Annotated in this window: 195 protein-coding genes and 5 pseudogenes (1 of these 200 only partly in view); 75 read left to right on the top strand and 125 right to left on the bottom strand. The window is 71.6% G+C overall.

Annotated elements, in window-relative coordinates; translation table 11 throughout:
* Together ACRYCC_RS30665 and ACRYCC_RS30660 are read right to left on the bottom strand one after the other, a co-directional pair.
* Positions 1–434 (bottom strand): DUF6069 family protein (locus tag ACRYCC_RS30665; RefSeq protein ID WP_433817205.1); only part of this gene is annotated, 434 nt, incomplete at its 3' end.
* 177 nt (positions 435–611) lie between these two features.
* Complete coding sequence (locus ACRYCC_RS30660; RefSeq protein ID WP_433817204.1) at positions 612–1175, bottom strand: hypothetical protein; 564 nt, start codon at positions 1173–1175, stop codon at positions 612–614.
* Between the two features lie 292 nt (positions 1176–1467).
* Between ACRYCC_RS30660 and ACRYCC_RS30655 the strand changes: the two genes are divergently transcribed.
* Positions 1468–2322 (top strand): aminoglycoside phosphotransferase family protein, encoded by an 855-nt coding sequence (locus ACRYCC_RS30655; RefSeq protein ID WP_433817203.1) that lies wholly within the window; start codon positions 1468–1470, stop codon positions 2320–2322.
* Between the two features lie 20 nt (positions 2323–2342).
* Here ACRYCC_RS30655 and ACRYCC_RS30650 read toward each other — a convergent pair whose 3' ends face one another.
* Complete coding sequence (locus tag ACRYCC_RS30650) at positions 2343–2831, bottom strand: MarR family winged helix-turn-helix transcriptional regulator (protein WP_433817202.1); 489 nt, start codon at positions 2829–2831, stop codon at positions 2343–2345.
* A 262-nt stretch (positions 2832–3093) separates the two neighbouring features.
* Positions 3094–3465, bottom strand: a complete 372-nt coding sequence (locus ACRYCC_RS30645; RefSeq protein WP_433817201.1) for a VOC family protein — start codon at positions 3463–3465, stop codon at positions 3094–3096.
* 109 nt (positions 3466–3574) lie between these two features.
* Here ACRYCC_RS30645 and ACRYCC_RS30640 point away from each other — a divergent pair, with 109 nt between their 5' ends.
* Positions 3575–4045 (top strand): MarR family winged helix-turn-helix transcriptional regulator, encoded by a 471-nt coding sequence (locus ACRYCC_RS30640; RefSeq protein WP_433817200.1) that lies wholly within the window; start codon positions 3575–3577, stop codon positions 4043–4045.
* A 47-nt stretch (positions 4046–4092) separates the two neighbouring features.
* On the opposite strand, the gene ACRYCC_RS30635 is transcribed toward ACRYCC_RS30640, so the two are convergent.
* A complete protein-coding gene (locus tag ACRYCC_RS30635; protein ID WP_433817225.1) occupies positions 4093–4992 on the bottom strand; it encodes an AurF N-oxygenase family protein in 900 nt (299 codons plus the stop codon).
* Positions 4993–5544: 552 nt separating this feature from the next.
* On the opposite strand from ACRYCC_RS30635, the gene ACRYCC_RS30630 reads away from it, so the two are divergent.
* Together ACRYCC_RS30630 and ACRYCC_RS30625 are read left to right on the top strand one after the other, a co-directional pair.
* Positions 5545–7128, top strand: a complete 1584-nt coding sequence (locus ACRYCC_RS30630; RefSeq protein WP_433817199.1) for a GMC oxidoreductase — start codon at positions 5545–5547, stop codon at positions 7126–7128.
* Between the two features lie 98 nt (positions 7129–7226).
* A complete protein-coding gene (locus tag ACRYCC_RS30625; protein ID WP_433817198.1) occupies positions 7227–7658 on the top strand; it encodes a hypothetical protein in 432 nt (143 codons plus the stop codon).
* Positions 7659–7733: 75 nt separating this feature from the next.
* On the opposite strand, the gene ACRYCC_RS30620 is transcribed toward ACRYCC_RS30625, so the two are convergent.
* Positions 7734–8192 carry a CBS domain-containing protein gene (locus ACRYCC_RS30620; RefSeq protein WP_433817197.1) on the bottom strand — a complete coding sequence of 153 codons (459 nt, stop codon included), beginning with the start codon at positions 8190–8192 and terminating at the stop codon, positions 7734–7736.
* Between the two features lie 134 nt (positions 8193–8326).
* Here ACRYCC_RS30620 and ACRYCC_RS30615 point away from each other — a divergent pair, with 134 nt between their 5' ends.
* Positions 8327–9601, top strand: a complete 1275-nt coding sequence (locus tag ACRYCC_RS30615; protein ID WP_433817196.1) for an ArsB/NhaD family transporter — start codon at positions 8327–8329, stop codon at positions 9599–9601.
* Between the two features lie 11 nt (positions 9602–9612).
* On the opposite strand, the gene ACRYCC_RS30610 is transcribed toward ACRYCC_RS30615, so the two are convergent.
* The 10 genes from ACRYCC_RS30610 to ACRYCC_RS30565 all read right to left on the bottom strand — a co-directional run bounded on the left by ACRYCC_RS30610 (position 9613) and on the right by ACRYCC_RS30565 (position 20647).
* The gene (locus tag ACRYCC_RS30610) at positions 9613–10554 is read right to left on the bottom strand and encodes a calcium/sodium antiporter (RefSeq protein ID WP_433817195.1); all 942 of its coding nucleotides are present in this window, start codon (positions 10552–10554) and stop codon (positions 9613–9615) included.
* Positions 10555–10582: 28 nt separating this feature from the next.
* The gene (locus tag ACRYCC_RS30605; protein ID WP_433817194.1) at positions 10583–11437 is read right to left on the bottom strand and encodes an alpha/beta fold hydrolase; all 855 of its coding nucleotides are present in this window, start codon (positions 11435–11437) and stop codon (positions 10583–10585) included.
* A gap of 50 nt (positions 11438–11487) precedes the next feature.
* Entirely contained in the window at positions 11488–12288 is an 801-nt protein-coding gene (locus tag ACRYCC_RS30600; RefSeq protein WP_433817193.1) for a DUF2705 family protein, read from the bottom strand.
* The gene (locus tag ACRYCC_RS30595) at positions 12285–13181 is read right to left on the bottom strand and encodes an ABC transporter ATP-binding protein (RefSeq protein ID WP_433817192.1); all 897 of its coding nucleotides are present in this window, start codon (positions 13179–13181) and stop codon (positions 12285–12287) included. Before ACRYCC_RS30595 ends, ACRYCC_RS30600 begins: the two co-directional genes overlap by 4 nt.
* Positions 13182–13383: 202 nt before the next feature.
* A complete protein-coding gene (locus ACRYCC_RS30590; RefSeq protein WP_433817224.1) occupies positions 13384–15048 on the bottom strand; it encodes a SulP family inorganic anion transporter in 1665 nt (554 codons plus the stop codon).
* An 86-nt stretch (positions 15049–15134) separates the two neighbouring features.
* Positions 15135–15494, bottom strand: a complete 360-nt coding sequence (locus tag ACRYCC_RS30585; RefSeq protein WP_433817191.1) for an ArsR/SmtB family transcription factor — start codon at positions 15492–15494, stop codon at positions 15135–15137.
* Between the two features lie 178 nt (positions 15495–15672).
* Positions 15673–18318: a cation-translocating P-type ATPase gene (locus ACRYCC_RS30580; protein WP_433817190.1), complete on the bottom strand. Its 2646-nt coding sequence runs from the start codon at positions 18316–18318 to the stop codon at positions 15673–15675.
* Positions 18319–18339: 21 nt separating this feature from the next.
* Positions 18340–18612 carry an SHOCT domain-containing protein gene (locus ACRYCC_RS30575; protein WP_433817189.1) on the bottom strand — a complete coding sequence of 91 codons (273 nt, stop codon included), beginning with the start codon at positions 18610–18612 and terminating at the stop codon, positions 18340–18342.
* 103 nt (positions 18613–18715) lie between these two features.
* Positions 18716–19765: a zinc-dependent alcohol dehydrogenase family protein gene (locus tag ACRYCC_RS30570; protein ID WP_433817188.1), complete on the bottom strand. Its 1050-nt coding sequence runs from the start codon at positions 19763–19765 to the stop codon at positions 18716–18718.
* A 93-nt stretch (positions 19766–19858) separates the two neighbouring features.
* Positions 19859–20647 (bottom strand): sigma 54 modulation/S30EA ribosomal C-terminal domain-containing protein, encoded by a 789-nt coding sequence (locus ACRYCC_RS30565; RefSeq protein ID WP_433817187.1) that lies wholly within the window; start codon positions 20645–20647, stop codon positions 19859–19861.
* A gap of 220 nt (positions 20648–20867) precedes the next feature.
* Here ACRYCC_RS30565 and ACRYCC_RS30560 point away from each other — a divergent pair, with 220 nt between their 5' ends.
* From ACRYCC_RS30560 to ACRYCC_RS30540, 5 genes are read left to right on the top strand one after another with little or no spacing between them, the layout of a single operon-like run.
* Entirely contained in the window at positions 20868–22256 is a 1389-nt protein-coding gene (locus ACRYCC_RS30560) for a cytochrome ubiquinol oxidase subunit I (protein WP_433817186.1), read from the top strand.
* A 16-nt stretch (positions 22257–22272) separates the two neighbouring features.
* Complete coding sequence (gene cydB / locus ACRYCC_RS30555; RefSeq protein WP_433817185.1) at positions 22273–23265, top strand: cytochrome d ubiquinol oxidase subunit II; 993 nt, start codon at positions 22273–22275, stop codon at positions 23263–23265.
* The gene (cydD, locus tag ACRYCC_RS30550) at positions 23262–24917 is read left to right on the top strand and encodes a thiol reductant ABC exporter subunit CydD (protein ID WP_433817184.1); all 1656 of its coding nucleotides are present in this window, start codon (positions 23262–23264) and stop codon (positions 24915–24917) included. Before cydB ends, cydD begins: the two co-directional genes overlap by 4 nt.
* Positions 24914–26713: a thiol reductant ABC exporter subunit CydC gene (gene cydC / locus ACRYCC_RS30545; protein WP_433817183.1), complete on the top strand. Its 1800-nt coding sequence runs from the start codon at positions 24914–24916 to the stop codon at positions 26711–26713. Before cydD ends, cydC begins: the two co-directional genes overlap by 4 nt.
* Positions 26710–27390, top strand: a complete 681-nt coding sequence (locus tag ACRYCC_RS30540) for a DUF4389 domain-containing protein (protein WP_433817182.1) — start codon at positions 26710–26712, stop codon at positions 27388–27390. The genes cydC and ACRYCC_RS30540 overlap by 4 nt, the downstream gene beginning before the upstream one ends.
* A gap of 66 nt (positions 27391–27456) precedes the next feature.
* Here the strand turns inward: ACRYCC_RS30540 and ACRYCC_RS30535 are convergent, their stop codons facing one another.
* A complete protein-coding gene (locus ACRYCC_RS30535) occupies positions 27457–28065 on the bottom strand; it encodes a CBS domain-containing protein (RefSeq protein ID WP_433817181.1) in 609 nt (202 codons plus the stop codon).
* A 15-nt stretch (positions 28066–28080) separates the two neighbouring features.
* Positions 28081–30402, bottom strand: coding sequence for a heavy metal translocating P-type ATPase (locus ACRYCC_RS30530; protein ID WP_433817180.1), 2322 nt, complete (start codon positions 30400–30402; stop codon positions 28081–28083).
* A 162-nt stretch (positions 30403–30564) separates the two neighbouring features.
* Here ACRYCC_RS30530 and ACRYCC_RS30525 point away from each other — a divergent pair, with 162 nt between their 5' ends.
* The gene (locus ACRYCC_RS30525; protein WP_433817179.1) at positions 30565–31443 is read left to right on the top strand and encodes a universal stress protein; all 879 of its coding nucleotides are present in this window, start codon (positions 30565–30567) and stop codon (positions 31441–31443) included.
* Between the two features lie 110 nt (positions 31444–31553).
* Here ACRYCC_RS30525 and ACRYCC_RS30520 read toward each other — a convergent pair whose 3' ends face one another.
* The 4 genes from ACRYCC_RS30520 to ACRYCC_RS30505 all read right to left on the bottom strand — a co-directional run bounded on the left by ACRYCC_RS30520 (position 31554) and on the right by ACRYCC_RS30505 (position 35605).
* A complete protein-coding gene (locus tag ACRYCC_RS30520) occupies positions 31554–33023 on the bottom strand; it encodes a bifunctional aminoglycoside phosphotransferase/ATP-binding protein (RefSeq protein ID WP_433817178.1) in 1470 nt (489 codons plus the stop codon).
* Positions 33024–33111: 88 nt separating this feature from the next.
* Entirely contained in the window at positions 33112–33549 is a 438-nt protein-coding gene (locus ACRYCC_RS30515; RefSeq protein WP_433817177.1) for an Hsp20/alpha crystallin family protein, read from the bottom strand.
* Positions 33550–33663: 114 nt separating this feature from the next.
* The gene (locus tag ACRYCC_RS30510; RefSeq protein WP_433817176.1) at positions 33664–34662 is read right to left on the bottom strand and encodes an Acg family FMN-binding oxidoreductase; all 999 of its coding nucleotides are present in this window, start codon (positions 34660–34662) and stop codon (positions 33664–33666) included.
* 373 nt (positions 34663–35035) lie between these two features.
* Positions 35036–35605 carry a hypothetical protein gene (locus ACRYCC_RS30505; protein WP_433817175.1) on the bottom strand — a complete coding sequence of 190 codons (570 nt, stop codon included), beginning with the start codon at positions 35603–35605 and terminating at the stop codon, positions 35036–35038.
* A gap of 177 nt (positions 35606–35782) precedes the next feature.
* Here ACRYCC_RS30505 and ACRYCC_RS30500 point away from each other — a divergent pair, with 177 nt between their 5' ends.
* Both ACRYCC_RS30500 and ACRYCC_RS30495 read left to right on the top strand, forming a co-directional pair.
* Positions 35783–36322 carry a flavodoxin domain-containing protein gene (locus ACRYCC_RS30500; protein WP_433817174.1) on the top strand — a complete coding sequence of 180 codons (540 nt, stop codon included), beginning with the start codon at positions 35783–35785 and terminating at the stop codon, positions 36320–36322.
* Complete coding sequence (locus tag ACRYCC_RS30495) at positions 36319–37185, top strand: universal stress protein (protein ID WP_433817173.1); 867 nt, start codon at positions 36319–36321, stop codon at positions 37183–37185. The genes ACRYCC_RS30500 and ACRYCC_RS30495 overlap by 4 nt, the downstream gene beginning before the upstream one ends.
* 134 nt (positions 37186–37319) lie before the next feature.
* Here the strand turns inward: ACRYCC_RS30495 and ACRYCC_RS30490 are convergent, their stop codons facing one another.
* Both ACRYCC_RS30490 and ACRYCC_RS30485 read right to left on the bottom strand, forming a co-directional pair.
* A complete protein-coding gene (locus ACRYCC_RS30490) occupies positions 37320–37862 on the bottom strand; it encodes a CBS domain-containing protein (protein ID WP_433817172.1) in 543 nt (180 codons plus the stop codon).
* A 28-nt stretch (positions 37863–37890) separates the two neighbouring features.
* Positions 37891–38328, bottom strand: coding sequence for a pyridoxamine 5'-phosphate oxidase family protein (locus ACRYCC_RS30485; RefSeq protein WP_433817171.1), 438 nt, complete (start codon positions 38326–38328; stop codon positions 37891–37893).
* Between the two features lie 163 nt (positions 38329–38491).
* Between ACRYCC_RS30485 and ACRYCC_RS30480 the strand changes: the two genes are divergently transcribed.
* Both ACRYCC_RS30480 and ACRYCC_RS30475 read left to right on the top strand, forming a co-directional pair.
* Complete coding sequence (locus ACRYCC_RS30480; protein ID WP_433817170.1) at positions 38492–39520, top strand: Acg family FMN-binding oxidoreductase; 1029 nt, start codon at positions 38492–38494, stop codon at positions 39518–39520.
* On the top strand, positions 39517–41862 hold the full coding sequence (locus ACRYCC_RS30475; protein ID WP_433817169.1) for a phosphoketolase family protein: 2346 nt from the start codon (positions 39517–39519) through the stop codon (positions 41860–41862). The genes ACRYCC_RS30480 and ACRYCC_RS30475 overlap by 4 nt, the downstream gene beginning before the upstream one ends.
* Positions 41863–41918: 56 nt before the next feature.
* Here ACRYCC_RS30475 and ACRYCC_RS30470 read toward each other — a convergent pair whose 3' ends face one another.
* Entirely contained in the window at positions 41919–42614 is a 696-nt protein-coding gene (locus ACRYCC_RS30470; RefSeq protein WP_433817223.1) for a response regulator transcription factor, read from the bottom strand.
* 196 nt (positions 42615–42810) lie between these two features.
* On the opposite strand from ACRYCC_RS30470, the gene ACRYCC_RS30465 reads away from it, so the two are divergent.
* The gene (locus tag ACRYCC_RS30465; protein WP_433817168.1) at positions 42811–44517 is read left to right on the top strand and encodes a GAF domain-containing sensor histidine kinase; all 1707 of its coding nucleotides are present in this window, start codon (positions 42811–42813) and stop codon (positions 44515–44517) included.
* A gap of 23 nt (positions 44518–44540) precedes the next feature.
* On the opposite strand, the gene ACRYCC_RS30460 is transcribed toward ACRYCC_RS30465, so the two are convergent.
* The 3 genes from ACRYCC_RS30460 to ACRYCC_RS30450 are packed head-to-tail and all read right to left on the bottom strand — an operon-like array spanning position 44541 to position 48104.
* Complete coding sequence (locus ACRYCC_RS30460) at positions 44541–46952, bottom strand: glycoside hydrolase family 65 protein (protein WP_433817167.1); 2412 nt, start codon at positions 46950–46952, stop codon at positions 44541–44543.
* Positions 46927–47670: an HAD family hydrolase gene (locus tag ACRYCC_RS30455; protein ID WP_433817166.1), complete on the bottom strand. Its 744-nt coding sequence runs from the start codon at positions 47668–47670 to the stop codon at positions 46927–46929. Before ACRYCC_RS30455 ends, ACRYCC_RS30460 begins: the two co-directional genes overlap by 26 nt.
* Positions 47670–48104 (bottom strand): universal stress protein, encoded by a 435-nt coding sequence (locus tag ACRYCC_RS30450; RefSeq protein ID WP_433817165.1) that lies wholly within the window; start codon positions 48102–48104, stop codon positions 47670–47672. Before ACRYCC_RS30450 ends, ACRYCC_RS30455 begins: the two co-directional genes overlap by 1 nt.
* Before the next feature lie 241 nt (positions 48105–48345).
* On the opposite strand from ACRYCC_RS30450, the gene ACRYCC_RS30445 reads away from it, so the two are divergent.
* From ACRYCC_RS30445 to ACRYCC_RS30415, 7 genes and pseudogenes are all read left to right on the top strand, one after another.
* A complete protein-coding gene (locus tag ACRYCC_RS30445; RefSeq protein ID WP_433817164.1) occupies positions 48346–50094 on the top strand; it encodes an NAD(P)H-dependent oxidoreductase subunit E in 1749 nt (582 codons plus the stop codon).
* Entirely contained in the window at positions 50094–52193 is a 2100-nt protein-coding gene (locus tag ACRYCC_RS30440) for a molybdopterin-dependent oxidoreductase (protein ID WP_433817163.1), read from the top strand. Before ACRYCC_RS30445 ends, ACRYCC_RS30440 begins: the two co-directional genes overlap by 1 nt.
* Entirely contained in the window at positions 52190–52549 is a 360-nt protein-coding gene (locus tag ACRYCC_RS30435; RefSeq protein WP_433817162.1) for a molybdopterin dinucleotide binding domain-containing protein, read from the top strand. Before ACRYCC_RS30440 ends, ACRYCC_RS30435 begins: the two co-directional genes overlap by 4 nt.
* Positions 52550–52609: 60 nt before the next feature.
* Positions 52610–53284: a CBS domain-containing protein gene (locus ACRYCC_RS30430; RefSeq protein WP_433817161.1), complete on the top strand. Its 675-nt coding sequence runs from the start codon at positions 52610–52612 to the stop codon at positions 53282–53284.
* Positions 53285–53438: 154 nt separating this feature from the next.
* On the top strand, positions 53439–54434 hold the full coding sequence (gene gap, locus ACRYCC_RS30425) for a type I glyceraldehyde-3-phosphate dehydrogenase (RefSeq protein ID WP_433817160.1): 996 nt from the start codon (positions 53439–53441) through the stop codon (positions 54432–54434).
* Positions 54358–54843, top strand: a pseudogene (locus ACRYCC_RS30420) (universal stress protein); the annotation flags it as partial. The gene gap and the pseudogene ACRYCC_RS30420, both read left to right, overlap by 77 nt.
* A 42-nt stretch (positions 54844–54885) precedes the next feature.
* The gene (locus ACRYCC_RS30415; RefSeq protein ID WP_433817222.1) at positions 54886–55320 is read left to right on the top strand and encodes a universal stress protein; all 435 of its coding nucleotides are present in this window, start codon (positions 54886–54888) and stop codon (positions 55318–55320) included.
* A gap of 33 nt (positions 55321–55353) precedes the next feature.
* Here ACRYCC_RS30415 and ACRYCC_RS30410 read toward each other — a convergent pair whose 3' ends face one another.
* Together ACRYCC_RS30410 and ACRYCC_RS30405 are read right to left on the bottom strand one after the other, a co-directional pair.
* Complete coding sequence (locus ACRYCC_RS30410) at positions 55354–58110, bottom strand: cation-translocating P-type ATPase (protein ID WP_433817159.1); 2757 nt, start codon at positions 58108–58110, stop codon at positions 55354–55356.
* Positions 58111–58114: 4 nt separating this feature from the next.
* Positions 58115–58801 (bottom strand): CBS domain-containing protein, encoded by a 687-nt coding sequence (locus ACRYCC_RS30405; RefSeq protein WP_433817158.1) that lies wholly within the window; start codon positions 58799–58801, stop codon positions 58115–58117.
* A gap of 206 nt (positions 58802–59007) precedes the next feature.
* On the opposite strand from ACRYCC_RS30405, the gene ACRYCC_RS30400 reads away from it, so the two are divergent.
* The 4 genes from ACRYCC_RS30400 (at position 59008) to ACRYCC_RS30385 (ending at position 64364) form a co-directional block, all read left to right on the top strand.
* The gene (locus ACRYCC_RS30400) at positions 59008–61641 is read left to right on the top strand and encodes a bifunctional acetate--CoA ligase family protein/GNAT family N-acetyltransferase (RefSeq protein ID WP_433817157.1); all 2634 of its coding nucleotides are present in this window, start codon (positions 59008–59010) and stop codon (positions 61639–61641) included.
* 18 nt (positions 61642–61659) lie between these two features.
* Positions 61660–62517, top strand: a complete 858-nt coding sequence (locus tag ACRYCC_RS30395) for a universal stress protein (RefSeq protein WP_433817156.1) — start codon at positions 61660–61662, stop codon at positions 62515–62517.
* Between the two features lie 58 nt (positions 62518–62575).
* Positions 62576–63433, top strand: coding sequence for a universal stress protein (locus tag ACRYCC_RS30390; RefSeq protein ID WP_433817155.1), 858 nt, complete (start codon positions 62576–62578; stop codon positions 63431–63433).
* Between the two features lie 64 nt (positions 63434–63497).
* The gene (locus tag ACRYCC_RS30385; RefSeq protein ID WP_433817154.1) at positions 63498–64364 is read left to right on the top strand and encodes a universal stress protein; all 867 of its coding nucleotides are present in this window, start codon (positions 63498–63500) and stop codon (positions 64362–64364) included.
* 48 nt (positions 64365–64412) lie between these two features.
* Here the strand turns inward: ACRYCC_RS30385 and ACRYCC_RS30380 are convergent, their stop codons facing one another.
* From ACRYCC_RS30380 to ACRYCC_RS30350, 7 genes are all read right to left on the bottom strand, one after another.
* Positions 64413–65093, bottom strand: coding sequence for a TetR/AcrR family transcriptional regulator (locus tag ACRYCC_RS30380; RefSeq protein WP_433817153.1), 681 nt, complete (start codon positions 65091–65093; stop codon positions 64413–64415).
* 146 nt (positions 65094–65239) lie between these two features.
* A complete protein-coding gene (locus tag ACRYCC_RS30375; RefSeq protein ID WP_433817152.1) occupies positions 65240–66691 on the bottom strand; it encodes an NAD-dependent epimerase/dehydratase family protein in 1452 nt (483 codons plus the stop codon).
* 119 nt (positions 66692–66810) lie between these two features.
* Positions 66811–67305: a MarR family winged helix-turn-helix transcriptional regulator gene (locus tag ACRYCC_RS30370; protein ID WP_433817151.1), complete on the bottom strand. Its 495-nt coding sequence runs from the start codon at positions 67303–67305 to the stop codon at positions 66811–66813.
* A 59-nt stretch (positions 67306–67364) separates the two neighbouring features.
* A complete protein-coding gene (locus ACRYCC_RS30365; protein ID WP_433817150.1) occupies positions 67365–68129 on the bottom strand; it encodes an SDR family NAD(P)-dependent oxidoreductase in 765 nt (254 codons plus the stop codon).
* A gap of 206 nt (positions 68130–68335) precedes the next feature.
* Positions 68336–68989 (bottom strand): maleylpyruvate isomerase N-terminal domain-containing protein, encoded by a 654-nt coding sequence (locus ACRYCC_RS30360; RefSeq protein ID WP_433817149.1) that lies wholly within the window; start codon positions 68987–68989, stop codon positions 68336–68338.
* 108 nt (positions 68990–69097) lie between these two features.
* Positions 69098–69604, bottom strand: a complete 507-nt coding sequence (locus ACRYCC_RS30355; protein WP_433817148.1) for a hypothetical protein — start codon at positions 69602–69604, stop codon at positions 69098–69100.
* A 78-nt stretch (positions 69605–69682) separates the two neighbouring features.
* Complete coding sequence (locus ACRYCC_RS30350; protein WP_433817221.1) at positions 69683–70348, bottom strand: TetR/AcrR family transcriptional regulator; 666 nt, start codon at positions 70346–70348, stop codon at positions 69683–69685.
* A gap of 184 nt (positions 70349–70532) precedes the next feature.
* Here ACRYCC_RS30350 and ACRYCC_RS30345 point away from each other — a divergent pair, with 184 nt between their 5' ends.
* Positions 70533–71771 (top strand): oxygenase MpaB family protein, encoded by a 1239-nt coding sequence (locus tag ACRYCC_RS30345; RefSeq protein WP_433817147.1) that lies wholly within the window; start codon positions 70533–70535, stop codon positions 71769–71771.
* A gap of 199 nt (positions 71772–71970) precedes the next feature.
* On the opposite strand, the gene ACRYCC_RS30340 is transcribed toward ACRYCC_RS30345, so the two are convergent.
* Positions 71971–72096, bottom strand: coding sequence for a hypothetical protein (locus ACRYCC_RS30340; RefSeq protein ID WP_433817146.1), 126 nt, complete (start codon positions 72094–72096; stop codon positions 71971–71973).
* A 411-nt stretch (positions 72097–72507) separates the two neighbouring features.
* Between ACRYCC_RS30340 and ACRYCC_RS30335 the strand changes: the two are divergent.
* The 5 genes and pseudogenes from ACRYCC_RS30335 to ACRYCC_RS30315 all read left to right on the top strand — a co-directional run.
* Positions 72508–74483, top strand: a pseudogene (locus tag ACRYCC_RS30335) (glycoside hydrolase family 3 C-terminal domain-containing protein); the annotation flags it as partial.
* Positions 74475–74951, top strand: a complete 477-nt coding sequence (locus tag ACRYCC_RS30330; protein WP_433817220.1) for a fibronectin type III-like domain-contianing protein — start codon at positions 74475–74477, stop codon at positions 74949–74951. The pseudogene ACRYCC_RS30335 and the gene ACRYCC_RS30330, both read left to right, overlap by 9 nt.
* A gap of 101 nt (positions 74952–75052) precedes the next feature.
* The gene (locus ACRYCC_RS30325; RefSeq protein WP_433817145.1) at positions 75053–75319 is read left to right on the top strand and encodes an SCO4225 family membrane protein; all 267 of its coding nucleotides are present in this window, start codon (positions 75053–75055) and stop codon (positions 75317–75319) included.
* Positions 75320–75406: 87 nt separating this feature from the next.
* A complete protein-coding gene (locus ACRYCC_RS30320) occupies positions 75407–75733 on the top strand; it encodes a DUF8820 family protein (protein ID WP_433817144.1) in 327 nt (108 codons plus the stop codon).
* A complete protein-coding gene (locus ACRYCC_RS30315; protein ID WP_433817143.1) occupies positions 75733–76806 on the top strand; it encodes a DUF6745 domain-containing protein in 1074 nt (357 codons plus the stop codon). Before ACRYCC_RS30320 ends, ACRYCC_RS30315 begins: the two co-directional genes overlap by 1 nt.
* On the opposite strand, the gene ACRYCC_RS30310 is transcribed toward ACRYCC_RS30315, so the two are convergent.
* From ACRYCC_RS30310 to ACRYCC_RS30285, 6 genes are read right to left on the bottom strand one after another with little or no spacing between them, the layout of a single operon-like run.
* Positions 76807–77646, bottom strand: a complete 840-nt coding sequence (locus ACRYCC_RS30310) for an STM4011 family radical SAM protein (RefSeq protein WP_433817142.1) — start codon at positions 77644–77646, stop codon at positions 76807–76809.
* Positions 77646–78941 carry an STM4012 family radical SAM protein gene (locus ACRYCC_RS30305; protein WP_433817141.1) on the bottom strand — a complete coding sequence of 432 codons (1296 nt, stop codon included), beginning with the start codon at positions 78939–78941 and terminating at the stop codon, positions 77646–77648. The genes ACRYCC_RS30310 and ACRYCC_RS30305 overlap by 1 nt, the downstream gene beginning before the upstream one ends.
* Positions 78938–79741, bottom strand: coding sequence for an STM4013/SEN3800 family hydrolase (locus ACRYCC_RS30300; protein ID WP_433817140.1), 804 nt, complete (start codon positions 79739–79741; stop codon positions 78938–78940). The genes ACRYCC_RS30305 and ACRYCC_RS30300 overlap by 4 nt, the downstream gene beginning before the upstream one ends.
* Entirely contained in the window at positions 79729–80814 is a 1086-nt protein-coding gene (locus ACRYCC_RS30295) for an STM4014 family protein (protein ID WP_433817139.1), read from the bottom strand. Before ACRYCC_RS30295 ends, ACRYCC_RS30300 begins: the two co-directional genes overlap by 13 nt.
* 4 nt (positions 80815–80818) lie before the next feature.
* Positions 80819–81799: an STM4015 family protein gene (locus ACRYCC_RS30290; protein ID WP_433817138.1), complete on the bottom strand. Its 981-nt coding sequence runs from the start codon at positions 81797–81799 to the stop codon at positions 80819–80821.
* Positions 81800–81845: 46 nt separating this feature from the next.
* The gene (locus ACRYCC_RS30285) at positions 81846–82790 is read right to left on the bottom strand and encodes an STM4015 family protein (RefSeq protein WP_433817137.1); all 945 of its coding nucleotides are present in this window, start codon (positions 82788–82790) and stop codon (positions 81846–81848) included.
* A gap of 334 nt (positions 82791–83124) precedes the next feature.
* Between ACRYCC_RS30285 and ACRYCC_RS30280 the strand changes: the two genes are divergently transcribed.
* The 7 genes from ACRYCC_RS30280 to ACRYCC_RS30250 all read left to right on the top strand — a co-directional run bounded on the left by ACRYCC_RS30280 (position 83125) and on the right by ACRYCC_RS30250 (position 89416).
* Positions 83125–83589 carry a nuclear transport factor 2 family protein gene (locus ACRYCC_RS30280; RefSeq protein WP_433817136.1) on the top strand — a complete coding sequence of 155 codons (465 nt, stop codon included), beginning with the start codon at positions 83125–83127 and terminating at the stop codon, positions 83587–83589.
* A 129-nt stretch (positions 83590–83718) separates the two neighbouring features.
* Positions 83719–83940: a hypothetical protein gene (locus ACRYCC_RS30275; protein WP_433817135.1), complete on the top strand. Its 222-nt coding sequence runs from the start codon at positions 83719–83721 to the stop codon at positions 83938–83940.
* A 118-nt stretch (positions 83941–84058) separates the two neighbouring features.
* The gene (locus ACRYCC_RS30270; protein WP_433817134.1) at positions 84059–85405 is read left to right on the top strand and encodes an alpha/beta hydrolase family protein; all 1347 of its coding nucleotides are present in this window, start codon (positions 84059–84061) and stop codon (positions 85403–85405) included.
* A gap of 384 nt (positions 85406–85789) precedes the next feature.
* Positions 85790–86656, top strand: coding sequence for an ABC transporter substrate-binding protein (locus ACRYCC_RS30265; RefSeq protein ID WP_433817133.1), 867 nt, complete (start codon positions 85790–85792; stop codon positions 86654–86656).
* A 60-nt stretch (positions 86657–86716) separates the two neighbouring features.
* On the top strand, positions 86717–87472 hold the full coding sequence (locus ACRYCC_RS30260) for an amino acid ABC transporter permease (protein ID WP_433817132.1): 756 nt from the start codon (positions 86717–86719) through the stop codon (positions 87470–87472).
* Positions 87469–88206: an amino acid ABC transporter ATP-binding protein gene (locus ACRYCC_RS30255; RefSeq protein WP_433817131.1), complete on the top strand. Its 738-nt coding sequence runs from the start codon at positions 87469–87471 to the stop codon at positions 88204–88206. The genes ACRYCC_RS30260 and ACRYCC_RS30255 overlap by 4 nt, the downstream gene beginning before the upstream one ends.
* Before the next feature lie 304 nt (positions 88207–88510).
* Positions 88511–89416, top strand: a complete 906-nt coding sequence (locus ACRYCC_RS30250; RefSeq protein WP_433817130.1) for an NAD(P)H-binding protein — start codon at positions 88511–88513, stop codon at positions 89414–89416.
* A gap of 325 nt (positions 89417–89741) precedes the next feature.
* Here the strand turns inward: ACRYCC_RS30250 and ACRYCC_RS30245 are convergent, their stop codons facing one another.
* A complete protein-coding gene (locus ACRYCC_RS30245; RefSeq protein WP_433817129.1) occupies positions 89742–90008 on the bottom strand; it encodes a hypothetical protein in 267 nt (88 codons plus the stop codon).
* A gap of 338 nt (positions 90009–90346) precedes the next feature.
* A complete protein-coding gene (locus ACRYCC_RS30240) occupies positions 90347–91399 on the bottom strand; it encodes an NAD-dependent epimerase/dehydratase family protein (protein WP_433817128.1) in 1053 nt (350 codons plus the stop codon).
* A 183-nt stretch (positions 91400–91582) separates the two neighbouring features.
* Here ACRYCC_RS30240 and ACRYCC_RS30235 point away from each other — a divergent pair, with 183 nt between their 5' ends.
* Complete coding sequence (locus ACRYCC_RS30235) at positions 91583–92551, top strand: helix-turn-helix domain-containing protein (protein WP_433817127.1); 969 nt, start codon at positions 91583–91585, stop codon at positions 92549–92551.
* Between the two features lie 107 nt (positions 92552–92658).
* On the opposite strand, the gene ACRYCC_RS30230 is transcribed toward ACRYCC_RS30235, so the two are convergent.
* The 3 genes and pseudogenes from ACRYCC_RS30230 to ACRYCC_RS30220 all read right to left on the bottom strand — a co-directional run.
* Positions 92659–96429 (bottom strand): S8 family serine peptidase, encoded by a 3771-nt coding sequence (locus ACRYCC_RS30230; protein WP_433817126.1) that lies wholly within the window; start codon positions 96427–96429, stop codon positions 92659–92661.
* A gap of 176 nt (positions 96430–96605) precedes the next feature.
* On the bottom strand, positions 96606–96923 hold the full coding sequence (locus ACRYCC_RS30225) for a helix-turn-helix transcriptional regulator (protein WP_433817219.1): 318 nt from the start codon (positions 96921–96923) through the stop codon (positions 96606–96608).
* Positions 96924–97004: 81 nt separating this feature from the next.
* Positions 97005–97472: pseudogene (locus ACRYCC_RS30220) on the bottom strand (cupin domain-containing protein); the annotation flags it as partial.
* Positions 97473–97494: 22 nt separating this feature from the next.
* Here ACRYCC_RS30220 and ACRYCC_RS30215 point away from each other — a divergent pair.
* A pseudogene (locus ACRYCC_RS30215) lies at positions 97495–98388 on the top strand (aldo/keto reductase); the annotation flags it as partial.
* Positions 98389–98640: 252 nt separating this feature from the next.
* On the opposite strand, the gene ACRYCC_RS30210 reads toward ACRYCC_RS30215, so the two are convergent.
* The 6 genes from ACRYCC_RS30210 to ACRYCC_RS30185 all read right to left on the bottom strand — a co-directional run bounded on the left by ACRYCC_RS30210 (position 98641) and on the right by ACRYCC_RS30185 (position 103526).
* Entirely contained in the window at positions 98641–99201 is a 561-nt protein-coding gene (locus ACRYCC_RS30210) for a copper resistance CopC family protein (RefSeq protein WP_433817125.1), read from the bottom strand.
* Positions 99198–99914, bottom strand: coding sequence for a YcnI family copper-binding membrane protein (locus ACRYCC_RS30205; protein WP_433817124.1), 717 nt, complete (start codon positions 99912–99914; stop codon positions 99198–99200). The genes ACRYCC_RS30210 and ACRYCC_RS30205 overlap by 4 nt, the downstream gene beginning before the upstream one ends.
* Before the next feature lie 62 nt (positions 99915–99976).
* Positions 99977–100582: a hypothetical protein gene (locus ACRYCC_RS30200; protein WP_433817123.1), complete on the bottom strand. Its 606-nt coding sequence runs from the start codon at positions 100580–100582 to the stop codon at positions 99977–99979.
* 121 nt (positions 100583–100703) lie between these two features.
* Positions 100704–102182, bottom strand: coding sequence for a SulP family inorganic anion transporter (locus ACRYCC_RS30195; RefSeq protein WP_433817122.1), 1479 nt, complete (start codon positions 102180–102182; stop codon positions 100704–100706).
* Between the two features lie 209 nt (positions 102183–102391).
* Positions 102392–102826 carry a hypothetical protein gene (locus tag ACRYCC_RS30190; RefSeq protein WP_433817121.1) on the bottom strand — a complete coding sequence of 145 codons (435 nt, stop codon included), beginning with the start codon at positions 102824–102826 and terminating at the stop codon, positions 102392–102394.
* Positions 102827–102923: 97 nt separating this feature from the next.
* Positions 102924–103526, bottom strand: a complete 603-nt coding sequence (locus ACRYCC_RS30185) for a TetR/AcrR family transcriptional regulator (RefSeq protein WP_433817120.1) — start codon at positions 103524–103526, stop codon at positions 102924–102926.
* Positions 103527–103593: 67 nt separating this feature from the next.
* Here ACRYCC_RS30185 and ACRYCC_RS30180 point away from each other — a divergent pair, with 67 nt between their 5' ends.
* Positions 103594–104439, top strand: a complete 846-nt coding sequence (locus ACRYCC_RS30180; protein ID WP_433817119.1) for a class I SAM-dependent methyltransferase — start codon at positions 103594–103596, stop codon at positions 104437–104439.
* A 27-nt stretch (positions 104440–104466) separates the two neighbouring features.
* Here the strand turns inward: ACRYCC_RS30180 and ACRYCC_RS30175 are convergent, their stop codons facing one another.
* The 3 genes from ACRYCC_RS30175 to ACRYCC_RS30165 form a co-directional block, all read right to left on the bottom strand.
* Complete coding sequence (locus tag ACRYCC_RS30175) at positions 104467–105090, bottom strand: TetR/AcrR family transcriptional regulator (RefSeq protein ID WP_433817118.1); 624 nt, start codon at positions 105088–105090, stop codon at positions 104467–104469.
* 151 nt (positions 105091–105241) lie between these two features.
* Entirely contained in the window at positions 105242–105997 is a 756-nt protein-coding gene (locus ACRYCC_RS30170; RefSeq protein ID WP_433817117.1) for an SDR family oxidoreductase, read from the bottom strand.
* A gap of 228 nt (positions 105998–106225) precedes the next feature.
* Complete coding sequence (locus ACRYCC_RS30165) at positions 106226–108271, bottom strand: phosphocholine-specific phospholipase C (RefSeq protein WP_433817116.1); 2046 nt, start codon at positions 108269–108271, stop codon at positions 106226–106228.
* Between the two features lie 194 nt (positions 108272–108465).
* On the opposite strand from ACRYCC_RS30165, the gene ACRYCC_RS30160 reads away from it, so the two are divergent.
* The 7 genes and pseudogenes from ACRYCC_RS30160 (at position 108466) to ACRYCC_RS30130 (ending at position 113880) form a co-directional block, all read left to right on the top strand.
* Complete coding sequence (locus ACRYCC_RS30160; protein WP_433817115.1) at positions 108466–109107, top strand: DUF1707 SHOCT-like domain-containing protein; 642 nt, start codon at positions 108466–108468, stop codon at positions 109105–109107.
* A 153-nt stretch (positions 109108–109260) separates the two neighbouring features.
* Positions 109261–109932, top strand: coding sequence for a DNA alkylation repair protein (locus tag ACRYCC_RS30155; RefSeq protein ID WP_433817217.1), 672 nt, complete (start codon positions 109261–109263; stop codon positions 109930–109932).
* A 123-nt stretch (positions 109933–110055) separates the two neighbouring features.
* Entirely contained in the window at positions 110056–110406 is a 351-nt protein-coding gene (locus tag ACRYCC_RS30150; protein WP_433817114.1) for a hypothetical protein, read from the top strand.
* A 198-nt stretch (positions 110407–110604) separates the two neighbouring features.
* Entirely contained in the window at positions 110605–111375 is a 771-nt protein-coding gene (locus ACRYCC_RS30145) for an SDR family NAD(P)-dependent oxidoreductase (protein ID WP_433817113.1), read from the top strand.
* Between the two features lie 79 nt (positions 111376–111454).
* Positions 111455–112015: pseudogene (locus ACRYCC_RS30140) on the top strand (enoyl-CoA hydratase/isomerase family protein); the annotation flags it as partial.
* Positions 112016–112146: 131 nt separating this feature from the next.
* Entirely contained in the window at positions 112147–112938 is a 792-nt protein-coding gene (locus ACRYCC_RS30135; RefSeq protein ID WP_433817112.1) for an arginase family protein, read from the top strand.
* 102 nt (positions 112939–113040) lie between these two features.
* Positions 113041–113880: an SMP-30/gluconolactonase/LRE family protein gene (locus ACRYCC_RS30130; protein WP_433817111.1), complete on the top strand. Its 840-nt coding sequence runs from the start codon at positions 113041–113043 to the stop codon at positions 113878–113880.
* A gap of 32 nt (positions 113881–113912) precedes the next feature.
* On the opposite strand, the gene ACRYCC_RS30125 is transcribed toward ACRYCC_RS30130, so the two are convergent.
* Complete coding sequence (locus ACRYCC_RS30125; protein WP_433817110.1) at positions 113913–114869, bottom strand: TrmB family transcriptional regulator; 957 nt, start codon at positions 114867–114869, stop codon at positions 113913–113915.
* 89 nt (positions 114870–114958) lie between these two features.
* Here ACRYCC_RS30125 and ACRYCC_RS30120 point away from each other — a divergent pair, with 89 nt between their 5' ends.
* Complete coding sequence (locus ACRYCC_RS30120) at positions 114959–119044, top strand: S8 family serine peptidase (protein WP_433817109.1); 4086 nt, start codon at positions 114959–114961, stop codon at positions 119042–119044.
* Between the two features lie 298 nt (positions 119045–119342).
* The gene (locus tag ACRYCC_RS30115; RefSeq protein ID WP_433817108.1) at positions 119343–122543 is read left to right on the top strand and encodes a glycoside hydrolase family 2 TIM barrel-domain containing protein; all 3201 of its coding nucleotides are present in this window, start codon (positions 119343–119345) and stop codon (positions 122541–122543) included.
* On the opposite strand, the gene ACRYCC_RS30110 is transcribed toward ACRYCC_RS30115, so the two are convergent.
* The 18 genes from ACRYCC_RS30110 to ACRYCC_RS30025 all read right to left on the bottom strand — a co-directional run bounded on the left by ACRYCC_RS30110 (position 122510) and on the right by ACRYCC_RS30025 (position 143443).
* Positions 122510–123703, bottom strand: a complete 1194-nt coding sequence (locus ACRYCC_RS30110; RefSeq protein ID WP_433817107.1) for a CaiB/BaiF CoA transferase family protein — start codon at positions 123701–123703, stop codon at positions 122510–122512. The genes ACRYCC_RS30115 and ACRYCC_RS30110 overlap by 34 nt on opposite strands.
* Before the next feature lie 37 nt (positions 123704–123740).
* Positions 123741–125012 carry an acetyl-CoA hydrolase/transferase family protein gene (locus ACRYCC_RS30105; protein ID WP_433817106.1) on the bottom strand — a complete coding sequence of 424 codons (1272 nt, stop codon included), beginning with the start codon at positions 125010–125012 and terminating at the stop codon, positions 123741–123743.
* Positions 125009–125902: an HpcH/HpaI aldolase/citrate lyase family protein gene (locus ACRYCC_RS30100; protein ID WP_433817105.1), complete on the bottom strand. Its 894-nt coding sequence runs from the start codon at positions 125900–125902 to the stop codon at positions 125009–125011. The genes ACRYCC_RS30105 and ACRYCC_RS30100 overlap by 4 nt, the downstream gene beginning before the upstream one ends.
* 36 nt (positions 125903–125938) lie before the next feature.
* On the bottom strand, positions 125939–127120 hold the full coding sequence (locus ACRYCC_RS30095; protein ID WP_433817104.1) for an acyl-CoA dehydrogenase family protein: 1182 nt from the start codon (positions 127118–127120) through the stop codon (positions 125939–125941).
* A gap of 97 nt (positions 127121–127217) precedes the next feature.
* The gene (locus ACRYCC_RS30090) at positions 127218–127961 is read right to left on the bottom strand and encodes an SDR family NAD(P)-dependent oxidoreductase (RefSeq protein WP_433817103.1); all 744 of its coding nucleotides are present in this window, start codon (positions 127959–127961) and stop codon (positions 127218–127220) included.
* Positions 127958–128785: a TauD/TfdA dioxygenase family protein gene (locus ACRYCC_RS30085; RefSeq protein WP_433817102.1), complete on the bottom strand. Its 828-nt coding sequence runs from the start codon at positions 128783–128785 to the stop codon at positions 127958–127960. The genes ACRYCC_RS30090 and ACRYCC_RS30085 overlap by 4 nt, the downstream gene beginning before the upstream one ends.
* A gap of 87 nt (positions 128786–128872) precedes the next feature.
* Positions 128873–130579, bottom strand: a complete 1707-nt coding sequence (locus ACRYCC_RS30080) for a class I adenylate-forming enzyme family protein (protein ID WP_433817101.1) — start codon at positions 130577–130579, stop codon at positions 128873–128875.
* Positions 130580–130605: 26 nt separating this feature from the next.
* Complete coding sequence (locus ACRYCC_RS30075; protein WP_433817100.1) at positions 130606–131802, bottom strand: FAS1-like dehydratase domain-containing protein; 1197 nt, start codon at positions 131800–131802, stop codon at positions 130606–130608.
* 12 nt (positions 131803–131814) lie between these two features.
* The gene (gene acuI / locus ACRYCC_RS30070) at positions 131815–132798 is read right to left on the bottom strand and encodes an acrylyl-CoA reductase (NADPH) (protein WP_433817099.1); all 984 of its coding nucleotides are present in this window, start codon (positions 132796–132798) and stop codon (positions 131815–131817) included.
* Positions 132799–132856: 58 nt separating this feature from the next.
* Positions 132857–133237, bottom strand: a complete 381-nt coding sequence (locus ACRYCC_RS30065; protein ID WP_433817098.1) for a nuclear transport factor 2 family protein — start codon at positions 133235–133237, stop codon at positions 132857–132859.
* A 5-nt stretch (positions 133238–133242) separates the two neighbouring features.
* Complete coding sequence (locus ACRYCC_RS30060; protein ID WP_433817097.1) at positions 133243–133461, bottom strand: hypothetical protein; 219 nt, start codon at positions 133459–133461, stop codon at positions 133243–133245.
* Positions 133462–133468: 7 nt separating this feature from the next.
* Complete coding sequence (locus ACRYCC_RS30055) at positions 133469–134902, bottom strand: aldehyde dehydrogenase family protein (protein ID WP_433817096.1); 1434 nt, start codon at positions 134900–134902, stop codon at positions 133469–133471.
* Positions 134903–134956: 54 nt separating this feature from the next.
* The gene (locus tag ACRYCC_RS30050) at positions 134957–136663 is read right to left on the bottom strand and encodes a thiamine pyrophosphate-binding protein (protein ID WP_433817095.1); all 1707 of its coding nucleotides are present in this window, start codon (positions 136661–136663) and stop codon (positions 134957–134959) included.
* Between the two features lie 50 nt (positions 136664–136713).
* Complete coding sequence (locus ACRYCC_RS30045; protein ID WP_433817094.1) at positions 136714–137634, bottom strand: SDR family NAD(P)-dependent oxidoreductase; 921 nt, start codon at positions 137632–137634, stop codon at positions 136714–136716.
* Positions 137635–137676: 42 nt separating this feature from the next.
* Positions 137677–139503 carry a flavin-containing monooxygenase gene (locus tag ACRYCC_RS30040; RefSeq protein WP_433817093.1) on the bottom strand — a complete coding sequence of 609 codons (1827 nt, stop codon included), beginning with the start codon at positions 139501–139503 and terminating at the stop codon, positions 137677–137679.
* A gap of 48 nt (positions 139504–139551) precedes the next feature.
* The gene (locus tag ACRYCC_RS30035) at positions 139552–140934 is read right to left on the bottom strand and encodes an aromatic ring-hydroxylating oxygenase subunit alpha (RefSeq protein WP_433817092.1); all 1383 of its coding nucleotides are present in this window, start codon (positions 140932–140934) and stop codon (positions 139552–139554) included.
* A 44-nt stretch (positions 140935–140978) separates the two neighbouring features.
* Entirely contained in the window at positions 140979–141827 is an 849-nt protein-coding gene (locus ACRYCC_RS30030; RefSeq protein ID WP_433817091.1) for an SDR family NAD(P)-dependent oxidoreductase, read from the bottom strand.
* Positions 141828–141835: 8 nt separating this feature from the next.
* Positions 141836–143443, bottom strand: a complete 1608-nt coding sequence (locus ACRYCC_RS30025) for a Vgb family protein (RefSeq protein ID WP_433817090.1) — start codon at positions 143441–143443, stop codon at positions 141836–141838.
* 242 nt (positions 143444–143685) lie between these two features.
* Here ACRYCC_RS30025 and ACRYCC_RS30020 point away from each other — a divergent pair, with 242 nt between their 5' ends.
* Positions 143686–144402, top strand: a complete 717-nt coding sequence (locus ACRYCC_RS30020; RefSeq protein ID WP_433817089.1) for a Clp protease N-terminal domain-containing protein — start codon at positions 143686–143688, stop codon at positions 144400–144402.
* 94 nt (positions 144403–144496) lie between these two features.
* Here the strand turns inward: ACRYCC_RS30020 and ACRYCC_RS30015 are convergent, their stop codons facing one another.
* Both ACRYCC_RS30015 and ACRYCC_RS30010 read right to left on the bottom strand, forming a co-directional pair.
* A complete protein-coding gene (locus tag ACRYCC_RS30015) occupies positions 144497–145273 on the bottom strand; it encodes an SDR family NAD(P)-dependent oxidoreductase (RefSeq protein ID WP_433817088.1) in 777 nt (258 codons plus the stop codon).
* A 44-nt stretch (positions 145274–145317) separates the two neighbouring features.
* A complete protein-coding gene (locus ACRYCC_RS30010; RefSeq protein WP_433817087.1) occupies positions 145318–146886 on the bottom strand; it encodes a class I adenylate-forming enzyme family protein in 1569 nt (522 codons plus the stop codon).
* A gap of 1359 nt (positions 146887–148245) precedes the next feature.
* Between ACRYCC_RS30010 and ACRYCC_RS30005 the strand changes: the two genes are divergently transcribed.
* A complete protein-coding gene (locus ACRYCC_RS30005; protein WP_433817086.1) occupies positions 148246–148668 on the top strand; it encodes a GMC oxidoreductase in 423 nt (140 codons plus the stop codon).
* A gap of 192 nt (positions 148669–148860) precedes the next feature.
* On the opposite strand, the gene ACRYCC_RS30000 is transcribed toward ACRYCC_RS30005, so the two are convergent.
* Positions 148861–150054 (bottom strand): cytochrome P450, encoded by a 1194-nt coding sequence (locus ACRYCC_RS30000; RefSeq protein ID WP_433817085.1) that lies wholly within the window; start codon positions 150052–150054, stop codon positions 148861–148863.
* A gap of 338 nt (positions 150055–150392) precedes the next feature.
* Here ACRYCC_RS30000 and ACRYCC_RS29995 point away from each other — a divergent pair, with 338 nt between their 5' ends.
* On the top strand, positions 150393–151664 hold the full coding sequence (locus ACRYCC_RS29995; protein WP_433817084.1) for a cytochrome P450: 1272 nt from the start codon (positions 150393–150395) through the stop codon (positions 151662–151664).
* Between the two features lie 227 nt (positions 151665–151891).
* Here ACRYCC_RS29995 and ACRYCC_RS29990 read toward each other — a convergent pair whose 3' ends face one another.
* The 7 genes from ACRYCC_RS29990 to ACRYCC_RS29960 all read right to left on the bottom strand — a co-directional run bounded on the left by ACRYCC_RS29990 (position 151892) and on the right by ACRYCC_RS29960 (position 159908).
* Positions 151892–152728, bottom strand: a complete 837-nt coding sequence (locus ACRYCC_RS29990; protein WP_433817083.1) for a mycofactocin-coupled SDR family oxidoreductase — start codon at positions 152726–152728, stop codon at positions 151892–151894.
* A gap of 206 nt (positions 152729–152934) precedes the next feature.
* The gene (locus ACRYCC_RS29985; protein WP_433817082.1) at positions 152935–153687 is read right to left on the bottom strand and encodes an SRPBCC family protein; all 753 of its coding nucleotides are present in this window, start codon (positions 153685–153687) and stop codon (positions 152935–152937) included.
* Positions 153684–154184, bottom strand: coding sequence for a (2Fe-2S)-binding protein (locus ACRYCC_RS29980; protein WP_433817081.1), 501 nt, complete (start codon positions 154182–154184; stop codon positions 153684–153686). Before ACRYCC_RS29980 ends, ACRYCC_RS29985 begins: the two co-directional genes overlap by 4 nt.
* Positions 154177–155052 carry an FAD binding domain-containing protein gene (locus tag ACRYCC_RS29975; RefSeq protein ID WP_433817080.1) on the bottom strand — a complete coding sequence of 292 codons (876 nt, stop codon included), beginning with the start codon at positions 155050–155052 and terminating at the stop codon, positions 154177–154179. The genes ACRYCC_RS29980 and ACRYCC_RS29975 overlap by 8 nt, the downstream gene beginning before the upstream one ends.
* A 45-nt stretch (positions 155053–155097) precedes the next feature.
* Positions 155098–157458, bottom strand: coding sequence for a xanthine dehydrogenase family protein molybdopterin-binding subunit (locus tag ACRYCC_RS29970; RefSeq protein ID WP_433817079.1), 2361 nt, complete (start codon positions 157456–157458; stop codon positions 155098–155100).
* 207 nt (positions 157459–157665) lie between these two features.
* Complete coding sequence (locus ACRYCC_RS29965) at positions 157666–158874, bottom strand: acyl-CoA dehydrogenase family protein (RefSeq protein WP_433817078.1); 1209 nt, start codon at positions 158872–158874, stop codon at positions 157666–157668.
* Between the two features lie 2 nt (positions 158875–158876).
* Complete coding sequence (locus tag ACRYCC_RS29960) at positions 158877–159908, bottom strand: acyl-CoA dehydrogenase family protein (RefSeq protein ID WP_433817077.1); 1032 nt, start codon at positions 159906–159908, stop codon at positions 158877–158879.
* A 511-nt stretch (positions 159909–160419) separates the two neighbouring features.
* On the opposite strand from ACRYCC_RS29960, the gene ACRYCC_RS29955 reads away from it, so the two are divergent.
* Complete coding sequence (locus tag ACRYCC_RS29955) at positions 160420–160797, top strand: DUF427 domain-containing protein (RefSeq protein WP_433817076.1); 378 nt, start codon at positions 160420–160422, stop codon at positions 160795–160797.
* Positions 160794–161663: an acyl-CoA thioesterase gene (locus ACRYCC_RS29950; protein ID WP_433817075.1), complete on the top strand. Its 870-nt coding sequence runs from the start codon at positions 160794–160796 to the stop codon at positions 161661–161663. Before ACRYCC_RS29955 ends, ACRYCC_RS29950 begins: the two co-directional genes overlap by 4 nt.
* A 16-nt stretch (positions 161664–161679) precedes the next feature.
* Here the strand turns inward: ACRYCC_RS29950 and ACRYCC_RS29945 are convergent, their stop codons facing one another.
* From ACRYCC_RS29945 to ACRYCC_RS29905, 9 genes are all read right to left on the bottom strand, one after another.
* Positions 161680–162198, bottom strand: a complete 519-nt coding sequence (locus tag ACRYCC_RS29945; RefSeq protein ID WP_433817074.1) for a hypothetical protein — start codon at positions 162196–162198, stop codon at positions 161680–161682.
* Between the two features lie 278 nt (positions 162199–162476).
* Positions 162477–162776: a Rieske (2Fe-2S) protein gene (locus ACRYCC_RS29940; RefSeq protein WP_433817073.1), complete on the bottom strand. Its 300-nt coding sequence runs from the start codon at positions 162774–162776 to the stop codon at positions 162477–162479.
* Positions 162773–165229 carry a nitrite reductase large subunit NirB gene (gene nirB / locus ACRYCC_RS29935; RefSeq protein ID WP_433817072.1) on the bottom strand — a complete coding sequence of 819 codons (2457 nt, stop codon included), beginning with the start codon at positions 165227–165229 and terminating at the stop codon, positions 162773–162775. Before nirB ends, ACRYCC_RS29940 begins: the two co-directional genes overlap by 4 nt.
* The gene (locus tag ACRYCC_RS29930; protein ID WP_433817071.1) at positions 165226–165573 is read right to left on the bottom strand and encodes a hypothetical protein; all 348 of its coding nucleotides are present in this window, start codon (positions 165571–165573) and stop codon (positions 165226–165228) included. The genes nirB and ACRYCC_RS29930 overlap by 4 nt, the downstream gene beginning before the upstream one ends.
* Positions 165574–165766: 193 nt before the next feature.
* The gene (locus ACRYCC_RS29925) at positions 165767–166642 is read right to left on the bottom strand and encodes an SAM-dependent methyltransferase (RefSeq protein ID WP_433817070.1); all 876 of its coding nucleotides are present in this window, start codon (positions 166640–166642) and stop codon (positions 165767–165769) included.
* Between the two features lie 110 nt (positions 166643–166752).
* Positions 166753–169617, bottom strand: a complete 2865-nt coding sequence (locus ACRYCC_RS29920; protein WP_433817069.1) for an FAD-binding and (Fe-S)-binding domain-containing protein — start codon at positions 169615–169617, stop codon at positions 166753–166755.
* A gap of 27 nt (positions 169618–169644) precedes the next feature.
* Positions 169645–170082, bottom strand: coding sequence for an FmdB family zinc ribbon protein (locus ACRYCC_RS29915; protein WP_433817068.1), 438 nt, complete (start codon positions 170080–170082; stop codon positions 169645–169647).
* A gap of 4 nt (positions 170083–170086) precedes the next feature.
* The gene (locus tag ACRYCC_RS29910; RefSeq protein WP_433817067.1) at positions 170087–171376 is read right to left on the bottom strand and encodes a hydroxyacid-oxoacid transhydrogenase; all 1290 of its coding nucleotides are present in this window, start codon (positions 171374–171376) and stop codon (positions 170087–170089) included.
* 10 nt (positions 171377–171386) lie between these two features.
* On the bottom strand, positions 171387–172199 hold the full coding sequence (locus ACRYCC_RS29905; RefSeq protein ID WP_433817066.1) for an N-acyl homoserine lactonase family protein: 813 nt from the start codon (positions 172197–172199) through the stop codon (positions 171387–171389).
* Between the two features lie 97 nt (positions 172200–172296).
* Here ACRYCC_RS29905 and ACRYCC_RS29900 point away from each other — a divergent pair, with 97 nt between their 5' ends.
* Positions 172297–173031, top strand: a complete 735-nt coding sequence (locus ACRYCC_RS29900; protein ID WP_433817065.1) for a GntR family transcriptional regulator — start codon at positions 172297–172299, stop codon at positions 173029–173031.
* Positions 173032–173156: 125 nt separating this feature from the next.
* Positions 173157–173612 (top strand): tellurite resistance TerB family protein, encoded by a 456-nt coding sequence (locus ACRYCC_RS29895; protein WP_433817064.1) that lies wholly within the window; start codon positions 173157–173159, stop codon positions 173610–173612.
* A gap of 76 nt (positions 173613–173688) precedes the next feature.
* On the opposite strand, the gene ACRYCC_RS29890 is transcribed toward ACRYCC_RS29895, so the two are convergent.
* Positions 173689–174813 carry an acyltransferase family protein gene (locus tag ACRYCC_RS29890; RefSeq protein ID WP_433817063.1) on the bottom strand — a complete coding sequence of 375 codons (1125 nt, stop codon included), beginning with the start codon at positions 174811–174813 and terminating at the stop codon, positions 173689–173691.
* Positions 174814–175016: 203 nt separating this feature from the next.
* Here ACRYCC_RS29890 and ACRYCC_RS29885 point away from each other — a divergent pair, with 203 nt between their 5' ends.
* Positions 175017–176267 carry an acyltransferase family protein gene (locus ACRYCC_RS29885; protein WP_433817062.1) on the top strand — a complete coding sequence of 417 codons (1251 nt, stop codon included), beginning with the start codon at positions 175017–175019 and terminating at the stop codon, positions 176265–176267.
* A gap of 438 nt (positions 176268–176705) precedes the next feature.
* Complete coding sequence (atzF, locus tag ACRYCC_RS29880) at positions 176706–178532, top strand: allophanate hydrolase (protein WP_433817061.1); 1827 nt, start codon at positions 176706–176708, stop codon at positions 178530–178532.
* A gap of 28 nt (positions 178533–178560) precedes the next feature.
* On the opposite strand, the gene ACRYCC_RS29875 is transcribed toward atzF, so the two are convergent.
* From ACRYCC_RS29875 to ACRYCC_RS29855, 5 genes are all read right to left on the bottom strand, one after another.
* Positions 178561–179043 carry an NUDIX domain-containing protein gene (locus ACRYCC_RS29875; RefSeq protein ID WP_433817060.1) on the bottom strand — a complete coding sequence of 161 codons (483 nt, stop codon included), beginning with the start codon at positions 179041–179043 and terminating at the stop codon, positions 178561–178563.
* A gap of 51 nt (positions 179044–179094) precedes the next feature.
* The gene (locus ACRYCC_RS29870; RefSeq protein WP_433817059.1) at positions 179095–180399 is read right to left on the bottom strand and encodes an adenylosuccinate synthetase; all 1305 of its coding nucleotides are present in this window, start codon (positions 180397–180399) and stop codon (positions 179095–179097) included.
* 131 nt (positions 180400–180530) lie between these two features.
* The gene (locus ACRYCC_RS29865; protein WP_433817058.1) at positions 180531–181499 is read right to left on the bottom strand and encodes a hypothetical protein; all 969 of its coding nucleotides are present in this window, start codon (positions 181497–181499) and stop codon (positions 180531–180533) included.
* An 11-nt stretch (positions 181500–181510) separates the two neighbouring features.
* On the bottom strand, positions 181511–182560 hold the full coding sequence (locus ACRYCC_RS29860) for a molecular chaperone DnaJ (protein ID WP_433817057.1): 1050 nt from the start codon (positions 182558–182560) through the stop codon (positions 181511–181513).
* A complete protein-coding gene (locus tag ACRYCC_RS29855) occupies positions 182557–183423 on the bottom strand; it encodes an NUDIX hydrolase (protein WP_433817056.1) in 867 nt (288 codons plus the stop codon). Before ACRYCC_RS29855 ends, ACRYCC_RS29860 begins: the two co-directional genes overlap by 4 nt.
* A gap of 163 nt (positions 183424–183586) precedes the next feature.
* Between ACRYCC_RS29855 and cutA the strand changes: the two genes are divergently transcribed.
* Positions 183587–183931, top strand: a complete 345-nt coding sequence (gene cutA, locus ACRYCC_RS29850; protein ID WP_433817055.1) for a divalent-cation tolerance protein CutA — start codon at positions 183587–183589, stop codon at positions 183929–183931.
* A gap of 155 nt (positions 183932–184086) precedes the next feature.
* A complete protein-coding gene (locus tag ACRYCC_RS29845) occupies positions 184087–184938 on the top strand; it encodes an oxygenase MpaB family protein (protein WP_433817054.1) in 852 nt (283 codons plus the stop codon).
* Between the two features lie 27 nt (positions 184939–184965).
* Here ACRYCC_RS29845 and ACRYCC_RS29840 read toward each other — a convergent pair whose 3' ends face one another.
* Positions 184966–185265, bottom strand: a complete 300-nt coding sequence (locus tag ACRYCC_RS29840) for a metal-sensitive transcriptional regulator (RefSeq protein WP_433817053.1) — start codon at positions 185263–185265, stop codon at positions 184966–184968.
* A gap of 154 nt (positions 185266–185419) precedes the next feature.
* Here ACRYCC_RS29840 and ACRYCC_RS29835 point away from each other — a divergent pair, with 154 nt between their 5' ends.
* Genes ACRYCC_RS29835 through ACRYCC_RS29825 form a run of 3 tightly spaced genes read left to right on the top strand, consistent with a single transcriptional unit; the run spans position 185420 to position 188846 of the window.
* A complete protein-coding gene (locus tag ACRYCC_RS29835) occupies positions 185420–185653 on the top strand; it encodes a heavy-metal-associated domain-containing protein (RefSeq protein ID WP_433817052.1) in 234 nt (77 codons plus the stop codon).
* A complete protein-coding gene (locus tag ACRYCC_RS29830) occupies positions 185650–186531 on the top strand; it encodes a DUF8832 domain-containing protein (protein ID WP_433817051.1) in 882 nt (293 codons plus the stop codon). Before ACRYCC_RS29835 ends, ACRYCC_RS29830 begins: the two co-directional genes overlap by 4 nt.
* Before the next feature lie 26 nt (positions 186532–186557).
* Positions 186558–188846, top strand: a complete 2289-nt coding sequence (locus ACRYCC_RS29825) for a heavy metal translocating P-type ATPase (RefSeq protein ID WP_433817216.1) — start codon at positions 186558–186560, stop codon at positions 188844–188846.
* 52 nt (positions 188847–188898) lie between these two features.
* On the opposite strand, the gene ACRYCC_RS29820 is transcribed toward ACRYCC_RS29825, so the two are convergent.
* The 17 genes from ACRYCC_RS29820 to uraD form a co-directional block, all read right to left on the bottom strand.
* Positions 188899–189498 carry a histidine phosphatase family protein gene (locus ACRYCC_RS29820; RefSeq protein ID WP_433817050.1) on the bottom strand — a complete coding sequence of 200 codons (600 nt, stop codon included), beginning with the start codon at positions 189496–189498 and terminating at the stop codon, positions 188899–188901.
* A gap of 88 nt (positions 189499–189586) precedes the next feature.
* On the bottom strand, positions 189587–190702 hold the full coding sequence (gene ald / locus ACRYCC_RS29815) for an alanine dehydrogenase (protein WP_433817049.1): 1116 nt from the start codon (positions 190700–190702) through the stop codon (positions 189587–189589).
* Positions 190703–190911: 209 nt separating this feature from the next.
* On the bottom strand, positions 190912–191709 hold the full coding sequence (locus tag ACRYCC_RS29810) for an SAM-dependent methyltransferase (RefSeq protein ID WP_433817048.1): 798 nt from the start codon (positions 191707–191709) through the stop codon (positions 190912–190914).
* Between the two features lie 105 nt (positions 191710–191814).
* Entirely contained in the window at positions 191815–192846 is a 1032-nt protein-coding gene (alc, locus tag ACRYCC_RS29805; RefSeq protein ID WP_433817047.1) for an allantoicase, read from the bottom strand.
* Positions 192843–194186: an allantoinase AllB gene (gene allB / locus ACRYCC_RS29800; protein WP_433817046.1), complete on the bottom strand. Its 1344-nt coding sequence runs from the start codon at positions 194184–194186 to the stop codon at positions 192843–192845. The genes alc and allB overlap by 4 nt, the downstream gene beginning before the upstream one ends.
* Positions 194171–195316 (bottom strand): glycerate kinase, encoded by a 1146-nt coding sequence (locus ACRYCC_RS29795; protein WP_433817045.1) that lies wholly within the window; start codon positions 195314–195316, stop codon positions 194171–194173. Before ACRYCC_RS29795 ends, allB begins: the two co-directional genes overlap by 16 nt.
* Before the next feature lie 51 nt (positions 195317–195367).
* Positions 195368–196087: a hypothetical protein gene (locus ACRYCC_RS29790; RefSeq protein ID WP_433817044.1), complete on the bottom strand. Its 720-nt coding sequence runs from the start codon at positions 196085–196087 to the stop codon at positions 195368–195370.
* On the bottom strand, positions 196084–197505 hold the full coding sequence (locus ACRYCC_RS29785; protein ID WP_433817043.1) for a DUF2867 domain-containing protein: 1422 nt from the start codon (positions 197503–197505) through the stop codon (positions 196084–196086). Before ACRYCC_RS29785 ends, ACRYCC_RS29790 begins: the two co-directional genes overlap by 4 nt.
* A 105-nt stretch (positions 197506–197610) precedes the next feature.
* The gene (locus tag ACRYCC_RS29780; RefSeq protein WP_433817042.1) at positions 197611–198417 is read right to left on the bottom strand and encodes a hypothetical protein; all 807 of its coding nucleotides are present in this window, start codon (positions 198415–198417) and stop codon (positions 197611–197613) included.
* Between the two features lies 1 nt (position 198418).
* Positions 198419–199684 carry a TRAFAC clade GTPase domain-containing protein gene (locus ACRYCC_RS29775; RefSeq protein ID WP_433817041.1) on the bottom strand — a complete coding sequence of 422 codons (1266 nt, stop codon included), beginning with the start codon at positions 199682–199684 and terminating at the stop codon, positions 198419–198421.
* A 326-nt stretch (positions 199685–200010) separates the two neighbouring features.
* A complete protein-coding gene (gene pucD, locus ACRYCC_RS29770; protein ID WP_433817040.1) occupies positions 200011–202296 on the bottom strand; it encodes a xanthine dehydrogenase subunit D in 2286 nt (761 codons plus the stop codon).
* Between the two features lie 64 nt (positions 202297–202360).
* Positions 202361–203707 (bottom strand): 8-oxoguanine deaminase, encoded by a 1347-nt coding sequence (locus ACRYCC_RS29765; protein WP_433817039.1) that lies wholly within the window; start codon positions 203705–203707, stop codon positions 202361–202363.
* Complete coding sequence (locus ACRYCC_RS29760) at positions 203704–204219, bottom strand: (2Fe-2S)-binding protein (protein WP_433817038.1); 516 nt, start codon at positions 204217–204219, stop codon at positions 203704–203706. The genes ACRYCC_RS29765 and ACRYCC_RS29760 overlap by 4 nt, the downstream gene beginning before the upstream one ends.
* The gene (locus tag ACRYCC_RS29755; protein ID WP_433817215.1) at positions 204210–205097 is read right to left on the bottom strand and encodes an FAD binding domain-containing protein; all 888 of its coding nucleotides are present in this window, start codon (positions 205095–205097) and stop codon (positions 204210–204212) included. The genes ACRYCC_RS29760 and ACRYCC_RS29755 overlap by 10 nt, the downstream gene beginning before the upstream one ends.
* Positions 205098–205099: 2 nt before the next feature.
* Complete coding sequence (gene pucL / locus ACRYCC_RS29750; RefSeq protein ID WP_433817037.1) at positions 205100–205972, bottom strand: factor-independent urate hydroxylase; 873 nt, start codon at positions 205970–205972, stop codon at positions 205100–205102.
* On the bottom strand, positions 205973–206314 hold the full coding sequence (uraH, locus tag ACRYCC_RS29745; RefSeq protein ID WP_433817036.1) for a hydroxyisourate hydrolase: 342 nt from the start codon (positions 206312–206314) through the stop codon (positions 205973–205975).
* The gene (gene uraD / locus ACRYCC_RS29740) at positions 206311–206826 is read right to left on the bottom strand and encodes a 2-oxo-4-hydroxy-4-carboxy-5-ureidoimidazoline decarboxylase (protein WP_433817035.1); all 516 of its coding nucleotides are present in this window, start codon (positions 206824–206826) and stop codon (positions 206311–206313) included. The genes uraH and uraD overlap by 4 nt, the downstream gene beginning before the upstream one ends.
* Positions 206827–206943: 117 nt before the next feature.
* Between uraD and ACRYCC_RS29735 the strand changes: the two genes are divergently transcribed.
* The 8 genes from ACRYCC_RS29735 to ACRYCC_RS29700 all read left to right on the top strand — a co-directional run bounded on the left by ACRYCC_RS29735 (position 206944) and on the right by ACRYCC_RS29700 (position 217881).
* Positions 206944–208482, top strand: coding sequence for a PucR family transcriptional regulator (locus ACRYCC_RS29735; RefSeq protein WP_433817034.1), 1539 nt, complete (start codon positions 206944–206946; stop codon positions 208480–208482).
* A 205-nt stretch (positions 208483–208687) separates the two neighbouring features.
* Complete coding sequence (locus ACRYCC_RS29730; protein WP_433817033.1) at positions 208688–209998, top strand: helix-turn-helix domain-containing protein; 1311 nt, start codon at positions 208688–208690, stop codon at positions 209996–209998.
* Between the two features lie 139 nt (positions 209999–210137).
* Complete coding sequence (locus tag ACRYCC_RS29725) at positions 210138–211334, top strand: DUF5685 family protein (protein ID WP_433817032.1); 1197 nt, start codon at positions 210138–210140, stop codon at positions 211332–211334.
* Positions 211335–211388: 54 nt separating this feature from the next.
* A complete protein-coding gene (locus ACRYCC_RS29720) occupies positions 211389–213143 on the top strand; it encodes an AMP-binding protein (protein ID WP_433817031.1) in 1755 nt (584 codons plus the stop codon).
* 84 nt (positions 213144–213227) lie between these two features.
* The gene (locus tag ACRYCC_RS29715) at positions 213228–213875 is read left to right on the top strand and encodes a copper resistance CopC family protein (RefSeq protein ID WP_433817030.1); all 648 of its coding nucleotides are present in this window, start codon (positions 213228–213230) and stop codon (positions 213873–213875) included.
* Between the two features lie 3 nt (positions 213876–213878).
* Positions 213879–215894, top strand: a complete 2016-nt coding sequence (locus tag ACRYCC_RS29710) for a bifunctional copper resistance protein CopD/cytochrome c oxidase assembly protein (RefSeq protein WP_433817029.1) — start codon at positions 213879–213881, stop codon at positions 215892–215894.
* Between the two features lie 119 nt (positions 215895–216013).
* Positions 216014–217234 (top strand): sensor histidine kinase, encoded by a 1221-nt coding sequence (locus ACRYCC_RS29705; protein WP_433817028.1) that lies wholly within the window; start codon positions 216014–216016, stop codon positions 217232–217234.
* Positions 217231–217881: a response regulator gene (locus ACRYCC_RS29700; protein ID WP_433817027.1), complete on the top strand. Its 651-nt coding sequence runs from the start codon at positions 217231–217233 to the stop codon at positions 217879–217881. Before ACRYCC_RS29705 ends, ACRYCC_RS29700 begins: the two co-directional genes overlap by 4 nt.
* 45 nt (positions 217882–217926) lie before the next feature.
* Here ACRYCC_RS29700 and ACRYCC_RS29695 read toward each other — a convergent pair whose 3' ends face one another.
* From ACRYCC_RS29695 to map, 4 genes are all read right to left on the bottom strand, one after another.
* Positions 217927–218994 carry a S1C family serine protease gene (locus ACRYCC_RS29695; protein WP_433817026.1) on the bottom strand — a complete coding sequence of 356 codons (1068 nt, stop codon included), beginning with the start codon at positions 218992–218994 and terminating at the stop codon, positions 217927–217929.
* Positions 218995–219108: 114 nt separating this feature from the next.
* Positions 219109–219861 (bottom strand): metal-dependent hydrolase, encoded by a 753-nt coding sequence (locus ACRYCC_RS29690; RefSeq protein ID WP_433817025.1) that lies wholly within the window; start codon positions 219859–219861, stop codon positions 219109–219111.
* An 84-nt stretch (positions 219862–219945) separates the two neighbouring features.
* On the bottom strand, positions 219946–220671 hold the full coding sequence (locus ACRYCC_RS29685; protein ID WP_433817024.1) for a ComEA family DNA-binding protein: 726 nt from the start codon (positions 220669–220671) through the stop codon (positions 219946–219948).
* Between the two features lie 52 nt (positions 220672–220723).
* Positions 220724–221572 carry a type I methionyl aminopeptidase gene (gene map, locus ACRYCC_RS29680; protein WP_433817023.1) on the bottom strand — a complete coding sequence of 283 codons (849 nt, stop codon included), beginning with the start codon at positions 221570–221572 and terminating at the stop codon, positions 220724–220726.
* Positions 221573–221638: 66 nt separating this feature from the next.
* Here map and ACRYCC_RS29675 point away from each other — a divergent pair, with 66 nt between their 5' ends.
* Positions 221639–221815: a hypothetical protein gene (locus tag ACRYCC_RS29675; protein WP_433817022.1), complete on the top strand. Its 177-nt coding sequence runs from the start codon at positions 221639–221641 to the stop codon at positions 221813–221815.
* A 6-nt stretch (positions 221816–221821) separates the two neighbouring features.
* On the opposite strand, the gene ACRYCC_RS29670 is transcribed toward ACRYCC_RS29675, so the two are convergent.
* A protein-coding gene (locus tag ACRYCC_RS29670; protein ID WP_433817021.1) for a hypothetical protein crosses the window boundary here: on the bottom strand, positions 221822–221904 show its final stretch. It continues 541 nt past the right edge of the window; the window shows 83 of its 624 coding nt (coding positions 542–624); its start codon lies beyond the right edge, outside the window; the stop codon is at positions 221822–221824.

Below are 221904 nucleotides of genomic sequence, written 5' to 3'. Positions count from 1 at the left end.
TGGATGAGGGTGAGCATGATCTTGGTGTCGGTGGTGGCGTGTTCGATGCCGATGGGGGCGAAGGACAGCAGCAGGACGGTGGTGGCCAGGGTGGTCCAGATGGTGTGGGCGTGGTGGGTGAGGTGTTCGAGCAGGGCGAGGGTGCCCCAGCCGAGGAGGGCGAAGACGAGGGCGAAGATGGTGATCTCGGGGAGGATGAGGGGGTGGGGCTGGGGGTTGCCGGGGTCGGTGAGGGTGAAGTCGGTGCCGGCTGCTTTGGCGGCGAGGTAGAGCACGCTGGCGGAGACGGTGGCGGTGGCGACGGCGAGGCCTCGGACACGCCGGGTGCCGGCGGTGGCGGTGCGGGCGGTGCGGGTGGTCTGCGGGGCGGCGGCGGCCGTGGCGGTCTGCGCGGCGGTGGTGGTGGCGGTGGGGGCAGCGGCGGTGGTGGTCATGTCAGAGCTCCTTGTCGGTGTCGGCCGTCGGCCTCTGGCCGGCCGCGGTGTGCGGTGTTCGTGGTGTGGCTCGGTCGCGGCCGGGTCTTCGATCACCACGACTTCGAACATGCCCTTACGTTCTCACCGACAAATCTATTTGTCAAGCCGATTCTGATTGTCGGCTGGACCACCTTGCTAGCGGGCCGAAGGCCTGACGGAAGACGCGGAGATTCCGAAGTGCTCACCGGCCAACCGGGCCTGGTAGCGGCTGACCGGCCAGAGCACGAGGGTGATGGCGAGCAGGAGCGGTGGTCCCTGGATGAAGTGGGCCGCCCACGCCCCGGCAAGGGTCGGCCCGCCCCACGATCGGTTCAGGTTGTCGGCTCCGAAGACCGGGTACAGCACGCCCCGGGTCAGGAAGACGGCCCATGCCGGTCCCATCAGCGCGAAGGACACCAGGTCGGCGGGCAGGCGAGCCAGGCTGTGGCGGAGCACCTGACCGGTCCTGCGGGGCTGCGGCGGCTCGGATTCGGCGACCGGCACGCCGAGCAACCGGCGGGCCAGCACCCGCTGTGCCCGGTCGACCGGTGCGGCGGCGCCGAACAGCGCGGCGATGAGTGCGGCAATCCCCACCGGCAGCGCCACGACGGCGTAGACGCTGCGGGCGGAGATCGCCTTGACCCAGGTGCGCCGGCCCGTCCGCCGTCCGCCGCCCTTCTGCGGCCGGGCCGGGCGGGCAGCGGTGCTCGAGGTGCTCATGGTCCTCCTCCTCGGGGCGGTTGTCGTCGTGCTCATGGTCGGGCCGCCGGCCCTGGGGCGTCATCGGCCACGCGGACGCGATCGGCCTCGGCCGCGTGGCCGAGGCCGGGGCGCCGCCGGGCCTCGGGGCGGAGCCGTCATCATCCCCGCGACCGATCATCCGCAGGCGGCGATCGCGGTGTTCGGGGTGGGCGCGGCGCTCCGGCCGGCGGTCCGCCGACGCCGGCCGTCGTGGGTCCTCGTCGCGCCTGGACATCGACTCGTGACCGTACGGCGACCTTGAATGGAGCCTGTGGACATCCCCCCGCCCCTCGCGGACCTGGCGCGGCAGGCCGTCGGAGAGATCACCTCAGTGGCCGACCGGTCATGGCCACGGGAGAACTCGGCGGTATGGGAGATCACCACGGCCGCCCGCCGCCGATACTTCGTCAAGCGACACCCGGCCCCGCTGTTTCACGAACGGGAGGTCACCGCCTACCGGGAGATCGTGCCGGTCCTGGGACGAGGTAGGACTCCTGAGCTCATCGCCGCCGATCGGAATCTGGCGGCCATCGTGATCAGCGGCCTGCCGGGGGAGGTCGTGCGGGGCCTCTCGCTTTCACCCTCCCTGGAGCTGGAGGTGTATCGGCAGGCCGGAGGGCTGCTACGCCGCATCCACGGCGTGCCGATCACGGGGCCCGGTGTTCGCGGCATCGGGCGTCTCGTCCAGCGGTGCGAGGAACATCTCCGCCGCGCCGAAGGACTGCTCCACGCCCGGGAGGTCGCGTTCGTCCGAGCATGCGCCGCCACCTTGTCCACCATCGAACCGCGGCTGCCGGTGACGGCAACACACGGAGACTTCCAGCCTCGCAACTTCCTGTGGGAGCGGCGAACCTGCCGACTGGCCCTGATCGACTTCGAACGAGCCGAGCCCGGCCCTGCGGTACGGGACCTGGTCCGGCTGGAGTACGGCACCTGGGACGACAGGCCAGAGCTGCGTGCGGCGTTCCTGGACGGATACGGCCGAGACCTCACCGACGATGAACAACGGGCGCTCACCTGCCTTGCGGGGCTGGACGCCCTCAGCGGCCTGCAGTGGGGCACCGAGCACCGCGATACCGAGGTCACCGGCCGCGCTCGCGACGCCTTCGCCCGGCTGATGAAGTGACCGCGCGCCAGGGCGAGCGTCTACTCGGCGGCCCCCCGGTCGCGGCTTCTGGAGAGGGCGGTGAGGAGCCGCTCGGCGAGCGAGGTCAGTGTCTGGAGTTCGTCGGGAGTGAGGGCGGAGAACCAGGCGGCCATGGCGGTGTGGTCGGAGGCGTCGCGTTGGCGCCAGTAGGCCTCGCTGGTCTCGGTGGCGATGAGGCGGCTGCGGCGGCGGTCGGCGGGGTCGGGTTCGGTGCGCAGGAAATCCTTCCGGGTGAGGGCCGTGACCAGTTGGGCGGCGTTCTGGTGGGTGGTGCCCAGCGCACGGGCGGCCTCGGTGACGGAGGGGCCGTCCAGCGCCTTGACGACGGTGAGCAGAGCGGCCTGCTGGGTGGTCAGGCCGTCCGGGCGGAGGCGTTCGTCCATCAGGTAGTGCAGGCGCTGACCGGTCGATAGCAGGACCCGGAAGGCGCGTACGGAGGGGTCGAGGTCAGGATCGAGGCCGGGCAGGGCCTTCCGTGATGCGTCCATGGCGTCTATGCTAGCGATATACACAATATATTGCGTATTTCCGCGCGACCTGCGCCAACGGCCCGCCCCGATGGGAGATCGTCTCCAACCCCTTCCGAGCGACGACCAGGCCGGCACTACGCAGAACGAGCCGACCCCGTGCCCATAACATGATCGGGGCGGCCATCTGCGCGAAGGCCCGGCCGTGAAGGTCGAACCCCTCCACACCCGAACTCGGCACCAACAGACCTACCTGCTCACCTGACCGCTGTTGCCCATCAGCTCAGGGAACGGTCGTGAACAGTTCGTAACTGTGCCCGTCAGGGTCGCGGACATAGACTCCGCGGCCGCCAGCGAGATGGTTGATCTGACGGTCCCAACCGTGCTCTGGACCGGACCCGTACTCGATCGCCGGGTCACGGCGGAGCCGTTCCAGTACCGCGTCGAAGGTGTCATCGTCCACCAGGAAGGCATAGTGCCCCGGCTGGGCACCGTGCCGATCGTCGAAGTCGAAGGTGAGGTCGGCGTTGACCTGCACGGGCGCGAAGGGGCCTGTCTCCTCGCGCACACGCACCCCCAGCAGGTCCGCGAAGAACCTCGCCCCGGCACTCTTGTCGGTGACCGGCACGATCGTGTGGTTCAACACAACTGACATGACGCCTGTCCTTCCATAACGGCATCCGCGTGCGATACGCACACAATATAGGTGCGTATCGCACGCGATGTCCATGCGTATCGCACCCGTTCACCGCTACGCTGCGGACATGACGGGAGCTTCACGAGCCCAGCCCGACGTCCCCGCCGATGGCGGGCCGGCGTTGTTCCGACTGGTTCGCTTCTGGTCGCGACGCTGGACCATGCGCGCATCCGAAGAGCTGACCGGCCAGATGCGCCACGTGCAGCACATCCTGGTCGTCGAAGCCGTCGAGAGCACCAGGAACGGTCCCGGAGAAGCGACGATCGGCACCGTGGCTCACCAGCTCGGGCTCGATCACTCCGGGGCCAGCCGCATGGTCCGCGATGCCGTCGCCACCGGATATCTCATCCGTGTCGCCTCGGAACACGACCGACGCCGCGTCTCCCTGCACCTGACGCCGAACGGCCACGATCTCCTCACCGGCTCCCGCCGGTGGCAAGGCCGGGTCTTCGACGAGCTCACCGCCACCTGGGACCAGCGAGACCGCCGACAGTTCGCCGCCTACCTCCAACGCCTGGCCGACGAGCTCGGCGTCTGAAACAGAGCCACAACGCGGCTCGGGCCGACCAAGTCGGCAACACGGGCTCAGCGGATGAGGCCCGCGGCGCGCCAGAGGTGGGTTCCCGGGCCTTCGACGAGACCGACCTCGGTAAGGAAAGGCATGATCTTTTCTCCCATCCACAACCGGGTCCGCTGGTGAATCGGATTGGCGCGAGCGACCTTACGGCCGACCTTGGCCGGGATTCCCACGCTGGGATAGACAGCCTGGTCGATCATGCAGTCGACCAGGGTGGTGCTGACGGCCGCGGCCACCAGCCGGTGGCGGGCGAGTGCGGACCTGCTGAGGCCCGCCATGCTGCGCATGAGTTCCTGCCTCGCGTAGCGAACGTGACGGGCCTCCTCCACCACATGGATGCGGAACGTGCTTCGCACCAGTGGTTGTACACGCTCGTCGTTCATGGCCTCGCGCTGGATTCGATCGAAGACCTCCTCGCCGACAAGGAAGATCGCCCACATGGACGGGCCGCCGCCGACCGCCTTGTACAGCCGCCCCATGTTGTGGAAGAGCCGAGGCATTCCGTATCCAGGAGTGTCCAGCTTCTCCAGGAGGCGGCCGAACATCGCTGAGTGGCGAGTTTCGTCACCGACCTCGGTGAGCGCGAACTCGGTGTGGGCACTGCGCGGATCGAGGTCGTACACATGGCGCATGAACATCTGCATCAGGCAGAGCTCAAGCCATCTGCCGACGCCCATCTGGCTGGCCAGTTCATGTTTGGACAGCTCGAGACGCTGCTCGAAGCCCAGCCGTTCCCAGGCCGGCGTGCCGTAGAGGGACACGCGTTCCCACGGCATGTACGGCATGGCCGGTTCCGGCGGCGCCTGCCAGTCGACGTCGGTGACGGGGTCGAAAGAGGCTCTCGCCGCCGAACGCAGCAACCTCTCCGCGACGATTTCTCGGTCCTCGACACGTCCCACTCGTGGCATGGAAGACGTCTCTCCTGTCGTTTTCGCGGTGACCTCAGAAGTTCTAGATGGTTCGCGCATCCCAGACTCGTGATCCCTTGCGGACAGGCCGGGTGAAAGCTCCAGGCCGCGAGGACTGATCGGACCAAGAGCATAGTGAGTGCTCACTTCTCTCGATACGCATGGACGCAAGGGCCTGGCCGCCTGAGGCTCATCTGTTCGTGACAACCCCGGTGCCGGTCGTGGCGGGCTGCTCGGCCGTTGGCCTGCGCGGCCCTGACCGAGCGCCGACGCTGACGGCGGGCCCCGGGGTCGGGGGAGTGGGCGGACCTGCTGTGAGGGGCCTTGCTACCCACCGGTTCTTGTTGCTCGAACGATGACAGGCGGCTGGTTTTTGTGTTTTCCGCTATATCCCCCGCTGCTGCAGAAGGGGACAGTGCAGGGACAGATATCACGTTCTCGCATATAGAGAATATGATGCTCGCTCCGCAGAGCCCGTGGTGGTGTCGTCCCCACGCCGCGCCTTGACTCGCGGCTCAGCGCAGCTCAGTCCCCCCGATCGCTAGGAGCACCATGTCCGCAATCAGTCGTCGTTCCCTGCTCGTCGGCACCGCAGCGACCGCGGGGCTGTCCGCCGTCGGGATGCCGGGGGCTCGCGCCGCCGGGCGTAGGCGGGTGCCGGTGACGCGCGAGGACCGCCGTGTCGTCATCATCGGCTCGGGTTTCGGGGGTGGGGTGACGGCGCTGCGGTTCGCGCAGGCCGGAGTGCCCTCCCTGGTCCTGGAGCGCGGTATCCGGTGGCCGACCGGGCCCAACGCCGAGACGTTCCCGCACGCCTCGTCTCCGGACAAGCGGATGTTCTGGCTCGGCTCGCCGGTCGAGATCTTCGGGATCAAGCCTCCGGCGTTCGACGCGCCGTACACCGGCCTCCTGCAGCGGATCGCCGGCAACGGGATGGACATGATCGTCGCTGCGGGCGTCGGCGGCGGGTCGCTGGTCTACCAGGGCATGACCCTCCAGCCCGCCCAGAACGTGTTCAACGCGACCATGCCCGAGCAGCTCGACTACGCCAAGATGAACAGCGTCTACTACCCGCGCGTCGCGCAGATGCTGCAGATCCAGACCGCCCCCGACGAGCTGATCAACAGCCCGACCTACCAGCCGTCGCGGGTGTTCGCCAACGAGATCAAGCGTGTCGGCTACGACCTGTCGAAGATCCCGATGCCGATCGACTGGAACTTCGCGCTGCGCGAGCTGAAGGGCGAGATGAAACCGTCGTACACCAACGGCGACTGCGCCCTGGGCGTCAACAACGGCGGCAAGCATTCGGTCGACGTCACCTACATCGCCGCCGCGGAGGCCACCGGCCGGGTGACCGTGGCCACCCAGCACAACGTCACCGATGTGGCCAAGGCCCCGGACGGCCGCTGGCAGGTCTACGTCGATCGCATCGGCACTGACGGCACCGTCCTGGAAAAGAAGATCATCACCGCCAAGGCGCTGGTCATGGCGGCCGGAACCGCCGGGACCACCAAGTTGCTGATGCGCGCGTCGGCCAAGGGCCAGATCCCTGACATGCCCGACGGGCTGGGCACCAACTGGGGCTCGAACGGGGACCGCATCTACGTCTGGTCGGACTTCGCGGACGACTTCGGTGCCCCCCAGGGCGGTCCGGTCGTGTACGGCAGCAAGGAGTGGGGCACTCCGGCCACCGCCAACACGATCATCCAGGCATCCCTGCCGCCCAGTCCCAACCTGCGGTCCACCATGCTCGTCGGCTTCGGGGTGAGCCAGGGCCGGGGCTGGTTCGTCTATGACTCCGCCAAGGACGACGCCGTGCTCCAGTGGCCCAAAGACGGAGACTCGGTGCTGTACAAGCGGATCCAGCAGCGGGCCTCGAAGATCGTTGGACTGGGTTCCGTCCTCACCGACACCACCGCGGTGTACCCCTCCACCTGGCATCCGCTGGGCGGTGCCTCGATGGGGGTCGTCTGCGACCTCGCCGGCCGGGTACTCGGGCAGCGCGGTCTGTACGTCCTGGACGGATCGCTGATGCCGGGCACCACAGCGGCCTGCAACCCCTCGATGACGATCGCCGCGGTGGCCGAGCGGGCGACTGACGAGCTCATCGCCAAGGATGTGGGAACGGTGTTCTGACGCCGGCTGCGGATCCGCATGAAACCAGGCGCTATCCGTCTTGTGCCGGTGTCGGCCGATGGATGATGTGGGTCATGAGGCTCAAGCGAATGGTGCCCGTGGCCACCGTGGTGATCATCGGGGTGGTAGCGGTCTTGTTGGCGGTCGCCGATACCAACAGCGCCACGAAGATCGTTTCCGCGGTCACCGCGCTCGTGGGCATCGGCGGCCTCGGCCTGGGCATCTGGACGAACCTCCCCGGTTCCTCCGCGGGCCCGCTCGACGTCTCGGGCCGTTGGACCAAGGTCACTCAGTCCGGAAACCGGTTCGGCATGGTCCTGGAACAGGATGGAACGCTGACCGAGTGGCGTATCGGCGACGAGTCCGAAACCTGGGGTGGGACGTGGACCTGGCGCAAGACGGGCGGGATGGACGAACTCCAGATCACCATCGGCCCGTACGAGGCCAGACTCCGGCAGTCCGGTGCCCAGTTCCGCGGTGAGGAGCATTCCAAGGACGGCGTGCATTGGGTCACGCTCAGCCGCCCTTGAGCGTGCCGGCGGTCGGTTGACCTCAACCCCGGGGCGGATGGTCCGTGATCGCTTGACCCGTGATCAGGCGGGCGGCTAGCGCTCGGGCAGGAGCCGGGCCAGCAGTTGGGCGACGCTGATCGCGCCGAGCAGCGGAGCGGTCTTGCTGTCGGCCTCGACGACGGCGACCAGCGGGCTGCGTTGCGCGGCCATCAGCGCGGCGATCTCCATGACGGTGTCGTCGGGCGCGGCGACCGGCAGGGGAGTGCGGTCCTTGGGCAGCAGGTCCGCGACGGTCTTGCCGGCGAGGATGTCGCAGAGCCGGTCGGCGTGTGCTTCGTCCAGGACGCGTGCGAGCGCGGGGTCGTCCTGGACGTAGCGCGGGATGATCAGCCGTAGGAGCTGGGAGCCGGGGAGCACGGCGACGGGGTGGTCCCGGTCATCGACCACGATCAGGCCGGGGAGCCGGCGGTCGGCCAGCAGCCGCGCCGCCTCGAGGGCGCTGGTGTCCAGCCGTATCGTCGGATACGGGGCGGCCAGCTCGTGTGCCTGCACCCCTGCGACGCTACCTCACAGCGCCGGCGTGGACGCCGCTCGGGCGCTCGTGCCGATACCGTCGTGGACAGGTGTGCCGGGAAGACTGGTCGGCGGTGCCCTTGCCGACCCTCGATGCTTCTGGGAGCCCACGCGTGGCCGTCGCCGCAATCTCGATCTTCGTCGTCGCGTACGCGCTGCTCGCCTCCGAGAAGGTCCATCGCACGAAGGTCGCGCTCGGTGGTGCCGCACTGATGCTGTTGCTGCACATCAGCGACGCCGACAAGGCGTTCTTCGACTCCCGCACCGGGATCGACTGGAACGTCGTCTTCCTGCTGCTGGGCATGATGGTCATCGTGTCGGTGCTGCGGCAGACCGGCGTGTTCGAGTACGTCGCGATCTGGGCGGCCAAGAAGGCCCGCGGCAGGCCCTACCCGCTGATGGTCATGCTCGTGGTGATCACCGGGTGCGCGTCCGCGTTGCTGGACAACGTCACGACGGTGCTGCTGGTCGCGCCGGTGACGTTCCTGGTGTGCGAACGGCTCGCCCTGCGCGCCGCCCCGTACCTGATCGCCGAGGTGATGGCCTCCAACATTGGAGGTACGGCGACGCTGATCGGGGACCCGCCGAACATCATCATCGCCAGCCGGGCGGGCCTGTCGTTCAACGATTTCCTGGCCAATCTCGCACCGCTGATCGCAGGGCTGATGGTGGTGTTCTGCCTGTTGTGCCGGTGGCTGTTCCGCAAGGACTTCCACTACGACCCCGACCGGGTCGCGGAGGTGATGGCGCTCAACGAACGCGAGGCGATCAAGGACCGCGTGCTGCTGGTCCAGTGCCTGGTTGTGCTGGCGTTGGTGCTGGCCGCGTTCGTGCTGCACCCCGTCCTGCACTACGAGCCGTCTGTGGTCGCGCTGCTGGGAGGCGGGCTGCTCATCGCCGCCACGAAGGTCACCACCGCCGAGGCACTGGAAGAGGTCGAGTGGCCGACCCTGGTGTTCTTCGCCGGGCTGTTCGTCATGGTCGGCGGGCTGGTGGAGACCGGCGTCATCGGCGGCATCTCCCAGGCCGCCGCCGACCTCACCGGCGGCCGCCTCGGCTTCGCCGCCATGCTCCTGCTCGGCGCCTCCGCACTGCTATCGGCGATCATCGACAACATCCCCTACGTCGCCACCATGAGCCCCATCGTGTCCGACCTCGCCGCCCCGGCCGGTCCGGACGGGCACGTGCTCTGGTGGGCCCTGGCGCTCGGCGCGGACCTGGGCGGCAACGCCACCGCCATCGGCGCCTCCGCCAACGTCGTCGTGCTCGGTATCGCCGAACGAGCGGGACAGCGCATCGGTTTCTGGGGGTTCACCAAGTACGGCCTGATCGTCACCGTGGTGACGGTGGCCCTGTGCGTCCCCTACCTGTGGCTCCGCTACCTGTGAGACCGCCGCGCTCACAGCAACAACGGCAACGCCAGGACGTACACGACGGCCATGGCCAGTGACTCGAGGCGGGTGAGGCGCTGACCACGGGCCAGCAGCGCCCAGGCCAGACCGCTGACGCCGGCCATGACCGCGACCACGGCGGCGCCGCCGGCGTCCACTCGCGCGGGCGCGGCGAACGCGACGACCGCTCCGCCCGCCAGGCTGTTGAGCAGATTGCTGCCGAGCAGATTGCCCACCAGCAGGTCGGCCTCGCCGCGCCGCTGCGCCTGCAGGGTCGTGACCAGTTCCGGAAGCGACGTTCCGAACGCGACCAGGGTGAAGCCGATGAGCTGCTGGGACAGGCCGATCCGCGTCGCCAGGTCACTGCCGCCGACCACCAGGAGCTGGGTTCCGGTCAGCGTGCCCACCAGGCCCAGCACGGTCCGGGCGACCTCGATGGGCAGCCGGTGCGGCGTCGAGCCGTCCAGGAACTCCGCGGTCTCGGTCGCGAGCACATCGCCCGGCCGCTCGCGGGAGACCCGCAGCATCCACACCGTCACGGCGGCCAGCAGCACTGCCAGCACCACCCCGGCCGCGACATCCAGCCCGCGCAGGAGCAACACGGCGAACACGGCGACGGCACCGACCGACAGCGGCGCCTCCCGGCGCAGTACCGACGACCGCACCAGGACGGGAGCCACCAGCCCGGCCAGACCGAGCACCAGGGTCAGGTTGATGACGTTCGAGCCGACGAGATTCCCGACCGCCAGGCCCGCATGCCCTTGCGCCGCCGCCGTCCCCGACACCAGCAACTCCGGTGCGCTGGTACCGAATCCGATCACCACCACGCCCACGGTGACGGCGGACCACCCGGCCCGCCGGGCGATGCGGGCGGAGCCGAGCACCAGCTGGTCGGCCCCGAGAGTCAGCAGCGGCAGGCCGGCCACGAGGACGGCGAGGGAGATCAACACCGGCGGGCTCCTTCCGGGGAGCGGGTGTTCAGCATGGTTCTGCCGGTGGGAGCGTGCCGGGGCCGAGGAACCGCCGGATCCTGTCCGCGATCACGGTGTAGTCGTCGGCGCACCAGATGAGGTGGCCGGCGGACTCGGCGGCGAGGAGTTCGGCGTGCGGGATCCCGCCGGCAAGGGATTGGGCGTGCGCGAAGGGCACGGCGGCGTCCCTGCGGCCGGCGATGACCAGGGTCGGCTGTGTGACCTGGGATGTCACGTCCGGTGTGCTCTTGAGATCGTTGAGGAAGCCGCGCCCGGAACGCATATGGGAGAACAGCGTCACCAGGGTCGCCCGGTCTGCGTCGCTGAGAGCGGCCAGCACGTCGCGGGCCGGTTCGGTGGACAGCTCGCGCAGCATGAACCGGAGACCGGTCGCCGGTGCCAGGCCCATGAGGGTGTGCACGAGGCCCCACGTCAGCTTCTCGGTGACGGCGGAGAACACCACGTGCGCGCCGAGCCGGGTACGGCGGTCGGGCCAGGGAAGAAAGCTCACCGCGCTCTCCAGGATGAGGCGGCCGACGAGTTCCGGGTGCCGGGCGGCCATCGTCACCGCGGTCGGCCCGCCTCCCGAGATGCCCACGACCGCCGCTACACGGTCGATGCCGAGGTGCTCGCAGAGCCGGGCGGTGACGTCGGCGAAACCGGTCGGTGAGGTGCCGGTCCGCAGTGGCGTACGGCCGTAACCAGGACGGGACGGCACAAGGAGCGTGTAGCCGAGAGCGGCGAAGACGTCTTCGCCGAGCGCGAGCCCGGCGCGCATATGGCCACCGTGGAACACGATGACGGCGGCGTCGCCCCGCGCCTCGAACCGGAACTCGACCGGGCCCGCAGGCAGACGTGCCATGGTCGTGCCTCGTTCCACGGCGGGCACGGGGACGGCGGGGCCGGAGGGCGTCATCGCAGGTCCCTTCGCCGGAAGGCGGCCAGAGCGGCACCGAACAGCACGGCGGTGACCAGCAGCGGCGGCCACAGAGCGAGGGCGCTGGGCCCCTGGACGAGCATGTTGTGGTCGAGGTACCAGTGCCAGGGGCTCAACGCGCGGACGGCCCCGGCCATGCCGTGATCACTGAGCAGGTTCTGGAGGAGATAGCCGGCGACCGCGATCGCGGCGGTGACCGCGGTGGCAGGGCCGCGGCGTCCGGTGGCCGCGCCGATCATGAAGGCCAGGGTGGTGTGCAGCAACGCGAGCGTGTAGACGGCGGCGCAGGCCGCCAGCAGGTCGCCGGCCGCGATGCCGTCGAGAGCACCGAACAGCGGGCCCAGGGCCAGCAGTACGACGGCGAAGACCGCCACCACGGCGGCCAGGAGCGCGGTGGTGGCGAGGTAGCGTTCGGTGGCCACGCGGGTGCGGCTGACGGGGTTGGCCAGCAGCGGTTCCAGGGTGCCGTCCTCTTCGGCGCCGCCGATGGCGCGGGCTCCGGCACCGATACCGAAGACCAGGACGACCACGGGAACCACGGTGGCGAACAGCCGGGCGTGCAGGAAGCCCGCGGGGGAGGTGAGGGGCACGCCGGCCTGGTACCCGACCATCGACCGGAGCGTCTCCGGCAGGTTCCTGGTCAGGTCGTCGATGGAGCCCTGGTTCTTCAGCGACGGGTACAGCGACACCGTGAAGGCGACCAGAGCCGTCACCCCGGCCACCCACCACGCCAGTGAGCGGCGGCGGTCGGCCACAAGACGCGATGCGATGATCATGACTGCCCGGCCTCCTGGTAGTACCGCAGGAACACCTCGTCCAGATCGGCCTCGTGAGTGACGATCCGTACCACGTCCAGCGGAGCCACGGTCCTGATGACGTGGGCCGCCGAGCCCTCCACGACCAGCCGCACCGAGACTCCGGTGATGTCGGCCGCCACGACTCCCGGTACTCCGGTGAAGAGGCCGGGGTCGGGTTCTCGCCCGAGGTGGAGGTCGATGCGCTGGCGGGCCTGGCGCCGCAGTTCCTCCACCGCGGCGACCGTGACCAGCCTGCCGCGCCGCAGAATCGCCACCCGGCCGGCCAGTAGCTCGACCTCGGGCAGCACATGGCTGGACAGGAACACCGTCGCGCCGCCGGCGGCGAGTTCACGTACCAGACCTTGGAACTCGTGCTGCAGGAGCGGATCGAGACCGGAGGTGGGCTCGTCCAGGATCAGCAGTTCTGGCCGGTGCGCGACGGCCGCCACGATGCCCACCTTGCGGCGGTTGCCGGTCGACAGGTCACCCACTCGGCGCCCCGGATCGAGATCGAACCGCTCCAGCAGCTCCGCCACCCAGGCACGGTCATGACCGCCGCGCAGCCGCCCGTAGAAGCCGAGCAGGTCGGATGCGGTGTAGCGGGGATCGATGTACAGATCGGCGGGCAGGTAACCGACCTTGGCCCGGATCTCCGGGTCGGCGCCGGAACCACCGAGAAGCCGCGAACGGCCGGTGGTGGGACGCAGGAAGTCCAGCAGCAGCCGGATCGTGGTGGTCTTACCCGCACCGTTGGGACCGAGATACCCGAAGATCTCCCCGCGGGCGACCTCGAGGTTCACCTCGTCCAGGGCGAGCACCGGACCGAAGCGCTTGGTGAGACTTGTCGTGTCGATTGCGGCATCGCTGTGCATGCCGTCCTCCGGGAGCCGTCGCGGTCAGGACCGCCGACCAGACTTCCCGGCACACCGAGAAGGAACGTAACACCCTGACCCTCGGGTGGCCATGGCGGGAAGTCGCGGAGCCGATTCGGACATGCGGTTTCGGGTGCCCGAATCAAGCAGGGGGCGGCCGGGCGACGTCGTCGGCCCGCCGATCAGCCCGGTCGTCACCGGCTCACCGGCTCGCCTGCTCCGCTCGAGGCGTCGCGTGTTCGCCGGTGGCGTGTGCGGGGAGCAGCCCGGCTCCGTGCAGGTGAGCGCGGGCGAAGGCGATGGCCTCGGGCGTGGTGGTGAAGATCCGGCCGGTGGTGTGGAATCGGTGCAGGATGCCTAGGGCCTCCAGGCGAGGCCGGTGCGTGTCGCGGACACCTGAGATCAGCACGAGCGTGCCCCGGTGGGTGAGCCTGTCGATCGCGTCCTCGAGCACTCTCGCGCCGGAGGCGTCCATGGCGCTGATCCGCGACATCCGCAGGATCACCACCTTGACCTGCGCGGCTTCGGTGAGTTCCAGCAGGAAGCGGTGGGCGGCGGCGAACAGCAGCGGCCCGTCCAGGCGGTAGGCCACGATGTGCTCGCCCAGCAGCGCCTGCTCCTCCTCGTGGTGGTCCGCGGGCGGCAGGTCTGCGTGCAGCGGCACCTGCTCGGCGTGCGCCGCGTTGGCGACCGCGCGCAGCGCCAGCACGCCGGACAGGACCAGCCCGGCGATGACGGCGGCGACCAGGTTGAACGCGAGGGTGGTGGCGGCGGTCAGCGCCATGATCAGGGCTTCGCCCCGGCCGCTGCGGGCCAGCGCGCGCAGGGAGCCGACCTCGACCATGCGGATGGCGGTGGCGATCAGTACTCCGGCCAGGGCGGACAGGGGGATTCCGGCGACCAGCGGAGCGGCGGCGAACACGATGACCGCGAGGACGACGGCGTGGAGGAGAGCGGCCAGCCGGGACGCTCCGCCGCTGCGGACGTTGACGGCGGTGCGGGCGATGGCCCCGGTCGCGGCGACGCCTCCGAACAGCGGGGTGACCAGGTTGGCCAGGCCCTGGCCGAACAGCTCCCGGTCGGAGTCGTGCCGCTCCGAGACGCTCATCGCATCCGCGGCGGTCGCCGACATCAGCGACTCCAGCGCGGCCAGGGCCGCGACCGCCAGCGCGGACGGCAGCAGCGCGGGAATCGCGGAGGGGGACAGGAACGCCAGGGAGGGGGCGGGCAGCCCGGCGGGCAGGTGCCCGATGGTGGCGATGTCGAGGTGCGTGATCTGGACGACGACGGTCACGGCGGCCACCGCGAGCAGGGAGAACGGGACCGCGGGCCGGAACCTGGCTCCCAGCAGCATCGCGGCGGCCACCGCGCAGGCCACCGCCGGCGCGGCGAAGTGAGGATGCGCGGTGAAGCCGCGGATGGCCTGGAACGCGATGACGGCCGGGCTCTCGCCGTGCGGGGTCTTGACGCCGAGCGCGCCGGGGACCTGCTGCAGGGCGATGACGGCGGCGATGCCGACGGTGAAGCCCTCCACCACGGGGACCGGCACATAGGCCATGTAGCGCCCGGCCCTGCCCAACGCGAGGACCACCAGCACGGCCCCGGCCAGCAGGCCCACCGTCAGGAGCCCCGCGCTGCCGTACTGGTGCACGATCGGCACCAGCACCACGGTCATCGCCCCGGTCGGCCCGGAGACCTGCAGGTTCGATCCTCCGAACACGGCGGCGAGCGCGCCGGCGATGACGGCGGTGACCAGCCCGGCCTGAGCCCCCGCGCCTGAGGAGATCCCGAAACCCAGCGCGAGCGGCAGGGCGACGATGGCGACCGTCACCCCCGCCAGCACGTCCTTGCGGGGAGAGCGGCCCATGGTGGCCAGGATGTGCCGGGTGGGCAGCACCCCCGCGATCCGCTCCCGCAGGATCCGCACGGTCCTGCCGGTCGTCTTCAGGGTGCTCACGTGCTCTTGGCCACCGCTTCCTCGTCGGCCTCGCGCAGCTCGGCGAGGAGATCCTGCTGACCGGCCAGCAACTCGGTCAGGATGCGGCGCGCGGCCCGCATCAGGTCGGCGACGTCGCCGCCCGCCAGGGCGTAGATGACGGTGTCGCCGTCCCGGGTGGCGGTCACGATGCCCGAGCGGCGCAGCACGGCCAGTTGCTGGGAGAGGTTGGAGCGCTCCACCTCGATGCGGGTCAGCAGGTCGCGCACCGGCATCGGCCCGTCCTGCAGGAGCTCCAGCACGCGGATCCGCACCGGGTGCCCGAGCATCCGGAAGAACTCCGCCTTCGCCTGGTACAGCGGAACCGGCACGCCCATCAGCCCCTCTTCCGTTCCGGTTCGATCTGGTCCTTCGCGACCGGCGGGATCTCCATACCGTCCAGGATTACACGAATTGAAGAATTCTTCAATTCGTTGATCGTTACTCGGCGACTCGGCGACTCGGCGACTCGGCGACTCGGCCTCCGCGTGGCGATGCGCCCCGTCTCGGCGCCACTCAGCGTTCGCGGCGTCTGCGCAGCCCTTTCGCGAGTTCGACGGCCGCGTACGCCGCCACGGCCAGGGCGATGATCCGCAGCCACATGAGACCGTCGAGAGGAGCGGACCCGAAGACCTCGTTCATCGCGGGCACGTAGGTGAACAGCAGCTGGATCCCGAGCAGGGCCAGTGCGCCGGCACCGAACCAGGGGTTGCGCCGCAGTCCCCGCCAGAGCAGCGGGCGGTCCAGTGACAGGCAGTTGAACACGTAGCCGAGCAGGATCAGCGCGAAGACGTTGACGACGGCGGTGCGGGCCTGCGACAGCGACGCCTCGTGCGCGAGCTCCCAGTGGAACAGGCCGAAGGAGCCGGCGACCAGGATCGCCGAGACCAGCAGGATGCGCCCGGTCAGGACACGGCCGATGAGCGGGGCCGACGGGTCGCGGGGCGGCCGGCGCATGACCTCCGGGTCGCCGGGCTCGACCGCGAAGGGCAGGCCGAGTACGAGGACCGCGGTCATGTTGAGCCACAGGGCCTGGAGCGGCAGGATCGGCAGAGCGGTGCCCGCGACGATCGCGGCGACCAGGACGAGCCCGATCCCCACGTTGGCGGGCAGCGCCCACACGATGAACTTCACGAGGTTGTCGAAGACGCCGCGGCCTTCCTGGACGGCCGCCTCGATCGAGGCGAAGTCGTCGTCGGTGAGCACCATGTCGGCCGACTGCCTGGCGACCTCGGTGCCGCTGCGGCCCATGGCGACGCCGATGTCGGCCTGCTTGAGGGCGGGGGCGTCGTTGACGCCGTCGCCGGTCATCGCGACGACATGGGCGCGGCTCTGCAGCGCGCGCACCAGCCGGAGCTTCTGCTCGGGGGAGACCCGGGCGAACACGGCGGTGCGCTCGGCGGCGCCGGGCAGTTCCTCGTCGGGGCAGGCGGCCAGCTCGGAGCCGGTCATCACCGGGCCGGTGAGACCCATCCGGTCGCCGATGGCCCGCGCGGTGGCGGCATGGTCGCCACTGATCATCTTGACCTGGATTCCGGCGTCCAGGCAGGCCCGGACGGCCGCGGCGGCGGTCTCGCGCGGCGGGTCGTGCATGGCCTGCAGGCCGACGAAGGTCAGCGCGGGCAGGCGGGAGAGTTCCGCGGTCCCGGCCTCGGCCCGGCCCGTGGCGAAGGCCAGCACCCGCAGCGCCCGCGCCCCCAGGTCCTCGGCGAGCGTCAGGACCCCCGGCGCGTCGAGCGGTTCGGGATGGCCGCCGGCGCCGATCTGCTGCGCGCACAGGGCCAGGACCTGCTCGACCGAGCCCTTGACGTAGATGACGCCGCCCTCGTGCAGGGTCGCCATGTACCGGCGTTCCGACGTGAACAGCACCGTGTCCATCCGTGCCGGAGGGCTCAGCGGACCGGCCTTGGCCGCGCTGGCCAGCAGGGCGCCCTCGGTGGGGTCCCCGGCGACGTCCCAGCCGTCACCGGCGGGTACGAGCCGGGCGTCGTTGCAGGCCAGCCCCGCCATGAGGCAGTCGCCGAGCGCCCGGTCCGCGACCGCCAGGACCGGGCCGCCGCCGTGACGGACGGTCCCGACGGGCGAGTAGCCGGTCCCCGTCACCTCGTAGATCCGGCCCGCCGCAGCTATCACCGTGACGGTCATCTGGTTCTGGGTGAGCGTGCCGGTCTTGTCGGTGCAGATGACGGTGGTGCTGCCGAGCGTCTCCACCGCGGGCAGCTTGCGGACGATGGCGTGGCGGCCGACCATCCGGGCCGTACCGAAGGCCAGGGTGACCGTCACCACCGCGGGCAGTCCCTCGGGTATCGCGCCCACCGCCAGCGCGACCGCCGCCGTGAGCATCTCCGGGACCGGCTGGCCGCGCAGCAGCCCGATCCCGAACGTCACGGCGGCGAGCACCAGGATGGCCGCGGTGACGTAGGTGCTGAACCGCGCCAGCTTCCTGGTGAGCGGGGTCTGGATGCCCTCGGCGGTACCGATGAGCCGGTGGATCGCGCCCAGCTCGGTCCTCGCTCCGGTCGCCACCACGATGCCGAGGCCACTGCCGTAGGTCACCAGCGTGGCCGAGTACACCATGTTGCGCCGGTCCGCCAGGCTCGTCTCCGGCGGGAGCTCCGCCGGATCCTTGAGCACGGGAACCGACTCGCCGGTCAGGGCCGACTCGTCGACGGTCAGCTCCGCGGCCCGGAGCAGCCGCAGGTCGGCGGGGACCTTGTCGCCGGCCGTGAGCAGCACCAGGTCGCCGGGCACCACCTCGGCCGACGGCACCCGCAGCCGGGCGCCGTCGCGGATCACGACGGCGAAGGTCCGCGTCATCGCGGCCAGCGTCTCGAGGGCGTGTTCGGCCCGGGTCTCCTGGGCGAACCCGACCACGGCGTTCACCATGACGACGGCCAGGATCACGCCCGCGTCCACCCGTTCGCCCATGAACGCCGAGACCGCCATGCACGCGAGCAGGACATAGATGAGCGGGCTGTGGAACTGCAGCAGGAAACGGATCAGCGGGCCCTTGGAGACCACCGCGGGCAGCGTGTTCGGGCCCAGCCGGGCCAGGCGCTCGGCGGCGGACTCCCGGCTCAGCCCGGACACCACGTCGGCACCGCTCTCGGCGGCCACCCGTTCGGCCTGCCAGGAGTAGGGGTCGAGGATCGTGCCCGTCATGGTCTTCTCCACGGTCCGGGTTCAGGCCAGCTTGGCGAGGCGCTCTTCGTACTCCTCGGTGCTGATCTCGCCGCGGGCATAGCGTTCGGCGAGGATGCCCTGGGCGCGCTCGGTCCCGGTGGGGCCGGCCGGATTCGTGCGCTCGATGCCGGCCGCGGCGCGCACGATGAGCCAGACGACCGCCACGACGAGGGCGACGCAGAAGAGCATCATCGGCATCGCCCATGCCCACGTCCAGCCGTCATCGCCCATGTGCCCCCAGCCGGGACCTGCCAGTGCCGATGCGGTGTTCATGACTACCTCCTGAGGGATCCGGGCTCGACGCCCGGTGCGGATCTCGGGCCGGTCGCGGAGGCGAAGGTACTGTTCGGGATCGCCTCCGCGATGGCCGGCATGGTCAGCCGTTCCGGCCGATGACGACCTTGAGCGCCCCGGTCTCGCCCGCGCGGGAGAAGACGTCGTAGGCCTGCGTGAACTCGTCGAAGCCGAAGCGGTGGGTGACGAACCGCCGGGCGTCGATGTGGTGGCTCGTGAGCAGGCGCAGCAGCGTGGGCGTGGAGTAGGTGTCGACCAGCCCGGTCGTGATCGTCACGTTGCGGTCCCACAGCCGTTCCAGGTGCAGGGTGGCCGGCTTGCCGTGCACGCCGATGTTGGCGATGCGCCCGACGGGGCGTACGAGGTCGGCGGCGAGCTCGAAGGTGGCCGGCACTCCGACGGCTTCGATGGCGACGTCGGCTCCGAGGCCGCCGGTGAGTTCGCGTACGGCCGCGACGGGATCCTGCTGGCCGTTGTTCACCACGACGTCGGCACCGAACTGCTTGGCGGCGTCGAGCCGGGAGGACGCAAGATCGATCGCCACCACGAGGCTCGGGCTGAACAGCCGGGCACCGCCGATGGCGGACAGCCCGATCGGCCCCGCGCCGACGACGGCGACGACGACGCCGGGGTTGACCCGTCCGTTGAGGACCCCGGTTTCGTAACCGGTGGGCAGGATGTCGGCCAGCATCAGCAACTCCTCGTCGCTGACACCCTCTGGCGCCGGGTAGGTGGAGTTGTCGGCGAACGGGACGCGTACGTACTCGGCCTGGGTGCCGTCGATCCGGTTGCCGAGGATCCAGCCTCCTCCGCCGGTGCACTGGCCGTAGTGGCCGTCCCGGCAGAATCCGCACGCGCCGCACGCGCTGATGCACGAGACCAGGACGCGGTCGCCCGCGGTCACGTTCTTGACCCCGGTGCCGACCTCGGTGACGGTGCCCACCGCCTCGTGGCCGATGACGCGGCCGTCGGTGACGGTGGGGACGTCGCCTTTGAGGATGTGCAGGTCCGTCCCGCAGATCGTGGTGGTATCGACCCGGACGATGGCGTCGGTATCGGCGGTGAGCTCGGGGCGGGGGACGTCCTGCCACGCCTTGGCGCCCGGTCCGTGGTAGACGAGTGCCTTCATCATGACCTCCAGAGGTCGCCGGCTTCTGACTGCAGCTTGCGCCTTACCTGCTCGGCCGCGTCAGGGCTGAAGGTCCCGTGAATCCGGGACCGCTCGTCACGTCACGGGGACGATCAGGCCGTAGCGGCCGTCATGGCGGTGGTAGAGCAGGTTGCCCCGCCCGGTCCCCGCGTCGACGAAGAACACGAAGCGCTCGCCGGCGAGGTCGAGGCGGTCGACGGCCTCGCCGAGGGTGAGCTCGGGTGCCGGCGCACCCCCGACCGTGAGCGAGGTGGCGAACGGCCCCAGCGGCCCGGGCGCCGGCGTCGCCATCAGCAACCGGTACCCGCAGCCGGCGCGCAGGACCACCGCGTCGATCCCGGTGGTGGCCTCGGTGAACAGGTGGAAGTCGTAGTCGAGCCGTTCCATCTCCCGCACCGCGTCGTCGGCCGTCAGCCGGCCCAGCGTGTAGGCCTTGCGCCGGATCACCTCGTGTTCGGCGGCCGTGCGGGAGCCCGACGGCCGGTGGTCCACCCGGACCCCGTGGAGCCGTGATCGCACGGTGGGCGCCGTGCGCCCGCGTACCGTCTCCCAGTCCCGGGCCACCCGCTCCAGCCGTACGCGGAGCCGGTCACGGCCGAGCGCGATCGCCTCGTGCACGGTCGGGGCGGCGGCCTGGGCACGAACCATGCGCCCGTTCACGTCGACGTTGATCTGGGTGAGCGCCGGGCAGGGCAGAGCCGGGTCGTCGAGCACGGTCAGCCGGATCCGGGCTTCCAGCACCGGCTCGTGCGTGTGCTCGAGGAGCCTGCTGATCAGTGTCCGCGCACGGGCCGGTTCCAGGGCCGGCACCGGCCCGGACGTGAGCACCTCGATGTCCAGAATTCCCTCACTGCGAACGCGCATCGCTTCTCTCCTCGGTCTGGACGCCAGGTCGGATCGTCGCTCCTCATCGTCTTGACCGGGCGTCGGCGCCTCCTAGGGACCTTGGTCGGTTCCTGACCGGGACCGTGGGCCCGTACGGCGGGGCGGGTGACCTTGGACGCCCTTTCACGGGACCTTCGGCCCTCCGCCCGCACTCGCGCCGATGGTGCGCTGGTGGCCGACTTGAATCGAGGAGAGCCCTATGAACGCGCTGGACGTCGCGCGGTGGCAGTTCGGGATCACCACCGTCTACCACTTCGTCTTCGTGCCGTTGACGATCGGCCTGTCCATCCTGGTCGCCGGGATGCAGACCGCCTGGTACGTCAAGAAGGATCCGGTCTACCGGAGGATGACGAGGTTCTTCGGAAAGCTCTTCTTGATCAACTTCGCGATAGGCGTCGTCACCGGCATCGTGCAGGAGTTCCAGTTCGGCATGAATTGGTCGGACTACTCCCGGTTTGTGGGCGACGTGTTCGGGGCCCCGCTGGCGATGGAGGCGCTGCTGGCGTTCTTCCTGGAGTCGACGTTCCTCGGGCTGTGGATCTTCGGCTGGGACAAGCTGTCACCGAGGCTGCACCTGGCGACCATCTGGCTGGCGGCCATCGGCACCAACCTCTCCGCGTACTTCATCCTCGCCGCCAACTCCTGGATGCAGCATCCGGTCGGCTACCGGTTCAACCCGGACACCAAGCGCGCGGAGCTGACCAGCATCTGGAAGGTCCTCACCAACTCCACGACCCTGGTCACCTTCCCCCACGTGCTGTTCGGCGCCTTCCTGGTCGGCGGGGTGTTCCTCATCGGGATCGCCGCCTGGCATCTGGCCCGCGGCACCGACATCGTGCTGTTCCGCAGGGCGCTCCGCCTCGGCCTGTACGTCTCGCTGGTCGCCGTGATCGGCGTCACCGTCAGCGGCGACCTGCAGGCCCGGATCATGACCAGGCAGCAGCCGATGAAGATGGCCGCCGCCGAGGCGCTCTACGACACCTCCGGCCCCGCTTCGTTCTCCCTCTTCACGATCGGCTCGCTCGACGGCGGCCAGGAGCTCTGGAGTGTGCGTGCCCCGCACGTGCTGTCGTTCATGGCGACCGGGAAGGCCGACGGCACCGTCGAGGGCATCAACGACCTCCAGCGTCGGTACGAGCAGAAGTACGGGGCGGGAAGTTACAAGCCGGTCGTCCCGGTCACCTACTGGTCGTTCCGCTTCATGATCGGATTCGGTTTCGTGGTCGGCCTGCTGGCCCTGGCCGGGCTCTGGCTGACCCGGCGGGGCCGCACCCCCGCGTCCCGGTGGTTCACCCGGTCGGCTCTGGCCTGCATGGCGCTGCCGTTCCTCGGCAACACGATGGGCTGGATCTTCACCGAGATGGGCCGCCAGCCCTGGGCCGTGTTCGGTGTGCTGACGACCCGCGACGGGGTCTCACCGTCGGTCGGCACGCCGTCAATGATCATCTCGCTGACCGTCCTGACCCTGCTGTACGCGGTGCTGGCGGTGGTCGCCGGGGCGCTGATGGTCCGCTACGTACGGCTCGGACCGGCACCCGAGGGGGATACCCCGGCCGACGACGAGCCCCTGCCCGCCTTCCAGTACTGACACACCGGAGACACTCATGCATCTGACCACCGTGTGGTTCGTCCTGATCGCGGTGCTGTGGACGGGCTACTTCGTTCTCGAGGGTTTCGACTTCGGCGTCGGGATCCTGCTGCCCGTGCTCGGCCGTGACGACGCGGAACGCCGCACCCTCATCAACACGATCGGCCCGGTATGGGACGGCAACGAGGTGTGGCTGCTGACGGCGGGCGGCGCCACGTTCGCCGCGTTCCCCGAGTGGTACGCCTCGCTGTTCAGCGGCTTCTACCTGCCGCTGCTGCTGATCCTGGTGGCGCTGATCGTGCGCGGGGTCGCCTTCGAATACCGAGGGAAGATCGACAGCGCCCGCTGGCGCCGGAACTGGGACCGGGCCATCTTCTGGGGCTCGCTCGTCCCGGCGCTGCTGTGGGGCGTCGCCTTCGCCAACATCGTGCGCGGCGTGCCGCTGGACGCCCAGCGCCACTACACCGGAAACCTGTTCACCCTGCTCAACCCGTACGGCCTGCTCGGCGGCCTGACGACCCTGGGGGTCTTCACCCTCCACGGTGCGGTGTTCCTGGCGCTGAAGACCGGAGGCGAGCTCCGCGACCGGGCCCTCAACCTGATCACGGGCGGCTGGCTGCCGGTCGTCGCCGTCGCCGCGGCCTTCCTGGCCTGGACCCAGTTCGGGTACGGCCGGGCGGAGGTCTGGCCGGTCGTGGTGGCGGCCGCGGGCGCTCTGGTGGCCGGAGTGATCGCCGCGCTCGCCGGCCGGGAGGGCTGGGCCTTCCTGGGCACGGCGGCGGCGCTCGTGCTCACGGTCGCGGCGCTGTTCGGGGACCTGTGGCCGAACGTGCTGCCCTCCACCACCGCGGTGGCCAACAGCCTGACCGTGCACAACGCGTCCTCGACGCCGTACACCCTCACCGTGATGACCTGGGTCGCGGCGATCTTCACCCCGGTCGTGCTCGCCTACCAGTCCTGGACGTACTGGGTGTTCCGCAAGCGCCTCACCGTGAGCGCGTTCCGGTGAGGCCCCTCGACCCCCGCCTGCTCGGGCATGCTCGCGCGGCACGCCTCCACCTGCTGGGCACCGCGCTCTTCGGTGCCGCCGGGACCGCGCTCGTCCTCGCCCAGGCGGCCCTGCTCGCCCACCTGCTGGCGGCGGCGTTCACCGGCGCGACCGCCGGGAGCGCGCCGCTGCTTTTGCTCGGCGTGGTCGCCGCACGCGCCCTGGTGGCCTACGGAGGCGAGACCAGCGCGCTGCGGGCCGCCGCGACGGTGAAATCTCAGCTCCGCACGCGGCTGGTACGCCACTGCCTGCTCCACGGGGCGGGGGACGCGCGGCCGGGGGAGATCGTCACCCTCGCCACCCGCGGGCTGGACGCCCTCGACGCCTACTTCGCCAGATACCTCCCGCAGCTGGTCCTGGCCTGCCTGACGCCGCTCGCGGTCCTCGCCGTCGTCGGCGGCGCGGACCTGCTCTCGGCCGTCGTCATCGGTGTCACCCTGCCGATGATCCCGGTGTTCATGATCCTCGTGGGCCTGCACACCAGGGCGAGGACCGAACGCCAGTGGCACCTGCTGGAACGGCTCGGCGGGCACTTCCTCGACGTGGTCGAGGGGCTGCCCACCCTCAAGGTCTTCAACCGGGCCAAGGCGCAGGCGGGCACCATTCGGGAGATCACCGAGGCGCATCGCAGGACCACCATGAAGACCCTGCGGGTGGCCTTCCTGTCCGCGCTCGTGCTCGAGCTGCTGGCCACCCTGGCGGTGGCACTGGTGGCCGTGGAGGTCGGGCTGCGGCTGCTCGGCGGCGGCCTCTCCTACGAGACGGCCCTGCTGGTGCTGCTGCTCGCCCCCGAGGCGTACCTGCCGCTGCGCAACGTGGGCGCCCAGTTCCACGCGAGCATGGAGGGCACCGCCGCCGCCGAGCGCGCCCTCGACCTGCTCGACCTGCCTGCCCCAGCCGGCCCCCGGAGCGGGGCGCACGCCTTCGAGGGCCCCGGCGTCACGGCCGACGGCACCATCCGGTTGAAGGAGGTGACGGTCCGGTATGCCGATCGCGCTGCGCCGGCGCTCGACCGGGTCTCGCTGACGATCGCCCCGGGGGAGCGGGTCGTGATCGCCGGGCCCAGCGGCGCGGGCAAGAGCACGCTGCTCGGAGTGCTGCTGCGCCTGGTCGAGCCCGCCGAGGGCTCGGTGAACTTCGGCCACGTCCCCGCCGGCGACTGGCGCCGGCGGATCGCCTGGGTGCCCCAGCGGCCGTACCTGTTCGCCGGATCCGTCGCCGACAACATCCGGCTGGGCACGTCCGATGCGTCCCCGGAGGCCGTGCGGGAGGCGGCGCTGCTGGCCGGTGCCGCCGAGTTCATCGAGGCGCTCCCGCAGGCCTACGACACCGGCATCGGGGAACGCGGCGCACGCCTCTCGGCCGGTCAGCGGCAGCGCATCGCGCTGGCCCGCGCCTTCCTGCGCGACGCGCCCGTGCTCCTGCTCGACGAACCCACCGCCCACCTCGATCCGCTGACGGCCCGCGAGGTGCGCGACAGCGTCGAGCGCCTCATGGCCGGCCGTACGGTCGTCCTGGTCGCCCACGGCGACGGCTGGGCCGACGCCGCCGACCGGGTCCTCCACCTCGACGCCGGACGGCTCACCGGCAGGGCCCTGGCGGTGGTGTCATGACCCTCCCTCTCGCCCCCCGGGATCCCCTCCTGCGGTTTCTCCTGCTGGCCCGGCCGTTGCGCGGGCGCCTGATCGTGGCGGTACTGGCGGGGGCGGCCACCACGGCCGCGGGAATCGGGCTGCTGGCAGTGTCCGGCCTCCTCATCGCCAGGGCGGCCGAGCACCCCGGCGTCACCGCGCTGACCATCGCCGTGGTCACGGTGCGCGCCCTCGGAATCAGCCGTGGCCTCCTGCGCTACGCCGAACGGCTGGCCGGCCACGACGTCGCCTTCCGGGTGCTCGCGGACGTCCGGGTCCGGATCTACCAGCGGCTGGAGCGGCTCGCCCCCGCGGGCCTTCCCGCCTTCCGCTCCGGGGACCTGCTCACCCGGCTGGTCTCCGACGTCGACGCCACCCAGGATCTGTTCATCCGGGCAGTGGTGCCGCCGCTGGCCGCGTTGCTCGCGGGCGGCGGCGCGGTCGTCCTGTGCACGGTCCTGCTGACCTCCGCCGGGGTCGTCCTGGCGGCCGGGCTGCTCGCCGCCGGGCTGCTGGTGCCGCTGCTGGTCGGGGGCCTGGCCAGGCGATCGGGGAACCGCGCCACGGCGGCCCGCGGCGAGCTGGCCACCCGGGTCGTCGACGCCCTGAACGGCGCCCCGGACCTGCTGGCCTTCGGCGCGGCGGACCGCGCGCTCGACGGGGTGACGGCGGCGGATGCGGCACTCACGCGCCGTGCCCGCCGGGACGCCCTGGTCCAGGGCCTCGGTGCCGGGCTGGGACAGCTCGCCGCCGGAGCGGCCGTCTGGGGCGTCCTGCTGCTCGGCGTCGCCGCCGTCGAGCACGGAACCCTCGGGAGGGTGCCGCTGGCGGTCCTCACCCTCGCCGCGCTGGCGGCCTTCGAGTCCGTGACCACGCTGCCCGCCGCGGCGGCCCGGCTGAGTGCCACCCGGGCGGCCGCCGGGCGGGTCACCGAGGTGCTCGACGCTCCCGAGCCGGTCCGTGTCCCCGATCGGCCACTGCCGCCACCGGCGGCACCCGTGACCGTACTGCTGCGCGGCGCCCGCGCCCGGTACGGGCCGGACGAGCCGTGGGCCCTCGACGGCGTCGACCTCGACCTCACCCCCGGCCGGCGGATCGCCGTCGTGGGGCCCAGCGGGGCGGGCAAGAGCACGCTCGCCGCGGTACTCCTGCGCTTCCTCGACATCGAGGAGGGCACGGCCACCCTCAACGGCGCCGACCTGGCGGCCTACGACCCCGACGACGTGCGCGCGGTCATCGGCGGCTGCGCACAGGACCCGCACATCTTCGACACGACCCTGCGGGAGAACCTCCGGCTCGCCCGTCCCGGCTCGACCGACCGAGAAATGGACGCCGCCGCGGTCAGGGCCAGGCTGCTGCCGTGGATCGAGTCGCTCCCGCGGGGCTGGGAGACGCCGGTGGGCGTCCACGGAGCGGCTCTGTCCGGCGGGGAACGGCAACGGCTGGCACTGGCCCGCGCGCTGCTGGCCGACCCGGCACTGCTCGTGCTCGACGAGCCGACCGCTCATCTCGACGCCCCCAACCGGCGGGCCCTCATGCGCGACCTGCTCCAGGCCACCCGGGGCCGGGCGGTGCTGCTCATCACCCATGACCTGACCGGGCTGGAGGAGTTCGACGAGATCGTCGTGCTCGACCGGGGCCGGGTGGCCGAGCGCGGCACCCACGCTCGGCTCAAGGCCGGGATCTCCGGCGCCCACCGGCACGAACGTGAGGACCGTTTCTACGCCCGCAGCCTGACCCCCATCCTGAACACCCCAGAGAACGGAGCCGTCCCATGACGACAAGGTACGAACCCGTCCGGCTCGAGGCCCGCCTCGACGCCCCCCTGTCACGCTGGCTGTGGCTGGTGAAGTGGCTGCTGCTGATCCCGCACTACGTCGTGCTGTTCTTCCTGTCGGTGGCCTTCGTGGTGCTGACGGTCGTGGCGTTCTTCGCGATCCTGTTCACCGGCCGGTACCCGCGCTCGATCTTCGATTTCAACCTCGGGGTGATGCGCTGGTGGTGGCGGGTGCACTACTACGGCTACAACGCGCTGGCCACCGACCGCTACCCGCCCTTCACGCTCGCGGACGTGCCGGACTACCCCGCCCGGCTGGAGATCGCCTACCCGGAGCGGCTCTCCCGCGGCCTGGTGCTGGTCAAGTGGTGGCTGCTGGCGATTCCGCACTACCTGATCCTGGCCGCGCTCTCCGGGGGCGGGCCGCATGCGGCCTCCGGCGACCGGAGCTGGTCCTGGCAGACCCCGGGCCTGCTCAGCCTCCTGGTGCTGGTGGCCGTGGTCGGCCTGCTGTTCACGGGACGCTACCTGGACGGCATCTTTGCACTGGTCGTCGGCGTCAACCGCTGGGTGTTCCGGGTGGGCGCCTACGTGCTGCTGATGACCGACGAATACCCGCCGTTCCGCCTCGACCAGGGCGGCCCGGATCCGGCCGGTCAGGCGCCGGCCGGCGGATGAGCAGCGCCCTGTCCGGCGTCCTGGGAGGGATGCCGGACAGGGCGCCACCGCGGCGCCTTCGTGGTCTCAGTCCGTGGTGGTGCCGACGATGTCGACTCTGCTGACCCCGGGAACGGTACGGGCGAGCACGTCGACGATCTCCTGGGTGCGCGGGTCGGCCCGGCCGCGCAGCCGCACCGTGCCGTCCTGGACGGACACCGACCACGTGGTCGCGCCCGGGAGGAGCTCCTCGATCGCGGCGAGGACGTCGTCGCGGATCCGCGCGTCGCTGTGCGCCAGGACGCCCATCAGGTCCCGGCGGCTCACGATGCCCACCAGCGTGTCCCCGCGGAGCACGGGGACGCTCTTGAGACCGGTGGTGATCATCAGGTCGGCAAGCTCGGCGACGTCGGTGGTCTCCCGCACGGTCCGCGTCTCCCGGGTCATGACCTCCGCCACCCGGTGCGGAGGCGGCTCGTCCGGGGTCGCCGCCGGGCGGGCGAAGGCCCTGGGATCGGCTTCGAACTCCCGGCGCAGCAGGTCCATCTCGCTGACGATGCCGGCCAGCCGCCCCTCGTCGTCCACGACCGGTGCCGCGGTTATGTTCTGCTCGTAGAGCAGGCGCACGGCCTGCCTGATCGACGCTGCCGGGGGCACCGTCACCACCGGGGTGGTCATCACTTCGCGTACCAGCATCGGACCGCTCCTCTCTCAGGGTCTCCGGGACGGGTCCTTGGAGCCGTCCGGCTCGTCGGCCAGCACATAGAAGTTCTCCTCCTCCTGCGCGAAGTGCAGGCGGAGGATCGCGTGGAGCTCGTGCAGGGCCCGGCGCAGTTCGCGGAGCGCACGGGGATCGTCCCGCGCCTCGGCACAGAGCAGGACGATCCGCCGGGTCCGCTCGGCGATCTCGGCATGCCCGCGGCTCATCGGCCCGGTCGGGTCGGCCCCGCCGAGGACGTCGGCGACGACGGGGTAGAGCAGCCGCTCGTCGGCCTGTTCATGGGCCGCCAGGTCGCCGGTGAGGAAGGCCGTCAGGGCGGGCCCGGCGGCCAGCAGCTCGGTGTCCGGGAGTTCCGCGAGCCGGGACAGCTCGGTGATCTGCGGACGCAGCCGCCGGTGGTCCTCGTCGAGCCTGCGTACGAGCTCGGCCGCGTCGCCGCGGAGCCGGGGCCACCTGTCCCGGCCGGGACCGAGCGCCCGCAAGGCGTTGAGGATGACCGCGACGTCGATGGCCTCCTGGAGCAGCGCGCCGGGGGCGGGCGGCAGATAGCCGGCCGCGGCGACCAGCATCGCGGCGAACGAGAGTCCCATTCCGGCGAGCACGCTCTGCAGCGCGATGCTCCGGGTGCGCCGGGCGATGGCCAGGCTCTCGGCCAGTCGTTCGAGCCGGTCGACGGTGATGACGACGTCGGCGGCCTCCGAGGAGGCGGTGGCCCCGCGCGCGCCCATCGCCACGCCCACCCCGGCCGCCGCCAGCGCGGGAGCGTCGTTGACCCCGTCGCCCGCCATCACGGTCGCGGCGCGGGCACTTTCCGCGCGGACCACGGCCACCTTGCCCGCCGGGCTCTGCTCGGCGTGCACCTCGTCGGCCCCGACCAGGGCGGCGATGGACTCGGCGATGGCCGCGCGGTCGCCAGTGATCATGACGGCCCGGGTGATGCCGGCCCGGCGCACCAGCCGGAACGTCCGTGCGGCGTCGGGGCGGATGCGATCCTCCAGCAGCAAAGCTCCCGCGAGTTGCCCGTCGATGCCCGCGAACACCGTCACCATGCCGCGTGCGGCCGCCCGCTTCCGGACGGTCGCGGCCCACGAGACGTCGGCGGGCGGTGGAGCCGCCCAGACGGCCTTGCCCACGGAGACGACCCGGTCACCGACCATGCCGCGTACTCCCTGGCCGGGTTCCTCCCGGACGTCTACGGGCGTGACCAGCGGCAGGTCACCGCTCCGCGCCCGGCGGACGATGGCGGAGGCCAGTACGTGCGGGGAGACCTGGTCGAGGCAGGCGGCCAGCCGTAGCACCTCGCGGGCGGGCACCGGTTCGCCGGCGTCGTCGCGGACGAGAACGTCCGCGACGACCGGGCGGCCGGCGGTGACGGTGCCGGTCTTGTCGAACAGCAGCACCCGTGCCTGTGCCAGCCGCTCCAGGGCCCCGCCGCCCTTCACGACCACCCCGCGCCGTGCGCAACGGGAGAGGCCGGAGACGAAGGCGACCGGCGCGGCCAGTATCAGCGGGCATGGGGTGGCGACCACGAGCACGGCCACCGCCCGTACCGGATCCGCCGCCAGCCACCAGGCCAGCGCGGCGAGAACGAGCGTGGCGGGCAGGAACAGCGCCGCGTAGCGGTCGGCCATCCGGACGAAGGGTGAGCTCGACGCGGCCGCCTCTCTGGCGAGCCCGACGATGCCGGCGTAGGTACTCGACCGGGCGTCGGCGGTGGCGCGCAGGTCGAAGGGGCTCCCTGAACTGACCGCGCCGCTGCGTACCTCCTCGCCCGGCGGCCGTTCGACCGGTATCGCCTCGCCGGTGAGCGTGGACTCGTCCAGGAGGGCCGTCCCGGCCGCCACCAGGCCGTCCACCGGGACCACCTCACCCGGCCGTACCAGCAACAGATCACCGGGACGGACCTCGTCCACGTCGACGGTGACCAGGTCGTTGTCCTGGCGGCGATGCGTGAGCCGCGGGGCCACCGAGAGCAGGGCGCTCAGGTCGCGGCGGGCCCGCCGGCCGGCCCGATCCTCCAGCAACCGCCCACCGGTGACCATGACGGCGATGATCGCGCCCGCCGGGTACTCCCGTACGGCCAGCGTCCCGGCCAGCGCCAGGACGGCGATCACATCACTGCCGAACCGATGGTGCCGCAACCCGTCGATCACCCACCACAGGGCCGGTACGCACGCCGTCGCGGTGACCGCGACCCACAGCACGGCCGCGACAGCGGGGGCGCCGACGGCCCAGGCGCCCACGCCGGCGAGCAGACCCATCGCGGCCAGCGCGAAAAGGATCCCGGAGAGACGGGAGCGCGGAGTGTCCATAGGACTCCACTCTTCGGCGCCGGACGGAGGTTCGGGAGAGACGAAGGTCCCTGACTTCACCGACACGGGCCTCTGACCTTGGCGGCGCCGCCGGACCAGGCTGGGGACGAAGGGGCCGGCCTGTCCGGCCACGAGCGTCGGCTACCAGACGGGAAGAACGCGATGATTGAGACGAAATATGGGGTCGTCGTCGGCTATGACGGGTCCGAATGCGGGGAGCTCGCCCTGGAATGGGCGATCGAAGAGGCGCGGATGCGCCACACCAGGCTGACGATCTGCCATATCTGGCAATTCCCCTACACCGGGTTCTACGCCCCGGCGACCGCGGAACTCGAGCGGGCGGCCGAGCAGATGCTGCAGGCGGCGGTGACGCGGGTCCGGTCGGAGGCGCCCGACGTGGAGCTCCGGCCGCTGCTGGCGTGCGGCTCGGCCGCCCGTCACCTCATCGACTTCGGGCCGTACGCCGACCTGGTGGTCGTCGGCACGCATGGCCGGAGCGGTATACGGGCGCTGATGCTCGGCTCGGTGAGCTCGCAGGTCGCCATGCACTGCACGAGCCCCGTCATCGTGGTGCGCGGCCGCCCGGACCTGGCGCCCGAGGACTACCCGGGACGGGTCGTGGTCGGCGCCGACGGATCGCCGGCGGCCGACAGGGCGCTCGCCGTCGCGTTCGAAGAGGCTCAGCTGCGGGGCGTTCCGCTGACCGCGGTCTGTGGCTGGACCAAACCGGACAAGGACGCGGCCCAGGCGCTGTACGTCGACCAGGACGGGCTGCGGACGTTCGCCGGCGAGCGGTTCCACGAGGCGGTGGACCGGTTGCGCGCCGGCTATCCCGCGGTCAAGGCCGTTGCCGAGCTGACGGACGAACCCGTGATCGAGGCGCTGCAGGCCGCCGCGGAATCGGCGCAACTGCTGGTGCTCGGTTCCCGGGGGGTCGGCGCCGTGCGCGGCCGGTTGCTGGGTTCGGTCAGTCAGACGATGCTGCACCAGGCGCCGTGCCCGGTGGCCGTCGTGCACGCCGAGGCAGGTGCACGCGGCTGAGACGATGCCCGCCCCCCGGCTGACGGCGGGGTGAGCCGCGCGGCCGTCCTGGACCCAGTGGGTCCAGGACGGCCGCGTTCTGCTGCCCCGGGCTGTTCCGCCGACCCGGACTACGGAGGCGACGCCGGCAGGTGCGGGCGTACGACCCGCAGGGCCTGCGCCAGCGATTCCGCCACCGGCCCGCCCGTGTCGATGACGTGTGCCGCCGGCCATGGGTCGGCGTCCGACGCCATCGCGTCGGCGATGGCGCGGTCGGCGTCGGAGGCGCCCCGCGTGCGGGTGCGTATGCGGTCGGCGGCTGTTCCGGCGGGGACCGAGCAGCGCAGCGCGGCGAGGTCGGCGTGTGCGCGTTCGGCGAGCGCCGCCGCGGCGTCCTGGTGCTCGCGCGCCGTCCAGGAGGCGTCGATGATCACGGATTCGCCTTCGCCGAGCAGGGTCTCCGCCCGGTCGAGCAGTTCGGCGTAGGTCCGCTCGGTGCTGCCGGCATCGTAGATTCCCGCTCCGTACGGCGCCGCGGCGGGCTTCTCGGGTGGGATGCCGGCGAGTTCCTTGCGGACGCGGTCACTGCTCAGCACGGTCCAGCCGAGCCGGTCGGCGAGCGCTCCGGCGAGGGAGGTCTTGCCGGTGCCGGGGAGCCCTCCGGTCAGGACCAGGGTGACGGCTCCGGCGCGCAGGTGGCGCAATGCCAGCCGGGCGAGCCGCCGGGCGTCGTCGGCGGCCTGCGGTGCGCCCTGGGCGGCGCGCAGGCAGGCCACCTTCACCCGGACGAACGCGCGATAGGCGAGGTAGTGGTGGCGCAGCGACGCCGGTGCCGGATCGCCGGCGTGGCCGGCGTAGCGGTCGAGGAAGTCGCGGGCGAGGTCGTCCCTGGACAGCCGTTCCAGGTCCATCGCCAGGAAGGCGGCGTCGTCGAGACCGTCCAGCCACCGGAGGCGGTCGTCGAACTCCAGGCAGTCCAGGATCCGGGGGCCGTCGTCGAGGCAGAAGACGTCGTCGGCGATCAGGTCGCCGTGGCCGTCGACGATGCGTCCCTCCCTGACCCGCCGGTCGAAGAGGGCCTCCCGGCCGTCCAGGAAGCGCAGGGCGAGGTGTTCGATCTCGGTCGCGATGGCGGCGTCCAGGACGGTGCCGTGGAACGCCCGTACGTCGGAGAAGCTCGCGGTCCACCGGCCGCGCAGCGCGTCGGAACGGCCCTCGGCGGAGATCTCCGGCCCGCGGGGTGCGGTCGCGTGCCATGCGGCGAGCCTGCGGGCCACCTCGCCGAGCGCGTCCGTCACCGACGCGCCGGTGCGGACCAGCGCGGACAGGCGCCGCTCGGCCGGCATCCGGCGCATGACGACCAGGTGGTCGCAGGGGCGTCCGTCCGGCCCCGAGATGTCGGCGACGCCGAGGTAGACGTCAGGGGAGAAGCGCCGGTTGAGCTCGGTCTCCCGGTGGCAGGCCGCCTCCCGCTCCGCGCGGTCGCGGAAGTCGAGGAAACCGGTGCGCACCGGCTTCTTGAGCTTGTAGGCGAGATCGCCGACGAAGAACACCACCCCGATGTGGGTCTCGCTGACCGCGGCGGGCTGTTCGGACTCCATGGGTCCTCCGGTTCGTGCGGTTCGTACGACACCGTGTACGGCACCGCGTGGTACCCGCCCTGTAGGGCGGGCACCACGCCGCAGGCCATCAGCTCTTCTTCTTCGAGCTCTGGACGGTGACCCGCTGGGCCTCCTCCTTCGCCTCCGGCAGGGGGACGGAGATGGACAGGATGCCCTTGTCGTACGACGCCGTGACGTCCTTCGCGGTCACACCGCGGGGCAGTGCGATCGAGCGGGTGAAGGACCCGTACCGGAACTCGGAGCGGTGTCCCTCCTTACGCTCGACGTGGCGCTCGGCGTGGATCCGCAGGACGTCGCCGGCGACGGTGATCTCGACGTCCTTCTCGGGGTCGATGTCGGGCAGTTCGGCCCGCACCGTGTACGTGCCGTCCTCGACGTAGTCCTCGACCCGGATGGCCTGCCCGCTCGCCTGCACGGCCGGCCGCCACGTGGTGAAGGGCGACTCCAGCAGGTCGAACAGGTCAGGGAAGAGCCGGTGACCTTCGCGACGCTCCAGAACGCTCATTGGGGTTACCTCCTTCGGGGGGTTTGCCTGACACCTTCAGTTCACCTCCGGGCCGCCCTCGCCGACAGTGGCCGTCTTTCGTCGGTCGCAGGGACCTTCGTCCTTTCCCCGAGCTCAGCCGAATCGGGGTGGGCGCACCGGCACCGGACGTTCGCGCACGATGACCTCGCCGGCCGGCCGCCGCGGGCTGCCGGCCGCCGGCTGCCCGTAGCCGATGCGCAGTGCCACTTGCACGGAGGTGAGGTGCTCGTGGTCCTGGAGGAGCTCGCGAAGCTCGGGATCCTCCAGGGGCTGGGTGAACAGCGAGACGGCCAGCCCGCATCGGGTGGCCTCCAGCAGCACGCGCTGGAGGGCCTGCCCGCAGCTCAGCCACTGCTCCGGGCCGTCCAGGCCGTAGGTGACGAGCGCCGCCACGACGGGTTCCCGCTCGAAGCCGACCGCGTGCCGGCCGGGTATCTCCCGGTCGAGGGCCATGTCGCGGATGGGAACGGCCTCCCTCTCGCTCCACGGGCCGACGGCCTCCAGCGGCACCCCGTCCTCGCGGTAGGGGTCGTCGGTGGTCCAGTCGCGCAACTCCGCACGATAGGCGGGGTCGGCTCGCCGCCGTGCGTCGGCGGTGCGGGCCAGGCTCAGCAGGGCGTCGCGTTCGGCGGCATCGGCGAGGTGCAGCGCGGCGCCCTCCGTGCGCGCGGCGGCGCGGAGGCGTTCGAGCGCCGGTTCCTGGGGCGGCACGTCGGCGAAGGGACCGCGGTTGCTGTGCCGCCGGCCGATCGCGGCGTACAGCTCGTGGTCGTCGACGCCGGGCGAACCGGGCAGGTCGGTCCGGACCGTGGCCACGTGGCGTGGGTTCGCCGGGTCGGGGAGAAGCTCGGTGTCCGGCTGCCGGCCGAGATGGGCGAGCGCGACCCGCAGGTCGAGCACGGCCGCGCCCAGGCTGATGTGCATGGCCCGGCCCTGCGGGTCGATGGCGGGCAACCGCCGGGAGAGATCGGCGTACACCTCGATCCCGTCCGAGACGGGCAGGAACAGCCAGGGCTGGGTGTTGTGGATCGACGGCGCCCTGATGGCGGCCTCGACGCAGGTGAGAAGTTCCTCCGGTGTGAGCGAGGGCATCTGACGGCCCACCCTTCTGTCGTTCGAGTACCGGCGCCATGGGACAGGTCGGACGGGAAGGGCCGGCCGCAGGGCGCGCCGGCCCGCCCCTGCTCTGCTCGGGAGCGGATCGGCGACGTCGCTGACCAGTGGGTTCCCGCGCCGCACGCTTCGATGCTCCGTCCGGAGAGGGAACGCGGGCAGGGCCGGTCGGCCTCGGATCCGCGGGACCTTTGTCGGTCTCATCGGGCGGGTCCGGGCCCCGGACGGCGGTGGTGGCGGGCCGGGCATGGGGAGCCGGGCATGGGGAGCCGGGCATGGGGAGCCGGGCATGGGAGAGGGCGCCCCGTGGGGCGCCCTCTCTCACGGTTCGGGTGGTACCTGTGCGCTCGGGTCACTTGAGGACGGGGAAGCGGCGGACCAGTGCGGTGGAGTTCCACCAGCGGCCGAGGCCGAGGGCGTGGCCGGCGCCGGTGAGGGCGAGGCCGATGAGGACGAGGGCGTAGATGAGGTGGTCGTCCATGAAGGGGTTGTTCTCGGGGGGTAGGACGGCGGTCCACATCATGACGAGCAGGAGGGTGCCGGTGGTGGCGGCGATGCGGAGGCCGATGCCGAGGATGAGGGCGGTGCCGATGCCGGCGAGGCCGAGCATGAACAGCCAGTCGGCCCAGGTGTCGCCGGCGATGGAGTGGTAGAAGTCGGCGAAGGGGCCTTTGGTGCCCATCTTGAGGAAGCCCTGGGTGGGGTGGCCGCCGTTGATCCAGGCCTGCTTGGAGGCGGTCTCGTGGCCGAGTCCGAAGGTCTTGTCGAGGAAGGCCCACAGGAAGACCCAGCCCAGCGCGATGCGGGCGGTGGCCCAGACGTAGCGGACGGCGGTGGCCTCGGTGACCGCGGTGGCCGAGCGGCCGCGCAGCGTCGGCAGGTGGAATCGGTGGGCGGGTTCGTGGGCTGCGGTGGTGGTCATGCTCTGTCACCTCGTAAGTCCGGGGGGTTCCGATGGCTTTGATTCAACTCCGGTGCCCGTCGCGGCGGCAGAGTCCTACAGCACGACCACGACGGGACCTTCGCCCTTACCGCGAGGCCGTTACGCCTCTGCCGCAGTGGCCCGGATGGGCGTGCGCTTGGAGCGAAGGAGGTCATCATGAGAAACCAACTGGTTCTGGTCGCGTACGGATCGAAGCGTGGCGGCACGGCGGAGATCGCGCAGTGGGTCGGTGACACGCTGCGGGCGTCGGGCCTGCGGGTGGAGGTACGTCCCGCCGCGGAGGTCCGGAAGGTCGACGCCTACGACGTGGTGATCGTGGGCGGTGCCCTCTACGCCGGGCGCTGGCACAAGGACGCCCGCAGGTTCGTGCGGCGGCACGCCGGGGCGTTGCGTGCGCGGCGGGTGTGGCTGTTCGCCAGCGGCCCGCTGGACCGCTCGGCGGAGCAGGACGGTCGCACCCCGGTTCCGGCGGCGCTGGTACGGGCCGCCGGCACGGTCGGGGCACGCGGGCACATCGTGTTCGGCGGCCGGTTGAGCCCCGACGCGAAGGGCTTCCCCGCCGCGGCGATGGCCAAGAAGGTGGCCGGCGACTACCGGAACGAGGCGCGGGTGCGCACCTGGGCCGCCGGCCTCATGGCCGGGATGGCCGAGCCGGCACCACACCGGCCCGCCGAACCGGAGAGCGTCGGACCATGAGCGAGATCATCGCGGGTGTCGACGGCTCGCGGCACAGCCTGCTCGCGGCCGCGTGGGCGGCCGAAGAAGCCGCCAGGCGGGGCCTGCCGCTGCGCATCGTCCACGCGATCCCGGCCTGGCTGTGGCGGGCGAAGGAGCGCCGGCGGGCTGATCGGGTCGCGGAGAAGCTCTACGACTCCGATCGGGACGTCATCGACCGTGCCGTCAGCCGTGTCCGCTCGATCGCGCCCGGCGTCGGCGTCTCGGGGGAGCTGGTCCCCGGCGGAGCCGCCAAGGCGCTGGTGCACGCGGCCGGGCACGCGGCCATGGTGGTGGTGGCGAGCCACGGCAGCGGGGGGTCCACAGGTCTTTCCCTGGGCTCGGTCGCCCTCCAGGTCGTCGCGCATGCCTCCTGCCCGGTCGTGGTCGTGGGCTTCCCGGAGCCTGCCGTGCCCCAGGAGGTCGTGGTCGGGGTCGACGGTTCGGCCGGCTCCCAGACGGCGATCGGCTTCGCCTTCGAAGAGGCGTCCTGGCGCAAGGCCCGATTGCGCGCTGTGCACACCTGGACCCATCCGATCTCCACCGAGCCGGGGGACATGCTGCCCCTGGTCTACGACAAGGAGAGCGTCGCGGCGGACGAGCGGCGGTTGCTGGCCGAGTCCCTCGCCGGCTGGCAGGAGAAGTACCCGCAGGTCGAGGTCGTCCAGGAGGTTCTCCGGTCCCGGCCCGTCCCCGCCCTGTCCAGCGCCTCGGCCGGGGCGTCCCTGCTCGTCGTCGGCGGCCGGGGCAGAGGCGGATTCACCGGGCTGCTCCTCGGCTCGGTCAGCCATGCCATGCTCCACCACGCGCAGTGCCCCATTGCGATCATCCCTCTGAAGGGCTGAACCTCTGAAGGGCTGATCTGAAGGGCTGAAGGGCTGAACGGTCGAAATCGCGTAGGGCCCCGGCCGCATCGGAATGCGGCCGGGGCCCTGCGGCGTGCGGTGGGGTGCGAGGACACCGCACGTCTGAAGGCCGCTCAGTCCGGCGGCACCACGCTGTGCGCGGGGGCGCCGGCCTGGTGCCCGGCCGGTGGCAGCACCGGTTCGATCCGGTAGAGCGACGGCGTGTTGGGAGAGGCGCCCTGGTCCGGCTGCTCGGCGCCGCCGAGTGCCGCCACCAGTCCGCGCGCCGTCACCAGTCCGAGCAGGCCAGCGCGAGCGTCGGTCACGGCGATGACATCGACCCTCTCGCGGGTCATGATCTTGGCGGCGAGGGAGACCCGATCGGTCGGCCTCATCGAGACGCACCTCCGGTCGGTCAGCAGGGAGCGGACCGGTCTGCGGTTGCGGTCGGGGCCTTCCTGCCAGTGGGACGAGAGGGTCTCGGTGTCGAGCACCCCGAGGAGCCGCCCGTCGTCGGTGACCACCGGCAGGTGGTGATAGCGCGCGCGGCTCATGACCTCCCACGCCATGAGCATGCTGTCGTCGGCCGCGATGGTGAGCAGGTCGTGGGCCATCACCTCGGCCACGGTCCGTTCCTCGAGCGGGCGACCGGATCGGGTGCCGGTTGACGATGTCATGGTGGCCTCCTTCGTGTCCTGCGACATGTCATGCGACCAGGTCGCCGGGTTCTGCCGTGGGTCGATGGATGCGGCGCCCGGCCAGGTCGGTGCCGGAGATACGGACGAAGCGGTCGCTGGGACCGGGTGTCCAGGGCCGCAGTCGTAGCCGCGCGAGGCGGGTGATCTCGCCGGGGTCCTCCACCGGGCGGGCGTGTCCGACGAGGGTGACCGACCAGCCGGTGTTGGTGGCCGGGTCGATGTCGTCCGCCTCGAAGGCCACGACCGTGTCGCGCATGGCGAGGGCGAGCTTGGAGCCGGTGGAGGCGCGGATGATGACGTCCTCGCCGTCGAGGACGAAGTTGACCGGCTGGATGGCCGGCAGGGCCCGGTCGGTGAAGACGACGCGGCCGAGCGGCACCGAGGCGAGCAGCCTGAGGCAGTCCGCTCGCTCGAGGATCTCCAGTCCATGGGCGTCGAATCTCATGTCTTCATGGTGCTCGCGCGGAGCCGGTGAGGGCAGGGACCAAGGTCGCCTGAGTGCGGGGCGTTCCGCGGCTTCAGTCCCGGTGGCCGATGGACCTTCGGCCCTGCCGCACGGTGCCCCGAGGGTGATGGTCTGGGCGGGAGGAGAAAGGTGAGGAGTCACCATGAGCCCCGAACGGACGGATGGAAGCTCCGAGGTGTCGGAGAAGGATGCCCGGTTTGCGATTGAGGCGGCTGTGTGGGCGCCGTCGGTGCATAACACTCAGCCGTGGCGGTTCGGTTGTCGTGTCACTGGTGCGGGTCCGGTGGTGAGTTTGTATGCCGATACGGAGCGGCGGTTGGTCGTGGCTGATCCGGAGGGCAGGGAGTTGCTGATCAGTGGTGGTTGTGCGTTGTACACGTTGCGGGTGGCGATGCAGTTTTTGGGGTGGGCGCCGCGGGCGCGGGTGTTGCCTGATCCGGATCGGCCGGCTTTGTTGGCGGAGGTGCGTTTCGGGTCGCGGGCGGAGGTGACCGAGGAGGTGCGGGGTTGGTATGAGCAGGTGCGGCGGCGTCGTAGTCATCGGGGTGCCTTCCGGGATGTTGTGGTGGGTGGGGAGGTGCAGTCGGCGGTCTCGGCTCAGGCGGTTGCGGAGGGGGCTCGGTTGGAGGTGGCGGCGCCGCGTGAGGGGGTGGCGTTGGGGGCGTTGACGGAGGCGGCGGAGCAGGTGCAGCGGATGAATCCTGCTTTTGTGGCGGAGGCGGCGCGGTGGGCGCCGGTTCCGGGGAGCGCGCGCCGGGACGGGGTGCATGAGGGTGCGTATCCGCGGGTGCCGGAGCGTACTGATCCGCATTTCGCGATGCGTGATTTCGCTCGGGGGCGGGGTTGGGGGGCTGTCGTGGCGGGTGGCGGGTCGGGTGTGCCTGGGGTGACGGGGGTGGTGGCGTTGCTGACCACGCGGGGTGATGAGCGGGAGGATTGGGTGGCTGCTGGGCAGGCGTTGCAGCGGGTGTTGTTGCGGGCGTCGGCGGGGGGTCTGTCGGCGGCGTTTCATACGCAGGCGCTGGAGGTGCCCGAGTTGCGGGAGTTCATCCGTACCCGGTTCTGCGGGGGTTGTTATCCGCAGATGCTGATGCGTCTCGGCGTGGCCGACGGCGATCTGGAGACCGTACGACGACCCACCGACCACATGATCCGCGAGGAGCTTTCGTGAACCCCACCGAACGGAACCTGATCGACGCCTGGTGGCGGGCGGCGAACTACCTGTCCGCCGGGCAGATCTATCTGCTGGCCAATCCGCTGCTGCGCGAGCCGTTGCTGCCCGAGCACGTCAAACCCAGGCTGCTGGGACACTGGGGCACCTCGCCGGGCCTGAACTTCTGCTACGCCCACCTCAACCGGATCATCCGGGCCCGCGACCAGGAGATGATCTATGTCATGGGTCCCGGTCACGGGGGGCCGGCGGCGGTCGCCAACGCGTGGCTGGAGGGCACCTACAGCGAGGTCTACCCGTACGTCTCGCAGGACGCGGACGGGATGGGACGGCTGTTCCGGCAGTTCTCCTTCCCGGGCGGCATTCCCTCCCATGTCGCGCCGGAGACGCCGGGCTCCATCCACGAGGGTGGTGAGCTCGGCTACTCGCTGGCGCACGCCTTCGGCGCCGCCTTCGACAACCCCGATCTGCTGGTGGCCTGCATCGTCGGTGACGGCGAGGCCGAGACGGGCCCGCTCGCGGCGAGCTGGCACTCCGGCAAGTTCCTCGACCCGGTCAGGGACGGCGCAGTCCTGCCGATCCTGCACCTGAACGGCTACAAGATCGCCAACCCCACGGTGCTCGCCCGCATCCCGGAAGAGGACCTGATCTCGCTGATGGAGGGCTACGGCTACCGGCCGTACGTCGTCGCGGGCAGTGATCCCGAGATCATGCACGACCTGATGGCGGCCACGCTCGATGAGGTGATGGACGAGATCGCGCGCATCCAGCAGACGGCCCGTACGGGTGCGGAATCCGCACCTCCGCCACGCTGGCCGATGATCATACTGCGCACTCCCAAGGGCTGGACCGGCCCCAAGATCGTCGACGGGCTGCCGGTCGAGGGCACCTGGCGCGCCCACCAGGTCCCGTTGTCCGCGGTCCGCACGGACCCCGGGCATCTCGCCCAGCTGGAGGAGTGGCTGCGCTCCTACCGCCCGGCGGAGCTCTTCGGCGACGACGGCAGGCCGGTCGCCGCCCTGCGCGAAGCGGCCCCGCGGGGAGAGCGGCGGATGAGCGCCAACCCCGTCGCCAACGGTGGCCTGCTGCTCCAGGACCTCGACCTGCCCCGGTTCGAGGCCTACGCCGTCCCGGTGGAGAAACATGGGACGACAGTCAGCGAGGCCACCCGGGTGCTGGGCGGTTACCTGCGCGACGTCATCACCGCCAACCCCGAGAACTTCCGGATCATGGGGCCGGACGAGGTCGCCTCCAACCGGCTCTCACCGGTGTTCGAGGTCACCGACCGCGTCTGGCAGGCGCGGCGGCTGGAGACCGACGAGCACCTCGGCCCGCACGGCCGGGTGATGGAGGTGCTGAGCGAGCACCTGTGCCAGGGCTGGCTGGAGGGCTACCTGCTGACCGGCCGGCACGGCCTGTTCACCAGCTACGAGGCGTTCATCCACATCGTCGACTCGATGTTCAACCAGCACGCCAAGTGGCTCAAGGTCACCCGGCAGCTGCCCTGGCGACGGCCCATCGCCTCGCTCAACTACCTGCTGTCCTCGCACGTGTGGCGCCAGGACCACAACGGCTTCACCCACCAGGACCCGGGCTTCCTCGACGTGGTGGTCAACAAGAAGGCCGGGGTCGTCAGGGTCTACCTGCCCCCGGACGCCAACACGCTCCTGTCGGTCGCCGACCACTGCCTGCGTTCACGCGACTACGTCAACGTCATCGTGGCCGGCAAGCAACCGGAGCTGACCTGGCTGCCGATGGACGAGGCGGTCCTGCACTGCACCCGCGGCATCGGCATCTGGGAGTGGGCCAGCACCGACGGCGGTAGCGACCCCGACGTCGTGCTGGCCTGTGCGGGGGACGTGCCCACCCTGGAGACGCTCGCGGCCGTCGACCTGCTCCGCAGGCACCTGCCCCAGCTGCGCGTACGGGTCGTCAACGTCGTCGACCTGATGAAGCTCCAGCCGCCGAGCGAGCACCCGCACGGCCTGCCCGACGTGGAGTTCGACGCGCTCTTCACCACTGACAAGCCCGTCATCTTCGCCTTCCACGGCTACCCGATGCTGGTGCACCGGCTCACCTACCGCCGCACCGGCCACCACAACCTGCATGTGCGCGGTTACAAGGAGGAGGGCACCACCACCACGCCGTTCGACATGGTGATGCTCAACGACCTCGACCGGTTCCACCTGGTGATGGACGTCATCGACCGGGTGCCCGGGCTGGGCAGCAGCGCCGCCGACCTGCGGCAGGACATGGCCGACGAACGGCTCCGGCACCGCGCCTACACCAGGGAACACGGCGAGGACCCGGCAGCGGTACGCGACTGGGCCTGGCCCTACTGAGCGATGGACGGGGGGCGGGTCGCGGCAGGGGCCCAGGCCGGTGCTTCCGCTGAGCGCTACTGGTTCTCCCGGCGGTCGGGCTTGGCCTGTGCGCTCTTCAGCTGGGTGACGAAGGCGGCGGCCTGGGTGCGGCGGCTCATGCCGAGCTTGGCGAACAGGTTGGAGACGTAGTTCTTGACGGTCTTCTCGGCGAGGAACATGTGTTCGCCGATCTGCCGGTTGGTGAGTCCTTCGCCGATGAGGTCGAGGATCTGCCTCTCCTGATGCGACAGCGCGGCCAGCGGGTCCTTGCGCACGGCCCGGTCGCGCAGGCGCTGCAGCATCTGCCCGGTGCTGCGGGGGTCCAGCAGTGACCCTCCCGAGGCAAGGGTGCGGACCGCGCCGACCAGGTCGGAGCCGTGAATCTGCTTGAGCACGTAGCCGGAGGCGCCTGCCATCACCGCGTCGAAGAGTGCTTCCTCGTCGGAGAAGGAGGTGAGCATCAGGCAGGCGATCTGCGGCATCCGGGAGCGGATCTCCCGGCACACGCTCACGCCGTCGCCGTCGGGCAGCCGGACGTCGAGTACGGCCACATGCGGCTCGGTGGCGGGGATGCGGGCGAGGGCCTGCTCGGCCGAACCGGCTTCGCCGACGACTTCGATGTCGCCTTCGGCTTCGAGCATCGCCGCGACACCGCGCCGGACGACTTCGTGGTCGTCGAGCAGGAAGACCCGGATGGTGGGGTGGTGGGGTTGCGGAGCAACGGGGCCCATGGTCGGCGCGCCCTTCGTGCGGGGGATGTCGTGCACGACGCTATAGAAGTCACTCCCCGTATCAAAAGTCCCTTGGTCCTGAGAAAGCATGACCAAGGGCCCTGAGCCTGAGGATCGTTGTCGGGCTCGGCCGGTGCGGCCCGGACGGCATACGATCGGGTCCGTGGCGGATGTGTCAGGCAAGGGATCTGAGCCCGTGGGTGTTCGGGCCGATGAGGGGCACGCGCGGCTGATCTTGCCGCAGCTGAGGCTCGACGATCTTCTCACCGAGTTGCAGGCGCGGCTCGACACCGTGCTCGGTACCCGGGATCGGGTGCACGCGTTGCTGGAGGCGGTGGTCTCCATCGGCAGCGATCTGGATCTGGAGACGGCGCTGCGGCGGATCATCGAGGCGGCGTCGGCGCTGGTCGATGCCCGTTATGGGGCTTTGGGCGTGATCGGTGAGGGCGGTGGCCATCTGGCGCAGTTCATCACCGTGGGTGTCAGCGAGGAGGAGATCGAGGCGATCGGGCACTGGCCGCACGGCCACGGGATCCTGGGTCTGCTGATCAAGGAGCCGCATTCGCTGCGCCTGCCGGACCTCTCCGCGCATCCGGAGTCGTCGGGTTTCCCGGCACATCATCCGCCGATGCGGCGGTTCCTGGGGGTACCGATCCGGGTCCGGGAGGAGGTGTTCGGCAACCTTTACCTGACCGAGAAGGCCGGTGGCGGTGAGTTCGACGAGGAGGACGAGGCCATCGTGACCGCGCTGGCCACCGCCGCCGGGGTCGCGATCGAGAACGCCCGCCTGTATCAGGAGGCGCGGCGGCGGGAGCGCTGGTTGCAGGCGTCGGCGGAGGTCTCCAACGCGTTGTTGTCGGGCACCGCGCCGGAGGAGGTCGTGGGTCTGATCGCGCGGCGGGCCCGGGAGATCTGTGACGCGGATCTGGCCATGGTGTCGCTGGCCGATGAGGCGAGTGAGGAGCTGGTGGTGGCCGCGGCGGACGGCGGGCATGCCGAGGCCTTGCACGGGCTGCGGATTCCCCTCGGCGACGCCATGGCCGCCCGGGTCTATCGTGAGGGCACCGCGCTGCTGCTGGAAGACGGCGGCCGGGCCGCGGTCGGCCCCCATGCGCCCCCGGAACTCTCTTTCGGCCCGAGTCTGATGGTGGCACTGGGGTCGGGGCGGTCGGCGCGTGGGGTGCTGGCGGTGGTCAACCATTCCGGCCGGCCGGCGTTCAACGACGCGACCCTGCGGCTGCTGGAGCCGTTCGCCGCCCAGGCCGCGGTCGCGCTGGAGCTGGCCGAACGCCGCCGTGACGCGGAGCGGATCGTGGTGCTCGAGGACCGCGAGCGGATCGCCAAGGACCTGCATGACACGGTGATCCAGCGGTTGTTCGCCACCGCGATGACGTTGATGAGCGCCATCAAGATCACGCAGAAGACCGAGGTGGCCCGCCGCGTCCAGGGCGCCGTCGACGACCTCGACGACACCATCCGGCAGGTCCGCTCCACCATCTTCGCCCTGCAGGCCGATCCCGCCGACCACGGCCTGCGCAGCCGGATCCACGCCATCGCCGACACCGCCGCCGAGACCCTCGGCTTCGCCCCCTCCGTACGGCTCGACGGCCTGCTGGACACGGCCGTCGATCCAGAGACCGGCGAGCAACTCCTGGCCGTCCTCCAGGAAGCACTGTCGAACGTCGCCCGGCACGCCCAGGCCCGTGCGGTCAACATCACGATCGACGTACGCGACGAACTCATCCTGCGGGTCGAAGACGACGGCATCGGCATACCCCCCGGCGGCCGCCGCAGCGGACTGCGCAACATGGCGAACCGAGCCGAAGCACTCGGCGGATCGTTCATCACCCGCGGCGGCGCCCAGGGCGGAACCGTGCTGCTGTGGTGCGTCCCCGTACGGTGACGGAGCGCTGACGGCGGGACGGGTCACGGGTCCGCGGGGGCAGGGGCGGGGCCGGGACCGCTCGGCAGGGGGATCTCCCAGGTGGTCCCGGGCTGGATCGACTTCGTCCGGCCGGCGGCGGCCACCTCGATGGGCGAGGCGGCGCCGGGCCGCAGCGCCACCCGCAGCCGGTCCTGATGGCAGGTCACCTCCAGGCCCCAGTGGCCGCGGTAGCGCAGCGCGAACCGCAGTTCGCCGACCTCGGTGGGGAGCCGGGGGTTGAGGCAGAGGGTGTCGCCGCGCGGCTCGAGGCCGGCGAAGCACCGCTGGACCAGGTCGACGGTGCCGGCCATGGCGCCGAGATGGACGCCTTCCGCGGTCGTGCCGTGCTGGGCGTCGTCGATGTCGGCGTGCAGGGTCTCCAGGAACAGCCGCCAGGCCGCGTCGCCGTCGGTACGGGCCAGCAGCCACGCGTGGACGAGCGCGCTGAGCGTCGAGCCGTGGCTGGTGCGGGGGAGGTAGTAGCCGATCGTGCGGGCGATGAGCGCGGAGTCGTAGTCGTAGCCGAGCCGGGTGAGGACGTCCTCGAGTTCGCCGGGGGACAGGAGGTAGAACAGCATGAGCACGTCGGCCTGCTTGGACACCTGGTACCGGTTGGTGCTGTCGCCCTCGGCCTCCATGATCCGGTCCAGCCGCCGTACGTCCCCGTACTTCTCCCGGTAGGCCGCCCAGTCCAGCTCGGCCAGCGTGTCGTAGCCCTCGAACTGGCTCAGGACGCCCTGGTGGAAGACCAGGCGCATCTTGCGGCTCACGTCCTCGAACCGGGTGAGCTCCGCAGGCGTCAGCGCCAGCCGTTCGCGTAGTTCCGCGGCGCGGTCCTCGGGCAGCATGGTGAGCACGTCCAGGGCGCGGCGCAGCACCCAGACGGTCATCACGTTGGTGTAGGCGTTGTTGTCCAGCCCCGGTTCCGTGCGGTCGGGGTACCCGTCGTGGTACTCGTCGGGTCCCATCACGCCCCGGATCTCGTAGCGGTCCAGCGCGTGGTCGTAGGTGGCCAGCCCGGCGAAGAAGCGGGCGACCTCGAACAGGATCTCGGCGCCGTACTCGGCCAGGAACTCGAGGTCGCCGGTGGCCTCGTGGAACCGCCACACGTTGCAGGCGACGGCGAGCCCCACGTGCCGCTGCAGCCGGGAATGGTCGGGCAGCCATCGTCCCGAACGCGGGTTGAGGTGCAGCCGCTGGGTCTCCTCGCGGCCGTCGCTGCCGCTCTGCCAGGGGTACATCGCGCCGGTCAGCCCGGCCTCCCGGGCGGCCCAGCGGGCCTCGGGCAGCCGCCGCCACCGGTACATCAGCAGCGACCGGGCGATCTCGGGGAAGCGCAGGCTCAGGAACGGCATGATGAACAGCTCGTCCCAGAACACGTGCCCCCGGTAGGCCTCACCGTGCAGGCCTCGGGCGGGCGCGCCGGCGTCCAGGTCGACGCTGTGCTCGGAGACGGTCTGCAGCAGGTGGAACATGTGCAGGTTGAGCACCCGCTGGGAGTCCTCGTGGTCGAGGGAGATCCGGCAGCGCCGCCAGATCCTTCCCCAGGCCAGCGCGTGCCGTTCCAGCAGCTCGTCGAAGCCCGCCGCGCGCCGCACGTGCGCCCTCGCCGCCACGGCGCATTCGGAGATGGCCCGGTCCTTGGAGGTGAACACCGTGGCGACCTTCTCCACGGTCATCGGCACGCCTTCGGCCGCCTCCAGCATCAGGTCGCAGCTGACCTGCCCACGCCGCCGCTGCGCCGCCCGCTCCGGCTCCGCGCCGATCACCCGGGTCCGCGCGGCGACCGCCACGGCGATCTGCGAGGTCGCGGTGCGGGTACGCAGCCACATCACCTCACCCTCGGTGCCCTCGCCGTCCGGCCGCAGGTGCTCACCGGACAGGTCGCGGTAGCGGGCGACGCCGTCGTTGACGACCCGGCCGTCGAGCCCGCTGCGGATCTCCATCCGTCCCGACCAGTCCTCCGCCACGATCGTGGTCTCCAGCGCGGCCACATGCGGGTCGTCCATGGACACCAGCCTGCGCTGGGTGACCCGGCTGGTGCGCCCGGCGGCGTCCCGGACCCGGACGGTACGGGTGAGGACCCCGCGCCGGAGGTCCAGCTGCTGCCAGCAGGACAGCAGTCCGGCGGCGTCGAGGGTGAACCAGTCGCCGCCCTCGGCCCGGAAGGTCAGCGGCAGCCAGTTCGGGGCGTTGACGAGGTCCTCGTTCTCCAGCGCACGGCCGCCGACCTCGGAGGTCAGCCGGTCGTAGCAGCCCGCGAGGTAGGTTCCGGGATAGTGGATCCTGTCGGCGGCCGACTCGGGGGCGGCGCCCCGTGTCGCGAAGTAGCCGTTGCCCAGCGTGCAGAGCGCCTCACGAAGTGCCTCCCCCCGGGGGTCGTAGCCGTCATAGGTCAGCAGCCAGCGGCTCACGGTCACTCCCGTCGGATGTCAGTTCGGACAGGTCCGCGACGACGAGGTCCGCGCCGCTCGCCAGGAGGGCGGGCGCCTGCCCGTTGCGGTCGACGCCGATCACCAGGCCGAACCCGCCCCGCCGTCCGGCGGACACTCCGGCCAGCGCGTCCTCGACGACCGCGGTCCGCTCCGGGGGGACGCCGAGGCGGCGGGCCGCCTCCAGGAACAGCGCGGGGTCGGGTTTGCCCGCCAGCCCCAGCCGGGCGGACTCGACACCGTCCACCCGGACGTCGAACAGCCCGGAGACCCCCGCCCTGCTCAGGACCTCGGCGCAGTTGCGGCTTGCCGAGACCACGGCGGTGCGGACGTGGCGGCTGCGCAGGGCACGGACCAGGGCGACCGACGAGGGGAACGCGACGACGCCGCCGTGCCTGACCTGGTCCATGTAGAGGGCGTCCTTGCGGTCCCCCATCTCCGCGACGGCACGGCCGCCGGCCTGGACCCCACGCGAGGTGAGAAAGTCCCGTATCCCCTCGGATCTGGGCTTGCCGTCCACGTAGCGCAGATAGTCGGCGTGCTCGTCGAAGGGACGGTACTCCGTGCCGGCCGCGATGGCCCGGCCCCGCAGGAAGGCGTCGAAGACCACCTTCCAGGCGGCCGCGTGCAACCGCGCGGTGTCGGTGACGACCCCGTCGGTATCGAAGATCACCGCCTCCACCTCGCTGAGCCGGATCATCACCGCTCCCGGATGGCCGTGGCCGCGCCCTCGCAGATGACGACCCTGCACGGCGCTCCGGACACCACGGCCGGGATGGTGGCTCCGCCGAGCGGGTTGCCGTGCTCAGAACCCTCCCGCGCTCCGATGACCAGCAGGTCGGCGCCCCGGGCGGCCCGGACGAGCGCCTTCACCGGGTCACCGTGGACGATGCGCAGCCGGGTGGTGAGGTGCTGGGAGGTGGGCAGTGCGTTCGCCACCAGCGCGCGCAGCCGCAGCCAGGCGGCGGCCGTTCCCAGGAACGCCGGCGAGCCGGTGGGGGATATGACGCGGATGACGTCGAGCCTGGCGTGCCGCTCCTGGGCCTCCCTCGCCCCCCGCTGGAGCGCGGCCATCGAGTTCGGGGAGCCGTCGACACCGACGACCACGCACCGCTGTGCCGGGAAGATCTGCATGATCGGCCTCCTTGTCCACCTGCATCCTCGCCCGGCGGCCGGGTGCCGGCGCAGAGCCGAGAGACCCCGGCCGGCGGGACCTTGGCCACTTCTCAGGCTCCGCCCGGTCCGCGGAGCAGGGCCGGCGTGTCGATCTGCCGCGATGTGGTGACGCTCCGTTGGGTACAACCTGGTCGCGGCATCCTTCAGGGGAGGTCGGAGGGCCGGTCCCTCGGACCGGACACCGCCGACGGGGGAGCGGATGAACAGGTTCCGAGAAGGGTTCGTCGAATGGCAGGAGCGCTTCGGGGGATCGGGGGTCTCCGCAGGCGAGGGGCTGCGGCGTGCGAAGGCGGCACACGGAGTCGTCCGGGCTGACGACGTTCGCCGCGTCGCCGGGGAGCTGGGCTGGCCGGTCGCGGCGGTGTCCGGTACCGCGTCCTTCTACGCGGACTTCGCGGGCGGGGGGCAGGGCCGGCGTCATGTTCGTGTGTGTGAGGGGACGTCGTGTTTCGTGTCCACGCTGGGTCGCCACATAGATCGGCTCGAGGTGGCGCTCGGCGTCGGCCGTGGTGATCGTGCTCCGGATGGATCCGTGTCGTTGCAGGTCGTGCACTGCCTTGGATACTGCTACGCCTCGCCTGCGGCTCTGGATGGCCGGGTGCCGCGGGCCGGTCCGGCTCTGGACGGTCTGCTGACGGAGGCGACCGGCGGCGCTCGCACCACCCGCCAGGGCATTCGCTCCGAATTGCCTGATGTGTCCGATGGTGCACCGCCGGTGCCGTACCAGAATGCGAGTTCACGTGCCGTGCTCCTCGCCGGGCTGATCGGCGAAGAGGGGGCGTGGGAGGCGTGGCCGGAGGCGCTGGCGGCAGGGGCGGAGCGGGTGATCGCCGAGGTGGGCGCGGCCGGCCTGCGGGGCCGCGGGGGAGCCGAGTTCCCGGTGACGGTGAAGTGGTCCGCCGCGGCGGCGGGGCCGGCTCCCCGCTATGTGGTCGCCAACGGCGACGAGGGCGACCCGGGCTCGTTCTGTGATCGCCTCCTGATGGAAGGCGATCCCCACCGGGTTCTGGAGGGCCTGGCGTTGGCCGGCTTCGCCGTCGGTGCCGCCCGCGGAGTCGTCCTGGTGCGTTCGGAGTATCCGGCGGCCCTGGCGCGGATGCGCACGGCCGTCACGGAGGCGAGGGCGTCCGGTCATCTGGGTGCCGACGTCCACGGGTCCGGATTCGGCTTCGACGTGGAGGTGGTCGAGGGCGCGGGCTCCTACGTGGCGGGTGAGGAGACGGCGCTGCTGCACCTGCTGCAGGGGTTGCGGGGGAGTGCCCGTGCCCGGCCTCCCTACCCGACCAGCCGAGGCGTCGGCGGGAGACCGACCGCGGTGAACAACGTGGAGACGCTCGCCGCGGTGCCGTGGATCGTCCGCCATGGCGGCGCGGCGTACCGGCGCCTGGGTCTGCCGGACGAGCCGGGCACCAAGCTGGTGTGCCTGAGCGAGCGCTTCCGCCGGCCTGGAGTGTACGAAGTCGAGTTCGGCGTGCCGCTGCGCCTCATCGTCGAGGATCTCGGCGGGGGACTGCGCGAAGGACGCACCCTGCGGGCCGTGCAGATCGGCGGGCCGCTGGGAGGTTTCCTCTCCCCGGCGGAGACGCACGTCCCGCTCAGCGCGGGGGCGCTCGCCGAGGCCGGGGTGGCGCTGGGCCACGGCAGTCTCGTCGCGGTCGACACCGACGTGCCGGCAGGTGAGCTGCTCCGCCACGTGTGGTCGTTCGCCGCATCGGAGAGCTGCGGTGCCTGCGTGCCGTGCCGGGTGGGTTCGCGGCGCGGCCTCGAGCTCGCGGAGCGGATCGCCGCCGCGCCGGCCGGGCAGGTCGATGCGGCGCTGGCGACCCAGGAGCGGGTGGCGCAGGTCATGCAGGTCGGCAGCCTGTGCGCGTTCGGCCGCAATGTGCCCGGCTCGGTACGCAGCCTGGTGCGGGTTTACCGGGACGATCTGGAAAGCGGTGCTTCGTGATGCGCCTGCGGGTGGGCGAGGTTCTTGTCGAGCTGCCGGAGCGGGCCAGCGTGCTGGAGGCCGTCCGCGCCGCGGGCATCTGGTTGCCGGCCTTGTGCGACGACGACCGGCTCTCCCCGCAGGGCTCGTGCCGGGTGTGCCTGGTCGGAGTCGAACCCGGCCTGGTGGTGGCCGCCTGCACCACGCCCGCAGCCGACGGCATGGTCGTGCACCCGGATGATCCGCGGGCCCGCCGAGCGGCCCGGGGCTCCCTGGAAATGATCGTCTCGGAGCTGCCGCCCCGGGCGCTGGAGGTCCCGGCGGACCGGAGCGAACTGGTACGGGCCTGCCGGGAGCTCGGCGTGACCGGGACCGAGTTCGGCGGTGCCGGGCACACGGCCGGTGCCGACCACTCGCACCCGTACGTCAAGCTGGACCGTGACCTGTGCATCGCCTGCGGGCGATGCGTGCGGATGTGCGCGGAAGTGCAGGGCACGTTCGCACTGGAGCTCACCGGACGCGGGTTCGATACCGTCGTGACGGCGGGGGCGGGTGAGCCGTGGGTGTCCTCACCCTGCGTGGGATGCGGCGGCTGTGTCGACAGCTGCCCGACCGGCGCGCTGTCCGAACCCGGTTTCCTCGACCCCCGCCCCATGGCCCGGGCGGTGACCACGACCTGCGGATACTGCGGAGTGGGCTGCACGCTCCGGGTCCACGTCCGGGACGAGGCCGTGGCCGCCATCACCCCGGTCCATGACGCGCCGGTCAACCGGGGCCACGCCTGCGTCAAGGGGCGCTTCGCGCACGCCTTCGCCCGTTCACGGGAGCGGCTCACGACGCCGCTGGTCCGCCGCGGAGGACGGGGGTCCCCGCTCGAACCGGCGTCCTGGGCGGAGGCCGTCGGCCTGGTCGCCGAACGCCTCTCCGCACTCCGGCACGATCACGGAGCCGACGCGATCGGGTTCATCTCCTCGGCCAGGGCCACCAACGAGGAGAACTACCTCGTGCAGAAGTTCGCGCGCAGCGTGATCGGCACCAACAACGTCGACAACTGCTCACGGCTGTGTCATGCGCCTTCGGCGGCAGGGCTCACCGCCACGTTCGGCCTGGCGGGCGGCACCAACTCGCTCGACGACCTCGACGACGCCGACTGCTTCCTGCTCGCCGGGGCGAATCCCACCGAAGCGCACCCGGTCGTGGGAGCCCGCATCAAGCAGCGCGTCCTGGGCGGTGCCCGCCTCATCGTGATCGACCCCCGCAGCACCGAACTCGCCGTGCTCGCCGACGTGCACCTGCGGGGCAGACCGGGTTCGAACGTCGCCGTCTTCAACGGGCTCGCGCGGGTGCTCATCGACGAGGGACTCACCGACCGGGACTTCCTCGCCGGGCGGGCGACCGGGCTGACCGAACTCACGGCACTGCTGAGCGACTACCCGCCCGACCGGGTGGCGCGGATCGCCGGCGTGCCGCCGGAGGGCCTCCTGGCGGCCGCCCGCCTGTACGGTGGTGCGCGCCGGCCGGCCATCGTCTACGGGCTGGGAATCACCGAACACGCCCATGGCACCGACGGGGTGCGCACGCTGGCCAATCTGGCGATCCTCAAGGGCGCGGTCGGAACCCTGGGCTGCTGCGGGGTGTTACCGCTGCGCGGGCAGAACAACGTCCAAGGCGCCTCCGACATGGGGGCGCTCCCCGACCTGCTGCCCGGCTACCAGCCGGTCACCGACACCTCGGTGCGCGAACGCTTCGCACGCGCCTGGGGCCGACCCGTACCCGACCGGCCAGGCCTGCGGATCCCGCAGATGTTCGACGCCGCGGTCAGCGGTCGCCTCAAGGCGCTGTACGTCATCGGCGAGGACATCGCCCAGACCGATCCCGACACCGGCCATGTCCTGTCCGCGCTGCCCGGCTGGACCGCGACGGCCCGCTGCACTGGCCCTGCCACGGCCCCGATGATCCGGGCGAAGCAGCCCTCTACCTGGGCCGCTTCGCCACCCCGACCGGGCGCGCGGCACTCGCCGCACGCCCGTACCTGCCGCCCGGCGAGCAGCCGGACGGCAGGTTCCCCTACGTTCTGGTCACCGGCCGCCGGCTGGCGCACTACAACACCGGTTCGATGACGCGCCGGACGGCCAACACCGAACTGCTCTTCGAGGAGACACTCGACATCAGCCCCGCGGACGCGGACAGGCTCGCCGTCCAGGACGACGACCTCGTCGAGATCACCAGCCGCCGCGGTTCCCTCGTCCTTCCCGCCCGCGTCACCGGAGAGGTCGCGCCCGGTGAGGTGTTCGCCGCCTTCCACTTCCCCGGCACCCCGAGCAACCAGCTCACCTCGGCTCACACCGACACGATCACCGGCTGCCCCGAGTACAAGGTCACGGCAGTCGCGCTGCGCCCCGTGCACCGGGCCCCGGCGGTGGACTCGCAGGTGGCGGGGGCCGAAGACCCGCCATCTGAGGACCTTAGCCGCTGAAGGCCTTCTGCTCCCGGATGCGACGCTGAGGGGAGGAGGCCCGAGTCAGAGAGGCGCATCATGAGCATTTCCGTGAGGGAACTGATGACCGACCGGGTGATCGCCGTGCGGGAGAACGCCACTTTCGCCGAGATGGTCGCGGTGGTGCGCCGGTACGATCTCGCCTCCATGCCGGTGATCGACGAGGGCGATCACGTCGTCGGCATCGTGTCGGAGGACGATCTCCTGCTCAAGGAGGCGGGAGGACCTCCCTACGCGCGTCCCTTCGGCCGCTTCCTACGGCGACGGGACCATCGCAAGGCGGCCGGGACGACCGCCGGCGAAGTGATGAGCTCGCCGGCCGTGACGGTGACTCCGGCCACTCCGGCACGGGAGGCGGCGCGTCTGATGCACCGGCGCGGGATCCACCAGCTTCCCGTGGTCGATGCCGGGAACGGCCGTCTGAAGGGGATGCTGAGCAGATCCGACCTGCTGGCGGTGTACCAACGCCCAGATGAGGACATCCGCCGGGAGATTCTGGCGGACGTCATCGAGGACGGCTTCGCCCTGGACCCCGGTGGCTTCACGGTGACCGTCGTGCGGGGGATCGTCGACCTCCATGGCAACGTCGAGCGCCGGGTGGTCATCGGGCCGCTCGCCGAGGCGATCGGACGGGTGGACGGCGTCATCCAGCTCAGGAACCACCTGACGGCGCTCTGGGACGACGTCTCACCGACCCCTCCCAAAGTCCTCTGACGGTGGGTGCGGCACCCCGGCGAAGCGCGCGACGACGAAACGGTGGCGCACCTCTCCGGCCGGGGTTCGGTCATCTCATCCGCAGGGACCTTCGGCACTGGGAGACGCGGGTCGAATCGCCGATTCTGGGAGTGGTGACCTTGAGGAGGCGGAGATGAGCACTCGGATCGGGATCAACGGCTTCGGCCGCATCGGCCGCAACTACCTGCGGTGCGCACTGGACCGGGGTCATGAGGTAGTCGCGATCAATGACGTCACCGACCCGGCGACGCTGGCATATCTGCTCAGGTACGACTCGACCTATGGCCCGCTCGGCTGGGATGTCGCGGTGCGCGGTGCGGCGCTGGTGGTGGACGGCCGGACGATCCCGGTGACCTCCGAACGCGACCCTGCGGACCTGGACTGGGGCGCATACGGGGCCGACATCGTCATCGAGTCGACCGGCCGGTTCCGCGAAAGGGACGACGCCGCACTACATCTCAAGTCAGGGGCCAGGAAGGTCGTCCTCTCGGCGCCCGGCAAGAACGCGGACGCGACGATCGTGATGGGTGTCAACGAGGAGACCTATGACGCCGCCCGGCACGACGTGGTGTCCAACGCCTCGTGCACGACGAACTGTGTCGCGCCGATGGCCAAGGTGCTCAATGACGCGTTCGGCATCGTCAAGGGCTACATGACGACCATCCACGGCTACACCAACGACCAGGTGCTGCTCGACTCCCCGCACAGGGATCTGCGCCGGGGCCGCTCGGCCGGCGTCAACATGATCCCCACCAGCACGGGCGCCGCCAAGGCCGTCGGCCTGGTGATCCCCGAGCTCGAAGGACGGTTCGACGGAATGGCGTTGCGGGTGCCGGTCGAGGACGGCTCACTGGTCGATCTGGCCTGCGTGCTGGAGACGGAGGTCACCGCCGGTGAGGTCAACGCGGCCTTCCACGAGGTCGGTCCCGGCCTGGCCCGGATCATCAGATACACCACCGAACCCGTCGTCTCCCGGGATGTCGTCGGAGACGCGTCCTCGTGCGTCTTCGACTCCTCCCTGACCCAGGCCAACGGCGATCTGATCAAGGTCTATGGCTGGTACGACAACGAGTGGGGTTACACCAACCGGCTCGCCGACCTCATCGAGTACATCTCCGTGGCCTCCTGAGAACCCCGGGAAGAAGATCAACGTGGAGCCCATCGTCGTCGGTACCGACGGGTCGCCGGCCGCCGACCGCGCGGTCGTCTGGGCGTCGGGAGCGGCCGCGGCGCGCGGCCTGCCGCTGCACCTCGTCCATGCCGCTCCGCCCTACCGGGGCGGGTTGTGACCGTCCGCGGGCGTCTCCGGCCGGCCGCGGAGTCTGGTCCTGGCCGACGCCGCCGCACTGGCGAGGAAGCGGCAACCCGGGATGGAGGTGACCACCGAGCTCTCTTCGGAGTCTCCCGTCGCCGCCCTGTGCGCGCACGCGGCACGGGGCCGTGAGATCGTCGTCGGGCACCGCGGACACGACGGTTTCACCGGTCTCCTGCTCGGCTCCACCGGGCTGCGGGTCGCGAGCCGTACCCCCGGTGTCGTCGTGGTGGTCAGGGGTGACCCGGCCGACGCGCGGGGCGAGATCATGGTCGGCATCGACGGTTACCACATTTCCTGGGCGGCGCTGGAGTACGCCTGCGAAGTGGCTGTGGCGCGGAAGGCGCTGCTGAACGTCGTGGAGATCTGGCCGGTGCCCGCCTCGCTGCGCGACGGCGCCCCCTCCGTTCTCATCCGGCGCGCGCTCGCCGACGCCCAGCAGCGACTGGACCAGGCCGTGGAGTCCTGCCGGGAGAGGTATCCCGGCCTTGAGATCAGCGATCGTGCCGTGCCGGGCCATCCCGTCGGGACGCTGGCGGAGCGCTCCGGGGGCGCCGATCTGCTGGTCGTCGGCGCCCGGGGGCGGGGCACGGTCGCCGCGCCGTTCGCCGGTTCGGTCGGCCACGGCCTCGCGCACCACGCGAAGTGCCCCGTGGCGATCGTGCGGTCTCTTCCGGGTGGGGACGCGGACGCGGCACGGTGACGCATATCCCCGGGCGGGCGGCCACGGGACGATCTACCGTCGGCGCAGGCGCCGGCGGTAGATCTCGTCGACGCCCCAGACGACGAGCGGGAACGGAATCAGCAACAGCAGCAGCGCGGGGTTCGGCAGGGCGGTGCCGAACACGTGCTGCAGCGGGGGCAGGGTGATCACGGCCGCCGCGAAGACGATCTCGAAGGCCATGCCCCACAGCAGCAGCCGGTTGGTGGTCAGGCCGATCGAGCGCAGTGACGCGGTCTGGGTGCGGGCGGCGAAGGCGGTGCCGATCTGGCAGGCCACAATGCCGAGGAAGCTCATGGTGGTGGCCTGCAGCCAGAGGTGGTGCCATGCGGTGCCCGGCCCGGTGGGGTCGCCGGGCCGCCAGCCGCCGGTGTACAGGGTGAGGAAGAAGCCGGCCATGACCAGGCCGGCCGACACTCCGCCGAGCAGCGCCCAGGCACGGAACAGCATCCGGCGGTGGATGACCCCTTGGCCGCGTGGCCGCGGGGGGCGTTCCATCAACCCGGGTTCGGCCGGCTCCCGGCCGAGGGCCAGCGCGGGGAGTGTCTCGGTGCCCAGATCGATCGCCAGGATCTGCAACACGGTGAGCGGCAGCGGAATCTGACCGCCGGACATGGCGAAGACCAGGAAGGGCACGACCTCCGGAGTGGCGTGGGCGAAGATGTAGAGGATGAACTTGCGTACGTTGTCGTAGACCTGCCGGCCGGCCTGGACCGCGGTGACGATGGTGGCGAAATTGTCGTCCGTGAGCACCATGGTCGCGGCCTCACGAGCGACGTCCGTGCCCGAGCGTCCCATCGCCACGCCGATGTCCGCGCGCCGCAGCGCGGGTGCGTCGTTGACGCCGTCGCCGGTCATGGCCACCACCTGGCCCTGCGCTCGAAGAGCATCGGCGATCCGCAACTTGGCCTCGGGAGAACTGCGCGCGAAGATCAGTTCGTTGCCTTCGGCGAGCAGCCGGTCGAGATCCTGGTCGCTCATCTTCTCCAGCTGGTCGCCGGTGACGACCTGTGCGCCGTTCCGGCCGATGCCGACGCGGCGGGCGATCTCGGCCGCGGTAAGGCCGTGGTCGCCGGTCACCACGATGAGCCGTATCCCGGCGGTGTGGCAACGGGTGACGGCGGCGGCGACCTCGGGGCGTGGCGGGTCGAACATCGCGACCACGCCGAGCAAAGTCAGGTCCCGCTCTGCGTCCTCGCGTCGAGCGGGGATCGCCGAGTCCGGGCCGAGGTCCCGCCGGGCGACGGCGATGAGCCGCAGCCCCTGTGACGCGTAGTCGGCCACGACTTGAGAGATCTCCTCCCGTTCCCCCTGGCCGAGCGGACGATCGTCGCCGTCAGGGCCGGGGAGGTGGGAGACGCGGGCGAGCACGTTCTCGGGCGCTCCCTTGGTGTGCACCCACAGGCGCCCGTCGAGCTCGTCGATGGTCGACATCAGCCGCAACGCCGGATCGAAATGGAACTGGCGGCGGCGGTCCCGGGCGCGGTCGGCGGGGGAGACGACGGCGCCGAGCTCGGTGGCCGCCTGGAGCAGTGCGATCTCGGTCGGGTCGCCGGTGGCCTGCTCGGGCCCGGCCGCGTTCAGTTCGGCGTTGTTGCAGGCACCGAGCGCACGGGCGATCAGCGGCAGTGCGGGCACGCCGTCCCCCGGGTCGGCCCTGTTCAGCTCGATCTGTCCGCCGCCAGGTGCCCAGAGGCCGGTGACGCTCATCCGGTTCTGCGTGAGCGTGCCGGTCTTGTCGGTGCAGATGGTCGTGGTGGAGCCCAGGGTCTCCACGGCGCTGAGCCGCTTGACCACCGCCCCCGATCGGGCGAGTCGCCGTACGCCCACGGCCAGTGCCAGGGTGATCGTCGGCAGCAGGCCCTCGGGCACGTTGGCGACCAGCAGCCCGATCGCGAAGGTCAGCGCGTCGCCCAGCGGAAGCCCGGCCGCCAGGGTTCCCAGCGGCAGGAATGCCACCCCGACGCCGACGGCGACCGCCGCGATCAGCCAGGCGACCCGCTTGACCTGCCGTTCCAGTGGGCTGTCCTCGCGGCCGACGCGCTGGGAGAGCGCCGCGATCCGGCCCAGCTCGGTCCGCATGCCGGTGGCGAACACCAGTACCTTCGCCTCGCCGCCGGTACAGGAGGTGCCGCTGAAGAGCAGGTCACGCGCGTCGAGCAGCGGGCCCGTGGTGTCGACGAACTCGGCGGAGCGGTACGCCGGCATCGACTCCCCGTTCAGCGTGGACAGGTCGACCTCGACCGAGCCTTCGAGGATGCGCGCGTCGGCCGGAATCCGATCACCCTCCTCGATGATCAGTACGTCGCCGGGGACCAGGTCGCGGGCGTCGACGAGTTGGCGGCGGCCGTCCCGGATCGTCATGGCCCGGGACGGGATGTAGCGGGCGAGTGCCTCGACGGCTCGCTCGGCCTGCTGTTCCTGCGCGAACGCGAACGCCGCGTTCACCAGGATCACCGCGACGATCGCCACGCTCAGTGCCGGTGTCCCGGCCACCAGGGCCAGGCCGGCGGCCGTCCACAGCAACAACGCCAGCGGGTGGGTGAACTGTGCGGACAGTTCGCGGGTCCAGTGCCTGCCGCGTCGCCGGCTCAGCTCGTTCGGACCTTGGACGACCAGCCTGCGGGCCGCCTCCATGGCGGCCAGGCCATCCGCGCGGGTCCGTAGGTCTCGCAGCAGCAGGGTGACGGACTCGCGTGGATCCCGCGCCTCGGGATCCTCCATGGGGACGTCCGTGCGGACCGGCGCGGTCTCGGGCTCGCCGCCGGGCATCTCGCTACCTTCGGTGTCGCTGGGTGCCGGAGGCGGTGTCGTCCAGCTCGAAGGTCAGCTCGTCGACCACGCGAACGACCCCTTCGACCGCGGCGGTCAGGCGTACGGCGATGGGGATGAGGCTTTTCGCGTCCAGCCGACCCTTCAGCACGACCACGCCGTCGCAGACATCGACCTGCAGAAGCCTGACGTCCTGCCACAGGTAGTGGCGCAGGACCTCGCCGACCACCTCGTCGCGGATGTCCTCGTCGCTGCGCAGGAAGACGCGCAGCAGGTCCCTGCGGGTCACGATGCCCACCAGCCGCTCGTTCTCGTCCACGACGGGCAGCCGCTTGAAGCCGCGCATCGCCATCAGCCGGGCGGCCTCCACGAGCGTGGTCGGCGGTGTCACCGCGATCGCCGGCGTGTTCATCACCTCGGCCGCGGTGCTGCCCTCCGCCTGCTCCCGGCTCTTGCGGTGGCGCGGGGTCTCGAAGAACCGCGGGGTGTCCTCCAACGGCGACTTGAACTCCTCCTTGCGCAGCAGGTCGTTCTCGGAGACCACGCCGAGCACCCGGTCGTCGGCCCCGAGGACGGGTACCCCGCTGATCCCGCGCAGGGTCAGTATCCGGGCGATCTCGTTGAACGGGGTCTCGGGACGGACCGTGACCACGTCGGTGGTCATGACATCGCTGACCGTTGCTCGCCTCATGATCGGCCTCTTCTCTCGCCAGTGGGGCCTTCCCAGCGTCGCCGCCCGATGGCCGCTGCGGCAGGGCCGACGGGTCCCCTGCGCAGGGACCTTCGGCCCTGACGCCGCCCTGCCCGATCACCGGGACGGTCCGAAGGGCCGAAGGTCCCATGGCCCGGTGACCTCCGCCGCTGACCCTGGCCGCCCCCAGAGCGGACGCTTACGGCATGACCGAACTCGCGGCATCCGCCTACGCCCTCCTCACCGACGGCACCGAGATCGAGATCCGCGCGTTGTGCGCGGCGGACCTCGAAGCCGTACGACGCATGCATCGGCAGCTGTCGCGGGAGAGCCTCTATCTGCGTTTCTTCAGCTTCAGCCCCCATGCCGCCGACCAGATGGCCGACCGGCTGTGCAGAGCGGCCGGCCCCGGGCACGCGGCGGTTTCGGCCTGGCTGAACGGGGAGCTCGTGGGCGTGGCCGGGTACGAACCCGATCGCGAGAACGCCGAGGTCGCCGAGATGGCACTCGCCGTCGCCGACCGCATGCACCACCGCGGCGTGGGCACGCTACTGCTGGAGCACCTGGGCTCGCTCGCCCGCGCGCAGGGCATCCGGGCGTTCCGCGCCGACGTCCTGGCGCAGAACCATCCGATGCTGCGGGTCATCGCCGCCGCCGGGTTCGAGGTACGCAGGGAGACGAGCTCCGGAGTCGTCGAGCTCATGCTCACCCTTGATCCTGATGAGCGGTATCTGGACACGGTCGCCGAGCGCGAACGCAGTGCGGACGTGGCCAGCCTCACCCATCTTCTGCGGCCGTCCTCCGTCGCCGTGATAGGTGCGGGGCGCCGGCCAGGCTCGGTCGGCCGGGCCATTCTGCGGAGCGTGCGCACGTCCGGATTCGCCGGCGCCCTGTACGCGGTCAACCCGCACGCCGGTGACCGGTTGATGACGGTGCCGTGCGTGGCGTCGGTCGAGGGCCTGCCGGAGGCGCCCGAACTCGCCGTGATCACCGTGCCCGCCGCCCAGGTGGCCGAGGTCGCCCGGGCCTGTGGACGGCGTGGTGCCCGGGCGCTGGTCGTCGTCACCTCCGGCCTGGACGAGGCGGCGTCCCGTGAGCTGCGGGAGGCCTGCCACCGGTACGGGATGCGGCTGGTCGGCCCGAACTGCCTCGGCATCGCCAACACCGAGTGCCTGGACGTGACCTTCGCCCCGCAGCATCCCGCCCGGGGCCGGGCGGGGGTCGTCGTCCAGTCCGGCGGGGTGGGCATCGCGCTGATGGAGCAGCTGTCGCGGCTCGGCGTCGGGGTCTCCTCGTTCGTGTCGGCGGGCGACAAGTACGACGTGAGCGCCAACGACCTGCTGCAGTGGTGGGAGTCCGACGGCGTCACCCGGCTGGGCGTGCTGCATCTGGAGTCGTTCGGCAACCCGCGCAAGTTCGCCCGTACGGCCGCCCGGGTCGCCCGCCGGATGCCGTTGCTCACGGTGGTGGCGGGCCGCTCCGCCGCGGGGCGCAGGGCGGCGGCCTCGCACACCGCGGCCGCCGCGACCCCTACCGTCACCCAGGAGGCGCTCTTCGCCCAAGCGGGTGTGATCGCCACGCACAGCCTGGGCGAACTCGTCGGGGCCGCTGCCCTGCTCGGTCACCAGCCGGTGCCGGCGGGGCCCCGCGTCGCGATCGTCTCGAATGCCGGCGGCGCCGGCGTGCTGGCCGCCGACGCCTGCTGCGACGCCGGGCTGACCGTCGCCACGCTCGGCGAGAGCACTCGCACGGAGCTCGCCCGGCTGCTGCCCGCCACGGCCGCCTGCGACAGCCCCGTCGACACGACCGCGGCCGTCGACGCCGCCCTCTACCGCCGTTGCCTCGAACTGGTCGCCGCCGACAGCGGTGTGGACGCCGTGATCGCGGTGATCTGCCCCACGGCGGTCAGCGTCCCGACCTCGGCGCTGTCGGGCGACGCGCCGGCCAAACCGCTGGCCGCGGTGGTGCTGGACCAGCCGGAGAGCGTGGTCACGCGCTACGGCGATATCCCCTGTTACTCCTGCCCGGAGGACGCCGCCCGTGCCCTCGGCCATGCCTGGTCGTACGGCCGCTGGCTCGCCCGTCCCCGGGGCGTCATGCCGGTCCTCGACGACGTCCGTTCCGGGAGGGCCGGGGAACTCATCGAGGCGTTCCTGCGGACCCACCCGGAGGGCGGCTGGCTCTCACCCCCCGAGACGATGACACTGCTCGGCCACTACGGGCTGCCGATGGCCGACTGGTGCTGGGCGGAGTCGGCCGATGACGCCGCCCGCGCCTGCGTGAGCCTCGGCGGTCACGTGGCGATGAAGGCACACGTACCCGGCGTCGTCCACAAGAGCGAGGCGGGCGCGGTCCAGCTCGGGCTGAGCGGTCCCGCCGAGGTCCGCGACGCCTACCACCGGTTCCACGACCGGTTCGGGGAGACCCTCGAGGGCGTCCTCCTCCAGCCGATGCAGCCGGACGGCGTCGAGGTCCTCTGCGGAGTCGTCCAGGAACCGGTGTTCGGGCCACTGGTGGTCTTCGGGCTGGGCGGCACCGCCGCCGACGCGCTGGCCGACCGTACCGCCCGGCTCACACCCCTCACCAGCACCGACGCCGCGGACATGGTCGCCTCGCTGAGAGCCTCCTCCCTGCTGTCGGGACCGTACGCCCACGTCGGCGCCACCGCCGTCAGGAACGTCCTCGTGCGGCTCGGCCGGCTCGCCGACGACCATCCGGAGATCGCCGAACTCGACCTCAATCCCGTGATCGTCCTCCCCGACACCGCCGTGGCGGTCGACGCGCGAGTGCGCGTCACCCCACGCCAGAGCTGGGACCCCTACCTGCGCAGACTGCGCTGACCACCGAAGGAGATCATCATGTCCGCACCCGTCATCGTCGGCACCGACGGCTCCCCGCCCGCGACCGCCGCCGTCCTCTGGGCGGCCGGCGAGGCGGCCCGCCGCTCGCTTCCGCTACGGATCGTCCATGTCAAAGAGCCCTGGAGCTACGGCACCCCGTACTACCCGGCCCCGGGGGTCCTCGACCAGCTGGCCGAGAGCGGCAAGCAGATCGTCGCGGAGGCCGCTCAGGCGGCTCGCGAACACCGGCCCGATGTCGAGATCGAGACCGAGATCGTGTACGGCCCCGTCGCCCAGAGCCTGCGTGAGCAGTCGGCGGACGGCTTCGAGACGGTCGTCGGCCACCGCGGCTTCGGCGGATTCACCGGAATGCTGCTCGGCGCGGTGAGCCTGCGGGTGGCCGGACACGCCGCGGGACCCGTGGTGGTGGTACGCGGCGACACCGACGGCGACCGTGGTGAGGTCGTCGCCGGGATCGACCCCGCCGAGGACCCCGCCCCCGTCCTGGACCACGCCTTCGACGCGGCCGGGATACGCGGCGCACGGCTCCGGATCGTGCACACCTGGCAGCTGCTGGCCCCGCCGGTCGACTTCTCCGGGACCGCCGACGTCGAGGAGATCGCACAAGCGGTCCGGACGGACGTCGACAAGGCCGTCGCGCCGTGGCGAGAGCGGCACCCCGAGATCGAGGTCGTCACGGTCGTGGGCCGCGACCATCCGGTACGCGCCCTCACCGAGTCCTCGGCCCAGGCCGATCTGGTCATCGTCGGATCCAGGAACCGCAGCGCCCTCGGCCTGATGCACCTGGGATCGGTCAGCCACGGCCTGGTCCACCACGCGCACTGCCCGGTCGCGGTCGTCCGGGCGCGGAGCTGACCGTCCGGCGACGCCGCCGATGGCCGAACCCCCGGCCGGCAACGAGAGAAGGTTGATCATGAACGCGATCGTCGTGGGAGCGGACGGATCGGTCCAGAGCCTGCGTGCCGTCGAATGGGCCACCGAGGAGGCGGCACGCCGGGGCCTGCCTCTGCGCGTCCTGTACGCGGAGACTCCCTGGCTGGCCGACACCCCGGTCGATCCGCGGGCCGGCGCCATCCGGGATTGGCTGCTCACCGGCGGCCGGGACCTGCTCGACCAGGCCGTCGCCACCGCCAGGGAACGCGACCCCCGCGTCAACGTCGAAGGCGAGGCCGTGCCCGGCCCGCCGGCCCGGGTGCTGCTGGAGCGGACGCGGGGCGCGGCCATGGTCGTACTGGGCGGCCGGGGGACCGGCACGGTGGGCAGCCTGGTGTTCGGCTCGACGGCGCTGCAGGTGGTCACGCACACGACGGTCCCCGCCGTCGTGGTGCGGGATCTGGAGCCCGCCGTGCGGCGGGAGGTCGTCGTGGGCGTCGACGGATCCCCGGCGGGTGAGGCCGCCATCGGCTTCGCGTTCGAGGAGGCCGGCATGCGCAAGGCACGCCTGCGTGCCGTGCACGTCTGGTCCGACCCCGCCTCGAGCCGGCCGGGGGACAGGCAGCCGCCCGTGTACGACCCGCAGGTGTTCGCCGAGCAGGAGTTCGGTGAGTCCCTGACCGCCTGGCGGGAGAAGTTCCCCGGCATCGAGGTCGTCTCCGAGGTCGTGCACGGCCGCCCGGCGCGGATCCTGGCCGGCGCCTCCGCACGAGCCGATCTTCTCGTGGTCGGCACCCGGGGCCGCGGCGGATTCACCGGACTGCTGCTCGGCTCCGTCAGCCACGCGCTTCTGCACCACGCGCACTGCCCCATGGCCGTGGTGCCGTCCCAGCCGTGACCGCCACCGCGGAGCACGGCTGGGCGACCCCGTTCTTCACGACGCCGAGGAGAAGGAGAAGACAATGAACCGGCTGAATGGATCGCACGTTCTGGTGGGCTTCGACGGCTCAGCGGCCAGTGAACGGGCGGTGCGCTGGGCGGCCGTAGAGGCCCGGTTGCGCCGGCTGCCCCTGACGGTCTGCCACGCCTGGCACTGGCCGTACTCGGACTCGCCGTCCGGGCCCGCGGCACTCGAGGTCGCCCGGAAGATGGGCGCGCACACGCTGGACCGGGGAGTCGCCATCGCCCGCGAGGTGGCTCCAGGCATCGATGTGCGGCCGCGACTCGCCGAGGGCCCGGCATCGGCCATCCTGGTCTACGAATCGGGAAACGCCACTCTCGCCCTGGTGGGCGTGCGCGGGCAGGGCGGATTCGAGGAACTCGCCGCGGGTTCGGCGGCGGTCCAGCTGACCTCCTACGCCCACTGCCCGATCGTGGTGGTGCGGAATGCGGCCGACCGGGCTCGTCCCGTCGTCGTGGGGGTGGACGGATCACCGTCGTCCGAGACGGCGCTCGCCTTCGCCTTCGAGGAAGCGGCGTTGCACGGCCAGACGGTGCTGGCGGTGCACGGCTGCTGGGAACCGGAGGCCATCGCCGCGGCTGAGATGGGCATGATCCAGGATCCGGATCATCTGCGGGTGACCGGCGGTGCGCGGCTGGAGCGGGCGGTGGCGCCGTGGCGGGAGAAGTACCCCCATGTGGAGGCGGAGACCAGGCTGGTCATGCTGACTCCCCGTCATGCACTGCTCGAGGCGGCCACCGGGGCGGGGCTGCTCGTGCTCGGCAACCGCGGGCTCGGCGGCGTCGCCGGTATGCGCCTCGGCTCCGTCAGCCACGCGATGCTGCTGCAGGCTCCCTGCTCTGTCGCCATCGTGCCCGCCACCGCATGAGCCCATGACCGTGTGGCCCCTGTGACGGCCACTGAGGCCAGGTGCGCGTCACTGCTTGCGCCCGGAGAGCGACCGCGGCAGCATCGCCCGCCAGGCTGATCGCTGCCGGCCTGCGGGTGTCGCCGGCGTGCTCCCGTCGGAGAGGATCGCGTCGATCAGGTTGTGCAGGTATTTCCGGAAGCGTTTGAGGACGGCCTTGTCGTCCGGGCCGACCCGACGCCCCTGGTCGTCGAGGATTCCTCCCCGGATGAAGCCGTAGACGCACCATTCGATGGTCAGTATCGCCATCTGCAGGTCCAGGTTCAGGCTGACGGCTCCCCGGACGGCGTCCCTGACCATCTCGTATTCCGTTGCGAGATAGCGGGGCTCCAGGTCGGAGATGTCGGCGGCGTCGGCCAGCGACCGGTGCAGCCATAGAGCGCCCACGGCCGGGTTCTCGATGGAGAAGTTCAGGAAGGCGTCGGCGATCCGTTTCACGCCCGCGGCATCCGGGGTGATCTGCGAGATGGCGGGTTCCAGCGCGCTGACCACGCTCTCGTGAGCGTGCTCCATCACCGCCCGGTACAGACCGGTTTTACCGCCCGCCGCGGCCACAGCCTCGGCATCCGCCCCCGCGCAGATGATCATTCGTACCGAGGTGTTGTCGTATCCCAGCCCAGCGAACATCCGAGCCGCGATGTCCAGCACCTCTCGTGGCACGTCAGAGCCTGCTCGCAGGTCCCCGCTCATATATTCACTGTAGGCAGGAGCGATCTCCCGAGGACTCGGTGAAGGTCAAAGAACTCTCGTGAGTCGGCAACGCCTGCACTGTGAAATCTGGAATGCCCGGATGCCCGTCGACCGGATCCAGGCCGGATCGGTGGGCGTCTCCGGCGTCATGCGGTGAGGTCGCGGGGCGGCCGCTGTTCCAGCTGGGCGAGGAAGTGGTTGCGTTCCGCCTGTTGAAGGTATCCGGCGGGGTCGGTGACGCAGCTGGGGCACCAGTGGCCGGCGGTGAGGATGAGGCGGGGGCTGCCGGTGAAGATGTGGCCGAGCGTGCACTCCCACTCCAGCGGTGTGCTGATGTCCCCGGTCGTCATGGAGCCGGACAGCAGACGTCCGCCGCGGAACGCGGCGGCCTCGACCATGTCGGCGGTGTTCCAGCGGGCCGGATCCTTCGTCTCGTCGTATCCGTGGTCGAGGAGGTGGGGAGTCCGGTCGGCCCGGGGCGGGCGGAAGGTGGACCAGTCGCCGATGGCCTCCCATTCCCGGCGCGAGCCGAAGTAGGCGTTGATCCTCGCCTCGTCGCCGCCGCGGACGAACGCCATGGTGCCGCGGGGCCGGCGGGTGAGCGGTTTGAGGACGAAGTGCTTCACCATCCACGCCGGTATCGTTCCGGCGAGCTTCAGCCGGGGGTGGGCGGCGACCGCGCGGGCGAGGGCGGCGTCGAAGGTGTCCTGCCGGAACGGTACGAGTTCTTCGAGGCGGTCGGAATCGGTGTACCAATGGCCGTGGAAGTTGCGAGTGGCGAACCAGTTGCGGTCATACCATTTCGTCACGTCCTTGACGCCGAGGGCACCGCTCGTGCGCGTCTGCAGCTCCCAGTTCGTGAGCCGCCACGTCTGCCCGCCGCCGATGTTGTGGACGCCGCCCCAGAACTCCTCCGGCACTCCGTCCTCGCAGATGTTCGCCATGAGACGGGCTGCGTCCTCGACCGACACCCACTCCATGACACCCGCGAACGGCGAGTGCGTCATGATCGGATCGCGGATCTCCAGGAGGCCGGGGTGGAAGATCCCGGTCTGTCGAAGCCACGCCCAGCGGGGGAGTCCCGACTCGACGAGTTCCCTCTCCGCGAGGATCTTGCTCTGCCCGTACTCGTCGTATCGCGAGACGCGGAGCGGGTCGCCGACCCGTCCCCAGTGGTGCGGGGGGTTGCGGTCCCCGGTCTCGGCGACGCTGCCGATCATCACCACGCCGGTCGCCGAGGGGTCAGGCCGTGCCTTGACCGCCCGGATGATGTTCCGTGCACTGCCGACGTTGACGCGATGGGCGAGCTCGGGGTGGTCGTCGGCGAAGGGGGACACGACCGCGGCGACGTGCAGGACGAAATCGGCGTCCCGGACACAGGCCTCCACCGCCGCGTAGTCGAGGAGGTCGCCGAAGACCACGGTGAGGCCGTCCATGTCCTCGTGCCGCGCGATGATCGCGCGGTCGGCTTCGCCCGGCAGGACCAGCGCGGTCACCTCGAACCGGTCGGCACGCTTGGCGAACTCCCGCAGGATGTAGCGCCCCCAGTTGCCGGTGACTCCGGTGAGGAAGACCTTCTTCTTGCTCGCAGGCGTCATCGCCCGGCTCCCTTCTGCCGAAGGTATCGGCTGCCCTCGAGGCAGTGTCCCGCGACCCCGGCGAACGTGGCCGGCGAACCATGGCCGGCGGCCGACGACCTCGCATGGGCCGGGGCCGTCTACCGGCAGGGGCCGCCCGGTGCTTGCGGGCCTTCCGCAGTGGTGGCGAAGCGCTCGAGCGCGCGGGCGAGCGCGGCGAGGTCCAGCTCGGCAAGGTGATCGATGATGTGGCGTCGCACGCTGGCCAGATGAGTGGGGTACGCCTCCTCGAGACGCGCGAGACCGGCATCGGTGAGCACGGCGTTCGAGCCGCGTGCGTCCTCCGCGCACTTGACCCGCTCGACCAGGCCCTGGCCCTCCAGCCGGGCGACGATGCGGGTCATGCCGCTCAACGACAGATCGCACGCCGCCGCGAGTTCACTCATCCGCAGCCGGCGGTGGGGCGACTCGGAGAGGTGCATCAGCGTCGCGTACTCGCTGAGCGTCAGCCGCTGCTCCCGCACCAGATCGGCATCCATCGTGCGCGGCACGACCAGGATCACCCGGCCCAGGGCCCTGACGACCGCTTCCTCGTCGGCGGTCAGCGGGCGTAGTGAAGATCCTTGCGATGGCACACCGCCAGACTACTTGCTTGACAAAGCATCTGTAAGGACGTCGCTCGACGGGCGGTGCCCTACCAGGCGGTCGCGCCGCCGTCGACCTGGTAGTTGGCGCCGGTGATGTAGGCGGCCCGGTCGGATGCGAGGAAGGCCGCTAGCTCGACGATCTCCTCGGGCTGAGCGAAGCGCTTGAGGAGCGTCTTGCTGGTTATCGCGGCCCGGGCCGCCTGGTCGTCGCCGAGGTCGCGCTCACTGGCCGGGGTCAGGACGGGCCCCGGGCTGATCGCCACCGCGCGGATCCCGTGGCGCGCGCCTTCGAGCGCGAGTTGCCGCGTCATGCCGATGACGCCGGCGTTCGCCGCGGCATGCGCGATCATCGGGGGCGTCTCGCCAGCGATCATGCCGGCCATGGACGCGACGTTGATGATGACCCCGCCACCACGCCGGACCAGGTGCGGCCACGCGAACTTCGACACGAAGAAGGGGATGTCGAGTTCGCTGGTGATGGTCACCCGCCAGTCCTCGACCGAGAAGTCGGGCATCGGGCCGAAGCGCTGATAGGCGGCGTTGTTGTAGACCACGTCGATCCCGCCATAGGCGGCCACGGCGTCCTCGACGACCTGCCGCGCCTGCTCCGGGTCGGTGAGATCGATCGGCGCGATGCCCGTCATTTCACCGCCTCCGCGGCGTACGAGTTCGACCGTCTCGTTGTTGGCGTCGGCGTGGATGTCGCATCCGACGATCCTCGCGCCCTCTCGCGCGAAGATCAGCGACGCGACACGCCCCTGTCCCCCCGCGGTGCCGGTGATCAGCACTACCTTCTCGTCGAGCGTTCCCATGGGCTTCTCCTGGTCCGTGTCCGTCCGAGTGGCTCCGCGCCGCCCGGGGAGTTACTTGCTTCGTCAAGCAAGCATATGAGACCCGTACTCGTCCTCCATGCGTGGGGTGGACGCACCATGACCGGGGCACCTGCAGCCCCATCCGCTCGGAGTGCGGCTCAACCGGGTGCTCTAGAGCGTCTCCCGGGGGTTCGCCGGTGGCCTGTTCAGCCGAGCACGAGCGGGAACTTCGCGGCCGGCCTGCCCAGCGCGGCCCTCTCGGCGTCCGTCGGAGCGCGGCGTCCGGTCCCGACCAGCAGCGCGTCCCTGTCGGAGAACGACGCCGGAATCGGTGCCCCGGCGATCCTCTCCAGCAACGCGCGGGCGGCCGCGAGGGTCTCGGCGGGCGGTTCGGCGGCCGAGGGAAGGTGTGCGATCAGGTCGAGGTGGTGCACCGTCCATTCCACGACATACGCGGACAGGTAGTCGCCGACGGTCAGCACTTCGCCGCGGGTGCCGACACGGACACCCGGATCCGCGAGTTCGGCGGCGCGCCCGGCGGCGGCCGCGACGTCGTCGAAATGGAACCTGAGCCACTTCGGTTCGCCGTACGCGGCGGCCAGCCGGGGGATCAGTGCTTCCGGCGGTTCCTCGCCGGTCGGGGGCTCGCCGAGGTGCCAGTAGGTGACCGAGTCCACGGTCGGCTCGGCTTCGGCGGGCGTGACCAGCGTGATCAGGACGTCCTGGGCGCCGATGAGGAGGTGGCACACCAGGTCCCGCACGAGCCAGCCGGTACAGCCGGACGGCCGTTCCCAGTCCTGGTCGGAGAGTTCGCCGATCGCCGTGCGCAATGCCGTCCACGAGCGTGAGAACAGATCCACCCCGGCAAGGTAGTGCCGTACCGGAACGGCGGACAAGCGTGCCGGGGCGGCCGGCCCGTGTACCTAATGCACCGCCCGAATGGGGGTGGGGGTCGCCGGGCCGATGGCCTACCTGGTCTTCGCGGCGGTGATCGCGGCGCGCAGGTCGGTCAGGAAGGCCGTGCCGTCGGCGTCGGCGCCCAGCCCCAGAAAGAACGACGTCGCGGCGTCTCGTGTCTCCCCCGACCACAGCCCGGTGACGCTGACCCCGTTGTCTCCGCCGTCCACGTGCCCGAGCTGCGCGGCCAGTGCGGACGTACCGACGCTGACGCCGTCCAGCCGGGCGGACCGTACATGCGTGCCGCGATTGGCTCCGGTGATCGCGATGATCAGATAGCCCGGCGTGTAGAGGGCCACCGAGCGGTGCTCGGTGTCCGGGTCACCGGAACCCGTCAGCCGGGCCAGCAGTCCTGGTCTGGACAGGCGCACGCTGCGGGTCTCGCAGCCGGCGACCGCGTCCGCGAGGACATCGCCGAGCTGATGGGCCTGGGCGTGCGCGGCGATCGCCGTCCGCAGCGCGGTGTCGACCTGCCCGGAGTCGAGTCTCCGGCTGGTGCGCTCGTACTGTCGCTTCATGATCACGGAGGCTAGAGCACCGGCCGGGATTTCGCGAGGTCAGCCCGGCCGATATGGCCACGGCACCGCGCACGCGATCTATGTCGGTCCCGTCCGGGCGGCCGGTGGTTCCAGCATGGGGACGAGGAACCGCCGGGCCACCGCGGCCAGCTGGTCGTCGTCGTCCAGGTCGATGAGGTGGCTGGGGATCGCCAGGAAGGAGGCGGAGATCCGGACCATGAGTTCGGCCACGAACTCGGTGTCCAGGTCGCTCGACACGTTGCCCGCGCGTTGCTCGTGGCGGAGCTGGCCTGCGACGAACTGCCGCACGGTGGCGAGGGTCCGCCCCCCGTCACTGATCATGGAGGACACGAGCAGGTCCGGTTCGGTGGCGATCAGGCCGCCGATCAGCGGGTTGCGCCGGATGGCATGCAACGAGCTCACGAAGCCCAGCACCACCCGGTCGGCGGCGGTCTCGGCCTGCTCGATGTCGATGAGGAACCGGTCGAAGTAGCGGCGGAACTCCCGGCGTACCACCTGTTCGACCAGTGCGTCCTTCGTGGCGAACCGGCGGTAGACCGTGATCCGCGAGATCCCGGCCCGCCGGGCCACGTCCTCCATGGTGGATCGCTGGATGCCCGTCCGGCAGAACTGCTCATAGGCGGCGTCGAGCACGCGCGCACGGGTCTCGTCCATGTCGTCGACCCGTTCGACCGCGTCGACGTACGCGCGTTCGAGCAACGACTCCGGGCCCGAGGTCACCATGAGGAAGGGCAGCTCAGGTTCCACGATCTCCTCCTATGACGACTGATTCTGCCTCAATCGCCGAACAGACGCCGTCACGAGAGGTCTTGTGATGAGCGACACAGTGTGCTGTTATGTCGATGATACAGAGACACGAGATGTGTTTCACCGTATCAAGGAGCTCGGCCCGAGGAGGAACGAAGGCATGGAGAAACCCAGCAGACGCAATGTGCTGATGGCGGGCGGGACGTTGGGCGCCCTTGGTGCGCTGAGCGTCGCGACGCCCGCGCATGCGGGCGCACTGTGGACGTGGTCGCCCAAGGGCTCGGTGGCGGGCTCGGGTAAGGGCGCCGACCCGCGGTACCTGTGGGACGCCGAAGCCGACCCGCTGGTCGCCTCGATCATCGACCGCGGGGACGTGGCCAAGGTCAACACGCTGCTGAAGAAGTGGACCAAGAACGGCCAGGCGTTGCCGGCCGGACTGCCCGCGGACCTGCGGGACTTCATGGAGCAGGCCCGCCGGCTGCCGTCATGGGCCGACCAGGGCAAGCTCGCCACCGCGGTCAACTTCAACGAGAAACGCGGCCTCTACCTCGGCGTCACCTACGGTTTCGCCAGCGGGATGATGAGCACGGTCATCCCGAAGGAGGCGCGCGCGGTTTATTACTCCAAGGGCGGCGCGGACATGAAGGACCGCATCACCAAGACCGCCAAACTCGGCTACGACATCGGCACGTCCAACGCCTACAAGGCCGATGGCGAAATGGTCGTCACCTGCGTCAAGACCCGGCTGGCGCACGCAGGGGTGCGCCATTTGCTGCCGAAGTCGCCGTACTGGTCGAAGGTCGCCGACGAGGAGATCCCGATCAGCCAGCGGGACATGATGGTCACCTGGCACAGCCTGCCCACCACCGTCATGCAGAACCTGGTGAAGTGGAAGGTGCCGATCCCGGAGGCGGAGTCCACGGCCTTCCTGCACTCCTGGCAGGTGGCCGCGCACATGCTCGGCATCAAGGACGAGTACATCCCCAACTCCTGGGACGAGGCCAACTCCCAGGCCCAGCAGGTCCTGACCCCCGTGCTGGCCCCCACCCCCGAGGGCATCAAGCTGGCCGACATCCTCCTCAACCTCGGCTCCGTGATCGACGGCGGCCTCGTGACCAAGCCCATCCTCGGCGCGCTCACCCGCTACATCCTCGGGGACGAGATCGCCGGCTGGCTGAAGATCCCCGAGGACAGGCTGTGGGACCCGCTCTTCGAGGCGGCGTGGGAGCCCTTCATCGCCGTCCGCGAGGGCCTGCTGTCGCTCGAGAAGGCGCCAGGAGCACTGCAGAAGGCCTACTGGGCCTTCGACGAGATCCTCCGCCTGGGAGCCCTGCTCTTCCTGTCCGAAGGAGACCTGCCGATCAGCATCCAGATCCCGGACACCAACCGCCCCAACTGATCAGGATCGCCTGAGCCGGACCCGCGGCCTCCCGGGCGGAGGATCCGCGGGTCAGGGCGCCGCTACGAATCTCGGGCCCGGAATCCGGCGGATTCCGGGCCCGAGGCGTCCCAGCCCGCCGGCGCCGCCCCGCACCCGCGGGAACCTGCTGTGGATCTCCGCCGCCCGGCCCGGCGGCTCCAGCGAGATCACCCGCCTCCTACGCCAGGCCGCCCGGAGCGGCGGTGGAGCGCCGGAGGACGAGGCTCGGCGCGATGGCGGAGCGCACCGCCGATGTGCGGCCCTCGATGCGTTCCAGCAGGAGCCGTCCCGCGGTGCGGCCCATGACCACTCCGTCCTGGTCGACGCTGGTCAGCGCCAGTGCGTGATGTGCGCGATCCGGCGGTGGCCGAGTGAGATCAGGTGCCGCACGACGAGCTCGGCCGCCGTCGCCCCCTTCGAGATCGGCAGTGGCTACCTCAAGGGACGCGACATCGCCGCGGAGATCGAAGAGAAGGGGTACTTCGACGCAGACGGTCACCGGATGAGCCCCGCACCCGTCTGCATCAGTCCACTCTGGAGTTCCTGCGCGAGCACCTCCACAATGAGCGCGGGTGACCGCAGTGCGCTCCGGTACCCGCCGGGAGCAGGTCGCTCGCCTCCCCGACCGTGCTCGCCCACTCCTTTCGGCACCTCGATACCGGTCCGGAGGCGACGCCTGCGGTCCGCCCCGCCACCGACCTGAGGAGCCCGGATCATGACCGCCTTCGCAGCCGACTCGCAGATCGCCGAACGGCTCGCCCTGCTCACGCTGGAGGAGAAGGTCCGGTTGCTGACCGGCCGGGACTTCTGGAGCACCTGGCCCATGGAGAAGATAGGTCTGCGCCGCATCGTGGTCTCCGACGGCCCCTCGGGCATCCGCGGGGAGGTGTGGGACGAGCGCGACCCGTCGCTGAGCCTGCCGTCCGCGACGGCGCTCGCCTCGTCCTGGGACCTGGACATCGCCCGGCGCTACGGTGCCACCGCGGCGGTCGAGGCCCGCCGCAAGGGCGTGGACGTGGTGCTCGGCCCGACGATCAACCTGCACCGTTCTCCCCTCGGCGGGCGGCACTTCGAGACGTTCAGCGAAGACCCGGTGCTGACCGGCGACCTGGCCGCCGCCTACGTGAAGGGTGTGCAGGACCACGGGGTCGGCGCGACGCCGAAGCACTACGTGGCCAACGACTCCGAGACCGAGCGCTTCACCGTCGACGTCCGGGTCGGCGACCGCGCCCTGCGCGAGCTGTATCTGCTCGCGTTCGAGAAGGCGGTGACCGAGGCGCACGCCTGGCTCGTCATGAGCGCGTACAACTCGGTCAACGGCGTCACCGCCACCGAGAACGCGCTGCTGGAGACGCCCCTGAACAGCGAGTGGGGCTTCGACGGCGTCGTGGTCAGCGACTGGACCGCCGTCCGGTCGCTGGAGAGCGCGAACGCCTCACAGGACCTCGTCATGCCCGGCCCGGGCGGGGCCTGGGGCGCCGCGCTGGTGGAGGCGGTCCGGTCCGGGAGAGTCGACGAGGCCGCCGTCGACCGTAAGGTGACCCGCCTGCTCACTCTCGCCCGGCGGGTCGGCGCACTCGACGGCTTCCCCGCCGCCGAGCCGGTCTCGGCGGGGGACGGTGTCGCGTTCGCCCGGCACGCCGCCATCGAGGGCACCGTGCTGCTGGAGAACCGCGGCGAGCTGCCGTGGGCCCCCGAAACCCTGCGCTCCGTCGCCGTCATCGGCGACAACGCGGCCAACGCCCGCACGCAGGGCGGCGGCAGCGCGACCGTCGTGCCCGCCCGCACCGTTTCTCCCCTGGAGGGACTGCGCGCCGCCCTGCCCGGTGCGGACATCACCTACTCCCACGGCGCGATCGTGCAGCGGGGCGTGGCCGGGTTCCCGCTCGCGCAGATGACCAATCCGGTCACCGGCACTCCCGGCCTGCGGGTCCGCTTCCTCGACGACAAGGGCGACGAACTGTTCACCGAGGACCGGCGCTCCAGCGCACTGGTCTGGTTCGGCGGTGACGCCCCGATCCGCACGGCGGCCGGCGTGGAACTGACCACCCGGTTCACCCCGTCGGAGTCGGGCACGGTCCGCCTGGGCTTCGCCGCGGTCGGCCGCGGCAGAGTGCTCGCCGACGGCGCCGTGATCGTGGACGAGGACGTGCAGGCCGAAAGCGACGACCTCGGTGCGGCGCTCCTGGCGCCGCCGACCGCCGCTGCTGAGGTCACCGTGACGGCCGGCACGCCGATCGACGTCCGCTTCGAGTACGACCTGCGCGACCGCACCGGGACGCTGCACTCCGTGCTGGGACTGCGGCTCGGCACCGAGCCCGCCGCCACGGACGACGACGTGCTCATCGCCGAGGCCGCGGCGGCCGCCGCCCGGGCCGACGTCGCGCTGGTCGTCGTGGGCACGAACTCGCTGGTCGAGTCGGAGGGCTACGACCGGGACTCGCTGGCTTTGCCCGGCCGGCAGGACGACCTGGTCCGCGCCGTCGCCACCGCGAACCCGCGCACCGTCGTGCTCGTCAACGCCGGCTCACCCGTGCTGCTGCCGTGGCGCCACGACGTCGCCGCGCTGCTCGTGGGGTACTTCGGCGGTCAGAGATGGGCCACGCGGTCGCCGACGTCCTGCTCGGCGTGGCCGAGCCGGGCGGGCGGCTGCCCACCACTTGGCCGGCGGCCGAGGCCGACGTGCCGGTCCTGTCCACCACGCCGGTCGGCGGCACGCTGGAGTACGCCGAGGACATCCGCATCGGCTACCGCGCCTGGCTCGAGCAGGCCGCGGCACCGGCGTACTGGTTCGGCAGCGGCCGGGGCTACACCGACATCGCGCTCGTCGGCATCGAGGCGCCCTCCTCGGTCACGGCCGGAGAATCCGTCCTCATCACCGTCGAGGTGGACAACCGCGGCGAGCGAGACGGCAAGCAGGTCGTCCAGGTCTACGCCGAACGCCCCGATTCCGCCGTCGACCGCCCGGCGCGCTGGCTGGTCGGCTTCGCACCCGTCCGCGTACCCGCAGGCGAACAGGCGCACGTGCAGGTGACCGTGCCGACCCGGTCGCTCGCGTACTGGCAGGACGGCTGGCGCTACGAGCCCGGCACGTACCGGCTCCGGGCCGGCACCTCCGCGGTCGATCTGCCGCTCAGCGCGGAGGTGGACCTGGCCTGACGCCGGCGCACCCGCACACGCACACGGCCTGGGCTATGCGACCACCGTGACCGGGTACGCGTACTCATGCCGGACGGCCACGGCGGGCGCATGATCTCACCATGCGAATCATCGAGATCCTCCCGATCGCATACGCCCTGCTCGTCACCGCAGTGGGCGTCTACACGAAGATCGCGCTGCGCACCGACGGCCAGGGCCTCAGCTCGATCCCGCTGGTCCTCCTCACCGCACCCACCTGCTTTCTCACGGCTCCCCTCTACGACGCCGGCCTGCTTCCCGAGAAGCAGAACCTCATGCTCGCGCTGGACGTCGCGGCCGGATACCTCCAGGCCACCGCGCTGTGGCTGGTGCTCCGGATCATCCTCTAGCGCCGGCCGAGGGGATCGGCCGCGGGCGACGAGCCGCTCCCGCGCCGGGGCGAGCAGAATGTCCGTGGCGCCGAGTACGTTCGCGGCATGTACCGACAGGGAGACATCCTGATCCAGCCGGTGCCGGAGGATTCGGTCCCGGCGGCCGTCCATGGCCTGCCCCGGGCCCCCCGCGACGGCCGGGGCCGGCTGATTCTGGCACTCGGCGAGGCGACCGGCCACGCGCACGCGGTCGTCGGATCGGGCGTGCTGCTATGCGATCCTGAGCCACTGGCTCCCGACCACCTGCATCTGCCGTCCGGCGGACGGGTGGTCCACGAAGAGCACGCGGCGATCTCGCTGCCCGCGGGCTGGTACCGAGTGGTGCGTCAGCGGGAGTACTTCCCCGGTGCCGTCCGGGTGGTGGCCGACTGATGCGGGACTGGCGGGAGATCGCGTTCCGGACCGGTCCGGCCGACCGCGACCGGGCCGAGCGGGGGATACGGGCGGCGTACGAGGCGGCCGGCCGGCCTGGGCCCGAGCGCATCGCCTGGGTGCCGTCACCGGCCCACGGCGCGGTCGCGGCGGCGCTGCTGGCCGACCCCGGCTGCCGGCGCACGCTGATGGGCGCCGGGCTGAGCAGCCTCGTGGACCTGGTGGACGTCGCGCTCGGCACGGCGGCGGCGGGCGGCAGCGTGCGCGAGGACGTACGGACCCGGCCGTGGGACCGGGCCCGGACCACGGCGCACGCCGAGCTGGGTCCGCGGGAGTGGCCGAAGATGTGGGCCGGCACCGGCGGGCGACTGTGGGATCCGGTCAACGGGCTGGTCACCCGGATCCGGCGCGGCATCGGTGAGCTGGGCGGGGCGGAGGCCGAGGCGGTGCTGCGCGGCGCCACGCTGGACGCCGTGCACGGCCAGCACGACGCGCCCTGGCTGGCGCTGTTCGACGCGCTGGACCGCCTGGACGGCCTGGCCGGGCTCGCCGAGGTGGCCGAGTCCGCCGGCTGGTGGTGGCCGTACGAGAACCTCGCCGTGGTCAGCGAGAGGCCACGGGAACTGCACCGGGACGAGCCGGGCCGGCTGCACCGGGGTGACGGGCCCGCTCTGGTCTACCCCGGGGGTTTCGCGCTGTACGCCTGGCGTGGCATGCCGATGCCCGCGGACTTCATCGACGGTCTCGACGCGCTGACTCCCGAGCGCATCGGTGCCGAGACCAACGCCGAGCTCCGCCGGGTGATGCTGGAGAGGTACGGCTTCGACCGCTACCTGGCCGAGACGGGCGCCAAGCCGATCAGCCGGGATGACGCGGGGGTGCTGTGGCGCATCGACCTTCCCGGTGACGAGCCGGTCGTCATGGTCGAGGTCGTCAACTCCACCCCGGAGCCGGACGGGACCCATCTCACCTACTGGCTGCGGGTGCCGCCGCGCACCCGGACCGCCCACGAGGGCGTCGCCTGGACGTTCGGCCTGTCGCCCGGCGAATACCAGCCGCTCAAGCAGACCTGACTAGAAGCCGTGCGGGATGCGCTCCAGGATCCCGCCGGCGAAGACGTCGTACAGGCCGAGTGGTTCGAGGTGGACATAGCCGATGTGACAGTCGCAGGTGCCGAGGGGGCAGCCGCGGGGGCGCAGCTCCGCCCGGAACGAACCGTCGTAGAGGTTCCCCAGCACCGCCGGGACGAAGTGGCAGCGGCGCACGGTCCCGTCCCCGTCGACCGAGATGACGGTCTCGCCGGTCCGGCAGGGCAGGTCGCGGCTGGCGTGCGGACGGCGGCTGTACCCGAACAGCGGATCGAGCCCGGTCCACCGGGCGGCCTCCTCGTCGGTGTAGGAATGGCCCTCGGCCGCGTTCACCCACAGATAGGTCGAGGCGGGCAGGTCGTCGCGGAGCCGCAGGGCGTGGTCGAGATGGCCGGGCAGCCCCACGACGCCGACGCTGTGGCGGACCCCGCGCGCGGAGAGGTCCCGGCAGCGGGCCAGGAAACGTTCGTACGGCACCTGGCCGGGGTGATAGGTCGCCCACAGCGCCAGCCGGGACAGGTCCGCCTCGGCCGTCCACTCCACCCGGTGGCCGAGGTTGGTCTGGATCGCCACCCGCCCGACGTGGGGGAGCAGGCTGAGCTCGACGAGGGCCCGGCGATACCAGGAGCGGACCAGTCCTTCGCCCCACGGGGTGAACAGCACCGACACGCCGTGCGTCTGCGCGGCCACCCAGGCCGTGAACCGTTCCAGTGCGGCACGGTCCGCGAGCAACTGCGCGCGGCTGTCCCGGCGCTTGGCGAAGGGGCAGTACGGGCAGTCGTAGTCGCAGCTCGCCAGCGGCCCGCGGTACAGAATGGTCAGCATCAGCGGGCCGCGTAGGACGACATCAGCGCGCGGACCCGCGGGGAGAGCAGCGCCGGTCCGATCGCGTCGGACCGCGCGAGCCCCTCGGGCGTCAGCCGGACCACGTCCGGGCCGTACTCCAGCCAGCCCCGGTCCGCGAAACCGTCCAGTTCGGCCGCGAAGTCGGCCACCGCGTCGGTCCCGAACCGGTCCAGGTAGCCGGCGCGGTCGAGGCCCCCCGCCTGGAGCAGGGACTGGAGGAGATGCCGCCGCCGGGACTCGTCGGCGTCCAGGGCGAAACCCACCTGCGCGGCGCCGAAGTCCGCCGTGGCCACGTAGTCGTCGATGATGCCCCGCACTTGCCCGGCGCCGACGGCGTACTCGAAGGAGTAGTGCAGCCGTGAGGTGTAGGACCGCGCCCCGCAGCCCAGGCCGATCATGCCGTCGGTCTGGCAGCAGTACTCGGTGCCCCCGGCCGTGGGCCGGGGCCGCCGGAACATCCGCATCGACACCTGCTCGTACCCCTGGCCGAGGAGATGATCGCGGCCGATGCGGTAGAGCTCCAGCCGCTGCCGATCCCAGTCCCGCTCCGGAGACCGGTCCCGGCGGCCCAGCCCGGTCAGCGGACGCACGTACAGCGGATAGAGATACAGCTCCTCGGGTTCCCAGGCCAGCGCGGCGTTCAGCGAGTACAGCCAGCTGTCCGGGGTCTGCCCGTCGATGCCGTAGATCAGATCGATGTTGAGCGTTTCGAAGCCGGTGGCCCGGATCCGGTCCAGCGCGGCCTCGACCTCCACGCGCTTCTGCGGCCGTACGGCGGCGCGCGCCTCGGCGTCGACGAAGCTCTGCACCCCGATGGAGATCCGGGTGGTCCCTCGCCCGGCGAGCACGGCGAGCCGCTCGGCGGTGGCGGTCGCCGGTGAGGTCTCCACCCCGAGCGGGATCGCCCGCAGATCCGCGAACCGCTCCGCGATGTCGCAGAGTCGTTCCAGCTCGGCCGGGGTCAGGTACGTGGGCGTCCCCCCGCCGAAGGCGGCCGTGGCGAAGCGGGCCTCGCCGAGCGCCTGCCGTACGGTCTCGGCCTGCCGGTCGAGCGCGTCCAGGTAGGTGGTGGTCAGCTCTTCGGGGGCGCCGGTGCGGGTGAAGAGGTTGCAGAAGCCGCACCGCATCTCGCAGAACGGCACGTGCAGGTAGAGGAACAGGGCGCTGCGGTCCTCACCGGCCCAGACGTCGCCCAGCGGGGGCATCGGTTGCAACGGCCGGTAGGCGGTCTTATGCGGATATGCATAGACATATCCCTGGTACGGACCGGTCATGTCAGTACGAACTCTCCATATGGCACGGTCCACACCGTCTCATGACCGACCCGGTGCCCGAAGTGGCCGTCCTCGCCGTACGCCGTGCCGTGGTCGGAGCAGATGATGACCAGGCAGGGGCGGCGCATCAGGGCGAACAGGGCGCCGATCCGGCCGTCGACGTATTCCAGCGCGGCCGCGTGGGTCTCCAGGGAGTCGTCCGGGGCGCCTGGCAGGTAGTGCCGGTTCGGCTGGTGCAGCGCGGAGACGTTGACCAGCAGGAACAGCCTTTGATCGGCCGGGGTCCGGGCGACCACGTCGGCGGCCCGGTCGATCTGGTGCTCCAGCGAGGCCGGATCGGTGACCCCGAACGACGGCTCCCAATGCGCCTCGGCGAACGGTGCCGGGAGGACCGAGCCGAGCGGGGTCAGCCCGTTGAAGAAGCCGACACCACCGATGCAGGCGGTGTGGTAGCCGGCCTGTGCCAGTCCGGTGGGCAGGTCCGCGGCGTCGAACACCCACGTGCCCGGCGCGGTGGTCTCACTGCCGGGGAACCTGGCCGCGAACAGCCTCGGATGCGGTCCCGGCGTCGCCGGGGCCGGCAGGAACCCCGCCAGCATGGCGGCGTGCGCGGCGAACGTGAAACTGCCCGGGCTGTGGCGCCGCTCCCAGCGACCGCCCGGCAGCACGCCCGCCAGCGTGGGGGTACGGCCGGCCTCCGCCAGCCCGGCGGCGACGTCGTACCGCAGCGTGTCGAGCGTCACCAGCAGCAGGTCGTGACTGCCGACGACGGCGTTCATGTCGCGGTTCATGCCGGGCATGTGGCGAGTCTCCGCGAGAGGGCGGCTCTGACCTGGGTGGTATAGGTGTCCGCTCCCTCGGCGCCGCTCCCCGGCAGGCCGGTCAGCCCGGGCAGCAGGTCACCGAACGCGTTCACCTCCCCGACCGCGTATCGCCTCCAGCCGGAGGCCACGAGCAGGTCCACCCCGACCATCAGGCTCCCCGGGAAGCACGCCGCCGCCCGCGCGCAGAGGTCGAGGGCCCGCCGCCAGCCGGTCTCGCCGAGCGCGCCCCGCACCGCGCCGAGATCTCCGCGGGCACCCCCGAGATGCAGGTTGGTCATCGGGCCACGGCTCGTCCGCACGACCGCGTGGGTCGGCGTACCCGACACCACGACCACCCGCAGGTCGAGTGCGCGCCCGGCCAGCGAGGCCTTGGGCAGCCACCGCTCGACGTGCAGTCCCTCGGGGGCCAGCAGGTCGATGAGCGCCCGCACCTCGGGTTCGCTCTCGTAGGACCGGACCCGCAGCGAGTTGCGCAGCCCGCCGTCCGGCCCGGGCACCGCCGAGGTCAGCGCCTTGATCCGGGCGCCGTGCACCTGGAACGCGACGACCCCCGAGGCCGACGAGCCATGGGCGGGCTTGACGAAGACGCGGGACCAGCCGGCCTCGGCCATCCGCTCCCGCAACTCCCGGTAGCCGCGGACCGGCGGCAGCGCGGGCGGCACCGGCACGCCGGCCCCCTCCAGGCGGGCGTGGCAGAGCCGCTTGTCGAACATCACGGCGATCTCGCCGGGATCGCTCAACGGCACCACCCTCGAGGAGACGTCCTCGATCCGGCGCAGGGCCGCGGTGAACGTGGCGTACCACCGTGCGCCGTCTCCTCCGCCGACCCGCGCCGGATGCCCGGGCCCGCGCAGCAGGGCATCGGTCCCGGCGTCCTCTCCGGGTGAGTCGACGCGCAGCAGCGTGCCCGGTTCGAAGCCGAACTCCCCGCCGGACAGCACCTCCCGCCACGGAACCAGCCGGGGCTCTCGCAGCCCCTGCGCGGCGCACGCGGCGGCGAACAGCGCGGTCCGGCGGTCCCCGGGCGTCCCGACGACGGTGAAGGTCACCGGCTCACTCCGAGACGACGACGTAGTAGTGGTCCTCATCGCCGCTCCAGGAGTACCGGCGCGGCACCTCCTGCTCGCCGACGTTCAGGTCGACACCCGGCAGGGCGGTGCGCAGCCGGTCGATCATCGGGTCGGTCAGGTAGTGGTGGTGCAGGTCGAGCCGCTTGAGATGGGTCAACGGCTGACCGGACAGCAGTGCCTCCGCGCCCTCGTCGGTGAGCACGCCCATGGACAGCGCCAGTGACTCCAGCCTCGCCACCACCGGTGCCGCGGCGACCAGGGCGGCCACCTCGTCCTGCGCCTCGCTGTTCTGCAGGCCCAGGTGGCGCAGGGCGGGCAGCCCCTCGCCGGAGCGTACGCCGTCGAAGTCGGCGGGCAGCCACTCGCCGCCGTAGTTCGGCACCCCGAGCCACAGCTCCAGATGCTCCAGGCGGGGCAGCTCCGACCGGCCTATGGCGCGGATGACCTCGCCAGGCAGCCCGCCGGTCTCGAATCGCAGCACCCGGAGCCGCTCGTGCCGGAAGGGCCGGAGGGAGAGGCCGGTACCACCCCGTACCTCCAGGATCTCCAGGCGTGGAAACGCCTCCAGGAGCGGGGTCAGGTCGGACTGCTCGATCCAGGAGATCTCGGCTTCGTCCGAGGGGATGTCACCGAGGGCGATCGCCCGCAGGTTCGGCAGGCGATCGGCGGCCTCGCAGAGCAACCGTACGGGCAGCTCCGAGGAATCGTCGTAGACCGCCCCCCAGGAGCTGATCACCAGCTCCCGGATCTCCGTGGCGTCCACCCGGCCGAGGAAACGAGCGACGTACTCCTCGTACGTCTCGTCGGACTCACCGATGTCGTCGTTCAGCCAGAGCCGCCACGCCACCGCCGAGGCCGACGGCAGCGACGCCGTGTCGTCCGGCTCGCCCGGCTCGTCGCCGAGCGCGGGGAAGTCCCGCACCGGCAGCTCGAGAAACTCGGCGAGACCGTCATGGGCCGTCATCGGTCGTGCTCCCTTCCTTCCGCGCCCCGTCCCGCGAGGTCGCGGCTCACTCGGCGACCGCGACGTAGCGCCACACGTCGCCGTCGTCCTCGTCGGGCAGTTCCTGCTCGGACAGGTCGACCTCGACGCCTGGGAGCGCCTTGCGGACCCGCTCGACCATCGCGTCGGTCAGGAAGTGATGGTGGAGATCGAGACGCTGCAGATGCGTCAGCGGCTGCCCGGACAGCAGTGCCTCGGCCCCTTCGTCGGTGAGCACTCCCAGCGCCAGGCTCAGCGTCTCCAGCCGCGCCACCACCGGCGCGGCGGCCACCGCCACCGCGATCTCGTCGACGATCTCACTGTCCTCGAGTCCCAGATGGCGCAACGCGGGCAGCCGCTCACCACCGAGGAGGGGAGCGAGATCGGCGACCGTCGCGTCCCCGCCGTACTCCTCGACACCCAGCCAGAGATCCAGGCGCTCGAGGTTCGGCAGGTCGCCCGCGGCCACCGCGCGCACCACGCTGGAGGGCAGCCCGCCCGATTCGAGCCGCAGCACGCGCAGGTGCTCACTGCGGGGCGGTGCCAGCTCCAGCCCGGAGCCACCACGGATCTCGACCTGCTCCAGAAGCGGGTAGGCCTCGAGAAGCCCGGTCAGGTCGCAGTGCTCGATCCACGAGATCTCCGACTCCTCGGGCGCGATGTCGCCGAAGAACAGGGCCCGCAGGCCGGGGAACCGGCCGGCCGCCTCGATCAGGAGGTCGCGGGGGACCGAGGAGTTCACCTCGTGGCACATTCCCCAGTAGCCGATCACCAGCGCGGTCACCTGGCCGGTGTCGACCCAGTCCAGGAACCGCGCGAAGACCTCGCCGAAGTCCGCTTCGTCGTCCCACGAGCCGAGGCGGACGGCCCAGGCCGGTGAACCGCCCTGCGGCAGGTCGTCCGGCGTCGACTCCGCGGTGAACTCGGCCACGCGCAGACCGGCGAACTCCCGGAGATTGTCGAGCTCTGGCATGCGGTCCCCTTCAGTGATCAGAACGGAACATGTCCTATCAGAAGAGGCGGACAGAACGGGGTGCTTGTTGCCGTATCGCCACACCAGCGCGGCGAGGACCTGTCGCGACGGCCGGCGCGACAGGTCCTCGCCGCCGTCGCCGGTGTTCACCCCTCCTGACCGGACACGTCGAGGGGCGGTTGACCAAAAGATTGCGTGAACCCGCATGTCGGCGCAGCGCCCGGACCCACCGAACGCCATAGCGTGAGGAGATGCGGTAAAGGCGATTTGCGCGTCGGAGCAGCGGCCGGGGCGAACCGGCAGTGCGCAATCAGAATGTCAAGGGGATGATCTGATGGAACACGCTCCGCTCCCACCGTTCACTCGCGAGACCGCCATCCGGAAGGTTCGCCTGGCGGAGGACTCCTGGAACACCAGAGACCCCGAAAAGGTGGCTGCAGGCTACACGCCGGACTGCCACTGGAGGAACCGCTCGGAGTTCATCGACGGACGCGACGAGATCATCGCGTTTCTCATCCGCAAATGGACGCGGGAGCTCGAGTACCGGCTCATCAAGGAGCTTTGGTGCTTCAACGGCAACCGTATCGCCGTCCGTTTCGCCTACGAGGCCCGCGACGACTCCGGAAACTGGGTCCGCTCCTACGGCAACGAGAATTGGGAATTCAATGAGCAGGGGCTGATGGTCGCGAGGCACGCGAGCATCAACGACCTTCCCATCGAGGAGTCGGACCGTGAATTCCACTGGCCGCTCGGGCGGCGCCCGGATGACCATCCAGGACTAAGCCACTTCGGCTTCTGACCGGTTCTGACCGGCCGAACACCCTGTGGGGTGCGGCGTCGGCGTCGGCGCCGTCCGCCGGCTGCGATCTCGATCTGTCTTGGCGTGAGGACAGGTTTTTCTTTCCGGCGGCCCGGACATGCCAGCCGTATGGGGCAGCGGGGGACGGCGCCAGATGACTGGGACGTCGAGGCCGTCCGGCTCGGCGGGCGGGATTGCTTCAGCGTGCGTCGCTGCGGGGCGCTGATCGGCTATGCCTACACGATGGTCGAGGCGTGCACGATGGTCGAGCTGGAACGGCTGCTCGTGCGGCACGGTCCGCTGCTCGCGGACCTGACCGAGGAGAGCAACCAGCGCCGGGCCCGCGCGTAGCCGCAGGCCGGCCACGAAGCCCTGCCGCCGTCGGAACCGGTCAAAAGTACGGTCGAAAAGGGTGCGAACCGTGCTTTCGGCCGGTGCCGGCACAGGCATGGGCTCACAGGATGAGCCCATGCCATATGAACGTTCCCATCCCATCCCGCATGCCGAGGGTCTGACCGAGCGTTACGGCGCCCGCCCGCCTGTGACCGGGGGCCGTCCGAACATCCGGCCGGGCCGGGTCATCGGCCTGGCCGGCCTCATCAGGGCCGGAAGGCCGACGCCGCGCAATCGGTTCCCGCGTGGTGGACCTGCCGCCGTCGCCGGGCTCCTCGCCCTCATGGTGTCCGCGGCCTGCGCGTCCGCGCCCGCCTCTCCGGTGTCCGCGTCCGCACCTGCCTCCACTGCCCCGGCGAGCGCGCCGTATCTGCCCGAGCCGACCGGTCCCCATCCGGTCGGCACCACCTCGCTGTATCTGAAGGACGTCTCTCGCCCTGACCCCTGGGTGCCCGAGGCGAAGGCCAGGGAGCTCATGGTCTCCCTGTGGTACCCGGCGAGGTCGCGGGGCGGGCGGCGGGCGCACTATGTGACGCCCAAGGAGTCGCAGCTCATCCTGGAGGGCAAGGGGGTGACCGGTGTGCCGTCCGATGTGCTGAGCAGGACGCGCACCCACGCGCTCAGTGACGCGAAACCGGTCGGAGGCAGGCACCGTCTGCCCCTCGTGGTGCTCTCTCCCGGGTTCACCGATCCCCGGAGCTCGCTCACGGGCCTGGCCGAGGACCTGGCGAGCAGAGGCTATGTGGTGGCCGGCATCGACCACACGTACGAGAATTTCGCCATGACCTTCCCCGACGGGCGGGTCACCACCTGCGGCGCATGCGAGATCACCACTGACGATTTCGGTGAGAAGGCGGTGGAGAGCCGGGCGGCCGACGTCTCATTCGTGCTCGACGAGCTGACCGGGCCACACCCGAAATGGAAGAGCGGCATCCTGATCGACCCGTCCCGGATCGCGATGGCGGGCAGCTCCCTCGGAGGCGCGAGCACCATCGAGGCCATGCTGAAGGACTCCCGGGTACGCGCCGGAATCGACCTGGACGGCACCATGTTCGCCACCATTCCGCAAAAAGGGCTGTCGCGGCCGTTCCTGTTGCTGGGCACGCAGTCACAGCACAGCCCCGGAGGGGAGGACCCCACCTGGGATCGTGACTGGAGACTCCTGACCGGGTGGAAGCGCTGGCTCGTGGTGGCCGGGTCGGTGCACCCGTCCTTCACCGACTACCACCTGCTGGCCGATCAGATCGGCTTCGACCTCGGCGCCGACCTCTCCGGTGCCCGCTCCATGGAGATCACCCGAAGGTACGTCCGGGCCTTCTTCGACCTGCACCTGCGCAAGCGGCCCCAGCCCCTGCTGGAAGAGCCGTCGGCGCGCTACCCCGAGGTCGACTTCTGCTCTCCCGGCACCAGGACCTGCAGGTAGCGCCCGGCGTCGCGAACCCCGGGTCGCAGTTCGGCGGGTCGGCGCTGGCGGGCGGGCAGGCCGGTGCGCCCCATGATGCCTGTCGATTTCATGTCTAAACTACCCTTTTGCTAGGGTTTTGCCATGGCCAACTTTCTTGTGACGCGCAGGCACATCGACCTGCTCCGCGTCACGACCACGGCCTGTTGCTCGTACTGCGCGCCCTGCCGTCCCATCTTCGGCTGACCCGGGTCGCTTCGGTTCGGATTCCAGGCCGCTCAGCTCGGCCGCCGGTGTGCCGCGCCGCCGGTTCGCGGCCGGCCTTCACCTCGTGCGCTGTACCCCCCTGCCTGCGCTGCCCGTCCTCGGACGGGCGGTCATACATATCTGCTCTAGGAGATCTTCATGCGCCCGTTCCGGGCTCTCGCCGGCGCCGTCGCCGTCATAGCCGCTTCCGCCGCCGTTGCCGCCTGCGGAGGCGGGTCGTCCTCGACCAAGTCCGCCGCCGACCCGTACAAGCTGCTGCGGCCGGGGACGCTTCGGGTGGCCACCCTGTCCGACGCGCCGCCCAACGTCTATCTCAAGGACGGCAAGTTCACCGGCTTCGACAATGATCTGCTCGCGGCGGTGGCCGCCAGGCTCGGCCTCAAGGTGGAGTTCGCCGCGACCGACTTCTCGGCGCTGCTCTCCCAGGTGGCCACCCACAAGTTCGACGTCGGAAGCTCCTCGATCACGATCACCGAGGCCCGGAAGAAGACCGTGCAGTTCACCAACGGCTACGACTTCGGCTACTTCGGGCTCGACGTGCCGGCCGGTTCACCGATCAAGAGCCTGGACGGTCTGAAGGGCAAGCGGGTCGTCGTCGTCCAGGGGACCGTGCAGGACGACTACGCCACCAAGCAGGGCCTGAACCCGGTCCGGGTGCCGGACTACAACGGCGCGCTCAACCAGCTGAAGACCAAGACCTCGGATGCGTGGATCTCGCCCGCGGAGATCGGCGAGAAGACCGCGACCGAGAGCGGGGGCAAGGTCGTCCTCGTCCAGAAGCAGCTCAGCCCCGCCCCGACCGCCTTCGCCGTGAGCAAGGACCATCCGGAGTTGCTGGCCGCCCTCAACAAGGGACTGGACGAAGTCATCCAGAACGGCACCTGGACGAAGCTTCAGGAGCAGTACTACCCGGGGCGTCCCGTTCCGGCCGACTTCAAGCCCGGCACTGGAACCGTCACCTTCCCGCCGGTCGCCGGCTCGGCGAAGCCCACCCCGGCCGGTTGATCTCCGGCTCCACGAACAGCCGACGCCACGGAAGATGCGGACCAATGACAGTGAATTCGCGTGGATGAACTGACGACGCTGTGGGACACGTTCTTCGACGTGGACTCCATGCGGCAGGCGTTGCCCGACATGCTCAGGACGGGCCTGCCGAACACGTTGATCTTGTCAGCCGTCTCAGGGCTCATCGGGACCGTCCTCGGCATGCTCCTCGCCGTGGCGGGCATGGCCAGGACCCGGTGGCTGAGATGGCCCGCACGGATCTACACCGACATCTTCCGTGGCCTCCCGGCGGCGGTGACCATCCTGCTCATCGGCGTCGGCCTGGCTCCGACGGGCCTGAAGATCTGGGGGCCCAATCCGTACCCGCTCGGCATCCTCGCGCTCTCGCTGATCGCAGCCGCCTACATCGGGGAGATCTTCCGGTCGGGAATCCAGAGCGTCGACTCCGGTCAGTTCGAGGCCTCCCGCGCCCTCGGTTTCTCCCATCCCGCGGCGATGCTGCTGGTGATCATCCCGCAGGGGGTACGACGGGTTCTCCCCGCTCTGGTCAACCAGTTCATCGCCCTCGTCAAGGACTCGAGCCTGGTGTACTTCCTCGGCCTGCTGGCCAGCCAGCGTGAACTGTTCCGGATCGGCCAGGACGCCGCAGCCAACACCGGCAACGAGTCGGCGCTGGTACTCGCCGGACTCTTCTACCTCATGCTCACCGTGCCACTGACCCATCTCGTCAACCATATTGATCAGCGGTTGCGGCAGGGGCGTCGATCGGTGACCGAGCCGGCCCCGCTGCCCGTGCTGGGGGAGGGACAGCGATGACGCAGTTCTCCTCGGTCAGCCTCACCACCCGCGACATCCACCTCTCGTTCGGCTCGAACCAGGTCCTGCGCGGGGTGGACCTGGACGTCCAGCGCGGCCAGGCCGTCTGCCTGATCGGTCCCTCGGGGTCGGGGAAGTCGACGTTCCTGCGGACCATCAACCGGCTGCTCGAACCGGACCGGGGAGACGTGCTGCTCGACGGGGTGAGCGTCCTCGGTCGTGATCCCGACCTGCTGCGGCAGCAGGTCGGAATGGTGTTCCAGCAGTTCAACCTGTTCCCGCACATGAGCGTTCTGCGCAACCTCACCCTGCCGCTGCGCAGGATCAAGAAGCTGTCCGCCGATGAGGCGGTCGAGGCCGCCCGCCGGCAGCTCGACCTGGTCGGACTCGGCGGCAAGGCCGACGCACGGCCCGGGCAGCTCTCCGGCGGGCAGCAGCAGCGCGTGGCGATCGCCCGGGCGCTGGCGATGGAGCCACAGGTCATGCTGTTCGACGAGGCGACCTCCGCGCTGGACCCGGAACTCGTCAAAGGCGTGCTCGCCCTGATGGCCGATCTCGCCCGGGAGGGAATGACCATGGTGGTGGTCACCCACGAGATGGGTTTCGCCCGGGAGGCGGCCGACGCGGTGGTGTTCCTGGACCAGGGCGTGGCGGTCGAGTCAGGACCACCCGCCAAGATCTTCAACTCTCCGGAGAGCCCCCGGCTGCAACGTTTCCTCTCCGACGTGCTGTGAAGGACGACCCGTGACGCCGGGGCCCGGCCTCGGCATGTCACGCTGGAAGCAGGGGCCGGTGCCCCGTCGCGGGCGCTCGCGGCTCCGCTGCGAGGCCGGATCCGGCAGCGGACGTGTCGCGCCGAGGGGCTGGGGCGATATCAGCGGCCTCTGGAGCCGCCGGGCCGCACGGAGGTCCTGATCTGCCGCGCCCCGTCGGCGACCGCGAACGAGGCCGGCGGCAAGATGGTGGTCGTCCACTCCTGACCCGCCACTCGTGATCACCTCCATTCGGATACTCGGCTACTCGGAAGGAGACAGACCGATGGCTGCGAGTGACCTTGTTCTCATCGCCGGGGTCGGTGGGGTGGGCCGTAGGGTCCTCGACCTCCTGCGCGCGCAGGAGGTGCCGGTGCGTGTGTTGGTGCGTCGTGATGATGATCGTGCGGCCGGGTTGCGTGCGCTCGGCGCGGAGGTGGTGGTCGGGGATCTGACGCGGCCCGAGAGTGTCGCGGCCGCGTTGGAGGGTGTCGGGCGGATGTACTTCGCGATGCCCGTGTCGCCGGATCACCTGCTGGCGGCGACGGTGGTGGCCACTGTGGCGCGGGAGTGCGGGGAGCTGGCCGGGTTGGTGGGGATGTCGCAGATGACGGTGTCGCAGATGACCGCGACCAGTACCGCGGAGTCGTTCCAGCAGCGGTTGCATTGGCTGGCGGAGCAGGTGTTGAACTGGTCGGGTCTGCCGGTGGTGCATGTCCGGCCGACGTCGTTTCTGGACAATCCGTTGTTCACGACGTTGGCGGCGCGGACGATCCGGGAGTCCGGCACGATCGCGCTGCCGTTCGGGACGGGGCGTACGTCTCCGGTCGCCGTGGAGGATGTCGCGCGGGTGGTGGCCACTGTGCTCGGTGACCCGGTTCCGCACGTGGGGCATGTCTACGAGCTGACGGGGCCGCGTACGGTCGATATGTGGGGGATGGCTGAGGAGTTCTCGCGGGCGTTGGGGTGTGCGGTGTCTTATGTGGATGTGCCGTTGGAGCGGTGGCGGGCGGAGGTGCTCGCGAAGGCGGGTCTGCCGCCGCATACCGAGGAGCACATCGCCACCATGGCCCGGCTGCACCGGGAGAACCGTTACGACCGCGCGTCCGATGACGTGGAACGCCTGACGGGTGTGCCCGCCCAGACGATCGAGGCGTTCGTGGCCGCTCGCCGGGACTTCTACCTGGGCTGAGCCGCGGAAGAGACAGGCCGGCCACGCAATGGAGCATCCGGTGCTTCCGGCATGGGCGACTGAGAACACTGTGAGGCGCGACCCGCCGGGCCGAGCCCGGCGGGTCTAGCGCTCATATGAACGAGGGCGTCAGCCGTGATGGCATGATTCGCTTCGTCGTGTCCTGGCCACGGCGGGACTTCGTGTCGCGCTCGACTGCGGCCGAAGGCTGCGGAACTGCGCTCTCTGATCAACAGGAGCCGCGGAGTTGCGCCAGACGGCGGGCAGGTGCGACGGACGCGAAGCTCACGCGGTGCATTGCCACCGCTCGGCTACGGCCTCGGTCCTATGATTCGCCTTTGTCGGAGGCCACAGAGGCCTCCTTCGCATCCGGGGCATCGCCCTCGGATACTTCGCTGGTCAGTTTCCAGCGCAATTGAAGGCCGACCCACCGGATCCGGATCTCCCCATCTGCGACCTTGTGCTTGCACGCCATTGCGAAAATTCGCATAACGGCCAGGAGGGCAACAAGTGACGTCAGCAGAAGAAAACCCAGTCCCTTGAGACCGACCACCGAGAGCAGCTTTTCCAGCTGCGCGGGGTCGGTCCACATGGCGGGCCTACCCTTTACCTTTTCGGCGGATGTGCATAGGACTGCCACCTCTATCCAGTTGTGGTGCTGCGTTACCGCAGCGAAACGTGCGCCATAAGCATCTCGATGAGGGGCGAGCATGTCAAGCTTGCGGCAATAGCTGCTGGCAGTCCGGCGTGTCACGGTTCGGCCGCTAGCGGCGTGCGCATGGGCGCCGACCACATCTCCGCCTTGCTTTCATGCACTCCGCAGAGCGGGAGATAAATGATCGGCGCAGCGTGCCGTTCCTCGCTCCGCCACGGACCCCGCCGAGCCGTTCACGCCGCCAATAGGTGCGGTACGCCGCCTGCCTGATGCGGTCACGACGCGCCGGCCCGCCGCCGTTCCAGCCACGACTCGTAATGGTCCAGGACCGTCTCCGCCACGGGCCGGTAGGAGATGCCCAGCTCCTGGACGCTGCGCCGATTGTCGACGGCGAACCGGATGCCGAGGTGCTTGCGGATGTAGTCCTGCGAGAGCCCGAAGCGGGGTCCCAGGATCCGCACCGCCCAGTCGGGCACCTTGTGGCGGGGAAGCAGGAACCTGGTGGGATACCTGTCCCGGATGATGTTCGACATCTGGGCGAAGGAGACCATCTCCGGGCGGGCGAGGATGTAGCGATCGGACGCCGGGTCGAGCTCGGCGGCACGGACGTGTGCGACCGCCACGTCCCGGACGTCGACGAAGGTGAAACTGAAGTCGGGCGCGCCATAGAAGAAGTAGCCGCGCATGAGCTCGTCCATCAGGAACAGGCTTCCCGAATCCGAGGCGTGGGTGAGCGACGGGCCGAGGACGAGCCCGGGGTTGACGGCGACCATGTCCCAGCGGTCCTGCGCCCGGACGGCGTCCCACGCCTCGCGCTCCGCGACGGTCTTCGCGTAGTGGTACGGGTTGTTCTCCAGAGTGCTGGTGGTGTTGAAGTACTCCTCCGTCAGGGTCCGGTCGGGCATGTCCATGACGTCGACGTAGTCGCCGAAGATGGCGCCCACGGTGGAGGTGAGGACCAGCCGTTCCACGGTCGGCGTGCGGTCGATGCTCGCGATGACGTTGCGCGTGCCCTGCAGAGCCGGCTCGAGCACGTCCCGCCGGCCGTCCCGGATCTGCTCCGGCATCAGGAAGGGCGAGGCGACGTGGAACACGAAGCGGCAGCCCTCCATGGCGCCGTCGAAGGATCCCGGCCGCATGAGGTCCGCCTCGAACAGGTCGAGCCTCCCGGGGAAGGCTCTGCCGAGCCGCTCCAGCGGCTGGACCTTGGCCGCGTTCGTGAGGCTGCGGACACTGGTGCGGACCGGGTAGCCGCGGGCCAGGAGTTCGTTCACCAGATGACCGGCGACGAACCCGCTGCCGCCGGTGACGAGGACGGGGGCGCTCATGCGGCCGAGCCTCTCAGTTGCGCGTGCGTGTCCGCATCCGGGCCGGCGGCGCGACGCACGGACCTGCGACGACCGTCGCCGGTGCACGTCCATATCCAGGTTTAGGGTGCCGTCGTATTGTGTGTCCATGGCGGGCCCGCAGCGTGGCCGCGCCATGACCCGAATGCGCCTGGAGGGTGGTAAGTGCTGAGGTCTGCCGGGCTGAGCGCCGCGGAGGAGTCGACGTATCTCTCGCTGGTCCGGCAGGGCGGGGCGTCCGTCGCGCAGCTCGCCGACCGGGTGGGGCTGAGCGTCGCCCAGGTGCGCCGTGCCGTCGCCGCCCTGCAGCGCGAGGGGTTCGTGCACCGCACGCCGCCACCGCAGGAACGGGTCGTGCCGGTGCCGCCCGAGCTGGCGGTCGAGCAGCTCATCCGGCGCCGGGTGGAGGAGCTGGAACGGACCCGTGAGGCGGCGCACCGGCTGGCCGCGGAGGCCTACAACCGGGTCAGCAACCGGCGGACCGAGGATCTGATCGAGATCGTGTCCGGCCCGGCCGCGGTGGGCCGGGCGTTCGACCGGGTGCAGCGTACGGCGCGCGAGGAGATGCGGGTGCTGGTGGCGCCGCCGTACGCGGCCTCCACCGAGGTGAACCGTACCCAGCTGGACCGCGAGGCCGCCGGCGTGGCCTACCGGGCCGTCTACGACAGCTCGGCGCTGGCCGATGCGGTGCTCGCCGCCAGCGCGGCCTCCCACGTCCGCTCCGGCGAGCAGGCCCGGATCACCGACGGGCTGCCGACCAAGCTCGCGGTCGCCGACCGGGAACTGGCCTTGCTGCCGCTGGACTGGACCATGCCCGCGCACGACGCGGCACTGCTGGTCCACCCGTGCGGACTGCTGGACGCGCTCGTCGCGCTCTTCGAGACCGTGTGGGCCCGCGCCAGCCCGCTGTCGGTGACCGAGGCGGACGATCTGGCGGCCGAGGCCGCGATCTCCGCCGACGACCGGCATCTGCTGTCCCTGCTGGTCGCCGGCCTCACCGACGAGGCGGCCGGGGCCCGACTCGGGCTCAGCCGGCGCACCCTCGCACGCCGCGTCCAGCAGCTGATGGAGCGCACCGGCTCCCGGTCGCGGCTGCAACTGGGCTGGCAGGCCCGGGAGCGCGGCTGGCTCTGACCGGGCGGTGACACCGCCCGCCCGCCGGACGATGTGCTGTGCCCCGGGACGCCGCCGGGCGGGGCCACTGGCCGTGGCCCCGCCCAGCGGCGGTGTACGTCATGCCGTCAGCGCAGGCCGAACGCCCGGGTGATCGTCTGCGAGACGTCGTTGCCGGCGCTGTCCCCGGCGGTGACCCGGAGGGTGACGAAGGCGGCGGACTCCGGGGCCTTGAGAGTGGCCCGCGATCCGCCCTGGTGGCGCACCAGCGTGGTCCGCTGCCAGGTCGCCCCGTCGTCGTAGGAGACTTCGAGGGCGAGCTTCTTGATGCCGGCCGTCACGCCGGGCAGGTGCGAGGCGGCCACCGTCAGCTCGGTACGCCGGGCCGCCCGGCCCGCCGTGTCGGTCTCCACCCCGTAGTCGAGCTGGATCAGCGGCAGGGTCTGCGCCGCCTCGGACCCGGTGACCGCGGAGGTGAAGTTCCACTCGGTCAGCGTGTGGGTCGAGTACGGGCGGGCCCATGAGCCCCGGTCGTTGTCGACCACCAGCCGGTAGGGCAGGCGCTGCGCGGCGAGCCCGGTGACCGGCAGATACTCGGCGTTGCCCCACCTGAGCAGCTGATCACCCTGGTAGAGCGCCGCGTAGTCCTTGACGTCGAAGTTGCCGAGCGCGTCGCCCACATGGCCTGCGCCCGAGTCGCCCCAGCCGGGCACGGGAATGTAGACCCCGTCGAGGTACCGCACCGGCAGGTAGCCGATGGGACCCATCCGCGGGCGCTGGATCGGCCCGAACCAATGGATCCTGCTGACCGACCCGGCCGCGTAGTGGCCGACGTCGAGGAGGTGCTGCCCGGTCTCGCTGAGGATCATCGCGTCGTCCAGCCAGCTGGTTTCGGCGGTGACCCAGTCGGTCCGCTCACCCTGGGCGGGGGCGGTGAGCATGTTGCCGACCGCCCAGCCGCGCCAGACGTCGGGGCGGAATTCCAGCGCCTTGCCCGGCCGGAAGTTGCGGAAGGAGACGTCGATCCGGGCCAGGTCGCGGGGCGTCGACCGGAAGGCCGGTTTCACGGGGACCGAGCCGGCCCAGTGGTGCACCACGTCGTACAGGTAGTCGGTGGTGGGGTTCGAGGTGACCGTCAGCGGGACGCTTCCACGACGCAGCGCGTCGATCAGCTCAGTACCCTCGTCGGCGGTGAGCGTCGCCACCGTCACCGGGGCCGGGCTCTCCGGGGTCCAGGGATTCTCGTCCCACGGCCCCAGCCGGCCGACGCCGTCGTTGACGACCAGGAGCAGCTTCGCGCCGGCGGCCGCCGCGTCCTTCGCCTGCTCCCCGATCCCGACTGTGTCGCTGCGCCGTACCACCACGGCCTTGCCGCGGACGTCGCGCCGGGCCAGCTCGGCCGCCGCGCCGTCGCCGGCGAAGACCGCCGACAGCTTCCCGGTGCCGGCCGGCAGCGGCGTCGCCGCTCGCTTGACCAGCAGGTCGTCGTAGGTACGCGACTTCGTGGCGACGGTCAGCGCGGGTTGCTCCAGCCGGAAGCGGGCACCGAACTCGAACTCACCGTCGGTCACCTTCTTGCCGGTGGGAAGCGCCCACACGCTGTCGTACGACTCGTTCGGCAGGACCGAACTCTCGACGCTGCTGTAACCCTCGGTCCCGCTCTTGCCCCACGACCGTCTGACGTCCAGCCGTACCGCGGCGGGGATCGCCGCCTGAGGCACGTACGCCTCGACCCGGCGGGCCGCACCGGCGTCCAGGACGACCGTCCGGTCCCGGTCCAGCGAGATGTCGTTGAAGCTGAGCTTGGCCATACCGCGCGAGTGCGGCCCGTTGGCCCCCTGCACCTGGGCGTCGATCCAGCCGCTCCAGCTGCCGACGGGCAGCCGGATGGTGCCGGTGCCGGACTCGTCGAGCTGCATCGTCGCGAAGCGGTTCTTGCCGGCGATGATGACCTGGCACCGGTACTCGTCGGCCGGGCAGGCCAGCGGCTTGCCCGAGCGGTCCTTGGCGATGACGGTCAGGTTCTGCCGCTGCCCTTCCCTGCCGGCGCCGATGAGGGTGTGCGCCCGGACCGTTCCGGAGCTGTCGGTGGCGTTGATCATGCCGCTGACCTGCTGATCGACCGGCAGCCGGTCCAGCTCCGCGGTCTCCGTGACCGAGGCGGTGCCGTGCGCGGGAACGGTGACCCGGCCGGCGGAGAGGGTGAAGAGCCCGGCCGGCGCCGCGGCGGCGTCGATGGCCAGGTCGAGGGTGACCGCGGTGTCGCCGACGTTGGTGTACGTCACCTGCTTGACCTCGGTCTCGCCCGGCTTCTGCGGCCAGGGGTGGAAGCCGGAGTAGGCGGTGACGGTGGCGAAGATCGTCGCGTGCACCGCCGCGAAGGCGTCGAGCCGCCCTGCGCCCGCCTGGTACGGGGTGTACGCCGGGGTGGGCTTGACGCTGCTGACGAGCGCCTGCTTGAGCTGCTGGCCGGTCCAGCCGGGGTGCGTGGCGGCCAGCAGCGCGGCGGCGCCGGCGACGTGCGGCGTGGCCATCGAGGTGCCGCTCATCGTCGTGTAGTAGCCCGAGCCGCCCCGGACGAAGTGGGAGCGCGCGGCGAGGATGTCGACGCCGGGTGCGGTGAGTTCCGGCTTCAGCCCGCCGTCGCCCGATCGCGGGCCCTGGCTGGAGAACTCGGCGAGCTTGTCGGCGGAGTCGACCGCGCCGACGGTGAGCGCGGAGTCCGCCGCACCCGGGCTGCCGATGCTCTGCGGGCCACCGTTGCCGGCGGCGATGACGAACAACGCGCCGGTCTCGGAGCTGAGCTGGTTGACCGACTCGCTCATCGGGTCGGTGCCGTCGCCGGCGCCGCCCAGGCTCATACTGATGATCTTGGCGTGCTTCTGCCGGGCGGCCCACTCCATCCCCGCGATGATCCAGGAGTCCTGGCCGCTGCCCTCGCTGTTGAGCACCTTGCCGACGTCCAGCCGGGCGCCGGGGGCGACGCCCTTCTCCTTCCCGTCCGACGCGGCACCGGTGCCCGCGATCGTCGAGGCCACATGCGTACCGTGGCCGACGTAGTCGGTGACATCCTCCTCGTATGGGACGAAGCTGGCGGTGGTGGCGACCTGCCCCGCGAGGTCCGGGTGTTCGGCGTCCACGCCGGTGTCGAGCACCGCGACGTTCACGCCCTGCCCGGTGTCCCCGCCCTGCCAGACCTTCTGCGCACCGATCTGCGCGGTCGATTCGGCCAGGTCGACCGTCACCTTGCCGTCGAGCCACACCTTGGCGATGCCATTGGCGAACGTCGGGCCGCCCGGCCCCCGCCGGGCCGCGGTACCGGCCGGGGCCGCCGTCAACGAAGACCAGAACTTCGAGGCCTGCGTGCGCTCCTGCGTGACGGCCGCGCCCTTCACGCTGTCGAGTGGGCGTACGACCGTGGCGCCGGCCACGCTCGTCTTGTTCCGGGAGCGGGCGGCGGCGTCGGTGTAGCGGAAGATCAGCGGCAGCTTGCCGGTGTGCGCGTCATCGTAACCGTCGGCGATCAGCTTGGTCACGTTGAACAGCCGCTTGTCGAGTATCCCCCCGGAGACGTAGGGGAGCACGGCGTTGGGATAGACGTAGGTCGCCCCGTCGACGACGGTGCGGACGAAGTCGGCGGTCTTCCCGTTGGGGCCTCGTACGGACTGGACGACGGTGCCGTCGGCGGCGGTGTCGATCGTGACCCTGTCGCCGGTGATCAGGGTGACGCTGCGCGTGCTGCCCGCCCCCGGTGACTGTTGAGTGACGGGGCCGCGAGGCGAGACCGGGCCGGACGGGCCGGCGGGTGCCGCGGTGGCGGCCGGGGTGACCCCCACCGTCAGGGCGGTGACCGCACCGAGGGCGATCAGCCCTCGCCTGCAGACTGGATTTAGAAGCAAGGGGATCCCTTTGGCGAGCGGATGATGGCACAGCATCTGATCCGTCTCGCGCCCCGGTCAACAAGATCCGCTGGCGTCGTTGCGCCATGGCATGTTCGTGCCAGCTCTCCGGCTGGGACCGGTCTCAGGGCCCTCGGCCGGCCAGGTGAACTACGCCCCGGCCGCGCGGCGGGAGGTCATTCGTACAGAGGCGGGGCCGCAGGGGGGACGGGCTCCGCGGTCCGGTAGCGGGCGGGCGGCCGGCCGGTGACCCGTTTGAAGGCGTTGCTGAAGGCGCTCTCGGAGGCGTACCCCCACTCGGTGGCGACGGACGAGACCGTACGATCTCCGGCCCGCAGCGCCTCGGCCGCCGACCGGATACGCCAGTGCAGCAGGTAGTCCAGCGGCGGTAGCCCGACGAGGGTCTTGAACCGCAGGGCGAAGCTGGAGCGTGACATGCCCACCTCGGCCGCGAGGCCGGCGACCGTCCACCGGCGGGTGGCCTGCCGGTGCATCAGCGCGAGCGCGGCACCGATCTGCGGGTCCTTCAGCGCACCCAGCCAGCCCGGGACGTCGTCCGCACCGGCGAGGTGGGCGCGCAGGGCCTGGATGAACAGGATCTGGGTCAGGTGCCCGATCATCACCGTCGCCCCGAGCGGTTCGGCCGCGGTCTCGTCGGCCAGCATCGCCAGCACCGGGCGGAGGGCCCGGGCCGGGGGACTGCCGGCGGGGATGCGCGCGGCGGGAGGCAGGCAGTCGAGCAGGAGGGCCGCGCTCGTGTCGTCGAGGGTGATGCTGCCGCCGATGATGACGGTCTGCTCCTCGCCCGGGACGGCGGTGCCGTACCGCACGCTCATGACGTTGGGCGCCCGGAGGTAGACCTCGTGGCCGTCGTCCGGCTCGAGGCTCAGATCGTTGGCGACCTCGTACGGCCGACCGCCCGTGAGGAGGTAGCAGTCACCCGCCGACAGCCGCAGCGGGGGCGCGCCGTCGACGGTGAGCCAGCACCTGCCGGACATGATCGCGCCGATCTTGACGTGCCGGTAGCTCCGGAAGCGCAGGGACCAGCGGCCACCGGAGACCGATCATCTGGTGGGCACCGCACTCGATCACGGGGTGAACCTCATCGACACCGCCGACATGTACGGCGGGGGAGAGTCGGAGGAGTTCCTCGGCCAAGTGCTGGGGGCACGCCGCCGCGACGTGGTGCTGGCCACCAAGATGACCGCGCGGGTGGCCCCCGGCCCCAACGACGTCGGCCAGTCCCGGCTGCACATCATGCGGGCGCTGGAGGACAGCCTGCGCAGGCTCCGCACCGACCACGTCGACCTCTACCAGATCCACAACATCGACCCGATCACGCCCTTCGAGGAGTCCCTGGCCGCCCTCGACGACGCCGTACGCCAGGGCAAGATCCGCTATGTCGGTGCCTCCAACCTCACCGCCTGGCAGATGATGAAGGCCCTGGGCGTCTCCGAGCGGCGGGGATGGGCGCGGTTCTGCTCCCTGCAGTCCTACTACTCGCTCGCGGGGCGCGACATCGAACGTGAGATCCTCCCGCTGGTCCGCGACCAGGACCTCGGCCTGCTGGTCTGGAGCCCGCTGGCCGCCGGCCTGCTGTCCGGCAGGTTCGACCGGACCGGCGCGCGGGCCGGTAACTCCCGGCGCGCCCGGTTCGAGTTCCCGCCGGTGGACTTGGAGCGCGCCTACGACGTCATCGACGCCCTGCGCCTGGTGGCCGCCCGCCACGAGGTGGGCGTGCCCCGGGTCGCGCTCGCCTGGGTGCTCGCGCAACCGGGGGTGACCAGCACCGTCATCGGCGCCAGGCGCCCGGAGCAGCTCCTGGAGAACCTCTCCGCCATCGAGCTGGAGCTCACCCCGCAGGACCTCGCCGAACTGGACGCCGCCAGCGCGCTGCCGCCCGAGTACCCGGGCTGGATCCAGGCCGACCACTCCGACCGCTTCCCCAAGACGGCCTGACGAGCGGCGCGATGACACCGACACCGACGCCACGATGTACGCGAACAGCAGTTGCACCTCCTTCTCGGGGTCCGTCGGCTCCCGGCAGTCCGAAGACTTCTCGGCCCCCTTCCCGACCTTCGTCAAGTTCGGATAGGACAGGACGCGGTCACGGCGGATGCCGTGGCGCCGGTCACCGGGATCGGCCACCGGCCCTGTGCTCCGCGAGGTGCGCGGCGGCCCTCGACGGCCGCCGCGCACCTCGCGGAAGGGTCAGGCCCCGTCGCCGGGCTCGGCCGAGCGGCGGGCGATGACGATGCCGGCGATCGAGCCTCCGGCGAGCAGGGCGGCGAGGCCGATCCACCACCAGCCGGTGCCGGACGACCCGGCGGCCGGGGCCGCCGCCGGGGGACCGCCGCTCGGTGCCGGGCCCGCCACCGGTCCGGACGCGGATCCGGCCGGGCCGGTGCCGCCCTTGACGGTGAAGCGGTACTTACCGCTGACGGGGTGCCCGTCCAGGGCGACCACTCGCCAGCCGACCGTGTACGGACCCGGAGCGAGCGTTCCGCCGACGGGCTGGGTCACCACGTTGTCCACGGCACGCGCCGTGCCGGACTCGTGCCGCCCGCCCGCCGCGTCCAGGAGGACGACCTGGGGGAACCGCACGGGGTCGGCGAAGGTCAGCGCGAGTGTGCTCGGTGGTGCCACCGTCGAGCCGATCGCCGGTGAGGCCGCCTTCAGTGAGGTGTGTGCGGATACCGGCCCGGTGGTCGCGGCGAAGGCCAGCGCCGCCCCCGCCGTGACCACGGCGATCCGTACACTCCGGTCTCTCATGCGCGGCGCCGCACCCGGGCCAGCGCGAACCCGCCGACGGCGATACCGATCACGCCGACGGCGAGCCCGAGGCCGCCCAGGAACCGGGCGGTGCCGTCGTCTGCGGCCTCGGCGGCCTCGGTCCGGTCGGCCACGGGCACCTGGGCGGTCGTGCCGGTGCCGGCCCCGCTGCCCTTCGGCGTCAGCCGGAGCACCGGAGCGGGATGCTCGGGCTCCTGGCCGCCGTTGCCGGGGTCCTGGTCCCAGGACACGACCTTGCCGCCGGTGTAGGTCTGGCGGGCCTTGAACACCAGGCGGTCGGTGTCGGTGGGCAGCGGTCCCATGGACACGTCGAACTCCTGGAACTCCCCGGGAGCGATCGACCCGCCGCTCCAGGTGATCTTGGATACCGCCTGGGTGATCTCGCCGTCGTCGGACTTGAGCGGGGTGGCGAGCCTGGACTTGTCGATCTTGATGGTCCAGCCGGGAATCGGGCGCACCGACACCGAGGCGATCGGGTGGTCCAGCGGCAGGTCGACCTCGACGCTGGTGTTCCTGGCGGTCCCCTCCTCATTGGGGACCCGGAACGAGATCTTGCTGTACGAGCCCTGCTCGGCGCTGCGGGGGTTGGCGGTGACGTGGGCGGTGGCCGGGCCGGCGATCATCAGCAGGGCCAGGGCGGCGGTACCGCCGATGCCGGCCACCCGGGCAAGGGCATGACGAGAAGAGTGCATGGACGTGTTTCTCCGTTCGAACCGTTCGATGACGAAAGGGCAGGGTCGCCCGGCGCGCGGCGTCAGCCGAGCGCGAGCGCCGTCGAACGGAGCGGAGGTCCTCGCCGGACCACGCAGTACCGCAACGCGGCCATGCGCGGCCGGGCCAGAGCACGGGCATGGGAGACCGCGCGTGTCGCCGCTCTCACCGGCGGCGGGTCCAGGAGGCACAGCAGGCCCAGCAGGCCCAGCAACGACGCGGCGGTCAGTGCCGCCGTGCGACGGGCCAGTACCCACACCGCCCGCTCGCCCCGCCGCAGCCACCAGGCCGAGACCACCGCGGCGCCGATGTGCGCCAGCGTCATGGCCGTGCCCCCACCGTGCTCGGCCGCCATCAGATCGGGCCGCGAGCCGGAGTGATCCATGGCCGGAGCGCCCGGCTGAGCGGCCGCGAAGAGTACGTGCAGGGCGAACTGCCCGCCGAGCAGGCCACCGAGGATGGTGACCAGGGACCGCTCCGTCCCCGTCAGCACCCACGCCACCGCGAGCACCGCCGCGAAACCGAAGCCGAGAGCCCACGGGCCGACGGCGGCGTGCGAGACGGTGGCATGACCCGCGATGGCCAGGCTCACGCAGACGGCTGCGAAAACCGAGGAGCGGGTCACCCGGAGAACAGGCTTGGCGGTCATGGCGAGACGATTGTCGCACCAGACCGGCCCGGGTTCAGATCCATCCCCGCCCCTGCCGCCGGGGATCCGCCCGTGGCGCGGGCCGGAGGTGATCTGTCGCAACGCACGGCGTCTCATCGGCTCACGCGGCCGGCACGGCGTTGAGGTCGCCGGACACCTGAACCTGCGAGCCGCTGCTGTCGCGCTGGGCGGTCCAGGCCAGGAGCGCGGTGCGGCAGGCGTGGTCGAGGTGGCGGAGTCCGGACAGGTCCAGCTCGACCGGGCGGTCGTGGGGCAGTGCCTCGAGGGTGTCAAGGATGCGGGGAAGCCGCAGGAAGGTGGCGTTGCCGGTCAGCCGGATGCGCAGCGTGCCGGGGTCTTCGTGGACATCGATGTGGATATGAGAGACGTCCCAGGCGGTCTTCGCCACGGCCAGTACGAGGCCGGTGAGGACGCCTTCGAGGAGGTTGGTCGTGACGATCGCGGCCAAGGTGAGGACGAGTACGAGGGCCTCGCCGCGTTCGGTCCGCCACAGCCGGGCCACCTCCTGCCCGGGGATGAGTTTCCAGCCGCAGTGAATGAGGACGCCCGCGAGTACGGCGACGGGGATGATCCCGAGCGCGGCCGGCAGGAGAGCGGCGAACAGCAGGAGCCAGCCGCCGTGCATGATCCGCGATGCTCTGGTGGCGGCTCCGGCCTGGACGTTCGCGGCGCTGCGCACGATGACGGCGGTCATCGGCAGGGCGCCCAGCAGCCCGCAGGCCGCGTTGCCGACCCCCTGGGCCATCAGTTCCTTGTCGTAGTCGGTACGCGGACCGTCGTGCATGCGGTCGACGGCCGCCGCGCTGAACAGGCTCTCGGCCGAGGCGATGAGGGTGAGGGCGACCACGGTGCCCAGCACGCCCGGCTCCGTCAGCCGGGCGAACTCACCGGCTCCGGGTGGCTGCAGCACACCGAGGACGCCCTTCACCTGGATCTTGTCGACGGACAGCAAGGCCGCGGCGCCGGTGGTGAGCACCACGGCGGCCAGTGGTGCGGGGATCATCTGCAGGGGAGCGGGAGCCAGGCGCCATGCCACCATGATGATGATCGTTGCGACCCCGAGTCCCGCTGAGGCCATGACCGCAGGCTCGCTGACGGCTCTGGTGAGCAGGCCGGGCAGGCCCATCAGGCCCGTCAGGCCGCTGCCGTGCGCGGGCCGGCCCAGCAGTGAGTACGTCTGGCCGACGATGATGACCACACCGATGCCGCCCAGCATGCCGTGGACCACCGAGGCCGATATCGCCCGGAACCAGCGACCCGTCTTGAGCGCCCCCATGATGAGCTGCAAGAGCCCGGCGACGAGGACGATCACGCCGAGGTTCGCCGGGCCGTACTCCCTGACCGCTTCGAACACCAGGACGGTGAGTCCGGCGGCCGGTCCGCTGACCTGCAGGCTGCTGCCGGGCAGGACACCGACGAGCAGGCCGCCGATGATGCCCGTCACCAGCCCGGCCTCGGCCGGCATCCCAGAGGCGACGGCGATGCCGACGCACAGCGGCAGGGCGATGAGGAAGACGACGAGCGAGGCGGAGACGTCCCGCCGCAGGGTATGCCGGTGACGCACGAGAACGGAGAACATGTGAGCCCTTCATGGTGACATCGGCCCTCGGCCGAGACGGCTTGGGTCGTGGTGGGTCATGGCGGCGGGAAGCGCCGCGAAAGGGTGTGGGCGAGCCGGCCCAGGTGCCGGTCAGGCGCGGTCGATCACCTCGTGGCGCGTACCACCACCAGGAGCTCGGCTCGCCTCGATGAACGTGAGCTCGGCGTCGGGGCCGCGCTCACTGACTGTCAGGTGCGTAAGACGCACAGCAGAATGAGCACGGCGGTGCCCGCGACCGCCGCATCCGGTGAGGCCATGGCCACCGGCCCGGCCGCGGGGCAGGTCGTACCGGAGACGCATCTGAGGAGGCGGACGGCCATCCCCGGGCCGGAGGGACCGGGGTTGAGGGTCTGGCAGGCCTCGCCGTGCCGGACGTGCGTCGGCTCCGGGTAGGGTCCGGCCGGTCGTTGCGGGTGGGCGGCCGCCCAGGCGGTCTCGTGCGGAGTGTGGAAGGCGGGCCCCGGCCCGCCGTCGCCCGGCGTCGAGACCGAAGGCCTCTGGCCGGGCGGTTCACCGAGGGGATGCCCTGGCAGGCCGAGGTGCACCGTGAACACGAGCATGATCAGCAGCACCGCCGGCCGCAGAGGACCGGTGGTGGCGGACGCAGGTGAGCTCACGAACACGCACACCACGATACGTCACCCTATGAATTTGGATATATACACTTAGTAATTGTTCTGTTCGCGGCAGCCGGCACCGTAACGACAGGTGCCCGGCGGTTCACAGCAGCCGTCGTTGCACGGCATCGGCGATGACCGTGGTCACGACCTTGCCGACGGCTCCGGCCTCCGGCGGTACGCCCGCTCGGCCGGCGAACAGCAGGTGCCCGGCCCCGATCAGCGAGAGCGCGAGCGAGTCGACGTCTGCGTCGGCCGCGATGCGGCCCAGTTCGCACTCGTCGGTGAGGTAGGAGGCGATCATGGTGCCGGCCTCCGTCAGGACTGGGACGCCATGGGCCGGTCCGGCTTGACGCAGCCGGGCGCGCAGTTCGTCGCGGAAGATGACGAGACCGACCATCGCCACGGCGACGGAGTCGAAGAGTTCCATCAGTGCGCCGGTGATGTTGCCGGCGACGGTGCCGGTGCCGGCGGAGCCGCGCAGGGTGACGGCCTGCTCCTCGATCCGGGCGATGCGACCTTGTACGAGCTCGACGAGGAAGGCGTCGAAGTCGGCGAAGTGCCGGTGCAGGACGCCCTTGGCGACGCCTGCCTCGGCGGTGACCGCGCGGCTGGTCAGCGCGTGCGGCCCGTCCTGGAGCAGGATGCGCTCGGCGGCGTCGAACAGTTGCCGGCGCGCGTCGCGGATGTGCACCCCCGTCGGCACCGCGTCTCTCCGTCCTCGGTAAGCCCGCCCCATGGACGAGTGGGCATACGCCCACTATGGTGGGCGCATGCCCACTGTACCGCAGGAGCACTCACGCCCTTCCGAGAACGAACCGCACAGGGCCCGGCAGATGGCGGAGTCGTTCGGGGTGGACGCCGAACGCTACGACCGGGCCCGGCCCCGGTATCCCGACGCCCTGGTGGAGCGGATCGTCGCCGCCAGCCCCGGGCCCGACGTCCTCGATGTCGGCTGCGGCACCGGCATAGAGGCCCGGCAGTTCCAGGCGGCCGGCTGCACGGTGCTCGGCGTCGAGCCCGACGAGCGTATGGCCGAGTTCGCGCGGCGCACCGGGGTGGAGGTCGAGGTGGCGATCTTCGAAGCCTGGGACCCCGCCAGCCGGGAATTCGACGCGGTCATCTCCGGGACGGCCTGGCACTGGATCGACCCGGTCGCGGGAGCCGCCAAGGCCGCGCAGGCGCTGCGGCCCGGCGGCCGGCTGGCGGCGTTCTCGCACGTGTTCGAGGCTCCGCCCGCCGTCGCGGAGGCGTTCGCCACGGTCTACCGGAGGGTGGTGCCCGACGCGCCGTTCAACGTCCAGCAGGGGAGAGACGGTCAGCCGCCGGGGCAGGCCGTCGACATGTACCAGGAGATGTTCGCCAAGTTCGCCGACGGGATCCGGGAGGCGGGTGCGTTCGGCGACCCGGAGCAGTGGCGATTCGACTGGGAGCAGTCCTACACCCGGGACCAGTGGCTGGATCTGCTGCCCACGACCGGTGGCCTGACCTGGCTCCCGGCGGACAAGCTGGCCGAGGTGCTGGCGGACGTCGGGGCCGCGATCGACGCGATAGGGGGCGGCTTCACGATGCCGTACACCACGCTGGCGGTCACCGCGGCGCGCTCCGGCGCCGGCTGACAGACCGGGCGCGTATGGTACTCGTCGTCAACGGCTCAGCTCGAACACCTGGCCGACGAGTTTGTGCAGGTGCCTGCGGAACCGCCGGAGAAAAGCGGTGTTGTCCGGCCCCTCGCGCTCGCCCCTGCTGTTGAGGACGCTGCCCATGCAGAAACCGTGGATGCACCAGGTGAGCGTCCACAGCGCGTACTCGACGTCCACGTCGCCGTCCAGCGAGGTCTGAATTCTTTCCACGCATCGGTCGAACAGGGGCATGAAGTAGAGGCGTTCCACCTCGGTGATGTCGGCCGCGTCGGACTGCCAGCGGTGTGTCCAGAGCGCGGGCACCTCTGGATGGTCCACGCAGTAGTCCAGGTAGCGGTCCGCGAGCATGAGGACGCCCGCCCGATCGGGGGTGAACTCGGCGAAGGCCGAATCGAACATGGCCGTCGCGATCCTGTGAAAACGTGCGACCACTGCGAGATAGATGTCCCGCTTGGTGCCTGCCAGCCGCTCGACGGTGGCGAGGTCGAGTCCGGCGGCATCTGCGATCATCTCGTTCGAGGTTCCGTCGTAGCCGAGAGAGGCGAACAGCCGGGTGGCCGATTCCATGATCTGTTCCTGGGCAATGCCCAGCTCGGAATCGGGTGCCTGACGTCGCGCAACTCCCATGCCTATGACGCTAAGTCGCCTTGGGCGGAGCAGAAGACATTCGGCGCATTTTTTGGCCGGCAAGAGGATGATTTTGCAGTCCGTGTACTCGAAAATCGTCTTCGGCTCAGCTCCGCCGTCTCGACTTTCAGCGGCGGCCCGTCGGCGGCCTTCACCGCGCCCCGAGGACGTCCTCGCCGGCGAGCCATTGGGCGAATGTCTGCTTGCCGCGAGGCCCTGGTCCGGCCGGCAGCAGCGCGCCGCCGGCCATCGCCCGGCCGGCCGCGCCCGGCAGCCGAAGCGGCACCACGACCCGGTGGCCGCCTCGCGCTCGAAGTACCTGGCGAGCCATGTCGGTCAGCTCCCGCCGCTCCGGTCCGGCCAGGTCCGGTGCCATCCCGGCCGGTTCGCGCACAGCGAGCTCGACGAGAGCGTGGGCCACCTCACGGGCGGCGATCGGCTGGGTCGCCATTCGCGGCACCAGCGCGAACGGGCCGCCGCCCCGCTCCAGGACCTGTATCGCGAACTCGTGGAATTGAGTCGCGCGCAGGATGCTCGCCGGGACCGGGCCGGCCAGGAGGAGCTCCTCCTGGCGTCGCTTGCCTTCGTAGTAACCGAAGTCGACCCGATCGATGCCCACGATCGACAGCGCGACATGGTGCGACACGCCGGCGGCCCGTCCCGCGCCGAGCAGATTGCGCGTGCCGGCCTCGAAGAAGGCGACCGACTTTCTCCTGCTCGTCGTCGTCACGTTGCTCACGTCGATCACCGCCGACGTCCCCTGGAGCGCCTCGGCGAGTCCGCTGCCGGTCGTGATGTCCACGCCGGCGGATCGCGAGATCACCGTTGGCTCGTGACCCGCGGCGCGCACGGCGTCCACGACGAATTTCCCCACCTGGCCGGTTCCACCGGCGACGGCGATACGCATCTACTTCTCCGCTCCCGCTTCGTCCCTGTTCGGCTGCCGAGGTGTCGAACATAAGGGCCGATGAAACGAGCGGGGCACGGCGGATGCCCAGACTCCGGCAACAGCTGCCGAGAGCGCGGGCACCGCCGCCACCACCTGCCTGCCGCGACTTCTCATACACACATGACGAGAGGGCCCCCACAGTTCGTGACATTCGTGCCTCGTTCGGCGGTCTGTGCGCTCACCGTCTCACCTCGCGTTGATCGCCGGGTCGCTGGTGCCGGCCCTGCCGGTCTCGACGTGGCCGGCGAAACGGCGCAGGAAGGTGCTGTCGGTGTCGGAGACCACCGACAGGTCGTACCACGAGTGGTTGTGACGCAGGTCCGCCGAGTGGACGACGTGGCCGCCCGGCCGGAGCTTGTAGGTCGCCGGCCGTCCGCCGTAGGCGTCGGTGATCGTGAGACGGCAGGCGGAGTCGCCCGAGTTGGTGAGCTCGAGGCGCAGGTTCCCGTGGTCGCGGTCGTGGCGGGCGGTCACTTCGGGACCCGCGGTACGGCCTGCGAACCGTCGCAGGAAGCCGTTGGGGCCGAAGACCGAGAAGTCGTAGGAGTTCTGGGTGCCGGCCGTCTCCCAGGTGTCGGACAGCTTCTTGCCGGCCTCGACGGTGTAGGTCCACGGCCCGTCCGCCCGGTTAGCGGAGGTGACGTAGAAGCACACCCCGGCCTTGCCGCCGCTGGTGAAGTCGAGCCTGAACCGTCCGCCGGTCGCCTTGCCGTCGGTTCCCAGGGCATACGGCAGCGGCCGTGCGGGACGTACCCCTTTCTCCTGCCGGGGCAGCGCCGGGTCGGCCGGCGGAGCCGGCACGTAGTCGGGGTGCCGGACGTGGTCCTTCGGCGCGTAACCGCCGGTGGCGGGCAGGGCGGCGGGCTTCTCGTCCGGGCGCGCGAAGTCGAACGCCGAGGTGAGGTCGCCGCAGACCGTGCGCCGCCACGGTGAGACGTTGGGTTCGCGCACGCCGAAGCGCTGCTCCATGAACTGGATGATCGAGGTGTGGTCGAACACCTGGGAGCACACCCAGCCGCCCTTGCTCCACGGCGAGACGACGAGCATCGGAACGCGCTGGCCCAGGCCGTACGGTCCGGCGGCGAAGCGCTGCGAACCCGGGAAGATCTCGTTGGCGGTGCTCACGGTGGAGAGGCCCTGCGAGCGCGAGGAGGGCGGGTACGGCGGCACGACGTGGTCGAAGAAGCCGTCGTTCTCGTCGTAGGTGATGAAGAGCGCGGTCTTGCTCCACACCTCGGGGTCGGCGGTCAGGGCGTCCAGTACCTGCGCGATGTACCAGGCGCCGTAGTTCGCCGGCCAGTTCGGGTGTTCGGTGTAGGCCTCGGGCGCCGCGATCCACGAGATCTGGGGGAGCGCGTTCTTGGCCACGTCGGCCTTGAGGATGTCGAAGAGGCCCTGGCCGGCCTTGGCGTTGGTGCCGATCCGGGCCTTGTCGTACAACGGGTCGCCCGGCTTGGCGTTCTGGTACTGGTGGAAGTACAGCAGCGAGTTGTCACCGTAGTTGCCGATGTACGGGTCGCCGGTCCAGCCCCAGTAGCCGGCCGCGTCGAGACCGTCGCCCGTGTCCTGGTAGACCTTCCACGAGATCCCGGCCTTCTCGAGCCGCTCCGGGTACGTCGTCCAGTCGTAGCCGAGCTCGTCGTTGGCCAGCACCGGTCCGCCGCCGGCGCCGTCATTGCCGGTGTGGCCGGTCCACATGTAGTAGCGGTTCGGGTCCGTGTTCCCGTTGAACGAGCAGTGGTAGGCGTCGCACACGGTGAAGGCGTCGGCCAGCGCGTAGTGGAAGGGGATGTCCTCCCGCGTCAGATAGGCCATCGTCGTCGCGGTCTTGGCGGGGATCCACTGGTCGTACCTGCCCTGGTTCCAGGCCTTGTGGCCCCCGTTCCAGTCGTGGTTGAGGTCTTCGATGAACTGCATGCCGAGGTCGTCGGCTTGAGGACGGAAGGGCAGGACGTCCTTCGTGCCGTCCGACTGATGCCACACCGTCTTGCCGCTGGGCAGGACCACGGGGCGCGGATCACCGAAACCGCGTACGCCGCGGAGCGAGCCGAAGTAGTGATCGAACGAACGGTTCTCCTGCATCAGGACGACGATGTGCTCGACGTCGCGGAGAGTCCCGCTGCGGCGATGGGCCGGGATCGCCGCCGCCCGGGCGATGCTGTTGGGCAGCAGGGACAACCCCGCGGTCCCGCCGGCCACTTGCAGGAAACGCCGCCGATTGAGCTCCGTCATGACTGGGGTGCCTCCTGAACCGCAGGGATGTGAAGAGGTACCAGGTCAGCAGGTGACCACGAACGTGCAGCGACACGAGTGCTAAGCCGCCGAAAACGTCAGGTGAGGGGGGAGATCAGAGCCGAGCGAACGAGGTAGGCGTCTCAGCCTCGCGCGAACCCGCCCGGCCGGAGCAGGAAGGCTAAAGTATGTGCATGACGGGCGAAGTGTCACCGCAGGGACGAGATGATGACCAACTGCGTGTGTCACACGAGGACCGGGACCGGGTCGTCGAGCTGCTGCGGGTGGCCGCCGGTGACGGCCGGCTGACCGCGGAAGAGCTCGACGAACGGCTGGAGACGGCGCTGACGGCGCGCACCTACGGCGATCTCGCGGCGCTGGCCAAGGATCTGCCGGCCGCACCGGGCCTCGTCGCGGGCGTACACCCCCCGAAGCCGAAGGACATGATCCGCATCGACTGCGACAGCGGCAGCATCGACCGGGTCGGCCGGTGGCTCGTACCGCGGCGCATGGAGGTGCGGGTCACCAGCGGCCACGTGACGCTCGACTTCACCGAGGCGGTGATCACACAGCCGTCCCTCCAGATCGACGCCATCGTACGCAGCGGCACGCTGAAGCTGCTGACGATTCCCGGTGTCGTCGTCGACGCCGACGAGGTGGCCGTCCGGGCCGGCAGCGTCAAGGTCCGGGAGACCTGGGGCGCGGAGGTTCCCGTCCTTCTCCGGGTCAATGTGTCCGGGGAGGTCGACAGCGGCTCCCTCACGGCACGCCCGCCGCGGCGGTCCTTCGTCCAGTGGCTTCTGCGGCGCCCCAGCCCTCGGGGTCCCGGCGGATGAGGCCGAGTTCAGGGTGCCACGCGGGGAGGCCTGCGACGCCGGGCTTCGTGGCGGGCGCCGAACCGGCGTGTACGGCAGCTGAATCTCGCCCGTGATGGACAGGAGGCCGAGGTGGCCGAGACGACGCCGAGCGAGACGATGGTGGCCGAGGTGATGGCCGAGCTGGCCGGGCTCGAGGACCCCAGGACACGCGAGGTGAACGAGAAGCACGGTGACGATCATGGCGTCAACCTCGGCAGGCTGCGCGCGCTCGCGAAGCGGCTGAAGACGCGGCACGAACTCGCGTGCCGGCTCTGGGAGACGGGTGACACCGCGGCGAGACTGCTGGCGCTCCTGATCTGCCGCCCGAAGGCGTTCGAGCGTGACGAGCTGGACGTCATGTTGCGCGAGGCGCGCACACCCAAGGTGCACGACTGGCTCGTGAACTACGTGGTGAAGAAGAACCCGCACGCCGAAGAGCTGCGCCTGGCCTGGTCCGCCGATCCGGATCCAGTGGTCGCGAGTGCCGGCTGGGCGCTGACCACCGAACGCGTGACCAAGCAGCCCGAGGGTCTCGACCTCGCAGGACTACTCGACGTCATCGAGGCGGAGATGAAGGACGCCCCGGATCGCCTGCAGTGGGCGATGAACCACTGCCTGGCTCAGATCGGGATCGAGCACGCCGAGCACCGCGCCCGTGCGATCGACATCGGTGAGCGCCTGGAGGTGCTCAAGGACTACCCGACCTCGCCGGGCTGCACGTCTCCGTTCGCGCCCGTCTGGATCACCGAGATGGTGCGCAGGCAGCACGATGAGACGGCGACTCAGATGGTGAGCCGGCGGTAGCGAATGAGTCACGTTCTAAAGAGTTGAACGGTCTGAATATAACGCCAGGCCGCATCGGCGCCCGGAACTCTGGCGCCGTTGACGTCGTCCAACGGCTGAGGAACCGAGCGGGCGGGAGCAGTGATGGCGAAGATCAGGCTTTGCTTCAATTCGCCGTACGAGGTTGTCGATGGCGTTTCCGTCAAGCAGGTGGAAGTGATGGTGGAACGGATTGTCATGACGACCGAGAATGGCGAAGTGGTGATCGACTTTCCTGCTGACCTGCTCTGGTGGGCGGATCGGGAATCATCACCCGAGCCTGATGAGCCGGAAGCGGACGAAGCCGGTCCTCGCGAGGACACCCGGGACTACTGGGCGGCCGTGCGCGCCGCGAGAATGGTGACACCCGAGCCGCAGACGGTCTTCTCCCACACCACCCACGAGGACATCCCGGTCACCGGGGAGTTCCGCCGGCCGGTCGGTGAGGCCGAGTGAGCCGCGGCCGTTCGCGGGCCCGGGCGGCCTCGGCCCTTCGCCGCGGGCGCCGCGACGCCCCGTCGGGGTAGGGGTGCCGTGCGTGCGGGCCGGATTCTATCAAATATTGACACTCGATCCTCTTTCCTCGAAGGTCACTGAGTACGCACGAGGCCGGGCACACTCCGCGTTCCCCCGGCCTCACGTCGAGGAGGACGCATGGACGCCGAAAAGCTGCGGTCCCTGTTCGATCTGACCGGCCGGGTCGCCGTCGTCACCGGGGGCACGCGTGGGATCGGGCGGGCGATCGCCGAGGGGTTCGTCGCCGCCGGGGCGAGTGTCGTGGTGGCCAGCCGCAAGCCCGAGGCCTGCGCCGAGACCGAGGCGTACCTCAAGGCGATGGGCGGAGCCGCCCTCGGCGTCCCCACGCACCTGGGGGACCTGGAGTCGCTGGACGCCCTCGTGACGCGCACCGCCGAGACCTTCGGCGGGCTGGACATCCTCGTCAACAACGCGGCCAACGCCCTGGCACAGCCGCTGGGCTCGCTCACGGCCGAGGCGTTCGCCAAGTCCCAGGAGGTCAACGTCCGCGGGCCCGTCTTCCTGGTGCAGAGCGCGCTCGGCCACCTCACCGAGAGCCCGCACGCCTCGGTCGTCAACGTGGTCTCGGCCGGGGCGTTCCTGTTCTCTCCCTACGTGGCGATGTACGCCGCGGCCAAAGCGTCCATGGTGGCCTACACCCGCTCCATGGCCGCCGAGTTCGCCTCGCGCGGTATCCGCGTCAACGCCCTGGCCCCGGGGGCGGTCGATACCGACATGGTCCGCAACAACCCGCAGGAGTTCCAGGACCATCTGGCGGGCGCCAGCCTGCAGAAGCGCCTGGCGCACCCGGAGGAGATGGTCGGCCCCGCGCTGTTCCTCGCCGGCGACGCCTCCAGCTTCGTCACCGGCCAGGTCCTCATCGCCGACGGCGGCCTCGTGCCCCGCTGAGGCCTCATCCGCCGGCCCGGCACCCCGCGACGCCTCCCCGGCCGCGTCGCAGGAAGCGGAGGCGCGGCGCCGCAGTCCCCAGGCGGGCATGCACGTCCAGCAGGCCATCGCCGCCCTCGTCCCGAAATTGCGCAGCCTGCGCCAGCCGGTCATCTGCGCCGTCAACGGCCCCGCCTCCGGCGGCGGCCTGGCCCTGGCGCTGGCCGGCGACATCCGCGTCGCCGCCACCTCCGCGAGGTTCAACGCCGCCTTCGTCAAGATCGGCCTTTCGGGCTGCGACATCGGCGTCAGCTGGCTGCTGCCCCGTTTGATCGGCGCCGGCCGGTCCCACGAGCTCCTGCTCACCGGCCGCTTCGTCGAGTCCGACGAGGCCCTGCGCATCGGCCTGGTCAACAGGGTCGTCGACGACGGAAAGGCCGTCGAGGCAGCCCTGGAGACCGCCGCCCTGATCTGCGCCAACAGCCCCATGGGGGTCTGGATGACCAAGGAGGTCGCCTGGAGCCAGCTCGAGGTCTCCAGCCTCCAGGCCGGCATCGACCTGGAGAACCGCACCCAGATCCTCACCTCCTACACCCGCGACCAGACCGAGCAGATCACGTCCTTCCTGGAGCGCCGCCCTCCCCGCTACACCGACTCCTGACCCCGTGCCGGGCGCCGCGGCGGCCCGTGGGCCCGCCGGAACGATCGGCACCGTCGAGGCGAAGCCGGCCGCAGAGGGGCATCGCGACCTGGCGGAGCCGGCTCCCGGGACTGAGCCCGTACCCTGACCGCATGACGACAGTGCTCTGCGTTCCCCAGTGGCAGGGGTCGGCTTCGGAGCAGGCGCCGCGCCTCGTGGCGGGCGCCCGGCGTGCCGCCGAGCTGATTCCGGCCGACGCCCGGGTCACGGTGCCGGTGCTCGAAGCGGGCGGTGGGAACGAGACCGGGACACGCGCGCTGGACGTCCTCGTGGAGAACCTGCGCCTGACGCGGGAGGCACTGGCGGGCATCGACGACGTGGTGGTCACGGTCGGCGGCGACTGCGGCGTGGATCTGGCACCGATCGCCGCCGCCCGCGACCGGTACGGGGAGCGGCTGACGGTTCTGTGGATCGACGCGCATCCGGATCTGTACACCCCGCAGACCCTGCCGTCGGGAGCCTTCCACGGGATGGTGGTGCGTGCCCTGCTCGGCGAGGGACCGGCGCCGCTCGTTCCGGAACGCCCCTTGGCACCGGAGCAGGTGAGATACGCGGGGCTCCGGGCGGGCGACGCGACGGAATACGACTACATCGGGAAGACCGGCCTGCGGACGCACGGCGTCGAGGACCTCGAAAGAGTGCTCGACGGTCTCACCGGCCCGGTGTACGTGCACCTCGACCTGGACGTCCTGGACCCCGGGGAGTTCGGCTCCACCTGCTATCCCGAGCCGGACGGGGTGCCGGCGCAACGGCTGATCGAGCTCGTCTCCCGCGTGGACGGTGTGGTCGGAGCGGCCATCACGGAGCACGCGCCGTCCGGCGGCGCCGGCGAAGCCGCCGAGGCCGAGGTGATCCGCCGGCTGGGCGCCGCGCTCCGCCTCTGAGGATCGGCGCCTACCGCGTGGCGGCACCTCGGAAACCGTCGGAGGCACCACGTAGTGTCACGCTGAAGGCGCACCGGACCCGACTTGCGCAGGGAGTCTTCCATGCCGGAAACGCAGATATGGATCACCGGCCTCGGGCTGGTCGAATCGCCTCGCTGGCACGACGGCCGCCTGTACTTCTCCGACTGGACGGCGCACGAAGTGATCGCGCTCGACCTCGAGGGTGAGCACGAGGTGGTGGCCCGGGTGGACTCCCTTCCGCTCTGCACGGCCTGGCAGCCCGACGGGCGGTTGATGATCGTCGACTCCCGGCGGGGGCTGCTGCTGCGCCTGGAACCCGACGGTTCGCTGGTGACCCATGCCGACCTCAACGGCCTCGGGCGCGGCTGGAACGACATGGTCATCGACGGTCGCGGCAACACCTACGTCAACGGCATCGGCTTCGACATGCTCGCCGGTGAGGCGTTCGCTCCCGGATTCGTCGTGCACGTCGGCCCCGGCGGTTCGGCCCGTGCGGTGGCCGACGGCGTCGCCTTTCCCAACGGCATGGCCGTGACACAGGACAACTCGACGCTGATCGTCGCCGAGTCGTACGCCAACAGGCTCACCGCCTTCGACATCGAGGCGGACGGCGGCCTGTCCGGCCGCCGGGTCTGGGCCGAGACCGGCGACGACCATCCCGACGGCATCTGCACCGACGCCGAGGGCGCCGTCTGGTACGCGGACGTCGGCAACAAGCGCTGCGTCCGCGTCCGGGAGGGCGGCGAGGTCCTGCAGACGGTCGATGTCGACCGGGGATGCTTCGCCTGCGTGCTCGGCGGCCAGGACGGAAGGACGCTGTTCATCGTGGCGGCCGAGTGGCGCATGCCCGAGATGGTTCCCCCCGGGACCGGGCGAGTGCTCTCCGTCCAGGTCACGGTCCCCGGCGCCGGCTGGCCGTAGACACCGGGCGGCATCTCGGCGCCGCGCCCGGCTCATACCCAGCCGCGTAGCGCGGCCTGGGCGCCGGCCTGGAAACGGTTCTCGGCTCCCAGCAGGTCCAGAAGACGCTTCATCCGCCGGCGCATGGTGCGGGTGCTCATGCCGAGCCGCCGGGCGATCGTGTCGTCCTTCAGCCCGGCGAGGAGCAGGGCCAGCAGCCGGCGGTCCTCCTCGTCGAGCGGCGAGCCCGGGGACGCCCCGAGCGGAGCGGCCTGCTTCCAGGTGAACTCGAAGAGCTGGACCAGGGCGTCCAGCAGTGCGGACGGATGCACCAGCGCGGCCTGCGGGGTGGCCTGCTCCAGGTGCACCGACACCAGTGCGGCGTCGGAATCGGCGATGGCCAGCTTCACCGGGATGCTGCCCGACACGCGCGCTTGTTCTCCCTGCGCCACCAGCGCGTGGATCTCGTCGAGCGCGCCGGGCTCCACGAGGGACTCGGGGGCGTAGACGGCGCGCCAGCGTACTCCGCGCTGGAGCGCGCCCGGTTCGACCGGATTGGTGGCGGCCAGCGCATACGGTGGCCGGTCCAGCATCCGCATGTCCTCACGGACTCCGTGCTGGAGCCGGAGGAACTGGCGGGCCACCTCCTCCCTCTCGCTGAGTATCTCCACCGCGCTCGCGTGACCGGCGCGGTCCCTGCGGAACCGCACCGCCAGTTCGGCGGCCGCCGTACGCAGCCGGGTCAGGTCCTGCTCCTGGTCCCGGATGAGGGCCTCCAGCGCCACGTCCGGCTCGGCGGCGGCATAGCGCCGTGGCCGGCCGGAGAGCCTGCTCACCAGGCCGCGGGAGCGCAACCGGCCCAGGGCGCTGAGCAGCCGGTCCTGCCCGCAGTGCAGCCGGGACGCCAGCTCCTGCGCGGTTGCCTCCGGCCCGCCCAGCAACTCCCGGTAGACCCTCTCGTCGAACGCGGCCACGTTGAGCGGCGCCAGAATCCGGCCGTCCTGGAACATGGCCGCATCCTGTCCGGCATGTGCCAACGTCCGCAATGAGCCATACATAACTGTTGTTTACTCTTGTCCTAAAAGGTCAGTCTTGGCCGGTGCTCACGAATCGAAGATCGCGGCCGACACTGGCCGCCGCGGTGTTGCTGGCCGCTCTCGTCCCCGCCATCGGCGGCACCGCCCGCGCCGAGACCAAGACCGACCAACGGGTCATCGTCGAATTCGATACCGCACCCGGCGCGCGCGCCGGATCCGGACAGGACCTGCTCGAGAACGCCCGCCGGGCCGGCGTCACCCTGCGCACCACACGGCGATTCTCCCGGCTGGTCAACGCCGTCGCCGCGGCGGTCCCCGCCGGTCAGCTCGGCAAGGTACGGGCGCTGCCCGGCGTGAAGGCCGTCTACCCGGACCTGCCGGTGAAGACGACCGCCGAGGCCAACATCAGCCTCATCGGCGCACCCGGGCTCTGGCAGCGCAAGGACCCCACCGGCCGCAAGGTCACCGGCTCGGGCATCACCGTGGCGGTCGTCGACACCGGCATCGACGGCACCCATCCCGACCTGAAGGGGAAGGTCGTCGGAGGCCACGACTTCGTCAACGGTGATGACGACCCCACCGACGACAACGCGCACGGCACCCACGTCGCCGGCATCATCGCGCAGACCGCGCCGGGGGCCTCCCTCACCGCCTACAAGGTCCTCAACGCGGACGGTGCCGGCTACGAGTCGGACGTCATCGCCGGTCTGGAGGCCGCGGTCGACCCGGCCAACCCGCACCGCGCCGACGTCGTCAACATGAGCGTCGGCGCCCCGGGCGACGGCACCGACCCGCTCGGGCAGGCGGCCACCCGCGCCACGCAGTCCGGCGTGGTCGTCGTCGCCGCGGCCGGCAACGCCGGGCCGGGAGCGACGACGATCGGCACGCCGGCCGCCGCGGACGGCGTGCTGGCCGTCGGAGCCTCGTTCAGCGGCATCCGGATACCGGTCGCCCGGCTGGCCCGGACAGGCGAGGAACTGCAGGCCACGCGCGCCGCCTACTCGGCCAGCCCGCCCGCCGAACCGGCCACCGGCACCCTCGTCGATGTCGGGGAGGGCGAACCGGCCGACTTCGACAAGGCCGGCGACCTGCACGGAAAGGTCGTCGCCTACTCCGACTCGGGCAACGGCGTGCTGCGCGCCCGGGAGGCCGAGAAGCGCGGCGCGATCGCCGCTCTGACGTACTCCGTGTCGTCGGCCGGCCCGCAGTTCGCCGGCCGGAGCGGAGGGCAGCCGGCCTCTCCCTCGACTCTCGCCTCCGGCGACGACCTGCGCATGGACAAGATCGTCGTGATGGCCGTGGAGAGCACCCAGTGGGCGGAGCTGGGCCGGCTGAGCGCGCAGGGCAAAGTCGCGATCACGATCACGGGCAAGGACGCGACCGACCAGATCGCCGGCTTCAGCTCACGCGGCCCGACCACCCGGCACACACTCAAGCCGGATCTCGTCGCACCGGGTGTCGAGATCCGCTCGACCGTGCCCAAGAGTCTCTGGGAGTACGGCCAGTACCGGATGTCGGGGACCAGCATGGCGTCGCCGCACGTGGCGGGCGCCGCCGCTCTGCTGCGTCAGCTCGGCACGAAACATGTCGCGGAAGCGCTCATCGGCGCCGCCAGGCCGCTGACCGGCAGCGGGCCGACGACCCAGGGCGGCGGCCGGCTCGACGTGGCCGCCGCGGCGGACGCGACCGTCACCGCGCAGCCGCCGACCGTCTCGTTCGGCCTGGCCGACCTGCGCGACCGCACCACGACGGCGAAGGCCACCGTCACGCTCACCAACCAGGGACGCACCTCCTTCAGAGCGCCGCTCGGCGTCGCCGCGGCCGCCGGCAGCCCCGGCCGGGTCCGGGTCAGCCCGAGCGTCGTGACCGTACCGGCCGGTGGGACGGCGACCGTCACCGTGACGGCCACGGCCGACCGGCCCGGCACCGACGCCGACGTGAGCGGCTGGGTGACCGTGGGCGGGAGGCTGCGCGTGCCGTACCTGCTCGCGCTGCGGCCACTGCTGCTGCGCACCAGCCCGGATCCCAGCGATGGGAACTCCGAGGTGTTCCTGTACGCCCCGGCGGATCTCGCCGGGCCGCCGGTCGTCACGGTGACCGCCCCGGACGGGCGGCGTACCCGGGTGACGGCCACCCTCGACTTCGATCGCTGGTACCGCGCGCCGGTGACCGGGCACCTGGCCGGTGGTTACCGGCTGGAGGCACAGGCCACCGCGTCCGGCGGGCAGGTGCTGCGCGGCACCGGCGCGTTCGAGGTGATCCCGGCCGCGACCGGGAACGGCGGGTGGCAGCCCGCCGGGCCGAACGGGCAGGCGGGCCGGCTCGCGACCTCGCCCGCCGCCCCCGATCAGCTCGTGCTCACCCAGCTCGGCAAGGCGGGGATCTGGCTCACCACCGACAAGGGCCGGCAGTGGCGGCAGCTCGACCGGCTGCCGGTGGCCGGCGGCACGGGCACCATCGTCGTCGACCCCCGCGACCCCAAGCGGATGTGGTACGGGGTGAACGGCCGGGCGTACGCCGACTCCATCGACGCCTACGACCCGACGTACGAGGGCAAGATGCTGTCCACCGGCGACGGGGGGCGCACCTGGCGGACCCTGCCGTTCCCCAACACGCACGTGGACGCGCTGGTGTCGGACGGCCGGGCGCTGGTCGCGGTGACCGCCGGCGGGGTCGTCAGCAGCGACGACGGGGGAGCGCACTGGACCACGCACGCGGTGACGCTGCCCACCGGCATCACCGGGGCGGCCCTCGCCGGCGGCGACCTGTACATGAGCACCTATTCCGGAGTCTGGGTCGTGCGTCACGCGACCGGCAACGAGCTCGCGCCCGCCGAGCACGTCTACACGACCGACTCGGGCGGGGCGGTCGGCGTCGGGGCGGACTCCGAGCTCGTCGTCACGGCGACCGCCGAGGGAACCGTCCACGGTTCCCGGGACGGCGGCCGTACGTGGAAGGTGCTCTACCGCATCACGCCGGAGGGCAACGACGCCTTCTCGGTACGGCTGTCCGGTGGCACCGTGTACGTGGGCTCCTACCAGCAGGATTTCGTCGGCCGCGACCACGGAGCGGTCTGGAGCGCGCTGCCCAAGCCCGCACCGGGCCCGATCGACGTCGACTTCGGCAGGTTCGGCGGCGCCACCCTGGTGTCGGCCGACGGCGGCGGGCTCTACGCGACCACGGACGCCGGCGCTCACTACGACCGGATCGGCGTGCAGGGCACCTCGGTGTACGCGCTGGCCGTGGGCAGGCGGGCGAACGGCACGCCGGCGCTGGTCGCGGCCACCGACATGGAGACCAGCCTGACCTCGCTGCCGACCGGGCAGAGCGTGAACCCGGAGTGGAGCGGCAACTCCAGTGAGGGGACCGTCGGCACCACGATCCGCCAGCTGGCGGCCTCGCCCTCGGACCCGCGCGTGCTGTGGAAGGTGCGCACGGACGCGTTCGGCTCCTTCTGGTTGTCGCGGTCCTCCGACGGCGGCGTGAGCTGGTCAGGTGTCACCAACGCCGGTGAGACGCCGACCACGCTGCTGGTGCACCCGGCCGACACCCGGCGCGTTTTTGTCGGATTCACCAGCCTGGCCGGCAGCGGCCTGTACGTCACCAAGGACGATGGCCGGACCTGGCGCAGGTACTTCCTGGGGCACCGGGTCGACGCGGTCGCCGGGGACCCGCACGACGCCGACCGCGTCTGGGTCGGTACGCCGGACGGCCTCTACCGGTCCGACGACGGCGGCGCGCACATCACCAAGACCGGTGACGGCGCGGTGTCGGCGATCACCATCGACCCCAGGAGGCCACAGCGGATCATGGTCGGCGGCGCCACGCTGCGAGTGAGCACCGACGGTGGCCGTACGTTCCGCACCGCCGACGCCGGATCCTTGTCGATGCGGGTGTCGTCGCTGGTGGTGTCGCCGCGCGATCCGGACGTGCTGTACGCGGGCACGTCCACGCACTGGGAGAACGGACTGCGCCTCGGCGGCAGAGGCGTGCTGCGCTCGGCCGACGGGGGGCGGACCTGGCAGAACATCTCCTCCGGCCTGCAGAACAAGGGCGTGCTCAGCCTGAGCGTCAGCCCGGACGGCAGGTGGCTGTACGCCGGTACCGAACAGGGCGGGGTGCACCGCCTCCCGCTGGGAGACAGGTGACCCGGCGCCGGCGGCTATGCGCTGACGCACGGTGCGGGGATGGCGTACGGGCTCGCGCGCGGGCCCGTACGCCATCCCTGCGGCACATGTCCCTGTCTGAAGGCTTTGCCACCGCAGGGTCTGGGGCTGGCCGGATTCGGCTGTTCCGGGGGTATGTATGCCTGGCTCGTGCGATCTGGGCAAGGTCGTCCGGTGTCTTCGGCGGGGTAGCCGGGAGGGGGCTCGGCGGCCGGCTGGAGACGGGGGATCGCTTCATCGCATCTGTCGGCTCGGCGGGGGGCGCTCGATGTCGGGGAACGTGCTTCGTAAGGTCACGGCCGTGGCCGCGGTGCTGGCGTGCGTCACCGGCCTCTCCCCGGCGCGGGCCGGTGGGGGGCAGGGCGCGACGGGGACCGTCGAGGTCGCGGGCGGCGGCAGCAGCCAGGACTTCGACCGGGCTTGGAAGTTCGCCCTGGTCAATCCGGACGGCATCACCGACCCGGCGGGCGCTCATGCGCGCGCGTCCCAGCCGGGCTATGACGACTCCGCCTGGCGAAGCCTCGACCTTCCCCACGACTGGAGCATCGAGCTCACCCCCACCCCCACCGGGAACACCGACAGCGGCACCGGCTTCCTGCAGGGCGGTCTGGGCTGGTATCGCAAGACCTTCACGCTGCCGCCGTCGATGGCCGGCAAGCGGATCTCGGTCGAGTTCGACGGCGTCTACATGGACTCCTCCATCTACTTCAACGGCCACCTGCTCGCACACCACCCGTACGGCTACACGGGTTTCGAGGTCGGCCTGACGGAGCTCGCCCGTACGGACGGGAAGACCCCCAACGTCCTGGCCGTGAAGGTCCGGAACCGGTTGCCCAGCAGCCGGTGGTACTCGGGCAGCGGTATCTACCGTCACGTGCACCTCGTGGTCACGGACCCGGTCCACACTGCCCGCCACGGCGTCTTCGTCACGACGCCGGGCCTCGAGAGCACCTACGCGGAGGGGTACGCGAACGTACGCGTCCGGACGAGCGTCGCCGACGACGCGGGCGGCACCCGGCCCGTCGCCGTCGTCTCCACGGTACGCGGCCCGGACGGGAGGATCGTCGCGTCGCACCGGTCCACGGCCACGGCGGGTGCGGAACCGGCCGTCGACGACATCCGGGTCGATCGCCCGGTTCTGTGGTCCACGGATCACCCGTACCTGTACACCCTGCGGACCGACATCGTGGTGGCGGACCGGACGGTCGACACCACCACGACGACGTTCGGGATCCGCTGGTTCAGATTCGACCCGGCGGGCGGCTTCTCGCTCAACGGCAGACCCATGAAGATCCAGGGCGTCGACCTCCATCACGACCAGGGGGCGCTGGGCAGCGCGATCAACAGGGACGCGCTGGTGCGGCAGATAAAGATCATGAAGAGCATGGGCGTCAACGCCCTGCGGACCTCGCACAATCCGCCCTCGCCAGAGATGATCGACGTCTGCGAGCGGCTGGGCATCGTCATGATGGTCGAGGCCTTCGACACCTGGCGCAGGCCGAAGGTCGCCTACGACTACGGACGCTTCTTCGATGCCCACAGCGACGCCGACATCAAGGAGATGGTCCGTGCCGCCAGGAACTCCCCAGCGGTGGTCCTGTGGTCCATCGGCAACGAGATCCCGGACTCGACGTCCGTGCCGGTCGGCGTGCCGATCGCCAAGCGACTGATCGCCGACGTGAAGTCGATCGATACCAGCAGGCCCATCGTGATGGGGTCCAACAAGTACCGCAGCGTGCCGAAGGCCGGGTCGGCCCAGGACCGGATCCTCGGGCTGCTCGACGGCATGGGCCTGAACTACAACACGGCCGCCTCGGTCGACGCGCTGCACGCGCGGTACCCGACGAAGTTCTTCTTCGAGTCGGAGTCCTCCTCGGAAACGTCCACCCGGGGCGTCTACCAGGACCCCGAACAGCTCAACACCGGTGAGAACCACACGCCCGGAAAACGGGGAACCTCCTCTTACGACAACAACCTCGCTCCGTGGACGATGAGCGGCGAATACGGCCTGAAGAAGGACCGCGACCGCAGGTTCTTCGCGGGGCAGTTCCTCTGGTCGGGCATCGACTACATAGGCGAGCCCACGCCGTACGACGTCTTCCCGGTCAAGTCCTCCTTCTTCGGCGCGGTGGACACGGCCGGCTTCCCGAAGGACATGTACTACCTGTTCAGGAGCCAGTGGACGACCCGGCCCATGGTCCACCTGCTGCCGATGAACTGGACCGGGTACGCCCCCGGGCGGCCCGTCCAGATCTGGGCCTACTCCAACGTCGACACCGTCGAGCTCTTCCTCAACGGCAGGTCCCTGGGCGTACGGAGGTTCGACAGGAAGACCACGACGTACGGCACGCCGTATCTCGAGACGACGCAGGCCACCGGTGACGACAAGACGGTCCGCTCGGGCCGCCATCCCGGCAGCTACACCAGCCCGAACGGTAGCGCGGGCAAGCTGCACCTGAGCTGGAACGTCCCGTTCGCGCCGGGACGGCTGGTGGCCAAGGCGATGCGGGACGGCAAGGTCGTGGCCACCGACGAGGTGGCCACGGCTTCGGCGCCGTCCGCACTGCGGCTGTCCCCGGACAGGACCGTTCTCGCCGCCGATGGCTCATCGCTGTCCCACCTCACCACCGAGGTCGTCGACGCCCACGGCGTCATGGTCCCCGACGCCGGAAACCTCATCCGTTTCACGGTCACGGGCAGTGGGAGGCTCGCCGGGCTCGACAACGGCAGGCAGGAGGACGCGGAGGGCTACCAGGCCACCACCAGGGCCGCCTTCAACGGCAAGGCCCTCGCGATCGCCAGGTCGACGCGGCGGCCGGGCCCCATCACCGTCACCGCGACCTCGCCGGGGCTGCGCCCGGCCACGGTGACCCTCTCGGCCACACCGGCGCCGGCGACCCTCGCCGCCGACCTGACGGCAACGGCCCCCACGGCAGCGTCTTCCACGGCGGCGTCTTCCACGGCAGCGGTTCCGGCAACACCGGCGAACGGCCCCGCGGCGGGCACGCCCCTCGCGGACGCGAGCTACTCCGGTGCCCCCGGCACCCTTCCCGCCGCCATGCTCGACGGTGACCCCTCGACGGGCTGGTCCAACCACTACGACAAGGCGCCGACGGCGTTGCTGCCCGCCTTCAGCCGGGCCCATGCGAGCGACTGGGTCTCGGTGTCGTCACCGGCTCCCCGGATGCTCGGTGCCGTGACGGCCTGCTTCACGGTCGACGCCTCCCATGACCTGCCGGCCGCGATCAGCGTGACCCACTGGAACGGCAGCGCCTTCGTCCCGGTCAGGAACCCCCGCGTCACCTGGGCCGCCGCGTCGAACCGGCCGACGACCATCACGTTCGACCCCGTCCGCACGACACAGCTCAAACTGGACATGACGAGCCGGGCGCCGGGCACCGCGACCGGCTTCCTGAGGATCACCGAACTCCGCCATCGAGGTGCCCCTCAGGTCACGTCATCCGTGCGCGGATCGTCCTGAGGGAGGTCTTCCGCCGCCGCGGCCGTGTCCAGCTCGTCCATTACCTCCTGTGTGTGGGCGCCGAGCCTGGGGGCGGGACCGGCGATACGGCCGGGGGTTCGCGAGAACCAGGTCGGGGCGCCGGGAAAGCGCACTGGGCCGTTAGGCGTGTCGACCGTCTCGAAGAATCCCGCTTCGTTCAGATGCGGATTGTCGAACAGCTCGTCGAGGGTACGGATCGGCGCGGCGGGAATGTCGAGAGACCGAAGCAGCCCGAGCCAGTCCTGGGTCGTACGCTGCAGGAAGGTCTCTCCCAGCAGGGCATAGACCGTGTCGATTCGGCGCGCTCGTTGTTCGAGGGTGGCGAAGTGTTCGCCGGCCCATGCGGGTTTCACGGCGTTGACGAATGCGGACCACTGCTTGTCGTTGTACACCAGTGCGGAGATGAGGCCGTCCTTGGTGCGGTAGGGCTTCCGGTCGGGTGTCACCGCACGCGGGTAAACGGCAGGACCCAGCGGAGGGCTGAACATCGCACCATTGGCATGTTCGACCAGCATGAACGCGGCCATGGTCTCGAACATGGCGACCTCCACCTCCTGGCCCTCGCCGGTCCGCTCGCGGTGGAAAAGCGCCATCATGGTCGCGTACAGGGCCGTCAACCCAGCCACCTTGTCCGCCATGATGGTGCCGACATAGGCGGCCTCGCCGGTCAGTTTCTCCTGCACGAACGGCAGGCCGCACTCGGCCTGGATCGTATCGTCGTACGCGGTGAGATTCGCGTCCGGGCCGCGGCGTCCGTAACCGTAGCAGTTGGTGTAGATGATCGATGCGTTGATGGCGGCCACTTCTTCGTAGCCGAATCCGAGTCCGGTGATGGCCTTTGCGCGCATCGAATGGATGAACACGTCGCCGTGCTCTATGAGTTCCCGCAAGGTGCGCCTGCCCTCGCCGGAACGCAGGTCCAGCACCACGCTGCGCTTGCCGCGGTTCACGTTGACGAACACCCCTCCCATTCCCGGTTCCGGCCCGACCGAGATGTATCGGGTGTTGTCGCCGGTGGGGGGCTCGATTTTGATTACATCCGCCCCCATATCGGCCATGATCTGAGTGCAGTAGGGGCCCATGACCATCGCCGTCAGATCGACAACGCGTACTCCCGACAGGGGACCTGGGTGTTTCATGTGCCCGAGCCTCGATCGATGAGCACGGTGTCGCTCATCAGAAGCCCCTCTGCTGAACGGTGTGGGCCTCCCGCGCCAGCTCTTCCTGAAAGTCGGGATGGGCGATGGCGACCAGCCGGCGGGTGCGCTCGGCAAGGGTCTGGCCCTTGAGCTCGGCCGCGCCGAACTCGGTGACGATCACATCCACGTCACTGCGCGCGGTGGTGACCGGCCCCGACAGGTGGACGGTTATCCGGCTGACCGTGCCGCCCTTGGCGGTGGCGGGCAGAGCGATGATGGCGTGACCACCGGGTGAGCGCGCCCCGGCCCGGACGAAGTCCACCTGGCCGCCGGTACCGCCGAAGTAGGCCGATCCGCTCTGTTCGGCGTTCACCTGGCCGGTCAGGTCGACCTCCACGGCTGAATTGATGGTCACCAGTCCGTCCAGCCGCGCGAGCACGGCCGCATCATGGGTGTAGGAAGTGGTGCACATGCGGATCCGCGGGTTGCGGTGGGCGAATTCGTAGAGACGCCTGGTGCCGATCAGGGCACCGTTGACCGAGACCCCTTTGTCGATGCGTTTGCGCGCATTGGTGACGACGCCCGCCTCGACCAGCTCGACCAGACCGTCGCCCAGCATCCCCGAGTGCACGCCCAGATCCCTGCGGTCGTGCAGCAGGCGAAGGACCGCATCCGGCACGGCGCCGACCCCGGTCTGAATGACCGAGCCGTCCTCGATGTAGGCGGCGGCGTGTTCCGCTATGGCCTCGTCGGTCTCGCCGATTCTCGCCGGTGGCACCTCCACCGGCGGCCGCGAGACCCGCACGGCGCAGTCGATCTCCGCTGCGGGCAGCAGCTCGCCGTGGGTGAAGGGCACCTGGTCGTTGACCTCCGCTATGACGACGCGCGCCTTGGCGACGGCGGCCCGTACGTAGTCGCTGATGAGGCCGAAGCTGTGGTCGCCGTTCGCGTCGGGCGTGCTGACCTGGACGAAGGCGACGTCGCACGCGAGGGTCCCGGCCTCGATCATCGGGCCGATCTGGCTGACATGGCAGGGGACCACGCCGAGCCTGTGCTCTTTGGTCAGCGAGCGCAACGCGCCGATCGCCCCCATGCTGGACAGGGAGAAGGCGTCCGTCGCCGCCGGGGTGAGCAGACCGGAGAAGCTCGTCGCGATGAAGGCGGAAAGCCCGCCGATCTCGCGGCCCTGAGCGATCAGCGCCTCGACCAGCGTGGTCGGTTCGCCGCAGGCCTGGCCCATGACGATGTGGTCGCCGGGGCGCAGGAACCGGCCGAGGTCCAGGTCGCCGGCATCGGAGACGGCCGTCACGCGCGTCCCCCTGATGCCAGCAGGGCCTGTGCGCGGGCGAGATGGGGGCGGTCGAGCATGGCGCCCTGGTGACCGATGGCGCCGGCGCCGGGATTTGCGGCGAACAGATCGACGATCTGCTGAGCCGCGGCGAGTTCCTCCTCCGTGGGGGTGAAGGCCGCGTTGATCACATCCACCTGGGCAGGGTGGATGGCCAGCATGCCCCGGTATCCGTCACGGCGTACCTTCTCGGCTCGCCGGCGCAGTCCTTCCACATCACGGAAGTCGCCCTGGATGGTCTCGATGGGCGCCACACCGGCGGCGGCCGCACCCAGGAGGCACAGGCTTCGGGCCAGCTCGTAGGTGAAGCCATAGCCTCCGTCAGGATCGCGGTTCTCGCTGGCGCCCACCGCATCGGCGAGATCTTCCGCACCCCAGGTCATGGCGACCAGTCTCGGTGCGCCCTTGTACGAGCCGGTGGTGAACATGCCCTCGGCCGTCTCGGTCACCAGGGCGATGACCTTCGTCGAGCCCTGCTCGATGCCGGCGGATACCTCCAGCGCCGAGAGGTAGTGGTCGAGAAGCTCCACGTCCGCACGGCCGCGTGACTTGGGAAGCATGATGCCGCCGGGCTGTGCGGGGATCACCGCCGCCAGGTCGGCCAGCGCATGGGGGCCGTCCAGCGGGTTGACCCGCACCCACAATCGGTCTCTGTCCTCTTGCGGCCGAGCCGTCAGAAAGGCCGAGACCATCGCCCGGGACCTGGGCTTTCCGTCGTCCGTCACCGCGTCCTCCAGGTCGAGGACGACGATGTCCGCCGGGCCGGCGGTGGCCTTTTCCATCTTTCTTTCGCTGTCGCCCGGGGCGAACAGCCAGGAGCGCGCGCTGAAGGTCTCGCCTGTGCCGGTCATTGCCTCTCTGACTCCTCGATCCGATGTCTTTCCGTCTCAGTAGGACTTGGGCAGATCGAGCACCTTCTCGGCCAGGAAATTCAGAATCATATGAGGGCTGACCGGCGCGGTTCGCGGGATGAGGATTTCACGCAGGTAGCGTTCGACGTGATACTCCTGTGCGTATCCCATTCCGCCCAGGGTCAGCATGGCGGTGTGGCATGCCTCGAACCCGGCCTCGGCGGCCAGGTACTTGCCGGCGTTCGCCTCGACACCGCAGTCCAGGCCCTTGTCGAACATCGTGGCCGCTTTCATGACCATCAGATTGGCGGCCTCCAGCTGCGCCCAGCATTTCGCCAGCGGGTGCTGGATCCCCTGGTTCATGCCGATGGGCCGGTCGAAGACGATGCGTTCCCTGGCATAGCGGGCGGCACGCTTGATGGCCACCCGTCCGAGCCCTATGGCTTCGGCGCCGAGCAGTATGCGCTCGGGATTGAGGCCGTGCAGGATGATCTTAAATCCGTCGCCCTCGGCCCCGATCCGGTCTTCCGCCGGAATCCACAGGTCGGAGATGAACAGCACATTCGAATCGACGGCGTGCCGGCCCATCTTGCGAATCTTGCGAACCTCGATCTTGGAGCGATCGAGATCGGTGAAGAACAGCGACAGTCCCTCGGTCTTGCGCTTCACCTCGTCGAGGGGAGTGGTGCGGGCGAGCAGCATCATCTTGTTCGCCACCTGGGCCACGGAGATCCAGATCTTCTCCCCGTCGACCCGGTAGCCGCCGTCGCGTCTTTCCGCGCGGGTTCTGAGTTTCGTCGTGTCGAGGCCGGTGTTGGGCTCGGTCACCGCGAAGCAGATGAGATCCTCGCCGCTGAGCACCGGTGGAATCATGCGCTGCCGCTGCTCTTCGGTGCCGAACAGGGCCACCGGCTGCATGCTGAACACCGGGCCGTGGATGCTGGAGGCCGCTGTCATCCCGCCCCCCGACTCGGCGACCGCCTGCATCATGATCGCCGCTTCGGTGATACCGAGGCCCGCGCCGCCCACCGCCTCGGGCATGGCGACGCCGAGCCAGCCGGACTCGGCCATCGACTTGTGGAAGTCGGACGGAAAGACACCTTCATCGTCACGTTCGAGCCAGTAATCATCGGAGAACCGGGAGCAGTATTCGAGAACGGCATCCCGAATGGCCTGCTGATCCTCCGTGAGGGAAAAGTCCACGATCACGATCCTCATGTCCGAATTCGCCGAAGCCGTTCAGGTGCTGCTCCCGGCCCGCCACCGGCCGCGGTACGCCGGCGAAGGCGGGGCGGCAGAGGCCGGTCGTGCCAGGTCAGGTGTTCCGTCCGCCGTTGACGCCGATGATCTGCCCGGTGATGTAGCCGGCCTCCTCGCTCACCAGGAAAGCACAGGCGGCGGCGACGTCCTCGGGCCGGCCGATGCGGCCGACGGGGGTCTTCGCCGTCTGCTGCTCGACGCTGATGAAGCCGCTCCGTACGGTCCGGCGCAGCATGGGCGTGTCGATGAAACCGGGCGGGATCGTGTTGACCGTGATCCCGTGCCGGCCGAACTCCAGCGCCAGGACCTTGGTGAGGCCGACCACGCCCGACTTCGACGCCACGTAGCCGGCCATTCCGGATGCGCCGCTGTGGACGCTCGACGACGAGATGTTGACGATGCGACCCCAGCCCTCCTCGACCATGTCCGGGAGCACCGCCTGGCAGCAGTCGAAGGTGCCCGTGAGGTTGACGGCCAGTACGCGGTTCCAGGCCTCGGCGGTGATCTCGAGGAAGGGGCCGTCGAGGCTCATCCCGGCGCTGTTCACCAGGATCGCCGGCCGGCCCAGCCGGGCCCGTACCTCGTCGAGCCCAGCGTCGATGCCGGGGCGGTCGGTCACGTCGACGGACAGGCCGATGGCCTTGCCGCCGGCCTGCTCGATCGACGCGGCCGCGGCCCGGGCGGCCTCGCCGTCGAGGTCGAAGATCGCCACCATGGCGCCGTCGGCCGCCAGCCGTCGGCCGATGGCGCCGCCGATGCCCGAGGCGCCGCCGGTGACGATGGCCGTGCGGCCGCTCATCGAATCGGCTCGTCGCCGACGAGGGTCGTGCGGTGCATCCTGCGCGGCCTCTGCCGGTCGAAGGGGCATGCCCGGTGGACCAGGCCCTGGTTGTCCCAGATCACCATGTCGCCCACCGACCAGGTGTGCCGCAGCACCCGGTCGGGTGTGGTGGCTCGCCGTACGAGGTCCGCCAGCAACGCCCGGCCCTCCTCGACGTCCATCCCGACGATGTGCGACGCCGTCGCCCCGAACACCAGTGAACGCCGTCCCGACTGGTGCTCCCACACCAGCGGGTGCTCCCGGTCGGCCCGCGACGCCCACTCGGCCAGCTGCTCCGGTGTCGGGTCCGGGTAGGTCAGGCGCTGGATCGCCTCGAACGTGTGGACCACCCGGAGCTTGGCGTAGCGCTCCTTCTCCTCGTCGGAGAGGGCGTCGTAGGCCGCGTAGGTGCTGGCGAACTCCGTCTCGCCGCCCTGCTCGGCGATCACGTGGGCGCTCATCACCGAAGCCTTCGTCGGGGTCTCGCCGAGGGCACCGTCGATGTGCCAGTAGTCGTTGCTCGCGAAGTACTCCGCGTTCGGGTTGTCCGGGTCGAAACTGATCTCCATGATCTCCGGGATCGGATAGCCGGGGAACCTGACGAGGTCGCCCAGCCTCCGGCAGAACGCCACCTGGGCGTCATCGCCGGCGTGCAGCTTGCGGAACAACAGCACGCCGTGCTCCTCGAGCGCCTCCAGGCACGCCGCGGGCAGATCGTCGTCGTTCAGCAGACGGTCGACGTCGACGTCCCGTACCTCCGCCCCGACGGTTTCAGCCAGTTTCTCCGTGACGATCGTGGCCATCCTTCGTTCCTCCTCTCACCGGACCCGGCGGTCGCCGTTTCGGTACGCCGGGGTCCTCTGCTGCCGGCTGGTGAATTCCGGGGGCTCCTACTCCTGCAGGCGCTCGGCGGCCAGTTCACGGAGATCACTGGACTTGATCTTCGCGCTGCCGGTGAGGGCGATCTCCTCCTCGGCGAAGAAGAGCACGTGCCGTGGCACCTTGTAACTCGCCAGCCGTTCCCGCAGTGCGCTGCGGATCTCCTCGGCGCCGAGGCCGGCGCCCTGGTGCGGCACGACGCAGGCGACGACGACCTCGCCGAGGGTCTCGTGCGGGAGGCCGATGGTGTGGGCCATCTTGACGCCGGGATGCGCCGCGAGCGCCTCGTCCACCTCGCGCGGGGAGACGTTCGCGCCGCCGGTCTTGATGATGTCGGTGAGCCTGCCCTCCCAGAACAGGCGGCCGAGGTCGTCGAGGCGGCCGCCGTCGCCGGTGCGGAAGAAGCCCTCGGCGTCGAGGGTGTCGTCCAGCGGTATGCCGATGTAGCCCAGCATGAGGGTGGGGCCCTTGACGCAGATCTCTCCGCGCTCGCCGCGGGGGAGGACCTCACCGGTGAGCGGGTCGACGATCTTCACCGTCACACCCGGGAGCGCCTCGCCGCTGCTGTCGGCGTGCACGCCGGGGGGCGTGTTGGCGGGGAAGCAGGTGGTGATGGTGAAGGTCTCGGTGTTGCCGTAGGCGTGGCCGGGCTCGAACCACTTGGCCGACACCGTGGGGTGGCGGGCGATCGGGGTGTTGAAGTCCACGAAGCGCATGGCGCTCAGATCGACGGTGCCCCAGTTGGGGGCACCCTCCAGCTGCGCCCACTGGTGCGGCCAGGCCACCGGGAAGTTCACCCGTTCGGCCTGCATGAGCGCCAGGGCCTCGGCGGCGTCGAAGGTGGGTTGCAGCACGATGGCGCCGCCGCTGGCCAGGGTGGCGCCGATGGCCATGCCGAAGTTGCCGGACCAGAAGAAGCCGTTGGCGGTCCAGCAGCGGATGTCATCTTCCGGGCCGAACCGGTACATGCGCCGAAAGCGCCACAGCTGGGTGGCCACGCCGCGGTGGCTGCTGAGGATGCCCTTCGGCTTGCTGGTGGAGCCGGAGGAGAAGAACAGCACGGCCGCGTCGCTGGGCAGCACCGCGGCGGCGGTGGCCTCGACCAGCTCGCGCGGCTGGTCGGCGCCCCGCGCGAGGAAGGTCTCCCAGGTGTCGATCGCCAGCCCCGGCGCGGCATCTCCGATCATCGCCAGGCGGCGCAGGAAGGGGTACCGGCCGGAGCGCAGCGCGCCGGGCGCGGCGCCGTCGATCCGCGGCTCCAGCTCGGTCAGGAGGGCGGCGAAGTCCTTCTTCGCGACCGTGCGCTCGAACAGCAGCACCGACACGCCGGAGGCGCGCAGCAGATGGTCGAGCTCGGACGGGGTGGAGAAGGTGCTGAGCGTGACGGCCACGCCGCCGGCCAGCGAGATGCCGAACACCGCCGCGACCCATTCGGGGCGGTTGGTCATCAGCACGCCCACCCGGCCGTCCTTGCCCACACCGTCCGCGCGCAGCGCGCGGGCCACCTCGATCGCGCGTTCCCACAGCTCGGCGTAGCTCCAGCGGGTCACGCCCTCGTCCGCGTGGAAGACCAGCGCCTCCCGCTCGCCGTGGTCCGCCGTCACCTCGCGCAGGAAGCCGGGCAGCGTGAGCGCCCCGAGTCCCGGCTCGGTGCCGAACGGCGGACCCGACACGATCGAGGCCGATCGCGCCGCATCGGACGTCGTCTCAGCGCCCATCGCCGACTCCCTTCCGCTTGGCGCCGCTAGAGCGGCAGCTCGACGTCGGCCGTGCAGTCCACCAGCACGCCGCCGTCCTGGTTGGTCAGGCGCGACTTCACCTGGACCAGGGGCACGCCCCATGTCGAGTCCGGCTGCTTGCCGACCACTTCGGCGTCGAAATAGGTCACGTCGCCCTCGAAGGCCGGTCCGCGGAAGTCGGCCTTGGAGTGGCGCACCAGGCCGTCATGACCGGCCCAGTAGGCCAGGTAGTCGGTGCACCAGGCGCCCATGGTCGCGCCGTAGCCGTAGGCGCGTGCCATGCCGATCTCGCCGGCCTTGTCGCTGTCGATATGGCCACGCGAGGGACCGACGTAGAGCCCGTCGCGCTTGCGCGGGTCGATCCTCGCGCCCTCCTCGTCGAACTCGAAGCCTTCCACCCAGCCGGGATCCTGGTTGATCCAGGGATCCTCGACGCCGGGCGGTGCGACCCAGTGGAAGGTGCCCCAGATGTTGAACAGGAAGGCGCGGTATTCGGTGGTGAAGCTCGCGACGCTGTGCGGGCCGATCACCCGCCGCGGCAGCCGGTCGCCGACCTGCACCTCCTCGAAGTTCGGCGAGAGGCCCAGCCGGTTCGACAGGAGCCACTCATGGCGGACCTTCTCGATCTCGTTCAGCTCGGTGGCCGTCCAGCGCTTCCTCTCGCCGAGCTGGTTCTCGTACATGCCGCGCTTCTCGGCCTCGGCGGCGAGATAGCGGATCGCGGTCGAACGCTCGCGCGCGACCAGGGTGCCGTGCTGGTTGGTGTGGGCGGTGTCGCCGCGCGAGAACATCGTGGGGCCGGCGAACTTCGTCTGCACGACCTTGTAGTCGTGGAAGCGGCGCTCCTGGAACAGCTTGTCTCCCGGCCGTACCGGGCAGCCGTAGAACCACCACTCCTCGCCGCCGAAGATCAGATGGCTGCCGGGTATGTATCCCACGCACGCCGGCTGCGCGCCGTGCCCGTAGTCCAGCCCCACCGCGATGGACTGCGGCGCGACCAGGCCGCCGAACTTCGAGGCGCGGGCGAACTCCTCGTCCCAGTGCAGCGGATTGGGATAGTCCATCGCCATCACCCAGCGGCGGATGTCGGAGGTGCTGCACGGATCCCACAGCTGCCCCCCGCCGACCGGCTTGCCCACGCGGTGATCGACATCGGTCAGATCGAGCTCGGTGATCTGCGGTTGTGCGGACTTGTCGCTCACTTCTGCTCCCGCTCAGGCGTTGACGTCGACGACGATGCGGCCGCGGACCGTGGCCTCCATGAGGCGGCCCGCCGCGGCGATCGCCTCTCCCAGCGCGATCTCCTGGGCGATCACATCCAGCGCGCCCGCGTCGAGATCACGCGCCAGACGCTCCCACGCGGCCAGGCGCCGCTTACCGGGCGCCATCACGCTGTCGACGCCGATCAGGCTCACGCCGCGCAGAATGAACGGAGCGACCGACGCCGGGAGGTCCATGCCCTGGGCCAGTCCGCACGCGGCGACCGTGCCGCCGTATCGGGTCTGGGCGCAGGCGTTGGCCAGCGTGTGGCTGCCCAGCGAGTCGATCACGCCCGCCCAGCGCTCCTTCTGCATGGGCCGGCCGGCCTCGGCGAGCTCCGCGCGGTCCAGCACCGAGGCCGCGCCGAGCCCATGCAGATACTCGCTCTCCGACGCCTTCCCGGTCGCGGCGGCCACCTTGAAACCCGCCTTGGCCAGCAGCGCGATCGCCACGCTGCCCACGCCGCCCGTCGCGCCCGTCACCAGGACCTCGCCCTGATCCGCACGTACGCCCCGCTCCAGCAGGGCGTCCACGCACAGGCTCGCCGTGTAGCCCGCCGTTCCGATCGCCATGGCCTGCCGGGTGGTGAAGACGGAGGGCAGGGGCACCAGCCAGTCCCCGTTGAGGCGGGCCCGCTGGGCGAGGCCGCCCCAGTGGGTCTCGCCCACGCCCCAGCCGTTCAGCACGACGCGGTCGCCCTTCGCCCAGCCGGCGTGACCGCTTTCGGTGACGACGCCCGCGAGGTCGATACCGGGCACCATGGGGAACTTGCGGACCACGGGCGACCTGCCGGTGATGGCGAGGGCATCCTTGTAGTTCAGCGTGGAGTACTCCACGCTGACGCTGACATCACCGTCCGGGAGCTCGGCCTCGCCCACGTTCCTGAGCGCGACCGTCTGCCCCGCCTCGCCCTTCTCGATCACAATGGCCGAAAACATCGGTTGGTATTTCCCTTCGTCGATTCACCAGGCGCGACCGGATTCGGTGGTGCCGCGTTCAGTCTGCAGAACCCGGCGGAAGGTGCTCCTCGCGCAGGTTGACCAGCGGGCGCCGGTAGGAAGGGTCGTCCTTGCCGCGCACCGGCGCGCCGTTGCCATGGATGTCCGGCACGTCCGCGAACGGCAGCGGCATGGTCGGCAGTGATCCCGACCATTCGATCACGTTGGTGCGCAGGGCGATCCGCCATGCGCGGTCGCGGCGCTCCAGCCGGTCGATGTAGCGGCCACCGGCGATCCAGTTGGACTCGTCGCGGTTGCGGCCGGCGAAGAGGTAGTAGGTCTCCGTGTGTGCGGTGTCCTCGGCGATCTCGCAGGTGTGGTTCAGCAGGCCGCGGCTGGCGCCCGTCACCACGGCGACCCTGCCTGTCAGCGAAGCCATGCCGGTCACTCGCCGAAGAAGGTCGCGCTGTGATCGCCGACCGCCCGGCCGGTGAAATGCCCGGCACTGAACGGCGTTTCCATGAGGCCACGGGACCAGTCGGCCGACGTGCCGAGATCCTGGGACCAGTCGTAGAGCATCGTCCGTTTCGCGATGCGCCAGTCGCCCCCGCGCCTGCCCAGCCGGTCGAGCAGGCTCTCGAGCTCCTCGGTGAGACTGTCCATTCCGGCCCTATTCCTGCTCGTCGGGCGCGTAGCCGAGGATGCCCTTGGTCTCCAGGTAGTCGTGGAAGCCGAACTCGCCCCACTCGCGCCCGTTGCCGCTTTTCTTGTAGCCGCCGAAGGGGCAGCCGAAGTCGAACCCGTCGTTGATCGCGACCCAGCCCGCCCGGATCCGGCGGGCGACGGCGCGGGCCTGGTCGAGGTCCGCGCCCGCCACGTAGCCGGCGAGGCCGTACTCGGTGTCGTTGGCGATCTCGACGGCGTGGTCCAGGTCGTCGTAGCCGAGAATGGTGAGCACCGGCCCGAAGATCTCCTCGCGGGCGATGGTCATGGCGTTGGTGACGTCGGCGAAGACCGTGGGCTTGACGTAGAAGCCCCTCTCCAGGCCGTCGGGGCGTCCGGTGCCGCCGGCCACCAGCGTGGCCCCCTCGTCGATGCCCTTCTGGATCAGCGCCTGGATCTTCTCGAACTGGGACCCCGAGACCACCGGGCCGATCACGAAGTCACCGTGGGGGTCGCCCACGGTCGTCTGAGCAGCGGCCTCGCGAGCGACGCCGACGGCCTCCTGCATGCGGGCCCGGGGGACCAGCATGCGCGAGGGTGCGCTACAGGTCTGCCCGGAGTTGCCCATCATGCCGGTCACGCCCTTGCCGACGTTCTCGGCGAAGGCCGCGTCATCGAGGATGATGTTCGGGCCCTTGCCGCCCAGCTCCTGGGTCACCCGCTTGACGCCCTCCGCCGCGTTCCGCGCGATCTCGATGCCCGCGCGTGTCGAGCCGGTGAAGGAGATCATGTCGACGCCGGGGTGGGAGGAGAGCGGGACGCCCACGCCGAGGCCATCGCCCTGGACGAGGTTGAACACACCGGCGGGTACGCCCGCGGCGTCCAGGATCTCGGCGAAGGTCTGGCCGGTGAAGGGGGAGCGCTCCGACGGCTTGAGCACCATGGTGCAGCCGGTCGCCAGGGCGGGGAACACCTTCACGGCGATCTGGTTCATGGGCCAGTTCCACGGTGTGATGAGCCCGCAGACGCCGATCGGCTCCTTGACGACCAGGGTGGCGCCGCGCTGCTCCTCGAAGGTGAAGCTCTCGAGCACCTCGATGGCCTTGGCCAGATGCCCGGCCCCGAGCCCGACCTGGAAGCCGCCGGCCAGCGCGGCCGGCGCGCCCATCTCCTCGGTCAGCGCCGCGGCGAGGTCGCTCGTGCGCTCCTGGTAGGCCGCGAGGATGTTCTGGAGCACCTCGAGCCGGTCCTTGACGCCGGTCGCCGACCAGCCGGCGAACGCCGCCCGGGCGGCTTCGACCGCCCTGTCCACGTCGGCGGCTGAGCCGACCGCCACCGTGCCGCAGACCTCCTCGGTCGCGGGGTTCACCACCTCCATGGTCCGGAGCTCCGCCGGGTCGGCCCACCGTCCGCCGATGTAGAACTTCAGATACTCACGCATGACCCGTCCATCCCTTTCTTGAAGTGTCGTCTGGCGAGTGGGCCGGCCTCCGGGTCACTGCGTTCCTTCGGCGTACCAGGTCCGGAACTCGTCATAGCTCGGCATCTCCTCCGAGTTCGCCTTCGGGTCGACCGCCACGTGCACGACCCCGGGCCTGCCGCTGGCATAGGCGCGCTTGATGGCGGGGGCGATGTCCTCGTCGCGTTCGACGTACTCGCCGTGGCAGCCGAAGCCCTCGGCGACCTTGTCGAGGCGCGTGTCCTTGCTCCAGTGCACGCCCGTCTCCAGCGATCCCTGGCCGAAGGTGCGTTTGTAGACGCCCACCTCGAGGCCCCAGGCGTAGTCGACGGCCACGACGCAGACGAGGGGCAGGTTCAGGCGCGCGGCGACCTCCAGCTCTGCGATGTGGAACTGGAACGAGGAGTCCCCGGTGATCAGCATCAGGGGGCGCCGCCCGCCGTCGGCCACCGCGGCGCCGATGGCATAGGGCAGCCCCGTGCCCAGGTGGCCGAAGTTCTGGTTCCACATCACGTCATGGGGCTTGGCCTGCGAATAGGTCCAGCCGAAGATGGTCGTGGCACCGCCGTCGCGGACCATGATGCCCTCCGCCGGGAAGACCTTGGTCGCCTCGACGATCAGGCGCGCGGGATGCACCGGCGACATGCCGGGCGGAGCCGTCTCCGCCAGTTCCGCCAACCGGGCCGCATCCTGCCTGATCCAGCCGTCGAGCTCCGCCGACGGGCTGCGCGGCGAATTCTTGAGCGCGTCGACGAGCTGCGGGACGATCGCGCGCAGGTCGCCCACCAGCGGTACGTCGACCGAGCGGTTCACGCCGATCGCCTGAGGATCCTGCTCGATGAGGACCCACTTGCGGTTCGCCTCGTTCGCCGCCCAGTGCCGCCCCCGTCCGTAGTGGACGGGCTCGCCGAGCTCGGTGCCGATGGCCAGGCACAGGTCGGACCTCACCACCGCGTCGATCGCCGCCGGCGAGAAGCCATAGGGGAAGGTACGGTCTTCCAACCCCTTGATGTACGAGGTACCGCCCGACGTCTGGATGACCGGGCAGGCCATCAGGTCGGCGAGCGCCTTGACCGACTCCCCGGCCCGCGCGGTGTGGACGCCGTGCCCGGCCAGCAGGATCGGCTGCTCGGCCGCCCGGATGTACTCCACGGCCTCGGCGACCTTGTCGGCGCCGGCCGTCTGGCCGACCAGGCGGTACGCCGCGGGCGGCAGCGCCGGCGGGACGTCGAGCTCTCCCTGGATGACGTGGGAGGGGTATTCGATGTAGACCGGGCCCGGGGTCCCCGTCAGCGCCCTGCGCAGGCCCTCGCGGATGACCTCGTCGGTCTGGTCGGCGTACTCGATGCTGGCGCAGTACTTCACCGAGGGCTCGAACAGCTCGGCCTGCTTGACGAACTGGATGCGGCCGCGGCGGACTCGTTGCTCGGTGATGCGGGCGCGCTGGCCGCCCAGGAAGATGACCGGGGAGTTCTCGACCTTGGCGCACATCATGGCGCCGGCCAGGTTGGCGACGCCCGGGCCCAGCGTGCCGATGCACACCGCGGCCTTCCCGGTCATGCGCGACACCGCCTCCGCCATGAAGCCGCCGGACTCTTCGTGGTGAGGGGAGACCACGCTCCAGCCGCGCTCCTCGGCGAGATGGAACATGTGGACGAAGTTCGGGTCGGGTATGCCGAAGATGGTGTTGATGCCCTCGGCCTCGAGGAGCTGCAGGATGCGCTCGTAGACCTTCACTGACATGTTCTCACCCTGCTTCTCGTCTTCAACGGTGAAACGGCTCGGGCGCGCATTCACGCACCGCCGCCCTGCGTGGCCATCGCGAAACTGTTGCGGATGTGGTCGACGTGGGCCGAGGGGACGACCGGCAGGATCCAGGGGTCGTCGGTGTCGCGGATGGCGGCCAGCTGCTCGCCGACCTGCTCGATCGTCCAGGACGGCCGGTACACGCCCGGCGTCTCGGCGATGAAGGCCCGCGCCACCCGGCCGGCGATCGACACCAGCATCTCGCCGGTGATCGAGCAGGACTCGTGGGCGAGCCAGCCCACGACCGGGGCCGCCAGTTCCGGGCCCATGGGCGGGTAGGCCGAGGTGTCGATCCCCTCGGCCATTCTCGTCAGGGCGCCGGGAACGATGACGTTGCACTTCACGCCCTCGGCGGCGCCCTCGAGCGCGACCACGTTGGACAGCCCGATCATGCCCGTCTTGGCCGTGGCGTAGTTGGCGACCTGATGGTTGCCGTACAGGCCACCGATCGACGAGGTCAGCACGACGCGGCCGTACCGCGCCGCGCGCATCCGGGGGAACGCGGACCGCACGACGTGGAACGCGCCCCGCAGGTGGACGTCCAGGACGGCGTCGAAGTCCTCGTACGTCATCTCCGTCAGCGACGCCGGACGGTGGATTCCGGCGTTGTGGACGAGGACGTCGATCCGGCCGTAGTGGTCGAGCGCCGACTCGATGATCGCCTGGCCGCCCTCGGCCGTCGCCACCGACTCGGTGCAGGCGACGGCCGCACCGCCCGCCGCCGTGATCTCCTTGACCACCTCTTCCGCGGGCCCGGTGTCGACGCCGTCCCCGCGCAGGCTGACGCCCGGGTCGTTGACGACGACCTTGGCCCCCCTGGCGGCGAGCAGCAGGGCGTGGGCGCGCCCCAATCCCCGACCGGCACCGGTGATCACGGCCACCCGGTCGTCGAACCTGAGTTCAGGCATGACATGTTCCTCTCACGACGCGCCTCACCGGACCCGTGCCCGTCACCTGTCCAGGACGAGGCCCTCCAGCTCGCCCGTGTCACGCCATGCCTGGAGCAGGTCCTCCATCGCGTAGAAGCCGGGCCAGTAGGGCTCGCCCAGGTGCGACCGGATGTTCTGCTCGCCCTCGTTGTTGTAGTAGCCGGGCGTGCACTCCCGCTGGAAGCTGCTGTTGTCGACCGCGGTCTCCTTGACGGTCCTGCCCCACTCGTCCTGGGCCTCCGTGGTGGGCTCCACGACCGAGGCACCGCGCTCCAGGGCCACCTGGACGATGTAGGAGATGTGGTCGGCCTGCTGCTCGAACATCGCCGTCGTGCTCGCGGTCACGCCGCCCTGGATGAACCCGGTGAAGAACAGGTTGGGGAAGCCGTGGCTGGTGATGCCGTGCAGGGTGCGGTAGCCCTTGGCCCAGTGGTCGTAGAGCGACAGGCCGCCCCGGCCGGCGAACGGCTGGATGCCGAAGCGGCGGTCGAGGTCGGTGGTGATCTCGAACCCGCTGGCGAAGATGATGCAGTCGACCTCGTGCTCGACGCCGTGGGCGATGATGCCCTTCTCGGTGATGCGCTCGACGCCCTTGGTGGCCGACACGTCGACGAGGGTGACGTTCGGGCGGTTGAAGGTCGGCAGGTACTGGTCGTTGAAGCACGGCCGCTTGCACAGGAAGCGGTAGAAGGGCTTCAGCGCCTCGGCCGTCTCAGGGTCCTCGACGATGCCGTCGACGCGGTCGCGGAGCCGCTCCATCGCCTTGTAGTCCTCGAGCTCCCGCAGCTCCATGAACTTCACCGGGTCGGCGAGCGAGGCCCAGCCGCCCGTGGCGTCCAGGTGCGCGGCCAGGTTGCGGCTCACCTCGGTCCAGCCGTCGCAGACGAGGTCCGGCTGGCCCGGGGCGAAGGCCTCGAACGCCGCGGTGTGGAAGTTGCGCTGCCGCTCCTTCTGCCAGCCCGGCTTCAGCGTCTTCACCCACTCGGGGTCCAGCGGCACGTCACCGCGCTCGTCGATGTACGAGGGCGTCCGCTGGAAGACGTACAGGTGCTCGGCGGAGCGGGCGACGTGCGGGATCACCTGGATGCCGCTCGCGCCGGTGCCGATGACGGCGACCTTCTTGCCGGCGAGCCCGTCCAGCCCGCCCTTCATGTCGCCGCCGGTGTACTCGTAGTCCCAGCGCGCCGTGTGGAAGGTGTGGCCCTGGAAGTCGGTGATGCCGGGTATCCCGGGGAGTTTCGGCTTGTTGAACGGCCCCTGGCACATGACGACGAAGCGGGCGCGGATGTCGTCGCCGTGGTTGGTGCCGAGCCGCCAGCGCTTGATCGACTCGTCCCACTCGGCCGAGCGGACGATGGTGTGGAAGATCGCGTTCTCGTAGAGGCCGAAGTGCCTCCCGAGGCGCTGGCAGTGCTCGAAGGCCTCGTCCCCGTGCGCGTACTTCTCCTTCGGCATGTAGCCGGTCTCTTCGAGCATCGGCAGGTAGCAGTAGCTGTCGGTGTCGCACTGGATGCCGGGGTAGCGGTTCCAGTACCAGGCGCCGCCGAAGTCGCCCGCCAGGTCGATGATCCGGAAGTCGCCGACACCGGCCTGCCTGAGCCGGGCCCCGGCGATGAGACCCGCGAAACCGGCGCCGAGGACCGCCACGTCGATGTCCTCGGAGATCGGAGAACGCGGCTCGATCGGCTGGTACGGGTCGGCCTCGTAGAAGTCCTCGAACTCGCCCTCGGTCACCAGGTACTGCTGCTGCCCCTCGGGGCGCAGGCGCTTGTCGCGCTCGGCCAGGTACTTCTCCCTGAGGGCCGCGTGGTCGATCTCAGGCGTCTGGGTGGGTTCGCATCTCTGCATGCGGGATCCTCGGCTCAGGGTGGTTCTTCGTGGGGGCTGGTCGGGGACTCAGGCGAGCTCGCGCGGCTCGCCGGTGCCCATGTACTTGGCCAGGTTGTGGTGCAGGTTGACGACGGCGCGCTCCCGGTAGGGGTTGGGTCGCGGACCCTGGAAGCCGCGGCTCTTCATGCCCTGCTGGACGGCGGCCATGTTGGAGAAGTCCTGCGGCAGCACGGTGCCCCAGCCCGGGTCGTCCACCAGGGTGTACAGCCACTCGGTCTCCGGCTCTTCACCGGCCGGGTAGAGCTGGTACACGGCGGCCTCGAAGTAGCATTTGTCGGGGTCGTCCCCGTAGGGCCGGAAGCTGTAGCACAGCAGGTTGTTCTGCCCGTGCCCGAGCTGGAAGTTGGGGAAGATCTGCCATGCGGTGCCGCTCTCGGCGACGATCCCGGGCTCGACGGTCGGCCAGACCACGCCCCGCTCGGCGTCCTCGCGCCGGGCCGTCTCCACCCAGTACTTCGCCACCTCGGCGGCGGGAGTGCCCTCGGGCAACTCGTCGACCAGCCGGTTCGCGACGTTCACCAGCGTCTCGGTGGTGTTGGTGTTCGCGTTCTCCCAGATGAAGTTCTGCATCTCGGCCGTGGAGACGCGGGCGTCACCGGCGCCGCCGATCCGGAGCTTGCCCTGGTTGGCCTCCATGCCCTTGGGCGCCTCGAAGCCGATGTTGCTGTGCCTGCCCTGCACCTTGGACCAGCTGAGGAAACTGCCGAAGGGGATGAACTCCGGGTGGGTGTAGGGCACGTGGTACGCCTCGTTGAACGCCTCGACCGCGACCTTCCAGTTGCAGTCGGCCACGAACCAGCGGCGCCACCGGCAGCGGAACCGCTCGAGCTGGAAGGGCTCGAGCAGGGTGACCGCCGGTCCGAGGTAGTCCCGCAGCGGCTCGCAGTCCGGATCCATGTTGATCCAGATCCAGCCGGCCCAGGTGTCGAGCCTGACCTGCTTCAAACGGATGTTCTCGTCGGTCAGCGTGCACTGCCAGTCGTCCCGCTCGGGCACCTGGATGCACTGGCCGTCCAGGTCGTAGCGCCACCCGTGGAAACCGCAGACGAACTGCCGGCCGCGGCCGCGGGCGTCCCTCTTGCCTTCCGGGGTGTCGACGAGCCGGCGGCCGCGGTGCGAGCACACGTTGTAGTACGCGCGGATGGTGTCGGGCGCCGTGCGCGTGATGATGAACGAGTCCTCGAGGATGTCGTAGGTGAGGAAGCTTCCGACCTCGGGAAGCTCCTCGACCCGGCCGACCTGCTGCCACACCTTGCTCCACAGCCTGTCCCGCTCGGCTCGGGCGTACTCCCGCGAGATGTAGGCGTGCACCGGGATCACGACCGGTTTCGCCAGCAGCTCCGCCGTCGCGGAGGTCGTTTCCTGGGTGTTCTCGATGGTTTCGCTCATGAGGTTCTCCAACTCGCGTCAGGAGATGGTCGGTACACGGACGGTCACCAGCGCGTCATGGCGGCGCGGAACGACTCGTCCTTGAGGAAGAGGGAGGTGTTGTCGGCGTCCAGCCAGCTCCACTTGAGGTTGAGACCGCCGTCCACCAGAAGGGTCTGGCCGGTGACGTAGCTCGACAGATCGGACAGCAGGAAGAGGATCGCCCCGGCCTGTTCCTCCGGGCGGCCGCGCCGGCCCATGGCGATGGCACGGCGGTCGCGCTCGGGGTCCTCCTCGACGTACGTGCGCGAGGCCGGCGTCGCGGTCACACCGGGGGCGATGGCGTTCACCCGGATCTCGTGCCGCGCCAGCTCGACGGCCATCGTGCGGGTCGCCGCCACCAGCGCCGCCTTGGCCGTGCCGTAGCCGATGTGGAACGGCGCGGTGTTCATGCCGCTGATCGAGGAGACCGAGACGATCGACCCCGGGCGGCCCGTGGACCTCAGCTCCCCGGCGACCGCCTGGCTCATGAAGAACATCGTTTCGAGGTTCTGGGAGAACAGCGCCCGCCAGGACTCCCGGGTGACCCGGGTCGACGGCATCCAGTCCGAGGGCGCGGCGCCGCCGGCGACGTTGACGAGCCCGTGCAGGTCGCCTTCCGTCCGCCCGACCTGCTCCATCACGGTCGCGATGCCCTCGTCGGTGGAGGCGTCGGCCGCGACCGGCACGATCGGCAGGCCCTCCGCCGCCAGCGGGCCGACGTGCTTGTCGAGGTTCTCCTTGGAGCGGCTCACCGCGATCACGGTCGCCCCGGCGCGGGCGACCATGCCTGTCACCGTGGTGCCGATGCCGCCGCCGCCCGCACCCGAGACGATGACGACGCGCCCGCCCAGCCCGAGGAGGTCATGCTCCATGGCCCCGCTCACCCCGCCCTGCGCAGCGCCAGGACGCTGCCCTCGGCGTCGGCGGAGACGTAGAGGGTGCCGTCCGGCGCGGCGGCGATGCCGGCGAAGAGCCCCTGGGGCCCGGAGAACGGCAGCAACCCCTTGAGAGGTTTGGGATCCACCCCGAGCGGGGCGCCCACCGGCAGGTCGCGGGCGATCGTGGTCCGGGCCTTGCTGCCGAGGTCGACCTCGACCAGTGACTTGGCGCCGGCGTCCACGATCAGGAGCCTCCCGCCGCGGACCAGGATGCCCTGCGGCTTCTCCAGACCGTCCACCACGGTGTCGACGCCGGAGCCGGTGACCGAGACGACGCGCCCGGCGCCGGACTCGGAGACCAGGCAGGGGCCGTCCGGGCCGATCGCCACGCCTGTCGGCTGGTCCAGCCCGGAGGCCAGGGTCGCCACCTCGCCGTCGCGCACGGAGATCACGCGGCCGGTGCCGAGCTCGGCGGCCAGCACGCTGCCGTCGGGTGCGACCGCCACGCCGTAGAGCTGGTCGAGCGGCTCGGTCTCGCCGGCCAGCACCTCGTGCTCACCGCTCGCGGGCAGCCACCGCGCGACCTGGCCGAGGGAGGTGGTGACGATGAACTCGCCCTCGCCGGCGGCGGTCACCCCGCGGATGTAGCCCGGCCAGCCGGGGCTGAAGAGCATCCCCAGCGTCTGCAGCCCGCCACCGGGCGGGAGGGTGTAGAAGAACGTGCCGTCGGAGACGTAGAGGGTGCCATCGCCGCCGACGGTGAGGTCCAGCGGCCAGGTCAGGCCGCCCGGCAGCACCGCCTGGGTCCGGCCGGCGCCGAGAACCTCCGTGATCTGCCCGGTGAAGCCCGAGACGAACAGGCGGTTCCCCACGAACGTCAGGTTGTCCAGACCGGGGGCGATGGTGGCCAGGACGGTGCGCTCGCCGTTGCGGGGATCGATCCGCAACACCTCCCCGCTGCCCACCTGGGGGGAGACGATGTAGCCCTCGGCATCGAACTTCAGCGCGACCGGGGCACCCAGATCACCCACCACCCGCTCAGGCTCGCCGCCGTCCGGGTCGATCCGCCAGATGTCGTTGGAGCCCAGCATCGGGTAGTACAGCTTGCCGTCCGGCCCGAACTCCATGGCGTTGGGCATCGGCAGGTTCTCCAGGAGCACCCGGGGTGCCCCGCCGCCCGGGTCGAGCTCCAGCAGGCGCCCACCGATGCGGCACTCGTTGATGAACAACCGGCCCTGGTGGAAGGTGATGCCGTTGGCGCCGGGCACGTCGTCGCGCAGCACCCGGGTGCGGCCGTCGGTGCCGCGTACGCTCACGCGCCCGTCGTAGTACTCCGTGGCGTAGAGGTTGCCCTGGGCGTCGAAGGCCACGTCGTCGGGCGCGACGATGTCGGTGCCCTGCGCGCTGATGGTCTCCAGCTCGCCGGTCTCGACGTCGAGCGCGCTGATCTGGCTGCCGGCCACCTGTGCCACATAAATGCGGCCGTCCGGGCCGGTGCGTATGCCATTCGCGCCGAAGAGCCGGCTCGGCGGAGTGAGCCGTTCCAGGCTCCACCCCTCGGCGAGGCTGATTGAGGTGGCGCCGACATAGCGCGCCCCTTGCGACAACATGGTGAAGGACTCCCAGCAACCTCGTCGTTAAGGTGGAATATCCCTTCCAACCTCATGTCATGGTTCGACATCTATATCCAGTGTGCGGAAACGCTGCTCTCTAAATACAAGAACAATGATTTCATAGGGCGGGTTCGACGTCAACTCTCGGCATCGGCCACCCATATTTGTAAGGCGTGGTTGACATTCTGATTTGGTAAGGCGCAGTTGACATTCTGGATTTGGCAACCGAGGATTGACTTATGGTTCTCCCGGATCTTGATGCGCTCATCGCCGACGTCGAGCGCGCCCACGGCGAAGCCGGCCAGGGCGCGGGGCAGGAGCCGGATCGGATCGCCCTGCTCAGGGCCGCGGTCGCGATGGCCGAGCAGCTCCGCGGGCTCGCCGACGAGCTCGTCGAGGGCTACGTCGAGCACTGCCGTCTCCACGGCGGCTCATGGGCCCAGATCGGGACGGCGCTGGGGGTCACCCGCCAGGCCGCCCAGCAGCGTTACCTCGCCCCCCAGTGGAGGTACGAGCCCGAGGAGTTCGCCGAGGAGATCTGCACGGCGGTGGCCCACATGAAACGGGCCGCCGTGCAGCACCGCAACAACTTCATCGGCACCGAGCACGTGCTCTACGGACTGCTCAGCGAGAACAACAGCGCGGTCCGCCTCCTGGCGTCCCTCGGCGTCCCGGCGGACCCCCTCCGGCAGCAGATCCAGAGCTCCCTGACCATGGGAGCCTCCCAGGCGGCCAAGCGCATCGCCTGGACCCCCTACACCCGCAAGGCTCTGGACACCGCCCATGAGCTGGCGGCCGAAGAGGAATGCCCGATCGGCTGCAAGCACCTTCTCCTCGGCCTGGCCTCACTCGGACGGGGAGTGGCCGCGACCGCGCTCGCCGAGGCGTCCGTCGGCCGGCCGACCCTGACCAGGGCCCGGTCCCGGCCCCCCGGGAGATCCACCGGGAGCCTCTGACGAAGGGCACCGGGACGCGATCGGCGCCGCCCGGCCGGAGGGCGTCGGTCCGTGGCCGGGGCCGAGGGGATCGTCCGGTGGCCCCGGCCGGCGGTCAGCGTGCGGTCCAGCCGCCGTCGACGACGATCGTCTGCCCGGTGACGTAGCTTCCGGCGTCGCCGACGAGCCACAGGACGGCGCCGACGATGTCGTCGGCGGTCCCCTCCTTCGGCAGCGGGGTGTTGCGGCGCAGGTACTCGAGGGCGCGCTCGCTCTCGTAGAGCGGGCCGGTGATCTCACTGCGGAAGAAGCCGGGGGCCACCGTGTTCACCCGGATCGAGTGCCGCGCCCACTGCACCGCGAGCTCGGCGGTCAGGCCGGACAGGCCGGCCTTGCTCGCCGCGTAGGACGCCTGCGGGATCCCGGGGACGCCGACCCGGCCGCTGATGGAGGAGATGTTGACGATCGCGCCCCGGCCGGCCGCGCGCATGTGGGGGAAGACGGCCTGCGCGAGCAGGAACGGGGCCAGCAGGTTGAGGTCCATGGTGCGGCGGACGGCGTCGAGCGGCTCGGACTCGGCGCGCTCGGTCGTGAACATGTTCCCCGCGGCGTTGACGAGGATCTCCGGCGGCCCCAGGCTCTCGACCACCGCCGGCACGACGGAGCCGACCTGGTCGAGGCCGGACAGGTCGCAGGTGACGGCGAGGCCGTCGATCTGTCCGGCGAGCTCGGCCAGTCTGTCGTGCCGGCGGGCCACCACGGCGACCCGGGCGCCGACCGAGGCCAGGGCCCGGGCCACCGAGGCGCCGAGACCCGAGGAGGCACCGGTCACGATCGCGACCCGGCCCTCGAGGCCGAACATCCGTGCCGCGGCATCGCGGTCTGGCGCCACGCAGGTCTCCCTTCAACCGCAGGACGTCTCGCGGTCGTCGTCTCTCAGGCCGTTCCGGGACGCCGGTGCCGGTCGATGAGCTCGGTCAGCCGGGTGCGCTGTATCTTGCCCATGGCGTTCACCGGCAGGGTGTCGACCTGGGACCAGATCTCCGGGACCTTGTACGGCGAGAGCTCGCGCCGGCAGAGCTCGGCGAGCGCCTCGAGGTCGAGCGGGGGCCCGGCGCTCTGCACCACGGCGGCCACCCGTTGCCCGAGACGGTCGTCGGGCACCGCGCACACGGCGACCCTGGCGACGTCCGGATGGGTCGCGATGACCCGTTCCACCTCGAGGGGGTAGATGTTCGCCCCGCCTCGGATGATGACCAGCTTCTTGCGGTCCATCACCGTCAGCCACCCGTCGCCGTCGACGGTGCCGACGTCACCGGTGGGGATCGGGCCGGGCTCCGGCGGCCGGACGCCGCCCCGCTCCCACCAGCCGAGCATCGGTCTCCACCTGCCCGCCCACGGGCCCGCGGTGGTCCCGCTCAGCCGTAGCTCGCCGGGCTCGCCGGCCGGGAGGCGGCGGCCCTCGTCGTCGAAGGCCGCGACGTCGTAGTGCGGCAGCACCTGCCCGCTCGTGCCCGGGCGCCACTCGTGCCCCGGCGGGTCGATCGACACGACGGTCGGTGCCTCGGTCAGGCCGTAGGTGACCCGGGGGACCAGCCCGTGCGCCTCGGTGAACGCCCGGCGCAACGCGTCCGGCGTGTCGCCGCCTCCGCTCCACACCTCCTGGAGCGAGCCGAGGTCGAGGTCCGGGCGCCCGGCGAGGTCGTAGAGCTGTGCGGGGGCGCCGTTCCACACCGTGACGCGCCGCGCCGAGATCCAGTCGGCGACGCCGTCGACGTCGCGCCGGTTCATCACGACGGAGCACCCGCCGGCCTGCGCGGTGAGCAGGGTGGACAGGACCATGAGGTTGAGGATCGTCAGCGGGAAGCTGTCGCCCTTGCGCAGCCCGGGTCCCCAGCCCCGGGTGGCGACGAGCACCGCGCCCGGCAGGAGCAGGTTGCGCTGGCTGTGCACGACCGCCTTGGGGCGTCCCGACGTCCCGCTGGTGAACGCGATCCCGGCCGGCGCGTCGATGTCCGGCTCGACCCGGGGGGCCGCGTCGTGGCGGGCCACGAGCTCCGCCCATCGGTCGGGGTCGACGCGGTCCGGCGAGCTCAGCCGGCAGCGCGGTCCGGCCAGCACGACCGCCGGGTCGCAGAGGTCGTGCAGCTCCTGCTGCTCGCCCGCCGCGAGCGCCTCCCCGATGCCCGCCCAGACGGCCCCGATCCGCTGCGCGCCGTGGAAGGCCGCGACGATGTCCAGGTCGTTGGGCAGGCAGGCCGCGACGCGGTCGCCGGGGCGCACGCCGAGCGACCACAGCGCGCCGGCCGCCCGCCGCGCCTGGGCGTCGAGCTCGGCGTACGTCCACGCGCCGGAGACCGCCTCGACCGCCGTGGCGCCCGGGCGCGACGCGAGCGAGGCGTCCAGCACCCCGGCGATGGAGGCGGGGAGGTTCGCGCCCCGGCCGGACGCCGCGTCCCCTCGATCCGTGCGCTGCGGTGCGTCACCGGCGTTGCCTCCGCTCACGGAACCTTGCCGTCCCTGTCGTTGCGAACCGTCCGGCGTCTGTGGGCGAGACCGATGCAAAAAGTGTTCTCCTTCATGAGAACGCTACTCTCTGTACAGAGAGAGATGCTCTCACAGGCCGGATGGAAGGGCAATGGGTCCTGCGGCACGGGCCGAGGCCGGCCCGGTCCCGGCCCATCTCCATGGGCGGCGTCCGCCGATCCTGGTCACCTGTCTGCGCCGAGCCGCGTTGAGCAGGAGATTCGCGCCCTCCCGGCGCACCTGCCCGCGGGTCCTTGGCACGGCTCCTCGTCGGAGGCGGGTGGAGTGGATTGGGCGTCGGCAACGTCATGGCGCCCGGAACCTGTGCGCGGTCACACCGTTTGCCGAATGAGCGAGTCCTTGGCGGGTCGGGAAGGGCCAGATCGTCTTTGGCGGCACCGCAGCTCAGAGCTGAAATAGAGCATTCTTTCTGTGGCTTTCCGGAGATTTTCTGCTGCGATCAGTGCATGAGATCGGGGGAATCTAGGTCTTGCCGACAAGTGGTCGGGCTCATATGTTCCTCGCTGGAAACTGAATGGTGAGGAGGAGCCATGGTTTCCCCGGCTCATTGGAATGAGTCGACCTCCGATATGCGTCGGAAGTGAGCGGGCGATATTCCGCCCGGCCGCCGCGCGCCGGCGGGCGATGAGGACGCGGACCGCGCAGCCGCGGGGCCGTGACCGCCTCCATGGCGGCCCTCCGATCCCGCCCCCTCCGTGCTCGACCCACCGCACGGCCTTCGACCCCGTCACTGCGCTCGTGGGTCCGATGCCGTCTTCCCGCCACCCCACGGATGACTTGGAGCCCCCATGCCTGACAACCCCTCCAGCACTTCGACACCCCCTGCGATGCCCGGCCGCCGGCAGGTTCTCGGCGCGGCCGCACTCGGCGGGCTCGGCCTGGCGGTCGGCCTCGGCCAGGGACGCGCGCAGGCCGCGTCGAAGGCGGCCGCGGTCCCCACCACCGAGTCCCGGGAACGTGCCGTCGTCGTCGGCACCGGCTTCGGCGGGGGCGTCACAGCCCTGCGGCTGGCCCGCGCCGGGGTACGGCCCCTCGTCCTGGAGCGCGGACTGAGATGGCCGACCGGGCCGAACGCCAAGACCTTCCCCCGCATCGCCAACGTCGACCGCCGCTCCTCCTGGCTGACCGACCACAGCATGCTGCCCGGCATCCCCGGCACGTGGAAGCCCTACACCGGGCTGATCGAGACCGTGCAGGGACAGGGCATGACGATGAACTGCGGCGCCGCGGTCGGGGGCGGGTCACTGATTGGCCTGCGTCGGTGGCCGCGACCTCAGCAGCTCGATCCCCCTCACCGTCATCCACGCCGGATCGCCCGTGCCGCCCCCCACCGGCGCCAAGCTGATGACCGTGGTCGGCTTCGGGATCGTGAAGCCGGTCGGCACCTGGGTCTACGACGCCGCCCAGGACGACGCCCGGCTGACCTGGTCCTCCGACGGCGATGCCGGGCTCCAGGCGCTGATCCGCAAGCGCGTCGACGAGTTCACCAAGGCCGGCGGCGGAGCGATGATCGACACCGACGCCCAGGGGCCCTCGACCTGGCACTCCCTGGGCGGAGTGCCCATGGGGGCCGCGGTCGACCGCTTCGGCCGCGTCCTGGGCCACCGCGGGCTCTACGTGCTCGACGGCGCGCGCATCCCCGGCTCCACCGGGGCCTGCAACCCGTCCATGACGATCGCCGCCCTGGCCGAGCACAGCATGGCCGCGATCGTCGGCCAGGACCTCGGGCGAGTCTTCTGATCAGCCGGAGGCCGTGAGGGAGTGCCTGCGGAGTCGTCGCCGGCCCATGGGACGAGGCCGGCCGGCGGGAGCCCGCTGCGGTACCGGCCGGCCGGCTCGTCGTGGCGGGTGGCACCGTGCGGCCCCGGACCGCTCGCCTGCCGGCGACACGCCTCCCGGCGCCGGCAGGGGAGCGGTCCGCCGCCGGGCGGGTCAGGTGATGGTGAGCGGCAGGGTCTCCCAGCCGCGGACGGTCGAGGTCTGCGCCAGTTTCGCGTTGTCCCAGTCGACCTCCCACCGCGGGAAGCGCTTGAGGATCTCCTCCATCGCCACCCGCCCCTCCAGCCGGGCCAGCGCGGCGCCCAGGCAGTAGTGAGGGCCGACGCCGAAGGTCATCTGCTGGCCGATGTGGCGGCGGATGTCGAAGCTTTCGCCATCGGGGTAGCGCCGCTCGTCGCGGTTGGCGGCGGCCACGATGAAGAGGATGGCGCTGCCGGCCGGCACCGGCTCACCGTGGAACTCCACGTCCTTGGTGACGTACCGGGCGATGGACGGGCCGGGCGGTTCGTAGCGCAGGATCTCCTCGATCGCGTTGGGGATCAGCGACGGGTCGTCCACGAGTTCCTTGCGCTGCTCAGGATACTGGGCCAGCACGGACCCGATCCACCCGATGAGCCGCCCGGTCGTCTCGTTCCCGGCGCCCGCGACGACCGTGACGTAGGTCAGGACCTCGTCGCGGGTGAGCGTGCGCGTCACGCCGTCCTCGTCCTCGAACTCGGCGTTCAGCAGGTCGGTCATGAGGTCGTTGGAGGGGTTCTTCTTGCGCCAGTCGATGTACTCGCCGAACATCTCGTTGCTGAGGACGGCGCCTCCCCTGAGGTCCATCTGCCCGCCGGCCTCGGTGCGCAGGCTTTCGTCCGCCGAGTCGCGGAGGGCCGCCTGGTCGGCCTCTGGAATGCCGAGGAGCATGCCGATGACGCGCATCGGCATCTCACCGCCGACGGCGGCGATGAGGTCGAACTGGTCCTTGCCCACCAGCGGGTCGAGGGTACGCGTGCAGAAGTCCCGCACCCGCGGCTCCAGCGCGGCGATCCGGCGGGGGGTGAAGACGCGGGCGAGCAGGCGGCGGTGGACGTCGTGGATGGTCGGATCCTCGAAGATGAGGGTGCCCGGCGGAATCTCGATACCCGACTTGATCAGCTCGAGGATCCCGCCCTTGGCCGAGGAGAACGTCCGCCAGTCCGGCAGTCCCCGCTCGACGTCGGCGTAGCGGGTGACCGCGTAGAAGTCGTACTTCTCGTTGTAGTAGAGCGGCGCCTCATCGCGGAGCCGACGGTACGTCGGGTACGGATCCTTCGCGAACCTCGTGTCGTAGGGATCCCAGTAGACCAGGTCGTCAGTGCTCATTCGCATTCCTCCGAGTCTCACGTCGACGTAGCGCTGAGGCGTGCCATGACCCCGTGTTCCATGCGGGTTCCTCACCGACCCGGCCGGCCGGACCCCGTCGCGCCGGGGAACGTCCGCGACCATGCTGAGCGGCTGCTCAGCACGTATAGGGAGAGGGTGCCATCCGGCTGTTCGGCCAGTCAAGGGGCGCCTGCGGGGTCCGGACGAAGCGTGGCTCCGCATCCCGGGGCTGAGGACAACTGACGTGCTTTTATTCCTACTGTTGACAGAATTTAGTTGACTGTCAATGCTTGACCGGGGGGCGGACAACGACGCCCCGCCCGTGGAAGGAGCACCCGATGGTTTCCATCCCACCCCCCGCCACGGCCGCCACGGTGGCCCGCACCGACCCGGACGCCGAACGGCTGTTCCTGGAGATCATGGCCGACCCGCTCCGCGACGACCCCTATGACGGCTACCGGAGACTGCGGGAGCTGGCCCCCGCCCTGCTGACCGGCGACGGCACCCTGGTGCTGACCCGGTTCGAGGACTGCGACGCCGCGCTGCGCCACCGTGCCCTCGGCAAGAGCGACAGGCTCCTCGAACTCGGGCTCGCCGTCGCCCCGGCGGAGCGTCCCGGCTCCGTCGTGGACCTCCTCCGGCACAGCATGCTGTTCGCCAATCCGCCCGACCACACCCGGTTGCGCCGCCTGGTCAGCTCGGCCTTCACGAGCCGCCATGTCGAAGCCCTGCGCGACGCGGTCACCGCCCGTACCGGTGCGCTGCTGGAGGCGCTGGCCGCCGAGCCCGGCGCCGACTTCATGGCCGCCGTGGCGCTGCCCCTGCCCGTCAACGTCATCTCCGACCTGCTGGGGGTCCCCGAGGCCGACCGGCTGGCCTTCACGCCGAAGGTGCACGCGCTGGTCACCGCGCTGGATCCGACGGCGGACCTGGAGTGCCTGACGCTCGGTGAGGCGGCCGGGGACGAGCTCTTCGGCTACTTCTCGGCGCTGCTGGCCGACAAGCGGGCCCGCCCCGGGGACGACCTGTTCAGCCGCCTGGCGGCCTCGCACGAGGACGACGCGCTCGACGAGAGTGAAATGATCTCAACGGCGCTGCTGCTCTTCATCGCCGGTTTCGAGACCACCACCAACCTGCTCGGCAACGGCCTGCACGCGCTGCTGGAGTGGCCCGATGAGCTGCGCAGGCTCCGCGACCACCCGGAACTGATCCCCGCCGCGGTCGAGGAGCTGCTCCGCTACGACTCGCCCGTCCAGGTCGGTGCGCGCACCGTACTGGAGCCGACGACCCTGGCGGGCGCCGACCTGGAGCCGGGGCTGCTGGTGCTCACCGCCCTCGGGGCGGCCAACCACGACCCGGCCCGGTTCGACGGCCCGGACAGGCTGGACGTCGGCCGCGCCGACAGCGGGCATCTGGCCTTCGCCGCCGGCATTCACTTCTGCCTGGGCGCCCATCTCACCCGGCTGGAGGCGCAGATCTTCCTGGAGGTCCTGGTGCGGCGCTACGACGTCGCACGGGCGGGCGAGCCCACCCGGCGCCCGGGCTTCACGCTGCGCGGCTTCGACCACCTGCCCGTCGCCCTTTCGCCACGGCCGGACGGCGGCGCGTGAGGAGCCCCGCGGGCGCCCGGCGCTCGGGACCGAGCCGCGCCGGGCCGGGCTTCCCGCGTGGCGCGGCCCGCTCAGGTGAGGGGGCCGCGCCACGCGGGAAGCTCAGGATCCACCTGCTCGCGGTGACCACCGGCCCGGCCCGGGCGCGGACCGCCCGGCACGACCGCCGCAGGGACGGACGAGCCAGGGCACCTCACCCAGGACGGGTCACCGGCTGCGGGACGTGGTCATTTGAGCAGGGCGCCCGCGTCGATCGGAAGCTGCACGCCGGTGATGTAACGGCCCTCGTCCGATGCCAGGAAGAGCACCGCGTTGCTGACGTCCACCGCCTCCACCCACGGGACCGGCAGGGTGTTCATCATCTGAGAGATCGGCGCGATGTCTTCCTTGGTGGGGTTCTCCAAGTCAGGGCGGAACATCCGATAAGTCGGCTCATTCATCATCATCGGCGTGTCCACCTGGGTGGGGTGGACCGAGTTGACGCGAATGTTGTACTGGGCCAGCTCCACCGCCAGGCTGCGCATCAGCCCGACCACGCCGTGCTTGGCGGAGACATAGTGGCCGACGTGGGGAATGGCCTTCATCCCGCCCACGGAGCTGGTCAGCACGATCGTGCCGCCGCGGCCGCCCTCGATCATGTGCGGGATCGCGGCCTTGGCGCTGAGCCAGACCCCGGTCAGGTTGACGTCGATCATGTCCCGCCAGGCCTTCTCCGGCATCTCGTGCGCGGGGGCCCCGGTGTTGGCCAGGCCGGCGTTGGCCGCGACGATGTCCAGCCGACCCAGCTCCGTCACCCCGTCGTCGACCACGGCCTTCATCGCGTCGAAGTCGCGCACGTCGACCTGGGCGGCGACGATGCGCCGGCCCAGCGCCTTCACCTGAGCGACCGTCTCGTCCAGGTCCTCCGGCGTCGACATGGGGAGGGGAACGCCCTCGAGCTGCCGGCAGACGTCTATGGCGATGATGTCCGCGCCCTCCTGTGCCAGGCGCACCGCGTGGCTGCGTCCTTGGCCGCGTGCCGCACCGGTGATGAAGGCCACCTTGCCTTCGACTCGTCCAGCCATCGTTTCCTCATTTCCTGATCTGTGAGCCGGAGTCGGCGGGTACGCGACGCCGGTGCCATGACGGGCATGGCCGGGGACTGGTCTGCGATCGTTTCTGTGGGAGTGGCCGGGGCTTGGTCAGGGGGTACGACCGCGGAGAGCGGCCGTCGGGAGGGCTCGGTGGTGGCGCGCGCCCGGGGGTGCGGCGCAGGGGGTGCCGGGGAGGTTCAGCGGGCCTTCCCGGGGCCGGTATCTCGGCGGGTCCCGGGCGAACGCCGGCGCCGGACGGTCAGCAGGAGGATCAGCAGGGCCGTCGCGGCGGCGATCGGCCCGACGCGCCGGACGATCCCGCCGCCGGCCGCCTGCAGGAGGTCGATCGGCTCGGCGGCCGGCCGGGAGGCGACCGGCGTCGTCCGCGTTGGGGCGGGGTCGAGGCGCGGGGCGGCGCCGTCGCCGGGGGCGGACGCCGGGCGCCCGGAGGTGGCCTCGCCGGGGGCCGCGGGCCGAGCCGGGGCCGTACCGTTGCCGGCGACGGGATGAGCGGCGATCTCGTCGGCGAGGTTGGCCGCGAACTGGCCGATCAGGGTGGTGGCGACGTCGGCGAGCGTGCTGCGGCCGAACTGTGCCGGTTTACCGGTGATGGCGAGCTCGGTTTCGAGGAGGACGTCGGTGGTGTCGCCATGGTCCGTGAGCCGGCAGGTGATGACCGCGTTGGCGGTGCCGCCTCCGCGGGTCTCCCGGCCGCTCGCCTCCATGACCGCGACCTTGGCCGCTTCGTCACGGGAGACGAAGGTGACGGTGCCGCTGTAGGCCAGGCCAATCGGCCCGAGCTTGACCTTGACCTTTCCCTGGAAACGGTCGCCGTCGTGCGAGGTGAGGGCCGCCCCGGGCACGCAGGGGGCGATCCGCTCGATGTCGAGCAAGACCTGCCACGCCTCGTGCGCGGGCACGGGAATGCTGAGGGTGTTCTCGAGTCTCATCCGGTCTCCTCCACGGAGGCTGTGCCGTCCGCCGTCCGCGCCGCCGCCCGGACGGCTTGCAGAATCCCCTGGTAACCGGTGCAGCGGCACAGGTTCCCGGACAGGCCTTCCCGGATCCGTTCGTCGCTGGGGTCGGGATTGTCGCGCAGGAACGCGGTGACGGAGATGATGAAGCCGGGGGTACAGAAGCCGCACTGCAACCCGTGGTGATCGCGGAAGGCGGCCTGGACACGGGAGAGTTCGCCGTCCGGCGAGGCGATTCCCTCGATGGTGGTGATCTCCGCGCCGTCGGCCTGCACGGCGAACACCAGGCAGGCGCGGACGGCCTCGCCGTCCAGCAGGACCGTGCAGGCACCGCAGACGCCGTGCTCGCAACCCAGGTGCGTGCCGGTGAGCTGGCAGCGCTCGCGCAGGTAGTCGGCGAGAGTGAGCCGCGGTGGCACGGTCGCGCGTCGCAGCATGCCGTTGACCCGCACGCGTATGTCGACGTCAGCCATTGCTCGCCTCCTGTACGGCCCTCTTCCAGGCACGGGTCACGATGATGGCCCCGACGTGTCTGCGGTAACCGGCGGACGCGTGCAGGTCGGAGGGGACCGACTCCAGTGCGCTCATGGCGGTGTTCCCGACGTCGTCGGCCGCGACGTCGGCGGGGGCAGAGCCGATCAGCGCCGCCTCGGCCGCCGACGCGCGCAGCGGCATCGCGCCGAGGCCGAACAGCCCGATGCCGCATCGGCGGATCCGCGCATCGGCGCCGAGCTCGACCGCGACGGCCGCACCCGCGATGGCGAAGTCACCGCCCCGGCGGGCGAACTCCTCGATCGCGAACCCGCAGCGGTCGCCCCGCCGAGGGAAGCCGATCCCTGTCAGCAGCTCGTCGGCCGCCAGGTCGGTGCTCCACAGGCCGGTGAAGAACCGGTCGGCGGGAATGGTCCGCACGCCGCGCGGCGACCGCGTCTCGATCCGCGCGTCGAGCGCCAAGGCCACCGCCGGGTATTCGGCGGCGGCGTCGGCGTGCGCGATCGACCCGCCGATCGTGCCGCGGTTGCGGATCTGGAAGTGGCCGATCAGCGGTGTGGCGCGGGCGAGCAGCGGTACGTCCCGGGCGACGTCGGCGGAGCGCTCGATCGTGGCCTGGGTGGTGCCGGCGCCGATCCAGACGGCCCCGTCCCGCCGCTCGATGCCCTGCAGACCGGCCACCCGGCGCAGGTCGACGAGGTGGTCGAAGGCCGCCAGCCGCAGGGCGAGCATGGGGACCAGGCTCTGCCCCCCGGCGATGACCTTGGCCTCCTCGCCCAGGTCCGCGAGCAGGGAGACGGCCTCGTCGACGCTCGTCGGAGCGTGGTAGTCGAACGATGACGGCTTCATCCGGTCACCGTCGCCGGCGCGGGCTGAACGTCTGCTGCGGGTCCATCAGTTCACTCCTGTCGGCGGGGCCGTCTCGCGGGTCCGGGATTCGCGTACCAGCGCGACGATCGACTCCGGCGTCAGCGGCAGGCGGGTGATCTGCACGCCGAACGGCGCGAGCGCGTCGGCGACCGCGTTCACCACCGCGGGCGGCGCTCCGATCGCGCCGCCCTCGCCGACGCCCTTGTAGCCGCCGGGTCCGGGTGCCGGTGTCTCGACGTGGCCGTACTCGATGTCCGGTACGTCGGCGGCCGTGGGGAGGAGGTAGTCCATGAACGTCGTGGCGACGGGGTTGCCGTCCTCGTCGTAGGCGAGATGCTCGTAGAGCGCACCGCCGATCCCCTGTACGGCGCCGCCCGCGATCTGGCCCTCCACCACGTTGGGGTTGATCATCGGGCCGCAGTCCTCACTGACGAGGTACCGGAGCAACGTCACCTCGCCCGTCGCGACGTCCACCTCGCAGGTGCACAGGTGCGTCGCGTTGGCCCAGATCAGCGGGGTCTCCGGCCGGTACCGGCCGCTGGCCTCCAGGCCCGGCGGCACCCCGGGCGGCAGGGCCTCGGGCTGGAAGTAGGCGATGGAGGCGATCTCGGCCAGCGGCAGCTCCGCGGACGGCACGCCACGGACCGTGACCCGCCCGCCGGCCAGCTCGATGTCCTCCGCGGCGGCTTCCAGGCGGTGCGCGGCGATCGCCACGATCCGCTTCCGCAGCACGGACGCGGTCTCGGCCACCGCCCCCGCGGTCATCGAGCCCGACCGGCTGCCGGCCGATCCGCCGCCGAACGGCGTGATCGCCGTGTCACCCTGGATGGTGCTGACGTCGGCGATGTCCACCCCCAGCGCGTCGGCGGTGAGCTGCACGACGGTGGTCTCGATGCTGTTGCCGGCCGACCCGCCCGAGACGTACACGTTGACCTTGCCGGACGGCTCGATCCGGATCGTGGCGCCCTCGGTGCTGTGCAACGCCATGGCGGCGGTGGTGGGCTCGACATAGGTGCACGTGCCCACGCCCAGGAAGCGGCCCTCGGCACGGGCCTGTTCCTGCTCTCGCCGGAAGGCCTCGTAGTCCAGCATCTTGAGCGCCTGCTCGAACGTCTCCAGGGGCGTGATGTCGCTGTAGGGCATGCCGTTGGGGTTGAGACACGGCAGCTCGTCACGTCGCAGCAGGTTCCGGCGGCGCAACTCGGCCGGATCCATGCCCAGCCGGCGAGCGGCGATGTCCAGGAGCAGCTCCCGCGCCACCGACTCGAACTGCCACGGCCCGCGATAGGCCGTACGGCCGACGGTGTTGGAGAACACGCAGGCCGTGGACCAGGTGCCCTGCGGCACGCGGTAGGGGCCGGGGAAGAACATCCCGACGGCCGCGGCCGTCCCCACCGGCCACGGCACCGGATAGGCGCCGACGTCCTGCGTGTAGTCGATCGCGGCGGCCAGGATGCCGCCCTCGGCGTCGAAGGCGATTCGCGCATCGGCGTGCTCGTGGCGCGACTGCCCGGCCGACAGCAGGTTCTCCCGCCGGTCCTCGATCCACTTCAGCGCGCCGGGCACCTTCCGCGCCGCCAGCATGACGCACATGTCCTCGCGCTGCGGTATGACCTTCTGCCCGAAGCCGCCACCGGTGTCGCGCATCACCACCCGCACCCGGTGCTCGGCCAGCCCCAGCAGCCGGGAGCAGAACAGGCGCACCTCGTGCGGAGACTGGGTCGCGGCCCAGATCGTCAGCTCGCCGGTGGGCGCGGACCACTCCGCCACCAGCCCCCGCGTCTCCATGGGCACCTGCGCATAGGCCTGCTGGTAGACCGTCTCACGCACCACCACCGCGGCCTCGTCGAAGACCGGCGCGAGCTGCTCCAGCGGAGGGCCTTCGAGCTCGCCCGCGACATTGCCCGGATAACCGGCATGCACCAGCTCGTCGGACTCGCGTGCGGTGACGTAGTCGACGACCGGCGGCAGCGGTTCATAGTCGACGACGACCAGATCGGCCGCGTCCTCGGCGACGTAACGGTCGGTGGCGACCACCAGCGCCACCGGGTCCCCGACGAACCGCACCTCGCCCTCGGCCAGCGGCGGCCGCGGCGTGTCCGGGACATCGCGGCCGATCAGCGTGTACCACTGCTCACGCACACCCGGATTGAGATCCTCCGCCACGAAGACCGCGTGGACGCCCTCGAGGGCGAGCGCCTCGGACGCGTCGATGCCGGCGATCCGGGCCCGGGCCATCGGACTGCGCACGAAACACCCATGGAGCATGCCGGGCCGCACCACGTCGTCGACGAAGGTCCCATGGCCGGTCAGCAACCGCGCGTCCTCAACTCGCGTCACGCGGGCACCGGCGTAGCGGGCCGCGGCCGCGTTCAGGGCGCTCACCGGCCCCACCGGCCCCGGAGGACGACCGAACCGAAGTCGCTCACCGCGGACCTCCCTCGACCATGTTCACGATCCGCTGCCGCGTACCGGAGCGCACGCGGGAACGCACCCGTCCCCGTGCCGCTGAGCAGTCGATCAGCATTGCTGGGCATATGCTTAGCATCCGCTTCTGTCGGAGGTCAAGGTCCTGGCCTGTCCGGGCGGTGGTCACCGTGACACGTCGGCCGCCTTGCCGAGTTCCTGGTTCGGGCGGTTGCGGGGCAGGCCGAGGTGGCGTTCGGCGATGACGTCCCGGAGGATCTCACTCGTCCCCCCGTAGACCGTGCTGACCACGGCGGCCCGGAAGTCGCGTTCGAACCGGCCGCCGGCGGGGGCGCCGGACGCCTCCGGTGCCAGCAGGCCCTCGGCGCCGAGGATGTCGAGGGTGTCGCTGTAGTGCCGTTGCTCGGCCTCGGTGAAGAAGAGCTTGTTCATGGTTCCCTCGACGCCGGGGACCCCGCCCTTCGTGGCGCGCCAGTTCATCCAGCGGCCGAGGAGCCGGGCGACCTCCTCGTCGACGGCGATCCTGCCGATGCGTTCCGCGGCCAGCGGGTCGTCCAGGACACGGGTCCCGTCGGGACGGTGCGCCTGCCGCGCCCAGGCGGCGAGGCCGGGGGCCAGGTTCTTCTCCAGCGACGCCGGGCTGGAGACGCCCCGCTCGTACACCAGTGCCACCTTCATGACGTTCCAGCCTTCGTCGGCCCCGCCGATACGGGCCGAATCGGGTACGTGCACCTGGGCATAGAAGGTCGCGTTGGTGACCTGGCCGCCGAGCGTGTGGATCGGCTGGATCTCGAAGCCGGGGGCGTCCGTCGGCACGAGGAACAGCGAGAGCCCCTTGTGCTTGGGCACGTCCGGATTCGTACGGGCGAGGACGAAGACGTGACTGCACACCTGCGCGGTGCTGGTGAACATCTTCTGGCCGTTGACGACCCACCCGGCCTCGTCCCGGACGGCGGTCGTCTTGGCCGCCGCCACGTCCGAGCCGGAGTCCGGCTCGCTGTAGCCGAGGGCGATCAGTATCTCGCCGCGCAACGCCGCGGGAAGGTACTCGCGCTTCTGTTCCTCGGTGCCGACGTGCTGGATCGTGTGGATCACCATGGTGGTCGTGGCCCACCCGTCGAAGTGCAGCCCCCGTCGCGCGCACTCTTCGAAGACGGCCCGGGCGAACCCGGGGGCGACGTCGCTCCCGCCGTACTCCGGCGGCCAGCCGGCGGCCAGGATCCCGTCCCGCGCGAACAGCGCGTGCAGCTCCATCGTCTGGTGGCAGCCGGTGCGGAGCTGCTCGTCGGCCCACTCGGGCCGGACGTTGGCGTCGGCCCAGGTGCGTGCCGCCTCGCGGTGCGCGGCCAGCTCGTCGGACTCCCGGAAGTCCATCGTCAGTCCTCCGTAACGTCGAACAGGCGGTGGGACAGCTGCGCGTAGGTGGCACGGCGGTCACCGGCCACCAGGGGCCAGGCCTTGGCGCGGCGGAAGTAGTGCTGGACGTCGTACTCCAGGGTGTAGCCGTAGCCGCCGTGGAAGTGCAGGCTGTCGGACGCCGTCCGGAACGCGGTCTCGGACGCGAACAGGAACGACATCGTGCCCAGCGTGCCCGCCGCGGGCAGCTCGACGTCGTGTGCCCACGCCGCCTCGTAGGCGAGCAGCCGGGCGCCCTCGACGGCGGTCGCGTTGTCGGCGAGACGGTGCTGGATCGTCTGGAACCCGGCGATGAGCGCGCCGAAGGCCCGGCGGTGCATGACGTAGTCGATACCGAGCTCGAGCGCTCTGGAGGCGATGCCGACGAGCGCCGCCCCGGTCAGCATCTCCCAGCGGTGGACCGCATGGTCGTAGGCCGCGGCGGCCGCCGCGCCCTTCGCCAGCACGATCACCTCGCCGGAGTCCAGGCGGCAGTCGGCGATGGGCATCGCGCCGAGGTTGGGAACGGCGTCGGCCGGCCGGCCGGTCATCCGGACCGCCAGAAGCTCCTCACCGCGCAGCACGACGACCAGGTCCGCCACCGCGCCCGCCGGGACCAGCCGGGCGACGTCCCCGGTGACCGGGTGCAGCGCCAGTGTGCCCAGCAGATCGCCCGCGACGGCGCCCGACACCAGCGGCTCCAGCGTCGCCTGCTGCGGCACCGAGGTGAGCACGGTGTTGGCGATCGCCGCCTCGATCAGCGGCACCGGCGCGAGCGACCGCCCGAGGGACTCGGCGGCGATGGCGAGCTCCACGAACCCGGCGCCGCCTCCGCCCCGGTCCTCGGGGACGGCGATCGAGGCCAGGCCCAGCCCGACCACCTTGCGCCACAGCGCCGCGTCGAACCCGAGGGGTTCCGAGCCGCGGACGACCTCGGGACGCGACTCCTTCTGGAAGAACTCGCGCAGGCTGACGCGCAGCGTCTCCTGGTCGTCACTGAAGTCCAAGTTCACGAATGGCTACCTTTGCAGCGTCGTCCGGCCGGTGATCCCGTCAACGGTGAGGGCATCGGCGCAGCCGCCCTGCCGGCACTCCGTGCATGGACGATCTCCAAACGGTCTTGAGGGACCTCGCCGTCCCGGGGCCTGTTCCCAGCTGGTCGACGCAACATTACGCGCGCGGAACAGGCGTGGCAATGGTGATCGCTTCTAAAGAGAAGCATCCTATCGAAAACCGCGAACGCTCATATCGTCGCTGCTCGTCCTACGGGCGCTCCGGGCCCGGGGTGACCGCGCGCATGGGCGCCTGCGCGGCCGTCGCCCAGGACGACCCCTCGGCCTGGTACTTCGAGGGCCGGAGTGGACCAGGCGGACAGTGGCCGAATAGTGTCTTCAGCCATGGAGATGCTGCCTTCCGTTATACGAGAGTGTGTCTCTCGCCACTGGCGGGCCGCATCACCACGTCCCGGGACCTCCGAGTGATGAGAGTGAGGCTGCAGCCGTGGCTTCGATGCCTGTGCGGTCCATGTACCCCGAGCGGCCGGACTACCGCGTTGACGTGCTGGCCCGCACCAACGTCATGAGCGCGTGGCTGGGTGAGAGCCGCCTGGCCGGCAGCAACGCCTGTCTGACCGTCGACGAGCAGGATCACGGACTGGTGGTCTACTTCCCCAGGGACGCGGTCGATTTCTCGGCTCTGGAGCCGACCGGCCACCGCACCGTCTGTCCGTTCAAAGGGCAGGCCGTGTATTGGCGGGCCGCGGGCGGTGAGGGGTCCGGCATCGCGTGGAGCTATCCGGAGCCCTTCCCGGAGGTCGCCCGCCTGGCCGGTTACGTCGCCTTCGATCAGGACGAGGTCCGTGTGACGATCGGCAAGGGCGCTTTCACCGGGGTGCGGCCATGACCGAGTCGACGCTCGAGCGGATGATCGGCCTCTTCGACGTGGAACCGCTCGATCCCGCCCGGACGCGTTTCGCGGGGGACAGCGACGGCGGGGGCCGGCAGGTGGTCGACGGCAGCCAGATCCTCGCCCAGTCCCTGGTCGCCGCGGGCAAGGCCCTGCCGGGCCGGACGGTGCGTTCCGCGCACGCGTTGTTCGTCGCCGTGGCCGACCCGGCGAAGCCGCTCGAGTTCACCGTCACACCGGTGCGGGCGGGGCGCTCGTTCGCCAGCGCCACGGTCACGGTCGGGCAGGGCGACCGGACCTGCGCGATCGGTACGGTGCTGCTGGACCATCCGCAGCCCGACGTCATCCGGCACGACCGGTGGGCGGGCCCGCCGGTCGCCGGACCCGGCGCGGCGTACCCCGCGGACATGCCGGTGCGGGGCAGGCGGCTGCGCATCGAGGGGGTCCGGCGACACAGCAGTCCCGACGAGGTCGGGCCCCCGATCATGGACGCCTGGCTGCATTACGACGCCGTGCCCCAGCGCGATGACCTGCGCCGCGCGCTGCTGGCGCACTTCACCGGTCATCTCTCCGTCTCCACCACGATGCGGGCGCACCCCGGGATCGGTACGTCCCAGGCACATCAGACGGTCTCGACCGCGGTCATGGCCATCGGGGTGAGCTTCCACGATCCCGTGCGGTGGGACGGCTGGATCCGCTACCACCACGAGAGCACCTACGTCGGCGCGGGCATGAGCTACGTCCGCGGTCAGGTGCTCACCGAGGAGGGGCGCCTTGTCGCGTCGTTCACCCAGGACGCCATGATCCGGGCCTTCGAGCCCACCGGACCGGCGACGTCGGTGCCCGTCGAGTCCCGGCTGTGAAGCCGTACCCCCCGGCCTACGGCGTCGGGGTCTCCGGCAGCGGGCTTTCCGGCGCGGGGCTCTCCGGCATCGGCGTGCCCGGCGCCGGAGACCCCGGTGCCGGGGCCGGCGGGGCTTCCTGGGTGCTCTTGTACCTGCACGTGTAGTAGCCACCGGCCAGCGTGACACTCGTGTCGGTCAGGCCCGCGATCCGGTAGCTGTCCACCTGCTGGTCCTCCGGCTTCCACCGGATGTTCACGGTGTCTCCCGTGATCTCGTATGCGGCCTCGAGCAGGTTCTTGACCTCGTTGCCGGGGCTGATCGTGTCCTGCTGCCTGAGCATGCCCTGGTCCCCGAAGACGAGGGTTCTCTTGACGATCCCCATGCCGAGGTCGCTCGCGGCCACGCCCAGGGGCGGCCCGCAGCCCTCGGCCTTCAGGTCCAGCTCCCAGGTCTTGCCGGTCAGCGCGGGCGTGCGACCGCCGGGGGCCGTCGAACCAGGAGAGGGGCCGCTCTGATGACCGGACGAGGCCACCGCGGTTCCCTGTAAGGACATCACGAGCACTGGAGCGGCCAGTAGACACGCCCTGCTTTTCTCTCGCATCGAGATGACTCCTCGCTCGCACCCTCCGCGCGGACGGCCCAGGAAAAGGAGCTCCGGAGAAAGGTGCGTTCTCATGACGTGGCCGAGACGTGAAGCCGGCAGGCGTTGCGCGCACTTTGCCGCGCACCTGTATCCCGACACTTATCTACATTCGGCGATATCACGGTAACCGGGTGTCGCGGAAAGCTGTCAACACGGCGCGACTCTGCTCCGGGTAAATACTCCGGCCGCTAATTCCCGACCATCAACCGGCCGTCCTCCTCGAAGACCGGGTAGGTGCGTACCGGCGGCGCGCCGGTGGCGCAGTGACCATCGGCCAGGTCGAAGGCGTGGGCGTGCAGGGGGCAGATCACCACGCCGTCGTCGATCTGCCCGTCGGCCAGCGGCCCGCCCCGGTGCGGGCACACCGCCTGGACGGCGCGCAGGCCGCCGTCGCGCAGCCGGAACACCGCGATCTGCTCACCGCCGACGGCGAACGCCCGCCCCTCACCGACGGGGATCTGGCCGGCCGGGCCGAGCACGTACGTCATCGGACCGGCACCCGGGGGAGCGGGACCAGCGGCAGCGAGGAGCGGAACTGGCCCTCGGTCACGGGCGTGGCGCGCTCCTGCCAGGGATCGGTGTAGGCGTCCACCGACGCCTGCATCGCGTCGTCCAGCCGGGCGCCCTCCTCCTGCAGGACGGAGCGGAGACGCTCGATGCCGATCCGGGGGACGAAGGCGTACGTGCGTTCGAGCCAGCGCGCGTTCTCCCGGTAGTACTGCAGGAACCGCCCGGCGAGCGTCATCACCTCCCGGGGGGTGCCCACGGTCGCCAGCAGGTCGCCCTTGCGCACATGGGCCCCGGCGGCGCCACCGACGTAGACCTCCCACCGGCCGCCGTCCACGGCGACCACGCCCAGGTCCTTGACCAGCGCCTCCGAGCAGTTCCGCGGGCAGCCCGCGACGGCCAGCTTCAGCTTGCCCGGGCTCTCCAGCCCCTTGTACCGGTCCTCCAGCGCGATGCCGAGGGCCGTCGAGTCACCGAGGCCGTACCGGCAGAAGTCACTGCCGACGCAGGTCTTCACCGTACGGAAGCTCTTGCCGTAGGCGTGCCCGGACGGCATGCCCAGGTCCTCCCACACGCCGGGCAGGTCCTCCTTGCGGACCCCGAGCAGGTCGATGCGCTGACCGCCGGTGATCTTGACCATGGGGACGTCGTACTTCTCGGCGACCTCGGCGATGCGCCGCAACTCCGCGGGGGTCGTCACCCCGCCCTTGATCTGCGGTACGACGGAGAACGTGCCGTCCTTCTGGATGTTGGCGTGCACCCGGTCGTTGATGAAACGGGCGTCGCGCTCGTCGAGGTAGTCCCGCCCCCACATCATGCGCAGCAGCGAGGCCAGCGGCATCTTGCTCGCCGCGTGCTCACCGTCCGGAGCGAGCGCGGCGAAGACGGACGAGACCGAACGCAGGCCGCGGGCCCGGACCTCGGCCATCAGCGCCGGCTTGGCCAGCGGAATGCAGGGGACGTACCAGTCGGGATCCTCCTCGACGCCGTCCCCGGCGGCGAGCGCCACCAGGTCGGCGACCAGTTCCTTGCACGCCCCGCAGCCCTTCCCGGCCCGCGTCGTGTTCATCACCCCGGACACCGAGGTGGCGCCGTCGCGGACGCAGGCCGTGATCTGCCCCTTGCTGACCCCGTTACAGTTGCACACCTGGGAGGTGTCGGCGAGTTCGGCGGCCGCCGTCTCCGGGCCCGGTGTGCCCATCTCAAAAAGCAGGCGCAGCCGATCCTCCGGCAGCCGGGAGCGCCCGCCGAACGCCTGGATCAGGAAGCCCGCCTTGGAGACGTCTCCGAGGAGCGTCGCGCCGATGAGCAGGCCGTCCCGGATCACCACGGTCTTGTAGACGCCGCGGCCCGGCTCGGAGAACTGCACGAACTCGTCGTCCTCGCGTTCGGGCTCCTTCACCCCCATGGTGGCGACGTCCACACCGGCCACCTTCAGCCTGGTCGCCATGCGCGACCCGTGGTAGGCCGCGTGCGGATCGGTGCCGGTGATGTGGTCGGCGAGCACGGTGGCCTGCTCCCAGAGCGGGGCGACCAGGCCGTATACCTCGCCCCGGTGCTGCGCGCACTCCCCGACGACGTAGATGTCGTCGTCGTCCACCGACCGCAGCTGGTCGTCCACGACGATGGCCCGCTCGACGGTCAGGCCGGAGACGGTGGCCAGCCCGACGTTGGGCCGGATGCCCGCGGTGAGCACCACCATGTCGCAGCCGAGCTCCGTCCCGTCGGCGAACCGCACGCCGGTGACCGGGCCGCCCTCGTGCAGGATCGCCGTCGACCTCGCACCGGTGTGCACCGTGATCCCGAGCCGCTGCATCGAGGCCCGCAGGATGCGGCCGGCCTGCGCGTCGAGCTGCTGGTTCATCAGCCACGGCGCCGAGTGCACCACGTCGACCTCGACGCCGTGGCGCTGCAGGCCGCGCGCGGCCTCCAGGCCCAGCAGCCCGCCGCCGATCACCACCGCCCGGTGGTGCGCACGCGCGTGGCGCAGCATCGCCATCGTGTCGTCCATCGTGCGGAAGCCGAACACGCCGGGCGTCAGCGTCCGGTCGTCGGCCCACATCCCCTCCATCGGCGGGAAGAAGGTGCGGCTGCCGGTGGCCACGATGAGCTTGTCGTACCGGGTGACCGACCCGTCGTCGCCGTAGACGAGCCTGGCGAACCGGTCGATCCGTACGATTCGTACCCCCGCGTGCAGGGTGACGCCGTTCGCGGCGTACCACGCCGCGGGGTTGAGGTAGATCTCGTCGTCAGGGTCGGTCCCGTCGGCCAGCAGGTTCGACAGCTGGATGCGGTTGTAGTTGCCGTACGGCTCCTCGCCGAACATCGTCACCTGGAACAGGTCCGGCCGCCTGGCGAGGATCTCCTCCACCGCGCGGGCGCCGGCCATGCCGTTGCCCACCACGACCAGGCGCGCCCTGGGGGAGCCGGTCATATCTCGACCAGCCCGAAGTCCACCGACAGGACGCCCGCGCAGCCTTCGGGCGCGACGACGTGCAACTCGAGCCGGGTGTCGCCGAGCAGATCCTCCACCACCCGCAGCGGCACGTGGACGGCGCCGCGCGCCCCGATGGGGAACAGCCGCATCGGGGCGCCGTCCCGCATCAGCACGACGGTGACCATCTCCCCGGTGCCGTTCCCGCCGCGGAAGTACAGCGGCTGCGCGGTCGTCCCCAGCGGGACGAGATAGCTCAGCGCGGGGTCGATGAGGAAGGGCTTCTGCATGCCCTGGCCGGTGAACTCGTACATCCCCTGCAGGAAACGGGGGGAGCTGTGCATGCGGTCTCCTCCGCTGGCCCGGGTCTCGGTCAGAGCGCCAGTCACCGTCCAGGCTCCGCAGCCCCCGTTGCCATGCCGTTACGGCCGCGTTATAAGCACGCGGCCGATCCCGCACAGCCGACCCGCGTCAGGGGCGGGACGCCCGCGGGAACGACCGCCCGTCCTGTTCGCCGAGCCGTGCCGGCTCTCCCCGCTACCGCGATGGACCGGCCGGCGCCAGCCGGCCGACGGCGCCGGAGCACCACATCGGTTCGCCGCCCGGCAGGGCGGTCGCCTGAAGCGGAACGACGCCGGAGCCCGGCCCTCCGGGCTGCCAGGTCGAGACCGACGCCAGGCCGGGGTCGACGAGCTCGAAGCCGTCGAAGAAACGGGTGATCTCCGCCGCCGTGCGGGGGAACCACGGCACGGCGCCCGACTCGTCCATCGCCTTCCTGATCGCCCAGGTGGACGGGTGGTCGTCGATATGGGAGATCACGAGATAGCTGCCCGGGGCCAGCACGTCCCGCAGCCGGGCGACGAGGCCCGCCGGGTCGGCCTCGTCGGAGAAGAAGTGCAGGATGGCCACGAGCAGGACCGCCACCGGCTCATCGAAGTCGATCAGGGCCCGGGTGTCGGGGTGGTCCATGATCGCCTCGGGCTCCTGCAACCCGGCCTGGATGAACGTGGTGTTGCCGTTGGTCGCGAGCAGTGCCTGACCGTGCACCTGCACCACCGGGTCGTGGTCGACGTAGACGACCCTGGCGTCCGGGGCGGCGGCCTGGGCGACCTCGTGGACGTTCTGCTGGGTGGGCAGGCCCGACCCGATGTCGATGAACTGCCGGACGCCCGCGACGCGCGCCAGGTAGTCCACCGCGCGAGCGAGGAACGCGCGGTTCGCCCGGACCGCGCGGACCGACTCGGGGGCCGCCTTCATCATCTCCTCGGCCGCGGCCTGGTCGACGGGGTAGTAGTCCTTGCCGCCGAGGTAGTAGTCGTACACGCGGGCGACGCTCGGCTTCGTCACATCGATCCCGAGGCCGGCGCCGGGGGTCCGCGTCGGCGGTTCGAGCCGCCGCTCGTCTTCGGTCATGACACGCCCCTGCTCGTCGCGATCGTAGGGCCGGCGCAGCCGGCCTGAGGCAAGCCTAAGACCTGTCCCGCGCGGCGGCGCCCGGACGGCGGCGGCGGTGGTGTGAACTCCTAGGTCGCGGCGTCGCGGGCCAGCAACTGGGCCAGGTGCACCGCCGGGCGCGCGGCCAGGTCGGCCAGCTGGGTGCGGCAGGAGAAACCGTCCGCGAGCACCGTGGCGTCCGGGGCCGCGGAGCGGACGGCGGGCAGCAGGGCCGTCTCGGCGACCGCGACGGAGACCTCGTAGTGACCGCGTTTGACGCCGAAGTCGCCCGCCAGCCCGCAGCACCCGCCGACGCGGGTGACGTCCGCGCCCGCCTCGCGCAGCAGCCGCTCGTCGGCGTCCCAGCCCAGCACGGCGGCGTGGTGGCAGTGCGGCTGCGCGACGACCGTGGTCCCCTGCAGCCGGGGCGGCCGCCAGTGCGGCACGGTGGCCAGCAGCTCGGCGAGGGTGTGGGTCGCCCGTGCCACGGCGTTCGCGCCGGGCGAGCCGAGGAGCTCCACCGCGTCCGAGCGCAGCGTCGCGGTGCAGGAGGGCTCCAGGCCGACGATCGGTATCCCGGCGTCGGCGGCCGGCTGCAGCTCGGACACGGTGCGGCGCAGGATGCGCCGGGCGGCGTCGAGCTGGCCGGTGGAGATCCAGGTGAGCGCGCAGCAGGCGGTACGGCGGGGGATCGACACGGTGAAACCCGCCGCTTCCAGGACCCGCACGGCGGCGATGCCGATCTCCGGGGCGAAGTGGTCGGTGAAGGTGTCGGGCCAGAGCAGGACGGGCCGGCCGCCCGCTGCCGGGGCGGGCGTACGGGCGGCGAACCAGGACCGGAACGTGACCGGGGCGAAGACCGGCAGGGCGCGGCGCCGGTCGACGCCGGCCGCCCAGCGGACGCCGCGGGCCAGCGCGGGCACGGTCAGGGTGGCGTTGGCCAGGCGCGGCGCGAGCGAGGCCAGCCGAGCCCACCGGGGGAGCCGGCCGAGGGTGTAGTGCGAGCGGGGCCGCAGCCGCCGGCGGTAGGACTGGTGCAGGACCTCGGCCTTGTAGGCGGCCATGTCGACGCCGGTCGGGCACTCCGACGAGCACGCCTTGCAGGACAGGCACAGGTCGAGGGCCTCGTGCACCTCGGGGGCGCGCCAGCCGCCGGTGACCAGGGAGCCGTTCACCATCTCCTGCAGGATGCGAGCCCGGCCGCGGGTGGAGTGCTTCTCGTCCCTGGTGGCCAGGAACGACGGGCACATCGTGCCGCCGGTCGCGGTCGAGTCCGCGCGGCACTTGCCGACCCCGGTGCACCGGTGCACGGCGGCGCTGAAGTCGCCTCCGTCGTGGCGGTAGGCGAGCGCGAGCGAGGTGCGCATCGGCTGGGCGGGGCCGGGCCGGACATCGGCGTCCAGCGGCCGGGGCCGCGCCAGCACGCCCGGATTGAGCAGGTCGTCCGGGTCGAAGTATCCCTTGACCTGGGAGAACAGGTCGATCGCGGCGGGGGAGTACATCAGCGGCAGCAACTCCCCGCGGGCCCGCCCGTCGCCGTGCTCACCCGACAGCGATCCGCCGTAGCGGGCGACGAGCCCGGCGGCGTCGGTGAGGAAGGCGCGCATGGCCGCCCGGCCGTCCGGCCTGCGCAGCGGGAAGTTCAGGCGCAGGTGGAGGCAGCCGTCGCCGAAGTGCCCGTAGGGGATGCCGGTGAGGTCGTGGTCGTCGAGGAGCGCGTCCAGCTCCCGCAGGTAGGCGCCGAGCGACTCGGGCGGGACCGCGGAGTCCTCCCAGCCCGGGTAGGCCGGATCACCGGCGGGGGTGCGGCCCGCGAGCCCGGCGCCGTCCTCGCGGATGCGCCACAGCGCGGCGGCGTGCGCCGGGTCGGTGACCACCAGCGCGTCCACCGCTCCGGCCACGGCGACGACCCGTCGCGCCACCTCGGCGGCCTCGGCCTCGGAGTCGCCGGTGACCTCCACGAAGAGCCAGCCGCCGCCGCGCGGCAGCAGCGGGACGGGCACCAGCGCGCCGGCGGCCGCCACGATGCGCGAGTCCATGCCCTCGCACGCCGTCGGCCGGTACGGGAGGACGGCGGGCACGGCGTCGGCGGCGGACGCCATGTCCGGGTAGCCGAGCACGGTGAGCACCCGGTGGCCGGGCTCCTCGACGAGCCGTACGGTGGCGGCGGTGAGGACGCCGAGCGTGCCCTCGCTGCCGACGAAGAGGCCGCGGAGGTCGAAGCGCCTCTCCGGCAGCAGGTGCTCCAGCGCGTATCCGGAGACCTGCCGCCCGAACCGCCCGAACTCGGTACGGATCGTGGCGAGCCCCGCTCCGACGATCTTCCGCAGGTCCTCATGGCCGGTCCCATGGCTGCCGGGCTCGGGCCCCTCCAGCCGCAGCGGCTCCCCGGCCGCGGTGAGCGCCCGCAGAGCCAGCACGTTGTCGGAGGTACGGCCGTAGGCCAGGGCACGGGAGCCGCACGCGTTGTTGCCGATCATCCCGCCGATCGTGCACCGGGTGTGCGTGGACGGGTCGGGGCCGAACCGCAGGCCGTGCGGGGCGGCGGCCCGCTGGAGCCGCGCGTGCACGACCCCGGGCTCGACGGTGGCCAGCCGGGCCCCGGGGTCCAGCTCGAGGATGGTGTCGAGGTGCCGGCTGAAGTCGAGGACCAGGCCGGTGCCCACCGCGTTGCCGGCGATGGAGGTGCCGGCGCCCCGGCAGGTGACCGGGACCCCCAGGGTCCGGCAGACCTCGAGTGCCGCCGCCACCTCGTCGGTGTGCCGGGGCCGCGCCACGGCGGCGGGCACCACGCGGTACAGCGAGGCGTCGGAGGAGTAGGCGGCGCGATCGACGGTGGCGTCGCTGACGTCCCGTACGCCTGCCTTGAGGAGAGCTGCCAGCAGTTCAGACACGTGGTCGCCGGATCCTTGTCGACACGGATGGCCGGCCCACCCCGTCCTCACCGTGATCATGCGATCGATCGACGATTGATCGCATGATCACGGTGGGGTGGGCGGGGTGGCCGGGGTGGTCGGGTGGGAGGGCCCGGGGGAGTGGGAGTGGGGGTGCGGGTGGGCATGGGCGGCGGGTACGGGGTCGCCGGCGCGGAGCGGGGCCGCCTCGTACCTCCCCTCGTGGGCCAGGACGGGGCGCCGGTCCCCGGCGAGCTCGGGGTGGCGCTCCTCCAGCGCGTTGCGGCGGTCGACGGTGCGCCGCAGCTCCCGTACGTACCCGGGGTCGGCGCCGTAGGTGCCGCGCCAGGTCTGCGGCATCGCCTCGGCCGGCGGCGGCAGGGCCGCGGCGCCGCCGATGCCGAACCGGGACGGCAGCTTGACCGTCGGGGCCCCGCAGCCGGGGCAGTCGGGCAGCGGTGCGGTGAAGGACTGGATCACCTCGAACACGTGCCCGCCGCCGCATTTCAGGTCGTAGATGGCCATCGGATCACCACAGTTCGATCGAGCGGACGAGGATACCGGCGGCGTCCTCCTCGGTGACGGGCCGGGGAGCGGTCGCCAGCAGCCGCTGCTGCTTCATGGTGCCCTCGACCAGGTCGTCGATGTCGCCGCTCCCATAGCCGACGGCGCCGATCCCGTTGGGGATGCCGATGTCGCGCATGAGGTCGATGAGCACCGACGGCAGGAACTCGGCCGCGTCGGCGGGACGGTCCCTGCCGGGGGCGAGGAGCTCGGCGGCGCGGAGGTGACGCTCGGGGGAGGCCTCGAAGGTGAACCGGAACGCCTCCGGGGCGGTCAGCGACACCGACATGCCGTGCGGGACCATCGGCTCGGCGTCGGGGTAGTCCTTGGGGCGGAAGTCGCGGACCCGCCCGGCGATGGGGTAGGCGTTGGCGTGCGGGATGTGCACGCCGGCGTTGCCGAAGCCCATCCCGGCGAAGGTGGCGGCGAGCGCCATCTCGCCGCGGGCCGCCGCGTCGTCGCCGTGCCGGACCGCGCGGCGGAACGACGTGGCCAGCAGCCGCATCGCCTTCTCCGACCACATGTCCGAGATCGGGTTGGCGCCGCAGTACGGCACGCGCTGCTCGGGGCGCTTGCGCTCGTTGCTGGCGTACCAGCGCGCGGTGTAGCTCTCCACCGCGTGGCACAGGATGTCCATGCCCGCGGCGGCGGTCACCCCGGCCGGCTGGGTCAGGGTCAGGTCCGGGTCGATCACGGCGAGGGTGGGCCGCAGCCGGGCATGGCTGATGCCGGTCTTGACCTTCAGCGACAGCACGTCCAGGACGCAGATCGTGGTGCTCTCGGCCCCGGTGCCCGTCGTCGTCGGCACGGCGATCAGCGGCCGCAGCGGGTTGACCGGGGCGGTGCCCCTGCCGACCGGCACGTTGACGTAGTCCATCAGCTCACCGGGATTGGTCAGCAGCAGGTTGATCGCCTTAGCGGTGTCGATGCTGGAGCCCCCGCCGACGGCGACGAAGGCGTCCCAGGGGCCCGTGCCGCGGGCGTACGCGATCGCGGCGTCGAGGCTCTCGTCGGTGGGCTCGACGTGGACGCCGTCGAAGATCCCGGCGTCGATGCCGAAGCGGCCGATCTGCTCGGCGACGCGCTGCGGGGTGCCGGTGGCGGCCACCCCGGGGTCGGTGACGATCAGGACGCGCCGGACGCCGTACTGGGCGAGGTCGAAACCGATCTCGTCGGAGGCGCCGTTGCCGAACTTCAGCTGGGGAGCGCCGTAGGTGAAGACGGCCTCGGGATCGGCGGGCAGGGTGGTGGTCATCGCTCCATCCTCAGACGTAGCAGCCGGTCGGGGCCAGGCGCATCGACCTGAGCTGGGCGGCGTCGTGCCCGAAGACCACGGTGGCGTCCGACTTCTCCGCCAGACCGCGGATCTTCTCCACCGAGGAGTACCAGGCCGACAGATCGTTGACGATGGCGGCGGGCGTGGACGGCGGCCCGTACGAGTCGCCCATGTAGACGGCGTCCGAGGTGAAGATCATTGAGCCGGTCTCCGGCAGGTCCACCTTCATCGACATCGTGCCGGGCGTGTGGCCGGGCGCCTCGATCAGCGTGACGCCGGGCAGCAGCTCGGTGTCGCCCGAGACGGTCTCGAAGTCCAGCCCCTCGTAGTCGGCCTTGAGGTGGGCGCCGTTGAAGGCCCCCTCGTATCCGAAGGCGAACTCCTTCTCCTTGTCGTTGCACACCAGCTTCGCGCCGGTCCCGGCGAACATGCCCACGTTGCCGGCGTGGTCGAAGTGCAGATGGGACAGCACGACGTAGTCGATCTGCTCGGGGGACAGGCCGAGCTGGCCGATCCGGGCGTCGAGGTACTGCTCGTCGCTGACCTGGTCGTAGGGGAAGAACTCCTGCAGGCCGGTGGGCACCCAGCGCGTCTCCCAGTCCCGCGGGCAGCTGGTGTCCCACAGCAGCATGCCGTCGTCGGTCTCCACCAGCACGGCGTGCGTCGTGCACGGGTACCACTCGACCGGCTTGTCCCGCTCCGACCGTGGCCGGATGCTGCGCCCCGGCTTCAGCAGCAGCCAGGTCAGGTCGCAGCTCATCGCGCCGCAGTCGAGTACGTGAAGTTTGCGTGCCGTTCCCATGATCTCGCCCTTCGAGCTGGAAATCGGATCAAGGATGTGAACACGCTCGCATGTAGCATGTTACATGTCAATAGTCCGGATTCGGTACCCTGTCGCCATGGCCGACGCCGAGAGAACCCTGTCGATGACGCCGCTCGCCGTTCCGGCCGCGTCGCTGGCCGACCAGGTCGCGGCCTCGATCCGGGCGGCCGTACGAGCCGGCACGCTCCAGCCCGGCAGGCTCTACTCGGCGTACCAGATGGCCGACAACCTCGGGGTCTCCCGCAGCCCGGTGCGCGAGGCGCTCATGCGCCTGGCGGAGGCCGGGATGGTGGAGTTCGAGCGCAACCGCGGATTCCGCATCGTGATCCCGCAGCCCCGGGACATCGCCGAGGTCTTCCACCTGCGCCTTCTGCTGGAGGTCCCGGCGGCGCGCCGGGTCGCCTCCGGAGCCGCCCCCGAGCTGATCGACGCACTGCGCGCCGAGCTCCGGGAGATGAGCCGGGCGGCGGGCGAACACGACGAGGCACTGTTCATGCGGCACGACCGGCGGCTGCACGACCTCATACTCGGCGCGGCGGGCAACGCCCGGCTGCTGCGGCTGATCGACGGCCTGCGCGACACCACCCGCTACCTGGGCGCCTCGACGGTCGACCGGTCCCGGACGCTGCACGACATCTACGCCGAGCACGTCCCGATCGTCGACGCGATCGCGGCCGCCGACGCCGCGGCGGCGGGGCGGGCGATGTCGGCGCACGTCACGCACACCGGCAGGCTGCTGGTGGCGCAGGCGGCCACGGAATCCGCCGACGGCACCGACCCCGACGCGCTCTGGGCGGAGCTCATCGACTGACGCGGGCCGAGCCCCGTCAGGCGTCTCCGTCTCGCGTCCCCGGTACGGGCACATCGCGCCGTGCCCGTCCGTTGTCCGGCTGAAGGCCCCCGAGCTAAGGCCCCGAGCTGAGGAGAACGACACAGATGGCGCTATGGGACAGGCTCAAGGAATCGGCTGCCACGATGCAGTCCCAGCTGGAGGCGAAGAAGAACGACCTGAAGAGCGGCGCGTTCCGCGACGCCAGCATGGCGATGTGCGCGCTGGTGACCGCGGCCGACGGCACGGTCGACCCGGCCGAACGACGGCGGGTCGCCTCGCTGATCAGCACCAACACGGTGCTGCAGAACTTCCCCGCGGACGATCTGCAGCGGCGTTTCGACGGCTATCTGAGCAAGCTGACCGCCGACTTCGACTTCGGCAAGGTCAGCATCCTGCAGGAGATCGCCAAGGCCAAGAAGAAGCCGGCCGAGGGCCGTGCCGTCATCCAGATAGGCATCGTCATCGGCGGCGCCGACGGCGACTTCGACAAGACCGAGCAGCAGGTGGTCCGCGAGGCGTGCTACGCGCTGGCGCTGCCGCCGCACGAGTTCGACCTGTAGCGGCGCGCGTCCGACCCGCCCCGGCCGGACTGGGCCGGGGCGGGCGCCGCCGGTGCCGCGCGCCCGGTCCGGGCCGTCAGGAGCCGGTCCTGGGGCGGCGCAGCGCGGTGAACGCCCAGCTCATGTCGGGCTCCAGGGCCCAGTGCATGGCCCGTCGCACGGGCGGCGTGCACAGCAGGGTCGCCAGGACGGCGCCGGCCGCCGCGACGGCCAGCACACCGGGCACGGTGTGCAGGGCGCGGGCGTCGTACCAGCCGAGGTAGGCGGCCAGCTTGGTGACGAAGCCGTGCAGCAGGTAGGCGTACAGCGTCGCGCCACCGAGCGAGGTGAACCAGGTGCGGCGTCTCGGCACCACCGCGAGGAACGCCGCCACGAGCACCGAGGCGGCCACGAGCAGGCCGAGCCGCATGGCCGTGCCGGTGACGTTGCTCGCGCCGAGGGTGGGGTTGCCGTTGCTCCAGTACACCCATTCGGCGCTCATGTGCCGGTCCGCGACCAGGTAGGTGAAGGCGAGCCCGGCGGCGAGCACCACGGCGCCCGCCACGCGGGCTGAGCGGCGTTTGAGGATCTCGAAGTGCTCCGCCTTGAGGAACAGGCCGAGGACGTAGAACGGCACGAGGCCGAAGACCCGGTTCATCTCCAGCTCGCCCGGAAGCTGGTCCATCCCCGACAGCAGGCAGATGACGACGGCGACCGCGACGGGCCAGCGGATCTGCTGCCACACCGGGGTGGACAGCCGCCAGGCGAACAGCGCCATGAGGAACCACGTCAGGTAGTAGGGGTCCAGCAGGCTGATCTGGAACGCCGAGTGCCCGACCGCCCAGGCGTAGGTGGAGTAGGCGGTCTCGAAGACGACGTAGGGCACGCCCAGGTTGGTGATGAGCTTGCGGGCCTTCCCGCCGGAGAAGGTGAAGTTACGGGAGAAGTAGCCGGTGATGACGATGAAGACCGGCATGTGGAACGTGTAGACGAACAGGTAGGCCGCGTGCGCGAAACGGACGTCGCGCAGCTCGACGATCGAGTGGCCGGCCACCACGAGCAGGATCGCCAGGAACTTGGCGTTGTCGAAGAAGGGGTCCCGCCGCCGGGGAGCCGGGCCGGGCACGGCAGGGGCGGGCTCCGGCTCCGCGCCGGGGGGCCGCTGACCGGCCCGTTCGTACAGGGGGGAGTCGAGCGCCGCGTGTCGGGGGGTATGGCTCATCAGATCCGTCAGGGTCGGGGTTCGCCGGTCCGTGGGGCCGGGACCGGACTCGCGTCGCCGACCCTATCCCGCACCGCGGTGGACCGCCCGCGGCGAGACCCCCGGGCCCCCGCCGTCCCCGGGTTCCGCCCGGCTTGAGATGTCATCGAACGTTGGGCGGGTGTTGATCCGATTTCCAGGGGCATTGGGTTGACTGTCCCAGCATGCTGTCCCTCGACCCCCGGGTGCCCCACGTGACCACCACCGCAGCTCCTGTCCCTGCCGAGACCCGCGCGAGGCCGGAGCGCGCGGCCGGACGTGATCCCTACTTCGACAACGCCAAGTTCCTGGCGGTGGTCCTGGTGGTGATCGGGCACGCCTGGGAGCCGTTGCGCGGCGCCGGGATCGGGGGGCGGACGCTGGCTGCGGCCCAGTTGCTGATCTACACCTTCCATCTCCCGGTCTTCATCGTGATGTGCGGGTACTTCTCGCGTGGCTTCGGCCGGGCGCGCGGACGCACCCGCAAGCTGGCCGCCGGGATCGTGGTGCCGTACGTCGTCTTCAGCATCGCCTACCCGCTGTACGCGGGGCTGCTGGCCGGCCGGCACGTGGGCTGGGATCCGCTGGAGCCGTACTACCTGACCTGGTTCCTGCCCGCGCTGCTGGCCTGGCGGCTGTCGGTGCCGCTGTGGCGGCAGCTGCGCCACCCGATGGCGGTCGCCCTGGTGATCTCGCTGATCGCCGGGTTCTGCACGCTGCCGAGCATGCTGAACGCCGCCCAGGTGCTGTCGTTCCTGCCGTTCTTCGTGGCCGGGCTCCTCGCCGGCCCGGAGCACTTCGCGCTGCTGCGGCGGCGCGGCGCGCGCATCGCGGGGGCGCTCGTGCTGCTGGCCGGCGCGGCGGCGGCCTACGCGTTCACCTCCGGCGTCGACCCGGAGTGGATCCACTGGCGGCGCAGCTTCGCCCAGCTCGGGGTGGGCGCGCCGGCCGGGGTCGGCCTCCGCCTCCTGGCGCTGGCCGCCGCCGCCGTGCTGACGGCCGCGTTCCTGGCCGTGGTGCCCGCCCGGCGCACGCGGTTCACCAGGCTCGGCTCCGCCACGATGTACGCCTACCTGCTGCACGGGTTCGTCACGCTCTACCTGTCCTACCAGGACTGGTACTACCGGATCTCCGGCTGGCAGGTGCTGGAGGTGACGCTCGGCTGCGTGGCCCTCACCGTCGCGCTGACCACCGCCCCCGTCCGCTCGGTGTTCCGGTGGGTGGTCGAGCCGCGGCTGGACTGGATGTTCCACGAGTCCGGCCGGAACGAGTCCGGCCGGAACGAGTCCGGCCGGAACGAATCCGGGCGGGTCGAATCCGGGCGGGTCGAGACCGGGCGGGACGTGTCCGGCCGGGACGGGGGCGAGAGAGGCGGGGCCGTCGCGGCCGGATCCGGCCGCGACGGCCGGACGGTGCCCGTGCGGAGCGGTGGCTGAACCGCCCCCGACCTGCCCGGATGCCCGGAGTCTCCGCCGGTGAGCTCCTGGACACATCGATGTAACACGCAACGAGAGACGTCGAAACACGGAATTCTTAGTGTCCACAGCATGGATGGGGCACCATATCGGCAGCGGCTTGGTCGACAATCGACAGCGATGGCGGCTGCCGACGGACCGTCGCCGGCCACCACGGTGACGGCCCCCCGCCCAGGTCTTCAGGTCATCGAGCCGGGCTCGGAGGGTGGCGCCTCTGCTCTCCGCGCCCGCTGCCGCGATCTTGCGCCCGCAACCGACCCCCGGGCGCAAGATCGCGGCGGCAGCCGCGGAATCTCCGGAACCGCCGGTTTCCCACCGGCGGCACCACGCCGGCGACTACCGTGATCACAGAGGCCGCGAAGGCGCGCTGCTCCTAGACGCTGGGGGACGAGAACACCGATGAGCACGCAGCCCGAGGACCTCGTCCGCGGCACCGTCGGCACGCTGGGGTTCGCCGGGCTCGCCCGGCACTACCGCGACGGCACCCTCACCCCCGCCGAGGTGATCGGCGAAATCCTCGACCGCATCGCGGCCCGCGGCGACGACCATGTCTGGATCTCGCTGCGCTCCGCCACCGACCTGCGGGCCGAGGCGGAGGCGCTGGAACGCCGCTGGCCCGACCCGGACGACCGGCCGCCGCTCTACGGCATCCCGTTCGCGGTGAAGGACAACATCGACGTCGCCGGGATGCCCACCACGGCCGCCTGCCCGGCCTACGCCTACACCCCCGCGCGCAGTGCGCCGCTGGTGGGCCGGCTGGAGGCGGCGGGCGCGCTGCTGGTCGGCAAGAACAACCTCGACCAGTTCGCCACCGGGCTGTCGGGCACGCGCAGCCCGTACGGCACGTGCGAGTCACCGCTGGTGCCCGGCCTGATCTCCGGCGGTTCGAGCTCGGGGTCGGCGGTCGCGGTCGGCGCCGGGCTGGTCGCCTTCGCCATCGGCACCGACACGGCCGGCTCCGGCCGGGTCCCCGCCGCGATGACCGGCACCGTCGGGATCAAACCCAGCCGTGGCCTGGTCAGCACGCTCGGCCTGGTGCCCGCCTGCGCCTCCCTCGACTGCCCGAGCGTCTTCGCCCTCTCGGTCCCCGACGCGGCGGCCGTGCTCTCGGTGATCGCCGGGCACGAGCCGGCCGACCCGTGGTCGCGCGCCCTCCCGGTGCCCGCCGCGACCCCGCCGCGGGTGGGGCACCTGCGCCTGGGGATCCCGCGCCGCCCCGAGTTCTTCGGCGACGCCGCGGCCGCCGTCGCCTTCGCCCAGGCCGTGAAGGAGCTCGCCGGCCTCGGTCACCGGCTGGTGCCGGTCGAGCTCGACCCCTTCCTGGAGGCGGGACGCCTGCTCTATGGCGGGCCGTGGCTGGCCGAGCGGCTGACCACCGTGGGCGCCATGCTGCGGGACTCCCCCCAGGAGGTGCACCCGGTCACCCGGCGGGTGCTGTACGGCGGCGACTCCCTCAGCGCGGTCGAGGCCTTCACCGGGCTGCACCGGCTGCACGAACTCCGGGCGCGGACCGGCCGGACCTGGGCGGAGATCGACGTGCTGGTGGTGCCGACCGTGCCGACCACCTACACCGTCGCGGAGCTGGCCGAGGACCCGATCGGCCGCAACGCCGCCCTCGGCCGGTACACCACCTTCGCCAACCTGCTCGACCTCGCCGCCGTCGCGGTGCCCGGCGGCACCACCGCCATCGGGCGGCCGCACGGGATCAGCCTGCTCGCCCCGGCGGGGAGCGACGCGCTGCTCGCCGGGCTGGCCGCGTCCTTCCACGCCCGCACCGGGACCGCCGAGGACGACGCGCAGGCCCCGGCCCCGGCCGAGCCGCTGCTCGCGGTCGTCGGCGCGCACCGCAGCGGCCAGCCCCTCAACTCCCAGCTCACCGAGCTGGGCGCGGTCACCAGGGGGACCGCCGCGACCGCCCCCTCGTACCGCCTGTACGCCCTGCCCGGGGGTGACCTGCCCCGGCCCGGCCTGGTCCGCGCCGCCGACGACGGCACGTCGGTCGAAGTCGAGCTGTACGCGCTGAGCCCGTCGGCCCTGGGCACCCTGCTGACCAGGATCCCCGCGCCGCTGACCCTGGGCAGAATCGAGCTGGCCGACGGCCGGGAGGTGCACGGCTTCCTGTGCGAGTCGTACGCCGTCGGCGGCGCCACCGACATCAGCCGGCACGGCAGCTGGCCCGGCTACCTCGGCTCCCGCGACGAGACCGGCCTCACCCAGCTGTCCTGACCGCCGGACCGGGCGGTGCGCCGGGCGGCTACGGAGCGGTGACGAGGTATTCGGCCTGGCCGCTCGCGCGGGCGCGCAGCGCGGCCGGCAGCCGGCGGGAGACCAGCGGCTCCAGCCGGGCGGTGGCCTCGTCCGGCGGCAGGAAGGCGTGGCCGTCCAGCTCCTCCGTCTGGAGCCGGATCGGGACGTCGTCGGGCACGGTGCCGCAGTCGAACAGCAGGTACAGCATCGGGCGGAGCCGGACGCCCAGCGGCGGGGTCCATCCGACGACGAGCAGCCGCCCGGGCGTCACCGAGAGCCCGACCTCCTCGAACACCTCACGGGCACACGCCTCGTCCGGTGGCTCGCCCTCGTCCACCATCCCGCCGGGAAATCCCCAGTCGTCCCGGTAGCCCGGCTTGACCAGCAGCACGTTCCCGGACGAACCGGTGATCAGCCCGCCCGCCGCGACGAGGACGCCGGGCAGGGACGCGTACCACTCCGCCGGAGGCAGCCACACTTGTTCGGCCATGGGTCACGAGCGTAACGACCAGGTGGCCCGGGTGCTCCACTCCGGGCCCGGTCAGGGGGCCGGGGCGGCCGGGCGGACCCGGCGGAGGGGCCGCCGCTGCCGCTTGCCGGTGGTGGCGGGGCCGGTGGAGGTGAGCGCCACCGGGATCCCGAGCATCGTCTCGATGGCCGCCGGCAGGTCGGCATGCCGGCCGTCGTCCGCGGGTTCGTACACCGGCCGGGCGGTGAGCAGGCGCTCGGTCATCCGGCGCCGGCGGCCGAGGTCGCCCGGCGGCCTCGGGGTGAGCCGGCCGACCGTCCTGCCCCCGATCTCGTAGGCCCGGCAGACCCGCAGATCCGGGCGGGCCCGGGCGACGTCCAGATGGGTCAGCGCCAGGGCGTCGACGCGGCCGCAGACCTCCACCGCGTAGCGCAGCGCCACGGCGTCGAGGTGGCCGACGCGGAAGACGCCCTGCCAGGCGCCGGTGCCGTTGTGCGCGTCGGGCAGCTCCGCGGTGAGCGCCGGGTCCTCGGTCGGGAAGGGGCCCGGGCCGTGCCGGGTCTGGTACGTACGGATCACGCCGAGCCGGAGGGCGGTCCGGCCGGCCTCGGCGAGCAGGGTCTCGGCGTTGGCGAACGTCGTCGTCGACCAGGTGGTGTAGGGATGGAAGCCGTGCCACTCGTCGAGCAGCACCCCCTGGGCGCCCTCGAAGACGACGTTGCCGTTCCGCAGCAGCCCGTGTAGATAGGTGCCGTCGACGATGCGCACCCGCTCGCCGAACGCCAGGAAGGCGTCCACGCACTCGTCCACGCCGGGAAGCTCCGCGCGGGCCTCGGGGAACGCCCGGCGGATCCGGCCGCGCAGCCGGGCCAGCACCCCGCGCAGCCGGGCCGGGGAGCGGCAATCCCCGGCCCGGGGCGCCTGCCCGGGATGGGCGAGGCCGTACGCCGCCGTCTCCCCGATGCCCATGCCGCAGGAGCCGTGCCGCCGGTCTCCCCGGCGGAGTTCGCGGGCCCGGTTGGCGGCCCGGTGGTACGGCGTCGTCAGCAGCGCGTCGCCGTCCACGGTGAGCCGGTCCAGCGCGCCGGGAACGCCGAGGGAGTCCAGGTGCCGGGCCTCGGCGGCCAGCGCCAGCGGATCGACCAGCATGAACCGGGACAGATGGGTCCGCACGCCCGGGGTGAACGTGCCGGAGCCGAACTGCGCGAAGGTGTGATGCCGGCCGTCCGCCGTCACCACGTTGTGCGCCGCCTGCGCCCCGCCGTTGAACCGGACGACGGCGTCGACCGGCTCTGGCCCCCGTGCGCAGAGCCAGTCCACGATCGTGCCCTTGCCCGCGTCCCCGAACCCCAGATCGGCGACGATCACGTGTCCCATCTCGCACCTCCCGCCGTCTCGTCCCCGGCCCCTCTCACCCCGCGATCTCGTCCCGCGATCCCTCCCGTCGTGATCATGCAATCCTTCGACGATCGATTGCGTGATCACGGCGGGAGGCCGGGAGCGGCGGTTCAGAGGCGGGTGACCTGGTCGGCGGTGTGCGCGTCGAGGCCGGTGGGGGAGGGGGAGACCGCGACGGCCGCCGGCGTCTCCACCCGGGCCAGCGCGCGGGAGACCGACGCGCCGGCGTCGGAGCCGAACTCGCGCAGATGGTCGAGCCCCTCCGCGAGGTCGATGGCCTCCTCGGCCAGGCCGACGGTCAGCGCGATGGTCTCGCAGACCGCGCCCGGGTCGTCGAGCTGCAGGACGTGCTGGCCGAGCAGCCGCCGCCAGAACCGCAGCAGCCGCTCGTCGGCGGCGTAGTGGGCGCCCGCCGGGATGATGAAGTACAGCTCCCAGGACCGGCTGAGCTCGGCCACCATGGCCTCGATGGGGATGTCCTCGGTGAGCTCGTCGCCGATGATCCGGCGGACCTCGCGGGCCTTGACCCGGGGGTAGGCCAGCTCGTCGCCGATCATGAACAGGTAGCCGCGCTCACCGCGCTTGTCCAGCCGGTCCAGCGAGGTGTGCCGGGCCATGAAGTACATCGCGAGCTCGTACGACTCGGTCATCTGACCTCCGCCGCCGCCTTCCAGCAGGATCTTGCCGAGGTCGTCGTCCATGCGGTTGTCGGACTCGAACTGGCCGATCTGCAGCGGGGCGCGATCGCAGGTGGCGTCGCCGACCGCGCCGAACAGGATCTGCGGGTGCTCGGCGTAGCCCTTGCGCAGCATCAGGCCGAGCAGCTCGGGCAGCTTGGCCTGCAGGGTGCGCGGCACCCCGCCCATCGAGCCGGTGACGTCGAACAGCACCGCGACGGGCACCGACTCCGGGTGCTCGGCGGAGTCGCGGCTCTCCCGGGCGGCGACGCCGAACGGGTTCAGGTCGGGGTGGACGTGGGTGGCGCCGCCGTCGCTGTGCGCGAAGGGGCTGGCGCCGGTGGCCGCGCGGTAGCTCGCCGCGGCGTCGTAGACGTCGGTGGACCAGGTTCCGCTTCCCATGGGGGTTCCTCTCAGAGCGGGTCGGGCATCGTGAACGGGCGGAATCGGCGCGGGCCGTAGAGCCGCTCCAGGACGTCGTCGAACTCCTGGAGCAGCCGCCACGCGTCGTCGGGGCGCCGATCCTGGGCGGTGAGCAGGCAGCCCTCGGCGAAGAGCCGCAACGGCCTGGGCGCCAGGCCGCCCATCAGGTGGAGCAGGCAGCGGGCCGCCATGGCGAGATCGGTGGCGGCGCTGGCCGGCCGCCGGGCGGTGACCTCGGCCGGGTACCAGTCGGCGTAGCGGTCCACCAGTGCCGGCACCCGGCGGCTCGGGTCGGTGGCCGCGTAGCAGCCGGGCACGGAGTAGCACCAGTCGACGAGCATCAGCCCGTGCAGCTCCGGATGGACGAGCACGTGCTCCGGCAGCACCGCCCCGTGCAGCACCCCGGCCCCGTGGGCGAAGCCCAGCGCCACCAGCAGCCGCCGCCACATCCAGGCCGCGTCCCTCGGGTCGACGCCGCCAGGGTGGGCGGCGCGCACCTCGGCGAGCGAGAAGAAGCCGTCGGCGGCGGTGACGACGTTGGCCGTACGGCACCGGCCGGTGGCGGCGTCGCGGTGCCGGAACGACTCGATCAGCCGGGGCACGTACGGCAGGAAGCGGCCCTCACCGTCCTGCGGTAGCTGGCGCAGCGCCACCGCCTCGCGCTCCAGCAGATCGCTGCAGGCCGGGTCGCGGGGCAGTTTGAGCAGCGCGGTCCGCTCGTGGCCGGGCGCGCCGATGGTCACGCGGTAGAGATCGGCCAGGTCGCCGCGGGCCGCGCGGTCGCCCACGCCGTACGCGTGGTACCGCGTCCTGATGTTCAGGGTGGTGCCCTGGTCGTAGGCCTGCCAGAGCGCCGTCAGCTCGGCGAACGCGTGGGTCGTCCGGCCGCCGGAGGTGTCGGGGTGCAGCAGCCGGGCCAGCTCGCGGTAGACGCGGCGGCCCCGGTCCGGATCGGTGCCGAACAGGTCGGCGGGGGTACGGGCGCGGCGCAGCCGGGCCATCGCCTCCTCGGCGCGGGCATCGGACGTGGAACGGGTCATCTGATCTCCTCCTCCCGGCCTGGCCGGAGCAGGGCGGGATGCAGCAGCCGGGCGTCGCCGGCGTGGTAGAGCCGGGGCCGGGGACCGCCGCGGCGGCCGCCCCGGTCGGTGGTCGCGCCGGTGCTCTCCACGAAGCCGGGCACCGACAGGACCTTGCGGTGGAAGTTGCCGGCGTGCAGCTCCTCGCCCCAGACCGCCTCGTAGACCGCGCGCAGCTCGGGGATCGTGAACTCCGGCGCGCAGAACGCCGTGGCCAGCGGGGTGTACTCGAGCTTGGCCCGGGCCCGGTCGAGTCCGTCGGCGAGGATCCGCGCGTGGTCGAAGGCGAGCCTGCGGGTGGTGCCGGGGCGCTGCCCCGCCCCGGGTGCGTCGGGCAGGCCCAGCGCGTCCACCGGGACCCACTCCGCGGCGGCGGCGTCGCTGCCGGCCCGGGGGTCGGGCAGCTCGGGCCCGAAGGCCAGGTAGGCGACGGAGATGACGCGCATGCGGGGATCCCGGCCCGGCGCGCCGTAGGTCCCCAGCTGCTCCAGATGCACCCGGCCGAGGTCCTGCGGCGAATCCGTCTCGGCGCGCAGGCCGGTCTCCTCGGCCAGCTCCCGTGCGGCGGCGTGCGCCAGATCCTCCTCGGCGGAGACCTGGACGAAACCGCCGGGCAGCGCCCACATCCCCGCGTACGGAGGGCCGCCCCGGCGGATCAGTAGCACGTGCAGCACGCCGTCGCGGATCGTCAGCGCCACCACGTCGACGGTCACCGCGACCGGGTCGTAGGCCCGCGGGTCGTAACCGCTCAGGAACGCCCGCTCGTCGCCGGGGGGCTGCGGGGCGGCCGGGCCCTCCGCGTCACGGCGGTGGTCCGAGGTCATGGCGTCCTTCCGGTCCGGATACTGGGTCCGTTTGAGTTCTCAGTATGAGTCTAACTCAATCTGAGAACAACCTACGCCAGAGTGGTGCGAGCTGTCCAGCGGTTAACCGCCGCGGGGTCCTGCCGCGCGACTACGATCAGTCGGCGGGGGAAGGAGCCGTCCCATGGATCAGGCCTACGTTCAGGTCACCACGACCATCGACTCACGGCAGGAGGCGGCGACCCTGGCCCGATCGGCGGTCGAGGAGCGGCTGGCGGCCTGTGCGCAGCTCATCGGCCCCATCGCCAGCACCTACTGGTGGGAAGGCGAGATCGAGTCGGCCGAGGAGTGGATGGTGGTGTTCAAGACGACCCTCGACAGGTTCGAGGAGCTCGCCACGCTGATCGCCGAACAGCACTCCTACGACACCCCGGAGATCATCGCCACGCCGGTGGTGGCCGGCAGCGCCGACTACCTCGGCTGGGTGACCGAGCAGACCGAGTCCGGGGAGGACGAGGACCTGCTCTGAGGGCCGTGGACGGGCGGCCAGAACCGGACACATACCCCTATTAGGTTTCAGGCATGTGACAACGGCCACAAATCTTCGATAAGCTGCTGCTTACCGGGCGCGGTGCCTGTCGCCGCGCCGCGGAACGCCGGACGCCGTCCAGCGGAAAGTGGGGGATGGCCGTGGACGAGGATTATGGGCTGTTCGGCCCCGATTCGGTGACCTGGCGGGTCATGGGGGAGCCGGTGCTGATCGTGGGAGGGCTGCGCGCCCTTCTGCTGCAGGCGCTGCACCCGCAGTCCATGTGGGGCACGGCCCAGAACTCCGAGCTGATGGACCCGAACGCCGCGTGGTCACGGCTGGAGCGGACCGTCCAGTTCGTCCGCGTCCGTACCTATGGAACCCTCGACGAGGTCGAGCGGGTGGGCCGCCGGGTGCGCAAGCTGCACTCGAAGATGACCGGCCTCAACCTGCGCACCGGCGAGGTCTTCGCGATCGACGACCCGGAGAACCTGCTCTGGGTCCACCTGGGCGAGGTGGACTCCTACCTCGACGTGGCCCGGCGGGCGGGGGTGCCGCTCTCCGCCGAGGACGCGGACCGGTTCGTCGACGAGCAGCGGCTGGCGGCCGAGGTCGTCGGCCTGGACCCCGCGACGGTGCCGGCCTCGGTGGCCGAGATGAAGGACTACTACGACGAGATGCGCAAGAAGGTCTGGGCCTGCAAGGAGGCGCGGGACGGGCTCAAGCGGCTGTTCTACCCCGACGTGCCCCGGCAGATGCTGCCGCTGAAGCTGGCCGCGCCGGGGATCGCCACGCTGGCCGTGGCGACGCTGCCCCGCTGGGCCCGCCGGATGTACGGCCTGCCGGGCCTGCCGACCGCGGACTTCGCCGCCACCTTGACGCTGAAGGGCCTCTACCAGGGCACCCGCCTCATCCCGGCGCACTTCCGCTACTCTCCGGACGCCAGGCGCGCCCGCCGGCTGATCCGCGAGCACGAGACCGCCCAGCCCATCGCGCTGGCGTCCTGACCGGCCGCCCTCCGGCGCGCGGCAGGATCAGCCGCGGCGCATGAGGCGGCCGACCGCGGCCATCAGCTCCGTGGACATCTCCGCCGACCTGCCGTCCTGCGCGGCCGTCGTCACGCAGTGCCGGACATGGCCGTCCAGCAGGCCCAGCCCCACCTTGTCGAGCGCCGCCTGGACAGCGCTGATCTGCGTCAGCACGTCGATGCAGTAGCGGTCCTCCTCGACCATCTTCCCGATGCCCCGGATCTGCCCCTCGATCCGCCGGAGCCGGGTCTGCAGCTCGTCCTTGCTCGCGGTGTAGCCGCGTGTGGGCGTCTCGCTCGTCGTCATCTGCTCTCCCCGCCCCCGGCGCCCCGTCGTGACCCGGATCTCATGGTCGATACCGCCTCCAGGATAGCGAACCCCCGGGGGGTATGTTAGATTCCCTCACATAGATACCCATACCCCCTAGGGGTAGTGAACTCGGAGGGTGGAGGTGGACTCCATGTCCGTAACCCGCGACGGCGTCCCGGCGGGGGCGAGCGTCTACACGGTCGCCGGCATGACCTGCGGGCACTGCCGGGAGGCCGTGCTGGAAGAGATCGGCAACGTGCCGGGGGTGACCGCGGTCGAGGTGGACCTGGCGACCGGCAGGGTCGCGGTGAGCGGAGACGGCTTCACCGATGAGGCCATCGGCGCCGCAGTGGACGAGGCCGGCTACCGGGTGGTGACGGGATGAACGCCGCCGCGCGCCTGGCGCTGTTCGCGGCGGCGCTGTCCGGGGTGTTCGGCGCCGCCGTCCTGGTGGGCGGCGCCGCGGGCCCGGCCGGTGGCGTCGCCCCCGCGGGTGCCGCCGGGGCACGTGCCGGGCATCAGACGGCGGAACACGGGGCGGCCGGGCACACCGCGGCGGCACCGGCCGGCCCGCTTCCCGGACTGCAGATCGCGCAGGACGGCTACCGGCTGGTGATGGACCGCACCCGCTACCCCCAGGGGGTACAGACCCTGACGTTCCGGATCACCGGGCCGTCCGGCGCCGTCGTCCGTGAGTTCGCCGAGACCCACACCAAGCGCCTGCATCTGATCGTCGCGCGCCGCGACCTGGCGACCTTCGAGCACCTGCACCCCGGGCTCGCGCAGGACGGCACCTGGACCGGCCGGGCGGACCTGCGCCGGGCCGGTGCCTACCGGGTGTTCGCCGACTTCAGCACCGGCGGGAGGGCCCTGACGCTGGGCGCCGACCTCGACGTCGCGGGAGCCTACGACCCGGTGGACCTGCCCGCACCGGCGGCGACCGCCCGCACCCGGGACGGGCTGGAGGTGACCCTGCGGGACGGCGGCACCCCCCTGGCCGGCCGGGAGCAACGGCCGGTGTTCGAGGTCCGCGCGCAGGGACGCCCGGTGGACTCCGAGCTGGACCCCTATCTGGGAGCCAGGGGACATCTGGTCGCGTTGCGCGCCGGAGACCTGGCCTACCTGCACACACATCCCGGAGATGGTGACAGGCTTACCTTCATGACCGACTACCCGAGCCCGGGATCGTACCGGCTGTGGGTCCAGTTCTCCTACCGCGGACGGGTGCAGACGGCCGCGTTCACCCAGGAGGTGACCCGGTGAACCGGGTGGAACTGCCGATCACGGGCATGACCTGCGCGTCCTGCGCGGCCCGGATCGAGCGCAGGCTCAACAGGCTCGACGGGGTCGCGGCGACGGTCAACTACGCCACCGAGTCGGCCTCGGTGTCCTATGAGCCCGGCACCGTGACCCCGGAGGACCTGGTCGCCACCGTCGAGGCCACCGGCTACGGTGCCGCCCTGCCCGCCCCGGAACCGCCCGAGTCCGGACCGGCCGAGGCCGGGCAGGCGCCGTCCGGGCGACCGGTCCCCGATGAGCCGGATGCGGCGCGGGCACTGCGGATCCGGCTGATCGGAGCGGCGGTGCTGTCGCTGCCGATCCTGCTGCTGTCCATGATCCCGGCGCTGCAGTTCGACCAGTGGCAGTGGCTGTCGTTGCAGCTGGCCACCCCGGTGGTCTGGTGGGCCGGCTGGCCGTTCCACCGCGCCACCTGGCGGGGGCTGCGGCACGCGACCGCCACCATGGACACGCTCATCTCGGTGGGCACCCTGGCGGCGTGGGGCTGGTCGGTGGCCGCGCTGTTCTTCGGCGACGCGGGCATGACCGGCATGCGGATGGGCTTCGATCTCGTGCCGAGCAGATCGGCGGGGCTGGACCACGTCTACTTCGAGGTCGCCTCGGTCGTCATCACCTTCATCCTGGCCGGCCGGTACTTCGAGGCTCGGGCCAAGCGGAGCGCCGGGGCGGCGCTGAAGGCGCTGCTGGAGCTGGGGGCCAAGGAGGTCTCGCTGCTGGACGCCGCCGGTCAGGAGCGCAGGGTCCCGGCCGGCCGGCTGCGCCCCGGCGACCGGTTCGTGGTCCGGCCGGGGGAGAAGGTCGCCACCGACGGCGTGGTCGAGGAGGGCTCCTCGGCGGTCGACCAGTCCCTGCTGACCGGCGAGTCCGGGCCGGTGGAGAAACGTCCCGGCGACGAGGTCGCCGGGGCCACGGTCAACGCCGGCGGGCGGCTGGTCGTCCGGGCCACCAAGGTCGGCGCCGACACCGCGCTGGCCCAGATCGCCCGGCTGGTCACCGACGCCCAGACGGGGAAGGCGCCGGTGCAGCGGCTGGCCGACCGCATCGCCGCGGTGTTCGTGCCGGTGGTGATCGCGCTGGCGGTGGCGACCCTCGGTTTCTGGCTGGGATCGGGAGAGCCCGCGGCCTTCGCGCTCACCGCCGCCGTCGCCGTACTGATCATCGCCTGCCCGTGCGCGCTCGGCCTGGCCACCCCCACGGCGCTGCTGGTCGGCACCGGCCGGGGAGCCCAGCTCGGCCTGCTCATCAAGGGCCCCGAGATCCTGGAGTCCACCCGCAGGGTCGACACCATCGTGCTCGACAAGACCGGCACGGTGACGACGGGGCGCATGGAGCTGGTCGAGCTGGTGGTGGCCGACGGCGTGGACCGGGCGCAGGCGCTGCGGCTGGTCGGCGGGCTGGAGCACGCCTCCGAGCATCCCGTGGCCAGGGCCGTCGCCGCCGCGGCGCTCCGGGACGGGCCGCTGCCGGTACCCGAGGACTTCACCGGCCGTGAGGGGCTGGGCGTCGAGGGGGTCGTCGAGGGCCACGCGGTCGTCGCGGGCCGGCCCGCCCTGCTGGCCGAGTGGGCGATGAGCCTGCCCGGCCCGCTCGAGGAGGCCCGCGAGGCGGCACAGGCCGCCGGCCGTACCGCCGTCGTGGCGGGCTGGGACGGCGCGGCCCGGGCGGTGTTCGTGGTGGCCGACACCCCCAAGGACAGCTCCGCGGAGGCGATCCGCTCCCTCAAGTCGCTCGGGCTGCGGCCCATCCTGCTGACCGGGGACAACGAGGCGACGGCGCGCGCGGTGGCGGCCCAGGTCGGCATCGACCAGGTGATCGCGGAGGTGCTGCCGGCCGGGAAGGCCGCGGTGATCCGCCGGCTGCAGGACGAGGGCCGCACCGTGGCGATGGTCGGCGACGGCGTCAACGACGCGCCGGCGCTGGCGCAGGCCGACCTCGGGCTGGCCATCGGCACCGGGACGGACGTCGCGATCGAGGCCTCCGACCTGACACTGGTCTCCGGGGACCTGCGCGCGGCGGCGGACGCGATCCGGCTCTCCCGCCGCACGCTGGCGACCATCAAGCAGAACCTCGCGTGGGCGTTCGGGTACAACCTCGCCGCACTGCCGCTGGCCGCCGCGGGCCTGCTCAACCCGCTCATCGCGAGCGCCGCGATGGCCTTCTCCAGCGTGTCGGTGGTGGTCAACGCGCTGCGGTTGCGCCGCTTCCGGATCCAGCGCGAGGCCGCCGCCCACCCCGGCACCGCCGCCGCGGAGCCCGCGCCTCAGCACGCCGGCGTCTGAACCCCGCCCCGCACGCCGTGATCATGCAATCGTTCGACCAACGATTGCATGATCACGCGGGGAGGTGGGGCGGGACGTTCCAGGAGGTGATCACCGGGTGGGCGTGCTCGGTGCCGAGGGTCGACATGGTGCCGGTCTCCAGGGCGAACAGCCGGCCGGCGGCCGGTTCCAGGCCCAGCCAGCGGGCGGTCAGGATGCGCAGCAGATGCCCGTGCGCCACCAGCGCCACGTCGCCCTGCGGGAGCAGCGGGCGGACCCGGGCCAGCACCGCGTCGACCCGCGAGCCGACGTGCTCGACAGGCTCGCCCGGATGCGCGGCGTCGCCGGGGACGATCCCGTCCCGCCAGAGGTAGAACCCGGGCCGCTCCTCGCGGATCTCCGCCGAGGTCCGGCCCTCGTAGCCGCCGTAGTCCCACTCCCACAGATCGGGATCGGGCTCGGCGGAGCCCAGTCCCACCAGCTCTGCGGTGTGCCGGGCGCGCAGCGCGGGGCTGGTGAAGGCGCGCACGATGTCCCGGCCGGCCACCAGCGGGGCCACCGCACGGGCCTGTTCCTCGCCGTGGCCGGTGAGCGGAAGGTCGGTGCGGCCGGTGTGACGGTGCGCCCGGCTCCACTCGGTCTCGCCGTGCCGCAGGATGATCAGCTCCCCCATGGGGATCACCTTACGGGCCGGCGAAGCGGCCCCGGGGTGGAACGCCGTCGGTCCACCGGGGGGCGCCGTTCATGCGGGGCGCGCGGGCTCAGGACAGCAGGGACTCCACCGGGACGTGCCGCAGGCCGTGGGCCTCGGCGACCTGGCGGTAGGTGACCGCGCCGTCGTGGGTGTTGAGGCCGAGGGCCAGTGCCGGGTCGTCCTGGAGGGCCTGCCGCCAGCCCTTGTTCGCGATCGCGACCGCGTACGGCAGGGTGACGTTGGTCAGCGCGTACGTCGAGGTGTTCGGCACCGAGCCGGGCATGTTGGCCACGCAGTAGAACACCGACTCGTGCACGGTGTAGGTCGGGTCGGCGTGCGTGGTGGGACGGGAGTCCTCGAAGCAGCCGCCCTGGTCGATGGCGATGTCCACGAGCACCGAGCCCGGCTTCATCCGGGAGACCAGCTCGTTGGAGACCAGGGTCGGCGCCTTCGCACCGGGGATCAGCACGGCGCCGATCACCAGGTCGGCCTCCAGCACGGCCTGCTCGAGGGCGTAGGCGTTGGAGACCAGGGTCTTCAGCCGGCCCTGGTAGATCGCGTCGATGTAACGCAGCCGGTCCACGCTGACGTCCAGGATCGTGACGTCCGCGCCCATGCCGACGGCGATCTGCGCCGCGTTGAGACCGGAGACGCCGCCGCCGATGACCACCACGCGGGCGGGGGCCACGCCGGGCACGCCGCCGGGCAGCACGCCGCGGCCGCCGTTGCTGCGCATCAGGTTGTAGGCGCCGACCTGCGGGGCCAGCCGGCCGGCCACCTCGGACATCGGGGCGAGCAGCGGCAGCGACCGGTTGGGCAGCTGTACGGTCTCGTACGCGATCGAGGTCACGCCCCGCCCCAGCAGCGCGTCGGTGCAGGGTCGGGACGCGGCCAGGTGCAGGTAGGTGAACAGGGTCTGGCCCTGGCGCATCCGGTGGTACTCGTCCGCGATGGGCTCCTTGACCTTGAGGATCAGGTCGCCCTCGGCCCAGACGTCGTCCGCGGCGTCGAGGATCTTGGCACCGGCGGAGATGTACTCCTCGTCCGGAATGGAGGATCCCAGCCCGGCGCCGCGCTCGACGAACACGTCGTGCTCGTGCCGGGTGAGCTCGTGCACACCCGCGGGAGTGATCGCCACCCGGTACTCGTGGTTCTTAATCTCGCGCGGAACGCCGACCTTCACGTGATCCTCCACAGACTGGGCCGGCTGGGCATGCCTCCGGCCTGGAAACAGGCTGAAACTCTGTCCATTCCAGAGTGCGGCCCGGATCGCGGCCTTGCCCATGTGCAGGCTGTATAGGTCTGCGGTTACTTGATGACACGGTGTAAGAGCAGGTGGCGCCCGTAATGGTGGCTCGGTGTAACGGGGCGGTCACCTGCCGCCGGAAGTGCTCAGGGCTTGCGCGCGATTCCGCCGTACATCAGGCGGTGCCCGACGGTGAGCTCCTCCGGCACGGGCTGGTCCGGCCGCCACAGCGGCAGCGCGACCACTCCCGGCTCGAGCAGCTCGAACCCGTCGAAGTAAGCGGTGATCTCCTCCGGGGTGCGGAACCGCCCGGTGCCGAGCAGCGCCAGGTACTTCACCTCGGCGTCGCGGGCGTCCTGGCTGGAGTCGCAGAAGTGGGTGATGAACAGGTAACTGCCCGAGGGGACCGCGCTCATGTACGCGTCGACGATGCCCTGGGGGTCCTCCTCGTCATGGAGGTGGTGCAGGATGCCGACGAGCATCACGGCCACGGGCTGGTCGAAGTCGATGAACTTGCGTACCTCGGGGTCCTCCAGCACGCTCTGCGGCTCGCGCAGGTCGGCGGTGATGACCGTGGTGCGGTCGTTCTCGGCCAGCAGGGCCCGGCCGTGCGCCAGCACGATCGGGTCGTTGTCGACGTAGACGACCCGGGACTCGGGAGCGGCGTCCTGGGCGACGTGATGGGTGTTCTGCACGGTGGGCAGCCCGGAACCGAGGTCGAGGAACTGCCGGATGCCCTGGTCGGCCAGGAAGCGGACCCCGCGGCCGAGGATCTCGCGGTTGTAGGTCGCCACGTCGTAGATCTCGGGCACGACCTTGACGATCTCGGCGACGAAGGCGCGGTCGACCTCGAAGTTGTCCTTGCCCTTCAGGACCACGTCATAGGCCCGCGCGATGCTGGGCTTGCTGACGTCGATTCCCTGAGGTGCCCATTCCTCGGCCATCCCGCGTCCTCCAGTCGGCCACAAAGGGCCCCAGAAGCCCCTATTCACCTGGGTTGATCGTATAAGCGAGCGAGCCGGGTGTCCGGGCTTCCCGAGATCTAATGATCACAAGTTCGCTGCGGCCCGGTATCGCCGCAGCAGTGCGGCCGCGCCGTCCGGGGTGAGGTCGCCGTAGAGGCGCAGCCGGGCCATGCCGCCGTCAGGGTAGACGTCCAGGCGCACGTGGCTCGCGGGGGCCGCGCCGGTGAGCACGAACCGGTGGCGGGTGTCCGGCTGGAGCCGGGTGCGGGGGAGCAGCTCGGACCAGGCCCCGGGGTCGTCGGGCGGGGCGCCCGGCCGCAGGCCGCGCAGGGCGGCGGCGCCCGGGGCGTTCCCGAGGAAGTGCGTGGTGTCCAGCTCGGCCAGCCGGATGACCCCGGGCGCGGCGAGGCGGACCGTCACCCAGTCGTTGGACTCCTCCCAGTGCCCGGTGAACCTGCGCCGGGCGGTCTCCCAGCCGTCGCCCATCACCTGGGCCTGCCCGGGGGAGATGAGGTTGTCGGGGCGTGCGTAGAACAGGTTGGAGCAGGCCGTGACCAGCCCGCCGTGCTCCAGGGCGGCCAGGTCCAGCGGCAGCCCGGCCAGCAGGCGCGGATCGGGCACCACCTCGCCGTGCACCCGCAGCCGGGCCACCCCGCCGTCGGGGAAGATCGTCAGCCGTACATGGGTGAACCTGCGCTCAGCGGACACCGGGAACGCCTGCGCGGTGTCGCCCTGGAGCGGTCCGCGCGGCACGATCTCGACCCAGTCGGCGGCGGCCACCTCGTCGGGGGCGGGATGTCCCTCCAGCGCGCAGGCCTGCACCGACGCGTGGGACGGGTAGTTGCCGGTGAAGTGCGCCGTGTCGATGACCACGCCCCGGATCACGCCGGGCATGCCGAGGCGTACGATCGCCCAGTCGTGGCCCTCGGAGCGGCGGCGCCGGGTCTCCCAGCCGTCGTAGACCTGGCCCTTGTGCCCGAAGGTGTGCGGCTGGAACACCGACGGCCCCGGCTTGAGGAGGTTCTCCTTCTCGGCGAAGAACTCGTCGCTGGCCGCCACCACGGCGCCGCCGGCCGTACGGACCGCCAGATCCGGCAGCCGGGTGAAGCCGGTCACGCGTCCCCCCGGGAGAGCAGGCCGCCGCGCGGCACGCCGTCGACCGCGACGCCGCGCAGCCAGGTACGGCGCACCACTCCGCTGAGCTCCCTGCCCGCGTACGGGGTCACCGGGTGCCGGTGGTGCAGGGCTCCGGGGTCGACGACGAAGGTCTCGTCGTCGGCGAAGGCCACCAGGTCCGCGTCGTAGCCGACCTCCAGCCGGCCCTTGCGCCGCAGGCCCGTCAGCGCGGCCGGCCCGCGGGCCATCCAGCCCACCACGTCGGCCAGCGCGAACCCGCGGGCGCGGGCGGCCGTCCAGACGACGGGCAGCCCGAGCTGGACCGAGGAGATGCCGCCCCAGGCCTCGGCGAAGTCGCCCTTCTTCAGCTCCGGTGTGCAGGGCGAGTGGTCGGAGACCACACAGCCCAGCACCCCGTCGGCCAGCCCCTGCCAGAGCGCGTCGCGGTTGGTGCCCTCCCGGATCGGCGGACAGCACTTGTACGCCGTCGCGGCCGGACCGGGCACCTCCTCCGCCGACAGCGTCAGGTAGTGCGGGCAGGTCTCGGCGGTGACGCGCACCCCGTCCGCCCGCGCGGCGGCCAGCGCCGGGAGTGCCCGGCCGGTGGACAGGTGCACCACGTGCACCCGGCAGCCGGTCTCGCGCGCCCCCGCGATGAGTCGGGAGATCGCGCCCAGCTCGGCCCGGGCCGGCCGGGAGGCGAGGAAGGAGCCGACGTCGCCCGCCGCCGGCTCGGTCAGCGACGCGGGGTCCTCCGCGTGCACGATCAGCAGGCCGTCGAACGCGGCGATCTCCGTCATCGCCGCGACGACCTCGGGAAAGGACAGAGCGGGGAACTCCGGCACCCCGGACGGGGAGGTGAAGCACTTGAAGCCGAACACCCCGGCCTCGTGGAGGTCGCGCAGTGATCCCAGGGCGGCCGGGACCGCGCCGCCCCAGAAGCCGGTGTCGACCCAGCACTGACCGGCCGCCGCCGCGCGCTTGAGCCGCAGCGCGGCGACGTCCACGGTCGGCGGGACGGCGTTCAGCGGCATGTCGACGATCGTGGTGACGCCGCCGGCCGCCGCCGCCCGGGTCGCCGTCGCGTACCCCTCCCACTCGGTGCGGCCCGGCTCGTTGACGTGCACGTGGCTGTCCACCAGCCCCGGCAGCAGGGCGACCTCGCCCAGGTCCGCGTCCGCGGCGGTCTCCAGGACCGCGTCGTACGGCTCCAGCGCGGCGATCCGGCCATGCCGCACGCCGACCGCGGCAGGCCGTTCGCCGCCGGTCACGACGGCGCGCCGGGATCGCACGACCAGGTCGAACACCTGCTGCCTCCAGAGGTCTAGCGCGGCAGCCACTCGTCGGAGATGGCCACGGTGAGCTGTTCGAGGAGCGGCCCGGCGTGCCGCATGCAACGCTCCACGTCGGGCTCGATGTCGGTGAGGGTGTAGGCCGCCTGGATGCGGGTGCGGCGGAGCTGCTCGCCGGTCAGCGCGCGCCGCCCGGCGACCGCGACCACCGGCACGCCGGCCCGGGCCGCGGCGCGGGCCACCCCGGCGGGCGCCTTGCCGCGCAGCGTCTGGGTGTCCAGCGAGCCCTCACCGGTGATCACCAGCCGGGCGCCCTGGGCCTTCTCGGCGAAGCCGAGCAGGTCGAGCAGGTAGGAGATGCCCGGCTCGACGTGGGCGCCGAGGAACGCCAGGGCGGCGAAGCCCGCGCCGCCCGCGGCCCCCGCGCCGGCTCTGTCGCGGACGGCCCGGCGGGAGGCGGCCTCGGCCAGATCCGCCCAGCGCCGCAGGCCCGCCTCCAGGATCCGCACGTCCTCGCGGGCGGCCCCCTTCTGCGGGCCGTACACCGCGGCGGCGCCGTCCCGGCCGAGCAGCGGGTTGTCCACGTCGCTGGCGACGATGACCTCCACCGTGGACAGGTCCATCAGGCCCCGCAGGTCGAGGGCGTGCAGGCCGCGCAGCGCGGCGCCGCCCGGCGGCAGCGACTTGCCGGCGGCGTCGAGCAGCCGCCCGCCGAGCGCCTGGACGATGCCGGCCCCGCCGTCGGTGCAGGCGCTGCCGCCCAGGCCGAGCACGATGCGCCGGGCGCCCAGCCGGACCGCCTCGGCGATGAGCTGGCCGGTGCCGATGCTGGTGGCGCCCAGGGCGTGCGACCGCCCCTCGGGCAGCCGCCGCATGCCGGAGGCCTCGGCGAGCTCGACGACCGCGGTGCCCTCGGCCAGCGCCAGGGACGCCATCACCGGCCTGCCGGTGGGACCGCAGACCTCCACCTCGACGCGCTTCCACCCGGCCGAGACGGCCGCCTCCACGGTGCCCTCACCGCCGTCGGCCACGGGCAGGAGCACCACCCGCACCTCCGGCCGCGAGCGCCGCAGCCCGGCCGCGAGGTGCCGGGCGACCTCCGCGGCGGTCAGCGAGCCTTTGAACTTGTCGGGGCACACGAGGACGTGTCCGTCGGGAGGCACTCCAGGGGAGGACACCGAAGTGATCACCTTTCGCGCGGGGGGTGGAATTGTTGCTTCTGCCTAGCCTCATCGGCACCATTTGACACCTGCCGGGCCGCCCTTCGCGGGCGACATCGCAGGAGTCCGGGAGCTGGAGACCGGCACGCCGCTCTGTTTCCTCGGCGGCGTGCGCCTCCAGGCAGGGCCCTGACCTGCCCGCACGATTACTCTACGCGCGCGACCCGGGGAATCAGGGCCGGCCGGGTCGGCAAATATGGAACGTGACCGCTGCTCGCCGGCCGCCTGGCGGAACGCCCGGTCGGTGAGATCGACCGTGGCGGCGTAGATCGCGTGCTGGAGCAGGCTGACGGCGATGACGTCCGGCCGCCATCGCCACGGCGGCGGTGTCCCGCCGAGCAGCGGGAACAGCGCGAAGGCCATGGTCTGGCAGCCGGTGAAGAAGACCGCCGCGGCCGCCGGGCGGCCGGGCACGGCGTGCCGGATCGCCTCGTAGGCGACGCCGACCGCCGAGCCGTAGCCCCAGTGCACCAGGTGGAACAGCGCACGCTCGCCCGCGGCGCCGCGGGGCCGCACCCGCAGCACGGTGGCCGCGGCGATCGCCACGTGCTCGCTGGTGTCGTAGTCGAGGATGCGATCGGTCTCGCCGCGCGCCCGGGCGTAGAGCGCGGCCGTGAGGGTCATCGCCGAGGTGCCGGCGAGCCCGCACGCCAGCCCTCGGAGCGCGACGGCGCCGATGGCACGGGGGAGCGTGCTCCGGATCGCCCGGGGGGCGGAGGGAGGGATCATCCGGTGAGAGTCGGGAGGCGGTGCTCCTGCTGTGCGGCGGAGCGCAGGAGACGGTCGAAGAGCAGGGTGTGCAGCACCCGTGCCAGATGCCAGTAGACCTCCCCGGCCAGCCCGCGCGGCCGGAAGACCAGCCGCTGGACCAGGACGGGTGGGTCGGTGTCCTCCACCCGCAGCTCCAGATGTGCCTCCCCGGGCATTCTCGTCTCCGCCCGCAACCGCAGCGACCGTCCCGCCTCGACCCGCTCGATCCGCCAGATGCCCCGGACGTCGCCGACCCGAGGCTCGGGAGCGTCCGCCGAGGTCGGCCGCGGCTGCCCGGTGCCGAAGAGCCCGGCCGTGAGCCGGCTCTTCCACCCGGCGGCGGGGCCGGCCTGGCCCGTCTCCCCGCCCAGGACGGCCGCCACCCGCCACAGCCGTTCCGGTGTCACCCGCACCGTGGCCCGGCTCTCGGCGGAGTGCTCGGCCCCACCGGCCCACCCGGGGTCGGTGGACAGCACGTCGGAGGCGGGGGCCTGCGGGGACAGCGCCCGGCGCAGCGCCTCGTCGATCCCGAGCAGCCCGGCGGGCGGGTCGGGGATCAGCTCCGCGATGTCACGGTCCCGGCAGACGACCTCGTTGCGCAGCGAGTCGACCAGCGGCCGGGCCATCGCCCCGGGGACCGGGGTGATCAGGCCCACCCAGAGGCTGGACAGCCACGGGCTCAGCAGCGGCACGGGGATGATCAGCCGGCGGATCAGCCCGGCGGCGGCCGCGTAGTGCTGCATCATCTCCTGGTAGTCGATGACGTCGGGGCCGCCGATGTCGAAGTCACGGTCGACGCCGGCGGGCAGGTTCGCCGCCTCGGTGAGATAGCGCAGCACGTCGTCGATGGCGATCGGCTGGATCCGGGTGCGGACCCAGGACGGGGTCACCATCACCGGCAGCCGTTCGGTGAGGTAGCGCAGCATCTCGAACGACACCGAACCCGTCCCGATGATGACCGCGGCCCGCAGCGCGACCGTCGGCACCCCCTCCTCGCGCAGGATCCTGCCGACCTCCGCCCGGGAGGTCAGGTGCGCCGACAACCGGGCCTTCCCGGCTTCTCCCAGCCCGCCGAGGTAGACGATCCGGCCGACCCCGGCCTCCCGCGCCGCCGCGGCGAACCGCCGCGCCATCGCCCGGTCACGGGCGGCGAAGCCGGCTCCGGTGTCGATGGCGTGCACCAGGTAGTAGGCCACCTCCACGTCCGACAGCGCGGCGGCCAGGCCCGTGCCGTGGAACAGGTCGGCCTCGGCGACCTCGACCAGCTCCCGCCACGCGGCACCGTCCAGCTTCGCGGGGTCGCGCGCGAGGCAGCGCACCTCCGCCCCGGCCTCCAGCAGTCTCGGCACCAGCCGGCCGCCGATGTAGCCGGTCGCCCCCGTCACGAGTACACGCATGCTCACCGCCATGCCCAGCGGCCCGCCAGGTCATGCGCGTTCTCCCGCCCCGCCGTGGACGCCGGCCCCGGGGAGGCGCCCGCGTACGGCTCCGGGATGCCGGCCTCAGGGCTTCCCGGCGGGCGGGGTGGGGCAGCCCGCGGGCAGCGGGTCCGGGGTCCGGCCCGGCGACGCGGACGCGGTCGGGGTCGCGGTCGGGCATACCTCGGCGGTCTTCGGCTTCTGCGCGGTGAACCACATGCCGGCCAGGACGGCGACGACGAGCACGATCGCGCCGAGGAGCAGAAGGGTGCCGAACGCGGGCGCCGGGCGGGGCCGGCCCGGATCGCCTCCCGTGCCCGGATCGCCTCCCGTGCCCGGCGCGCGGCTCCCCGCGGCCGGGCCCGGTGCGGCCGGCGGCGCGGAGACGCGCCGGGTGAGGCGGGTCCGCGGGACGAACTCCCGCCCCGCCTCGACGCCGAAGCCCGCCTCGTCGCCGAGGAAGCGCCGGTAGACGCCGAGCGCCGTCTCGCGGCAGGCCGCCAGGTCGCCGGGGTGGACCGCGGCGACCTGGGCGTCCACGCACACGAAGCCGTAGATCAGCTGGAGCGGGCGGCTGTGCCGGTCCCGTGGCTCCTGGTCGCCGGCCTCGGTCCCCGGTTCCGCGAGGTCGGCGGCGGTGACCAGGTGGGTGGCGTGCGCGACCGTCAGCGTCCGGCCGGTGCTCGTGACCACCTCGAGGACGCTCGCCCGATCCTCCTCGGTGCTCGGCACGACCGAGTCGTCCAGGACCCCGTAGCCGCGTTCGGCGACGAGGAAGTCGGGGGCGAGGAGCGTACGGTATCCGCGGTCACGGCCGCGGGCGACGAGGAACGGCCACGCTCGCGGCTCCGCTCCGGTGCCGGCCGTGTCAGCGGTGATGTCGGCGGCCATGTCAGCGGCCGTCGGTCAGCCGGGAGTGCGGGAGCCTGCTCTCCAGCGCGATCACCTTGGCGTGCATGTCCTGCAGGACCCGCTGCCGCGCGAGGCGGAACTGGTCGAGTTGCCGCTCGGCCTCGCTCAGCTCCCGGTCCAGGCCGGTACGCCGCTCGCGCGTCCCCTCCATCCGGGAGTCGAGGAACAACCCGAGCAGGGAGTCCCCGACCAGGGCCACCGCCGAGCCACCGAACGCCGCCATCACCACGCGCCCCGCGGTCTGACCGGCAAAGGACGCCAGTGAGGCGACCGCGTCCAGCGGTTCCATCAAGGTCCGGCGGCGCACCTCGGCCCGCAGCGCCACCCGGGTCTCCTCCGTGAGCCGGGCTTCGACCTGCTCGAACAGGTCCGGGACCACCACCGACAGCGGAAGGTCCACGTTCGTCGGGTGCAGCTCCGCCCGGGGTCTCTTGACGATCTCCCCGGTGCTGCCGATCCGGGCGAAGCCCGGGCCGACCGCGCTCACCGGGATGAGCCGGACCACCCGCCCGGCGCTGTGCAGGTTCACCAGCGCCCGGAACTGGGCGTTGGAGGTCAGCAGGTTGCGCACCATGCTCAGCCGGGTGTCCTCGTCGGGGTGCAGATCGGCCAGCAGATCCCACTTGGTGATGACGAAGTTGACCGGGCACGACGCCTCGGTGATGGCCGGGACGAGAGCGTTGAGGGTCTCCGCCAGCCGCGCCGTGCCCTCCGGGTGGCCGTCCAGGTACTGCCGGATGCCGTAGCCGTCGATGACACCGATCAGCGCGTCCGCCGACCGGATCTGGGCGAAGAGCTCGTCCTTGACAGTGGATCCCGGCTCCTGGACCTCGGTGAGCAGTTCCCCCGCGTACTCCAGGTAGTTCAGGTGGAAGATCGTGGAGATGGTGCCGGTGGTGCGGGTCTTCACGGTGAAGGTGAACAGCCGGCCCTCGCCCTTCGACGTGCCGTGCGGCCAGGCCGGGGACGCGGTGTCGGCCATCTGGTCGAACCACTGGTTGAGGCGCAGTACGTCGTCGTGCGGTGCGGTGAGGTAGTACCGCTGGTCGGCGGGGACCCTGAGCGAGTGGTACATGCTGGCGAGCAGCAGCGTCTTGCCCGAGCCCTGCTGCCCGAGCGCCACGACCTGGAACGTCGGGACGGGGGCGTCCAGACGCAGCGGGCGGCGGGTCCGCCGCCCACGAAGCCGCCGGGCCAGCAGAACGATGAGGACGACCAGGACGATGGTCGGTATCAGATAGGACACCCTGTGGTCTCCGTCTTCTGGCGGGCGGCTCGCGTGCCCGCACTTGATCGGTCTGTGTGCAGAGCATCTGTCACCGGGCCGTGTGGCGCGTGAGTAGCCCCTACTCAAATCCGGCCGGCGAGCGGGGCCTGGCCGGTCAGGTCAGGTGACGCCCAGCAGCCTCCCGATCGGGGAGAGCGCGAAATAGGCGGTGAAGAGGGCGACCACGGGCACGAATCCCGCGTCGACCAGGCCGATCAGCATGATCACGGAAGGGAAGGGGCGCGGTGGGTCTACGGCGCGACCTCGCCGGCCCGTGCCGGGTGCCGTCCTGGGCGGGACACCGGTCAACTTCCGGTGATGTGCTCCGGGCGAACCGGTATCCGGTTAAGGGCTTTGCCGGAGGCGGCCCGGACGGCCGCGACGATCGCCGGGGTGGAGGAGAGCGTCGGCGGCTCGCCCGCCCCGCGCAGCCCGTACGGCGCGAAGGGGTCGGCGTGCTCGAGGATCTCCAGCCGCATCGGCGGCATGTCCAGGATGGTGGGGATCAGGTAGTCGGTGAAGGACGGGTTGCGGACGACCCCGCCGGAGACCTGGATCTCCTCCATCAGCGCCAGCCCGAGCCCCTGCGCGGTGCCGCCGTGGATCTGCCCCTCCAGCGCCTGCGGATTGAGGATCTTCCCCACGTCCTGCACCGCGGCCAGCTCCACCACCTTGACCAGGCCCAGCTCCACGTCCACGTCCACGACGGCGCGGTGCACGCAGAAGGCGAACTGGACGTGCGCGTCGCCCTGCCCGGTCAGCGGGTCCATCGGCCGGGTCGGCCGGTGCCGGAACTCCCGGGTCTCCTCGATGACGGTCCCGCCCAGCAGGTCGGCCAGCCCGGCGACGACGCGTCCCTCCGCCAGCACCTCGCCGTCCCGGAGGGTGATCGTGCCCAGGGGGCGGCCCAGCCGCTCCTCGGCGAGCTCCCGGATCCGGTCGCGGACCGCCGCGCAGGCGGTCTTGACCGCCCCGCCGGTCATGTACGACTGGCGGGAGGCGCTGGAGGAACCGGCCGAGCCGACGCCGGTGTCCGCGGGCGCGACCGTCACCGCCGCCACCCCGAGCTCGGTCCGGGCGATCTGCGCCTGCACCGTGACCAGCCCCTGGCCGACCTCGGCGGCGGCGGTGTGCACCAGCACCGAGGGCCGCCCGCCGGCGACCTCCAGCCGCACCCGGGCGGTGGAGTGGTCGTCGAACCCCTCGGAGAAGCAGATGTTCTTGATCCCGATGCCGTACCCGACGCCCCGGACGACCCCCTCGCCGTGGGTGGTGTTGGCGGCGCCGCCCGGCAGGTTCCGGATGTCGGCGGCGTCGGTCGCCGCGGGCATGGGGAACGCGCCGGCCCGCTCGAGCAGGTCCGCCAGCGGCGCCGGCGTGTCGACGATCTGCCCGGTGGCGATCGGCGAGCCCTCGCTGATCGCGTTGCGGATCCGTACCTCGAGCGGGTCCAGCCCGCAGGCCTCCGCCAGCCGGTCCATCTGCGACTCGTAGGCGAAGCAGGCCTGGACCGCGCCGAAGCCGCGCATCGCGCCGCAGGGCGGGTTGTTGGTGTAGACGCCGTAGGCGTCCAGCGCGATGTTGGGCACCTCGTAGGGGCCGACGCCCAGCGAGGCGGCGTTGCCGGTCACCGCCGGGGTGGTGGAGGCGTACGCGCCGCCGTCCAGGATGATCTCGGCTTTGACGTAGACGAGCCTGCCGTCGCGGTCGGCGCCGTGCTCGTAGCGCATCAGCGCCGGATGCCGGTGCACGTGCCCGAAGAACGACTCCTCCCGGCCGTAGACGATCCGGACCGGCCTGCCGGTGTGCAGGGCGAGCAGGCAGGCGTGCACCTGCATGGACAGGTCCTCGCGGGCGCCGAACGCGCCGCCGACCCCGGCCAGCGTGAGCCGTACCTTGCCGGGCGGCAGCCCCAGGCACGGGGCGATCTGCTCCTGGTCCACGTGCAGCCACTGGGTGGCCACGTAGAGGTCGACCCCGCCGTCCTCGGCGGGCACGGCCAGCCCCGACTCCGGCCCGAGGAAGGCCTGGTCCTGCATGCCGACCTCGTACTCGCCGGTCACCACGACCTCGGCGCGCGCGGCGGCGGCGTCCCCGACGCGCATCGGCTGGTGCCGTACGACGTTGCCGCCGGGGTGCACCGGGTCGCAGTCCGGGTCCAGCGCGGCACGCCGGGCGTCGACGACCGGCTCGAGGACCTCGTAGTCGACCCGGATGCGGTCGCAGGCGCGGCGGGCGGTCTCCGGATGGTCGGCGGCCACGATGGCCACCGGCTCGCCCTGGTAGCGCACCTCGCCGATGGCGAGCACCGGCTGGTCCCGGCGGTCGAGCCCGTAGGTCTTCTCGCCCGGTACGTCCTCGTGCGTCAGCACCGCGTGCACGCCGGGCAGCGTGAGGGCCCCGGTGATGTCCACCCCGAGGATCCTGGCCCGCGGATGCGGGCTGCGCAGCGTGGCGCCGTGCAGCATCCCGTCCATCCACAGATCCGAGGAGTAGGCGAACTCCCCGGTCACCTTCAGCGTGCCGTCCGGCCTCGGCAGGCTGTCACCGACCCCGCCGCGGGCGGGCGCGCCGACCTGGACGTCGGTCATGGGGACCCTGCCTTCCTGACCGGGGCACTGGGACGGGGGCCGGCGGACGGCCCCGGGGAGGGCGTCACGACGCCCCCGTGATCGCGCGATGGGCGGCGGCGCCGGCCGCGCCGAGGGCCTCCTGGGAGGTCGTCCGGAGGGTGCCGTCCGCCACGACGGTGCGGCCGCCGACCAGCAGCCGCGCCAGCGGGGGAGTGGGCCCGTGCACCAGCGCCACCACGGGGTCGTCGATGGCGGCCCGTACGCCGTCGACGCGCCAGAGCGCGATGTCGGCCAGTTTCCCGGCCTCCAGGGTGCCGATCTCGTCCTGCCGTCCGAGGCACCGGGCACCGCCGAGGGTGCCGAGCTCCAGGGCCTGCCTGGCGGTCAGCGCCGTCGGGCCGCCCACGGCGCGCTGGAACAGCATCGCCTGCCGCAGCTCGCCCGCCAGCGGGGTCAGCTCGCTGGAGGCGGCGCCGTCCACCCCGAGCCCCACCGGCGCGCCGGCCGCCAGCAGCGCGGAGACCCGGGCGATGCCCGCGCCGAGCCGGGCGTTGGAGGTCGGGCAGTGCGCGACCCCCGTGCCGTGCGCGGCGAACCGGCTGATGTCACGGTCGTGCAGGTGCACGCAGTGCGCGAACCAGACGTCGTCGCCGAGCCAGCCGAGCTTCTCCATGTAGTCGACCGGGGTGCAGCCGAGCTGCTCGAGGCAGTGCTGCTCCTCGTCCAGCGTCTCCGCCAGGTGCGTGTGCAGCCGCACGCCGGTGCGCCGGGCCAGCCCGGCCGCCTCGGTCATGAGCCGCTCGGTCACCGAGAACGGCGAACACGGCGCCACCGCCACCCGCAGCATCGAGCCCGGGGACGGGTCGTGCCACCGGCCGATCGCCTCCTCGGTGGCGATCAGGGCCGCCTCGGTCTCCTCGACCACCTCGTCGGGGGGCAGCCCGCCCTGCGAACGGCCCCGGTCCATCGACCCCCGGCACGGATGGAACCGCAGCCCGACCTCACGGGCCGCCTCGATCTCCGCGGCGAACAGGTCGCCCGCGCCGCCCGGGAAGAGGTAGTGGTGGTCGCTGGTGGTCGTGCAGCCGGACAGCGCCAGCCACCCCAGCCCGGCGCCGGCCGCGCCGCGTACCACCTCGGCGTCCATCCGCGCCCAGACCGGGTACAGCTCGGTCAGCCACTCGAACAGGGTGCCGTCCGGGGCCATCCCCTGGGTGGCCCACTGGTAGAGATGGTGGTGGGTGTTGACCAGCCCCGGGGTCGCCAGGCAGCCGGAGGCGTCGATGTAGTCGAACCGCTCGCCCGCGGGCATCAGGGCGTTCGCGGGCCCGACCGACAGGATCCGGTCGCCCTCGATCACCAGATGCCCGGAGGCGTACTCCTCACCCGACACCGTCACGATCGCGCAGTTCTCGATCACGGTCTTCATCGGACGCCCTCCCCGGTCCGGCCTTCCGCGCCGGCGGCCTTCCGCGCCGCGGCCAGCCGGACGGCGTCAAGGATCTTCTCGTACCCGGTGCACCGGCACAGGTTCCCCGCCAGGGCCTCCCTGATCTCCGGGTCGGCGGGCACCCCCCGTCCCGCTCCGACGGTGCGTTCCAGCAGGTCGTGGGTCTGCACCAGCAGGCCCGGGGTACAGAACCCGCACTGCACGGCGCCGGCGTCCACGAACGCCGCCTGCACCGGGTCCAGGCCGTCCCCGGTGCCGAGGCCCTCGACGGTCCGCACCTCGCGGCCCTCGGCCTGGCCGGCCGCCACCAGGCACGCGCACACCGGCACGCCGTCCAGGTAGACGGTGCAGGATCCGCACTCGCCCTGCTCGCAGGCGTTCTTGGACCCCGGCAGCCCGCACCGGTCGCGGAGCACGAACAGCAGGGACTCGCCCTCCCACACGTCGTCGGCGACCTGGGCCCGGCCGTTGACGGTGAACCTCACGCGCATCGCAGTTCCTCCCAGGTCCAGTGCAGCGTGCGGCGGGCCAGCACCGAGAGCGCGTGCCGGCGGTAGGCCGCCGTGCCCCGCACGTCGTCGATCGGGCTCGCGGCGGCGGCGACCAGCGCGCCGAACCGGCGGGCCAGGTCCTCGTCGAGGGGACCGTCCCAGTCCAGGTCACGCGCCAGCAGCTCCTCGGCCTCGCGGGCCCGTACGGGCGTCGGGGCAGCCGAGCCGATGCCGGTGCCCGCCCGCCGGGCCGCGGGGTCGAGCGCCAGCGAGAAGGAGCACACCGCGATGACCATGGCGTTCCGGGTGCCGATCTTGGAGAACTGCTGGGGTCCGGCGGCCACCGGCACCCGGACCGCGCGGATCAGCTCGTCCGGCTCCAGGATGCTCCTCCGGCGCGGGGACCCGGGGGGCGCCGTCCCGGACGCGCCCGGCGGGATCTGGAAGAACTCGCCGATCGGCACCGCGCGGGCGCCCCGTACCGACTCCACCTCGACGGTGGCGCCGGTCGCCAGCAGCGGCGGGTGCGCGTCCCCGGCGGGGGAGGCGGAGCCGAGATTGCCGCCGACCGTGCCCCGGTTGCGGATCTGCGGCGAGCCGACCGTGCGCGAGGCCATGGCCAGGCCCGGCAGGACCTCGCCCAGCTCCTCGATCACCCGGCTGTACGGCACGCCGGCGCCGAGCCGCACGGTCTCGCCGTCGCGGTCCCAGCGCGACAGCTCGGGGATCGCGGTCAGGTCCAGCAGCGCATCGGGGCGCGGCCGGCCGAAGTTCATCTCGACCATCACGTCGGTGCCGCCCGCGATGGCCCGGGCGCCGGGGAGCCCGGCCTTCGCGGCCAGCGCCTCCTCCCAGGTGACCGGTCTCAGGAACCGCATGTTCATGTGCTCCACCATGCGTCATCGGCCTGGGGGACGTCGTCGCGGAGGACGGTGCCCTCGATCAGCCCGTACGGACGGTCCGCGGCGAAGAACACCTCATTGGGATTGTCCAGCCCGAACGGCTCCAGGTCGACCACGAAGTGGTGCTTGTTGGGCATGGCGAACCTGATCTCGCAGATCCCGGGGTGCTCCTCCAGCACCCGGCGGCCCATCGTGTGCAGCGTCTGCTGCAGGGACAGGCTGTGCGTGACGGCGAACGTCTCGACCAGCAGCCCGCGCACCGCCGCGAAGGAGGCGTCCCAGGCGACGCCGGAGTCGTCCCGGTGTCTCCACTGCGCGGTGACCGCGGTGGCGAGGATGCGGTCCCGGGTCTCCTCGAGGGTGGTGTACTCGTCGGTGGCGTAGCCCCAGAACTCCGAGCCGGCCGAGTTCAGCACCACCAGGTCGCGGAGCCCGGAGACCACGTGCGTCCCGGTCGCGGTGTGGGTGACCCGGGCCGTGCGGATCTCCTGGCCGCGCCGGACGAAGGAGTGGCCGGTCGCCGGGACCCGGTCCCAGGCGTACTCCTCGACGCCGAGCCGGGCCCGCCGGATCGCCGGCTGCGAGGACACGAAGTGCCGGGCCAGCAGCAGCGCGAACTCCTCCGGCGAGGCGATGCCGTGCTTGCGGGCGAAGGCGAAGACGGTGTTCTTCTGCGAGTCGGTCGGCAGCGCGGCGGAGTTGTCGCCGGACAGGTACACCTCGTCGAGTTCCCCGGCCAGCGAGATGCCGACGTTGAGATCCCGGATCTCGTGGGTGCCGCCCTCCCGGCTCACCCGCACGACGCGGGTCTCGGCCTTGCCGTACTGGTTGGCGCCGAGCACGATCGTCACTTAGCTCCCCCTGTAGGTCGTGTAGCCGTACGGACTGATCAGCAAGGGCACGTGGTGGTGCTCGGCCGGGTCGGTGATGACGAAGACGACGCTCACCTCCGGATAGAACGTCTCCGCACCGGCGGCGGCGAAGTAGGGGCCGGTGCCGAAGCGCAGCCGGTAGGTGCCCGCCCCGCCGGGCTCGGTGCCGGGCTGCAGGAGGCCGCCCAATCGCCCGTCGCCGTCGGTCTCGGCCTCCGCGACCGGCCGCCAGGTCTCCCCGTCGTGGCGGTCCAGCCGGACCGGGACCCCGGCGGCGGGCCGGCCCCGGCCGGTGTCGAGGACATGTGTGCTCAGCGTCATGGGCGTTCCAGCAGTCTGGTCAGGCGGAGTCGGACGATCCCCGCGAGCTCGGCGCGGACGGTGCGCCGTTCGGTCTCCTCGTCGTTGCCGAGCCGGGCGCGCAGGGCGTCGAGCATCTCACCCGCGGACCGGCCGCTGGCGCAGATGAGGAAGACCCGGCCGAACCGCTGCTCGTAGGCGATGTTCCCCGCGCGCAGCGCCGCCACCGTCTCCCGGTCCGCCGCGCCCACCCCGGACTGCTCGGCGCGCGACCAGGCCGTCTCCCGCCCGGCGCCCTCGGGCCGGTCGCCGATCCTCGGGTGGGCGCGCAGGGCCTCCTCGACGTCGGCCCACCGCAGCGCCTCCAGCGCCGCCGCCGCGGCGGCGGCCAGCGCGCCGGCGTCGGCGAACGGGCGGGCCGCGCTGACCGCCTCGGCCCAGACGGCCGAGGCGCAGCACGTGCGCAGCTCGTGCTCGGCCTGGTGGGCGGGCAGGGCGTTGAGCCACTCCAGCCCGCGCGACGTTCCGGTCATCGCCCCAGTAGATCAAAGCCGGGGAGGCGGTCTCTACCGGCGGATGCCCTCAAGGGCGGGCTCCGCCGGCCTGGGCTTTTGGAGATTCCTACAAATACTCTGGTTACCCTTTAAACCGTGCTATTGCGGGAGCTGTTGGACATAAGCGAGCTGCGTCTCGTGCTGCGCGGCGGTTCCGAGAAGCTGGACCGGCCGATCCGGTGGGTCTACACGACCGAGATCGTCGAGCCCGGGCGCTACCTGAGCGGCAACGAGCTCGTCCTGACCGGGCTGATGTGGCACAAGGGGCACGAGGACCCGGACGGCTTCGTCGCCACGCTGGTGGACGCCGGGGTGTCCGCGCTCGGCGTCGGGCTGGCCGTGCACGGGCAGGTGCCGCCCGACCTCGTCGCCGCCTGCCGCCGCCAGGGCCTGCCGCTGATCGAGGTGCCGGCGGACGTGTCCTTCGGCACGGTCAGCGAGGTGGTCACCCGCAGGCTCACCGCGGAGCGCGCGGCGGGGCCGGCCGGCGTGCCGGGCAGGCACCGGCGGCTGATCTCCTCGGTCGCGGAGGGCGCGGGCCTGGAGTCGGTCTTCACCGCCACCCGGCAGGAGATGGGCCACGGCTGCTGGGTGCTGTCGCCGACCGGCCGGGTGGTGGTGGGGGCGCGGACGGGGCCGGAGCCGAGCCGGGGACGGGCGCGGTCGCTGGCCGCCGAGTTCCTGGCCGCGGAGCGGCTGCCGCACGTGGTCCGGACGGACTCGGGGTCGTTCACCCTGCTGCCGGTCAACACCCGGGCGGGACACCGGATCGCCGGCTGGTTCCTGGTCGGCGAGGGCGACCTGGCCGACCACCCGGAAGAGGTCCGGGAGACCACCTACGAGCTCGCGGCCCTGGCCGCGCTCGAACGCGCCCGGATCGAGGAGGGCCGCCGGGTCGAACGCAGGCTCGTCGCCGAGCTGGTCGCGCTCGCCGGGCGCGGCGACCCCGCCGAGGTGGCGGCCGGGATGCGGACCTGCGGCCTGTCGCCCGCCGTCCCCCACGTCGCGGTGTCGGCCGCGGTGAGCGACGTGGCGCATCCCGCCGAGGTCGGCTGCGCGGTGCTGGAGGAGATGCTGGGGGAGGGCGCGGTCGGCGCTCTCGGCCCGGAGGCGGTCGGGCTCGTGCCCGTCCCCGCCGACGGCGTACCGGGGCTGGTCGCCAGGTTGCGCGACGCGGCCGGCAGGCTGGGCGCCGCGCTCACCCGTGAGCGGCTCACCGTCGGGGTCGCCGGGCCCGCCCAGGGCCCGGGCGGGCTGGGCGGGGCGGTGGACGAGGCCCGTCACACCCGCAGGCTGGCCGGCCTGCGCCCGGGCCGGGTCCAGGTGGTGACCAGCGACGAGATCCACTCCTATGTGCTGCTGCTGGCCACCGTGCCCGAGGCGGTGCGGCGGTCGTTCCGGGAGCGGCTGCTGGCGCCGTTGTACGGCTACGACGCCGAGCACCACTCCGACCTCGTGCACACGCTCGAGACGTTCCTGGACTGCTCCGGGTCGTGGAGCCGCTGTGCGGCGGCGTTGCATGTCCATGTGAACACGCTTCGCTATCGAATCCGGCGAATCGAGGACCTCACCGGCCGCGACCTTGGCACACTGGAGAATCGCGTCGACCTCTTCCTGGCCCTGCGTGCCACCTGACCTTTGCTGCCCGGCGTCCACGGCAGGCGTCTAACAGCAATGGACCCGCGGACCGTCGTTGGCCACCCAGGCGTCGGCGGTGGGGGCGACGACGGTGAGGGCGGTGGCGGCGAAGGTGACGAAAGCGGCGATCCGCTTGAAGTAAGACATATGCGGTTCCTTCCTATACGGACCTGTGGTAGTTGAATAGTTACAAGGAGTCACGGTGAGCGGTCAAGAGAGCCTGGGACAGCGCATCCGGTTGTTGCGCATCCGAAAAGGGGTCAGCCAGGCCCAGCTCGCCTTCCCGGAGCTGTCCGACAGCTATATCTCCTTGATCGAGAGCGACAAGCGGGTGCCCGCGCCGAGCGTGATCGAACTGCTGGCCGTCAAGCTCGACTGCTCGCCGATCTACCTGGTCAGCGGGGTCAGCGAGGACGTCGCCGACGAGCTGCGGGTGACCCTGGACTACGCCGAGATCGCCCTGCAGAACGGCGCCGCCGCCGAGGCCCGCGCACGCTTCGCCGAGGTGCTGGAGAGTTCGGACGCGGCGGCCCTGCCGGAACTCCTGCACGAGGCCCGCTGGGGGCACGCCCTGGCGATGGAGGCGGCCGGCGACCTCGAGGAGGCCATCATCGAGCTGCGGGAGCTGACCGCGGCCGCCTCGCTCGAGATCGACCGGGAGCACTGGTCCAGGGTGCACGTGGCGCTGAGCCGCTGCCTGCGGGAGCGCGGGGACCTCAGCGAGAGCGTGCAGGTGGCCGAGGACGCGCTGCGCCGGCTGACCGCCTCCGGCTCGGAGTCCACCGACGCCTCGGTGCACCTGGGCGCCACCCTGCTGGCGGCCTTCATCGAGCGGGGAGACCTGGTCCGGGCCCGCCTGCTGGCCGCCCAGCTGATCGACCGGGCCGAGCGGATCGGCAGCCCGAAGGCGCGGATGGCCGCCTACTGGGAGGCCGCCTACGTCGCGGAGATCCGCGGCGAGTACGACGAGGGACTGGTGCTGGCCGAACGCGCCCTGCTCCTGCTCGGCGAGGACGACGATCCCCGCAACCTCAGCAGGCTCCGGCTCGCCTACGCCAGCCTGCTGCTGCGCGCCCGGCCCGGCGAGGCCGAACGCGCCCGGGATCTGCTGCTGCGGACCCGCGACGACATCGCCGCCAGCTCGGCCGGCGAGATCGACCTGGCCTGGTGCCTCACCGAGCTGGCCCGCGCCGAGACGGCGCTGGGCCGGCCCGGCGACGCCGTCGAGCTGGCCGGCGAGGCGATCGCGATGCTCGGGCAGGCCCCGCGCCGGGCCGCGGCGTGGGCTCTCACCGTGCTGGGGGAGGCCTACGTGCGCCTGGACCGGCGGGCCGAGGCGGTCGACGCGCTCACCCAGGCGGCCACCCATCTGGAGGCGATGGAGTCGTCCCGGGACGCCGCCCAGGCCTGGTTCGACCTGGCGGAGCTCCTCGGCGAGACCGGTCAGGCCGGCGGCGTGGAAGGCCAGCGCCTCGCGGCCTACCGCCGGGCCCTGACCTGCGTGGGTCTCTGACGCTCCCGCTCCCGCGCCGCCACTCCCGCGGCGGTCCCGGACACCTGGGACCGGTGTCCCGAATCGTCGCGGGACCGGCGACAACATCATCCCCGTCGGTGAATAATGCGCCGGAGCTGGGGATGGGAGTTATACGGGGATGTTCGGAATTGTCCGGCCATGTCGGCATGGCATGTGCGCGTCGCTGTTCAAGGAGTGGATGGCGCATCTGTGCGGCCTGTGCCTGACGTTGCGGGCCGAGCACGGGCAGGCCGCGCGGCTGGTCACCAACTACGACGGGCTGCTGGTGTCGGTGCTGGCCGAGGCACAGAGCCGGGAGCGGTCACCGCACCGCAAGGCCGGCCCGTGCGCGCTGCGCGGCATGCGCACCGCCGAGGTGGTCGACGCCAGGGCCGAGGGCGCCCGGCTGGCCGCGGCGGTCTCGCTGCTGCTGGCGGCGGGGAAGACCCGGGACCACGTCGCCGACCGGGACGGCGCCTACGCCCGCCGGCTGGTCGCCGCGGCGGCCGGCCGGGTGGCGGACCGGTGGGACGAGGCGGGCGCTCGGACGAGCGTGGCGCTGGGGTTCGACCCGACGATCCTGCGCGACGCCGTCGACCGCCAGAGCCTGCTCGAGGCGGCCGCCGGGCGCGCGCTGCTGGAGCTCACCGAGCCGACCGAGACCGCGGTCGCCGCCGCGTTCGCGCACACCGCCGTCCTCGCCGGGCGGCCCGCCAACGGCGAGCCGCTGGCCGAGGCGGGCCGGTTCTTCGGCCGCCTCGCCCACCTCGTCGACGCGGTGGAGGACCTCGAGGCCGACCGGGCCGCGGGCGCGTACAACCCGCTGACGGCGACCGGCACCGATCTGGCCGGGGCCCGCCGGCACTGCGACGCCGCGCTGCACGGGATGCGGCTGGCCCTGGCCGACGTGGAGTTCGAGAACCGCCGCCTGGTGACCGCCCTGCTGGAGCGCGAGGTGCGCCGGTCGGTGGACCAGGTGTTCGCGGGCCACCCCAAGGGGCCCGGAGCGCCGGGGCCCTACGGCCCGCCCCCGCCCTACGACCCCACGCGGTATCCGCCGCAGTACCCCGGCCAGCCGCCGCCCGGTCCCAGGCGGCCGGGCTCCGGGCCGCTCTGCCTGGCGGGCTCGGCGATCCTGTGCACCTGCGGGCTGTGGCAGCCGCCCTGGAGCGAGCACCACGGCAAGTCGTGCGGGGACCGCTGCTGGTGCAGCCGCAACTGCGACTGTGACGGCGGATGCTGCGACTGCTGCGACTGCTGTGACTGCTGCAAGGGCTGTGATTCCTGTGACTGCTGCGACTCGTGTGACTGCTGCGACTGCAGCTGTGACTGCTGATCCGGCGCTCCCAGATCTTGACCAAGCGCCCGCTTGGTGCGAGGCTCGGTCGGCGTGGAGAGCGGGCAGGACACCTTCGCGCGGCTGCTGATGGCACGCGCCGATGACGACCATCCCGGGCTGCTGTTCGAGGACGAGCGGCACAGCTGGGCCGAGGTCGTCCAGGCCGCCCGGACCAGGGCCGCGTTCGCCGCCGGCAGGGCGGCGCGGGAGCGGCCCGGCGGGCGGCCGCTGCACATCGGCGTGCTGCTGGACAACGTTCCCGAGTACGTCTTCTGGATCGGGGCGGCCGCGCTGGCCGGGGCGACCCTCGTCGGCATCAACCCGACCCGGCGCGGCGCCGAGCTGGCCGCCGACATCCGGCACACCGACTGCGACCTGATCGTCACCGACGCCGAGCACGCCGTCCTGCTCGAGGGCCTCGACACCGGAGTGGCCCCCGGCGACGTGCTGCTCACCGGCTCCGGACCGGACGGGGACGACGGTACGGGTCCGCCCCCGGGCCGTCCGGCGGGCACCGATTCCGGGCCGTACGCGGAGGTGTCCCGGATCGCCCCGGGCGACCGGCTGCTGCTGCTGTTCACCTCGGGGTCGACCGGGGCGCCCAAGGCGGTGGCCTGCAGCCAGGGCCGGCTCGCCGCGATCGCCGGCCGGGCCGACCTGTTCGATATCACCCGGGACTCGGTGACCTACGTCGCGATGCCGCTCTTCCACGGCAACGCGATCATGGCGAACCTGGCCATGGCGGTGGGCACGGGGGCGACCGTGGTCCTGCGGCGGCGCTTCTCCGCCTCCGGGTTCCTGCCCGACGTCCGCCGGTACGGGGTGACCTTCTTCAACTACGTCGGCCGGGCGCTGGCGTACATCCTGGCGACCCCCGAAGGCGCCGGGGACGCCGTGAACACCCTGCACTCCGCGTTCGGCACGGAGGCGTCCGCCCAGGACATGGCGCGCTTCGGGGCCCGGTTCGGCTGCCGGGTCATCGACGCCTACGGCTCCAGCGAGGGGGCGATCTCGATGCACCGGGCAGACGGCTGCCCGCCGGACGCCCTGGGCCTGCCCCAGCAGGGCGTGGAGGTGGCGATCCTCGACCCCGCGAGCGGAGCCGAATGCCCGCGGGCCCGGTTCGACGAGGCCGGCGGGCTGCTCAATCCCGGGGAGGCGGTGGGGGAGATCGTCGGCCTGAACGTGGCCGGCACCTTCGAGGGCTACTACAACAACGCCGAGGCCGAGTCCCGGCGGGTCCGCCCCCGGTTCCCCGCCGCCCCGGCCGGGCCGGGCCCGGCGCCCGAGGCCGAGGGCGAGGGCGTTTACTGGAGCGGCGACCTGGGGTACCGCGACGAGGCCGGCTACTTCTACTTCGCCGGGCGCGACAGCGACTGGCTGCGGGTGGACAGCGAGAACTTCGCGGCCGCGCCGGTGGAGCGCATCCTGTCCCGGTGGGCGCCGGTCGTCATGTGCGCGGTGTATCCGGTGCCCGACCCCCGCACGGGTGATCAGGTGATGGCGGCCCTGGAGATCGACGGCGAGTTCGACCCCGGTGCCTTCGCGGAGTTCCTCGGCGCCCAGGCGGACCTCGGCACCAAATGGGCGCCGCGATTCGTGCGCGTGATCGACGCCATGCCGCTGACCTCCACGAACAAGGTCGACAAGCGCCCCCTGCGGGCGGAGCGCTGGGAATGCGCCGGGCGGGTGTGGTGGCGCCCCGGCCGTGAGCCGGTCTACCGGCCGCTCACTCCCGCCCTGGTCGCCGCCCTCCGCGCGGAGTTCGCCGCCCACGGCCGCCGGCACGTGCTCTCCGGCATGTGACGGTCTGTTCGCGACCTGGGCGCGGACCACTTCGAGGGGTCACTATGGTTAGTGACGTCCTCGATCCCGACCTGATCCCTACATATGACTATGACTCCGCGTAACCAGATCGGCCGCCTCGCCCTGATCGCCGCCATCGTCGTGGCGTTCGGCGCGTTCTTCACCGTACCGGCCTCGGCCCACACCAAGCTGCTCAGCAGCACGCCCGCCAGGGACGCCAAGGTCACCGCGCTGAGCGAGGTGACCCTGGTGTTCAGCGAGCGGGTCACGCGGGCGCAGGTGCAGGTCCGTGATGCCGCCGGCGGCAGGCACCAGGCCGGTGCCGCCCAGGTGAAGGGCGCGACGGTGACCCAGAAGGTGGCCGCCGGGCTGCCCGCCGGCGCCTACACCGTCGACTACCGCGTCGTCTCCGCCGACGGCCACCCGGTCGAGGAGTCCCTGCCGTTCTCGATCACCGGTCCCACCGACGTCGCGACCGGTCCGGACACGGGCGTCCAGGGGCCGGACGGGCAGGCCACGGCCGCGGGCGGTGCGGCCGTCGAGCGCAGCACGGGCACCGGCGCCCCCGGATCGGCCCAGGGCGGCGGCGTGGAGGGCCGGGAGCTCAAGGCCTCCGGAGGCTCCGCCAAGTGGTTCCTGGTGGGCGCCGGGCTGCTCGCCGGCATCGGCATCGGGCTGGGCATCGTCCTACTCCGCAAGAAGAAGAGCACGGCCGCGGCCGATGGAGACTAGGTCGTGACCCGATCCGGCGCCGTCACCCACCGGCCCGCGGCGATCGCGGCGGCGATCGCCGCGGCCGGGGGGGTCACCGCACTGGTGATCGCGGCGCTGGCCGGCGGGGCGGTGACGGAGAAGGTCATTCCCGGGCTCGGCGACGCGGGCACCCTCACCCGGTGGGGGCTGCCGGTGGCCCGGTTCGCGCTGGACGCCGGCGCGGCGCTCACGGTGGGCGCGCTGCTCATGGCCGCCGTGCTGGTCCCCTCGGACAAGGGAGCCCTCGATCCCATCGCCGTGCGCTACGTGCGGGCGGCGTCCTGGCTGGCGGCCGGCTGGGCCACCGCCGCCGCGATCACCCTGATCCTCACCGTCGCCGACATCCTCGGCGAGCCGGTCGGGCAGGTCGTCGGCGGCAGCGAGCTGAGCAGCTACGTCGGCCAGCTTCCGCAGGGCACCGCGCTGATGCTGGTGGTGCTGATCGCGATCGTGATCGCCCTGCTGACCAGGACCACCGCCACCCCCGGGACCGCGCTGGCCCTGCTGGTGCTGGCGATGATCGGGCTCATGCCGCCTCCGCTGACCGGGCACTCGGCCGCCTCGCCCAACCATTCGGTGGCCGTCGTCGGCCTGGCCCTCCACCTGGCGGCGGTCGTCCCGTGGATCGGCGGCCTGGCCGTGCTGGCCTGGCACGCGCTGACCGGCGGGGAGCGGCTCGGCGTCGCGGCCGAGCGGTTCAGCCGGCTGGCGCTGTGGTGCTACGTCACGGTCGGCGTCACCGGCTTCGCCAACGCGGTCACCCGGCTGCCCGACCCCACCGAGCTGATCACCAGCGACTACGGCCGGCTGATCCTGGTCAAGTCCGCCGCCTTCGTCGTCCTCGGCTGGCTGGGCTGGATGCACCGCACCCGTACGCTGCCGGCCGTGGCCGCGCGCGAGCCGCGCGCCTTCGCCCGGCTGGCCGCGGTCGAGGCCGCGGTGATGGCGGGCACCATGGGCGTCGCCGTCGCGCTGGCCCGCACCGCGCCCCCGGTGACGGGCCCGCCGGAGAGCGTGGTGAAGGGCCTGCTGGGCTACGACCTGCCCCCCGAGATCACGGTCGGCCGGCTGCTGACGCTCTGGCGGTTCGACCTGTTCTTCGTGGTCCTGGTCCTGGTCCTGGGCGGCGCCTACCTGGCGGGGGTGCTCAGGCTGCGCCGGCGCGGGGACACCTGGTCGTACGGCCGCATCGCCGCGTGGTTCATCGGGCTGCTCACCATCGTGGCCGTGACGATGAGCGGGGTGGCGACCTACTCGCCGGTCCTGTTCAGCGTGCACATGGCCCAGCACATGGTGCTGGCGATGCTCACCCCGATCTTCCTGGTGCTCGGCGCCCCGGTCACGCTGGCGCTGCGGGCGCTGAAGCCCGCCCCGATCAAGGGGGACCGGGGACCCCGCGAGTGGCTGACGATCATCCTGCACAGCCGGGTCGTCAAGGTGCTCGGCCATCCCCTCGTGGCCACGGTGATCTTCGTGGCCAGCACGTACGTGCTGTACTTCTCGCCGCTGTTCGAGATGGCGATGCGCGCCCATCTCGGGCACATCGCGATGCTGACGCATTTCCTGCTGGCCGGCGGCCTGTTCTACTGGGTGCTCATCGGGGTGGATCCCGCCCCGCACAAGCTGCCCCACGTCGGGAAGCTGCTGCTGCTGTTCGTCACCCTGCCCTTCCACGCGTTCTTCGGCGTCGCGCTGATGAACATGAACGATCTCGCCAACTCCTGGTACGTCTCCCTGCACCGGACCTGGGGCGCCTCGCTCGCCTCGGATCTGCACACCGGCGGCTCCATCGCCTGGGCCTTCGGCGAGATCCCCACCTTCATCGTGCTGCTGGCCCTGGTGTTCCAGTGGTTCATGGACGAGCAGCGGCTGTCGGCCCGCCTCGACCGCAAGTCCGACCGGGCCGTCGCCCATCAGCAGGACGACGAGCTGTCCGACTACAACGCCTACCTCTCCGCGCTGGACCGGGGCTCCCGGCGGTCCGGCGCCGGCGAATAGGCGTCCCCGGCACGTCGCCCGGACGGGCCGTGCCGGGATGGGTGCTCCCCCGCGCGGGGGAGCCGGATGCCGCCCCGCGGGGGAGCCGGAATCGTCCGGAAATCTGCCAGGATCAGGGGGTGCTGCGGCTGCTGCGTCCCCTGATCGCCCTGACCACCTGGCGCAGGTGGGTCTACCTGATCCTGGGCGGCGCCCTGCTCACCCCCTATCTGATCGCCTCCATGGTGCTCGGCTCGCTGGGGGCCGCCGAGCACGGCAACTCCCTGATCCACTCCCTGGTCACCGTGGTCGCCCTGATCGTGCCGATCGTGGTGACCGGGCTGGTGCCCGCCGTCCGCGTGATGGAGGGGACCGCCGCCAGAGAGCTGCTCGGGGCTCCCGAGACGATCGGAGACGGCCGCCCCTGGCGGGCCCGGCTGCGGACCTCCGGCTGGTTCACCGGGCATCTGCTGGCCGGCGGCGTGATGGGCCTGCTCAGCCTGGGACTGCCCGCCGGCGCGGTCGGCCTGTTCGCGCTGCCGCTGCGCGGTCACAGCACCCGGCTCGCGTTCTTCACGGTGAGCCCCGGCTGGTCGTCGAGCTGGCTGCCGGCCTCGGGCCTGGTGCTGCTGGTGGCCTTTGGATACTCCATCGCGGGGGTGGGGGCGCTGGCGACCCGGCTGGCGCCCGTCCTGCTCGGGCCGTCGTCGGCGGACCGGCTGGCGGAGGCGGAGCGGCGGGCCACCACGCTGGCCGAGCGCAACCGGCTCGCCCGCGAGCTGCACGACTCGGTGGGGCACGCGCTCAGCATCGTCACGGTGCAGGCCGGTGCCGCCGCCCGGGTGCTGGACGCCGATCCGGCGTTCGCCCGCCAGGCGCTGGCCGCGATCGAGGAGTCGGCGCGGCACGCGCTGGAGGACCTCGACCACGTGCTCGGCCTGCTCCGCGAGGAGGCGGCGGGCACGGCGCCGCAGCGCACGCTCAAGGATCTGGACGGCCTGCTGCGGACCACCCGGATGGCCGGCGTGGAGATCGACGCCCACGTGGAGGGGGAGCCGGGACAGCTCCCGGCGGCGGTCTCCCGAGAGGCGTTCCGCATCGTCCAGGAGGGCCTGACCAACACGCTGCGGCACGCGGGCAAGGTGCCGGTCACGCTCCGGCTCGCGGTGCTCGGCGAGCGGCTGGAGCTCGAGATGATCAATCCGCTGGGCGCGCGGGGCGACGACCGGCGCGGCGGGGGCAGGGGGCTGCCCGGCATCCGCGAGCGGGTCACCGTGCTGCGAGGTCAGATGACCGCCGGCCCCGGCGATGGGCACTGGCGGGTCTCGGTCACGATTCCACTTCGAAGGGCAGGCCAGTGAGCACCACCGTGCTGATCGTGGACGACGAGCAGCTCATCCGGGCGGGACTACGCGCCATCATCGACATCGAGCCCGGTCTGACCGTGGTGGGGGAGGCCGGCGACGGCGCCTCGGCGGTCGCGGAGGTCACCCGGTTGCGCCCGGAGGTCGTGCTGATGGACGTCCGGATGCCCTCGGTGGACGGCATCCAGGCCACCCGGCAGATCATGGACCGGTTCACCGAGCCGCCCAAGATCCTGGTGGTCACCACCTTCGAGAACGACGACTACGTCTACGACGCGCTCCGGGCCGGGGCCAGCGGCTTCCTGCTGAAGCGGGCCCGCCCGGAGGAGATCGTGCAGGCGATCCAGATGGTGGCGCACGGCGACACCCTGCTGTTCCCCGCGGCGATCCGTACGCTCGCCTCGCGGCACGTTCCGGCGGGGCGGGACGGCGCCCGGTGGCACGCCCAGCTCACCGAGCGGGAGGGTGAGGTGCTGCGGCTGATGGCCAAGGGACTGTCCAACGCCGAGATCGGCGAAGGGCTGTTCGTGAGCCCGCAGACGGTGAAGACCCACGTGGGCAACCTGCTCGCCAAGATGCAGGCCCGCGACCGCACCCAGGCAGTCATCTTCGCCTACGAGAGCGGGTTCATCGTCCCGGGGTAGCGGTCCGGCGAACCCGGATGCCGGCGGGCGTCTCGTGCGCACCGTTCAGGAGTTCGGCAGCTCCCCGAGCTTCACCTGGACGCTGCTCCGGGTGCCGTCCGGGCGCAGCGTGTCGACCTTGACGGTCGCGCCCGGCTGGAGGCGGGCCAGCGCCTCGGTCAGGTCCGACGGGCTGGGGGTGGGCGCGCCGTTGACGGCGGTGATGGTGTCCCCGGGCCTGATGCCCGCCTTGTCGGCGGGACCGCCCCGCGCGACCCTGACCACGCCCACTCCGGTGGGCCGGCCGGAGTTGTCGGAGGTCGCGCGGACCACCACGCCGAGCGCCGCCCGCCCCGAGTTGGTCACCTTCCCGGTCTTGATGAGCTGCGGCGCGATGCGGTTCACCGTGCGGCTCGGGATCGCGAAGCCGATCCCCTGCGCGGCGCCGCCGAGCTCCGGATCGACGGCGGTGGCGGACGGGATGCCGATGACCTCACCGGTCAGGGTCACCAGGGCGCCGCCGCTGTTGCCGGGATTGATGGCCGCGCTGGTCTGGATGGCGTCGGCGATCGTCGCGCCCCGGAAGGCGCCCTCCGGCTTGGAGGTGACCGTACGGCCCAGGGCCGAGACGATGCCCTGGGTGACGCTGCCCGACAGCCCGAGCGGGTTGCCCATCGCCATGACGATCTGACCGACCCGCAGCGGCCTCGAGTCGCCGAACCGGGCCGGATGCAGCGATCCGCCGGTCACCTTGATCACCGCCAGGTCGTCGGCGCTGAACGTCCCCACCAGGGTGGCCTTCAGTGGCTTGCCGCCGTTGGCCTGGGTCACCTGGAGGTCGCGCGCGCCCGCGACCACGTGGGCGTTGGTGACGATGTCGCCCTGGTTGTCGTAGACCACCCCGGAGCCCTCGCCCTGCTCGGTGGTGATCTGCACGACCGAGGGCAGCACGGTCTGCACGACCTGCTCGTACCGGGTCTGCAGCTGGTCGGCGACACCGCCGCCGGCCGCGGGCGACGGCGAGGCCGTCGTGCCCGCCTGCCTGACCCGGTCCGCCGGGGCACCGCAGCCGGACAGCGGCGCGAGGACGGCCAGCACCGCCACGCCGGCGCGTAACTTCGACGTTCTGTGCACGAGTAGTACCTCCCGGACACGGTCTTCCCTGTTTTCGGGGGGAAACGGCCGGGTGGGCACGACTCGTCCGCGATCTTGCCAGGTCCTTTACCTAGTTACGGTGCAGGTCCGCGGTCAGGACTTCAGCCAGTCGACCGCCGTGTCCCCGAGCGCCGAGCGGACCGCGAGGACGACGACGCACAGCGTGAGCGCCGGGGTCACCACCCAGCGTTCGACGGTGCCGTTGGTGCGCGGGACGACCGGAAAGCCGATCCGCCACTGCGCGGGCCAGAACACCGGGCAGCCCCGGGGCGTCAGGCAGTCCCCGGCGACGTGCGCCAGGCAGCCCAGCGTGACCGCGTAGCCCACGAAGCGCATGTCGAGATGGCGCATGACGTAGACGAGCCCCGCGGCGAGCACGGCGTTGAGCAGGCCGGTGAGATGGTCGCTGTCCTTGAAGCCGATCCCGACCCCGCGCAGGCCCAGCCCGACCACCAGGAACAGCATCACCCACCAGGCCGCCACCACGCCGGGCAGGGGCTGTCCGCCGTAGTGCGGGTTGAAGGCGTGCGTGGCCATCACGTCCGTGGCCCAGCCCGCGCCGAACGCGAAGGCCAGTGAATGGGTCGCGTGCCGGTGCCCCCCGGAGATCTTGCCGATGGCCAGGCACAGCCACCGCGTGAGGAAACCGTAGGTGTTGGCGATACCGCCGTCGTGATGGTCGATGTCCGGCAGCAGCGCCGCCCCCGCGCAGACCAGCGCGCCCGCCGCCATCTGGGCCGGGCTGAGCGCGACGGCGTGGTCGCCGAGCAGCCCGTGGTTGGTGACCAGCGGGACCACGGCCAGCCAGGCGGCGGCCCCGGTCAGCGCGTGCGTGTGGCCCATCATGCGGCATTCCCCGTTTTATTCGACACGGCGGGACTGTAACCCGATCATGGACATTCGCGCAGCCGCCGCGCCGGTTTCCCGCGGTCAGGGCAGGAACAGGCCGAATTCGGCGAGGTCAGGGGTGAGCGCCGGGGGCAGCGCCGCCACCGCGGACAGCTCCTCCGCCGAGCTGAACCCGCCGACCTCCGACCGGATCCGCTCGATCCGGTCCGCCAGCTCCCGGGTGATGCCGGGCAGGGTCTCCAGCGAGGAGGCGGGGGCATGGTTGACGTCCACCAGCCCGCCGTCGTCGTAGCGCCGGTGCAGGTCGGGACGGCCGATGCGCAGCTCGCGCGCCAGGCCCGGGTCGCGCTGGGCCAGGTCCCGGGCCTTCTGCCGGAGCAGGCGCTGGCGGCGGACCCACTCGATCGCCGCCTCGTTGCCGCCCATTCCCTCGCTCCCGGAGGGGTCGAAGACCCGGCGCCGGATGATGAACGCGTGCGCGCACGCCACCAGGGCCTGCACGAGGACACAGGCGCCGAAGACGTTGCGCGACCGGGGGTCGTGGTCGATGTCCGGCAGGACGACGATCTGCAGGGCGAAGACCCCGGCGTAGACCAGCGCGGCGACCACGATGTGCGGGGTGCGCCGCCACAGGGCCGCCGCGGCGAACGTGAAGGGGGTGGCCCAGCCCAGGGTGAGGAAGGGCAGCGCCGCCCACGAGACGCTGATCGCGGCCCGCCCGGGGGGCATGGTGTCCGAGGGCACCCGGGGCTCGTAGGGGATCGGCCGGCCCTCCCGCGGTGCGGGCGGGGTCGATGGGGAGTTCATCGGTGCTTCCTCCGCCCGCGCGACTTCCCTGACCACCACCTACCCGGGAACGTCAGGGCTGGGTGAGGATCTCGTGGCCGTCATCGGTCACCAGGATGGTGTGCTCGAACTGCGCGGTGCGCTTGCGGTCCTTGGTGACGACCGTCCAGCCGTCCTTCCAGATCTCGTAGTCGATCGTGCCCAGGGTGAGCATCGGCTCGATGGTGAACGTCATGCCCGGCTGGATGAGCGCCGTGGCGTTCGGGTCGTCGAAGTGCGGGATGACCAGCCCGGAGTGGAACGTCGTGCCGATGCCGTGCCCGGTGAAGTCACGGACGACGCCGTACCCGAACCTGCGGGCGTAGGACTCGATGACCCGGCCGATCACGTTGATCGCCCGGCCGGGGGCGGCGGCGCGGATGCCGCGCATCATCGCCTCCCGGGTCCGCTCGACCAGCAGCCGGGACTCCTCGTCGACGTCCCCGACGAGGTAGGTCGCGTCGGTGTCGCCGTGCACGCCGCCGATGAACGCGGTGATGTCCACGTTGACGATGTCGCCGTCGCGCAGCACCGTGTCGTCCGGGATCCCATGGCAGATCACCTCGTTGATCGAGGTGCACAGCGACTTGGGGAAGCCGCGGTAACCCAGGGTCGAGGGGTAGGCCCCGTGGTCGAGCATGAACTCGTGCCCGATCCGGTCCAGCTCATCGGTGGTGATGCCGGGCCGGACGTTGCGCCCGACCTCCTCCAGGGCCTGACCGGCTATCTTCCCGGCGACCCGCATTTTCTCGATGATCTCGGGCGTCTTGACGTCGGGCTCACCGGTGCGGGGCGACTTCCTTCCCACGTACTCCGGGCGGGGGATGGACGCCGGGACCTTGCGCAGGGGGGAAACGCGGCCGGGCCGAAGTAGCGTCGTCATACGTCCCGAGTGTAGTTGCCCGAATCTGGGGACGATGTCGACACGTAGTCAAGATCGGGAGGTCTCATGCCTGACGAGGATGACCGATGGTATTTCTGTCTCACCCACCAGCGGGTGGAACACGGGCCCGGGTGCCCGAACAAGGACCGGATGGGCCCGTACGACTCCGAGCAGGCCGCCGCGGGCGCCCTGGAGCTGGCCCGGCAGCGTAACGAGGCCTGGCAGCGGCAGGACGGAGACTGACGGGGGTCAGTCGGGGACGGTGCCGCTGACCCGGTCGAGGATCCGGGCCAGCCGGTCGCGCAGCGACGGGCGGCGGCCCGTCCCCCCCG

This window comes from Actinomadura scrupuli (assembly GCF_050971785.1).
Classification (GTDB): Bacteria; Actinomycetota; Actinomycetes; order Streptosporangiales; family Streptosporangiaceae; genus Actinomadura_E; species Actinomadura_E scrupuli.
The sequence above is the reverse complement of the archived record's forward strand: the minus strand, read 5'-3'. Positions and strand labels throughout refer to the sequence as shown.

Coding starts and splice junctions, on each gene's coding strand:
- ACRYCC_RS30180 (WP_433817119.1), top strand. CDS start 103,594: ATGCCCACTGTACCGCAGGAGCACTCACGCCCTTCCGAGAACGAACCG.
- ACRYCC_RS30525 (WP_433817179.1), top strand. CDS start 30,565: ATGATTGAGACGAAATATGGGGTCGTCGTCGGCTATGACGGGTCCGAA.
- ACRYCC_RS29785 (WP_433817043.1), bottom strand. CDS start 197,505: ATGCGTGTACTCGTGACGGGGGCGACCGGCTACATCGGCGGCCGGCTG.
- ACRYCC_RS30395 (WP_433817156.1), top strand. CDS start 61,660: ATGTCCGCACCCGTCATCGTCGGCACCGACGGCTCCCCGCCCGCGACC.
- ACRYCC_RS30445 (WP_433817164.1), top strand. CDS start 48,346: ATGAACAGGTTCCGAGAAGGGTTCGTCGAATGGCAGGAGCGCTTCGGG.
- ACRYCC_RS29830 (WP_433817051.1), top strand. CDS start 185,650: ATGAACGCCGCCGCGCGCCTGGCGCTGTTCGCGGCGGCGCTGTCCGGG.
- ACRYCC_RS29865 (WP_433817058.1), bottom strand. CDS start 181,499: ATGGGAAGCGGAACCTGGTCCACCGACGTCTACGACGCCGCGGCGAGC.
- ACRYCC_RS29890 (WP_433817063.1), bottom strand. CDS start 174,813: ATGAGCCATACCCCCCGACACGCGGCGCTCGACTCCCCCCTGTACGAA.
- ACRYCC_RS30375 (WP_433817152.1), bottom strand. CDS start 66,691: ATGACGCCTGCGAGCAAGAAGAAGGTCTTCCTCACCGGAGTCACCGGC.
- ACRYCC_RS30595 (WP_433817192.1), bottom strand. CDS start 13,181: ATGCACAGCGATGCCGCAATCGACACGACAAGTCTCACCAAGCGCTTC.
- ACRYCC_RS30590 (WP_433817224.1), bottom strand. CDS start 15,048: ATGGGCCGCTCTCCCCGCAAGGACGTGCTGGCGGGGGTGACGGTCGCC.
- ACRYCC_RS30200 (WP_433817123.1), bottom strand. CDS start 100,582: ATGACCGCCAAGCCTGTTCTCCGGGTGACCCGCTCCTCGGTTTTCGCA.
- ACRYCC_RS30490 (WP_433817172.1), bottom strand. CDS start 37,862: ATGACATCGTCAACCGGCACCCGATCCGGTCGCCCGCTCGAGGAACGG.
- ACRYCC_RS30560 (WP_433817186.1), top strand. CDS start 20,868: ATGAACGCGCTGGACGTCGCGCGGTGGCAGTTCGGGATCACCACCGTC.
- ACRYCC_RS30530 (WP_433817180.1), bottom strand. CDS start 30,402: ATGGACACTCCGCGCTCCCGTCTCTCCGGGATCCTTTTCGCGCTGGCC.
- ACRYCC_RS30085 (WP_433817102.1), bottom strand. CDS start 128,785: ATGGCCACGATCGTCACGGAGAAACTGGCTGAAACCGTCGGGGCGGAG.
- ACRYCC_RS30110 (WP_433817107.1), bottom strand. CDS start 123,703: ATGAAACACCCAGGTCCCCTGTCGGGAGTACGCGTTGTCGATCTGACG.
- ACRYCC_RS29790 (WP_433817044.1), bottom strand. CDS start 196,087: ATGATCCCTCCCTCCGCCCCCCGGGCGATCCGGAGCACGCTCCCCCGT.
- nirB (WP_433817072.1), bottom strand. CDS start 165,229: ATGACCGGCTCCCCCAGGGCGCGCCTGGTCGTGGTGGGCAACGGCATG.
- ACRYCC_RS29855 (WP_433817056.1), bottom strand. CDS start 183,423: ATGACCTCGGACCACCGCCGTGACGCGGAGGGCCCGGCCGCCCCGCAG.
- ACRYCC_RS30100 (WP_433817105.1), bottom strand. CDS start 125,902: ATGACCGGCACAGGCGAGACCTTCAGCGCGCGCTCCTGGCTGTTCGCC.
- ACRYCC_RS29685 (WP_433817024.1), bottom strand. CDS start 220,671: ATGAACTCCCCATCGACCCCGCCCGCACCGCGGGAGGGCCGGCCGATC.
- ACRYCC_RS29990 (WP_433817083.1), bottom strand. CDS start 152,728: ATGGCTGGACGAGTCGAAGGCAAGGTGGCCTTCATCACCGGTGCGGCA.
- ACRYCC_RS30450 (WP_433817165.1), bottom strand. CDS start 48,104: ATGCAGATCTTCCCGGCACAGCGGTGCGTGGTCGTCGGTGTCGACGGC.
- ACRYCC_RS29875 (WP_433817060.1), bottom strand. CDS start 179,043: ATGGCCGAACAAGTGTGGCTGCCTCCGGCGGAGTGGTACGCGTCCCTG.
- ACRYCC_RS30065 (WP_433817098.1), bottom strand. CDS start 133,237: ATGGCTTCGCTGACAGGCAGGGTCGCCGTGGTGACGGGCGCCAGCCGC.
- ACRYCC_RS30325 (WP_433817145.1), top strand. CDS start 75,053: ATGCGAATCATCGAGATCCTCCCGATCGCATACGCCCTGCTCGTCACC.
- ACRYCC_RS30635 (WP_433817225.1), bottom strand. CDS start 4,992: ATGCCACGAGTGGGACGTGTCGAGGACCGAGAAATCGTCGCGGAGAGG.
- ACRYCC_RS30390 (WP_433817155.1), top strand. CDS start 62,576: ATGAACGCGATCGTCGTGGGAGCGGACGGATCGGTCCAGAGCCTGCGT.
- ACRYCC_RS30505 (WP_433817175.1), bottom strand. CDS start 35,605: ATGACCACCACCGCAGCCCACGAACCCGCCCACCGATTCCACCTGCCG.
- ACRYCC_RS30060 (WP_433817097.1), bottom strand. CDS start 133,461: ATGGACAGTCTCACCGAGGAGCTCGAGAGCCTGCTCGACCGGCTGGGC.
- ACRYCC_RS30225 (WP_433817219.1), bottom strand. CDS start 96,923: ATGCACCGGCAGGCCACCCGCCGGTGGACGGTCGCCGGCCTCGCGGCC.
- ACRYCC_RS29780 (WP_433817042.1), bottom strand. CDS start 198,417: ATGGCCGCCGACATCACCGCTGACACGGCCGGCACCGGAGCGGAGCCG.
- cydB (WP_433817185.1), top strand. CDS start 22,273: ATGCATCTGACCACCGTGTGGTTCGTCCTGATCGCGGTGCTGTGGACG.
- ACRYCC_RS30365 (WP_433817150.1), bottom strand. CDS start 68,129: ATGGGAACGCTCGACGAGAAGGTAGTGCTGATCACCGGCACCGCGGGG.
- ACRYCC_RS29810 (WP_433817048.1), bottom strand. CDS start 191,709: ATGGCCGAGGAATGGGCACCTCAGGGAATCGACGTCAGCAAGCCCAGC.
- ACRYCC_RS29820 (WP_433817050.1), bottom strand. CDS start 189,498: ATGGGGGAGCTGATCATCCTGCGGCACGGCGAGACCGAGTGGAGCCGG.
- ACRYCC_RS29930 (WP_433817071.1), bottom strand. CDS start 165,573: ATGCACAGCTCCCCCCGTTTCCTGCAGGGGATGTACGAGTTCACCGGC.
- ACRYCC_RS30500 (WP_433817174.1), top strand. CDS start 35,783: ATGAGAAACCAACTGGTTCTGGTCGCGTACGGATCGAAGCGTGGCGGC.
- ACRYCC_RS30195 (WP_433817122.1), bottom strand. CDS start 102,182: ATGTTCTCCGTTCTCGTGCGTCACCGGCATACCCTGCGGCGGGACGTC.
- ACRYCC_RS30030 (WP_433817091.1), bottom strand. CDS start 141,827: ATGGAGCATGACCTCCTCGGGCTGGGCGGGCGCGTCGTCATCGTCTCG.
- ACRYCC_RS30160 (WP_433817115.1), top strand. CDS start 108,466: ATGACGGGCGAAGTGTCACCGCAGGGACGAGATGATGACCAACTGCGT.
- ACRYCC_RS29900 (WP_433817065.1), top strand. CDS start 172,297: ATGGCCGACGCCGAGAGAACCCTGTCGATGACGCCGCTCGCCGTTCCG.
- ACRYCC_RS30255 (WP_433817131.1), top strand. CDS start 87,469: ATGACGCAGTTCTCCTCGGTCAGCCTCACCACCCGCGACATCCACCTC.
- ACRYCC_RS30510 (WP_433817176.1), bottom strand. CDS start 34,662: ATGCCCTCGCTCACACCGGAGGAACTTCTCACCTGCGTCGAGGCCGCC.
- ACRYCC_RS29835 (WP_433817052.1), top strand. CDS start 185,420: ATGTCCGTAACCCGCGACGGCGTCCCGGCGGGGGCGAGCGTCTACACG.
- ACRYCC_RS29950 (WP_433817075.1), top strand. CDS start 160,794: ATGACCGAGTCGACGCTCGAGCGGATGATCGGCCTCTTCGACGTGGAA.
- ACRYCC_RS30245 (WP_433817129.1), bottom strand. CDS start 90,008: ATGTGGACCGACCCCGCGCAGCTGGAAAAGCTGCTCTCGGTGGTCGGT.
- ACRYCC_RS30050 (WP_433817095.1), bottom strand. CDS start 136,663: ATGTCAGTGAAGGTCTACGAGCGCATCCTGCAGCTCCTCGAGGCCGAG.
- ACRYCC_RS29675 (WP_433817022.1), top strand. CDS start 221,639: ATGCCTGACGAGGATGACCGATGGTATTTCTGTCTCACCCACCAGCGG.
- ACRYCC_RS30350 (WP_433817221.1), bottom strand. CDS start 70,348: ATGGTGACCTCGGGCCCGGAGTCGTTGCTCGAACGCGCGTACGTCGAC.
- ACRYCC_RS30285 (WP_433817137.1), bottom strand. CDS start 82,790: ATGCCAGAGCTCGACAATCTCCGGGAGTTCGCCGGTCTGCGCGTGGCC.
- ACRYCC_RS29870 (WP_433817059.1), bottom strand. CDS start 180,399: ATGGGACACGTGATCGTCGCCGATCTGGGGTTCGGGGACGCGGGCAAG.
- ACRYCC_RS30270 (WP_433817134.1), top strand. CDS start 84,059: ATGCCATATGAACGTTCCCATCCCATCCCGCATGCCGAGGGTCTGACC.
- ACRYCC_RS30640 (WP_433817200.1), top strand. CDS start 3,575: ATGACGGGAGCTTCACGAGCCCAGCCCGACGTCCCCGCCGATGGCGGG.
- ACRYCC_RS30340 (WP_433817146.1), bottom strand. CDS start 72,096: ATGGGCCGCACCGCGGGACGGCTCCTGCTGGAACGCATCGAGGGCCGC.
- ACRYCC_RS29905 (WP_433817066.1), bottom strand. CDS start 172,199: ATGGGAACGGCACGCAAACTTCACGTACTCGACTGCGGCGCGATGAGC.
- ACRYCC_RS30385 (WP_433817154.1), top strand. CDS start 63,498: ATGAACCGGCTGAATGGATCGCACGTTCTGGTGGGCTTCGACGGCTCA.
- ACRYCC_RS30470 (WP_433817223.1), bottom strand. CDS start 42,614: ATGGGCCCCGTTGCTCCGCAACCCCACCACCCCACCATCCGGGTCTTC.
- ACRYCC_RS30630 (WP_433817199.1), top strand. CDS start 5,545: ATGTCCGCAATCAGTCGTCGTTCCCTGCTCGTCGGCACCGCAGCGACC.
- ACRYCC_RS30165 (WP_433817116.1), bottom strand. CDS start 108,271: ATGACGGAGCTCAATCGGCGGCGTTTCCTGCAAGTGGCCGGCGGGACC.
- ACRYCC_RS30480 (WP_433817170.1), top strand. CDS start 38,492: ATGAGCCCCGAACGGACGGATGGAAGCTCCGAGGTGTCGGAGAAGGAT.
- ACRYCC_RS30035 (WP_433817092.1), bottom strand. CDS start 140,934: ATGAGCGAAACCATCGAGAACACCCAGGAAACGACCTCCGCGACGGCG.
- ACRYCC_RS29910 (WP_433817067.1), bottom strand. CDS start 171,376: ATGACCACCACCCTGCCCGCCGATCCCGAGGCCGTCTTCACCTACGGC.
- ACRYCC_RS30145 (WP_433817113.1), top strand. CDS start 110,605: ATGGACGCCGAAAAGCTGCGGTCCCTGTTCGATCTGACCGGCCGGGTC.
- ACRYCC_RS30320 (WP_433817144.1), top strand. CDS start 75,407: ATGTACCGACAGGGAGACATCCTGATCCAGCCGGTGCCGGAGGATTCG.
- ACRYCC_RS30535 (WP_433817181.1), bottom strand. CDS start 28,065: ATGCTGGTACGCGAAGTGATGACCACCCCGGTGGTGACGGTGCCCCCG.
- ACRYCC_RS30045 (WP_433817094.1), bottom strand. CDS start 137,634: ATGCCTGAACTCAGGTTCGACGACCGGGTGGCCGTGATCACCGGTGCC.
- ACRYCC_RS30000 (WP_433817085.1), bottom strand. CDS start 150,054: ATGAGCACTGACGACCTGGTCTACTGGGATCCCTACGACACGAGGTTC.
- ACRYCC_RS29690 (WP_433817025.1), bottom strand. CDS start 219,861: ATGATGGGCCACACGCACGCGCTGACCGGGGCCGCCGCCTGGCTGGCC.
- ACRYCC_RS30210 (WP_433817125.1), bottom strand. CDS start 99,201: ATGAGAGACCGGAGTGTACGGATCGCCGTGGTCACGGCGGGGGCGGCG.
- ACRYCC_RS29760 (WP_433817038.1), bottom strand. CDS start 204,219: ATGCGCGTGAGGTTCACCGTCAACGGCCGGGCCCAGGTCGCCGACGAC.
- ACRYCC_RS30600 (WP_433817193.1), bottom strand. CDS start 12,288: ATGATCATCGCATCGCGTCTTGTGGCCGACCGCCGCCGCTCACTGGCG.
- cutA (WP_433817055.1), top strand. CDS start 183,587: ATGGATCAGGCCTACGTTCAGGTCACCACGACCATCGACTCACGGCAG.
- ACRYCC_RS29755 (WP_433817215.1), bottom strand. CDS start 205,097: ATGCGGTTCCTGAGACCGGTCACCTGGGAGGAGGCGCTGGCCGCGAAG.
- ACRYCC_RS30645 (WP_433817201.1), bottom strand. CDS start 3,465: ATGTCAGTTGTGTTGAACCACACGATCGTGCCGGTCACCGACAAGAGT.
- ACRYCC_RS30025 (WP_433817090.1), bottom strand. CDS start 143,443: ATGTTGTCGCAAGGGGCGCGCTATGTCGGCGCCACCTCAATCAGCCTC.
- ACRYCC_RS30495 (WP_433817173.1), top strand. CDS start 36,319: ATGAGCGAGATCATCGCGGGTGTCGACGGCTCGCGGCACAGCCTGCTC.
- ACRYCC_RS30400 (WP_433817157.1), top strand. CDS start 59,008: ATGACCGAACTCGCGGCATCCGCCTACGCCCTCCTCACCGACGGCACC.
- ACRYCC_RS30020 (WP_433817089.1), top strand. CDS start 143,686: ATGGTTCTCCCGGATCTTGATGCGCTCATCGCCGACGTCGAGCGCGCC.
- ACRYCC_RS29980 (WP_433817081.1), bottom strand. CDS start 154,184: ATGGCTGACGTCGACATACGCGTGCGGGTCAACGGCATGCTGCGACGC.
- ACRYCC_RS30345 (WP_433817147.1), top strand. CDS start 70,533: ATGGAGAAACCCAGCAGACGCAATGTGCTGATGGCGGGCGGGACGTTG.
- ACRYCC_RS30570 (WP_433817188.1), bottom strand. CDS start 19,765: ATGATGAAGGCACTCGTCTACCACGGACCGGGCGCCAAGGCGTGGCAG.
- ACRYCC_RS29955 (WP_433817076.1), top strand. CDS start 160,420: ATGTACCCCGAGCGGCCGGACTACCGCGTTGACGTGCTGGCCCGCACC.
- ACRYCC_RS29985 (WP_433817082.1), bottom strand. CDS start 153,687: ATGAGACTCGAGAACACCCTCAGCATTCCCGTGCCCGCGCACGAGGCG.
- ACRYCC_RS30090 (WP_433817103.1), bottom strand. CDS start 127,961: ATGAGCGGCCGCACGGCCATCGTCACCGGCGGCGCCTCGGGCATCGGC.
- ACRYCC_RS30250 (WP_433817130.1), top strand. CDS start 88,511: ATGGCTGCGAGTGACCTTGTTCTCATCGCCGGGGTCGGTGGGGTGGGC.
- ACRYCC_RS29885 (WP_433817062.1), top strand. CDS start 175,017: ATGCTGTCCCTCGACCCCCGGGTGCCCCACGTGACCACCACCGCAGCT.
- ACRYCC_RS29725 (WP_433817032.1), top strand. CDS start 210,138: ATGTTCGGAATTGTCCGGCCATGTCGGCATGGCATGTGCGCGTCGCTG.
- ACRYCC_RS29945 (WP_433817074.1), bottom strand. CDS start 162,198: ATGTCCTTACAGGGAACCGCGGTGGCCTCGTCCGGTCATCAGAGCGGC.
- ACRYCC_RS30240 (WP_433817128.1), bottom strand. CDS start 91,399: ATGAGCGCCCCCGTCCTCGTCACCGGCGGCAGCGGGTTCGTCGCCGGT.
- ACRYCC_RS30055 (WP_433817096.1), bottom strand. CDS start 134,902: ATGCGTGAGTATCTGAAGTTCTACATCGGCGGACGGTGGGCCGACCCG.
- ACRYCC_RS30125 (WP_433817110.1), bottom strand. CDS start 114,869: ATGTTCCAGGACGGCCGGATTCTGGCGCCGCTCAACGTGGCCGCGTTC.
- ACRYCC_RS29975 (WP_433817080.1), bottom strand. CDS start 155,052: ATGAAGCCGTCATCGTTCGACTACCACGCTCCGACGAGCGTCGACGAG.
- ACRYCC_RS30580 (WP_433817190.1), bottom strand. CDS start 18,318: ATGACGGGCACGATCCTCGACCCCTACTCCTGGCAGGCCGAACGGGTG.
- ACRYCC_RS29895 (WP_433817064.1), top strand. CDS start 173,157: ATGGCGCTATGGGACAGGCTCAAGGAATCGGCTGCCACGATGCAGTCC.
- ACRYCC_RS30520 (WP_433817178.1), bottom strand. CDS start 33,023: ATGGAGTCCGAACAGCCCGCCGCGGTCAGCGAGACCCACATCGGGGTG.
- ACRYCC_RS30170 (WP_433817117.1), bottom strand. CDS start 105,997: ATGCGTATCGCCGTCGCCGGTGGAACCGGCCAGGTGGGGAAATTCGTC.
- ACRYCC_RS30315 (WP_433817143.1), top strand. CDS start 75,733: ATGCGGGACTGGCGGGAGATCGCGTTCCGGACCGGTCCGGCCGACCGC.
- ACRYCC_RS30205 (WP_433817124.1), bottom strand. CDS start 99,914: ATGCACTCTTCTCGTCATGCCCTTGCCCGGGTGGCCGGCATCGGCGGT.
- map (WP_433817023.1), bottom strand. CDS start 221,572: ATGACGACGCTACTTCGGCCCGGCCGCGTTTCCCCCCTGCGCAAGGTC.
- ACRYCC_RS30605 (WP_433817194.1), bottom strand. CDS start 11,437: ATGGCACGTCTGCCTGCGGGCCCGGTCGAGTTCCGGTTCGAGGCGCGG.
- ACRYCC_RS30405 (WP_433817158.1), bottom strand. CDS start 58,801: ATGAGGCGAGCAACGGTCAGCGATGTCATGACCACCGACGTGGTCACG.
- ACRYCC_RS30575 (WP_433817189.1), bottom strand. CDS start 18,612: ATGAACACCGCATCGGCACTGGCAGGTCCCGGCTGGGGGCACATGGGC.
- ACRYCC_RS30540 (WP_433817182.1), top strand. CDS start 26,710: ATGACGACAAGGTACGAACCCGTCCGGCTCGAGGCCCGCCTCGACGCC.
- cydC (WP_433817183.1), top strand. CDS start 24,914: ATGACCCTCCCTCTCGCCCCCCGGGATCCCCTCCTGCGGTTTCTCCTG.
- ACRYCC_RS30300 (WP_433817140.1), bottom strand. CDS start 79,741: ATGCCCGGCATGAACCGCGACATGAACGCCGTCGTCGGCAGTCACGAC.
- ACRYCC_RS29940 (WP_433817073.1), bottom strand. CDS start 162,776: ATGACGTACGTGCTCGGCCCGGCCGGCCAGATCCCCGTCGGTGAGGGG.
- ACRYCC_RS30040 (WP_433817093.1), bottom strand. CDS start 139,503: ATGCAGAGATGCGAACCCACCCAGACGCCTGAGATCGACCACGCGGCC.
- ACRYCC_RS30150 (WP_433817114.1), top strand. CDS start 110,056: ATGGCGAAGATCAGGCTTTGCTTCAATTCGCCGTACGAGGTTGTCGAT.
- ACRYCC_RS30485 (WP_433817171.1), bottom strand. CDS start 38,328: ATGAGATTCGACGCCCATGGACTGGAGATCCTCGAGCGAGCGGACTGC.
- ACRYCC_RS30080 (WP_433817101.1), bottom strand. CDS start 130,579: ATGGGCGCTGAGACGACGTCCGATGCGGCGCGATCGGCCTCGATCGTG.
- ACRYCC_RS30155 (WP_433817217.1), top strand. CDS start 109,261: ATGGCCGAGCTGGCCGGGCTCGAGGACCCCAGGACACGCGAGGTGAAC.
- ACRYCC_RS30650 (WP_433817202.1), bottom strand. CDS start 2,831: ATGGACGCATCACGGAAGGCCCTGCCCGGCCTCGATCCTGACCTCGAC.
- ACRYCC_RS30290 (WP_433817138.1), bottom strand. CDS start 81,799: ATGACGGCCCATGACGGTCTCGCCGAGTTTCTCGAGCTGCCGGTGCGG.
- ACRYCC_RS30135 (WP_433817112.1), top strand. CDS start 112,147: ATGACGACAGTGCTCTGCGTTCCCCAGTGGCAGGGGTCGGCTTCGGAG.
- ACRYCC_RS30440 (WP_433817163.1), top strand. CDS start 50,094: ATGCGCCTGCGGGTGGGCGAGGTTCTTGTCGAGCTGCCGGAGCGGGCC.
- ACRYCC_RS29860 (WP_433817057.1), bottom strand. CDS start 182,560: ATGACCCGTTCCACGTCCGATGCCCGCGCCGAGGAGGCGATGGCCCGG.
- ACRYCC_RS29845 (WP_433817054.1), top strand. CDS start 184,087: ATGGCCGTGGACGAGGATTATGGGCTGTTCGGCCCCGATTCGGTGACC.
- ACRYCC_RS29825 (WP_433817216.1), top strand. CDS start 186,558: ATGACCTGCGCGTCCTGCGCGGCCCGGATCGAGCGCAGGCTCAACAGG.
- ACRYCC_RS30175 (WP_433817118.1), bottom strand. CDS start 105,090: ATGGGAGTTGCGCGACGTCAGGCACCCGATTCCGAGCTGGGCATTGCC.
- ACRYCC_RS29840 (WP_433817053.1), bottom strand. CDS start 185,265: ATGACGACGAGCGAGACGCCCACACGCGGCTACACCGCGAGCAAGGAC.
- ACRYCC_RS30415 (WP_433817222.1), top strand. CDS start 54,886: ATGGTCGGCATCGACGGTTACCACATTTCCTGGGCGGCGCTGGAGTAC.
- ACRYCC_RS30130 (WP_433817111.1), top strand. CDS start 113,041: ATGCCGGAAACGCAGATATGGATCACCGGCCTCGGGCTGGTCGAATCG.
- ACRYCC_RS29965 (WP_433817078.1), bottom strand. CDS start 158,874: ATGGACTTCCGGGAGTCCGACGAGCTGGCCGCGCACCGCGAGGCGGCA.
- ACRYCC_RS30430 (WP_433817161.1), top strand. CDS start 52,610: ATGAGCATTTCCGTGAGGGAACTGATGACCGACCGGGTGATCGCCGTG.
- ACRYCC_RS29925 (WP_433817070.1), bottom strand. CDS start 166,642: ATGACCGAAGACGAGCGGCGGCTCGAACCGCCGACGCGGACCCCCGGC.
- ACRYCC_RS29915 (WP_433817068.1), bottom strand. CDS start 170,082: ATGGCCATCTACGACCTGAAATGCGGCGGCGGGCACGTGTTCGAGGTG.
- ACRYCC_RS30265 (WP_433817133.1), top strand. CDS start 85,790: ATGCGCCCGTTCCGGGCTCTCGCCGGCGCCGTCGCCGTCATAGCCGCT.
- ACRYCC_RS29765 (WP_433817039.1), bottom strand. CDS start 203,707: ATGAAGACCGTGATCGAGAACTGCGCGATCGTGACGGTGTCGGGTGAG.
- ACRYCC_RS30355 (WP_433817148.1), bottom strand. CDS start 69,604: ATGAAGCGACAGTACGAGCGCACCAGCCGGAGACTCGACTCCGGGCAG.
- ACRYCC_RS30515 (WP_433817177.1), bottom strand. CDS start 33,549: ATGAGCGTTCTGGAGCGTCGCGAAGGTCACCGGCTCTTCCCTGACCTG.
- ACRYCC_RS30660 (WP_433817204.1), bottom strand. CDS start 1,175: ATGAGCACCTCGAGCACCGCTGCCCGCCCGGCCCGGCCGCAGAAGGGC.
- ACRYCC_RS30380 (WP_433817153.1), bottom strand. CDS start 65,093: ATGAGCGGGGACCTGCGAGCAGGCTCTGACGTGCCACGAGAGGTGCTG.
- ACRYCC_RS29920 (WP_433817069.1), bottom strand. CDS start 169,617: ATGATCACGGTGAGGACGGGGTGGGCCGGCCATCCGTGTCGACAAGGA.
- ACRYCC_RS30435 (WP_433817162.1), top strand. CDS start 52,190: ATGACGCGCCGGACGGCCAACACCGAACTGCTCTTCGAGGAGACACTC.
- uraH (WP_433817036.1), bottom strand. CDS start 206,314: ATGACGCTGAGCACACATGTCCTCGACACCGGCCGGGGCCGGCCCGCC.
- ACRYCC_RS30310 (WP_433817142.1), bottom strand. CDS start 77,646: ATGCTGACCATTCTGTACCGCGGGCCGCTGGCGAGCTGCGACTACGAC.
- ACRYCC_RS30275 (WP_433817135.1), top strand. CDS start 83,719: ATGGGGCAGCGGGGGACGGCGCCAGATGACTGGGACGTCGAGGCCGTC.
- uraD (WP_433817035.1), bottom strand. CDS start 206,826: ATGACCGGAACGTCGCGCGGGCTGGAGTGGCTCAACGCCCTGCCCGCC.
- acuI (WP_433817099.1), bottom strand. CDS start 132,798: ATGTTTTCGGCCATTGTGATCGAGAAGGGCGAGGCGGGGCAGACGGTC.
- pucD (WP_433817040.1), bottom strand. CDS start 202,296: ATGACCGACGTCCAGGTCGGCGCGCCCGCCCGCGGCGGGGTCGGTGAC.
- atzF (WP_433817061.1), top strand. CDS start 176,706: ATGAGCACGCAGCCCGAGGACCTCGTCCGCGGCACCGTCGGCACGCTG.
- ACRYCC_RS30410 (WP_433817159.1), bottom strand. CDS start 58,110: ATGCCCGGCGGCGAGCCCGAGACCGCGCCGGTCCGCACGGACGTCCCC.
- ACRYCC_RS30095 (WP_433817104.1), bottom strand. CDS start 127,120: ATGAGGATCGTGATCGTGGACTTTTCCCTCACGGAGGATCAGCAGGCC.
- ACRYCC_RS30565 (WP_433817187.1), bottom strand. CDS start 20,647: ATGCGCGTTCGCAGTGAGGGAATTCTGGACATCGAGGTGCTCACGTCC.
- ACRYCC_RS29715 (WP_433817030.1), top strand. CDS start 213,228: ATGACTATGACTCCGCGTAACCAGATCGGCCGCCTCGCCCTGATCGCC.
- ACRYCC_RS30585 (WP_433817191.1), bottom strand. CDS start 15,494: ATGGGCGTGCCGGTTCCGCTGTACCAGGCGAAGGCGGAGTTCTTCCGG.
- ACRYCC_RS30280 (WP_433817136.1), top strand. CDS start 83,125: ATGGAACACGCTCCGCTCCCACCGTTCACTCGCGAGACCGCCATCCGG.
- ACRYCC_RS30305 (WP_433817141.1), bottom strand. CDS start 78,941: ATGACCGGTCCGTACCAGGGATATGTCTATGCATATCCGCATAAGACC.
- ACRYCC_RS30455 (WP_433817166.1), bottom strand. CDS start 47,670: ATGATCCGGCTCAGCGAGGTGGAGGCGGTGATCTTCGATACCGACGGG.
- ACRYCC_RS29995 (WP_433817084.1), top strand. CDS start 150,393: ATGGTTTCCATCCCACCCCCCGCCACGGCCGCCACGGTGGCCCGCACC.
- gap (WP_433817160.1), top strand. CDS start 53,439: ATGAGCACTCGGATCGGGATCAACGGCTTCGGCCGCATCGGCCGCAAC.